Origin of the sequence: Pseudomonas nicosulfuronedens, from assembly GCF_005877905.1 — a bacterium.
GTDB lineage: Bacteria > Pseudomonadota > Gammaproteobacteria > Pseudomonadales > Pseudomonadaceae > Pseudomonas > Pseudomonas nicosulfuronedens.
The window spans coordinates 1-225,876 of the sequence record NZ_SWDV01000012.1 but is presented as its reverse complement, the minus strand read 5'-3'; the positions used below and the strand labels follow the sequence as shown (position 1 = coordinate 225,876).

Here is a 225,876-nt window from a genome sequence, read left to right as displayed (position 1 = left end):
CCTCAGCCTTGTCCTGGGAGATTTTCTGGGTTTCACATTCCTCCTGGATAGCCTGGCGCACCAGCGGCGCGCGCAGCAGGCCCTTGACCAGGGTGCGGCGGTGGGAGAGGTCCGGGCCGATCACCGCTGTCTTCTGGTTGCGGAAGTGCACCCGCAGGATGCGCTGGACCATGCGCAGGGTGCGCTCGTGGCCCTTGTTCTGCTCCACCAGCTCGCGCAGGTGGATGGGGGCGGAGAACTGCACGCGGGTCTTGCGGCCGAGGATGAGGATGCGCGCCAGCTTGCGCAGGCGGCCGGTGACGGCCCAGTTGTCGGCGAACAGCAGCTTCCAGGCGCTCTTTTCGCTGTCGGGGGATTGGCCCCAGAACACGCTGACTGGGACGATCTGCGCGTCGTCGATGCCGTTCTGGCCAATGGCGCCGAGCATGCGCACCAGTGCCGGCGGCGCGCCACGCTTGTCCTGGCGACCGAGCCAGTCGGGTTCCGGGGTCAGGTAGAAAAAGGCTGCCGGCTCGATGGATTCACCCACTGCCACTGGCATCACCGGACGTGGCAGGCCGGCCTTGCGGCACTCGGTATCCACCACGGCGAGGTCGGTCACCGAGGGCTGCTGCAGGACGTAGAGGACCGGTTTGCTGCGGTCGATCTTCAGGCTGAAGGCCGACTGGTTGATGGTTTCCGAGCGCACCCAGAGGTACAGCAGGCGGCGCAGGGCACCAAAACCGAAGCGGCGGAACGGGTAACGAGGCATACAGGCCCTATGGCTGGCGGAGGTAAAACGAGCGATTGCTCAGGCCGGCTATTTTGCCGGATTAGGCCCCCACCAGCAAAGTCACGAGCGCTTGGTCGGCGCGGGCGGACACCCCATGGACTGCGGCTATCCTGCCATTTAGGGGATGACATTCGATGGAGGTTCCGCGATGCGTACGTTCACTTGGGGATGCCTGCTCGCCTTGTCGGTTGCGCTGCCCGCCGCGGCCCAGACCGTCGTCCCGCTCAAGGGCCAGAGCAGCCAACAGATGCAGCAGGATATGAGCGAGTGCAACAGCGTTGCCGCCAGTGCGGCGAGCAGCGCTACTACCAATTCCGACCCGAATGTCGGCGGTCGGGTTCGTGGTGCGGCCAGGGGGGCGGCAGCCGGCGCCGTGGCGGCGGAGGTGCGTGGGCAGCGGCATGATGAGGTTTACGACCGCGTCAGTGACGATGCCAAGCAGCAGTATCGGCAAAACCGAGCGGGCGATGCCGCCTCCGCGGGGGCTGTGGTCGGAGCTTCGCGCCAGCGCCAGGACCGCCGGCAGGATCGTCGCACGCAGAACGAGGCACAAAGCACTGCCAGCGCCAGCGCGTACAGCGGTTGCCTGCAAGGTCGGGGCTATCAGGTTAGTCCCTGAGCGTCCGGGACCTTTGATGGTGCACGACTGGCTGCGCATCAGGTGCGGCCAGTCGGCGTTTTATGGCCGTTATTCATCGAGCCCAATGGATTGGCGGACGGCCAATTCAGCAGATAAATGATCAGGCATATTGCTGTAGCCGAAACTGCAGGACGCATTCTGGCTGCGTCTGATAGACATTTCCGGAGATCGGCGAAAACGGATGAACGGGAACGAAACTACCCGCTGTTAATGCGCGAAAGTGCGAAAGGGTCCACGTTCGAAACACTTTCGTTACGCTGGGTAACGAGCACCAAAATGGCTCTGCAGGCCCCGAAAAATGGCACTTTGGCCTGATTGGTCATAGGGTCGTGGAGTTGATGAAAAAGTGCTTTTCAGCTGTAACTTTTGATTTATATACTCGGGAGCGCTGTCGCCCTTGGGCGTTATTCGAATTACCTTCCTACGTGCCTTTCGGCGCGGGTTGGATGATAAGGAAAGCGTTCAGCCGGCGACTGCCGAAGTCCTCATTCCCGGGGGCCATCAAAAAATAATAGGCAAGTTGGAGAGTGTGGTAATGGCTGATCGTGAGGTCGGAACCGTCAAGTGGTTCAATGACGCCAAAGGTTATGGATTCATTCAACGCGATAGCGGTCCGGACGTTTTCGTTCACTACCGTGCCATTCGTGGCGATGGTCACCGCTCCCTGGTCGAAGGCCAGAAAGTGGAGTTCTCGGTGATCCAGGGTCAGAAAGGCCTCCAGGCAGAAGACGTCTCGAAGGTCTGAGCCCCCGAAATCAAAGGCCCGTCCAATGGACGGGCCTTTGATTTTCACACTCTGCCGGCGTCGGCTTCAGCCCGTGCGCCAGGTAATCTCTTCGACGCCCGCAGCAGTCACTTTCAGCCAGCGGTCCGCGTCTTCCTCGCCCTGATCCTCGCTCCAGCTGCCCGGTGCGCAGCGCACCTCCACTTCCAGAGCGGCGCAGGCGTCGCGGGCGCAGGCGACATCGTCGTCCCACGGGGTCTTGTCGCTGTCCAGGAATAGGCTGTTCCACTTGCCCACGGCCTTGGGCAGCCAAGTGGCGGGAATGCTGCCGGCCGTGCACTTGAAGGTCTCGCCCTGGGCGCGCCATTCGGAGCAGGGGCCAAGGGCCTTTTCCAGCCAGGCGCCGACGGCGGCCTGGTCGGCATCCTTGATGTAGATCTCGATATCCGGTTGGCGCATGGCGTCCTCGTCAGGGTTCTTGGCGTTGCAGCCAATCGTAGCGTACCGCGACCGTCACCTCGAAGGGCTCGGCGAGGATGCGCTCGCGCCGCTCAGGATTGACCCGCCAGCCGTGGGGTGTCATCGCCAGCAGGTGCTCGCGGGCTTCGCGGGTGTGCAGCGGCAGCTTGAAGCTCAGTTGTTCGGTATGCGCCAGTTTCAGTTCTTCGGGCAGGTCGGCGAGGTGCTTGTCCTCAACGTACTCGCGAACTTCGTCGTACAGGCGCTGGCGCAGCTCCAGCAGATGGTCGCGCGCCGGGCCCAGGCGCAGCACACCGCCGCCGGGAGTGAGCAGACGCGTCGCTTCCTTCCAGTCGATCGGGCTGAACACGCTGGCCAGCAACTGGCAGGACGTATCGGCCAGCGGTACGCGGGCCATGCTGGCGACCATCCAGGTCAGTTGCGGGGCGCGCTTGCAGGCGCGTTTGACGGCCTCGCGGGAGATATCCAGTGCATAGCCATCGGCCTGCGGCAGGGCTTCGCCCAGCTGCGCGGTGTAGTAACCCTCACCACAACCGATGTCCAGCCAGCGCCCCGGAGCGCGCTCTGCGGCCAGTTCAGCCAGGCGCCCGGCCAGTGGCGCGTAGTGGCCGGCGCCGAGGAAGAGCCGGCGCGCCTCGACCATGGCGGCGTTGTCGCCCGGATCGAGGCTCTTCTTGTGCTGCACCGGCAGCAGGTTCAGGTAACCCTGGCGGGCGCGGTCGAAGCGGTGGCCGGCAGAACAGGCGACACCGTTGTCGACCTCGGTCAGCGCCTCGCGGCACAGCGGGCAGATCAGCATCATTTCTTCCCTTGCGGCGGCACCAGCGGCTGCGGCAGGTCGTTGCGCAGTACAGTCGGCAGCGAGCGGCGGCGCTGGGCGATCTGATATACGCGCAGGGAGTAACGGCGCTCGGCGGCTGGCGCGGGCGGCGGAGTGTCGGGCTGTACGGCGCCCAGGCAGAAGCCCTTGTTCGGTCCACTCATGCCAGCAGTCGCACCAGGGTCTGGTAATAGATTTCGGTCAGCACATCGAGGTCGCTGGCCAGCACACGTTCGTCCACCTGGTGGATGGTGGCGTTCACCGGGCCGAGCTCGACCACCTGGGTGCCCATGGTGGCGATGAAGCGGCCATCGGAGGTACCGCCGGAGGTCGACGGGGTGGTCTCGCGACCAGTCACCGCGCGAATCGCCGCCGCTACGCCATCGAGCAGTTCACCCGGCTGGGTGAGGAAAGGCAGGCCGGACAGCGCCCAGTCGATGTGCCATTCCAGGCCGTGCTTGTCGAGGATCGCCGCGACACGCTGCTGCAGGCCTTCCACGGTGGATTCGGTGGAGAAGCGGAAGTTGAAGATCACCTTAAGCTCGCCAGGGATCACGTTGGTTGCGCCGGTGCCGCCATTGATGTTGGAAATCTGGAAGCTGGTCGGCGGGAAGTAGTCGTTGCCGTTGTCCCAGTGCTCGGCGGCCAGCTCGGCCAGGGCCGGGGCGGCAAGGTGGATCGGGTTCTTAGCCAGGTGCGGGTAGGCCACGTGGCCCTGCTTGCCGCGCACGCTGAGGGTGGCGCCGAGAGAGCCGCGCCGGCCGTTCTTGACGATGTCACCCACCAGGGTGGTGCTCGACGGCTCGCCGACGATGCACCAGTCCAGGCGCTCGTTGCGCGCCTTCAGGCGCTCGACGACGGCCTTGGTGCCGTGATGCGCGGGGCCTTCCTCGTCGCTGGTGATCAGGTAGGCGATGCTGCCGCGGTGTTCGGGGTGATCGGCGACGAAGCGCTCGGTGGCGATGATCATCGACGCCAGGCTGCCTTTCATGTCCGCCGCGCCACGGCCGCAGAGCATGCCATCGGCGTCGATCAGGGCGTCGAACGGCTGGTGCTGCCAGGCCTGCTCGGGGCCGGTGGGGACGACGTCGGTGTGGCCGGCGAAGCATAGTACCGGGCCGTTGGCGCCGTCGCGGCCCTGGCGCAGGGCCCAGAAGTTATCCACCTCTTCGATGCGCATGGGCTCCAGGGCGAAGCCGCAGGCGTCCAGGCGCTGCATCATCATCTGCTGGCAGTCGGCATCGACCGGTGTGACGGAGGGACGGCGAATCAGCTCGCAGGCGAGGGCCAGTGTCGGCGAGAGGGACATTGAGGGCATCCTGGGGATGGAACGGAAAAAGGCGCCCATCTTAAAGCAAAAACGCCGGCGAATGGCCGGCGTTCTTGGTGGCGGATGGATGGTCAGGCCGCCGGAGTCGCCGGGCTGGCTGCCAGCGCCTCCTGAGCCTTGGGCGCGGCAGACAGCAGCGCCATGACCAGGGCGGCGAGGTAGGGCAGCGACTGCACCAGCAGCATGGCCACCCAGAACATCATGTCGCGGCTTGGTACGCCCTGCACCAGCACGATGCCCAGCGCCGCGCCCCACAGCAGCAGCATGATGAATACCTCCTCACGCGCTTCGGCCAGCGCGACCAGCAGGCCGTGGTTGGAGGCCATCTTCGGTGTGCGGAAGAACGGGATGGTCTTGGTGAACGTCCCGTAGAGCACCGCCTTGGCAATCGTGTGCGACAGCGCAAGGCCAGCCACCGCTGCCTGGAACGAGCGCACGAGGTTCACGCCCACCGCGCGGCGGTAGAGGAACATGATCTTGCCGAACTTGAAGAAGAACAGTGCCAGCGGCGGGATGGCGAAGATCAGCAGCGGCGGGTCGACCCGCTTGGGCACGATGATCATCGCCGAGGACCACAGCAGCGCGCCGACGGTGAAGAAGATGTTCATGCCGTCGGCGATCCACGGCAGCCAGCCGGCGATGAAGTGGTAGCGCTGGCCGAGGGTGAGCTTGCTGTCCTTGCCCTGGAACAGGGCGCGGGCATGGCCCTTCATGATCTGGATGGCGCCATAGGCCCAGCGGAAGCGCTGCTTCTTGTAGTCGATGAAGGTGTCGGGCATCACGCCCTTGCCGAAGCTCTGGTGCGAGTAGGCGGCCGAATAGCCTTTCTCGAATACGCGCAGGCCCAGCTCGGCGTCCTCGCAAATGGTCCAGTCGGCCCACTTGAGCTCGTCCATCACGGTCCGGCGGATCATGGTCATGGTGCCGTGCTGGATGATCGCGTCGCGGTCGTTGCGGGTGACCATGCCGATGTGGAAGAAGCCCTTGTATTCGGCGTAGCAGAGCTTCTTGAAGAGGTTTTCCTCGCCGTCGTGGTAGTCCTGTGGGGACTGCACCACTGCGATCTGCGGGTCGGCGAAGTGCGGCACCATCTGCTTGAGCCAGTTCGGTTCGACGCAGTAGTCGGCATCGATCACCGCCACGACTTCGACGTCCGGCGCGGTGTGCGGCAGGATGTAGTTCAGCGCGCCGCCCTTGAAGCCGGCCAGCGGCGCGACGTGGAAGAAGCGGAAGCGCGGGCCGAGGACTTCGCAGTAATCGCGCACCGGTTCCCAGACCGCCGGGTCCTTGGTGTTGTTGTCGATGATCAGGACTTCGAAGTCCTGATAGTCGAGCCTGGACAGGGCATCCAAGGTCTTCTTCATCATTTCCGGCGGCTCGTTGTAGCAGGGCACGTGGACCGAGACCTTGGGGCGGTAGCCGGAATCGGTGAGTACCGGGTCGAATGGCCGACGGCGCTTGCGTACCCAGACGGTCTCGGCCAGCTCGTGGGCTTCGGTGAGCAGGACGATGAATACGCCCAGTGCGCCAATGCCCAGCAGGCCGCCGACGGTCATGCTGAACCAGGTGCTGTATTGCTGGCTGTAATCGTAGGCGATCCACACCAGCACCGAGCCGCCAGCGAAGGCGACCACGGTGAGGAAGGTCCGCCCGCGCTGGCGCAGGGCGCTGCCGTCGATCATCAGCAGGGTCAGGGCGAGCAGTGCCATCACCACCGAGGCGACCGCCAGGGCGCGCCATTGCGGGATGTTCACCACCGGCCCGTCGAAATTGAACTTCGGCTGACGCTGGGCGTTGTAGACGCCCCAGTAGGCGCCCACCGAGCCTTCGTCACCGACTTTCCACGGCTGGTCGAAGGCCTCGACGACGAAGTAGTTGTAGCCGCGCTTGTTCAGCGCGTTGGTCAGCGTACGCAGGTAAATCGCCTGATCCGCCTGGGTGGCGTCGGCGCCGCCGCGCATACGGCCATTGCTCGGCCAGCCGACCTCGGCCAACAGCAACGGCTTGCGCGGGAACTTGGCGCGCAGCTCCTTGGCGCGTTCCAGGACGAAGGGCACGGCGTCGTTCATCGCCGTGTATTCCCAGTAGGGCAGCACGTGGGCGGCGATCAGGTCGACGTGCTTGGCCATCTCCGGGTACTTCTCGTAGATGTGCCACTGCTCGGCGGTTGTCACCGGCACCTTCACCGCCTTGCGCACGCGGTCCAGGTAGGCCGTCAGTTGTTCGACGGTGACCTCGCGGCGGAACAGCGCTTCGTTGCCGACTATCACCCGCACCACGCTGCGCGAGTTGTTGGCGATCTCGATGCCGCGCTCGATCTCGGCTTCGTTCTCCGCCTCGTCCGGGCCGATCCAGATGCCGAGGCTGACGCGCATGCCCAGCTCTTCGGCCAGGCGCGGGATGTCGGCCAGCGAACCCTTCACCGAGTAGGTGCGGATGTTGTCGGTGTTCTTGGAGACCAGCTCCAGGTCCGAGCGGATCTCGTCGTCGCTGGGGAACTGGTTCTTCTGCGGATTCTGGTTCAGGCGGAAGGGCGAGAAGGAGAATCCGGAAATGCTCTCCGGCCAGTCGGGAACGCTGACGGGGCGGTTGTAGAGGGCCCAGAAGCCGGTGAAGAGTGCCGCGAGGGCAACGAATACCACCAGGTTGAGGCCGAACTTGCGTGCAGGCATGGTGCAATCGGGTTCCAAAGGGTGGAACGGGGAGGGGCCGGGACAATCTCTGTACGGGATAGCTCGGTCGGGGCGCATCCTACCCCGCACTCCGGGGGCTGTACAGGCTGCCGGCGCCGTCCGCCGTGAGGGCGTTCGTGGGCAATTTCCGACAGTTTAGAATGTGTGGCAGGCGCGTGACTGAGACTGCGGCAATCCGGCTTTGTTGCAGGCGTGCCGATGGCTGCCGGTATAGAATGCCGGCCGTTTCGATGCGAGGTGTGGGCGATGCAACTGGATGAGCAGCGTTTCGGCGGAATCGCGCGGCTTTATGGCCGTGAGGGCCTGGAGCGGCTGGCGGCCAGCCATGTGGCGGTGGTCGGGATCGGCGGCGTGGGCTCCTGGGCGGCCGAGGCCCTGGCACGCAGCGGGGTGGGTGAAATTTCGCTGTTCGACCTGGACGACGTCTGCGTTACCAACACCAACCGCCAGGTACACGCCATCCAGGGCGCCGTGGGCAAGCCCAAGGTCGAGGTCATGGCCGAGCGCCTGAAGGCTATCAACCCGGGCATCGTCGTACATGCCGTAGCCGATTTCGTCACCCGCGAAACCATGGCGGACTACATCACCCCCGAGCTGGACTGCGTGATTGACTGCATCGACAGCGTTGCCGCCAAGGCCGCGCTGATCGCCTGGTGCAAGCGTCGCAAACTGCAGATCATCACTACCGGGGGCGCGGGTGGGCAGGTGGACCCGACGCAGATCCAGGTCGCCGACCTGAACAAGACCTTCAACGATCCGCTGGCCGCCAAGGTCCGCTCCACGCTGCGCCGTGACTACAACTTCTCGCGCACGCCGGGGCGGCATTACAGCGTGCAGTGCGTGTTTTCCACCGAGCAGCTGCGTTATCCCAAGCCGGACGGCACGGTGTGCCAGTCCAAGAGCTTTGTGGGTGAAGGGGTGAAGCTGGACTGCGCCGGTGGTTTCGGCGCGGTGATGATGGTCACTGCGACCTTCGGTATGGTCGCGGCGGCGCGGGCTGTGGACAAGGTCGTTGCCGGGGCGCGGCGTCCGTCGGAGCGCGCAGCGGGCTGACCTCGTTGGTAGGAGCGGATTTATCCGCGATGGTCTCCGGCGCGAGGCGGACCTATCGCGGACGGAGCCCGCTCCTACGCACAGGCCAGCGCTTCATGCCGAGATCAAATCCTGCATCCGCTTCAGCACGGCGTTCAGGCCGTTGCTGCGCGACGGCGACAGTTGCCGGCCAAGCCCGAGCTGGTTGAACCAATCCGTCAGGTCGATGGCCGCCAGCTCCGCTTCCGGCATGCCTTCCACCCGCACCAGCAGCAACGCCAGCAGCCCGCGCAGCAGGCGTGCATCGCTGTAAGCGCGGAAGTGCCAGCGCTGATCACGCTGATCCGCCACCAGCCAGACGTTGCTTTCGCAGCCCTGCACGCGTTGTTCGTCGCCAAGCTCGACTTCGCTCAGCGGCTCCAGGCGCTCGCCCCATTGCATCAGCAGGCGGGCGCGTTGCTCCCAGCCCTGTAGGGCGGTGAAAGCTTCCAGCGCCTCGGTGGCAGCGACGGGAAGGCTCATCGCAGCAGTTCCAGGGCGCTGTCCAGTGCGCTGAAGAAGCGCTCGATATCCACGCCGTCGTTGTACAGGCCGAGGGAGACTCGCAGGGCGCCCGAGACATCCAGGGTCTTCATCAGCGGCATGGCGCAGTGATGCCCCGCACGCACGGCGATGCCCTGCTCGGTGAGCAGGTGACCCAGGTCGGAGACGTGCACACCTTCGACCACGAAACTGGCCAATGCCACGTCTGGCTCGCCTAGCACTCGAACGCCGTCGCGGGCGCGCAGGCCGGCCAGCAGGCGGGTGTGGAGGAAGTCTTCGTGAGCACTGATTTCGGCGTTGTCCTGGGTGGCCAGCCACTCCAGCGTGGCGCCCAGGGCGATCACCGGGCCGATGGGCGGGGTGCCGGCCTCGAAGCCCATGGGGGCGCTGTGGAACTGCGCGTCGAAGTAATCCGCCACGCGCACCATCTCGCCGCCGAACTGCCAGTGTGACAGGCGTTCCAGCGCTTCCGGGCGCCCCCAGAGCAGGCCGAGGCCTTCCGGGCCGTAGAGCTTGTGGCTGGAGCAGACGTAGAAGTCGCAGCCCAGCGCCGACAGGTTGTGCCGGCCGTGGACCACGCCCTGAGCTCCATCGACCACGCTCAGTGCACCGTGTTGCCGGGCCATCGCCAGCAGCTCCGGCAGCGGCTGCCAGGTGCCGAGCACGTTGGACAGCTGACTCACGGCGAGCAGGCGGGTGCGCGGGCCGATCAGGTCGACGGCACGGTTCAGGTCGATCCGACCGTCGGCGTCGAGCGGCAGCACCACCAGCTTCAGCCCACGGCGCTGCGCCAGTTGCTGCCAGGGCAACAGGTTGGCGTGGTGTTCCAGCGCGCTGATGACGATCTCATCGCCTGCCTGGAACTGCCCTTCCAGCCCGTAGGCCAGCAGGTTCAGCGCTTCAGTGGCACCGCGGGTGAAGATGATCTGCGCCGGGCTGCCGCCATTGAGCCAGTTGGCGGCCAGGGTGCGGGTCGCCTCGAAGGCACGGGTGGCGCGCTCGCCGGGCAGGTGCTGGGCGCGGTGCACGTTGGCGGCGCCGCTGGCGTAGTAGCCGGCGAGGGCGTCGATCATGGCGCGCGGTTTCTGCGCGGTGGCAGCGCTGTCGAGGTAGGTCTGGCCTTCGGCCTCGAAGGCGGCGAGGGCCGGGAAGTCGGAGCGCCAGGGCGAGGGAATGGACATGGGCGTACGGCCGGTTGCGGAAAAAGTAAAACGGGGGCCGCAGCCCCCGCTTCTCCAAGCTTAGTGCGTCCCGCGCGAGCGGGGCGCACAGCTTAGTTGTGCGCGTGCAGCGCCTCGTTCAGCTCGATGGCAGTCTTGTTGGTCTTGCACTCGACTGCGCCGGTCTGGGAATTGCGGCGGAACAGCAGGTCAGCCTGGCCGGCCAGGTCGCGACCCTTGACCACTTTCACCAGGTTGTTCTGGTCGTCCAGCACGGCGATCTTGGTGCCGGCGGTGACGTACAGGCCGGCCTCGACGATGTTGCGGTCGCCCAGCGGGATGCCGATGCCAGCGTTGGCGCCGATCAGGCAGCCTTCGCCAACGCTGATGACGATGTTGCCGCCGCCGGACAGGGTGCCCATGGTGGAGCAACCGCCGCCCAGGTCGGAACCCTTGCCGACGAATACGCCCGCGGAGACGCGGCCTTCGATCATGCCCGGACCTTCGGTGCCGCCGTTGAAGTTGACGAAGCCTTCGTGCATCACGGTGGTGCCTTCACCGATGTAGGCGCCCAGGCGCACGCGGGCGGTGTCGGCGATGCGCACGCCGGCCGGGACCACGTAGTCGGTCATCTTCGGGAATTTGTCGACGGAGAAAACTTCCAGCAGCTTGCCCTTCAGGCGCGCTTCCAGTTGCAGCTCGGCCAGCTCGGCCAGGTCGACGGCGCCCTGGTTGGTCCAGGCCACGTTCGGCAGCAGCGGGAAGATGCCGGTCAGGTTCAGGCCGTGCGGCTTGACCAGACGGTGGGACAGCAGGTGCAGCTTCAGGTACGCCTCCGGGGTGGAACTGGGGGCGGCGTCTTCGGCCAGCAGGGTGGCGACCAGCGGCTTCTGGCTTTCGGCCAGGCGGTTGAGCAGGGCGGCCTGGGCGGCGTCGACGGTCTCTACGGCGTCGGCCAGCTGGTAGGCCTGGTGGGCGGTGAAGGCGATCGCCTGGTTGCCGCCTTCGTAGGCCAGCAGCGGGGCGATGGCAGCGACCAGCTCGGCGCTGGGGTTGAGCAGCGGCTGCGCGTAGAAGACTTCCAGCCAGTTGCCCTGGCGGTTCTGGGTGCCGACACCGAAAGCGATGCTGAACAGGGATTTCGACATGTGGGGGATTCCTTGAAAGAGATTCTCGAATAACGATTTCGGTCAGGCCGGACGGCGGCTGAGCAGCAGGCCCAGCCCGGCGCTGCCCAGCAGCGCGGCACAACCACGGTTGAACAGGCGCCGGGCGCGTGCACCGGCGAGCAGCTTGCCGAGGCGGACCCCGGCGAGCCCGTAAAGGGCGATGGCCAGCCACTCCAGGAGCAGGAAGGCTGCGCCGAGTTGGGCGAACTGGGTGGCCACGGCCTGGCGCGGATCGACGAACTGCGGCAGGAACGCGGTGAAGATGAGGATGGCCTTGGGGTTGCCGGCAGCCACCCAGAACTCCTGGCGGGCGAGGCGCCACAGGCTGGTGGCGGCAATCGGGGAGCCATCCACCGACAGGTTCGCTGTCGGGGCGTGCCACAGTTGTACGGCCAGCCACAGCAGGTAGCCTGCGCCCACCAGCTTGATTGCCAGGAACAGCCAGGCCGAGGCCTGCAACACCAGCGCCAGGCCCGAAGCGGCCAGGGCCAGCATGCCGGCGAAAGCGAGCAGCCGTCCGCCACCGGCAAGGGTGGCGCGCAGCAGGCCGAAACGCGCGGCGTTGTTCAGCGACAGCAGGTTGTTCGGTCCCGGCGCCAGGTTCAAGGCGAAGCAGGCGGGGAGGAACAGGGCCCAGGCAATGCTCATCGTGGTGGAGCTCAGGCCAGAGCGGCGGCGTAGGCGTCGGGCTTGAAGCCGACCAGGGTGCGATCACCCAGGTCCAGCACCGGACGCTTGATCATCGACGGCTGGGCAACCATCAGTTCGATGGCCTTGGCCTGGTCGAGATCGGCCTTCTGCGCGTCGTCGAGCTTGCGGAAAGTGGTGCCGGCGCGGTTCAGGACAGTTTCCCAGCCATGCTCGTTGCACCACTGGCGCAGGTGTTCGCGGTCGATACCGCTACTCTTGTAGTCGTGGAAGGCGTAGTCGACACCGTGTTCGTCCAGCCAGACGCGGGCCTTCTTCATGGTGTCGCAAGCCTTGATGCCAAACAGCGTCCGCTGACTCACGGGGCGCTCTCCTTTTCGATACATTTTTCAGGCGCGGGATTATGCCACTTCCGCAGCACTTGCGGGACGCCGCCGGGAGGCCGGCGTATTGCAACAGTTTTTTGCCCGATGCGGGGCTGATCCGGACCGCGGTGGGTGCTTCAATGGAAGGCTGTGCTGGAGTTCGACGATGCAAACCGTTTACACCGTTCTGATCCTGCTGCTGGTCGTGGGGGGAACCCGGCTCGCCGCTCAGTTGATCCCGCTGCCGTTGCCCCTGATCCAGATCGCTGCCGGCGCCGCGCTGGCCTGGCCGAGCCTGGGGCTGCACGTGGGACTGGACCCCGAGCTGTTCATGTTCCTGTTCATCCCGCCGCTGCTGTTCGCCGACGGCTGGCGCATGCCTAAGGGCGAATTCTGGAAGATGCGCTGGCCGATCCTCACCCTGGCCTTCGCACTCGTGCTGTTCACCGTGCTCGGCGGCGGTGTCTTCATTCATCTGCTGATTCCCGAGATTCCCTGGGCGGCGGCCTTCGCCCTGGCGGCGGTGCTGTCGCCCACCGATGCGCTGGCGGTCTCGGCCATCGCCCAGGACCGCCTGCCCAGGCGACTGATGCACGTGCTGCAGGGCGAAGCCCTGATGAACGACGCTTCCGGCCTGGTGGCCTTCAAGTTCGCCATCGCGGCGGCCATGACCGGTACCTTCTCGCTGATGGATGCCAGCCTGAGTTTCCTGCTGGTGGCGGTCGGCGGTCTGGCCTGCGGGGTGTTCATCAGTTGGCTGTTGGGGCGGATTCGCGGCTGGATGATCCGTCGCGGCTGGGATGATCCGGCTACCCACGTAGTGCTGATGCTGCTGTTGCCCTTCGCCGGCTACATGATCGCCGAGGAGCTTGGCGTCTCCGGCATCCTTGCGGCGGTGGCAGCGGGCATGATGCAGAGTTGGGCCGACCTGCTGCCGCGTCAGACCAATACCCGCCTGCTCAACCGCAGCGTCTGGTCGATGCTGGAGTTTGCCTTCAACGGCGTGGTGTTCCTGCTGCTGGGGCTGCAACTGCCGGACATCCTCAAGTCCGTCGCGCATCACGCCGACGATGTAATGTGGCGCTCCTCGCTGCTGCTGTTCTACGTGCTGGCGGTGTTCGCCGTGCTGCTCCTGCTGCGCTTTGGCTGGGTCTGGTGTTACTGGAAGGTCTCCGTGCGCTTCGAACAGTGGTGGGGGATCGAGCTCGGTGGCCGATCGGGCGAGCCGGTATTGCGGCTGTCGGCGATCTCGGCGCTGGGTGGGGTGCGCGGGGCGGTGACGCTGGCGGGCGTACTCTCGGTGCCGTTGCTGCTGCTCGATGGTTCGGCCTTCCCGCAGCGCGATCTGATCATCTTCATCGCCACGGGGGTGATCCTGGTGTCGCTGATCGCCGCCACCATCGGATTACCCATTTTGCTTCGGGGGCTTCCGGCGGCCAGCAATGACCAGCGCGAGCGCGAGGTGCAGTCGGTCTGGCGCAAGACCGCGGCGGCGGCCATTCATATGCTCGAGGGCGAGGAAATGCCCGCCCGTGATGGTGCCGATGCCGACGAAGCGGCCCGGATGGCGGAGCTGAAGGCGCGGCTGATGGCCGAATATCGCCACGAGCTGGACCCGGCGCCGGATAGTCAGGAAGCCCGCGAACGCGCCCGTGGCCTGGAGTTGGCGGATCAGGCTCTACGCATCAAGGCGCTGCGGGCGCAGCGGCTGGAGCTGTATCGCATGCGCCGGGAGCACGAGATCGACGACGAGACCATGCGTGAGGTGCTGGGTGAGCTGGACAGCCAGGAAGCCTGGGTGACCAGCAAGGCGGGGCGCTGGGTGTAGGGCGCTTTGGGCTTTTTTGTAGGAGCTAGCTTGCTCGCGAACCGAACTATCCGGTAGCTCCGGCGTGAAGCGGGTTCGCGAGCAAGCTCGCTCCTACACAAGGCCTTTTATAGACTCAGCACGAACTTCTTGATCCGCTCGGCCGCTTCCACGCACTCGGCCAGCGGAGCCACCAGCGCCATGCGCACGCGGTTGGCGCCGGGGTTCTCGCCGTTCACTTCGCGGGACAGGTAGGAACCCGGCACCACGGTCACGTGCTGCTGGTCGAACAGGCCGTGGCAGAACTCGGTGTCAGCCACCGGGGTCTTTGCCCACAGGTAGAAGCTGCCGTCCGGTCGCTGCACGTCGAGTACGCCGCCGAGGATGTCCAGTACGGCGTCGAACTTCTCGCGGTACAGGTCGCGGTTGGCGCGGACGTGGTCCTCGTCCTTCCAGGCTGCGACACTGGCCAGCTGGGTCTGAACCGGCATGGCACAGCCGTGATAGGTGCGGTACAGGAGGAATTTCTTCAGTACTTCAGCGTCACCGGCGACGAAGCCCGAACGCAGGCCCGGCAGGTTGGAACGCTTGGACAGGCTGTGGAATACCACGCAGCGCTTGAAGTCCGAGCGGCCCAGTTCGGCGCAGGCGGTCAGCAGGCCGGCTGGCGGGTTCTGCTCGTCGAAGTACAGCTCGCTGTAGCACTCGTCGGCGGCGATCACGAAGTCGTGTTCATCGGCCAGGGCGATCAGCTTCTTCAATTCGGCGAGGGGAACGAGTGCGCCGGTGGGGTTGCCCGGCGAGCAGAGGAAGAGGACTTGGCAGCGCGCCCAGACGTCCGCCGGGACGGCGTCGAAATCCGGGTTGAAGCCGTTGTCCTCCAGGCAGGGCAGGTAGTGCGGCTCAGCGCCGGCCAGCAGGGCCGCGCCTTCGTAGATCTGGTAGAACGGGTTCGGACTGATCACCAGGCCCTTGGCGTTGCGGTCCACCACGGTCTGGGTGAAGGCGAACAGTGCTTCACGAGTGCCGTTCACCGGCAGCACGTGGCGTGCGGCATCCAGCCAGCCGGCCGGCACCTTGAAGCGGCGCTCGCACCAGGCGGCGATGGCTTCGCGCAGGGCGGGGATGCCCAGGGTGGTCGGGTAGACGGCCAGCTGCTCGAGGCTGTCGGCCAGGGCCTTGGCGACGAACTCCGGCGAGCGGTGCTTGGGTTCGCCGATGGACAGCGCGATGGGCTTGAGCTCAGCCGGCGGCTGGGCGCCGGCCAGCAGGGCGCGGAGCTTCTCGAAGGGGTAGGGCTGGAGCGAGTCGAGGGCAGGGTTCATGGCAAGGCTCTTTCTTTCTGACTTTTTACAAGATCGGGATTAGATACTGATGCGGACCGGCATCGTCTGCTGGCCGCCGTCGGAGAGGATGTCCACCAGGGCCGTCTGGATGCGCTTGCACAGCTCCGGGTCGGAGAGCGGCTGGTTGTGCGCATCGGTGACGAAGAACACGTCCTCCACGCGCTCGCCGAGGGTGGCGATCTTGGCGTTCTGCACCGACAGGTCGAAGTCCAGGAACAGCCCGCCGATGCGAGCCAGCAGGCCGGGTCGATCGGGGGCGATGACTTCCAGCACACTGACCTGGCGCGCCGCGTCGGTGGAAATGGTCACCTGTGGGTTGAAGGCGAAGTGCTTGAGCTGGCGCGGGACGCGGCGCTGGATGATGGTCGGGTACTCGTCCGGGTCCTTCAGGGCATTGACCAGGCCTTCGCGAATTTCCTCGACTCGGCTGGGATTGTTGCCGATCGAGCCGCCATCGGCGTCGAGCACTATGTAGGTGTCGAGGGTGAAAAGGCTGGTGGAGGTGATGATCCGCGCATCCTGAATGTTCAGGTTGAGCTGGTCCATCGCCGCCACGGTCACGGCGAAGAAGTCGTGCTGGTCGCCGGCATAGATGAAGATCTGCGTGCCGCCTTCGAACTCGCGCTGGGCGGTTTCCTTGATCAGCACCAGCGGGGTGCCGTCGTCCGGATGCTGGAGGATGGCCTCGGTGTGCCAGGCCACGTCAGCGGCGCTGTGGCGCAGGAAGTAGTCGTCGCCCAGTTGGCTCCAGAGCTGCTCGGCGTCGTCCTGGTCGATGCCGCCGCGCACCAGGATGTCGATGGCCGCGCTCTGTGTCTGGCGGATCTGCTCCTCGCGGTCCACCGGGTTCTCCAGGCCGCGGCGCAGCGCGCGCTTGGTCTCGGTGTAGAGCTGGCGCAGCAGGCTGGCGCGCCAGGAGTTCCATAGCGTCGGGTTGGTGGCGTTGATGTCGGCGACGGTCAGGACGTAGAGGTAGTCCAGGTAGGTCTGGTTACCCATCAGCTGGGCGAAATCGTAGATCACCTGCGGGTCGGACAGGTCCTTGCGCTGGGCTGTGGTCGACATGATCAGGTGGTTCTGCACCAGCCAGGAGACCAGGTTGGTGTCCCACGGCGGCAATTGGTGGCGCTGGCAGAAGTGCTCGGCGTCCACCGCGCCCAGTTCCGAGTGGTCGCCGCCGCGGCCCTTGGCAATGTCGTGGTAGAGGCCGGCGATGTAGATCAGCTCCGGCTTGGGCAGGCGCTCCATGATCTTGCTGGCCAGCGGGTACTTTTCCGCCATATCCGGGCGCCGAAGTTTGCGCAGGTGCTTGATCAGGTTGAGGGTATGCGCGTCGACCGTATAGATGTGGAACAGGTCGTGCTGCATCTGCCCGACGATCAGCCCGAACTCCGGCAGGTAGCGGCCGAGGATGCCGTAGCGGTTCATCCGTCGCAGGTTGCGGTGAATGCCTTCCTGGCACTTGAACAGCTCGATGAACAGGCTCGTGTTGCGGATGTCGTGGCGGAAGTCGTCGTCGATCAGGTGCCGGCTGTCGCGCAGCAGGCGGATGGTATCGGCGCGTACGCCCTTGATCTCCGGGTGCTGGGCCAGCAGCACGAAGATTTCCAGCAGGGCGAACGGGGTGCGCTTGAAGACGTTGGCGTGGGTGACTTCCAGGTAGCCATCGCGCAGCTGGAAACGGCTGTTGAGCGACTGTATCTGGCCGTTTTCGCCGGCCCGCAGGATCACTTCTTCGAAGTGCTGGGTGATCAGGTCGTTCAGCTCGGAAACGGCCATCACCACGCGGTAGTACTTCTGCATGAAGCGCTCGACCGCCAGCTTGGCGTCGTTGCCTTCATAGCCGAGCATCCCGGCGATACGCCGCTGGTGGTCGAACAGCAGGCGGTCTTCGGCGCGGCCGGCGAGCATGTGCAGGGCGTAGCGGACCTTCCAGAGGAACTCCTGGCTGGAGGCCAGCACCGCGCACTCGCTCTCCACCAGGAAGCCTTCGCGGACCAGGGCGTGCAGGTTGAGGCTGCCGAAGTGGCGGCGGGCGACCCAGAGCAACGTCTGGATGTCGCGCAGGCCGCCGGGCGAACCCTTGACGTTGGGTTCGAGGTTGTATTCGGTGTCGTTGTATTTGGTGTGGCGGTGGATCTGTTCCTTGCGCTTGGCCAGGTAGAACTGCCCGCTGGGCCACATCTGCTTCGCGCTGGTGGCTTCGAGCATGCGCTGGCGCAGGCTGTCGGGACCGGAGATGGTCCGGCATTCCATCAGGTTGGTAACCACGGTGAGGTCGGCGCGCGCTTCCTCGGCGCATTCCGCCACTGAGCGCACGCTCTGGCCGACCTCCAGGCCGATGTCCCAGAGCAGGGTGAGGAAGCCTTCGATGGGCTCGCGGAAGCTTTCCTGGTCCTCGCTGTCGAGCAGGATCAGCAGGTCAATATCCGAGTGCGGATGCAGCTCACCGCGCCCATAGCCGCCCACCGCAACCAGTGCGATGTCGGCGTCGTCGCCCCAGTCGAAGCGATTCCAGGCCTGCTGCAGGATCTGGTCGACGAACCAGGCGCGGTCCTCGATCAGCCGGCGGATGTCGCGGCCGCCATTGAAGCGGGCGTCGAGCACCTCGTTGGCCTGACGAATGGCCTTCTTGAAGGCGGCGATGGGGCTGGATTTGAGGGCTAGTTCCGCCTGGAACTGCCCACGGTCGAACAACTCGGGATCCACCTGCGGCATGGCGGCCTTCCTGATCAATGGCTTAGGGGAGGGCAGGGGCAAGAGGGCAACCGGGCCTGCGCACATGGCGCTAGGCCCGACGGCTGTGCCGGGCCGGGATTTCTATGTTCTACCCAGCCGTCGGCGAGATTGCAAACCGCTCCTCAGGCCGAGGTGCGCGGGAAGCTTTCGTCGTTGCGCAGGGTCAGGATCTCGTAGCCGCCGGCGGTGACCAGCACGGTGTGCTCCCACTGCGCGGACAGCTTGCGGTCCTTGGTGATGGCCGTCCAACCGTCGCCCAGCAGGCGGGTTTCCGGGCGGCCCTGGTTGATCATCGGCTCGATGGTGAAGATCATGCCTTCCTTGAGCTCCAGGCCGGTGCCGGCGCGGCCGTAGTGCAGCACCTGAGGCTCCTCGTGGAACACCTGGCCGATGCCGTGGCCGCAGTACTCGCGCACCACGGAGAAACCGTTCTTCTCGGCGTACTTCTGGATCACTTCGCCGATGTCGCCCAGGCGCGCGCCCGGCTTGACCACGTCGATGCCCTTGTACATGCATTCCTGGGTGATCTGGCACAGGCGGTCAGCCCATTCCGGGGTCTTGCCGACCGAGAACATCTTGCTGGTGTCGCCGTGGTAGCCGTCCTTGATGACGGTGACATCGATGTTGACGATGTCGCCTTCCTTGAGCGGCTTCTCGTTGGGGATGCCGTGGCACACCACGTGGTTGATCGAGGTGCAGATGGACTTGGGGAAACCCTTGTAGTTCAGCGGCGCGGGAATGGCCTTCTGCACGTTGACGATGTAGTCGTGGCAGATACGGTCCAGTTCGTCGGTGGTGACGCCGGGCTTGACGTGTTCGCCGATCATTTCCAGCACTTCGGCGGCCAGACGGCCGGCGACGCGCATTTTCTCGATGTCTTCGGGCGTCTTGATGGTGACGGTCATGCGACTTCTCTTCAGGCGCTGCGTGCGCGCGGGTAAATGAGAGGAATGCGCAAGTCTATCAGATTTGGCGCCCCTCTATTAAGGGTGGACGGCCGACGGGGCACTCGGACGAGGCGGCGAGGGTGGTGCCGGGCGTCCTTTCGGGTTTTGTTCTGGCCGAGGTTGTGGTATAAAGCGCCCCGCTCTGAAGGCTACGGCCATTTTGGAGCATTAACCCACACATGCATCGACACGATGGCCTGGGTGCCTTTCGACACAGTCGGAGGGTTGGCCGTTGGGATGCATGGAGGCCTAACCCGACTTATCGAGGAACTATCATGTCCCAAGTCAATATGCGCGATATGCTGAAGGCCGGTGTGCACTTCGGCCACCAGACCCGTTACTGGAACCCGAAAATGGGCAAGTTCATTTTCGGCGCGCGTAACAAGATCCACATCATCAACCTCGAAAAAACCCTGCCGATGTTCAACGAGGCCCTGACCTTCGTTGAGCGCCTGGCCCAGGGCAAGAACAAGATCCTGTTCGTCGGCACCAAGCGTTCCGCCGGCAAGATCGTTCGCGAAGAAGCTGCCCGTTGCGGCATGCCGTACGTCGACCACCGTTGGCTGGGCGGCATGCTCACCAACTACAAGACCATCCGTCAGTCGATCAAGCGCCTGCGCGAGCTGGAAGTTCAGTCTCAGGACGGCACCTTCGCCAAGCTGACCAAGAAAGAAGCTCTGATGCGCTCCCGCGATCTGGAAAAACTGGATCGCAGCCTGGGCGGCATCAAGGACATGGGCGGCCTGCCGGACGCTCTGTTCGTGATCGACGTTGACCACGAGCGCATTGCTATCACCGAAGCCAACAAGCTGGGTATCCCGGTTATCGGCATCGTCGATACCAACAGCAGCCCGGAAGGCGTTGACTATGTTATCCCGGGTAACGACGACGCCATCCGCGCCGTACAGCTGTACCTGGGTTCCATGGCTGAAGCCGTACTGCGTGGCAAGAGTGCCGGTGGCGTGACTGCTGACGAGTTCGTAGAAGAAGCGCCGGCCGAATCCGCCGAAGGCTGATTCCAGGACGTCCAGACGTCCTGCGGTGCGCGGAAAGGGGGCTAGGCCCCCTTTTTGCCACCCTGTAAATTCCGCCCGGGCAGCCGGGCGATCTGGTTTTGAGAGCAACTCAAGAGGATTTCGAAATGGCAGAAATTACTGCAGCACTGGTCAAGGAACTGCGTGAGCGTACCGGCCAGGGCATGATGGAGTGCAAAAAGGCACTGGTAGCCGCCGAAGGCGATATCGAGAAAGCCATCGACGACATGCGCGCTTCCGGCGCCATCAAGGCTGCCAAGAAGGCCGGCAACATCGCCGCCGAAGGCGCCATCGCCGCCAAGGTAGCTGACGACGGCAAATCCGCGACCATCATCGAAGTCAACTCGCAGACCGACTTCCTGGCCCTGCAGGACGACTTCAAGAACTTCGTCGCTGCCAGCCTGGACAAGGCTGTTGCCCAGAAGCTGACCGACGCCGCTCCGCTGATCGCGGAACAAGAGCCGGCCCGTGAAGCCCTGGTTGCCAAGTGTGGCGAGAACGTCAACATCCGTCGCCTGGCTCGCACCGAAGGTGATGTGGTTGGCGCCTACCTGCACGGCCACCGCATCGGCGTTCTGGTTACCCTGAAGGGTGGCAACGCTGAACTGGCTCGCGACATCGCCATGCACGTTGCTGCCAGCAACCCGCAGTTCCTCGATCCGTCGCAGGTTTCCGAAGAAGCCGTGGCCAAAGAGAAGGAAATCTTCCTCGCTCTGAACGCCGACAAGATCGCTGGCAAGCCGGAAAACATCGTCGAGAATATGGTCAAAGGCCGTATCTCGAAGTTCCTGGCCGAAGCCAGCCTGGTCGAGCAAGCGTTCGTCAAGGATCCGGAAGTCAAGGTCGGTGACCTGGCCAAGAAAGCCGGCGCTGAAATCGTTTCCTTCGTTCGTTTCGAAGTAGGCGAAGGCATCGAGAAAGTCGAAGCTGACTTTGCTGCCGAGGTTGCTGCTCAAGTAGCCGCTTCCAAGCAGTAATAGACAGTCTCACGACTGTCGCCCCGCAAGAGGCTGCCCGCTAACGCGCGCGGCCTCTTTGCCAAACTGGGGAAACCAAAAGGGGCGGTTTCCACGGCGCAGGCCCGCAAGGCGGGTTTAAAGGCACCGTAAGGCTGGCTGGTCCAAGCTTTCCACCAAGCACCCACAAGGTGCACAGCATTCAATCGCCGCAGGAGAAAAAGGTCATGGCTCAGCAGCTGAGCGCTCGTCAACCTCGCTATAAACGCATTCTTCTAAAACTGAGCGGCGAAGCCCTGATGGGCTCCGAGGAGTTCGGCATCGATCCCAAGGTGCTGGACCGCATGGCGCTGGAGATCGGCCAGCTCGTCGGTATCGGCGTGCAGGTCGGTCTGGTAATCGGTGGTGGCAACCTGTTCCGTGGCGCGGCGCTGTCCGCGGCCGGCATGGATCGCGTCACCGGTGACCACATGGGCATGCTCGCCACCGTGATGAACGGCCTGGCCATGCGTGACGCCCTGGAGCGCTCCAACATCACCGCCATCGTCATGTCCGCCATTTCCATGGTCGGCGTGACCGATCACTACGACCGCCGCAAGGCCATGCGTCACCTGAAGAGTGGCGAAGTGGTGATCTTCTCCGCCGGTACCGGCAACCCGTTCTTCACCACCGATTCCGCCGCCTGCCTGCGCGCCATCGAAATAGATGCTGACGTAGTACTCAAGGCGACCAAGGTGGACGGCGTGTACACTGCCGACCCGTTCAAGGACCCGAATGCCGAGAAGTTCGAACGTCTGACGTATGACGAAGTGCTCGATCGCAAGCTGGGCGTGATGGACCTTACCGCCATCTGCCTGTGCCGGGACCAGAAAATGCCGCTGCGCGTGTTCAACATGAACAAGCCCGGCGCGCTGCTGAATATTGTTGTAGGTGGTGCTGAAGGCACCCTGATCGAGGAGGATTGAGATGATCAACGAGATCAAGAAGGAAGCGCAGGATCGTATGGGCAAAACCCTGGAAGCCCTGGGCCATGCCTTCGCCAAGATTCGTACTGGCCGTGCGCACCCGAGCATCCTGGATAGCGTGATGGTGTCCTACTACGGTTCCGACACTCCGCTGCGCCAGGTGGCCAACGTCACCGTGGAAGACTCCCGTACCCTGGCTCTTAGCGTCTTCGACAAGACCATGATCCAGGCGGTTGAGAAGGCCATCATGACCTCCGACCTGGGCCTGAATCCCGCGACCGCCGGTACCACCATTCGTGTACCGATGCCGGCCCTGACTGAGGAAACCCGCAAGGGCTTCACCAAGCAGGCTCGCGCCGAGGCCGAGCAGGCCCGTGTTTCCGTGCGCAACATTCGCCGCGATGCTCTTGCTCAGCTGAAAGACCTGCAGAAAGAGAAGGAAATCAGCGAGGACGAAGAGCGCCGCGCCGGTGACGATGTGCAGAAGATCACCGACAAGTTCGTCGCCGAGATCGAAAAGGCCCTCGAGGCCAAGGAAGCGGACCTGATGGCCGTTTGACGGCCGGGCTCTTGTCATGGAAAAGACCAAGCAGGTGACGCCCGTGCCCCGGCACGTGGCGATCATCATGGATGGCAACAATCGCTGGGCGAAGAAGCGCTTCATGCCTGGCGTTGCCGGGCACAAGGCTGGCGTGGATGCCGTCCGTGCGGTGATCAAGACCTGCGCCGAGGCAGGCGTCGAAGTGCTGACGCTGTTCGCCTTCTCCAGTGAGAACTGGCAGCGCCCGGCCGAAGAGGTTGGCGCGCTGATGGAGCTGTTCCTCATGGCCCTGCGCCGCGAGGTGCGCAAGCTCAGTGCCAACGGCATTCGGCTGCGCATCATCGGTGACCGCAGTCGATTCGCTCCTGAGTTGCAGGCGGCGATGCGCGAGGCCGAGGCGCTGACGGCCAAGGGCAGCAGTATGCTGCTGCAGGTGGCGGCGAACTATGGTGGCCAGTGGGATATCACCCAGGCCGCCCAGCGTCTCGCCCGTGAAGTGCAGGCCGGCCATCTGGCGGCAGAGGAAATTACCCCGGAGCTGATCCAGGGTTGCCTCTCCACCGGAGACCAGCCGCTGCCCGACCTGTGCATTCGCACCGGTGGCGAGCACCGCATCAGCAATTTCCTTCTGTGGCAGCTGGCCTATGCCGAGCTGTATTTCTCCGATCTCTACTGGCCCGACTTCAAGCACGAAGCCATGCAGGCTGCGTTGCAGGACTATGCCTCTCGTCAGCGCCGCTTCGGCAAGACCAGCGAGCAGGTCGAGGCCGAGGCGCCCCCGTCATGTTGAAACAACGAATCATCACGGCGCTGGTCCTGTTGCCGATCGCGCTGGGTGGTTTCTTCCTGCTCGATGGAGCGGCGTTCTCGCTGTTCATTGGTCTGGTGGTGAGCCTGGGTGCCTGGGAATGGGCGCGACTGGCCGGTTACAACGAGCAGTCTGCCCGCGTCGGTTACGCCGCTGTCGTCGCCGTGCTGATGCTGGTCCTGGCCTGGCTGCCGCAACTGGCCGGTGCTGTGCTGGTGCTGGCACTGCTCTGGTGGGGGCTGGCGATCGTCATGGTGCTGACCTATCCGGACAGCGCGTCGAGCTGGGGCGGCCGTTGGCGTCGACTGCTGATCGGCCTGCTGATCCTGCTGCCGGCCTGGCAGGGGCTGGTGCTGCTCAAGCAATGGCCGCTGTCCAATTGGTTGATCGTTGCCGTGATGGTGCTGGTCTGGGCTGCCGACATCGGCGCCTATTTCTCCGGAAAGGCCTTTGGCAAGCGCAAGCTTGCCCCGCGCGTAAGTCCGGGCAAAAGCTGGGAAGGCTTCTTCGGCGGCCTGGCGCTTTGCCTGGCGATCACCGTCGCTGTCTCCATCTATCGCGACTGGACTGTGCGTGAACTGCTGCTGGCGCTCCCGTGCGCGGCCATCGTGGTGGCCTTGTCGGTCATCGGTGACCTGACCGAAAGCATGTTCAAGCGCCAGTCGGGCCTCAAGGACAGCAGTAATCTGCTGCCGGGTCATGGTGGCGTACTGGATCGCATCGACAGCCTGACCGCGGCCATCCCGGTATTCACCGCGTTGCTCTGGGCCGTGGGCTGGGGTACGCCGTGAGTCATCCGCAGTGGATCACTGTGCTGGGGGCAACCGGATCGATTGGCCTCAGCACTCTCGACGTCATCGGGCGTCATCCGGATCGTTATCGCGTCTTTGCGCTCAGTGGCTTTTCCCGTCTGGCTGAGCTTGAAGTGCTCTGCCTGCGCCATCAGCCGCGCTTCGTCGTCGTGCCTGAGGCTGAGCAGGCGCAAGCCCTGCGGGATCGCCTGAGCTCCGCAGGTCTCGAGGCTCGAGTGCTGGTCGGCGAGGCGGGTCTTTGCGAGATTTCTGCCCATCCCGAAGTGGATGCTGTGATGGCGGCCATCGTCGGCGCCGCTGGTCTGAAGCCTACTCTGGCGGCCGTCGAGGCTGGCAAGCGGGTCTTGCTGGCGAATAAAGAGGCGCTGGTGATGTCTGGCGCGCTGTTCATGAATGCCGTGCGCGCCAGTGGTGCCGTGCTTTTGCCCATCGACAGCGAGCACAATGCGATCTTCCAGTGCATGCCGACGGACTACGCTCGCGGCCTGGGCGAGGTGGGCGTTCGTCGAATCCTGCTGACTGCTTCGGGCGGCCCGTTCCGCGAAACGCCGATGGAGCAGTTGGCCCAGGTTTCGCCTGAGCAGGCCTGTGCGCATCCCAATTGGTCGATGGGGCGGAAGATTTCTGTCGACTCGGCCAGCATGATGAACAAGGGACTGGAATTGATCGAGGCTTGCTGGCTCTTCGACGCTGCGCCGTCGAAGGTCGAGGTGGTGATCCACCCGCAGAGCGTGATCCATTCCCTGGTGGACTACGTGGACGGGTCGGTGCTGGCTCAGTTGGGCAATCCGGACATGCGTACCCCTATCGCCCATGCCCTGGCCTGGCCGCAGCGGATTGATTCCGGCGTTTCTCCGTTGGATCTGTTCTCCGTCGCCCGTCTGGACTTCAGTGCGCCCGATGAGCAGCGTTTCCCCTGTCTGCGCCTGGCGCGCCAGGCCGCCGAGGCGGGTGGCAGCGTGCCGGCGATGCTTAATGCAGCAAATGAGGTGGCCGTCGCGGCGTTCCTTGAGCGGCGCATCCGCTTCACGGATATCCCGGTTATCATCGACGAAGTGCTGAACCGCGAAGCGCACGCGCCGGTCGAATCGCTCGATGCGGTGTTGGCGGCCGACCAGTGCGCACGCGGCGCCGCGCAGGCGTGGTTGCAGGAGCGCGGGCTTTGAGCCCGAGGAGGTAGCGATGAGCGCCCTTTATATGGTGGTGGGACTGATTGTCGCCCTCGGCGTACTGGTCACCTTCCACGAGTTCGGACACTTCTGGGTCGCCCGTCGCTGCGGGGTCAAGGTCCTGCGCTTCTCCGTGGGCTTCGGCACACCGCTGGTGCGCTGGCATGATCGCCACGGCACCGAGTTCGTCGTTGCCGCCATTCCGCTGGGTGGCTACGTGAAAATGCTGGATGAGCGGGAAGGCGATGTTCCTGCCGAGTTGCTCGATCGCGCCTTCAATCGCAAGACGGTATTCCAGCGCATTGCCATCGTTGCTGCGGGCCCGATTGCCAACTTCCTGTTGGCCATCCTGTTCTTCTGGGTTCTGGCCATGCTGGGCAGCCAGCAGATCAGGCCGATCATCGGCTCCGTGGTGGCGAACAGTCCCGCGGCCATTGCTGGCCTGGCGTCCGGTCAGGAAGTGGTTGCAGTGGATGGCGAGGCTGTCGATGGCTGGAGCGGCGTCAACCTGCAGCTGGTGCGCCGCCTCGGTGAAACCGGCGAACTGAGTGTTTCGGTGCTGGAGCAGGGCTCGAGCGTTCCCGCGGTACACCAGGTGCGCATCAGTTCCTGGCTGAAGAACGAAGATAATCCCGATCCCATCGGTGGCCTGGGAATCCAGCCCTGGCGACCTGCTGTCGCACCGGTAATCGCTGAGCTGGACGAAAAGGGGCCCGCCAAGGCTGCCGGTCTGCAGATTGGTGATCGACTCGTCAGTCTGGATGGTCAGTCGGTCACGGATTGGCAGGACGTGGTCTCGCGTGTCCGCGCCATGCCTGAAGGCAAGGTGATTCTGGGTGTTGAGCGCGCCGGCCAGCGCGAGGAGCTGGCCCTGACCCTGGCAGCCAAGGGGGAGGGCAAGGCCCGCACTGGCTACCTGGGTGCAGGTGTCGCCGGCGGTCAGTGGCCGGCGGAAATGCTCCGCGAAGTGAGCTATGGACCGGTGGCGGCGGTGGGGCAGGCGCTTTCCCGAACCTGGTCCATGAGCCTGCTAACTCTGGATTCTCTAAAGAAAATGGTGCTCGGGCAGCTCTCGGTAAAAAACTTGAGCGGGCCGATAACCATTGCTAAAGTGGCGGGCGCTTCAGCCCAGTCCGGCGTAGGGGATTTTCTGCATTTCCTCGCCTATCTGAGCATCAGCTTGGGGGTTCTCAACCTGTTGCCGATTCCTGTCCTCGATGGCGGGCATCTGCTGTTCTACATGGTCGAGTGGGTGCGAGGTCGCCCACTGTCGGAGCGGGTCCAGGCTTGGGGGATGCAGATTGGCATCAGCCTGGTAGTCGGGGTCATGTTGTTGGCCCTGGTCAACGATCTGAGTCGACTGTAACCGCCCGTTGGTTTTCGGATCTGCCGCCCTTTGCGGCAGATTCTCTATTTGTCAGTTGGAATAAAAGGACTCCATGAAACGCTTTCTGCTTCCCGCGGCCCTTTCCGCGCTGATGATCGCCCAGGTTCACGCCGAGTCCTTCACTGTTTCCGATATCCGGGTCAACGGCCTGCAGCGCGTGTCTGCCGGCAGCGTGTTCGCGGCCCTGCCGCTGAACGTCGGCGAGCAGATCGACGATCGCCGCCTGGTCGAGGCGACCCGCTCGCTGTTCAAGACCGGCTTCTTCCAGGACATCCAGCTCAGCCGTGATGGCAATGTGCTGATCGTCAACGTGGTCGAGCGCCCGTCCATCTCCAGCATCGAGATCGAGGGCAACAAGGCCATCACCACCGAAGACCTGATGAAGGGTCTGAAGCAGTCCGGCCTCTCCGAAGGCGAAATCTTCCAGCGTGCGACCCTCGAGGGCGTGCGCAACGAGCTGCAGCGCCAGTACGTGGCCCAGGGCCGCTATTCTGCCGAGATCGAGACCGAAGTGGTGCCGCAGCCGCGCAACCGTGTCGCGCTGAAAATCAACATCAACGAAGGCACCGTGGCGGCCATCGCCCATGTCAACGTGGTGGGCAACACCGTCTTCTCCGAAGAAGACCTGACCGACCTGTTCGAGCTGAAGACCACCAACTGGCTGTCCTTCTTCAAGAACGACGACAAGTATTCCCGCGAGAAGCTCTCCGGCGACCTGGAACGTCTGCGTTCCTACTACCTGGACCGTGGCTACATCCACATGGATATCGCCTCCACCCAGGTGTCCATCACCCCGGACAAGAAGCACGTTTACATCACCGTCAACGTCAACGAAGGCGAGAAGTACACCGTCAGCGACGTGAAGCTTTCCGGCGACCTGAAGGTGCCGGAAGACGAAGTGAAGAAGCTCCTGCTGGTGAAGAAGGGCCAGGTGTTCTCCCGCAAGGTGATGACCACTACCTCGGACCTCATCACCCGTCGCCTGGGTAACGAGGGCTACACCTTCGCCAACGTCAACGGCGTTCCCGAGCCGAACGACGAGAACAAGACCGTGTCGATCACCTACGTGGTCGATCCGGGCAAGCGCGCCTACGTCAACCGCATCAACTTCCGTGGCAATACCAAGACCGAGGACGAAGTACTCCGTCGCGAAATGCGCCAGATGGAAGGCGGCTGGGCCTCGACCTACCTGATCGACCAGTCCAAGCAGCGCCTCGAGCGCCTGGGCTACTTCAAGGAGGTCAACGTCGAGACGCCGGCGGTTCCGGGCACCGACGACCAGGTCGACGTCAATTACAGCGTGGAAGAGCAGCCGTCCGGTTCGATCACCGCGAGCGTGGGCTTCGCCCAGAGCGCCGGTCTGATCCTCGGCGGCTCGATCAGCCAGAACAACTTCCTGGGTACCGGTAACAAGGTCAGCATCGGCCTGACCAAGTCCGACTACCAGACCCGTTACAACTTCGGCTTCGTCGACCCCTACTGGACCGTTGACGGCGTGAGCCTGGGTTACAACGCCTTCTACCGCAAGACCGACTACGACGAGCTCGATGTCGACGTTTCCAGCTACTCGGTGAACAGCCTGGGTGCCGGCGTCAGCATCGGCTACCCGATCAGCGAGACCTCGCGTCTGACCTACGGCCTGACCGTGCAGCGCGACGACATCGACACCGGTGCCTATACCGTCGACGAGATCTTCGACTTCATCGAGAAGGAAGGTGACAGCTTCACCAACTTCAAGGCGTCCATCGGCTGGTCCGAGTCGACCCTGAACAAGGGCGTGCTGGCGAACCGCGGTCACTCGCAGAGCCTGGTGCTGGAAACCACCATTCCGGGTAGCGACCTGTCTTTCTACAAGCTCGACTACCGCGGCCAGATCTTTGCGCCGCTCACCGAAACCTACACCATGCGCTTCCACACCGAGCTCGGTTACGGCGGCGCCTACGGCGATACCGATCGTCTGCCGTTCTACGAGAACTACTACGCCGGTGGTTTCAACTCGGTGCGTGGCTTCAAGGACAGCTCCCTTGGTCCGCGTAGTACGCCGAGTAAAGCGCGTGTGTCTCCTGGCCAGCCAGGTTACCCAGATGGTCCGGACGCAGACGGCCGCTATACCGACCCGGATCAGGATCCGGAAGCCTTCGGTGGTAACATCCTGATCACCGGTGGCGCGGAGCTGCTGTTCCCACTGCCCTTCGTGAAGGATCAGCGTCAACTGCGTACCGTGCTGTTCTACGACATCGGTAACGTATTCGACACTGACTGCCCGATTTCTACTACTCAGGGCTGCGATGGCGTCAAGTTCCAGGACATGGCCATGTCCGCGGGTGTCGGTCTGACCTGGATCACCGCCCTGGGCCCGCTGAGCTTCAGCCTGGCGACGCCGATCAAGAAACCGGATAACGCCGAAACCCAGATCTTCCAGTTCTCCCTGGGACAGACCTTCTAATTGGCCGTACCGTTGTAATGACAACCATGCTTTGTGCAGGAGTGCATTGTGCGTAAGTTGACCCAGTTCGTCCTGATCACCGCCGCCCTGGCAGCGAGCCCCGCGTTCGCCGACATGAAGATCGCGGTGCTCAACTATCAGATGGCACTCCTCGAGTCGGATGCGGCCAAGCAATATGCCGTGGATGCCGAGAAGAAGTTCGGCCCCCAGCTGACCAAGCTCAAGGCCCTGGAAACCGACGCCAAGTCCCTGCAGGACAAGCTGGTCAACGGCGGCAGCAAGATGTCCAACGCCGAGCGTGAAAAGGCTGAAGGCGACTTCAAGCAGAAGGCCCGCGACTTCCAGTTCCAGTCCAAGGAGCTGAACGAAGCCAAGGCCGTTGCCGACCGTGACATGCTGAAGAAACTCAAGCCGAAGCTGGACCAGGCTGTCGAGGAGACCATCAAGAAAGGTGGTTATGACCTCGTGGTCGAGCGTGGTGCCGTGGTTGACGTCAAGCCGCAGTACGACATCACCCGCCAAGTCATCGAGCGCATGAACCAACTGCGCTGATGATGACCGAGCTGTCCTTTACTCTCGCCGAACTGGCCGCGCAACTCGATGCCGAGTTGCGCGGCGATCCCGCACAGGTGATCAGCGGGCTGGCTACCCTGCAGGACGCAGGTGCCGGTCAGTTGAGTTTCCTGGCCAATCCGCAGTACCGAAAGTTCCTCGAAGGCAGCCAGGCCGGCGCCATTCTGCTGACTGCTGCTGATGCCGAAGGCTTTACCGGCAATGCGCTGATCGTTCCCAATCCCTACCTGGCCTATGCCGGCCTGTCCCACCAGTTCGACCGCAAGCCCAAGGCGCCGGTCGGCATTCATCCGACCGCCGTGGTCGATGAAGGGGCGCAGGTCGATGCGACGGCCAGTATCGGTCCTTATGCCGTGATCGAGGCGGGCGCGCAGATTGGCGCCAACGTCACCATTGGTGCCCATTGCTTCGTCGGCGCGCGCAGCGTGGTTGGCGAGGGTGGCTGGCTTGCACCGCGCGTTACGCTCTACCACGACGTCCGCATCGGCAAACGTGTGGTGATCCAGTCCGGTGCCGTGCTGGGTGGTGAGGGCTTCGGCTTCGCCAACCACAAAGGGGTCTGGCAGAAGATCGCGCAAATTGGCGGCGTAACCCTGGGTGATGACGTCGAGATCGGCGCCAATACCACCATCGATCGTGGCGCGCTGTCCGACACCATCGTCGGTAACGGCGTGAAGCTGGACAACCAGATCATGATCGCCCACAACGTGCAGATCGGTGACCACACGGCCATGGCCGGCTGTTGCGGGATTTCCGGCAGCGCCAAGATCGGCAAGCACTGCATGCTCGCCGGCGGCGTCGGCCTAGTCGGCCACATCGAGATTTGTGACAACGTCTTCGTCACCGGGATGACCATGGTGACCCGTTCGATCACCGAACCGGGCTCCTACTCGTCCGGTACCGCCATGCAGCCCGCGGCTGAATGGAAGAAGAGTGCCGCGCGCATTCGTCAGCTGGATGACATGGCCCGTCGTCTGCAGCAGCTGGAAAAGCGCCTGGCCGCCGTGACCCCAAGCGGAGACGCTCCATCAGATGCGTGATCCACGCATTTTTTGGCGTTTCCCTTTTCTGAACAGGCTCCCCTGAACATGATGGACATCAACGAGATTCGCGAATACCTGCCTCATCGCTACCCCTTCCTGCTGGTGGATCGGGTGGTGGAGCTGGACATCGAAGGCAAGCGCATTCGCGCCTACAAGAATGTCAGCATCAACGAGCCGTTCTTCAATGGCCACTTCCCGCAGCACCCGATCATGCCGGGCGTGCTGATCATCGAAGCCATGGCCCAGGCGGCCGGAATCCTCGGCTTCAAGATGCTCGACGTGAAGCCGGCCGATGGCACTCTCTATTACTTCGTCGGCTCCGATAAGCTGCGCTTCCGCCAGCCGGTGCTGCCGGGTGACCAGCTGCAGCTCAACGCCCAGTTCATCAGTGTCAAGCGCGGCATCTGGAAGTTCGACTGCAATGCCACCGTGGACGGCAAGCCGGTATGCTCGGCTGAAATCATCTGTGCGGAACGCAAACTATGAGTTTGATCGATCCTCGCGCCATCATCGACCCGCGCGCAAAGCTGGCTGACGACGTAGAAGTGGGCCCCTGGTCCATGGTCGGGCCGGATGTGGAGATCGGCGAAGGTACGGTGATCGGTCCGCACGTGGTGGTCAAAGGCCCCACGAAGATCGGCAAGCACAATCGGATTTTCCAGTTCTCCAGCGTGGGGGAAGATACCCCTGACCTGAAGTACAAGGGCGAACCGACTCGCCTGGTGATTGGCGATCACAACGTGATCCGCGAGGGTGTGACCATTCATCGCGGCACCATCCAGGATCGCTCGGAAACCACCATCGGCGACCACAACCTGCTCATGGCCTACGTGCACATCGGCCACGACAGTGTGATCGGCAACCATTGCATCCTCGTGAACAATACTGCGCTGGCAGGTCATGTTCACGTGGATGACTGGGCGATCCTCTCCGGCTACACGCTGGTGCATCAGTTCTGCCGTATCGGCGCTCACGCCTTCTCCGGCATGGGCACCACCATCGGCAAGGACGTCCCGGCTTATGTGACGGTCTTCGGCAACCCCGCCGAGGCCCGCAGCATGAACTTCGAGGGCCTGCGCCGTCGTGGCTTCAGCGCCGAATCGATCCAGGCGCTGCGCCGGGCCTACAAGGTGGTCTACCGCCAGGGCCTGACGGTGGATGAGGCGCTGGCCGAACTGGCCGAAGTTTCCGCGCAGTTCCCGGAAGTCGCGGTGTTCCGCGACTCCATCCAGAGCTCCACCCGCGGCATCACCCGCTGACCATGCAATCGACCGCACGCAAGCTGCGCGTCGCCCTGGTCGCGGGCGAGGCGTCCGGCGATATCCTCGGCTCCGGACTCATGCAGGCGCTCAAGCAGCGCCACTCCGACATCGAGTTCATCGGTGTCGGCGGTCCGCGCATGGAAGCCGAAGGGCTGAAGTCGCATTTCCCCATGGAACGCTTGTCGGTCATGGGGTTGTTCGAGGTCCTGGGGCGTCTGCGCGAACTGCTTCGCCGGCGCAAGGATCTGGTGCAAATGCTGATCGCGGCCAAGCCGGATGTGTTCATCGGCATCGATGCGCCGGACTTCACCCTCAATATCGAATTGAAGCTGCGTCGCGCGGGCATCCGCACGGTGCACTACGTCAGCCCGTCGGTCTGGGCCTGGCGGCAGAAGCGTGTGCTGAAGATCAAGGAAGCCTGCGATCTGATGCTCGCGCTCTTCCCCTTCGAGGCGCGCTTCTACGAAGAGCATGCGGTGCCGGTGCGTTTCGTCGGCCATCCGCTGGCCAACACCATTGCGCTGGAGGCTGACCGCGCCGGCGCACGCGAACGTCTCGGTCTTCCGCAGGACGCCTGCGTTGTCGCGCTTCTGCCCGGTAGCCGGGGAGGCGAGGTTGGCAAGCTGGGTGCGTTGTTCCTCGATACCGCTCAGCGCCTGCTGCAGAGCCGTCCCGATTTGCGCTTCGTGCTGCCTTGCGCGAGCCCTGATCGTCGTTTGCAGATCGAAGAAATGCTCTCCGGTCGCGATCTGCCGGTGCAATTGCTCGATGGTGCCTCCCATGAGGCGCTGGCCGCGTGCGATGCCGTGCTGATCGCGTCGGGCACCGCCACGCTGGAAGCGCTGCTTTACAAACGGCCGATGGTCGTTGCCTACAAGGTCGCGCCCATGACCTATCGCATTCTCAAGCGCCTGGTAAAGAGTCCGTACATCTCGTTGCCAAACCTGCTGGCTGGCCGTCTACTGGTTCCGGAGCTGATCCAGGACGCGGCAACGCCAGAGACGCTGGCCACGACCTTGCTGCCCCTGCTCGACGACGGCAGCGTACAGACCGAACCCTTCGACGCCATCCATCGCGCCTTGCGCCAGGATGCGTCCGCGCAGGCCGCCGAAGCGGTGCTCGCCCTGGTGGAGAAACGTTGATGCAGATGGGCCTGGACTTCACCCTGGTGGAAGAGCTGGTAGCCGGTGTCGATGAAGTGGGTCGTGGTCCTCTGTGCGGTCCAGTGGTCACCGCCGCAGTGATCCTCGACCCGACGCGCCCGATCAAGGGTCTCAACGACTCGAAGAAGCTCAGCGAAGCGCGACGCGAGGCGCTGTTCGACGAGATCCGCGAGAAGGCCCTGGCCTGGTGCATAGCCCGTGCCGATGTGCATGAGATCGACCAGTTGAACATCCTCCACGCCACGATGCTCGCCATGCAGCGCGCGGTGGAGGGCCTGAGCGTCACGCCGAAGCTCGCGCTGATCGATGGCAATCGCTGCCCGAAACTGAAGGTGCCCTCCGCGCCGGTCGTCCAGGGTGACGCCAAGGTCCCGGCCATTGCTGCCGCGTCGATTCTGGCCAAGGTCAGCCGCGACCGCGAGATGCAGGAAATGGAAGCCCTTTACCCCGGCTACGGCATTGGCGGGCACAAGGGCTACCCGACCCCGGTGCACCTCGAAGCCCTGAGGCGCCTGGGTCCGACACCCATCCACCGCCGGTCCTTCGGGCCGGTGCGTGCGCTGCTGGAAAATCCCGCCGGCATCCTGTAACGCCCTGTTATTTCTCTGGAATTCCTCGCGGCCAGCGCTTCTGCGGTGACTTGAAACACCCGGCGCGACGGCTGGCCCATTGATCCCTGTAGCTTTGCGGACAGCCCCGGTACAATCCGGGGCTTGCCGTTTTTCGCGTTTGCCAAGGACCACCATGACCGCCACCTTCGTTCACCTGCGTCTGCACACCGAATTCTCCCTGGTCGACGGCCTGGTGCGGGTCAAGCCGCTGATCAAGGCGGTCGGCGGAGCGGGTATGCCAGCGGTGGCGGTGACCGACCTGAGCAACATGTGCTCGCTGGTGAAGTTCTACAAGACGGCCATGGGCGGCGGCATCAAGCCGATCTGCGGCGCCGACATCTGGCTGGCCAACCGCGACGAGGACGGCCCACTGACTCGCCTGACTCTGCTGGCGATGAATGCCAAGGGCTACCGCAACCTGACCGAGCTGATTTCCCGTGGTTGGCAGGAAGGCCAGCGCAATGGCGAGATCATCATCGAACGCCAATGGGTCAAGGAGGCCGCCGAAGGCCTGATCGCGCTGTCCGGCTCCAAGGAAGGCGAGATCGGCATGGCCCTGCTGGAAGGTGACGACGCCCTGGCAGACTCCCTGCTGGCCGAGTGGCTGGAGGTTTTCCCGGATCGCTTCTACCTGGATATCCAGCGCACCAGTCGCGTGAACGACGAAGAACACGTGCATGCTGCCGTGGCCCTGTCCGCGCGCAGTGGTGCACCGCTGGTGGCGACCAACGACGTGCGCTTCATCAAGGAGGCAGACTTCGAGGCCCACGAGACCCGTGTCTGCATCGGCGAAGGTCGCGCCCTGGATGACCCGCGTCGCTCGCGCAGCTATTCCGATCAGCAGTACCTGAAGAGCCCGGAAGAAATGGCCGAGCTGTTCAGTGATATTCCCGAGGCTCTGGAAAACTCCGTCGAGATCGCCAAGCGCTGCAACATCGACGTGCAGCTGGGCAAGTACTTCCTGCCCAACTTCCCGATCCCCTACGACGACATGGATATCAACGACTACCTGCGCCATGTCTCCTACGAAGGTCTGGAAGAGCGCCTGGCGGTGCTGTGGCCGAAAGAGACCACGCCCAACTACGAAGAGAAGCGGCAGATCTACGTCGATCGCCTGGAGTTCGAGCTGGGTACCATCATCCAGATGGGCTTCCCCGGCTACTTCCTGATCGTGATGGACTTCATCAAGTGGGCCAAGAACAACGGCGTGCCGGTGGGCCCCGGCCGGGGTTCGGGTGCCGGCTCGCTGGTCGCCTACGTGCTGAAGATCACCGACCTCGACCCGCTGGCCTATGACCTGCTGTTCGAACGTTTCCTTAACCCTGAACGTATTTCCATGCCCGACTTCGACGTCGACTTTTGCATGGAGGGCCGCGACCGGGTGATCGACTATGTGGCCGGCGCCTATGGCCGCAACGCGGTGAGCCAGATCATCACCTTCGGCTCCATGGCCGCGAAGGCGGTGGTGCGCGACGTGGCGCGGGTGCAAGGCAAGTCCTACGGCCTGGCCGACAAGCTGTCGAAGATGATTCCCTTCGAAGTGGGCATGACGCTGGAGAAAGCCTTCGAGCAGGAGGAAATGCTCCGCGACTTCCTCAAGACCGACGAGGAAGCCCAGGAAATCTGGGACATGGCGCTCAAGCTGGAAGGTGTCACCCGCGGTACCGGCAAGCATGCCGGTGGTGTGGTGATCGCGCCGACCAAACTGACCGACTTCGCCCCCATCGCCTGTGACGAAGAGGGCGCCGGCCTGGTGACCCAGTTCGACAAGGACGACGTGGAAGCCGCGGGTCTGGTGAAGTTCGACTTCCTCGGCCTGCGTACCCTGACCATCATCAAGTGGGCGATGGAGATCATCCATCGCATCCAGCAGAAGAACGGCGAGACCGAGCTGGTCGACATCGACCGCATTCCGCTGGACGACAAGAAGACCTACGACCTGCTGCAGAAGGCGGAAACCACCGCGGTCTTCCAGCTTGAATCGCGCGGCATGAAGGAGCTGATCAAGAAGCTCAAGCCGGACTGCCTGGAAGACCTCATCGCACTGGTGGCGCTGTTCCGTCCCGGTCCGCTGCAATCGGGCATGGTGGACGACTTCATCAACCGCAAGCACGGTCGCGAGGAAATCTCCTACCCGCACCCGGATTACCAGTACGCAGGCCTCGAACCCGTGCTCAAGCCCACCTACGGCATCATCCTGTACCAGGAGCAGGTGATGCAGATCGCCCAGGTGATGGCGGGCTACAGCCTCGGCGGCGCGGACATGCTGCGTCGTGCCATGGGCAAGAAGAAGCCCGAGGAAATGGCCAAGCAGCGCGGCGGCTTCATCGAAGGCTGCTCCAGCAACGGCATCGACGAAAACCTGTCGGGCAACATCTTCGACCTGGTGGAAAAGTTCGCCGGCTACGGCTTCAACAAGTCGCACTCGGCTGCCTATGGCCTGGTGTCATACCAGACCGCCTGGCTGAAGACCCACTGGAAGGCCCCGTTCATGGCCGCGGTACTCACCGCGGATATGCAGAACACCGACAAGGTGGTGACGCTCATCGAAGAGTGCCGCCACATGAAGCTGCGCATTCTGGCGCCGGACGTGAACAACTCCGAGTTCCGCTTCACCGTGGATGACGACGGTCAGATCGTCTATGGCCTGGGTGCGATCAAGGGCGTCGGCGAGGGCCCGGTGGAAGCCATCACCGAGTGCCGCAACGAAGGCGGGCCGTTCACGACTCTGTTCGACTTCTGCGACCGCATCGACCTCAAGCGCGTCAACAAGCGAACCCTGGAGGCGCTGATCCGCGCCGGCGCGCTGGACCGTCTCGGCCCGCACTTCTTTGAGGAGCAAAAGGCCTACCACGCCCACGTCGATATCAACCGCGCCGTGCTGCTGGCGTCCATGGAAGAAGCCGTGAAGGCCGCCGAGCAGACCTCGCGCAGCCACGACAGCGGTCACATGGACCTGTTCGGCGGCGTCTTCGCTGAGCCCGAGGCGGACGTCTACGCCAACCACCGCAAGGTCAAGGAGCTCAACCTCAAGGAGCGCCTGAAGGGCGAGAAAGATACCCTCGGTCTGTACCTGACCGGCCACCCCATCGACGAATACGAAGGCGAGGTGCGACGTTTTGCCCGCCAGCGCATCGTCGAGCTGAAACCTGCGCGTGATACCCAGACCGTCGCCGGCCTCATCGTCAACCTGCGGGTCATGAAGAACAAGCGCGGCGACAAGATGGGCTTCGTGACCCTGGACGATCGCTCGGGCCGGATCGAGGCCTCGCTGTTCGCCGAAGCCTTTGCCGCCAACCAGGCGTTGTTGCAGACCGACGCGCTGGTGGTGATCGAGGGCGAGGTCAGCCAGGACGATTTCTCCGGCGGCCTGCGCCTGCGCGCCAAGCGCGTGATGGGGCTGGAAGAGGCTCGCACCTCGCTGGCGGAAAGCCTGCGGGTGCGCGTCCATGCCGATGCGCTCAAGGGTGACCGCCTGCGCTGGCTGGCCGATCTGTGCACCCGCCACCGTGGGAGTTGCCCGGTCACCGTGGACTACAGTGGCGAGCAAGCGCGCGCCCTGTTGCAGTTCGGTGAGCAATGGCGAATCGACCCGGCAGACAACCTGATTCAAGCGTTGCGTGACCAGTTCGGCCGCGACAACGTCTTCCTGAACTACCGCTAGTGAAGCCGGTGGCCAAAGGCCGCCCGCCCGCCAGTCTCGACCCTTGGCGCCCGATACCGTAAGGTAGGGCGCCTACGGACCAGGCCCAGCCGCCAACAGAACGACGGATAGCCCATGAACCCGAATTTTCTCGATTTCGAACAGCCCATTGCCGACCTGCACGCCAAGATCGAAGAGCTGCGCCTGGTCGGTAACGACAACGCGCTGAACATCACCGACGAAATCTCCCGTCTGCAGGAGAAGAGCAAGGCGCTGACCGAGAACATCTTCGGCAACCTGTCCAGCTGGCAGATCGCTCAGCTCGCGCGCCATCCGCGTCGCCCCTATACCCTGGATTACATCGAGCACATCTTCACCGAGTTCGAAGAGCTGCACGGCGACCGCCACTTCTCCGATGACGCCGCGATTGTCGGTGGCGTTGCCCGTCTGGAAGACCAGCCGGTGATGATCATCGGCCACCAGAAGGGCCGTGAAGTCCGTGAGAAGGTACGCCGCAATTTCGGCATGCCGCGTCCGGAAGGCTACCGCAAGGCCTGCCGCCTGATGGAAATGGCCGAACGCTTCAAGATGCCGATCCTGACCTTCATCGACACCCCCGGCGCCTACCCGGGCATTGATGCCGAAGAGCGCGGCCAGAGTGAAGCGATCGCCTGGAACCTGCGCGTCATGGCGCGCCTGAAGACCCCGATCATCGCCACCGTCATCGGCGAAGGCGGCTCCGGCGGCGCACTGGCCATCGGCGTCTGCGACCAGCTGAATATGCTGCAGTACTCCACTTACGCGGTGATCTCGCCCGAAGGTTGCGCCTCGATCCTCTGGCGTACCGCCGAGAAGGCACCGGAAGCGGCCGAAGCCATGGGTATCACCGCCAACCGCCTGAAGGACCTGGGTATCGTCGACAACGTCATCCCCGAGCCGCTGGGCAGCGCCCACCGAGATCCGGCCGCCATGGCCGAGACCATTCGCAACTCCCTGCTCGGCCAGCTCGATACGCTGAACCAGTTGAGCACCGAAGAACTCCTCGCGCGCCGCTACGAGCGCCTGATGAGCTACGGCGTCGCCTGATCGACGCCTTCGGCGCAGCGCGGGTGACGAGGTATCCTTGCCTCGTCCCCGACCCTGCCGATCTGCGCCATGCCTGCTGATTTCGAATCCCGACTGCTGAATTTCCTCGCGCCCTGGCGCAACGCGCCAGCGTGGCGTATCGCGCTGTCCGGCGGGCTGGATTCCACCGTTCTCCTGCATCTCCTGGTGCAGATCGCCTCTCGCGAGGCCTTGCCACCCATTTCCGCCATTCATGTGCACCATGGCCTGCAGGCTGTTGGTGATGCCTGGCCGGAACACTGCCAGCACTTCTGCGATTCCCTTGGTGTGCCGATGCGGGTGGTCCGCGTGCAGGTCGATGACGGTGCGAGCCTGGAGCGCGCCGCGCGCGAGGCGCGGTATACGGCTTTCGCCGAGGCGCTGGGGGAGGGCGAATGCCTGCTGACCGGCCAGCACCGTGACGATCAGGCGGAGACCGTTCTGTTCCGGCTGTTCCGCGGTGCCGGGGTGCGGGGGCTGTCCGGGATGGCCGCCTGTCGTCCGCTGGGCTCTGGTGTGTTACTGCGCCCGCTTCTGGGGATTCATCGTGCGGAGCTGGAACGGTACGCCCGCCGCCACGGGCTGAGCTGGGTGGAGGACCCTTCCAATGCCTGCCACGATTTCGACCGCAACTACCTGCGCAACCGGGTGCTGCCGGGCGTCGTCCGGCGCTGGCCCTCGGCCGTCGAAACCATCACTCGCAGCGCCGAGCACCTGGCGGAAGCCGACAGGCTGCTCGGCGAGTTGGCACAGGGCGACTTGATTTCCGCCGGCGCCCGCAACGAATACATCGGAATGCAATTGCCTTCGCTGGCCATCGCCGCGTTGGCGGAGCTGAGCGAGCCTCGCCAGCGCAATGCGTTGCGCCACTGGCTCGCTCCGCTGGCACGTTTGCCCGACAGCGCCCACTGGGCCGGCTGGCGAGACCTGCGCGATGCCCGCGGAGACGCCGAGCCGATCTGGCGTCTCGCCGATGGCGAGTTGCGTCGTGCCCATGGCCGGCTCTGGTGGCTGGCCAACCCCTGGCTCGGCTTCGTGCCGAGGAGTCAGGCCTGGTCCGATCCGTCGCAGTCGCTATTGCTGCCCGACAATGGTGCGCTGCGTTTCGAGGGCGAACCGCCGGGCGGGCCGCTGGAAGTTCGCTACCGGCAGGGCGGGGAGGTCATGTTGCTGGCGGGGCGCGGCTCCCGCGACCTCAAGCGCCTGCTCAACGAAGCGGCCATTCCGGCTTTCATGCGAAGCCGTCTGCCGCTGCTCTGGCGAGCCGACGAACTGCTCGGCGTGGCCCTGCTGCCGGGCCTGCGGGTGGAGGCAGGGCAGGGCTGGACCCTGCGCTGGACACCTCCGACGAATGACTCGGGTTTGAGCTGATAGCGGCTTTCCGGTAGACTACGCTCCCGTCTTGTACCGCTCCTGTTGATTCGCCTGCGAATCAGTGGGAGTTCGCTATTTTCACGACGAAGTCGTGAGCCGGGTCTTGTACCCGACACCTTCGCTTCCCCGGCGGCCGAGCCGCCTAAACGCTGACATTCAGGGCTTTTCATGACGCGCTACATCTTCGTCACGGGTGGTGTTGTTTCTTCATTGGGGAAAGGCATCGCCTCGGCTTCCTTGGCTGCCATTCTGGAAGCGCGTGGCCTGAAGATCACGATGCTCAAGCTGGACCCCTACATCAACGTCGATCCGGGCACCATGAGCCCGTTCCAGCACGGTGAGGTGTTCGTCACCCACGACGGCGCTGAGACCGACCTCGATCTGGGCCACTACGAGCGTTTCGTTCGTACCACGATGACCCAGAACAACAACTTCACCACTGGCCGCGTCTACATGGACGTGCTCCGCAAGGAGCGCCGTGGTGATTATCTGGGCGCCACCGTGCAGGTGATCCCGCACATCACCGACGAGATCAAGCGTCGCATCATCAAGGGCGCCGGCGATGCCGACGTGGCCCTGGTTGAAGTCGGCGGTACCGTCGGTGATATCGAGTCGCAACCCTTCCTCGAGGCCATCCGCCAGCTGCGCGTGGAAATCGGCTCGCGCCGCGCCATGCTGATGCACCTGACGCTGGTTCCGTACATCGCCACCGCTGGCGAGACCAAGACCAAGCCGACCCAGCACTCGGTCAAGGAACTGCGCTCCATCGGCCTGCAGCCGGACATCCTGATCTGCCGCTCCGACCATCCGGTGGACGTGTCCTCCCGTCGCAAGATTGCCCTCTTCACCAACGTGGAAGAGCGCGCGGTCATTTCGCTGGAAGACGTCGACACCATCTACCGCATTCCGTCCGTACTGCACGCCCAGGGCGTCGACGACCTGGTCGTCGAGCGCTTCGGCCTGGAGTGCGGCCCGGCCGACCTGTCCGAATGGGACCGCGTGGTCGACGCCAAGCTCAACCCCGAGCGTGAAGTCACCATCGCCATGGTCGGCAAGTACATGGAACTGCTCGACGCCTACAAGTCGCTGATCGAAGCCATGACCCACGCCGGCATCCAGAGCCGCACCAAGGTCAACCTGCGCTACATCGACTCCGAGGACATCGAGCAGCAGGGCACCAGCCTGCTCGAAGGCGCCGATGCCATCCTGGTTCCGGGCGGCTTCGGCCTGCGCGGCGTGGAAGGCAAGATCACCGCCGTGCAGTACGCCCGTGAGAACAAGGTTCCGTACCTGGGCATCTGCCTGGGCATGCAGGTGGCTGTCATCGAATACGCCCGCAACGTGCTGGGCTGGACCGATGCCAACTCCACCGAGTTCGACAAGTCCAGCGGCCACCCGGTCGTCGGCCTGATCACCGAATGGCAGGACGCTACCGGCGCCACCGAAGTGCGCACCGAAGCCTCCGACCTGGGCGGCACCATGCGCCTGGGCGCCCAGGAATGCCTGCTGTCCGCCGGCACCCTGGTGCACGACTGCTACGGCAAGGAAGTGATCGTCGAGCGTCACCGTCACCGCTACGAAGTGAACAACAACCTGCGTCCGCAACTGGAAGCCGCTGGCCTGAAGATTTCCGGCCGCTCCGGCGACGGCGCGCTGGTGGAAGTCGTGGAAGCTCCGGACCATCCTTGGTTCGTCGCCTGCCAGTTCCACCCGGAGTTCACTTCCACCCCGCGTGATGGCCACCCGCTGTTCAGCGGCTTCGTCAACGCCGCCCTGAAGCAAGCCGGGAAAGCCTGAACATGACCCAGAAGATCATCCGCGTCGGTGATATCCAGATCGGCAACGACCTGCCGTTCGTGCTGTTCGGCGGCATGAACGTGCTGGAGTCGCGCGACCTGGCGATGCAGGTCTGCGAAGAGTATGTGAAGGTCACCGAAAAGCTCGGTATCCCTTACGTATTCAAGGCCAGCTTCGACAAGGCCAACCGTTCCTCGATCACCTCGTTCCGTGGTCCGGGCATGGAAGAGGGGCTGAAGATCTTCGAAGAGATCAAGAAGACCTTCAACGTGCCGGTCATCACCGACGTGCACGAGCCTTACCAGGCCGCTCCGGTGGCCGAGGTCTGCGACATCATCCAGCTGCCGGCCTTCCTCTCCCGGCAGACCGACCTGGTCGTGGCCATGGCCCGGACCAAGGCGGTGATCAACATCAAGAAGGCCCAGTTCCTCGCGCCGCAGGAGATGAAACACATCCTGCGCAAGTGCGAGGAGGCGGGTAACGATCAGCTGATTCTCTGCGAGCGTGGCTCCTCCTTCGGGTACAACAACCTGGTGGTGGACATGCTCGGCTTCGGCATCATGAAGCAGTTCGAGTACCCGGTGTTCTTCGACGTGACCCACGCCCTGCAGATGCCGGGTGGTCGCGCCGATTCCGCCGGCGGCCGTCGCGCCCAGGTCACCGACCTGGCCAAGGCCGGCATGAGCCAGGGCCTCGCTGGTCTGTTCCTGGAGGCCCATCCGGACCCCGAGAATGCCAAATGCGACGGTCCGTGTGCCTTGCGCCTGAACAAGCTCGAGCCTTTCCTGTCCCAGCTCAAGCAGCTGGACGACCTGGTCAAGAGTTTCCCCACTATCGAGACTGCCTGAGAATCCGCTCGATGTGCCCCGCAGCGCCAAGCGCTGCGGGGCATCGAGCAGGTTCTGATGTCTCACCAGCCGCCCCGTTTATCTCTATCTTCGGAGTGTTATCAAGAATGGCAAAGATCGTCGACATCAAGGGCCGTGAGGTCCTGGACTCCCGCGGCAACCCGACCGTTGAAGCGGACGTGATCCTGGACAACGGCATCGTCGGCAGCGCTTGCGCCCCGTCCGGTGCATCCACCGGTTCCCGCGAGGCTCTGGAACTGCGCGATGGCGACAAGAGCCGTTACCTGGGCAAGGGCGTGCTGAAAGCCGTGGCCAACATCAATGGCCCGATCCGCGACCTGCTGCTGGGCAAGGACGCGGCTGACCAGAAAGGTCTGGATCACGCGATGATCGACCTCGACGGCACCGAGAACAAAGGCAAGCTGGGCGCCAACGCGATCCTGGCCGTCTCCCTGGCTGCCGCCAAGGCTGCCGCCCAGGCCAAGGGCGTACCGCTGTACGCGCACATCGCCGACCTGAACGGCACCCCTGGCCAGTACTCCATGCCGGTTCCGATGATGAACATCATCAACGGCGGCGAGCACGCCGATAACAACGTCGACATCCAGGAGTTCATGGTTCAGCCGGTTGGCGCTAAGAACTTCGCCGACGCGCTGCGCATGGGCGCCGAGATCTTCCACCACCTCAAAGCCGTGCTGAAGGCCCGTGGCCTGAACACCGCCGTCGGTGACGAAGGTGGCTTTGCGCCGAACCTGGCTTCCAACGAAGACGCCCTGGCCGCCATCGCCGAAGCGGTTGCCAACGCCGGCTACAAGCTGGGCGACGACGTCACCCTGGCCCTGGACTGCGCTTCCTCCGAGTTCTTCAAGGACGGCCAGTACGACCTGGAAGGCGAAGGCAAGGTGTTCAGCGCCGAAGGTTTCGCCGACTACCTCGCCGGCCTGACCCAGCGCTACCCGATCATCTCCATCGAAGACGGCATGGACGAGTCCGATTGGGCTGGCTGGAAAGTCCTGACCGACAAGATCGGCGAGAAGGTCCAGTTGGTGGGTGACGACCTGTTCGTGACCAACACCAAGATCCTCAAGCGCGGCATCGACGAGAAGATCGGCAACTCGATCCTGATCAAGTTCAACCAGATCGGCTCGCTGACCGAGACCCTGGAAGCCATCCAGATGGCCAAGGCCGCCGGCTTCACCGCCGTGATCTCGCACCGTTCGGGCGAAACCGAGGACAGCACCATCGCTGACCTGGCCGTCGGCACTGCCGCTGGTCAGATCAAGACCGGCTCCCTCTGCCGCTCCGACCGCGTTTCCAAGTACAACCAGCTGCTGCGCATCGAAGAGCAGCTGGGCGCCAAGGCGCCGTACCGTGGTCGCGCGGAATTCCGCGGCTGATCCTAGTCTGGTACGGTGAAGGGGTGGCACGAGCCACCCCTTTGCGTATGGAGCTGAAGGTTTGAGGTTACGTAGCCCTTACTGGCTGTTCGTTGTGCTGATCCTGGCGCTGGCCGGCCTGCAGTATCGTCTGTGGGTCGGTGATGGCAGCCTGGCGCAGGTGCGCGACCTGCAGAAGCAGATCGCCGACCAGCAGGGCGAGAACGAGCGCCTGCTCGAGCGTAACCGCATCCTCGAGGCGGAAGTCGCCGAGCTCAAGAAAGGCACCGAGACCGTCGAGGAGCGTGCGCGCCACGAACTCGGCATGGTCAAGGACAAGGAAACCCTCTACCAGCTCGCGCAATGACCACTCCCGCCTTCTGGGCCGTGATCCCGGCCGCCGGCATCGGTTCGCGGATGCGCGCCGACCGCCCCAAGCAATACCTCGACCTTGCCGGTCGCAGCATTCTCGAACGCACCCTCGACTGCTTCCTCGGCCATCCCCGGCTGAAGGGCCTCGTGGTGTGTCTGGCCGCCGACGATCCCTGGTGGCCGACCCTGCCGAGTGCTTCCAACGAGCTGATCCAGCGTGCCGACGGTGGCCGCGAGCGCGCCGATTCCGTGCTCAATGGCCTGCTGCGCCTGACCGAACTGGGCGCTGGCAGCGACGACTGGGTGCTGGTGCACGACGCTGCCCGGCCGAATCTGGCTCGCGCGGACCTGGATCGTTTGTTGGGCGAGTTGGAGTTCGACGGCGTCGGTGGCCTGCTTGGTGTGCCCGCGCGGGACACCCTGAAGCGCGTTGGTACTGACGGCCGCGTAGTGGAAACCATCGACCGCAGCGTGGTCTGGCAAGCCTACACCCCGCAGATGTTCCGCCTAGGTGCGTTGCATCGCGCGCTCGCCGATGCGCTGGTGGCCGAGGCGGCCATTACCGACGAGGCTTCTGCCATGGAGTGGGCGGGCTACGCGCCGCGCATGGTGGAAGGGCGGATAGACAACATCAAGGTCACCACCCCGGAAGACCTGCAGCGCCTGCAGCGCAACTTCGCCAAGCACTGACTCGCTCCCGCAAATAACTGCCTCGGTACCGTAGGGCGAATAACCTGGAACAGGTTATCCGCCGGCTCTTCCAGACGCGGCGCATAACGCTGGCGCGTTGTGCGCCCAGCGAAGCCGCTTCAGCCTTGTAGCGGCACTTCGATCAGGAAACGGAACAGCGCCCCGTGCTGCTCCACCGCCAGGCAATGGTAGCCATGGCGCTGGGTGTCTTCCGGAATGCCATGCACCGACTGCGAACAGTCGGTGATCACCTCCAGCAGGTCGCCCGGCTTGAGCGTCTCCAGGGTTTCCAGGGTGGCGATGGCGTTGTACGGGCAGTGTTCGCCGCGCAGGTCAAGCGACAGCGTCGGCGTCTTGGTTTCGGACATCGTTGGCTTTCCGTTTACGAGTGAAGCGTTGAGCGTTGAGCTGCACCAGCAGCATGCACAGCGCGAGACCGGCGAAAGTGATCAGCAGGCCGCCGCCGGGGCCGAATTCCTGCAGCAGGTTGAGCTTGGGATAGGGCAGGGCGAGGCTGGTGCCGAGCTGGTCCCAGAACACGGCGACCAGGGTGCCACCGATCACGTTGCCGACACCTACTACCCAGAAGTGCACCTGGCCCTCCATCGAGCGGTACATCCAGCCCGTCTCGCAGCCGCCGGCCAGCACGATGCCGATGCCGAACAGTACGCCGCCGATCACGGCATTCGGGCCCATCCAGAAGATCTTTGGCGGCAGGCCGTTGTGGATCGCCGCGAAGGTGCCGACGCAGGCTGCTGCCATGCCCAGCAGGATACCCAGTGCGGCCTGGGTACGGCCGGTGGTCCAGAGGTCGCGGGCGGCACTGGTGAAGCAGATCTGTGCGCGTTCGATCAGGCCGCCGAACAGCAAGCCGAACAGGCAGGCCATGCCGAGCACCAGCGAGACCTCGAAGCGCCAGGCGGCGAACAGTGCAGCGATGGCCAGTACGCTCATGCCCAGGCGCCATTGCAGCCTGGCGCGGCGGGCCAGGGCCTCGGCGCTGGGCAGGGCGGCAGGCTTGCCGCCTACTTTTAACGGAATACGCAGGAAGGGCAGCAGGCTGATCTTCACGCCGAACCAGGCACCGATCACGGTGGAAAACATGAAGGCCCAGGCATGCACCGAGAACATCGGGATGCCGGTGAAGAAGGCGGCCAGGTTGCAGCCCATGGCCTGGCGCGCGCCGAAACCGGCGATGACCCCGCCGATCAGGCCTTGCAGCAGACGCCGTTTGCTGGTCGGCCAGCGCAGGCTCACGTTGCCGGCCCAGAGCGCGCAGACCAGCGCCCCGAGGAACATGCCGATGATCATCACACCATCGATACGGTCGAGCGGCGTGCCTTGCAGGCCGATGATCTTGAAGTAGCTCCACTCCTGCGGTTGCAGGCCGAACCAGGTCAGCACGTGGCCGCCCCAGCGGGTGAACTCGCCGGTGACGGCCCAGAAGGTGCCGGTCATGGCGAAGTAATAGGCGGAGATGACGCCGAGTGCGACCAGAGTCGGCAAGGGTGACCAGAAACGCAGCAGGTAGCGTTCGCGGAAGCTGGAAAGGGCAGACATGCTGTCGTCCTTGAAACTATTGGTGGGAAACCGCCCATTTTAGCCAATCGAAGCCGCCGCCACTTGCTGCAAGACAAGGGGGAATAGTCCTAGGCAGGCTGCAGGTGCTGTAAACCCTCCTTCAGATGATCCACCAATTGCCGCACCTTGGGCGACAGGTGCCGCTGCTGTGGATAAAGCGCCCAGACCCCCGTGTTAGGTGGTTGGTGGGCCTCAAGCAGGGAGATCAGGCGACCGCTGCGCAGGTGTTCCAGCACGTAGTAATCCGGTAACTGGCACAGGCCGAATCCGCGCAGCGCTGCGTCGAGAACCGCCTGGCCGCTATTGCAGCGCCAGTTTCCCTGCACTCGGTGTTGGGTTTCGCGGCCGTCCTCGAGGAAGCTCCACTGGTCGCTGCTGCCCACCAGGCAGTTGTGCTGTGTCAGTTCCGCCACGCTTTGCGGTGTGCCGTGACGAGTCAGGTAGTCCGGAGTAGCACAGAGGTACATCACACGTGGCGCCAGGCGCGTGGCCACCAGCCGCGAGTCGCTCAGGCGGCCGAGGCGGATCGCCAGGTCGAAGCCTTCGTGGAACAGATCGAGCTGTCGGTTCGACAGCTCGATCTCCACCCGCAGCTGGCGGAACTGCGCCATGAACTCGTTCACCAAAGGCACCACGAAACGCTCGCCATAGGCCACCGCGCAGGTCATGCGTAGCAGGCCCTTGGGCTCAGCGGATAGATCGCTGACCGCTCGCAATGCCTCTTCGCGCGCATCCTGGAGGCGTCGGCAATGCTGCAGGAAAGTCTGGCCGGCTTCGCTCAGCGTTACCTTGCGGGTATTGCGGTAAAGGAGGCGGGTCTGCAGCCGCTCCTCCAGTCTCGCGACCTGGCGGCTGACGTGGGACGACGAGACGCCCAGGCGCTCGGCGGCAGCGGTGAATTGGCCGGTTTCGGCGACGGCGACGAATTCGTCCAGTCCTTCCCAGCGGTGCATCTGGATTATCCCTGTATGGCAATAATGTTTTGATTATTGCCTGATTATTCCCTGAAACGAGGTTTTCTACACTTCCAAGGCTTTGGGGCGTGCTTTTGGCGCGTTACCCCGAACGTTCCCCGACGTGGCCCAGGCCCGTCCCGGTTTCTCGGCCGTCGCGCCGAACCCGTCCGCCCCTGGCGGACGTTGTCGTTTCCTTCGTTCAGGAGTTTCCCGATGATCAAGTCCCGTGCCGCCGTCGCCTTCGCCCCCAACAAGCCGTTGGAAATTGTCGAAGTGGATGTGGCGCCGCCTCAGAAGGGCGAAGTGCTGGTGCGCATCGTCGCTACCGGCGTCTGTCACACCGACGCCTACACCTTGTCCGGCCAGGATTCCGAGGGCGTGTTCCCGTGCATCCTGGGCCACGAAGGCGGCGGCATCGTCGAAGCGGTCGGTGAGGGCGTGACCTCGCTGAAAGTGGGCGACCACGTGATCCCGCTGTACACCGCCGAATGCCGCGAGTGCAAATTCTGCAAATCCGGCAAGACCAACCTCTGCCAGGCTGTACGCGCCACCCAGGGCAAGGGTCTGATGCCTGACGGCACCAGCCGTTTCTCCTACAAGGGCGAGCCGATCTTCCACTACATGGGCTGCTCGACCTTCTCCGAGTACACCGTGCTGCCGGAAATCTCCCTGGCCAAGATCCCCGAGGAAGCACCGCTGGAGAAGGTCTGCCTGCTCGGCTGCGGCGTTACTACCGGCATCGGCGCCGTGCTGAACACCGCGAAGGTGGAAGAGGGCGCTACCGTCGCCATTTTCGGCCTCGGCGGTATTGGCCTGGCGGCGATCATCGGCGCGAAGATGGCCAAGGCGTCGCGCATCATCGCGGTGGACATCAATCCGGCCAAATTCGACATCGCCAAGGAACTGGGCGCTACCGACTTCGTCAATCCGAAGGACCACCAGAAGCCGATCCAGGAAGTCATTGTCGAAATGACCGACGGTGGCGTCGACTATTCCTTCGAGTGTGTGGGCAACGTCCAGCTGATGCGTGCGGCGCTGGAGTGCTGCCACAAAGGCTGGGGTGAGTCGACCATCATCGGCGTCGCCGGCGCCGGCCAGGAAATCAGCACCCGTCCGTTCCAGCTGGTCACCGGCCGTGTCTGGCGCGGTTCCGCCTTCGGCGGTGTGAAAGGCCGCACCGAGCTGCCGAGCTACGTGGAAAAGGCGCAGAAGGGCGAAATCCCGCTGGATACCTTCATCACCCACACCATGGGCCTGGAGAAGATCAACGAGGCCTTCGACCTGATGCATGAAGGCAAGAGCATCCGCTCCGTCATCCATTACTGATAGGCATGCCGGGGCGTGCGTGCGCCCCGGCCTTGCAGGAAGGAGATTTCCATGACGGACTCCATCGAACTGATCAGCAGCCAGAAGAGTTTCGGCGGTTGGCACCAGCGCTATCGCCATCGCTCCGAAACCCTCGGCTGCGACATGGCCTTCGCGGTCTACCTGCCGCCCCAGGCCGAGCCCGAAGCGGGCCTGCCGGTACTGTACTGGCTGTCCGGCCTGACCTGCACCGACGAGAACTTCATGCAGAAGGCCGGCGCCCAGCGCATGGCTGCCGAGCTGGGGATTGTCATCGTCGCGCCGGACACCAGTCCACGTGGGCCGGAAGTGCCCGGCGATCCGGATGGCGCGTGGGACTTCGGCCTCGGCGCCGGTTTCTACGTCAACGCCACCCAGGAGCCCTGGGCGCGCCACTACCGCATGCACGATTACGTGGTGCAGGAACTACCGGCGCTGATCGAGGCAAACTTCCCGGTTTCCCAGAAACGCGGCATCAGCGGCCACTCCATGGGTGGCCATGGTGCGTTGATCTGCGCCCTGCGCAATCCGGGTCGTTACCTGTCGCTGTCGGCCTTCGCGCCGATCACCCATCCCAGCGATTGCCCGTGGGGACAGAAGGCGCTGGGACGCTTCCTGGGTGAGGATGTTGCCGCCTGGCGCGAGTGGGATGCCGCAGAGCTGTTGGCGAATGCCAGTGAACGACTGCCGATCCTGGTGGACCAGGGGGATCGCGACGACTTCCTCTCCGTGCAGCTCAAGCCCGAAGCCCTGCGCGAAGCCGCTGCTGTGGTCGGTCATCCGCTGGAACTGCGCCTGCAGCCCGGCTACGACCACAGCTATTACTTCATTGCGAGCTTCATCGAAGATCACCTTCGCCACCACGCTGCGGCGCTCTGCGGCTGACACCCTCTGCGCGGTGATCCGGTAGAATCGACGCCCTGACATCTACAGGGCGTTTTTTCATGCGTATCGGACATGGCTACGACGTACACCGCTTCGGCGAGGGCGACTTCATCACCCTCGGCGGCGTGCGTATTCCCCACAAGTTCGGGCTCGTTGCCCATTCCGACGGCGACGTGCTGCTGCACGCGCTCTCCGATGCTCTGCTGGGCGCCTGCGCGCTGGGCGATATCGGCAAGCACTTCCCCGACACCGACCCGCAGTTCAAGGGCGCCGACAGCCGCGCGCTGTTGCGCCACGTACTGAGTCTGGTGGAGGCCAAGGGCTGGAAGGTGGAGAACGTCGACACCACCATCATCGCTCAGGCGCCGAAGATGGCACCGCACATCCAGAGCATGCGCGAAACCATCGCCGCCGACCTGAAGGTCGAACTGGACCAGGTCAACGTCAAGGCCACCACCACCGAGAAGCTCGGCTTTACCGGCCGTGAAGAGGGCATTGCGGTCCACGCCGTTGCCCTGCTGGTTCGCGCATGACGGAGCTGGAACTGCTGGGCCCGCGCGCCCATGGCGACGCCTGCGGAAGTGCCGTGCTCAAGGCGGTGGCGGAAGACTTCCAGGTCGACGAAGTGCTGGACATCCCGCTCTCCGGTGACGGCGAACACCTCTGGCTGTGGGTCGAGAAGCGCGGCCTGAACACCGAGGAGGCCGCCCGTCGCCTGGCCCGTGCTGCCGGCGTGCCGGTGAAGATGATCAGCTACGCCGGCCTCAAGGATCGGCAGGCGCTGACCCGCCAGTGGTTCAGCCTGCACCTGCCTGGCAAGTCCGATCCGGACTTGGCCGCTGCCGAGGACGACAGCCTGCGCATCCTCGAGCGCAATCGCCATCGCCGCAAATTGCAGCGCGGCGCGCATTCGGCCAACGGCTTTACCTTGCGCCTGACCGAATTGCAGGCGGACCGAGAGCAGCTCGAAAGGCGTCTGAAAGCCATCGTCGCCCAGGGCGTGCCGAACTACTTCGGTACCCAGCGTTTCGGCCATGACGGCGGCAACATCTTTGACGCCCGTGGCTTCGCCGAGCGCGGCAAGCTGCCGGAGCATCGCAACATGCGCTCGCGGATGCTCTCGGCGGCCCGCAGCTATATCTTCAACCAGGTGCTGGCCCGCCGCGTGGCGGAGGGCACGTGGAACCAGGCGCTGGTCGGCGACCTGCTGGCGTTCACCGACAGCCGCAGCTTCTTCCCCGCCGGCGAAGCGGAGTGCTCCGACCCGCGCCTCGTAGCACTCGACCTGCACCCCACCGGCCCAATGTGGGGTGAGGGCGGTTCGCCGGCGACGAGCCGTCCCGGAGAGATTGAAAGCAGCGTGCAGCAGGCGGAGATGGCGCTTTGCCAGTGGCTCGCCAGTGCGGACATGGCGCACGAACGGCGTATTCTGCGGCTCCCCATCCCGGGGCTTACATGGCATTATCCCGCCCCTGACATTCTGCAACTGGAATTCGTCCTGCCGGCTGGCTGCTTCGCCACCGTGGTAGTGCGCGAGCTGATCGACCTCGTGCCGGCAGGGCAGACGGAAAGCCCATGCGCATATTGATTGCCAACGACGACGGGGTCACTGCACCCGGTATCGCCGCGCTTCACGACGCGCTGTCCGATTATGCGGACTGCATCGTGATCGCCCCGGAAGCCGATCGTAGCGGAGCGAGTAGTTCGCTGACGCTGGATCGGCCGCTGCATCCCCATCGCCTGGGCAATGGTTTCATCAGCCTCAACGGCACCCCGACCGACTGCGTGCACCTGGGTCTCAACGGCCTGCTCGAAGAGGTGCCGGAGATGGTCGTCTCAGGCATCAACCTCGGCGCCAACCTGGGCGACGACGTGCTCTATTCGGGCACCGTGGCGGCGGCCCTGGAAGGCCGCTTCCTGTCCCGCCCGGCCTTCGCCTTCTCGCTCTGCTCGCGCCTGACGGACAACCTGCCGGCCGCGATGCACTTCGCCCGTCTGCTGGTGGAGTCCCATGAGAAGCTCGATCTGCCGCCGCGTACCGTGCTCAACGTGAACATTCCCAACCTGCCGCTGGAGCGCATCAAGGGCATCCAGTTGACCCGCCTGGGCCATCGCGCCCGCGCGAAGCCACCGGTCAAGGTGGTCAACCCTCGCGGCAAGGAAGGCTACTGGATCGCCGCTGCCGGCGATGCCGAGGACGGCGGCGAGGGCACCGATTTCCACGCGGTCATGCAGGGTTACGTGTCGATCACGCCGTTGCAGATGGACCGGACCTTCCGGGAGGCGTTCAATGTCCTTGGCGACTGGCTCGGAGGGCTCGACCATGGCCAATGAATTGTCGCGCCGCGGCGGGATTGGCATGACCTCCCAGCGCACCCGCGAGCGCCTGATCCAGCGTCTGTACGAAGAAGGCCTGTCCAACGCCCACGTGCTGGAAGTGATCCGTCGTACGCCGCGCCACCTGTTCGTCGACGAGGCGCTGTCGCACCGCGCCTACGAAGACACCGCGCTGCCCATCGGGCACAACCAGACCATCTCGCAGCCTTTCATGGTGGCGCGGATGACCGAGTTGCTACTGGCCGCGGGCCCGCTGGACAAGGTACTGGAGATCGGCACTGGCTCCGGCTACCAGACTGCCGTGCTGTCGCAACTGGTGGAGCGGGTGTTCTCCGTCGAGCGCATCCAGGCCCTGCAGGATCGCGCCAAGGAGCGACTTGCGGAGCTAAACCTGAGAAATGTTGTCTTTCGTTGGGGTGATGGCTGGGAGGGCTGGCCCGCTCTGGCGCCTTACAACGGCATCATCGTCACCGCGGCAGCGGCCGAGGTCCCGCAGGCGTTGCTGGATCAACTGGCACCCGGGGGGCGGCTGGTGATTCCGGTCGGCGGTGGCGAGGTGCAGCAACTGATGCTGATCGTCCGCACCGAGGACGGCTTCCAGCGCCAGGTGCTGGATTCCGTACGCTTTGTCCCGCTGCTCAACGGTCCGCTAGGCTGAGAGCAAGCCGTTCAAGGCTGCGGTAACAGCCGGCCAGTGAGGCTGGACGTCAATTCATGGATAAGGGGGATGGGTGAGCTTGACAGCGACCCTGTGTCAACGGAACTGGATCAAGGGCCTGGGCCACGCTGTGGTGGCCATTGCCGTCTGCTCTCTGCTGGCGGCCTGTTCTTCGACTTCGCGCAGCACCACGACCGTGGTGGACCGCAACGCGCAGCAGAAGCCGACTGTCACCAGCGGCCAGTACGTGGTGCGTCCCGGTGACACGCTGTATTCCATCGCCTTCCGCTATGGCTGGGACTGGAAAGCCCTGGCCGCGCGCAACAACATCTCCGCGCCGTACACCATTCGCCCGGGGCAGGCCATCCGCTTCGATGGTGGCTCGTCGATAGCGCCGTCTGTCGCAAAAAACACAACGCCTGTCGCGCCGGTAGTTGTCAACAAACCGACATCAACCCCGGCAACCGCCAGCAAACCGACCACTCCTGCCGTCACCACTCCCGCGCAGACGCCCGCCAGCGGCGGAACTCCGGCGGTCGCAGGGAGCGCTCCGGGGGGGTGGATATGGCCGACCAATGGCACTCTTATTGGGCGTTTTGCATCAAACGGCAGTTTGAATAAAGGGATTGATATAGGCGGGCAATTGGGCCAGCCTGTCCTGGCTGCGTCTAATGGCACGGTGGTGTACGCCGGTAGTGGTTTGCGGGGCTACGGCGAACTCGTGATCATCAAGCACAGCGATACCTACGTAAGCGCCTACGGTCACAACCGCAGGTTGCTGGTGCGGGAAGGGCAACAGGTCAAAGTCGGGCAGAACATTGCCGAGATGGGCTCCACAGGGACCGACCGGGTGAAGCTGCACTTCGAGATTCGCCGCCAGGGTAAACCTGTAGATCCGCTGCAATACCTGCCAAGTCGTTGACGCTTGCTGTTCCCCTGCGTGGGTGAGCGGGCCTAGGTGTCCTAAGGATAAGGACGCACCTGGGCTTGTTGTCGAACTCAGCAAGGGATAACGACATGGCACTTAAAAAAGAAGGGCCGGAGTTTGACGTCGATGATGAAGTGCTCCTGCTGGAGCCTGGCATCATCCTCGAAGAGTCATTTGCCGAAGAGCAGGTATCGCTTCGAGTCACTCCTAAAGCCACCTCACTCTCCTCTCTCAAGCAACACAAGCACATCGACTACACGCGGGCGCTCGACGCGACCCAGTTGTATCTGAATGAAATCGGTTTCTCGCCGCTCCTGACGCCGGAAGAAGAAGTCCACTTTGCGCGCCTCGCGCAGAAGGGCGACCCGGCTGGTCGGCGGCGAATGATCGAAAGCAACCTGCGTCTGGTGGTGAAGATCGCGCGACGTTACGTCAATCGCGGTCTTTCCCTGCTCGACCTGATCGAAGAGGGCAACCTCGGGCTGATCCGCGCGGTGGAGAAATTCGACCCGGAGCGTGGCTTCCGCTTCTCCACCTATGCGACCTGGTGGATTCGTCAGACCATCGAACGGGCCATCATGAATCAGACCCGCACCATCCGTTTGCCAATCCACGTGGTGAAGGAGCTCAACGTCTACCTGCGGGCCGCTCGCGAGCTGACCCACAAGCTGGACCACGAACCGTCGCCCGAGGAGATCGCCAACCTGCTCGAGAAGCCGGTGGAAGAGGTCAAGCGGATGCTCGGTCTGAACGAGCGGGTCACTTCGGTGGATGTTTCCCTCGGCCCGGATTCGGACAAGACCCTGCTCGATACCCTGACTGACGACCGTCCCACCGATCCCTGCGAACTGCTGCAGGATGACGACCTCAGCGAGAGCATCGACCTCTGGCTGTCGGAGCTGACCGACAAGCAGCGTGAAGTGGTGATTCGCCGCTTCGGCCTGCGCGGTCATGAAAGCAGCACCCTGGAGGAAGTCGGCCAGGAAATCGGCCTGACCCGCGAGCGGGTTCGGCAGATCCAGGTCGAGGCCCTCAAGCGTCTGCGCGAGATCCTCGAGAAGAACGGCCTGTCGAGCGACGCACTGTTCCAATAGTGTTCAGGTCGACAACGAAGAAGCCCGGATGATTCCGGGCTTTTTTATGCGTCGCGATGTAAGCATTCGCTTACACAGTGTGTGAGCGTTCAGCTTGAAGTGTCGCCAGCTCTGACGTCGAATTTTTGTATCTTATTGTTTTGTAAGTATTTTATTTCAATGAGGGGCGACATAAGTGGTAGCTGCGCGGAAGTGTCCCAGTTGCCGCGTTCCGCCAGACGGGTACTATCACTCCTGCGTACACGGAAAGGCGCAGGCCGGTAAGGATGTCGGTCAGGAACCCCCGCAGGATGCGGTTCATCAGGATGATGAAGAAGGGAAGAAAGAGTGGGCGGGTTATCCCGCCCCTTTTTTTGCCCGCGAAAAAGTGAAGCCCCAGATGCAGAAAGGCCCGCACTAGGCGGGCCTTTTCTATTTCTGGAGGTGCTGAAGATCAGCGCTCCAGGTACTGCATCTTGTTCGGCTTGCCGTCCCACTCTTCGGCGTCCGGCAGGGAGTCCTTCTTCTCGGTGATGTTCGGCCATACATCGGCCAGATCCTTGTTCAGCTCGATGAACTCCTGCATGCCATCCGGGACCTCGTCCTCGGAGAAGATCGCCTGTGCCGGGCACTCCGGTTCGCACAGGGCGCAGTCGATGCACTCATCCGGGTGGATGACCAGGAAGTTCGGGCCTTCGTAGAAGCAGTCCACCGGGCATACTTCCACGCAGTCGGTGTATTTGCACTTGATGCAGTTGTCGGTGACGACGAAGGTCATTTCTAATTTTCTCCTCAGGCGGGCGGCTAAGCGCGCGCGATTCTAGCAGCTTGTCCAGCGGTCCGTCAGACCCGCATCTTCCATGCATATAACAATTCGAGAGCTTGACGCGGAGTCAGGTCGTCGGGGCTGACACGCATCAGCTCTTCGACGATCGGGTGCGGCAGGCTGGCGAACAGGTCGCTTTGCAGTGGCGCCGGGCTTTTCGGGTCGGTCGAGCGCGGTGCTTCGTGGGGCAGACTGGTGGTTTCCAGGCGCGACAGATGCTCGCGGGCGCGCTGAATGACCGCACCTGGTACCCCCGCCAATTGTGCGACCGCCAAGCCATAACTCTGGCTGGCCGGGCCGGGGAGTACGTGGTGCAGGAACACGATGCGCTCGTTGTGTTCGGTGGCGTTCAGGTGGACGTTGGATACCGCCGGCTCGCTTTCGGGCAGCACGGTCAGCTCGAAATAGTGAGTCGCGAACAGGGTAAAGGCACGCAGTTTGGCCAGGTGTTCGGCTGCGGACCAGGCCAGAGACAGACCGTCGAAGGTGCTGGTGCCGCGTCCCACTTCGTCCATCAGCACCAGGCTGCGGTCGCTGGCGTTGTGCAGGATATTCGCGGTTTCGCTCATCTCCACCATGAAGGTGGAGCGGCCGCCGGCGAGGTCGTCGGAGGAGCCGATCCGGGTGAAGATGCGATCCACCAGCGACAGTTCACAGCGCGCGGCCGGGACGAAACTGCCGATGTGCGCAAGTAGCACGATCAGTGCCGTTTGCCGCATATAGGTCGATTTACCGCCCATGTTAGGGCCGGTAATCACCAGCATGCGGGTGTCTTCGTCGAGGTTCAGGTCGTTGGCGACGAATGGCGTATCCAGTACCTGCTCGACTACCGGATGGCGGCCTTGCTCGATAAGAATGCCCGACTCTTCGACGAAGCGCGGGCGGTTCAGGTCGAGGTTCAGCGCGCGCTCAGCGAGGTTGGACAGCACGTCCAGCTCGGCCAGGGCGGCTGCGGTGTCCTGCAGCGGCGCCAATTGGCCGATCAGCAGCTCCAGCAGCTCTTCGTACAGCTGCTTCTCACGGGCCAGGGCCCGGCTCTGGGCCGACAACGCCTTGTCTTCGAAGGCCTTCAGTTCCGGCGTGATGAAGCGTTCGGCGCCCTTCAGGGTCTGGCGGCGAATGTAATCGGCTGGAGCCTGTTCAGCCTGCACGCGCGGCAACTCGATGTAGTAGCCATGGATGCGGTTGTAGCCGACCTTCAGGTTCGGCAGGCCGGTGCGGGCCTTTTCGCGAGTCTCCAGGTCCATCAGGTACTGGCCGGCGTTCTCGCTGAGCATCTGCAGTTCGTCCAGCTCGGCGTCGTAGCCACGGGCAATGACGCCGCCATCGCGGATCACTGCGGGCGGATTCTCGATCACGGCGCGTGCCAGCAGGTCAGCCAGTTCCGGGTAGGTGCGGATGCTGGTGGCCAGTTCGCCCAGGTGCGGGGCCTCCAGCTCGGTCATGCCATTCTGCAGTTCCGGCAGGGCGGCAAGAGCATCGCGCAGGCGGGCGAGGTCGCGCGGGCGGGCATTGCGCAGGCCGATTCGGGCAAGGATTCGTTCGACGTCACCAATTTCCTTCAGCTGCGGCTGAAGAGTTTCGAAGCGATAGCGCTCCAGCAGGCATGCGATGGAGTCCTGGCGGGCTTCGAGTACAGCGCGGTCACGTAGCGGGCGGTTCAGCCAGCGGGTCAGCAGGCGGCTGCCCATGGCGGTCTGGCAACGGTCGACTACCGACTGCAGCGTGTTGTCGCGGCCACCGGCGAGGTTGGTGTCCAGCTCCAGGTTGCGACGGCTGGCACCATCGAGGATCACGGTGTCGTCGATACGCTCGTGACGCAGGCTGCGCAGGTGCGGCAAGGCAGTGCGCTGGGTTTCCTTGGCATAGGTCAGCAGGCAGCCCGCGGCGCCAATGGCCAGGGTCAGTTCCTGGCAGCCGAAGCCCTTGAGATCCTGCACGCCGAACTGCTGGCACAGTCCCTTTTTTGCCGAGTCGCGATCGAAGTCCCAGGGCGCACGGCGGTGCGCGCCACGGCGTTTCTCCGCCGGCAGGCCCTGGGGCCAGTCGTCGGGGATCAGCAGCTCGGCGGGATTCAGGCGCTCCAGTTCGGCCAGCAGGGTTTCCCAGCCTTTTATTTCCTGGACGTTGAAGCGACCACTGGTGATATCCAGCACGGCCAGACCGAAAAGGCGTTCGTCGCCCAGTACGGCGGCGATCAGGTTGTCGCGACGCTCGTCGAGCAGCGCTTCGTCGCTGACGGTGCCGGGAGTAAGGATGCGCACGACCTGGCGTTCCACCGGGCCCTTGCTGGTAGCCGGGTCGCCGATCTGTTCGCAGATCACCACCGATTCGCCGAGCTTCACCAGCTTGGCCAGGTAGCCTTCGGCGGAGTGGAAGGGAATGCCGGCCATGGGGATGGAGTTGCCGGCGGACTGGCCCCGAGCGGTCAGTGTGATGTCCAGCAGCTTGGCGGCCTTCTTGGCGTCCTCGTAGAACAGCTCGTAGAAGTCGCCCATGCGGTAGAACATCAGCTGGTCCGGGTGCTGGTTCTTCAGTCGCCAGTATTGCTGCATCATCGGTGTGTGGGCGGAGAGATCGCTCTGACTCATGGCTTCTGGCTGTCCGGCTTCAACATGCAAAAGCGCCTAGTGTACGGTATCCGCCTGGCCTTCTTTAACCCCGGAGCGCACTGTGCCCGTCACCGATTCCTTTATTACCGAACTCTCGGCCCGAGTTGGCGCGCGTCTCGCCACCAACCAACTGCGCGTTACCACAGCTGAATCCTGCACCGGTGGTGGCATTGCTGAAGCGATCACGCGTATCCCCGGCAGCTCCGCCTGGTTCGAGGCGGGCTACGTCACTTATTCCAACAACCAGAAGACCCGTCAGCTGGATGTGCCAGCCGAGTTGTTCACGCAAGTCGGTGCGGTGAGCCGGGAAGTGGTCGAGGCCATGGTCGCCGGTGCCTTGCCGCGTAGTGGGTCGGATATTGCCGTGGCGGTGAGCGGAATCGCCGGGCCGGATGGCGGTTCTGCCGAGAAGCCAGTAGGCACTGTCTGGCTGGCCTGGAGGAAGGGCGATCAGGTGTTCAGCGAACGCCGTCTGTATGCCGGTGATCGGGAAGCTGTACGCCGGCAGACCGTGGCGACCGCTCTGGAAGGGCTGTTGCGACTGGCGGACGGGGAAAATCCGATTCAGGGGTAGGCGAGCGGCTTGCCCTGTGGAATAATACTGTCTACTTATACAGTTGTTCGTGGCCGCCCGGCCGCCTGACTTCGCGAGGACTTCAATGGACGACAACAAGAAGCGCGCCCTGGCCGCGGCCCTGGGACAGATCGAACGCCAATTCGGCAAAGGCGCGGTCATGCGCATGGGCGACCATGAGCGCCAGGCAATCCCCGCCATCTCCACCGGCTCGCTGGGTCTGGACATCGCACTGGGCATCGGCGGCCTGCCGCGTGGCCGTATTGTCGAGATCTATGGCCCTGAGTCCTCGGGCAAGACCACGCTGACCCTGTCGGTCATCGCCCAGGCGCAGAAAATCGGCGCCACCTGCGCCTTCGTCGACGCCGAACACGCCCTGGACCCGGATTATGCCGGCAAGCTGGGCGTCAACGTGGACGACCTGCTGGTTTCCCAGCCGGACACCGGCGAACAGGCCCTGGAAATCACCGACATGCTGGTGCGCTCCAATGCCGTTGACGTGATCATCGTCGACTCCGTGGCAGCCCTGGTGCCCAAGGCCGAAATCGAAGGCGAGATGGGCGATCAGCACGTCGGCCTGCAGGCCCGTCTGATGTCCCAGGCGCTGCGCAAGATCACCGGCAACATCAAGAACGCCAACTGCCTGGTCATCTTCATCAACCAGATCCGTATGAAGATCGGCGTGATGTTCGGCAACCCGGAAACCACCACCGGTGGTAACGCGCTGAAGTTCTATTCCTCTGTCCGTCTTGACATCCGCCGCACCGGCGCGGTGAAGGAAGGCGACGAGGTGGTCGGTAGCGAAACCCGCGTCAAGGTCGTGAAGAACAAGGTCGCTCCGCCGTTCCGCCAGGCCGAATTCCAGATCATGTACGGCCGCGGCATCTACCGCACTGGCGAGATCATCGACCTGGGCGTACAGCTGGGCCTGATCGAGAAGTCCGGCGCCTGGTACAGCTACCAGGGCAGCAAGATCGGCCAGGGCAAGGCGAACGCCGCCAAGTTCCTGGAAGACAACACCGAGATCTGCAACACCCTCGACAAGGCTATCCGCGAGCAACTGCTGACCAACCAGACGCCGCCGACCAAGGCCGAGCTCGCCGCGGCGGAAGCTGAAGCGGAAGCTGAAGCCGACTACTGATAGCGATGACCGCCGAGCTTGATAACCCCGTCGCGGTACGACGGGTCGCCATGGACCTGCTGGCAAGACGCGAGCATGGCCGGGCGGAGCTCTCGCGCAAGCTGCGGCAACGCGGCGCCACGCAGGACCTGATCGACCCCGCCCTCGACCGTCTGGCCGAGGAGGGGCTGCTCAACGAAAGCCGCTACCTGGAAAGCTACATCGCCAGCCGTGCGCGAGCTGGTTATGGTCCGGTACGGATTCGCGAGGAGCTGTCGCAGCGGGGGTTGCCCCGTGGCGAAATCGATGGTGCGCTGAGTGAGTCGGATGTCGACTGGAACGAAAACCTGCGTGAGGTCTGGCGCCGCAAGTTTGCCCGGCTGCCGCAGGACGCCCGCGAGCGAGCCCAGCAGGGCAGGTTTTTGAGCTATCGGGGCTACTCGATGGAAGCCATCAGCCGGCTACTGAGCGGTCGGCGCTCGGATGATTGAACAAAGAAGGCACCCAACCGGGTGCCTTCTTTGTTTCCTGGCTCTGGAAAAAAGCTCTGGAAATCAGCGCTCCCAGTTCTCCGGCTGGTTGATGAAATTCAGCAGTTCCCGCAGGCGCCCCTGATCACGGCCGTTGAAGGCAAAAGCCAGGCGGGTCAGGTGGGCGAATTCCGGTTCGTCGAGTTCCGATTCGCTGTAGGGCTGCTGGTGGAAACCGTCGGTGACGCACAGGCCGCCGAATTCGCGCTCCAGCAACTGCAGCGCGCGCACGCTCAGCGGGTGGTTCAGGCGAATCACGAAGCGATCCTTGAGCCAGCGGCTGGAGTGGAAGTTGCTGTAGAACTGGGCGATCTCCTCGGCGGCTTCCTCGGCGGTATGCACCAGCGTCATCAGGTTCATGTCGCTGGGCAGGATGTAGCCGTTGTCTTCCAGTTGTTCCTTGATGAATTCGAGGGCGTGATCCCAATAGTGCCCGCCCGGCTGGTCGAGCAGGACCACCGGGACCAGCGGGCTCTTGCCTGTCTGTATCAGGGTCAGCACTTCCAACGCTTCGTCCAGCGTGCCGAAGCCACCGGGGCAGAGCACCAGGGCATCGGCTTCCTTGACGAAGAACAGCTTGCGCAGGAAGAAGAAGTGGAAGGACAGCAGGTTGCTGGTGCCGTCCACGGTGCGGTTGGCGTGTTGCTCGAACGGCAGGGTGATATTGAAGCCGAGGCTGTTTTCCAGCCCTGCGCCTTCGTGGGCCGCGGCCATGATGCCGCCGCCGGCGCCGGTGATGACCATCAGGTCGTAGCGGGCCAGGGTTTCTCCCAGCTCGCGGGCCAGCGCGTAGACCGGGTGGTTGGCCGGCGTGCGGGCGGAGCCGAACACCGTGACTTTGCGGCGACGCTTGAACTGCTCCAGGGTGCTGAAGGCGTGCTCCATCTCGCGCAGGGTCTGCAGCATGATCTTGGCGTCCCAGCGATTGCGGTCGGCCTGGGCCATGCGGGCGACGGTGGTGAGCATCTCGCGGTACAGCGGGAGGTTCTGGCTGTTGCCGGGAGCAGCCAGTTCGGCCAGCTCCTCGATTTTCTGCGCAAGGTCGGTGCCGCTGGTCTGGAAGTGTCTGGAGAGGTAGTCGTCGGGCTCATAGGGCATGTTGATACTCCTTGTTCATCAACCCCTGATCGCCTGTCCATGGGCGGCGCCGGCCATGCACGGTGGCTCTGGCTGTGACGCAATGGTGCTTCGCCGCACGCACAGGGTTCAGCAGGAGGCCTGCCGAGTCTGGCACGCGGGGTGTGACAGTCGGTGAGGCCCCGATTTCAGATGGCGATCCGGTCTCCGGGCTCCGGAATGTTGGCCGTCCAGTTCAGGCGATCCTGGAGTGCACCCTTGAGTACATCCATCTTTTCCCGCTCGCCATGTATCAGGTATAGCTCGGGTTTGTTCTCGAAGTGGCCAACCCACTGAATTAATTGTGATTGTCCCGCGTGAGCGGAGAACCCGCCGAGGGTATGGATCTGCGCTTTCACGCTGATCCGCTGGCGCAGGATACGCACCGTCTCCGCACCGTCGACGATGGCGCGGCCCAACGTTCCCTTGGCCTGGAAGCCGGGGAATACGATGTGGCACTCCTCGCGCCAAAGGTTGTGCTTGAGGTGGTGGACGATCCGCCCGCCAGTGCACATGCCGCTGCCGGCGATGATGATGGCGCCGCTCTTGATGCGGTTCAGCGCCATCGATTCATCCGCGCTCTGGGTGGTGCGCAGGATCGGCAGCCACTCGCCGACCTTGGCCGTGCCGGTGCCACGCATGTACTCGCGGTCGACATCGGCGATCTCGCCGATATGCTGCAGGTAGATATTGTTGGCTCGCGCCGCCATCGGGCTGTCGAGGTAGACGACCTGCTGCGGCAGGCGACCCTCCTGGTAGAAGCGCCCGAGGTAGTAGATCAGGTCCTGGGTGCGGCCCACGGCGAACGACGGGATCAGGACATTGCCGCCCTCGTTCTGCGCGCGCTGCAGGATGCCGGCGAGCTCCAGCAGGGTTTCGTTGGCGTCGCGGTGGTCGCGGTCGCCGTAGGTGGACTCCAGCAACACCACGTCGGCGCGGCTCAGCGGCGTCGGCGTGCGCATCAGCGGTGAGCAGGTGCTGCCCAGGTCGCCGGAGAACACCAGGCGGCGGGTCGAGCCGAACTCATGGATTTCCAGTTCGACGATGGCCGAGCCGAGGATGTGCCCGGCGTTGTGGAAGGTCACGCGGATGCCGCGCGCCACGTCCACGGTGCTGCCATAGCTGACGCGGCGGCGCTGGTTCAGTGCCCGGGAAGCATCTTCGACGGTGTACAGCGGCTTCACCGGCGGCTTGCCCAGGCGCGAGCGCCATTTGTTCTCCCACTCGGCGTCCTTCTCCTGGAGGTGCGCCGAGTCCATCAGCATCAGCTCCAGCAGATCGCAGCAGGATTCGGTGGCGTAGATCGGTCCCTTGTAGCCTTCCTTCGCCAGGCGCGGCAACAACCCGCTGTGGTCGAGGTGGGCGTGGGAGAGGACGACGGCGTCGAGTTCCTTCGGGTCGAAGGGGAAGGGTGTGCGGTTGGTCGCCTCGTTGTCGCGGGTGCCCTTGTTGCCGCTGCGCCCCTGGCGCATCCCGCATTCGAGCAGTACGCGGACGCCGTCGCGGGTTTCCAGCAGGTAGCAGGAACCGGTGACTTCCTGAATCGCGCCGATGAAGGTGAGAAGCGCCATGTCGTCTCCTTGTCGGAATTCTCTTTCAGCCTTGCTCGATTGGTCGGGGCGCTCGTTGATACATGTCAGCGCCCGTCCGATCTGTGGCGACCTAGACTTTCCGTCATAGCCAAGGGAGAGCCGATATGTCACAGATCCTGCCAAGCCCCGAGGAGCTTGCCGCCCATGCGGCAGCCGAGCCGGAATATGCCCGCTGGCTGCGAGGCCGTGGTCCGCTTCAGCATAGCGTGCAGACCCAGGCGGCGGTCTTTCGTGTCGCTCATCAATTGGTCCAGTACGGCCTGCAGCCTGATCTGGCCAGTGTCTATCGGCTATTCAGCGCGTTGGACCGCCTGACCTGCGCCGGCCTCTGGCTGGTGGCGCACATGACCTACGCCAGGCGCGTCCGCCTCGACGGTGCCCCCTTGCAGGCCGAGGATTTCAAGGCGCAGCCCGAAGGTCATACCGGCGGTGCGCTGAACATGGTGCCGGCCTATGCCGGTTACCTCGCCCTGAATGCCCTGAGTGGCAAGACCCGCGGCTGGCTGATGGGGCAGGGGCACTGTGTGGCGGCGATCGACGCACTCAACGTGCTCACCGGTAACCTGCATCCGGAGCAGGCCGCGGCCTACGGGAACGGCGAGGCCGGGCTGGACCGACTGGTGCAGGATTTCTACAGCTACGCGCAGAAGCCGGACGGCAAGGTCGCCGCTCCGTTGGGCAGTCACGTCAATCCGCATACCGCCGGTGGCATTGCCGAAGGCGGCTATCTTGGTTTTGCCGAGCTGATGTATGCGCATATGCCGCTACCGGGCGAGACCCTGGTGGCCTTCCTCTCCGACGGTGCCGCCGAGGAGCAGCGCGGCAGCGACTGGATCCCCCGCTGGTGGCGTGCCGAGGACTGCGGCACGGCGCTGCCGGTGATGATCGCCAACGGCCGGCGCATCGAGCAGCGTACCGACCTGGGCACTCACGAAGGGCTGGAAGGTTTCAAGCTGCACTTGCAGCGTTGCGGTTTCGACCCCATCAGCTTCGATGGACGCGATCCGGCGGCTTTCGTCTGCGCCCTCTGGGAGATGGAAGAGCGCCTGCAACACCGCCTCGACGAGAAGGAGCGCGGCATCCTGCGTTATCCGCTGCCGATTCCCTATGGCATTGCCGAGACGACCAAGGGCTACGGCTTCTACGGTGCCGGCAGTAATGCCGCGCACAACCTGCCGTTGCCGGGCAACCCCAGTGTGGACGCCGAGGCGCTCGATCTTTTCAATCAGCATGCGGCGCCGTTGTGGGTGGAGCCGGAGGAGCTCGCCGAAGCCTGCGGCCTGTTCTTGGCGTCGCACAGCGGCCGGGTGCTGGAGCGGGACAATCCACTGGCTGTGCGTCGGCCTATCGAGCCTTCGATTCCGCCGCTGCATTACCGCAACGACGAATGCTCGCCCATGGCCGCGCTGGATCGTTTCTATGTCGATCTGTGCGCCGCCAACCCGGACCTGCGTGCTCGCGTCGGCAACCCGGACGAGCTGGCGAGCAATCGCCTGGGCGGCGTGCTCAAGGCGCTGCGGCACCGGGTGAGCGAGCCGGAAAGCGATCTGGAGGCCGTCGATGGTCGGATCATCACTGCGCTCAACGAGGAAGCGGTGGTTTCCGCCTGTCTGGCCAACCAGGGCGGATTGAACCTGGTGGCCAGCTACGAAGCTTTCTGCGTGAAAATGCTCGGCGCGGTGCGCCAGACACTGATATTCGCCCGCCAGCAGAAGGAGGCCGGGCGCCCGGCGGGCTGGCTCGGCTGGCCGCTGGTGGTGACTTCGCATACCTGGGAGAACGGCAAGAACCAGCAGTCGCACCAGGACACCACCTTCTGCGAAGCGCTGCTGGGCGAGATGAGCGACATGGTGCGGGTGGTCTTCCCGGCTGACCACAACAGCCACCTGGCTTTGCTGCCGGACATCTACCGCAGTCGCGGGCAATTGGCCTGCGTCGTGGCACCCAAGCGTGACCGTCCGGCAGTGTTCAACCAGGCCCAGGCGGAACAGCTGGCCCGCGATGGCGCGATCCTGATGGATGAACACCCCGGCAACGAACCGCTGCTGCTGATTGCCAATGGCAGCTACCAACTGGCCGAGATGCGTCGCGCCGCGTTGCGGCTGGAGGAGGCCGGATACCCCTATCGGCTGGTCTATCTGCAGGAACCGGGGCGCTTCCGCGCGCCGCGTGACAACTGGGAGTTGCAGGCGCTGACGGATGAATCCATCGCCATGCGGCTGTTCCCCGATCACTACGAGCGCCGTGTGCTGCTCACTCACATGCGCCCGGAAGTGGCGCGGGGGCACCTCTGGCCGATCCTGCCGGATGCCTTGAAAACGGCGGTGCTTGGCTATCGCAACCAGGGCGGTACGCTGGACGAGGCGGGCATGCTATTCGCCAACCGTTGCAGCTGGGCCCACGTGCTGGCGGCCTGTGCGCGTTTGCTGGATGTTCCGCGCAGCGCCTTGCTGGCGCCGGACGAAGCGGCGGCGGTGGCGGGCAGGGAAAACCCGTTCGTGCTGCGTTGACGAGCGCTCGCGCAACCGCCGCAGGGCGGTTGCGCGGCCTCAGTGCTTGAGCGCTTTGATCAGGTCGTCGAGACCATCGATCTTCAGTTCCAGGGTCAGTTGCATCAGCCGCCCCAGTTCGCCGGCCGGAAACTGCCCCTTCTTGTGGAACCACAGCAGGTACTCGTCAGGCAGGTCGACCAGCATGCGGCCCTGGTACTTGCCGAAGGGCATCGGCGTGCGCGCGATCTTCAGCAGCATTTCCTTGTCGAGCATGGACGCGGCTTACTTCTTCAGCTTGATCTTGCAGCTGCCAGCATCGAAGCGCTCGGTGGCGACCGGAGCGTTGGTCTTGTACTCGGTGAAGCTGTAGGTGAGGATCGCGCCCTCGGCCAGCAACTGGCGGTAGGCGGTGTTGCTGCAGACGCTGTCGCCCAGCTGGCTGCGCACGCTGTCGGGGTTCTCGCGCATGCGTTCGGCATGGCTGGCGCGCACACTCAGGTGGTTGATCAACTGGGGGCCGTCGACGGTGTAGCCCTGGTCGAGGATGTCCTCGTTGATGGCGCGCGGGGTGCCTTCGCTGCTTTCCTTGGCGACCTTTTCCAGGGTCTGGGTCAGTTCGAAGTCCTTCTTCGACGCGGCGTGCGCGACGGGAATGACGAGGCAGAGGGCGAGGGCGGTGAGGCGCAGCATGGGCATCTCCTGACAATGGTGCCGATTCGACCGTGGCGAGCCTTCCGGGTTCGCGGGTCATTACAGCCGCCTATTGTCCCTTAAAACGACCTGCCTGCCGAGATTCGATTGCCGCAGGCCGCTGTCCGGCCCGCTGGGTCGCCAAATGGGTCAAGGAAGAGGCGGGTTCGCCGAGCCTATCGACGGTCGGCTGTGCGAGGGGCGGACCATGGCTCTGGTACAATCGGCGGTCCGCAACCGTCGTCCCGTTCGAGCCTTCGATGTCCCGTCCGCTTTTCCTCATCCCGGTGGCTGCAGCATGAGCCACGCCGTCGCCCGCCTTCGCGATGAACGCCTGGCCCGCTGCATCAAACCGTTCTTCGCCCGTGGCTCGCGCTCGCCGCGCTGTCCCGGCTGCCGTTTGCGGCCGAACTACTGCATGTGCAGCCTGCGCCCGCAGGTCGAGTCCAATTCGGCGATGTGTCTGGTGATGTTCGACACCGAACCGCTCAAGCCCAGCAACACCGGCTGGCTGATCGCAGAAACCGTACCCGAGACTTGGGCCTTCGGCTGGTCGCGCATCGAGGTCGACCCGGCGCTGCTGGCGCTGCTCGATGACCCGCAGTGGCAGCCGTACGTGGTGTTCCCTGGTGAGTTCGTCCAGCCCGAGCGCGTGGTGACCACGGTGGAGCCGCAGGACGGCAAGCGCCCGCTGTTCATCCTGCTCGACGCCACCTGGAACGAAGCGCGCAAGATGTTCCGCAAGAGCCCTTACCTGGATCGCTTTCCAGTATTGAGCATCACCCCCGATGCGCTGTCGCGCTATCGCCTGCGTCGCTCCAAGTTCGATGAGCACCTGTGCACCGCCGAGGTTGCCGCGCTTTGCCTCGGGCTGGCCGGCGACCGTCGTGCGGGGGATGCGCTGGATGCTTACCTGGATGTGTTCAGCGAGCGCTACCTGGGCTCCAAGCGCCAGCAGCCGCTGGATGAGCAGAGCCCGGCGCATCAGGCGTTGAGGCCGTTTACCGAGCGCTAGATCGGCCCTTCATCGCATGCATGTTTCTGATTTTCAGAGCGGGCGCCGAGGTGTGCGGTTCGCGAGCGAGCTCGCTCCTACGAAGAGCGCTCGTGCCGCCGAATCCCCAGCCTGTAGGAGCGAGCTGGCTCGCGAACAGTCTCGCTCCGTTGTGCAGTAGAGATCAGACCGCCTTCACCTCGGCCTTCTTCGGCCAAAGCTGCGCCACCAGCATGCCGGCGAGCATCAGCGCGCAGCCGAAATAACCACGCACATGCAGGGTCTCGTTGAGGAACAGTGCGCCGGCGATGGCGGCGAACACGGCCTCCAGAGAGAGGATGATCGCCGCGTGGGAGGCAATGGCGTGTTTCTGCGCGATGACCTGCAGGGTGAAGCCGGTGGCAACGCCGAACAGGCCACCGTAGATCAGCGCGGGGCCGGCCTGGATGATGGCATCGAGGCGGATCTCTTCGAACACCAGCGCGAGAATCATGCTTACCACCGCACAGGTCGCGAACTGCAGGAAGGCCAGTCGGATCGGGTCGTAGCGGCTGGCAAAAAGCCCCACCAGCAGCACGTGGCCGCCCCAGACGAAGGCGCCGGTCAGCTGCAGCCAGTCGCCGGAAGCAACGTGGAAGCCCGGGCCGATGCTCAGCATCGCCATGCCGGTCACGGCCAGTGCGCATCCCAGCCAGGTGCCCATGCCGGCACGATGGCCGATGAGCAGGCCGAGCAGCGGCACGATGATCACGTACAGGCCGGTGATGAAGCCGGAGTTGGTCACGCTGGTGAACATCAGGCCGACCTGTTGCAGGTTGATCCCCACGGTCAGTGCGGTACCGATGGCCAGGCCTGCCAGCAGCAGGCCGCGGTTGAACGGCTGGGCGCCGCGCTTGCTCGACCAGGCCAGCAAGGGCAGCAGTGCCACGGCGCCGAGGGTGAAGCGCAGGCCGGTATAGAGGAAGGGACCGATGGCATCCATCCCGAGGCGTTGCGCGACGAAGGAGACCCCCCAGATCATCGCGGTGAACAGCATCAGGAAATCGGCGCGCAGCGCATGGCTTTTCATCTTGTTCTCGTAACGGGCAGGAAAAAAAGCGGAACTCTGCCGTAACGCCGGGCCTTTGGAAAGGGGAGGAGGTTCCCGGCGGGCACAGTGGCAGGGGCTTTCAGGCCACGGTGTAAGTACCGTCCGGCGATGTATTCGCGGCGGACAGCGGATGTGGTCTTTGCGTACAATGCGACAAGTAGTGCTCTATCCGTGCTCCGACCTTTCGTGCGCAAGTCTGGCTGTTATCCGCGGCAGGACTTCGGCGCGGCCTTCAAGGAAAATTCATGGCTTCCTACGAGATCCTGATCGCTGACGATCACCCGCTGTTCCGCAGTGCCCTGCACCAGGCCCTGACCATTGGTCTTGGCCCCGAGGCGCGACTGTCGGAGGCAGCGAGTATCGCGGAGTTGGAGACGCGCCTGAACGAGAAGGCCGACTGGGACCTAGTGCTGTTGGACCTGAACATGCCTGGCGCTTATGGCTTCTCCGGCCTGGTGCTGCTGCGCGGGCAGTACCCGCAGATTCCGGTGGTGATGGTCTCGGCCCAGGAAGATGCCGCCGTGGTGCAGCGCTCCCGTGAGTTCGGCGCCAGTGGTTTCATTCCCAAGTCCAGCGAACTGAGCGTGCTGCAGCAGGCCGTGCGCTCGGTGCTCGATGGCGATGTCTGGTGGCCGCCGCAGGTGGACGCCGTGACCGAGATGAGCGAGGACGTCCGCGCTGCCAGCGCCGGTCTGGCCAGCCTCACTCCGCAACAGTTCCGCGTGCTGACCATGGTCTGCGAAGGCCTGCTGAACAAGCAGATCGCCTTCGAGCTGAGCGTTTCCGAAGCCACGGTGAAGGCGCATGTCACCGCGATCTTCCGCAAGCTGAATGTGCGCACCCGCACCCAGGCGGCACTGCTGCTGGCGCAGATGGAGTCGGTACCGGGGAACTGAGGTCGTCACATTCCGGCTGGGGAACCGTCACATTCTGTAATGGCCTTGACTCCTTTTTGACGATCGCTGGTATAGAGTGCCGCGACCTTTGCCTGTGAGAACCCCACGTGTCCGCCTCCCCCTTCAAGGGCCAGACCGGCCTGAAACGCATCTTCAACGCCGCCGGCTACTCCCTGGCCGGCTTCGCCGCCGCCTTCAAGGGTGAAGCGGCCTTCCGCCAGCTGGTTCTGATCAACGTGGTCCTGGTCCCGCTGTCGTTCTTCTGTGACGTCACTCGTGGCGAGCGCGCGCTGATGATCGCCGTGTGCCTGCTGGCGCTGATCGTCGAGCTGCTCAACTCCGCCATCGAGGCGGTGGTCGACCGGGTTTCCCTGGAGCGCCACCCGCTGTCGAAGAACGCCAAGGACATGGGTAGCGCCGCCCAATTCGTGGCGCTGACCATCATCACCGTGACCTGGGCAGGCATTCTGCTGGGCTGACAGGGTCGCCCGCAGGAGCGGAGCTTCTCTGCGAAATCCCGGCGCAACCGGGACCATCTGAGCCGGCCTGCCGGCCTGATCGCGGATAAGATCCGCTCCTACAGGAAGCGCCGTTCAGGGAATCATCGGCAGGACGATGTCGTCGCTGCGCGTTACCCCGGCGGTTTCGCTGCGGCACAGCTCCAGGAACTCGCGCATGGTCGCGGTCTGGTACTTCTGCCGGTGCCAGATGAAGTAGAACTGCCGGCGCAGGTCCAGGTCCGGCGTTTCCACCGGCACCAGGCTGCCACGGCGGAAGGCGTCGCGCAGCGCCAGGCGCGAGATGCAGCCGATCCCCAGTCCCGATTCCACCGCGCGCTTGATCGCCTCGGTGTGTTCCAGTTCCAGCCGCACGTTCAGTGGTTCAACGTGGTGGCGCATGGCCTGGTCGAAGGTCAGCCGCGTACCTGAGCCCTGCTCCCGCAGGATCCACGCTTCCTCCGTCAGCCGCTCCAGGCTCGCGCGGCCTTCACGGGCGAGCGGGTGCTGTGGCGCGCAGAACACTACCAGTTCGTCTTCCATCCACGGCTGCACTTCGATGTCGGGGTGCTGGCAGTCGCCTTCGATCAGCCCCAGGTCCAGCTCGTAGTGCGCTACACGCTGTACAACGTGGGCGGTGTTGTGCACGTGCAGGCGCACCCGGCAGTCGGGCTGGCGCTGCATGAAGGTGCCGATCAGCAGAGTCGCCAGGTAGTTGCCGATGGTCAGGGTGGCGCCCAGGTCCAGCGAGCCGAAGGCGCTCTTGCCATTGAGCATGTTCTCGATCTCGCTGCCGCGGTCGAGCAGGGCCACTGCCTGGGGCAGCAATTGGCGGCCGAGGGCGTTGAGGGTCAGGCGCTTGCCGGAGCGATCGAACAGTTTGCAGTCGAACTGCCGCTCCAGCTCGCCCAGCGCGGTGCTGGTGGCCGACTGCGACATGGACAGCGCTTCCGCGGCGCGGGAGACGCTTTCCTGCTGGGCGACGGCGACGAAGACTTCGAGCTGGCGCAGGGTGAACTTCATTCAGAGGGGCTCCGGAGAGGGCTGCGCGACATTTCGTCACCCCGGCGTAGGAAGGGCCTGACGGTATCCTTTCGCGGCGACGTAGCGGCCTTATCTGCGTTTTGGATTAGCAATATCCAGATAATTTATTTTGCGGATATTGTCGCCGCCTATAAAATGTCGCGCAATTGCGCTACGTCCGGGATCTGCTGGGGTGCGCCACGTTTCTCCTAGGAGTCCTTGATGAGCAACCTGTACACCGAGCGCGTTCTCAGCGTGCACCACTGGAACGACACCCTCTTCAGCTTCAAGACCACCCGTAACCCGGGTCTGCGCTTCAAGACCGGTCAATTCGTGATGATCGGCCTGGAAGTCAACGGTCGTCCGCTGATGCGCGCGTACAGCATCGCCAGCCCGAACTACGAAGAGCACCTGGAGTTCTTCAGCATCAAGGTCCCGGACGGTCCGCTGACTTCGCGTCTGCAGCACCTGAAGGAAGGCGACGAGCTGATGGTCAGCCGCAAGCCGACCGGCACCCTGGTGCTGGACGACCTCAAGCCCGGCAAGCATCTGTACCTGCTGAGCACCGGCACCGGCATGGCGCCGTTCCTGTCGGTCATCCAGGACCCGGAAGTCTACGAGCGCTTCGAGAAGGTCATCCTGGTCCACGGCGTACGCTGGGTCAGCGAGCTGGCCTACGCGGACTTCATCACCAAGGTCCTGCCGGAGCATGAGTACTTCGGCGACATGGTGAAAGAGAAGCTGATCTATTGCCCGCTGGTGACTCGCGAAGAGTTCCATAGCATGGGCCGTCAGACCGACCTGATGCGCAGTGGCAAGCTGTTCGCCGACATCGGCCTGCCGCCGATGAACCCGCAGGACGACCGCGCGATGATCTGCGGCAGCCCGAGCATGCTCGACGAGACCAGCGAAGTGCTGAACAGCTTCGGCCTGCAGATCTCCCCGCGCATGGGCGAGCCGGGTGATTACCTGATCGAGCGTGCCTTCGTCGAGAAGTAAACCGCGCTGTCGGATCGAAGAAACGCCGCGATTCCATGGGATCGCGGCGTTTTTTATGGCCCACATTCCAGCGCTGACGGCAGGGCTTTTCGTAGGAGCGAGCTTGCTCGCGAACAACTCCGCTGTGAGGCCGGTTCGCGAGCAAGCTCGCTCCTACAAGACCAAGGGCCCCTAACCCTGGCTGCGCGCCCCGCTCAGCGGGAGAGGGGATCGTTCGGTGCAGGGGGAAGCCTTGGCGTCAGCCTGCACGGCCTGCTCAGCAACAAAGTGTTCCTTTAGGCCAACTTCTGCCCCGAAACCGCCGGGTGATACAGCGGCTGCACCTTGTTCCCCGCCGGGTCCAGCAGGTGGAAGCTGCGCGCGCCGTCACCATGGTCGAAGGGGCGGTCCAGCAGCGTCACGCCGCGCGCCTTGAAGTACTGGTACCAGGCATCAAGCTCCTCCACGCTGTCCACCACGAAGCCATAGTGATCCAGGGTCTGCAGGCCGTTGGCCGCGCCGAAGCCGCGCCCCAGCGAGAGGTTGTCGTTGCCGCAGGTGAGATACACCAGGTCTTCGTTGGCACGGTTGAGGACTTCCATGCCGAGCACGTCGACATAGAAGCGCTCGCACTCTTCGAGGTTCGGTACCAGCAGGGCGAGGTGGCGCAGGCCGTTGAGGCGGCCGGGGCGGGCAGGGAGATCGGACATGGACGCGGTTCCTTTTTTGTATACAATTTGATTTCAAATTTAAAACAAAAGGAGCGCCCTGTGTACAGTCTGTTCATCAAGACCCGCGTGAAACCCGGCAGCGCCGAAGACTTCCTCCATGCCATCAAGGCCAATGCCGCCGCTTCCGTGTCCAGCGAGCCCGGCTGTCTGGTCTTCGATGTGTCCCAGGATCGCCTTGATCCGGACGTGATCTACCTCTACGAGATCTACCGCGACGATGCGGCTTATGAGGCGCACACGCAAACCGCACACTTCCGCGACAGCCGCCCGTTGGTGGAGCCGCTGATCCTCGAGCAGGAGTGCTTCGAAAGCGACGTGATCGCCCTCAATCCGGTGGACTGACGCGGGTTTCAGTTGGCGGCCCGTTGCACATCCAGCACGCGGATTTCGCCATCGGCAGGGTAGTGCCAGTGCACGTCCAGGTCCCACAGGCGTACGCCGTAGCGGCGCTCGGGCGGCGGCTTCTGGTACGCCGGGCGCGGGTCCTGGGCGAGGCATTGCTCGATCAGCTCGCGCACCGGTTGGCGCAGGCGCAGGCCATGTTCATGGGCCTGGCGAAGGGCTTCGTCGCTCCAGTGCACAGCAATGGGGGCGGGCGGTGTGTCGGCGATGGCGTTGCGGGCATCCGCGACTATGTCGGCATAGGGTACGTAGGGTTTGATGTCGATGACCGGGGTGCCGTCCAGCAGGTCGATGCCGGACAGCCAGAGTCGGCCGGGCTCGACCTTCTCCAGCTTCACCACCGATTGGCCGAGGCCGTTGGGCCGGTGGGTGGCGCGAGTGGCGAATACACCCATCGACTGGTTGCCGCCCAGGCGCGGCGGGCGCACCTTCAGTCGTGGCTTGTCTTCCAGTGCCTGATGGAAGAGGAAGATCAGCCAGACGTGGCTGACCTGTTCCAGTCCTTCTACCGCGTCGCCAGTGTCGAATGGCGGCAGCAGTTCCAGCATGCCGGTCGCGGCCGGAGCCAGTTGCGGCTGGCGCGGGATGGCGAACTTCTCCTTGAAGCAGGAGCGGACGTGGCCGATGGGCGAGACGGTGTGGGACATGGCGGCACAAGCGGTTGCAGGGGCCGCCATGGTACCCGATTACGCGCTTCAGCCCAGGTGGAAGCCGCCGTCGATGGGGATGATGTTGCCCGTCATGTAGGCACCGGCGGCGCTCGCCAGGCTGATCGCCAGGGCGGACATCTCTTCCTCGCGGCCCCAGCGGCGCATGGGGATGACGGCGGTGTCCTCGGCCATGGCCTGCTCGTCGTTGGCGATGTGGCGGGTCATCTTGCTGGGGAAGCGGCCGGGGGCGATGACGTTGACGTTGATGTGGTCCTTCACCAGCTCTCGGGCGAGCATGCGCGACAGCTGGTGCAGCGCAGCCTTGCTCGGGCCGTAGGCGTAGGCGCTCTCTCCGTGGGAAGTGACCCCGGCTACCGAGCCGATGTTGATCACCCGCGCCGGGCTCTGCGCATTGCCGGCCTTCTTCAGCAGCGGCAGCAGTTGCTGGATGCAGCTGAACACGGCAGTGACGTTGAGCTGCATGACCTTCTCCCAGCCCGAGGCCGGGTAGCTTTCCAGTGGTGCGCCCCAGGTGGTGCCGGCGTTGTTCACCAGGATGTCGAGGTGGTCCAGGCGTTCGGCGAGATCGGCGGCCAGTACGCGGGCGCCTTCTTCGGTGGCGAGGTTGGCCGGCAGGCCGATGCATTCGCCGTACTGCGACAGTTCCGCAGCAGTGTCGGCGCAGGCAGCGCCATCGCGGGCACAGATGATGACTTTCGCGCCGGCTTCGAGCAGGCCCTGGGCGATCATCCGGCCAATGCCACGGGTGCCGCCGGTGACCAGTGCGGTCTTGCCTGCGAGGGAAAAGTACGGGTGCATGAGCCTCTCCTGGCTGGGTTTTCGCCTCACCCTAGCGGGATCGTCGGGGCGCTCCGAGCACTATCCAGTTGGCAAATGGATGCGCATTACGTGATGGCTGCATTTTCTTAACCTGCGCATAACCATCGCTGCCCTAGTGTCCGCGCACATTCGAGAGGCCGGGGGCCGGGTGATGCAGGGTTGGAGCAGAGATCGCAAGGCGCTGGTGCTGCTGATGGTTGGCACGCTGGTGCTGTTGATGACCGGGTTGTGGGCCCGCGAAGTCTGGGGGCCGGAGGTGCGCTGGGCGGATATCGCGCTGCAGATGCTGCAGTCTGGCGACTACTTCGACCCCTACCTGCGCGGCGCGCCGTATTACGACAAGCCGCTGCTGTCCTACTGGTTGATCACCGCGCCGGCCAGCTTGTTCGGTCTCAACCACTGGACGCTGCGCCTGAGCACCGTGCTGGCTGGATTGGGCAGCGTCTGGCTGACCTGGTGGCTGGGCGAGCGCCTGTTGCGCAAGGGCACCGGTCTGCTGGCCGGCTGGCTGCTGGCGACCACCTTCTATTTCCTGTTCTGGGCGCGGGTGGCGACGGCCGACATGCTCACGGTCTTCGGTGTGCTGGCGGCGCTGGCCTGGTACTGGCGTGATCCGGAAGACACGCGTTTGCGCAGCTACCTGGGGTTTTTCCTGATCTTGTCGCTGACCTCGCTGTGCAAGGGGCTGATCGGCTTTGTCCTGCCGGGGCTGGTGCTGTTGCCGCATCTGCTCGGTGAGGGGCGCTGGCGCCGGCACCTGAACCTGCGGCTGGTGGCTGCGCTGGTGGTGGCTAGCGCGGCCTACGCGATCCCCTTCGTGCTGTCGCACTTCTATGGCCAGCCCAGCTATGGCGAGAGCGGGCTGGCGCTGGTGTTCCGCGAGAACGTGGTGCGTTTCTTCCAGCCCTTCGACCATGAAGGGCCAATCTATACCTACCTGCTGTACCTGCCGGCCTACACGTTGCCCTGGGCACCGCTGTGGATATTCGGGCTGTGGTTTGCCACGCGCCGCTGGAAGCAATTGGAGCCCAATGCGCGCTGGCTGGTCTGGGCGCTGGTGCTGCTGTTCGCGTTCTTTACCGCCAGCGGTGGCCGGCGCAGCTATTACGTGTTGCCACTGGTGCCGTTTGCCCAGTTGCTGGCGGCCTGGTGGGTGGTCGAATCCCGACATGAGCGCGGGCTCGCAGGGCTGGGACGTGTCTGGCCAAGCGTGGTGGGAGCAGGGGCGGTGTTGATGCTGCTGGTGGTGGGCATCGCTTATCCGTGGAGCAATGGTGGCGGCGGGATTCCGGTCTTCGCCAAAGAGGTGCGCGCCGCAGCGGAGCAGACCGCGCCCTGGTCGCAATGGCGGGTATTGATCCTCGGGGATGATGATGCGCGCCTGCCGATGTACCTGGAGCAGCGCGGCGAACGGCAGGCGCATCCGTTCCTCTATGTCCACTCCGGTTATCCACAGGGCGACAGCGCCGCACTGTTTGCCTGGCTGCGCCAGAGTACCGGCGAGGAGTGGGACCCGGCGCGTACCCTGATCCTTTCCCAGGTCACGCACCAAGGAGAGCAGCCGCTGAACTGGCTGACGGCGGATCACCGGCTGATCGAGTCGAGGCTCAACAATGGCCAGCGCCTGGGGCACTCGAAGAATCAGGAGGCGAGCCTGGCCTACTTGCCCGTGGGCAAGCCGCTCAGCGCGAACGCAACGCCCGGTGCAGCAGAAGCAGGTACGGCGGCAGATTGACCGCTACCACCACGAGGCCGAGGACGACCTGGGTCGCCTCGGTCAGGCCGGCTGGGTAGATCAGCGGGATCAGGTAGTGCTCGATGAAGCCGCCGTCATAGCCGTGGTCGCCGGCCAGGGCGCGGAAGTGGTTTTCCAGCGGGGTGAGCGGGCAGTAGAGGTGGAGGAACTCCACCGCCATGCCCCAGGCCGCTGCTGGCACATGCAGCCAGGCCAGGCGCGGCCAGCGCAGCACCAGCAGGCCGCCGAGCATCACGAAGAGGATGAACCCCAGGTGCAGCAGGACGACGGCGTCGGCGGCGAGGCGGTAGAGCACGACGGCCTCAGCGCTGCTGGCGCTGGGTCAGGCCCTTGAGGAAGTTGCGCAGCAACTGGTCGCCGCAGGGCCGGTAGTTGTTGTGGCCGGGCTTGCGGAACAGGGCGCCCAGTTCCGTCTTGGTGACGATGAAGCCGACGCTGTCGAGGATCGCGAGGATGTCGTCGTCGCGCAGCTCGAAGGCGACGCGCAGCTTCTTCAAGGTGATGTTGTTGGTCAGCGGCAGTTCCACCGGCGGCAGCGGTCGCGACTCATCGCGGCCACGGCGGTGCACGATCAGGCCGTCGAGGAAATGCGCCAGCACGCGGTCGCTGCAGGGCTTGAAGTCCGGCTCGTCATCGCGGGCGAGGAAGGCGCCGATTTCCTCGGCGCTGACGTTGAAGCCGGCCAGCGCGGTGATCTCGGCCACCTGCGCGTCGCGGATGTCCAGCAGGTAGCGCAGGCTGCGCAGTACGTCGTTGTTGGTCATGTTCGTTCCATTGAAATGAAAAGCCCCGCTTCGGCGGGGCTTTTGCGGATCAGACCAGTTCGGCCCAGAGGTCGTACTCGTCGGCGTCGGTAATGCGCACGCGCACCTTGTCACCCGGCTTCACGTCGAAGCTGTCGACATACACCGCGCCGTCGATCTCCGGGGCGTCGGCGTAGGAGCGGCCCACGGCGCCTTCGTCGTCGACTTCGTCGATCAGGACTTCGATTTCCTTGCCGATCTTCAGTTGCAGGCGCGCGGCGGAAATCGCCTGCTGGTGCGCCATGAAGCGTTCCCAGCGGTCCTGCTTGACGTCATCGGGGACGATGTCCAGGCCCAGGTCGTTGGCCGGGGCGCCTTCCACCGGGGAGTACTGGAAGCAGCCGACGCGGTCGAGCTGGGCTTCGGTCAGCCAGTCGAGCAGGTACTGGAAGTCTTCCTCGGTTTCGCCGGGGAAGCCGACGATGAAGGTGGAGCGGATGGTCAGCTCGGGGCAGATCTCGCGCCACTTCTTGATGCGCGCCAGGGTCTTGTCCTCGAAGGCGGGGCGCTTCATGGACTTCAGCACTTTCGGGCTGGCGTGCTGGAAGGGGATGTCCAGGTAGGGCAGCAGCTTGCCCTCGGCCATCAGCGGGATCACGTCGTCGACGTTGGGGTACGGGTAGACGTAGTGCAGGCGCACCCACACGCCCATGGAGGAGAGCGCCTGGCACAGCTCCAGCATGCGGGTCTTCACCGGCTGGCCGTCCCAGAAGTCCATCTTGTACTTCAGGTCCACGCCGTAGGCGCTGGTGTCCTGGGAGATGACCAGCAGCTCCTTCACGCCGGCTTTCACCAGGCGCTGGGCTTCGCTGAGCACGTCACCCACCGGGCGGCTGACCAGCTTGCCGCGCATGGACGGGATGATGCAGAAGCTGCAGCTGTGGTTGCAGCCTTCGGAAATCTTCAGGTAGGCGTAGTGACGCGGGGTCAGCTTGATGCCCTGCGGCGGCACCAGGTCGATCAGCGGGTTGTGCTCGGCCTTGGGCGGGATCACCTCGTGGACGGCATTGACCACCTGCTCATACTGCTGCGGGCCGGTCACGGCCAGCACGCTGGGGTGCACGTCACGAATGCTGTCTTCGGCGACGCCCATGCAGCCGGTGACGATCACCTTGCCGTTCTCGGCGATGGCTTCGCCGATGGCGTCCAGGGACTCGGCCTTGGCGCTGTCGATGAAGCCGCAGGTGTTCACCACCACCACGTCTGCGTCCTGGTAGGTGGGGACGATTTCGTACCCTTCCATGCGCAGCTGGGTGAGGATGCGTTCGGAGTCGACGGTCGCTTTCGGGCATCCGAGCGAGACGAATCCGACTTTGGGTGTGGCGGTGGACATGTGCGGCTAACCTCGAAGGGCGCGCTGGCGGCGCCTCTGATCAAAAAGTGCGCAATTCTAGCGGCGTCCCGCGCACTTGACCAGCCTCTCTGGGACAAGCTGTCGCACGCCGCCGGACAGCCCCGTCCGCCCGGTAATTCCGGGCAACAGGCTCTATAGTCAATCAGAACCTTCGAACCCGGCTCTTGCATCGACGAAAGGGTCGGAGCAGGATGCGCCGAATTTTTTTGAGGAATTTTGTTACATGTCCGATGCAAGCGCCGGCACCGTTGAGCATGAGCAGCCCCATTCGAGCTCCGCGATCGGCCTGATGGTCGGCGCCGTGGGCGTCTGCTACGGCGATATCGGCACCAGCCCGCTGTACACCCTCAAGGAAGTCTTCATCGGCGGTTACGGCGTACAGGCCAACCACGACGGCGTCCTCGGCGTGCTCTCGCTGATCTTCTGGTCGCTGATCTGGGTGGTGTCGATCAAGTACGTGATCTTCGTACTGCGCGCCGACAACCAGGGCGAGGGTGGCGTAATGGCGTTGTCCGCCCTGGCTCGTCGTGCTGCCACCGGACGTCGCCGACTGCAGGCGATGGTGGTGATCGCCGGTCTGATCGGCGCGGCACTCTTCTATGGCGACAGCATGATTACCCCGGCGATCTCGGTCCTTTCGGCTATCGAGGGCCTGGAGATCGCCTTCGATGGGCTGGAGCACTGGGTGGTGCCACTCTCGCTGATCGTGCTGGTGGGTCTGTTCCTGATCCAGAAGCACGGCACCGCGCGTATCGGGATCCTGTTCGGCCCGGTCATGGTGGCCTGGTTCCTCGCCCTCGCTGCGCTAGGGGTCTACGGCGTATCCCGCGAGCCCGAGGTGCTCAAGGCGATGAACCCTGCCTGGGCCTTCAACTTCTTCGTTTCCCATCCGGGCATCGGCGTGGCCATCCTCGGCGCCACCGTGCTGGCGCTGACCGGTGCCGAGGCGTTGTATGCCGACATGGGCCACTTCGGCCGCAAACCCATCGCCCGCGCCTGGTTCGCCCTGGTGCTGCCGGCGCTGGTGCTGAACTACTTCGGCCAGGGCGCGACCATCCTGGTCAACCCGGAAGCCGCGCGTAACCCCTTCTACCTGACCGCGCCAGGCTGGGCGCTGCTACCGATGGTGGCGCTGTCCACCGCGGCCACGGTGATCGCGTCGCAGGCGGTGATTTCCGGGGCCTTCTCGTTGACCCGCCAGGCCATCCAACTCGGCTACGTGCCGCGTATGTCGATCCAGCACACCTCCAGTCATGAGCAGGGGCAGATCTACATCCCCATGGTGAACTGGGCGCTGATGGTCGGCGTAGTCCTGCTGGTGCTGGGCTTCGAGTCCTCTGCCGCGCTGGCCTCGGCCTATGGCGTGGCGGTGACCGGTACCATGCTGATGACCACCCTGCTGATGGGCGTGGTGGTCTGGCTGCTGTGGAAGTGGCCGCTGTGGCTGGCGATTCCGTTCTTCCTGACGATGCTGTTCGTCGACACCCTGTTCTTCGCCGCGAACCTGCCCAAGGTGGTACAGGGCGGCGCCTTCCCGGTGGTTGCCGGTATCGGCCTGTTCATCCTGATGACCACCTGGAAGCGTGGTCGCCAGCTGCTGGTGGACCGCCTCGACGAGGGTTCACTGCCGCTGCCGCTGTTTATTTCCAGCATCCGCTCGCAGCCGCCGCATCGCGTGCAGGGCACTGCCGTGTTCCTCACCGCTCGTACCGATGCCGTGCCGCACGCGCTGTTGCACAACCTGCTGCACAACCAGGTGCTGCATGAGCAGGTCGTGCTGCTCACCGTGGTCAACGAAGACAGCCCGCGGGTGACCCAGGACCGTCGCTTCGAGGTGGATGCCTACGGCGAGGGCTTCTTCCGCGTGGTACTGCACTTCGGCTTCATGGAAGACCCGGACATCCCGCAGGCGCTCAAACTGTGTCATCTCAACGAGCTGGACTTCAGCCCGATGCGCACGACCTACTTCCTCAGCCGCGAGACGGTGATCCCGTCCAAGCTGATCGGCATGGCGCGCTGGCGCGAGGCGCTGTTCGCCTTCCTGCTGAAGAACGCCAATGGCAACCTGCGCTACTTCAACTTGCCGCTGAACCGGGTGATCGAGCTGGGGACGCAGGTGGAAATCTGAGTTTCCGTTGCATGAAAAAGCGCGCCAATGGGCGCGCTTTTTCGTTGAGGTCGGTTCGCGAGCAAGCTCGCTCCTACAAAGAGCACAACAGCGGCGACCTGTAGGAGCGAGCTTGCTCGCGAACCACTTCAATCCAGCGCTTCGGCCAGGCTCGATTGGCGTACGTGTCCATTGCTCCAGGTTGAATCAGGATCGCCCCCCAACCGCCACCACTGGCTCGCGGGGTTGGCCAAGACGGCTGGAGGACGATGTGCTTCGCGGCTCAGCCCTGGCTGGTGCTGCCGCCCCATTCGAGGAAGCGGACCTTGTGGGTCTGGCCTTCGTGATCCTGGTAGACCATGTACGCCGGTACGACGCCGACCTTGCCGGAGTTGTCGGTGCGGTGCAGAACCTTGTCGACGTCCAGGGACATGCCGTAGTGGTATTCGGTGACCGGCAGCTCGGCGCCGGGGTTCTTGATTGCGTCCTGGGCAAAAGCCATCGGGGCGAGGCTGGAGATGACAGCCGACACGACAGAGGCAAGCTTCATTCTTTATTTCCTCGGTGAGGGCCCGTTGGGGCCCCTGAATGGGATTGAAAGCCCCACCGGGGAGCACTGGCATCGATGATGTCTGTCCTGGGGTCCAGACAGGACAGGGGACGATGCTTCAGGCGTCCATCCGGTGGCGGGGCACGGGAGTGATATTCCTCCTCGGGCTGCCCGCCGGGAAATTGATGTGCTTGCTAATGAAAATTGATGGAGGTGATGTGGCGCTCTGTCGCAGGCGTGTCCGCAAAGTGGCGCGCTAGGGCTGCCAGTCGCGCCAGTGCTCGCAGTCACCCCGACAGCGGCCGGGGCAGGCGCAGCCCGTTCGGCTGCGCCCGGTGGCCTTCTCCACGCGCCGGGCGACTTCCTCGTCATCGGCGAAGGGCAGCATGCTGGCTTCCTCGATGCCCCGTTCGCGATGCGCCCTCAGGCACCAACCGACGCCGAAATACAGCACCAGCAGGCCCGCGCCCCCCAGCCAGAGCGTCATCTCAGACCATCCGCTCGGCGACACGCATCGCCTCGGGGCGCGCCTGGCGCACCGTTACCCAGGTATTCCAGGCCATCAACAGCATGCCGCTGAGGAACATCAGCCCTCCCGTCATGCGCACCACGAAGCCGGGGTGGCTGGCCTGCAGTGCTTCGACGAAGGAGTAGGTGAGCGTGCCGTCGGCGTTCACCGCCCGCCACATCAGGCCCTGGGTGATGCCGTTGACCCACATCGAAGCGATGTAGAGGACCGTGCCGATGGTGGCCAGCCAGAAGTGTGCGTTGATCAGACCGATGCTGTGCATCTGTTCGCGACCGAAGACCTTGGGGATCAGGTGATAGAGCGAGCCGATGGAAATCATCGCCACCCAGCCCAGTGCGCCGGCATGGACGTGGCCGATGGTCCAGTCAGTGTAGTGAGACAGGGCGTTGACGGTCTTGATCGCCATCATCGGACCTTCGAACGTCGACATGCCGTAGAACGCCAGGGAGACGACGAGGAAGCGCAGGATCGGGTCGGTGCGCAACTTATGCCAGGCGCCGGAGAGCGTCATCATGCCGTTGATCATGCCGCCCCAGCTGGGTGCCAGGAGGATCAGCGACATCACCATGCCCAGCGACTGCGCCCAGTCGGGCAGGGCGGTGTAATGCAGGTGGTGTGGGCCGGCCCAGATGTACAGGGTGATCAGCGCCCAGAAGTGGACGATGGACAGCCGGTAGGAATACACCGGGCGCCCGGCCTGCTTGGGCACGAAGTAGTACATCATCCCGAGGAAGCCGGTGGTGAGGAAGAATCCCACCGCGTTGTGCCCGTACCACCATTGCACCATGGCGTCGGTGGCGCCCGAGTACACCGGGTAGGACTTGAACCAGTCCACCGGAATGGCCAGGTGGTTGACGATGTGCAGCATCGCCGTGACCAGGATGAAGGCGGCGAAGAACCAGTTGCCCACATAGATGTGCGGGGTCTTGCGCTTCATCAGCGTGCCGAAGAACACCACTGCGTAGGCGACCCAGACGATGGCCATCCACACTGCGCCGGTGAACTCGATCTCGGCGTACTCCTTGGTGGTGGTGTAGCCCAGTGGCAGTGTGATCATCATGGTCACGATCAGCGCCTGCCAGCCCCAGAAAGTGAACGCGGCGAGGCTGTCGGAAAACAGGCGTGTCTGGCAGGTGCGCTGCACCGTGTAGTAACTGGTGGCGAACAGCGCACAACCGCCGAAGGCGAAGATCACCAGGCTGGTGTGCAACGGGCGCAGGCGCCCGAAACTGGTCCACGGCAGGTCCAGGTTCAGTTGTGGCCAGACCAACTGGGAGGCGATCAGTACCCCCATGGCCATGCCGACGACACCCCAGACCACCGTCATGATGGCGAACTGGCGGACCACCTTGTAGTTGTACGCCTGCTCCGTGCTTCTCGTGCTCATGCTGGATTCCCGCTTGTGACAGAACGTCCGGACAGGCAGCGGATTGCAAATCCGGTGCATGTCGGTGAGCGGGCAATCTAGGTAAACGGCGAAAGAGGAAACAGATTCAGATAGGCCGCACAAATACGGATCAGCGGCTGGCGTCGCGGAATCAGGCGATGTCCAGCCGCCCTGCGAGGAAATGCCGCAGGCGTTCCTGCAGGTAATCCACTGCCTGTTCGTGGGCGAGGTATTCGCTGACCTGCATCAGGCGCCAGTACTGGCCTTCATCGCCGAAACAGATGGCTTCGAACTCGGCCTGCTCCAACCGGGCCACCAGGAACCACGCCCAGGGTGCCGGGCCGTGGGTGGCAGGATAGCGGCGCTGCCATTCGATGCGCTGTTCGTCCAGGCGCAGGGAGAATTCTTCCTCCAGCTCGCGCAGCGCGCATTGCACCGGGGTTTCGCCACGCTCGCGGCCGCCACCAGGGAAATCCCAGCAGCCGGGGTAGGGAATTCCCGGCTTGTCGTCGCGCTTGTAGACCACCAGTTGGCCGGCATGGAACAGCGCGAGCTTGGCGCCGGTGAAGTCGTCTTCGTGGTGCATGGCTTCATTCCTCCTGTAAGTCGACTAGTCTTTCCCGACTGCGGACGGTGCTTTGCTGCCTGCAAGCGCGTATGATGCGCGACCTTTTTTATTCGCTGCATGCCACACCGGGAGGTGCCCAGATGACCGACACGCACGAAAACCTCGAAGAACTTACCCCAGCCCCAGCCGGCGAGAAACTGCAGAAAGTCCTCGCACGTATGGGCGTCGGCTCGCGCCGTGACGTCGAAGCCTGGATCGACGAAGGTCGCGTCAAGGTCAATGGCGCCGTAGCGACCCTTGGCCAGCGCGTGGGCGACCGCGATGCCATCGCCGTCGACGACCGCCTGCTCAAGCGCGAGAAGATCGAAGAGCACGTCCGTCGCGTGCTGATCTACAACAAGCCCGAAGGCGAAGTCTGCACCCGCGACGATCCGGAAGGCCGTCCGACCGTGTTCGACCGCCTGCCGCGTCTGCGCAGCGGCCGCTGGATCAACGTCGGTCGCCTGGACATCAACACCACCGGCCTGCTGATGTTCACCACCGACGGTGAGCTGGCCAACCGCCTGATGCACCCGTCCTACGAGATGGATCGCGAGTACGCCGTACGCGTGCGTGGCGAAGTCGACGAAGAGATGATCGAGCGCCTGAAAGCCGGCGTGATGCTCGAAGACGGCCCGGCCAAATTCAGCGACATCCAGGAAGCGCCGGGTGGCGAAGGCTTCAACCACTGGTACCACGTGGTGGTGATGGAAGGCCGTAACCGTGAAGTCCGCCGCCTGTGGGAATCCCAGGGCGTGGTGGTCAGCCGCCTGAAACGCGTGCGTTTCGGACCGGTGTTCCTGACCTCCGAGCTGACCATGGGCCGCTACCGCGAGATGGGCCAGCGCGAGCTGGATATCCTCAGTGAGGAAGTCGGCCTGACGCCGGTCGCCCTGCCCGCGGTCTCCACCAAGACCAAGGAAAAGGTCGAGCGCCAGGAGCGCAAACTCGGCAAGAAGCTGGCGCCCAGCGAGCGTCCGGGCCGTGGCTCGCGTACCCGTACCGAGCGCGCCGAAGGCGAGCGTCCGCAGCGTGCTCCGCGTCCGGCGTCCGGCGAACGCCCGGCTCGTGCTCCGCGTCCGGCGTCCGGCGAACGCCCGGCTCGTGGTCCGCGTGATTCCGACGAGCGCCCGGCTCGCGCTCCGCGTGATGCCGGTGATCGTCCTGCCCGTGGCCCGCGCAGCGATTCCGCTGACAGCCGTGCTCCGCGCAAGCCGCGCGACGCTGGTGGTGATCGTCCGGCTCGCGCCCCGCGTGATGCGGGTGACCGCCCGGCCCGTGGCCCGCGTAGCGATTCGGCCGACAGCCGCGCCCCGCGCAAGCCGCGTGACGCCGGTGGTGATCGTCCGGCTCGCGCTCCGCGTGACGGTGCCGATCGTCCGGCCCGTGGCCCGCGTAGCGATGCCGGTGAAGGCCGTGCTCCGCGCAAGGCGCCGAGCGACCGTCCAGCGCGTGAGAAAGGCGCCCCGCTGGCCGAGCGTCCCGGCAAGCCGGTCGCCCGCAAGCCGATCGCCAAGCGCCGCCCGCAGGCTGCCGGTGACGGCATGCGTCCGGGCTTCAAGCGCTAAGCGACAGCGGTAAATGAAAAAGGGCTCCTCGGAGCCCTTTTTTATTGCCTGTGATCTGACGGTTTTTGTAGGAGCGGTAGGTGTCGGTGTCTGGCACGCAGGATGGTGTGGAGCGAAGCGATACCCATCGAAACTGGCATTTGCAGCATGGGTATCGCCTAGGCTCCACCCATCCTGCGGATCAGCTCTCCCGCAGGGGCTCAGCTGGCGCAGGCCAGCCGGTTGCGGCCGTCGCGCTTGGCTTCGTACAGGGCGCTGTCGGCGCGGCGCAGCAGGTCGTCCACCGACTCGCCGCCATTGAGCGTCGCGCAGCCCAGGCTGATGGACAGCGGCAACCGCTTGCCGTCGGCGGCCAGGTTCAGCTCTTCCACGGCAGCGCGCAGCCGTTCGCCGACCTGGACGGCGGCAACGCCGGGGGTGTTGGAGAGCAGTACGAGGAATTCTTCGCCGCCGAAGCGGAAAACCATGTCGACGTTGCGCAGGCTGTTCTTCAGTGCCGTGGCGACGGCGCGCAGTGCATCGTCGCCGACGCTGTGGCCGTGTTCGTCGTTGATCTGCTTGAAGTGGTCCAGGTCGAGCATGAGGATCGACAGCGGCAGCAGGTGGCGCCGCGCGACCTCGACCTCGCGGCCCAGGGTCTGATCCATGGCGATGCGGTTACCGGTGCCGGTCAGCGCATCGCGCAGCGCCGATTGCACGGCGGCGCGATAGAGCAGGGCGTTACGCAGCGGGTAGAGCAGGCAGGCCATCAACGACTCCAGCTGCGCCAGCTCGGCCTCGGAGAAGCGCCGGGTGCGGCGGAAGCTGATTTCGCCAAGGTATTCGCTGGCGTGGGTCAGGCGGTAGTCGGCACTGTGCCTGGCCACTTCGCCGAACTCCAGGCGCAGGTCGGCACCGGCATGGAAGTAGGCCATGTACTCCACCGGCAGCATCTGCTGGATCTCGCGGAAGAACACCGCCAGGATGCGCTCGGCCTCCAGGCTCACCTGCAGTTGCAGGTTCAACTGCTGGCGCAATTCCAGCAGGTCCAGCGGACGTCGCGAGAGGGTGCGGGTGTCCTGGCTGGCGGCGCGCTGGAGCTTGGCAGCATCGAAATCGATGGTGTTGGACTGCTTGGGAGGAACCATGGCGGTGACCATTTTTACGGCGTTTGCAGGGACAGAGCGATTTCCGTGCCAGGGCGCGGAAAGGCCTGAAAAGACGCCGTATTGACCGACCGATGGTGGCCGGGGTTCCCCAATGGGGATAGGTTTCGCCAGAAGTCTGGCGAAATAGTGGCACTTTGCCGGGATGCGAAGCGAAGCGAAGCCGGAAAATTGGCGGGAGGCGGCGTCGTTGCTGGGCTGCAGGTTGACGCCGCTGGTACGCCAGTACCGATTCTGCGAGGCGGAAATCAGTCCTGGGCGTTGAAGGCCTGGCCGTTCACGCCCTTGCTGTCCGGGCCCATGAGGTACAGGTAGACCGGCATGATCTCTTCGGGCGCCGGGTTGTTGTAAGCGTTCTCGCCCGGATAGGCATGGGCGCGCATGGCGGTGCGGGTGGCGCCGGGGTTGACGCTGTTGGCGCGCACGCTGCTGATGTCCTCGCACTCGTCCGCCAGTACCTGCATCAGGCCTTCGGTGGCGAACTTCGACACCGCATAGGCGCCCCAGTAAGCGCGGCCCTTGCGGCCGACGCTGCTGGAGGTGAAGACCACCGAGGCATCCTCGGAGAGCTTGAGCAGCGGCAGCAGGGTATGGGTAAGGCTGAACATGGCGTTGACGTTCACCTGCATGACGCGGGTGAAGTTGTCGGTGGAAATCTGCTCGATGGGCGAACGCAGGCCGAGGATCGAAGCGTTGTGCAGCAGGCCGTCGAGCTTGCCGAACTCTTTCTCGATCATGGCCGCCAGTTCGTCGTATTGGTGCGGCAGGGTGGTTTCCAGATTCAGCGGGATCACCACCGGTTCCGGATGGCCGGCGGCGACGATCAGGTCATAGACCTCGTTGAGGAAGTCTTCGGTCTTGCCCAGCAGCAGCACAGTGGCGCCGTGTGCGGCGAAGGCGAGCGAGGCGGCGCGGCCGATACCGCGGCCGGCGCCGGTCACCAGGATCACGCGGCCCTTGAGCAGGTCGGGGCGGGCGGAATAGTCGAACATGGTTTCTCCTTGGCGAAGCCCGTCAGCGCGAAGGGCTCCGAGGGATTCGGCTCAGCAGGAGCAGAGGGCGCGGTCGAGGACGGCGAGCAGGTCGAGAGGCGCATCGACAATGACGTCGGCGCCCCAGTGAGTGGGGTTGTCGTCCGGATGGATATAGCCGTAGCGCACCGCTGCGGTCTTGGTCCCTGCGGCACGGCCCGACTCGATGTCGCGCAGGTCGTCACCGATGAAGAGCACTTCGGACGGATCGACCTTCAGCTGGCTGCAGGCCAGCAGGAGCATTTCCGGGTCCGGCTTGCTGTTCTTCACGTGATCCGGGCAGACCAGTACCTTCGAGCGCTCGGCCAGGCCCAGCTGTTCCATGATCGGCGCGGCGAAGCGCACCGGCTTGTTGGTCACCACGCCCCAGATCAGGCGCGAGCGTTCGATGCTTTCCAGCAGCTCCGGCATGCCGTCGTAGGGACGGGTCAGAACGGCGCAATGCTCCTGGTAGCGGTCGAGGAACTCCTGGCGCAGGGCCTCGAAGCCGGGGGCCTCCGGGTCCATGCCGAAGGTCGCGGCGACCATGGCGCGGGCGCCACCGGAGACGACGTCCTGGATGCGCTGGTCATCGATCGGTGCGCGGCCGTGGGCGGCGAGCATCGCCTGGCAGACGGCGATGAAGTCCGGCGCGGTATCCAGCAGCGTGCCGTCCATGTCGAAGAGAACCGCTCTGAGCATGCGACTCACTCCTCGCGCAGGGTCTGGATCATATAGTTGACGTCGACATCGTTGGCCAGCTTGTAGTGCTTGGTCAGCGGGTTGTAGGTCAGGCCGATGATGTCCTTGACCGCCAGGCCCGCGTCACGCGACCAGGCGCCCAGCTCGGAGGGGCGGATGAACTTCTTGAAATCGTGGGTGCCACGCGGCAGCAGGCGCATCACGTATTCCGCACCGACGATGGCGAACAGGTAGGCCTTCGGGTTGCGGTTGATGGTGGAGAAGAACACCTGGCCGCCGGGCTTGACCATCCTGTAGCAGGCGCGGATGACCGAGGCCGGGTCCGGTACGTGCTCGAGCATCTCCAGGCAGGTCACCACGTCGAACTGCTCGGGCATCTCTTCGGCCAGTTCTTCGGCGGTGATGCGGCGGTATTCCACCGGCACGCCGGATTCCAGCTGGTGCAGCTGGGCGACCGCCAGGGGGGCTTCGCCCATGTCGATCCCGGTCACGGTGGCGCCGCGCTGGGCCATGGCTTCGCTGAGGATGCCGCCGCCGCAGCCGACGTCGAGTACCTTCTTGCCGGCGAGGCTGACACGCTCGTCGATCCAGTTGACCCGCAGCGGGTTGATGTCGTGCAGGGGCTTGAACTCGCTTTCGCGGTCCCACCAGCGGTGGGCGAGGGCCTCGAATTTGGCGATCTCGGCGTGGTCGACGTTGCTCATGGTGTCCCTATTGATCAAAAAGCTGGAAACGAAGGCTGACTATGATGCCAGCTTCGTGGAATGGATGGGGCGCGGCATGACAGATTGTCGCAGCGGCGGCCTGTGTCGCCGCTGCGACAGGAAGGTCAGGGCTCAGGCGCCAGCGATCTTGCGGCCCCACTCGCCGGCGACGGCGATCAGGCGCGCTTCGTCCAGGCGGGTGAGCTTGCCGTTGTCCAGCAGCTGCTTGCCACCGACCCAGACGTGGCGCACGCAGTCGCGGCCGCTGGCATAGATGACCTGCGAAACCGGCTCGTATACCGGCTGCTGGGCCAGTCCGGAGAGGTCGAAGGCGGTGATGTCGGCGGACTTGCCCAGCTCCAGGCTGCCGGTTTCCTGTTCCATGCCCAGCGCGCGGGCGCCGTTCAGGGTGGCCATGCGCAGGGCGCGGTGAGCGTCCAGCGCGGTGGCCTGGCCGGCAACGGCCTTGGCCAACAGGGCGGCGGTACGGGTTTCACCGAGCAGGTCGAGGTCGTTGTTGCTGGCTGCGCCGTCGGTGCCGATGGCGACATTGACGCCGGCCTGCCACAACCGTTCCACCGGACAGAAACCGCTGGCCAGCTTGAGGTTGGATTCCGGGCAGTGCACCACCGAGCTGTTGGTTTCCACCAGCATGGCCAGGTCCTCGTCGTTCACCTGGGTCATGTGTACGGCCTGGAAGCGCGGGCCGAGCAGGCCGAGCCGGTGCAGGCGGGCCAGCGGGCGCTCGCCATTCTTCTCCAGCGCCTGCTGGACCTCGAAGGCGGTCTCGTGGACGTGCATGTGGATGCCGACGTCCAGTTCCTCGGCGAGCATCAGAATGTTTTCCAGCTTGTCGTCGCTGACCGTGTAGGGCGCATGCGGGCCGAAGGCGACCTTGATGCGCGGGTGGTGCTTGAGGTCGTCGCGCAGCGCCAGACCCTGGCGGATCGCTTCGTCGGCGTCGCGGGCGCCGGGGATCGGGAAGTCCAGCACCGGCACGCTGATCTGCGCCCGCACGCCGGCCTTGTGCACCACCTCGCAGGCGACCTGCGGAAAGAAGTACATGTCTGAGAAGCAGGTGATGCCGCCCTTGAGCTGCTCGGCGATGGCCAGTTCGGTGCCATCACGGACGAAGTCCTCGCTGACCCACTTGGCTTCCGCCGGCCAGATGTGTTCCTGCAGCCAGGTCATCAGCGCCAGGTCGTCCGCCAGGCCGCGGAACAGGCTCATTGCCGCGTGGCCGTGGGCGTTGATCAGGCCGGGGGACAGCAGCATGCCCGGCAGCTCGCGGGTTTCCGTGGCCGGATGGCGCAGCGCCTCGGCACGGGGGGCGAGCAGGGCGATGCGGCCATCGCGGATGCCCAGGCCGTGATCGCGCAGGACCACGCCGGCGGGCTCGACGGGGACGATCCAGGTGGGGAAGAGCAGCAGGTCGAGCGGGGCTTTTTCGGTCGGCATGAAGCGCATCCTGGGCGCGTGGATAAAGGCGCCGAGTATAGCCGAGCGCCAGGGCGTCAGGCTCGGTATACTCCGCCGTTTCCCGGTGTTTCCGGGGTGATTTCCGTGGCGCCGGAGCGGCCCGCGATTCCATTCGAATGAAGAGGTGTTCCATGCGTGAGCGACTGTTGGCGGCCGAACGGGTTACGGCCATTGATTGGCGCAAGGGCACACTCCGACTGCTGGACCAGCGCCTGTTGCCGCTGGAGGAAACCTGGCTGTCCTACGAGACCGCCGAAGGCGTGGCCGACGCCATTCGCCAGATGGTCGTACGCGGTGCGCCGGCCATCGGCATCGCTGCCGCCTACGGCCTGGTGCTGGGCCTGCGCGCTCGCGTAGCTGCCGGCGGTGATTGGCGTGCGGCGCTGGAAGACGACTTCACCGTGCTGGCGGAGTCGCGTCCGACCGCAGTCAACCTGTTCTGGGCGCTGAACCGCATGCGTGATCGCCTGGAGCGCCTGAAACCGGGCGAAGACCCGCTGCCGCTGCTGGAAGCCGAGGCCGTGGCGATCCACGAGAGCGACCGCGAGGCGAACCTGACCATGGCCCAACTGGGCGTGGACCTGATCCGCAAGCACCATGGCGGTCCGCAGAAGATCCTCACTCACTGCAACACCGGCGCCCTGGCCACCGGCGGCTTCGGTACCGCGCTGGGCGTGCTGCGCGCGGCACACCTGGAAGGGTTGATCGAGCGTGTCTACGCCGATGAGACCCGTCCCTGGCTGCAGGGCGCTCGCCTGACCGCGTGGGAACTGGCCAATGAAGGTGTGCCGGTCACCCTGAACGTGGATGCCGCCGCCGCGCACCTGATGAAGACCGAAAGCATCACCTGGGTCATTGTCGGCGCCGACCGGATCACCGCCAATGGCGACGTCGCCAACAAGATCGGCACCTACCAGTTGGCGGTCACCGCCATGCACCACGGCGTGCGCTTCATGGTGGTGGCCCCCAGTTCGACCATCGACATGGGTCTGGAAAGCGGCGAGGACATCCCGATCGAGGAGCGCGACGGTCGCGAACTCCTGGAAATCGGCGGCAAACGTGTTGCCGCTGAGGTCGAAGCCTTCAATCCGGTGTTCGATGTGACTCCGGCCGATCTGATCGATGCCATTGTGACCGAACGCGGCGTCGTCGAGCGTCCGGACACCGAGCGGATGGCCCAGTTGATGAGCCGCAAGCGCCTGCACTGACGGGGGCTGCGGCAATTCATCGAGGGGCTTGGGCGAGGGTAGGGTTTGACCCTGGCTTGTGGTAAGCTCCGACGGTTCTTGATGGGGCATTTTTTCGGCCCCCACAGCATCGCGGATCAACGGCCAAGTCGTTGATTTGTAGAGAGTCGGTGGCGCTTTGATGGCGCACCGCGCTCCGCCGGGCTCAGGACGGGCTTGGCGGAGTCCCATTTGAAAAAGGAACCAGGCTTCTCATGGGCGAACTGGCCAAAGAAATCCTCCCGGTCAACATCGAAGACGAACTCCGACAGTCCTACCTCGATTACGCCATGAGCGTGATCGTCGGTCGTGCCCTGCCCGATGCACGCGACGGCTTGAAGCCCGTGCATCGCCGCGTCCTGTACGCCATGAGCGAACTGGGCAACGACTGGAACAAGCCCTACAAGAAGTCCGCCCGTGTGGTCGGTGACGTGATCGGTAAGTACCACCCGCACGGCGACACCGCGGTATACGACACCATCGTCCGCATGGCCCAGCCGTTCTCGCTGCGCTACATGCTGGTCGACGGCCAGGGCAACTTCGGTTCGGTGGACGGCGACAACGCCGCGGCCATGCGATACACCGAAGTGCGCATGTCCAAGCTCGCCCATGAGCTGCTGGCGGACCTGGACAAGGAAACCGTCGACTGGGTGCCCAACTACGACGGCACCGAGCAGATCCCGGCAGTCATGCCGACCAAGATCCCGAACCTGCTGGTCAACGGTTCCAGCGGTATTGCCGTGGGCATGGCGACCAACATTCCGCCGCACAACCTCACCGAGGTGATCGACGGCTGCCTGGCGCTGATGGATAACCCCGAGCTGTCCATCGACGACCTGATGCAGTACATCCCCGGCCCGGACTTCCCGACCGCGGGCATCATCAACGGCCGTGCGGGCATCATCGAGGCCTATCGCACCGGTCGTGGCCGCGTCTATATCCGTGCCCGCGCCACCATCGAGGACATGGAAAAGGGCGGCAACCGCCAGCAGATCATCATCACTGAGCTGCCCTACCAGCTAAACAAGGCTCGCCTGATCGAGAAGATCGCCGAGCTGGTGAAAGAGAAAAAGATCGAAGGCATCACCGAGCTGCGCGACGAGTCCGACAAGGACGGCATGCGTGTGGTCATCGAGCTGCGCCGCGGCGAAGTAGGCGAGGTCGTGCTGAACAACCTCTACGCCCAGACCCAGCTGCAGAGCGTCTTCGGTATCAACGTGGTAGCCCTGGTCGACGGCCAGCCGCGCACGATGAACCTCAAGGACATGCTCGAGGTCTTCATCCGTCACCGCCGTGAAGTGGTGACCCGCCGGACCGTCTACGAACTGCGCAAGGCCCGCGAGCGTGGCCACATCCTCGAAGGCCAGGCCGTCGCCCTGTCGAACATCGATCCGGTGATCGAGCTGATCAAGACCTCGCCGACCCCGGCCGAGGCCAAGGAGCGCCTGATTTCCACCGGCTGGGAATCCAGCGCCGTGGAAGCCATGGTCGAACGTGCCGGTGCCGATGCCTGCCGTCCGGAAGACCTGGACCCGCAGTACGGCCTGCGTGACGGCAAGTACTTCCTGTCGCCGGAACAGGCCCAGGCCATCCTCGAGCTGCGCCTGCACCGCCTGACCGGCCTGGAGCACGAGAAGCTCCTGTCCGAGTACCAGGAAATCCTCACTCTGATCGGCGAGCTGATCCGCATCCTGACCAACCCCGAGCGCCTGATGGAAGTCATCCGCGAGGAGCTGGAGAAGGTCAAGGCCGAGTTCGGCGACGCCCGCCGCACCGAGATCGTCGCGTCGCAGATGGACCTGACCATCGCCGACCTGATCACCGAAGAAGAGCGCGTGGTGACCATCTCCCACGGCGGCTACGCCAAGTCCCAGCCGCTGGCTGCCTATGAGGCCCAGCGTCGCGGTGGCAAGGGCAAGTCCGCCAGTGGCGTGAAGGACGAGGACTACATCGAACACCTGCTGGTCGCCAACAGCCATGCCACGCTGCTGCTGTTCTCCAGCAAGGGCAAGGTCTACTGGCTGCGCACCTTCGAGATCCCGGAAGCCTCGCGTACCGCCCGTGGCCGTCCGCTGGTGAACCTTCTGCCGCTGGACGAAGGCGAGCGCATCACCGCGATGCTGCAGATCGACCTGGAAGCCGTGCGCGCCCAGTTTGCCGGTGATGACAACGATGACGACGACGTGGTCGCCGAGCAGGTCGCCGAAGTGGTGGAAGCCGAAGAGGTCGAGGAGGGCGACGACGCCGACTTCAGCCAGGACGAGCCGACCGGCGCGTACATCTTCATGGCCACCATGAAAGGCACCGTGAAGAAGACCCCGCTGATCCAGTTCACCAAGCCGCGTTCCAACGGCCTGATCGCCCTGAAGCTGGAAGAGGGCGACTCGCTGATCGCCGCCGCCATCACCGACGGTTCGAAGGACGTGATGATGTTCTCCGACGCTGGCAAGGTAATCCGCTTCAAGGAAAGCAAGGTGCGCATCATGGGCCGTAACGCCCGTGGCGTGCGCGGCATGCGCCTGGCCGAAGGCCAGCGCATCATTTCCATGCTGATCCCCGAGTGCCGCGAAGCGCAGATCCTCAGCGCCTCCGAGCGTGGCTACGGCAAGCGCACCCCGCTGGCCGACTACCCGCGTCGCGGTCGTGGCGGCCAGGGCGTGATCGCCATGGTGATCAACGAGCGTAACGGCAACCTGGTAGGTGCCGTGCAGGTGCTGGATGGCGAGGAGATCATGCTGATTTCCGACCAGGGCACCCTGGTGCGTACCCGTGTCGACGAAGTCCGCGGCGCTGGTCGTAACACCCAGGGCGTGATCCTCATCAAGCTGGCCTCCGATGAGACCGTCGTGGGCCTGGAACGGGTGCAGGAGCCGACCGTGGTGGACGACGAAGACGACGTGATCGACGGCGAGATCGTCGAGGGCGAAGTGTCGCAAGAGAACCCAGAAGCAGGCGAAGCTGCGGCTGAAGAAGCCCCGCAGGCCAGCGAAGACTGATAGCGAGAGTGGATGTGAGCAAGCGAGCCTTTAACTTCTGCGCCGGTCCCGCGGCGCTTCCCACCGAGGTGCTGGAGCGCGCCCGCGCCGAGCTGTTGGATTGGCAGGGCAAGGGCCTGTCGGTCATGGAGATGAGCCACCGTAGCGACGACTACGTGGCCATCGCCGAGAAGGCCGAGCAGGACCTGCGCGACCTGATGGGCGTGCCGTCGAACTACAAGGTGCTGTTCCTGCAGGGCGGCGCCAGCCAGCAGTTCGCCGAGATCCCGCTGAACCTGCTGCCCGAAGACGGCGTGGCGGACTACGTGGAAACCGGCATCTGGTCGAAGAAGGCCATCGAAGAGGCTCGTCGCTACGGCAACGTCAACGTGGTTGCCAGCGCATCCAAGTACGACTACTTCGCCATCCCTGGCCAGAACGAGTGGAACCTGTCCAAGGACGCCGCCTACCTGCATTACGCGTCCAACGAGACCATCGGCGGCCTGGAGTTCGACTGGATTCCGGAAGTCGGCGACGTCCCGCTGGTGGTGGACATGTCCTCGGACATCCTCTCCCGCCCGATCGACGTGTCGAAGTTCGGCCTGATCTACGCCGGTGCGCAGAAGAACATCGGCCCATCCGGCCTGGTGGTGGTCATCGTCCGCGAAGACCTGCTGGGCCGCGCCCGCAGCATCTGCCCGACCATGCTCAACTACAAGGTCGCCGCCGATAACGGCTCCATGTACAACACCCCGGCTACCTACTCCTGGTACCTCTCCGGCCTGGTCTTCCAGTGGCTGAAGGAGCAGGGCGGCGTCGACGCCATGGAGCAGCGCAACCGCGCCAAGAAGGACATGCTGTACGGCTTCATCGACAACAGCGACTTCTACACCAATCCGATCCAGCCCAGCGCCCGCTCCTGGATGAACGTGCCGTTCCGCCTGGCCGACGAGAAGCTCGACAAGGCCTTCCTCGAAGGCGCCGATGCGCGCGGCCTGCTCAACCTGAAGGGCCACCGTTCGGTGGGTGGCATGCGTGCCTCCATCTATAACGCCCTGGGCCTGGATGCCATCGAAGCCCTGGTCGGCTACATGGCCGAGTTCGAGAAGGAGCACGGCTGATGAGCGACGCTGACCAGCTCAAGGCTTTGCGCGTACGCATCGACAGCCTCGACGAGAAGATCCTCGAGCTGATCAGCGAACGCGCCCGCTGCGCCACCGATGTGGCGCGGGTGAAGATGGCGGCCCTGCCCGAAGGCGAGAAGCCGGTGTTCTACCGGCCCGAGCGCGAGGCGTGGGTGCTCAAGCACATCATGGAGCTGAACAAGGGCCCGCTGGACAACGAGGAAGTCGCTCGTCTGTTCCGCGAGATCATGTCCTCCTGCCTGGCCCTGGAACAGCCGCTGAAAGTGGCCTACCTCGGCCCGGAAGGCACCTTCACCCAGGCCGCGGCGCTCAAGCACTTCGGCCACGCGGTCATCAGCACACCGATGGCGGCCATCGACGAAGTGTTCCGCGAAGTCGCCGCCGGTGCGGTGAACTTCGGCGTGGTGCCGGTGGAAAACTCCACCGAGGGCGCGGTCAACCACACCCTCGACAGTTTCCTCGAGCACGACATGGTGATTTGTGGCGAAGTCGAGCTGCGCATCCACCACCACCTGCTGGTGGGCGAGAACACCAAGACCAGCAATATCACCCGCATCTATTCCCACGCCCAGTCCCTGGCCCAGTGCCGCAAGTGGCTGGACGCGCACTACCCGAATGTCGAGCGTGTGGCGGTCTCCAGCAACGCCGACGCCGCCAAGCGAGTGAAAAGCGAGTGGAACAGCGCGGCGATTGCCGGCGACATGGCGGCCAGCCTGTACGGCCTCGACAAGTTGCACGAGAAGATCGAGGACCGCCCGGACAACTCCACGCGCTTCCTCATGATCGGCAACCAGGAAGTGCCGCCCACCGGCGACGACAAGACCTCCATCATCGTCTCCATGCGCAACAAACCGGGTGCTCTGCACGAGCTGCTGGTGCCGTTCCACAACAACGGCATCGACCTGACCCGTATCGAGACCCGCCCGTCGCGCAGCGGCAAGTGGACCTACGTGTTCTTCATCGACTTCATCGGCCACCACAAGGACCCGCTGATCAAGGACGTGCTGGAGAAGATCAACAGCGAAGCCGTTGCCCTGAAGGTGCTGGGCTCGTACCCCAAAGCGGTTCTCTGAAACCGCGAGCCGCAAGCCAGGGCCGCAAGCTGCCGACACGTCGGTGGATGGTTGATGGCTTGCGGCCCATAGCTTGAGGCTTTTAGCGATGTCGTGTGATTTCCTTGCCCTGGCCCAGCCGGGCGTGCAGAAGCTTTCCCCCTACGTGCCCGGCAAGCCGGTCGATGAGCTGGCCCGCGAGCTGAAGCTCGACCCCGCCGGCATCGTCAAGCTGGCCAGTAACGAGAACCCGCTGGGTCCGAGCCCGAAGGTCCTTGAGGCTATTCGTGCCGAGCTGGCCGAACTGACCCGCTATCCCGATGGCAACGGTTTTGAACTGAAAAGTCGCCTGGCTGCCCGCTGCAGCGTCGATACCGCGCAGGTCACCCTGGGCAACGGCTCCAACGACATTCTCGACCTGGTTGCCCGTGCCTATCTGGCTCCTGGCCTGAATGCCGTGTTCAGCCAGTACGCCTTTGCCGTCTATCCAATCTCCACCCAGGCTGTCGGCGCCCAGGGCAAGGTCGTGCCGGCCAAGGACTGGGGACATGACCTGAAAGCCATGCTGGCGGCCATCGACGCCAACACCCGGGTGATCTTCATCGCCAACCCGAACAACCCCACTGGCACCTGGTTCGGCCCGGACGCGCTGGAGCGCTTCCTCTCGCAAGTCCCGGAAAGCGTCCTGGTGGTGCTCGACGAGGCCTACATCGAGTACGCCGAAGGCGAAGAGTTGCCGGACGGCCTGAAGTACCTGGCCCGCTACCCGAACCTGCTGGTCTCGCGCACCTTCTCCAAGGCTTACGGCCTGGCGTCGCTGCGGGTCGGCTACGCGATCTCCTCGGCGCAGGTCGCCGACGTGCTCAACCGCGTACGCCAGCCATTCAACGTCAACAGCCTGGCTCTGGCTGCCGCCTGCGCCGCGCTGGACGACGCGCAGTACCTGGCCGAAGGCAAGCGCATCAACGACGAAGGCATGGCCCAGCTGGAAAGCGGCCTGCGCGCGCTGGACCTGCAGTGGATTCCGTCCAAGGGCAATTTCATTGCCGTGGACCTCAAGCGTGATGCCGGCCCGATCTACCAGGCCCTGCTTGCCGAGGGCGTGATCGTCCGTCCGGTGGGCGGCTACGGCATGCCGCAGCACCTGCGTATCTCCATCGGCCTGCCGGCCGAGAACGCACGCTTCCTCGACGCCCTGGCCAAGGTGCTTGCCCGTGCCTGATGTCCAGCCACGCAAGCTGCATCGTCTGGTGGTGGTGGGGCTCGGCCTGATAGGCGGCTCCTTCGCCAAGGGCATCCGCGAGAAGGGGCTGTTCGACGAAGTGGTCGGCGTCGACCGTGACCCGGAAACCCGCCGTCTGGCGGTGGAACTGGGCGTGGTCGATCGCTGCGAGGAAAGCCTCGCCGTCGGTTGCCGTGACGCCGACGTGATCCAGCTCGCCGTGCCGATCCTGGCCATGGAGAAGGTCCTCGGCGAGCTCGCCACCTTCGACATCGGCAACGCGATTCTCACCGACGTAGGCAGCGCCAAGGGCAACGTGGTGCGCGCCGCGAAAGCGGTATTCGGCGGCATGCCGGCGCGCTTCGTCCCTGGCCATCCCATCGCCGGTTCCGAGCAGAGCGGGGTGGAGGCGGCCAACGCAAAACTGTTCCGCCGTCATAAAGTTATCCTCACTCCGCTGGATAATGCCGACGCAGACGCCATCCAGTGCGTCGAGGGCCTCTGGCGCGAGCTGGGCGCGGATGTCGAGCAGATGGCCGTCGAACACCACGACGAAGTCCTCGCCGCCACCAGCCACCTGCCGCACCTGCTGGCCTTCACGCTGGTCGACTCGCTGGCCAAACGCAGCGAGAATCTGGAAATCTTCCGCTATGCCGCTGGTGGCTTCCGCGACTTCACGCGGATCGCCGGCAGCGACCCGGTGATGTGGCACGACATCTTCCTCGCCAACCGCGAGGCGGTGCTGCGCATCCTCGACGTATTCCGTGACGACCTCGACGACCTGCGCGAGGCCGTCGATCAAGGGGACGGGCAACAACTGATGGGCGTCTTCACGCGCGCCCGGGTTGCCCGCGAGCATTTCAGCAAAATCCTGGCCCGCCGGGCCTATGTGGACGCCATGCACAACAATGACCTGATTTTCCTGGCCCAGCCGGGTGGCCGCCTCTCCGGGCGCGTACGCGTACCGGGCGACAAGTCCATTTCCCACCGCTCGATCATGCTCGGCTCGCTGGCCGAGGGCACGACCGAGGTGCAAGGCTTCCTCGAGGGTGAAGACGCGCTCGCCACCATCCAGGCGTTCCGCGACATGGGTGTGGTCATCGAAGGCCCTCACCACGGTCGCGTGACCGTTCACGGCGTCGGCCTGCACGGCCTGAAGACCCCGCCCGGCCCGATCTACCTGGGTAACTCCGGCACCTCCATGCGCCTGCTCAGCGGCCTGCTCGCCGCCCAGCCGTTCGACACCACCCTGACCGGCGACGCCTCGCTGTCCAAGCGCCCGATGAACCGCGTCGCCAAGCCGCTGCGCGAGATGGGTGCGGTGATCGAGACCGGTCCCGAAGGTCGTCCGCCGCTGACCATCCGTGGTGGCCAGAAACTGACCGGCATGCACTACGACATGCCGATGGCCAGTGCCCAGGTGAAATCCTGCCTGCTGCTCGCCGGCCTCTACGCTGCCGGAGAAACCTCCACCACCGAGCCGGCCCCGACTCGCGACCACACCGAACGCATGCTGCGCGGCTTCGGCTACCCGGTCGACGTCGAAGGCGCCACCGCCCGCGTCGAGTCCGGCCACAAGCTCACCGCCACGTCCATCGAAGTCCCGGCCGACATTTCCTCGGCGGCCTTCTTCCTGGTCGCCGCGAGCATCGCCGAAGGTTCCGACCTGACCCTGGAGCACGTCGGCATCAACCCGACCCGTACCGGCGTCATCGACATCCTCAAGCTCATGGGCGCCGACATCACCCTGGAAAACCAGCGTGAAGTGGGCGGCGAGCCGGTTGCCGACATTCGCGTGCGTTCGGCGCAGCTGAAAGGCATCGACATCCCCGAAGACCTGGTGCCGCTGGCCATCGACGAATTCCCGGTGCTCTTCGTCGCTGCCGCCAACGCCGAAGGCCGCACTGTGCTGCGTGGTGCGGAAGAGCTGCGCGTGAAGGAGTCCGACCGTATCCAGGTCATGGCCGATGGTCTACTGGCCCTGGGCGTGAAGTGCGAGCCGACCCCGGACGGCATCATCATTGATGGTGGCAGCTATGGCGGCGGCGAAGTCTGGAGCCACGGCGACCATCGTATCGCCATGTCCTTCAGCGTGGCTTCCCTGCGTGCGGGCGCGCCGATCCGTATCCACGACTGCGCCAACGTTGCGACGTCCTTCCCGAACTTCCTCGGGCTCGCGTCCGGCGCTGGCATTCGCGTCGCCGAGGAGAAGAACTGATGAACGGCGAATGGCCGGTCCTCGCCATCGATGGCCCCAGTGGCTCAGGCAAAGGCACCGTTGCCGGTCTGCTGGCCAAGCGCCTGGGCTGGAACCTGCTGGACTCCGGTGCGCTGTATCGCCTGCTGGCGTTCGCTGCCGGTAACCACGGCATCGACCTGACCAACGAGGAAGCCCTCAAGGTCCTGGCGGCGCACCTGGACGTACAGTTCACCCACGCCAAGGGCGGGCAGGGCCAGCACATCATCCTTGAAGGCGAAGACGTCACTGACGTCATCCGCACCGAACAGGTGGGTGCCGGCGCCTCGCAAGTCGCCGCGCTGCCGGCGGTCCGCGATGCGCTGCTGCAGCGCCAGCGCGCCTTCCTCGAAGCGCCGGGCCTGGTGGCCGACGGTCGTGACATGGGTACAGTGGTCTTCCCCAGTGCTCCGCTGAAGATATTCCTCACCGCTTCCGCCGAGGAGCGCGCCCGTCGGCGCTACCTGCAGCTCAAGGGCAAGGGTATCGACAGCGACCAGGCGCAACTGGCCGAAGAAATCAGCGCCCGCGACGAGCGCGACAGCCAGCGTGCGGTCGCCCCGCTCAAACCCGCCGAAGGTGCCATCCTGGTGGACTCTACCTCGATGAGCATCGACGAAGTGGTGGACAGCATTCTCGCCGAGGTTTCGCGCCTGGGTCTGGCCGACTAGTCGATCGGGAATCGAAAAGCCCCGGCATGGCCGGGGCTTTTTCTTTTCGGGTAAGAATGTCCGCAGGAGGGAACTGACGGGCGGCTCTCCCAATTTCCGAGGCTGGGCGAAAATAAAGGAACGAGGCTGGCGTCGCGAAGGGCATTGGAAAGCAGGGGCGCCGATTGACGCAATCGGTATCCATTGCTACCATTCCAGACCTTGTATCGGGAGGGTTTCGCCCATATTGAGCGAAACGTTCCCTTAAAATCTGAATGTGGAGCATCCGCTTTCGCGGGTGCAACAGGGGGCCGGCAGGATACCAGTCTTGATCCTGCTGGCTTCTTTTTCATCACTTGACCGTGTTCGCTGGTGGCGCGGAATCGGGCTTACAAGCCTTTGACTACAGGTATAGACATGAGCGAAAGCTTCGCAGAACTCTTTGAAGAAAGTCTGAAATCCCTCGACATGCAGCCGGGTGCGATCATCACCGGCATCGTGGTCGACATCGATGGTGACTGGGTCACCGTCCATGCCGGTCTGAAATCCGAGGGCGTCATCCCGGTCGAGCAGTTCTACAACGAACAGGGCGAGCTGACCATCAATGTGGGTGACGAAGTCCACGTTGCGCTGGACGCGGTAGAAGACGGCTTTGGTGAAACCAAGCTGTCCCGCGAAAAAGCCAAGCGTGCCGAGAGCTGGATCGTTCTGGAAGCTGCTTTCTCTGCCGACGAAGTGGTCAAAGGCGTCATCAACGGCAAGGTCAAGGGTGGCTTCACCGTCGACGTCAACGGCATCCGCGCGTTCCTGCCGGGTTCGCTGGTCGACGTGCGTCCGGTGCGTGACACCACTCACTTGGAAGGCAAAGAGCTCGAGTTCAAGGTCATCAAGCTGGACCAGAAGCGCAACAACGTTGTCGTTTCCCGCCGCAGCGTGCTGGAAGCAGAGAACAGCGCCGAGCGCGAAGCTCTGCTGGAATCCCTGCAGGAAGGCCAGCAGGTCAAAGGTATCGTCAAGAACCTCACCGACTACGGTGCGTTCGTTGACCTGGGCGGCGTCGATGGTCTGCTGCACATCACCGACATGGCCTGGAAGCGTATCAAGCATCCGTCGGAAATCGTCAACGTTGGCGACGAGATCGATGTCAAGGTTCTGAAGTTCGACCGCGAGCGCAACCGCGTATCCCTGGGCCTGAAGCAACTGGGCGAAGACCCATGGGTTGCCATCAAAGCCCGTTACCCGGAAGGCACCCGCGTGACCGCGCGCGTCACCAACCTCACCGACTACGGCTGCTTCGCCGAGCTGGAAGAGGGCGTGGAAGGCCTGGTACACGTCTCCGAAATGGACTGGACCAACAAGAACATCCACCCGTCGAAAGTCGTTCAGGTTGGCGACGAAGTGGAAGTTCAGGTTCTGGACATCGACGAAGAGCGTCGTCGTATCTCCCTGGGCATCAAGCAGTGCAAGTCCAACCCGTGGGAAGACTTCTCTGGCCGCTTCAACAAGGGCGACAAGATCTCCGGCACCATCAAGTCGATCACCGATTTCGGTATCTTCATCGGCCTGGAAGGCGGCATCGACGGTCTGGTTCACCTGTCCGACATCTCCTGGAACGAAGTTGGCGAAGAAGCCGTTCGCCGCTTCAAGAAGGGCGACGAGCTGGAAACCGTCATCCTCTCCGTTGATCCGGAGCGTGAGCGCATCTCCCTGGGTATCAAGCAGCTGGAAGACGATCCGTTCTCCAACTACGCCTCGCTCAACGAGAAAGGCACCATCGTTCGCGGTACCGTGAAGGAAGTTGACGCCAAAGGCGCTGTCATCAGCCTGGGTGGCGAAATCGAAGGCGTTCTGAAAGCCTCCGAAATCAGCCGTGACCGCGTTGAAGACGCTCGCAACGTTCTGAAAGAAGGCGAAGAAGTCGAAGCCAAGATCATCAGCATCGACCGTAAGAGCCGCGTCATCTCCCTCTCCATCAAGTCGAAAGACGTTGATGACGAGAAAGATGCGATGAAAGAACTGCGTCACAAGCAAGACGTAGAAGCGACTGGTCCGACCACCATCGGTGATCTGATCCGTGCTCAGATGGAGAACCAGGGCTAATCCCTGATTTACCATCCAAGGAAAAGGGCGACTTCGGTCGCCCTTTTTCGTTTCTGCCTTTCGCAGGGCGCGGGCGCGCAGCGCTTTTCCTACGCTGAGACTGACGCTATGTTGCCTGCCCCGTTCCGGTCGCCTTTTCCATGCCTTACCTGCTTTTCGTCACCGTCCTCTGGGCGTTCTCCTTCAGCCTGATCGGCGAGTACCTCGCCGGGCAGGTCGACAGCTATTTCGCCGTGCTGACCCGCGTGGTGCTGGCCGGCCTGGTGTTCCTGCCGCTGACCCGCTGGCGCGGCGTCGAGCCGCGCTTCATCGCCGGCGTGATGCTGGCCGGCGCGCTGCAATTCGGCATTACCTACGTCTGTCTCTACCAGAGCTTCCGCGTGCTGACGGTGCCGGAAGTGCTGCTGTTCACCGTGCTGACGCCGCTGCACGTGGCGCTCATCGATGATGCGCTGAACCGCCGCTTCAACGCCTGGGCGCTGCTGGCTGCCGCCGTTGCGGTGCTGGGCGCAGGGATCATTCGTTATGACGGCGTCAGCGGCGACTACATCCAGGGCTTCCTGCTGCTGCAACTGGCCAACGCGACCTTCGCGGCGGGGCAGGTGTTCTACAAGCACCTGGTGCAGCGCTATCCCTCGGATATCCCGCAATACCGCCGCTTCGGCTACTTCTTCGTTGGCGCACTGCTGATCGCGCTGCCGGGCTGGCTGCTGTTCGGCAATCCGCAGAAGCTGCCAACCACCGACCTGCAGTGGGGCGTGCTGGTGTGGATGGGCCTGCTGGCCACCGCACTGGGGCAGTTCTGGTGGAACAAGGGCGGCACGATGGTGGATGCCGGCACCCTGGCGGTAATGAACAACCTGCACGTGCCGGTGGGCCTGCTGATCAACCTGCTGATCTGGAACGAGGCTGCCGACTTGCCGCGGTTGGCGCTGGGTGGTGCGGTGATCGTGGCGTCGCTGGGCGTCAATCGTTTCGGCCTGCGTCGTCAGCGGGAGCGCTTCGCATGAACATCTCCGGACGTGGTGTAGCGCTGTCCCTGGCGTCTTCCGTGCTGTTCGTGACCTTGCCGGGTTACATCCACTCGCTGGAGCCGCTGACCAGCATCCAGGTGATCGCACACCGGGTAGTCTGGTCGATTCCCATGGTCCTGCTGCTGGTGCTGTTCACCCGTCAGGGTGGCGTGCTGCGCGATGCGGGGCGGCGGCTGCTGCGCGAGCCATGGCTGCTGGCGTGCTTCCCGCTGACGGCGGCGATGATGCTGATCCAGTGGGGGGTATTCATCTGGGCGCCCATGGTTGGGCGCACGCTGGAGTTGTCGCTGGGCTACTTCCTGCTGCCCCTGACCATGGTGCTCTGCGGCCGAGTGTTCTATGGCGAGCGCTTGACTACGTTGCAGGGCATCGCCGTTGCTTTCGCGCTGGCCGGCGTACTGCACGAGCTGTGGCTTACGCGCGCGTTCTCCTGGTTCACCCTGATCACTGCGCTGGGTTATCCGCCGTACTTCATGTTGCGCCGCAAGATGGCGGTGGATTCGCTGTCGGGCTTTGTCTTCGAGATGATCGTGCTGCTGCCGTTCGCTCTCGCGACCCTGTGGATAACCGATAGCGGCAAGGTGCTGGAGGAGGTGCCGCGCCTGTGGGCATTGCTGCCGCTGCTGGGGCTGATCAGCGCGTTGGCGTTCGGCGCGATGATGGCGGCCAGCCGGCTGCTGCCGATGGGGCTGTTCGGGATTCTGAGCTATGTCGAGCCGGTGCTGCTTTTCGCCATCGCCGTGCTGTTCCTGGGCGAGGCGTTCAATCCGGCGCAGATCTGGACCTACGGGCCGATCTGGATTGCCGTGCTGCTGACCGGTTGGGATAGTGCGCGACTGCTGCGCCGACAGGCGCGTCGCGGTCTGTAAGCGAAGGGAAGAAGGACAAGGGACAGGCGCTCTCCCGAGAGGGGAGAGCGCTCAGCGTCAGTCGAAGCGACCGCCAACGTCAGCTTTGGCCAGGGTTTCCGGCAGGATGCGACGGGCAGCGGTGTAATGCTTTTTCCAGTAGTCGCCACCAAGGTCGGAGACTCGTACCTTCTGGCCGCGGCGCGGCGCGTGGACGAACTGGTTATCGCCGACGTAGATGCCCACGTGGTCGACATTGCGGCGGTTGTGGATGCGGAAGAACACCAGGTCGCCGGGCTGCAGGTCACCGCGCGCCACTTTCGAGTTGCCGCGCATGCTGTACATCTGCTGCGCGGTACGCGGCAGGTCGACTTCATCGACGTTCTGGAACACGTAGTTCACCAGGCCGCTGCAATCGAAGCCACGCTTGGGCGAAGTGCCACCCCAGCGGTAAGGCGTACCGATCATGCTGTAGGCACGCTGGGTCACCTGGTGCGCCTCGCTCTTGGTCGGCTTGACCGGCTTGGCGTTGAAGGTCAGCAGGGCACTACCCTGGACCGGGACACGGAGATCAACCGGTGCGGGTTGATAGGAACGCGTGATCTTGGAGGAGGCGGTTGCCTCAGTGGCGGCTAAAAAAGTCGCCAAGCCTATGGAAAGGCATGTCAAAAGGGTACTTCGCATTCGGCATGTCTTCTTGCTGGTTGATATCGCCCAGACTCCGCTGGATCGCCCTTGTTGTCGGCGTGGTTTCCTTTGGTCCGCTCAAAAATTCCACGCATTCTGAACGACTTTTCATGACAGTTCGTACCGTCTGTCGATTCTGACAACTCCCCTGTGACTTGCAGGACGCAGCGTGACATGTGTTCAGACGCATCAGTCACGGCCTGACCTTATAGCCGGAAGCCCTATAAACCGGGGGTTTCGGCGCAGGCGAAAGCCACGCGCAAATTGCTGGCGAAAAGCCAGGGCGAAAGGAGTTCTTAAGGAAAAACCCGACGAAATGCAGGTATTTGAACTGAACGAATCAGTCCAGATGGGCAAGCAGAGCGGGAAGAACCTGCTCGCGCAGCAGCGGGGCGAGGTTGTGCGGGTAGTCACCGGCGGGGTCCAGCCAGGCGAGCTCTTCCAGCTCGGCGGCGGGCTGGACGGCGTGGGGCAGGGTGGCGACGTAGACGTGGGCATCCACACGCATGTCCGGTTCGTTGGCGGCGTCGGCCTGGAAGTGGCCGAGCGGCGTCAGCGCGGAGGTCGCCAGGTGCAGGTCGAGTTCTTCGCCCAATTCGCGCAGCAGGGCCTGGATGGACGTCTCGCCGGACTCGTGCTTGCCACCGGGCAGCATGAAAGCCAGGGTGCCACGCTTTCGCACCAGCAGCAGCCGTCCGGCTTCATCCAGCAGGCAGGCGGCGGCGATACGAATGGTGGTGGTCATGGCGAGGGCGTTTCCTTCAGAACCTGGTAGCGCATCTGCACGATGCCGCTGGGGAAGCTGCGCTGCTCCAGCAGCTGCAGGCGTTGCTCGAGTCCGATGCTGAACAGGGGGATGCCAGCGCCGAGCAGGTGCGGAATGATGCTGACGATCACTTCGTCGAGCAAGCCTGCGGCGAGGAAATTACCCGCCAGGCTGCCGCCGCCTACCAGCCAGATGCGCTGGCAGCCACGTGCCTCCAGCGAGGCGAGCGCGTCCACCGGCGTGTAGTGCTCCAGTTCGACCTGCGGTGCGGCGTGGGGCAGGTGGTTGGAACGGGTCATGACTAGCGCGGGCTTGTCCGGGTAGGGCCAGTCGTCCTGATTCAGGCAGAACAGGTAAGTGGCGCGACCCATGAGCAGGCCGTCGATGCTGGCGTAAAAGGCGGCGTAGCCATGGTCGTCGTGTTCGTTGCCGTAGCCTTCGAGCCAGTCGACGCTGCCGTCCGGGCGGGCGATGTAGCCGTCGAGGCTGGCTGCGACGTAGTAAATGAGAGTCGATGGCACCTGTATTCTCCTTTTTCCCAGGCATATCAGAGCATGGCATTGCCTTTCGCCGGGCGCCGCAACGTTTGTCGGGTTATTGACGCGGCAAGTCGCCTGCAAGGCTCGCCGGCAATATTTCCAGCGCGCCGGCTCGGCAAACATTAAGCTATGCAGCTATTTGGTCTTTACGTGATATCGAGGTCTGCCTTGTTCTCCCAATTCGCCCTGCACGAACGCCTGCTCAAGGCGCTCGATTCGTTGTCCTTCACCGAGCCGACCCCGGTCCAGGCCGCGGCCATTCCGAAGGCCCTGGAGGGACGCGACCTGCGGGTGACGGCGCAGACCGGCAGCGGCAAGACCGCGGCCTTCGTGCTGCCGCTGCTGCATCGCCTGCTCACCGAGGAGAAGCCCAAGAGCGGCGCCCGCGCGCTGATCCTGCTGCCGACCCGCGAGCTGGCCCAGCAGACCCTCAAGGAAGTGGAGCGCTTCGCCCAGTTCACTTTCATCAAGGCCTGCCTGATCACCGGTGGCGAGGACTTCAAGGTGCAGGGCGCGCGCCTGCGCAAGAATCCGGAAATCATCATTGGCACGCCCGGCCGCCTGAACGAGCAGTTCAACGCCGGCAACCTGCCGCTGGGTGACGTCGAAGTACTGATCCTCGACGAAGCCGACCGCATGCTCGACATGGGCTTCTCCGAGGACGTGCTCAAGCTCGCCGCACAGTGCCCGGCCGAGCGCCAGACCCTGCTGTTTTCCGCCACCAGCGGCAGCGGCCTGCACGAGATGGTCGAGAAGGTCCTGCGCGAGCCGGAGAACCTGCAACTCAACCGCGTCAGCGAGCTGAACGAAGATGTCAGTCAGCAGGTGATCCTGACCGACCACGTCGGCCATAAGGAACAGCTGCTGCAGTGGCTGCTGACCAACGAGACCTATGAAAAGGCCATCGTCTTCACCAATACCCGCGTAGCCGCGGACCGCCTGACCGGTCGCCTGATCGCCGCCGGCCACAAGGTCTTCGTGCTGCATGGCGAGAAGGACCAGAAGGACCGCAAGCTGGCCATCGAGCGGCTGAAGCAGGGCGCGGTGAAGATCCTCGTCGCTACCGACGTGGCTGCCCGCGGCCTGGATGTCGACGGCCTGGATCTGGTGATCAACTTCGACATTCCCCGTCGTGGTGACGAGTACGTACACCGGATCGGCCGCACCGGCCGCGCGGGCGCCGCCGGCACCGCGATTTCGCTGGTGGGCCATGGCGACTGGAACCTGATGTCGAGCATCGAGCGCTACCTCAAGCTGCGCTTCGAGCTGCGTACCATCAAGGAGCTGAAGGGCTCGTACAAGGGGCCGAAGAAGGTCAAGGCGTCGGGCAAGGCCGCCGGTACCAAGAAGAAAAAGGACGATGCGAAGAAGTCCGGCGGCAAGGCGCCGGCGAAGAAGAAACCCGCTGCGAAGCCGAAGTCCGGCCCGTCGAAGGTCGTGAGCCAGGATGGCCTGGCGCCGCTCAAGCGCAAGAAGCCGGCAGCGGAGTAACGCTCTCGCGTCTCCTGAAACGCCTCCCCTGACCGGGAGGCGTTTTTGTTTCTGCTTCGCTAGCCCAGCGTCTCCGGCGGTGCCTCGTAACTGCCAGACTCGTAACTCACCCCGTGCCGGATCACCGGCGGCGCGTCACCGTCGTGCAGGCTGGTGACGTTGTCGATGATGGTCTTGTCCTCGAGGGTAAGGCGATCGAGCATGCGCAGGTGGCCGATCCAGTTGTCCACCAGGAACAGCTCCTGCCAGATTTCCGGGTTGCTCACGTCGCGATACAGCGCCCAGCGTTCCGCGCCGTTGCGCAGGCGCAGGCGGCGCAACGGCTTGGCGGCGCGGACGAAATCGCGCGTGCGCTCGGCGGGAATCCGGTACTCGATGGAGACCAGTACCGAGCCGCGCTCGGGATTGAACACGAAGGTCGGTTGCCCCGGCATACCGCCCGGTGCGCGGGCGATGCTGGCGGAGTTCAGCTCCGGCAGGCGCGAGTTGTAGAGCAGGGCCACGGAGATCAGCAGCAGACAGCCAGCGGCGATCAATGCGCCTTGCACGCCCATGGTTTCGGCGAAATGGCCCCAGAGGAAAGAGCCCGCCGCCAGACCGCCGTAGATGGCTGTCTGGTACAGCGCCAGGGCGCGCGCCTTGACCCAGTCGGGTACCAGAATCTGCACCGCCGAGTTGTAGGTAGCCACCGCTGCGATCCAGCAGGCACCGCCCAGTACCAGGGCGGGGAAGATCACCCAGAGATTGTCGACCCAGCCCAGGATGAGCATGACCACGGCGAGCGTGGCGGCGGCGAAGCTGATCAGCCGGCTGCTGCCCAGCCACTGCCGCGCCTTGCTCACCACGGTACTGGCGACGATGGCGCCCAGGCCCAGGGCGCCGAGCATGTAGCCGTACACCGAGGCGCTGCCGTCCGGGTTGCGGTGTGCCAGCAGCGGCAGCAGGGCCCAGATGGCGCTTGCCGACAGGCCGAAGACTGCCGAACGCAGCATCACCAGGCGGGTGACGCTGGAGTACTGGGTGAAGCGCAGCGCGGCGATCACGCCCTCGAAGATGTGCTCCGGCGGCAGGGTGCGCTTGGGCACGTCGCGGCGCCATTGCCAGATCGCCCAGATCAGCGAGGCGTAGCAGATGCAGTTGAACAGGAATACCCAGGAGGCGCCGGTGGCCGAGAGCAGCAGACCGCCGATGGCCGGGCCGACGGCGCGGGCGACGTTGTAGTTGACGCTGTTGAGCAGCACCGCATCGCCGAGCATGCGTGGCGGTACCTGCTCGTTCACCGCCGCCTGCCAGGCGGGGATGGTGATCGAGCTGCCCAGCGACAGCCAGAGGATCGACACGATCAGCATCAGCGGGTCGAGGTAGCCCATGAACGCCAGCACCGTCACCAACGCCGCGCCGGAAAGCTCCACGGTCAGGCCCACCAGCATGATCTTGCGTCGGTCGTGGTTGTCGGCCAGCACGCCAGACATGATCGACAGCAGCACCAGCGGCAGCGCCGAGGCGACCTGGATCATCGCCACCATCAGCGGGCTGGCATGGGCTTCGGTGACCACCCAGGCGGCGGCAACCGATTGCGCCCAGGTGCCCAGATTGGCGAACAGGTTGCAGATCCAGATGATGCGGAACGCGGCGATGCTGAAGGGGGCGAGGACGCCGCTGCGGGATTCGGCAGGATCGGGCTTGAGGGGGAGGTCTTGCTTGGGTGAAACGGACTGCAGCATGGGGACGCCCTTATTTCGAGTGACCGGCAGGTACGCGCCGCCGGGGCCTTTCCATGCCGGGCAAGTGTAGTGGCTGAGGCCGTTCGCGCCATTGATGATGGTCAGCCGTGGCGTTATCGGTGACTCGCGCTGGCAAGCTTCGACAGTGCCCGCAGAGCTTTGTGTTGTTAGGCTGCGTCGGAATTTTCCGCATTGCACTGGCAAATAACTGCACTGGCAAATAAGAGCGAAGAGCCGATGAAGCGACTTTCCACCTGCCTGCTGGCGGGCCTGCTGGTCCTGCCGCAAAGCCTCTGGGCCTGGTCCAATCACACCCTGGGCAGCTACATCGCCCTGCAGCAATTGCCCGCCGTCGCCCAGGCGCCGGAAGTCGAGGTGGAGCCGCTGGAAAGCTTCATCACCCAGCAGCGCGCCGGCCTGGTGAAGCTGCTGGACGAGCAGGAAGCCTATGCCCGCGAACACTTCCGCCAGTACCCGCCGCGCCCGGATGACCTGCGCCTGAGCGAGGATGGCCGCGAAGATCCGCGCAAGGCCTTCCTCATGGCACTGCGCCTGAACCCCGAGATCAAGCTGGCCACCGCCGTGCAGCCGCCGCCCGGCGGTGAACTGCCGAATCATGCCGCACTGCAGCCAGCGGACGTGCTGGTGTTCCGCAACCTCTCCGGTTGGAACCAATGGCGTTTCGTGCAGCTTCAGGCCGGGGAGAAGATTCCCGCGCTGGACGTGCTGGCCAGCGCAGCCGATGAGCCGGACTTCGGCCACGACATCAACCTGTTCAGCGACAATCCCGGCGAAGCCGGCCAGCGCTATGGCTTCGGCACCCAGCCGTTCGGCGACCCGCGCTACGAGTTCAGCTCCCAGGCGCCGTTCCACATGGGCTTCTACCACGAGGATGCGATCATCTTCACCGGCGCGCCGTACCTGGAGCGCAACTGGCCGGAGTGGCGCGCCTATCAGTTCTACGGCCTGGCACGCTTCGCCTTCGAGAAAGGCCATCCGTACTGGGGTTACCGTTTTCTCGGCTGGGCCATGCACTACATCCAGGACATGACCCAGCCGTACCACTCGACACCGCTGCCGGGTGAGACCACCGCCAGCATGCTGTGGACGGCGGGCAAGTCCATGGCCGGCTTCGATGCCGACAAGCAGGCGGCGATCCAGCGCGTGGCGGACCGTCATACCGGTGTGGAGCGATATCAGGTGGACTGGCTGCGCGAGACGCTGCGCCTGGGCGGGCAGTCGCCGTTGCTGGCGGCCTATGCGGATGTCAGCACGGATGGCACTTATCCACCGTACTCGACCGAGTATCTGCGCGAGGTGGTGGCGAGCGAATCCCATGCCCATGCAGCGGCATTCGAAGCGGCGATTGGCCATTGGCTGGAGAACGAGAAGGCGCCGGCGGGGGATTTCAGTGCGGGGAATTCACCGGAGCCGTTCCGCCACGATGAGGCGTTGGATGAGCAGATTCTGCAATTGATCCGGCATTTCGGCGCGCACAGTCGCAATATCGCGAAGGCGGCGCTGCAGCCGTAGGAAGAGGGTTGGCATTGCCGCCGGGGCTGCGTGGGCCGCGGCGGCACTGCGCAAGTTGCTTAGCCGCCGGAGCAGCCGTTGCCCCACACCTGGTATTCGACGGTGTGGCGCTGACCCTGAGAGTCTTCGTAGGTCATGCGTGCCGGCACGATGCCGCACTCGTTGGATACGTCGGTGGTCGAGATGACGTGGGCGACGTCCATTTTCATGTCGTAGGTGTACTGCTCCACGGCCGCGCTTGGCGCCTGGTCGGCGGCGTTCACCTGCTCGGCGAGGGCGAGCGAAGAGAAGCCCAGCATGGCCAGGATGACTACAGCTTTCATGAATTTACCTGCCTTGTTCCCGGAGTCCGGACGTGACGGGTCCGTGACGTTCAGCGCATGGCTGCATCGGGAAGCGTTGGGGAATGATTACGGGTCTTGGGTGGTGTTGCGGCGCGCGCTGTAACAGCACGGAAATAATAGAATTTGCCTGACCTGAGTCATATATCCAGGCGCCAACAAGACTTCGTACTCAGAGGCAACAATCCAGATGTGACGCGGGTTTCAGGGCTGGTCTTGCGGCGGACTGTCACAGGACTCACCGGTAGGATGGTGTGGAGCGAAGCGATACCCATCGATCACCCGGTGCTCTTCGCAATGGGGCTGCGAATCGAGCTGGGACAGCGGACGGTTTGTCGGGATTGATGCGAGTGGCGTTGATGGGTATCGCTTCGCTCCACCCATCCTACGCAGAGCCGGCCCGTCTTCAGTCGCGCAGCGGCGACTGCGGATCGAGCAGCGAAGTGCGGATGAAATGCAGGTAGCTGCACACCCGGCGCAGGGGCGAGGAATCGAAGTGCGGCGGGCGCCGGTCGTCCGTGGTACGCGTGGCGTGGATGGCGTGTTCCACCGCCGCCAGGGCGCGCTGGCGGTTGCTCTCGCTGGGCTGGATGAACAGCCGGATCAGCGCCCGGCCCAGCGCGCGAATGGCCCGGCGCCAGGGCATGCGCTCGGCGTACCAGGGCTCCTTCGGCAGGGCTTCCTGTTCGCGGCGCAACTCGATGATCGACAGGCCGATCTCCTGTACCTGGAAGGTCCAGCGCAGCAGCCGGCGCTGCACGTCCGGACGGCCTGTGGATAACCCGTAGGCCTGGTTCAGCAGGTCGCGCGTGCCGCTTTCGAAGTTCGATGACAGACCCTTCAGCGGATCGCTGATCACCCGCACCACGCGCAGGCGCAATTCGGCCTCCAGGCGTTCCCACAACCAGGGCCGGTTCGGCGGCAGTATGACGATCGCCGCGACCACCGCCATGCCCATGGACAGCAGCATCGCCAGGTATTCGTTGATGAAGGTGTAGGCATCGTAGCGCGCGAGGTTGGCCGGTAGCGAGGCAATACAGAACCACACCAGCAGGCCGACGCCATAACCGCTCCATTTGGGCCGGGTAATCAGGAAGGCGCCGAGAGCGAACACCGGCGCGAGCACGAAGCACAGCAGCGGGAAGCCATCGATGTGCGGGAGCACGCGGAAGGTCAGGATGAAGCCCAGCGTCGCGCCGAGCAGCGTGCCGAGCGTCAGTTGCAGCGACAGGCGCTTGGGATTGGGCGAAGCGGAGGAGAGCGCGGCGATCAGCACCGAGGTCAGCGCGAAGGTCGCGCCGCTGAGCCAAGAGGTCTCGATCCAGAACACCCCGCCGACGATCACCAGCAGCGCACAACGGAAGCCCGCGACTGCGGCGGCGAGCGCATTTGCCTTGGGCGTGAAGCGCTCCTTCCACTGCTCGCGTTCGTGCTTGTGCGCAGCCAGCGAGGCGTGGGTCTGGGCGTAGTTGTGCATGTCATCGACGAAGCGGAACAACAGCTCGGCGGCGGTCTCGAAATCCAGTTGATCTGCCTCGCGCGGGCAAGTGTGGCCGAGACTGGCGCGAGCTTCGCGGATACGCGGCATCAGGTGGTGTTTGCAAAGTTCCAGTTGCACGCTCAGGCGCTCCGCGTCCGCCTCGCTCAGAGGGCGGCCATGCCAGCTGGCGAGCAATTCGCTGACGTCGATCAGGCATGGCATCAGCACTTCGAGTACGTTGCTGGCCTGACGCTCGCGCAGCCGGTCGAGCAGGCGTTGCAGGGCATGGAAGCGCGTGGTCAGTTGCATGAACTCGCTGTTCAGGCGTGCCAGGCGGCCGCTGCGCAGGCGCATGTGCGGGTCTTCGAAGGCGGTGACGTTGCGCAGGCTTTCCAGCCCCACCACTTCGGCGGCGATGCGCGCGCTGGCCTGTTCGAAGCGCTCACGGTCCAAGGTGCCGTCGAGACCGGCGCTGGCCAGGCCGGCGAAGTCGCCGAAGCGGGTGTTCAGCGCGTTGCGCAGGGCGGCGGTGCTGGTTTGCGGCAGGACGATGGCGCTGACCACGCCGGTGCAGAGAATCCCCAGGGTGATCTCGATCACCCGCCACAGCGCCTGCATGAAGGCGCCTTCGGGGTGCAGGGTGGCGGGGATGCCGATCATCACCGCGGTGTAGCCGGCGAGCAGGCAGGCGTATGCACGGAAGTCCCGGTAGCGCGCCGCGCCGGCTGTGCACAGCCCGACCCAGATCGCCACGCAGAGCAGGAACAGCACCCGCTCCTGGGCGAACAGGGCGATGAAGGTGACCATCACCGTGAGCCCGGCGAGGGTACCGAGGATGCGGTAGAAACTCTTTGCCAATACCTGGCCGCTCTGCGGCTGTAGCACGATGAAGGCGCTCACCAGCACGGTGTTGGGCTGCGGCAGTTCCAGGCGGTAGGCCAGCCACAGGGCGGTGAAGGCGGTGATCAGCGTCTTGAGGATGAACATCCAGGTGACGCCGTCGGTGTGCGCCCAGTCGGACAGGGCGAAGCGCACCGCGGCGGCCTTGGGCAGGCGCACGGACAGACTGCTCATCGGGCTTATCTCGGCAGGCGGTGATCGGGCTGGGGCGGGTTTTGATGACCCTGTAGTTCTAAGGCGGAGCGAAGGGGTGGCAGCACGTTGCACGAAAGGCGGAGCACGGGTGCGAATCCTGGGGTGTCGCGGCGGGCCGCGTTGGGGAGGGCGATTCTAGAAGTGCGCCGGGGGGCAGGATAAGCTGACGGTTGGATGAATTATTGTTGCCTGAAAGGACAATAATCCCGTCGCGACAGGTATGCGACAATTCGCCGCCTGTCATGAATCTGTAACAAGGCGTTGCTCGTTCGAGCGCCGTTGCAGAGGCCGCCCGCCGTGGCGTGGACAGGCTCTCAGGAGAAATGATGGACCTGCTGCACAACATGCGTGCTTTCGTCTGTGTCGCCGAGACCGGCAGCTTCACCGCCGCCGCCCAGCGCATGGACCTCACCACCGCCTACGTCTCGCGGACGGTGGCCAAGCTCGAAGCGCACCTGCGCACCCGCCTGCTACATCGCACCACCCGCCGCATCGCCCTCACCGAAGCCGGCCAGCGCTACTTGCTGCGCTGCCAGCAGATCCTCGGCTACATCGAGGAAGCCGAGGCCGAGGCGGGCGACGCCCACGCCCGGCCCCACGGCAAGGTGAAGGTGCATGCCATGACCGGTATCGGTCAGCATTACCTGATCCGCGCGATTTCGCAGTACTGCGAAATCTACCCGGAGGTCACCTTCGACCTGACCCTGGCCAACCGCATCACCGACATCCTCGACGAGGGCTACGACATCTCCGTGGTCATCGCCCAGGAGCTGCCGGATTCGGGCTTCGTTTCCAAGCGCATCGGCAAGACCTACAGCGTGCTTTGCGCATCGCCCGACTACGTGGCGCGGCATGGCATGCCGAAGAAGCTGGGCGAGTTGACCGAGCACCGTTGCCTGCGCTTGGTGAACTCGGTGATGTCGCTGGACAAGTGGCTGTTCGACGGCCCTGATGGCCAGGAAATGGTCGGCATCAACCACACCCATTTCCAGGTCAATACCGCCGACGCCATGACCGAGGCCGTGCGCGCCGGCATGGGTATCGGTGCGCTGCCGGTGTACTCCGCCGTGCAGGGTCTGAAGGATGGCAGCCTGGTGCGCGTGCTGCCGGACTACAGCCTGTTCCACCTCAATGTCTATGCGCTGTATCCGTCGCGCCAGTACCTCGACGCGAAAATCCGCACCTGGGTGGAGTTTCTCCGCGACTGCGTGCCCGGCATGCTCGAAGAGCACGAGCGGATGATGCTCGAGCACCGCACGCGGGTGCCGGCCTGAGTCGCCGCTACGTAGCAGTGATCCGCTGAAATCCCGAGCGCCCGGCCTTCGCCGGGCGCGTCTTTTGGCACCTTGCGTTCCGCTGTGTCGAACGCCGCTTTGGGAAAAGACGAATTCTCCGAACGCCAACATTTGCGTCAGTCTCCTCGCGAGCCTGCCATCAGGCTCACCTCGCAAGCACAAGAACAAATTGAGGGTGACGCGATGTTTGGAACCATGGGGCGGGCGTTGCTCGCCGTCCTGGCGTTGGCCTGCGCTTCTGTCATACAGGCTGCCGATGAACCGCAGACTGCCAATCAACCGACTATCCATGAACCGGCTATTCATGAACCGATAGTGATCAAGTTCGCCCACGTGGTCGCGGAGAACACGCCCAAGGGGCAGGGCGCGCTGATGTTCAAGCGCCTGGCCGAAGAGCGCCTGCCCGGTCGCGTGCGCGTGGAGGTCTACCCGAACTCCTCGCTGTTCGGCGACGGTAAGGAAATGGAGGCGCTGTTGCTGGGCGACGTGCAGATGCTCGCGCCGTCCCTGGCCAAGTTCGAGCAGTACACCAGGAAGGTGCAGATATTCGACCTGCCGTTCCTGTTCGACGACATCGATGCCGTCGACAACTTCCAGCGCAGCCCGCAGGGCCAGAGCCTGCTGACCAGCATGCAAGGCAAGGGCATCCTCGGCCTGGCCTACTGGCACAACGGGATGAAGCAGCTGTCGGCCAACCGCCTGCTGCTCGAGCCGGGCGATGCGCGCGGGCTGAAGTTCCGCGTGCAGGCCTCCGACGTGCTCAATGAGCAGTTCCGCGAGCTGCGCGCGATCTCCCGCAAGATGTCCTTCGCCGAGGTCTACCAGGGCCTGCAGACCGGCGTGGTGAATGGCACCGAGAACACCTGGTCGAACTACGAGAGCCAGAAGGTCAACGAGGTGCAGAAGTATTTCACCGAGTCCAACCATGGCCTGGTGGACTACATGGTGATCACTAATGCGAAGTTCTGGAACGGCCTGCCGCCGGATCTGCGCGCCGAGCTGGAAAAGATCATGGCCGAGGTCACCGTGAAGGTGAACCAGGAAGCCGAGCGGCTGAACCGCGACGCCCGCCAGCGCATCCTCGCCAGCGGTACCAGCGAGATCCATCCGCTCACCGCGCAGCAGCGCGCCGACTGGCGCGAGGCGATGCAGCCGGTCTGGCAGAAATTCCGCGACAACGTCGGCGCCGATTTCCTTCAGGCCGCCGAAGCCTCCAACCGTCCCCAATGATCCGTCCGGCCCCGCCGGATGGCGGGGCTTTCTGGAGCCTTTTCCATGAACCGACTCGTGCGCGCCTGGAACCACTTCGAGGAGGGCGCCATCGCCTTCCTGCTGGCGGCGATGACGCTGGTGACTTTCGTCTACGTGGTGATGACCAACGTCTTCACCCTGTTCTATGACCTGGGCGACCGCCTGCCGTCGCAGCAGGGGCCGTTCTACGCCATCGGCGACGCAATCCTCGGCATCGCCCAGGACATGTCCTGGAGCAATGCGCTGACCAAGGCGCTGTTCGGCTGGCTGATCTTCTTCGGCATCGCCTATGGCGTGCGTACCGCCGGCCACCTGGGGGTGGACGCGCTGGTGAAGCTGGCGCCGCGCCCGGTCCAGCGATTCATTGGCGTGCTCGCCTGCCTCTGCTGCCTGGGCTACGCCGGGCTGTTCATGGTCGCCAGTTTCGACTGGGTGAAGACCCTGTTCATTGCCGGCATCGGCGCCGAGGACCTCGACCACTTCTGCATCCTCCAGGCCTACATCGCGGTGATCGTGCCCATCGGTTTCGGCCTGGTGCTCCTGCGTTACCTGGAAATCCTCGTCAACCTGTTGCGCGGCCGCCAGCTCGGCCTGGGCCTTGCCGACGAGGCCGCGGAAGCCTCGAAGCTGGCCGGCGAAGAAGCCGCGGAGAATCGTCCATGACCGTGATGATCCTGTTCCTCCTGCTGTTCGTCTTCATGTTCATCGGCGTGCCCATCGCGATTTCCCTGGGCCTGTCCGGCGCGCTGACGATCCTGCTGTTCAGCCCGGACTCGGTGCGCTCGCTGGCGATCAAGCTGTTCGAGACGTCCGAGGCCTACACGCTGTTGGCGATCCCGTTCTTCCTGCTATCCGGCGCGTTCATGACCACCGGCGGCGTGGCCCGACGGCTGATCGACTTCGCCAACGCCTGCGTCGGCCACATCCGTGGCGGCCTGGCGATCGCGGCGGTGCTGGCGTGCATGCTGTTCGCCGCGCTGTCCGGTTCCTCGCCGGCGACCGTGGCAGCCGTGGGTTCCATTGCCGTGGCCGGCATGGTGCGCTCGGGCTACCCGCGTGAGTTCGGCGCCGGGATCATCTGCAACGCCGGGACCCTGGGCATCCTCATCCCGCCGTCGATCGTCATGGTCGTGTACTCCGCCGCCACCGAGACCTCGGTGGGCAAGCTGTTCGTCGCCGGCGTGGTGCCGGGCCTGCTGCTGGGCGTGATCCTGATGGTGGTGATCTACATCGTCGCCCGGGTGAAGAAGCTGCCGGCGCAACCGCGCGCCAGCCTGCGCGAATGGCTGTCCGCTGCACGTCGCGCGGGTTGGGGGCTGTTGCTGCTGGTGATCATCCTTGGCGGCATCTACTCCGGCCTGTTCACCCCCACCGAGGCGGCAGCGGTGGCGGCGGTCTACTCGGCCTTCGTCGCGCTGTTCGTCTACAAGGACATGCGCCTGCGCGACTGTCCCAAGGTGCTGGTGGAGTCCGGGCGACTGAGCATCATGCTGATGTTCATCATCGCCAACGCCATGCTCTTCGCCCACGTGCTGACCACCGAGCAGATTCCCCAACAGATCACCGAGTGGGTGATGCAGGAGGGGCTGACGCCGATCGGCTTCCTGCTGATGGTCAACATCGTGCTGCTGGTGGCAGGCAGCTTCATGGAGCCGTCGGCCATCGTGCTGATCCTCGCGCCGATCTTCTTCCCCATCGCCATGCGCCTGGGGATCGATCCGATTCACCTGGGGATCGTCATGGTGGTGAACATGGAGATCGGCCTGGTACACCCACCGGTGGGGCTCAACCTGTTCGTCACCTCGGCGGTCACCGGCCTGCCGCTGGGGGCGACCATCCGCGCGGCGCTACCGTGGCTGATGATCCTGCTGCTGTTCCTGATCCTGGTGACCTACGTGCCCTACATCTCGCTGGCGCTGCCCCACGCCATTGGCATGTGACAGGTTGTCGCGGCCCCATGAGCCTGTTGCCAAAACAACGGCTTATGGGGCTCATCACTACGACTAAGGATTGGTAAGACCATGGTCGTATGGTTCGGGGAAGGGTGTCGCCGTTACAACTGATGGCAACAAAAACAACACTCTTCACCGAGGTAAAACGCCATGACAGCGGCATCCGTGTACCCCGTGCGTCCCGAAGTGGCCGCGACCACTCTGACCGACGAGGCCACCTACAAGAAGCTGTACCAGCAGTCGGTGGTCAATCCCGACGGCTTCTGGCGCGAACAGGCCCAGCGCATCGACTGGATCAAGCCGTTCACCAAGGTCAAGCAGACCTCCTTCGATGACCACCACGTGGACATCAAGTGGTTCGCAGACGGCACCCTGAACCTCTCCTACAACTGCCTCGACCGCCACCTGGCCGAGCGCGGCGACCAGCTCGCCATCATCTGGGAAGGTGACGATCCTTCCGAGCACAAGGAAATCACCTACCGCGAGCTGCACGAGCAGGTCTGCAAGTTCGCCAACGCCCTGCGTGGCCAGGACGTGCACCGTGGCGACGTGGTGACCATCTACATGCCGATGATCCCGGAAGCCGTGGTCGCCATGCTGGCCTGCGCCCGCATCGGTGCGATCCATTCCGTGGTGTTCGGTGGCTTCTCACCCGAAGCCCTGGCCGGCCGCATCATCGACTGCCGCTCCAAGGTGGTGATCACCGCTGACGAAGGTCTGCGTGGCGGCAAGAAGACGCCGCTCAAGGCCAACGTCGACGACGCGCTGACCAACCCGGAAACCAACAGCGTGCAGAAGATCATCGTCTGCAAGCGCACTGGTTCGCCCATCAAGTGGAACCAGCACCGCGACGTGTGGTTCGAGGACCTGATGAAGGTCGCCGGTTCCACCTGCGCACCGAAGGAAATGGGCGCCGAGGACCCGCTGTTCATCCTCTACACCTCCGGCTCCACCGGCAAACCCAAGGGCGTGCTGCACACCACCGGCGGCTACCTGGTCTACGCCTCGCTGACCCATGAGCGCGTATTCGACTACCGTCCGGGCGAAGTCTTCTGGTGCACCGCCGACATCGGCTGGGTCACCGGTCACACCTATGTGGTCTACGGCCCGCTGGCCAATGGCGCGACCACGGTGCTGTTCGAGGGCGTGCCGAACTATCCGGACATCTCCCGCGTCGCCAAGATCGTCGACAAGCACAAGGTCAACATTCTCTACACCGCCCCGACCGCCATCCGCGCCATGATGGCCGAGGGCAAGGCGGCGGTCGAAGGCGCCGACGGCTCCAGCCTGCGCCTGCTGGGCTCGGTCGGCGAGCCGATCAACCCGGAAGCCTGGCAGTGGTACTACGAGACCGTCGGCCAGTCGCGCTGCCCGATCGTCGACACCTGGTGGCAGACCGAAACCGGCGCCTGCCTGATGACCCCGCTGCCGGGCGCCCACGGTCTGAAGCCGGGCTCCGCCGCCAAGCCGTTCTTCGGCGTGGTGCCGGCGCTGGTGGACAACCTGGGCAACATCCTGGAAGGGGCCACCGAGGGCAACCTGGTGATCCTCGATTCCTGGCCGGGCCAGGCGCGCACCCTGTACGGCGACCACGACCGTTACGTGGACACCTACTTCAAGACCTTCAAGGGCATGTACTTCACTGGCGACGGTGCCCGTCGCGATGAGGACGGCTACTACTGGATCACCGGCCGCGTCGATGACGTGCTCAACGTCTCCGGTCACCGCATGGGCACCGCCGAGATCGAGAGCGCCCTGGTCGCCCACCCGAAAGTGGCCGAGGCCGCAGTGGTTGGCGTGCCGCACGACATCAAGGGGCAGGGCATCTATGTCTACGTCACCCTGAATGCCGGTGAGGAAACCAACGAGCAACTGCGCCAGGAGCTGCGAGCCTGGGTGCGCAAGGAAATTGGCCCGATCGCCACCCCGGATGTGATCCAGTGGGCACCCGGCCTGCCGAAGACCCGTTCGGGCAAGATCATGCGCCGCATCCTGCGCAAGATCGCCACGGCCGAGTACGACACCCTGGGGGATATCTCCACCCTGGCCGATCCGGGCGTCGTGCAGCACCTGATCGACACGCACCAGGCCATGCGCGCGGCCTGATCCGTCGTCCCACAAAAAACGCCCCGCTTGCCGGGGCGTTTTTCATTCCTGCGCTTTTATGCCGGGCGCCTGCCTGCGCTGAAGCTCTCGTGGAGCACGAATGTAGGATGGCGTGGAGCGCAGCGATACCCATCAATTCCGTACGCATCGACAGCATGGGTATCGCAAGCTCCACCCATCCTACGAGTTCGCTTTCCGCGGAGGGCGATAGCTCACAGGGCGCATAACGCGCCTTATCCGTCGGCGGGGTATCGGCGGATAACCCGTTCCGGGTTATCCGCCCTACAGTGTCCTTCCTGCCCACTGGTAACATTTTCCTGCGACAAAATGAGGCGTCAGGAAACATTTCGCACGTCATTGGTGCGTCTTTTCTGTCGGTGTGGAATAAGGCAATATCGCGCACCCCGCGCCAAGCCTGGGGCTTGATAGTTTTGGCTCGATTACTGCTAGTAATTAGGGTTTTACTACCCGCTTTCGAATCACGTAAAATCCGCGCCGTCAAGCCGCCGGGGCCCTGTCTCCGGCGCTTCTATAATTACTTGTCGCATTGAAGAAATATCCGCTCCGGGGCTGTCGCTAGAATGCCGCTCACCCCGGTAGGCGCGCTTTTCACAAGAATCGCGCCGGCAATGCGCAGACGAACAATAACCTTCACTTCTGCACGGGCAGCCTGGGCCAACCCCTTTCTCCTGCCAATCGAAGACCTACCCTCGAAGGAGTTACTGATGAAGAAGTTTGCACTTCTCGGTGCGCTGGCCCTGTCCGCGCTTTCCCTGGTTGCCCACGCTGACGACAAGCCGGTCCGCATCGGTATCGAAGCCGGTTACCCGCCTTTCTCCTTCAAGACTCCCGACGGCAAGCTCGCCGGTTTCGACGTGGATATCGGCAACGCCCTGTGCGAAGAAATGAAGGTCAAATGTACCTGGGTCGAGCAGGAGTTCGACGGCCTGATCCCGGCACTGAAGGTGCGCAAGATCGACGCCATCCTCTCGTCCATGACCATCACCGATGAGCGCAAGAAGTCCGTCGACTTCACCAACAAGTACTACCACACCCCCGCGCGCTTCGTGATGAAGGAAGGCGTGACCCTGAACGATCCGCTGGCCGACCTGAAGGGCAAGAAGGTCGGTGTGCTGCGCGCTTCCACCCATGATCGCTACGCCACCGACGTCCTGGCCCCGGCCGGCATCGAAGTGGTGCGCTACAACTCCCAGAACGAAGCCAACATGGACCTGGTCTCCGGCCGCATCGATGCGACCATGGCCGACTCGGTCAACCTCGACGACGGTTTCCTGAAAACCGACGCCGGCAAGGGCTACGCCTTCGTAGGCCCGGAATACAACGATCCGAAGTACTTCGGTGGTGGCGCCGGTATCGCCGTGCGCAAGGGTGATACCGCCCTGGTCGAGAAATTCAACACGGCCATCGCCGGCATCCGTGCCAACGGCAAGTACAAGGCAGTGCAGGACAAGTACTTCAAGTTCGACGTCTACGGCGAGAACTGATCCACGTCCAGAAGTGGCACAGACCCAGGCCTGATCCTGAAGTTTGTGCCACTTTTTTATTGGGGGTGAGCCTGCAGTCGCGCTCGCCCTGAGCGTCCGTGTCGTTGCGGGCGACGTCCGGCTTCACGAGGTACGAAATTATGCTCAATGGCTATGGAGCCACCATCGTCGATGGTGCCTGGCTGACGCTTCAGCTGTCCCTGCTATCGATGGCCCTGGCGATCGTGCTGGGCCTGCTCGGCGCGGCCATCCGCCTGTCGCCGGTGAAATGGCTGGCCTGGTGCGGCGACCTCTATGCCACCGTGATCCGTGGCGTACCGGACCTGGTGCTGATCCTGCTGATCTTCTACGGCGGCCAGGCCGCGGTGAACTGGATCGCACCCATGGTTGGCTATGACGACTACATCGACCTCAACCCCTTCGCTTCCGGCGTCGGAACCCTGGGCTTCATCTTTGGCGCCTACCTGTCCGAGACCTTCCGTGGCGCCTTCATGGCCATCCCGAAAGGGCAGGGCGAGGCCGGCTTCGCCTATGGCATGAGCCCGCTTCAGGTGTTCTTCCGCATCCAGGTGCCGCAGATGATCCGCCTGGCCATTCCTGGCTTCACCAACAACTGGCTGGTGCTGGTCAAGGCCACTGCGCTGATTTCCGTGGTCGGCCTGCAGGACATGATGTTCAAGGCCAAGCAGGCCTCGGACGCCACCCGCGAACCCTTCACCTATTTCCTTGCCGTGGCGGCGCTGTACCTGGTAGTTACCAGCGTCTCCCTGGTGCTGCTGCGCCTGCTCGAACGCCGCTATTCGGTCGGCGTGAAAGTCGCCGAGCTTTGAGACCGGGAGCCTGATCATGATTTTTGACTTCTCCGTCATCTGGGACAGCCTGCCGCTCTACTTCAGCGGCCTGCTGGTGACCCTCAAGCTGCTGGCGATCTCGCTGTTCTTCGGCTTGCTGGCGGCCGTGCCGCTGGCGCTGATGCGCTGCTCCAAGAACCCTGCGGTGAACCTGCCGGCCTGGCTCTACACCTATGTCATCCGCGGCACCCCGATGCTGGTGCAGCTGTTTCTCATCTACTACGGCCTGGCCCAGTTTGAAGTGGTACGTGAAAGCGTCTTCTGGCCGTGGCTGTCCAACGCCACCTTCTGTGCCTGCGCCGCGTTTGCCATCAACACCAGCGCCTACACCGCCGAAATTCTCGCCGGCAGCATCCGCGCCACTCCGCATGGCGAGATCGAAGCGGCCAAGGCCATGGGCATGTCGCGCCTGAAGATGTACCGCCGCATCCTGCTGCCCTCGGCCCTGCGCCGCGCGCTGCCGCAATACAGCAACGAAGTGATCATGATGCTGCAGACCACCAGCCTGGCGTCCATCGTGACCCTGGTGGACATCACCGGCGCCGCGCGCACCGTGTACTCGCAGTACTACCTGCCGTTCGAGGCTTTCATCACTGCCGGCATCTTCTACCTGATCATGACCTTCACCCTGGTGCGCCTGTTCAAGCTGGCCGAACGCCGCTGGCTGGCCTATCTCGCGCCGCGCAAGCACTGAGGAATACACCGTGGAACGTATCGATCATCTGCTGCCGTGGAGCAGCCTGGGTAGCGAGCGCCGCCTGAGCGTATTCCGCTACGGCAAGGGTCCGCGCAAGGTCTACATCCAGTCCAGCCTGCACGCTGACGAGCTGCCGGGCATGCGCACCGCCTGGGAGCTCAAGCAGCGGCTGGCTGACCTTGAGTCGCGCGGGCAACTGAACTGCGTCGTCGAACTGGTGCCAGTGGCCAATCCCATCGGCCTGGGCCAGACCCTGCAGGCCAGCCATCTGGGTCGTTTCGAGTTCGGCAGCGGAAAAAACTTCAACCGCGATTTCGTTGAGCTGAGCGCGCTGGTTGCCGAGCGTGTCGGCGACAGGCTGGGCGCCGATGAAACCGCCAACGTAGAGCTGATCCGCCAGGCCATGCGTGATGGCCTCGATGCGCTGCCGCCGGCTTCGTCCGAGCTGCAGGGCATGCAGCGCATCCTGTTGCGTCACGCCTGCGACGCCGAGGTGGTGCTCGACCTGCATTGCGACTTCGATGCCGCCATCCATGTCTACGCGATCCCGCAGCACTGGCCGCGCTGGAAGTCCCTGGCTGCACGCCTGAAGGCGGGTGTCGCGCTGCTTGCCGAAGACTCCGGCGGTAGCTCCTTCGACGAATCCTGCTCGTTGCCCTGGCTGCGCCTGGCGCAGGCCTTCCCGCAGGCGGCGATTCCGCTGGCGTGCCTGGCGACTACCGTCGAGCTGGGTGGCGTGGGTGATACCCGCGTCGACCAGGGGCAGGCCAATGCCGAAGCCATCCTCGGCTTCCTCGCCGAGCAGGGCCTGATCGCTGGCGAGTGGCCGGCAGCCCCGGCTGAATGCTGCGAAGGCATGCCTTTCGAAGGCACCGAATACCTCTACGCACCCCACGTGGGCGTGGTGAGTTTCCTGCGCAAGGCGGGGGAGTGGGTGGAGAAGGGCGACGCACTGTTCGAAGTGGTCGATCCGCTGAACGACCAGGTCAGCACCGTTCGCGCCGGCACTTCCGGCGTGCTGTTCGCCATCGAGCGTGGGCGCTACGCCCAGCCGGGGCTTTGGCTGGCCAAGGTGGCCGGGCGTGAGCCGTTCCGCAAGGGCCGGCTGATCAACGACTGAATTCGAGAACCGACACCATGTACAAACTGGAAATCCAGGACCTGCACAAGCGCTACGGCAACCACGAGGTGCTCAAGGGCGTCTCCCTGGCGGCGAAGGCAGGCGACGTGATCAGCATCATCGGCTCCTCCGGCTCGGGCAAGAGTACCTTCCTGCGCTGCATCAACCTGCTGGAGCAACCCCACGCCGGCAAGATCCTGCTCAACGGCGAAGAGCTCAAGCTTGTGCCGAACAAGGAGGGTGCGCTCAAGGCTGCCGACGCCAAGCAGTTGCAGCGCATGCGCTCGCGCCTGTCGATGGTGTTCCAGCACTTCAACCTGTGGTCGCACATGAGCGCCCTGGAGAACGTCATCGAGGCGCCGGTCCACGTGCTGGGCGTGTCGAAGAAAGAGGCGCTGGAAAAGGCCGAGCACTACCTGGCGAAAGTCGGCGTGGCGCACCGCAAGGATGCCTACCCGGCCCACATGTCCGGCGGCGAACAGCAGCGCGTGGCCATCGCCCGCGCCCTGGCGGTCGAGCCGGAGGTCATGCTGTTCGACGAACCGACCTCGGCGCTCGACCCGGAGCTGGTCGGCGAAGTGCTCAAGGTCATGCAGGACCTGGCCCAGGAAGGCCGCACCATGGTGGTGGTGACCCACGAGATGGGCTTCGCTCGCGAGGTCTCCAACCAGCTGGTGTTCCTGCACAAGGGGCTGGTGGAAGAGGCGGGCTGCCCGAAGGAAGTCCTGGCCAATCCGCAATCGGACCGCCTCAAGCAGTTCCTTTCCGGCAGCTTGAAGTAAGCTGTCCGTTACAGTCGCCTGGTGACCTAGCCGCATGACCGCACAACGCATCGGATTTCTCCTCTGGCCGCACACGCGGGCGCTGACCCTCGGTCTGGCCGAGGAGGCCCTGCGGGTCGCCCGCCGGCTGCACCCCGAAGCGCTCTACGAACCGGTGTTCATGAGCGCCGAAACGGTAGCCGAAGCCGATGGCTGGCGCCTGCCGGGGCAAGCCTGGAACGGCGTGCTGGAGCAATGCCAGCGCATCTTCCTGGTCGCCGACGAGATTCCGCAGACGGTCTCCGCGCCACTGGCCGCCATACTCAAGCAGCTGTCGCGCAGCGGTGTGAGCATCGGTGCGCTATCCGCCGGTATCTATCCGCTGGCGCAACTGGGCCTGCTCGACGGCTACCGCGCCGCCGTGCACTGGCGCTGGCACGATGACTTCACCGAGCGTTACCCCAAGGTCATCGCCACCAACCACCTGTTCGAGTGGGACCGTGACCGCCTCAGCGCCTGCGGAGGCATGGCGGTGCTCGACCTGCTGCTGGCCGTGCTGTCCCGCGACCATGGGGCGGAACTGGCGGGCGCGGTTTCCGAAGAGCTGGTGGTGGAGCGCATCCGTGAAGGCTCGGAACGCCAGCGCATTCCGCTGAAGAACCGCCTCGGCTCCAGTCATCCGAAGCTCACCCAGGCGGTGCTGCTGATGGAGGCGAACATCGAGGAGCCTCTGACCACCGACGAGATCGCCCAGCACGTGTGCGTCTCGCGCCGCCAGCTGGAGCGCATCTTCAAGCAATACCTGACCCGCGTGCCCAGCCAGTACTACCTGGAACTGCGCCTGAACCGCGCGCGGCAGATGCTCATGCAGACCAGCAAGTCGATCATCCAGATCGGCCTGTCCTGCGGCTTCTCCAGCGGCCCGCACTTCTCCAGCGCCTACCGCAACTTCTTCGGCGTGACCCCGCGCGAAGATCGCAACCAGCGCCGCGGCCAGAGTGCCGCCGAAGCAGCCCCGGTGGTTACCGAGCGCGGCTGAGCCCGCGCTTTTGTAGGATGGCGTGGAGCGAAGCGATACCCATCGATAGACTGGCTTCAGACGCCATCCTCTTTACGAGCTTGAAGCTCAACGCGTAACCGTTCGTCCGGGCCCTATTGCCCCGGTGCGCTGGCAGCATGGGTATCGCTGCGCTCCACGCCATCCTACGATCCGGATGAAAAGCCTCTCTCGTCTTATACCCATTTCGATCATTCGCTGAGCGAACAAATTCCACGGTCGCTTGTACCCGCAGCAAGCCACAGGCCTTACACTGCGCCTTCCCGACGCTTTCTGTCGCATTTCCGTAAGCCTCGGCAATTCGCGGGTTGGCGCTATAACAAGTTGTCGCATGGCGACAATGACGGCCCGCTGTTCGTCCCTACAATCCATTCATCGATAGCCGCCTCAACCAGGCAGGAGAACACCGATGTCCGCTCCGCAAGCTCAGGTCCAACGCTCCGATTTCGACCAGGTCATGGTTCCCAACTATTCGCCGGCGGCCTTCATTCCGGTGCGTGGCGAGGGTTCCCGAGTCTGGGATCAGAGCGGCCGAGAGCTGGTGGACTTCGCCGGTGGCATCGCGGTCAGCTCCCTGGGCCACACCCATCCGGCACTGATGCAGGCGCTGACCGAGCAGGCCGGCAAGATCTGGCACGTCTCCAACGTCTTCACCAACGAGCCGGCCCTGCGCCTGGCCAAGAAGCTGATCGACGCCACCTTCGCCGAGCGCGTGTTCTTCGCCAACTCCGGCGCCGAGGCCAACGAGGCTGCGCTGAAGCTGGCGCGCCGCTACGCCCATGACGTCTACGGCCCCGAGAAGTACGAGATCATCTCGATGGTCAACAGCTTCCACGGCCGTACCCTGTTCACCGTCAACGTCGGTGGCCAGGCCAAGTACTCCGATGGTTTCGGCCCGAAGGTCGAAGGCATCACCCACATCCCGTTCAACGACCTGGAAGCCCTGAAGGCGGCCATCTCCGACAAGACCTGCGCGGTGATCATCGAACCGGTGCAGGGCGAGAGCGGCGTGCTGCCGGCCGACCAGGCGTACCTGGAAGGCGTGCGCAAGCTGTGTGACGAGAACAACGCTCTGTTGATCTTCGATGAAGTGCAGAGCGGCTTCGGTCGTATCGGCTACCTCTACGCCCACCAGTACTACGGCGTGAACCCGGACATCCTCTCCAGCGCCAAGGGCCTGGGCGGCGGTTTCCCGATCGGCGCCATGCTGACCACCGCGAAGATCGCCGAGCACCTGGTCGTCGGCACCCACGGCACCACCTACGGCGGCAACCCGCTGGCGTGCGCCGTTGCCGGTGCGGCCTTCGACGTGATCAACACCCCGGAAGTGCTCGAAGGCGTGAAAGCCAAGCACGAGCGCTTCAAGGTCCGCCTGGAGAAGATCGCCGCCGAGTACGGCATCTTCACCCAGGTACGTGGCATGGGCATGCTGATCGGCGCCGTGCTCAACGACGCCTTCAAGGGCAAGGCCAAGGATGTGCTCAACGCCGCCGAGAAGGAAGGTGTGATGGTCCTGCAGGCCGGCCCGGACGTGGTGCGCTTCGCGCCCAGCCTGGTGATCCCGGACGCCGACATCGACGAAGGTCTGGATCGTCTCGAGCGTGCCATCGCCAAGCTGACCCGCGGCTGATCACCCGGCTACGCTGAACCGGCGGGGCCCGCGCCTCGCCGCTCAACCGGCCGGATCGTTCCGGCTGGTGCTTTCGAATGCCCTGATGAGCGCGGCACGGGCCGTGTCGCGCCCATGATTCATCAACCAAGAATCACAATTTTGTCTGGTTAGAGGAGTGACGCCATGCTGGTGATGCGCCCCGCCCAAGTGGCCGACCTGCAGCAAGTGCAGCGTCTCGCCGCGGACAGCCCGGTCGGCGTCACGTCGCTGCCGGACGACGCGGAACGTCTGCGCGAGAAAATCCTGGCCTCGGAAGCCTCGTTCACCGCCGAAGTGAGCTTCAACGGTGAGGAGAGCTACTTCTTCGTGCTCGAAGACAGCGAGACCGGTCGCCTGGTCGGCTGCTCGGCCATCGTTGCCTCGGCCGGCTTCTCCGAGCCGTTCTACAGCTTCCGCAACGAGACCTTCGTGCACGCCTCCCGCGAGCTGAAGATCCACAACAAGATTCACGTTCTCTCGCTGTGCCATGACCTCACCGGCAACAGCCTGCTGACCAGCTTCTACGTCGAGCGCGATCTGGTGAATACGCCGATCGCCGAGCTCAACTCCCGTGGCCGCCTGCTGTTCATGGCCAGCCATCCGGAGCGCTTCGCCGACGCGGTGGTCGTGGAGATCGTCGGCTACAGCGACGATCAGGGCCAGTCGCCGTTCTGGAACGCCATCGGGCGCAACTTCTTCGACCTGGACTACACCGAGGCCGAGAAGCTGTCCGGGCTGAAGAGCCGTACCTTCCTCGCCGAACTGATGCCGCACTACCCGATCTACGTGCCGCTGCTGCCGGACGACGCCCAGGAAGCCATGGGCCAGGTTCACCCGCGTGCGCAGATCACCTTCGACATCCTGATGCGCGACGGCTTCGAGTCCGACAACTACGTCGATATTTTCGACGGCGGCCCCGCGCTGCATGCGCGCACCAGCAGCATCCGCTCCATCGCACAAAGTCGGCAGGTGCCGGTGCGCATTGGTGAGGGTGGCAAGGGCAATCGTGGCTATCTGGTCACCAATGGCCAACTGCAGGATTTCCGCGCCGTCGTCGCCGAACTCGATTGGGTACCGGGCAAGCCCGTCACCCTGAACCAGGAAACCGCCGAAGCCCTGGGCATCGGCGAGGGCGCCAGCGTGCGCCTGGTTGCGATCTGAGGGGAGAGAGCATGATCGTCCGTCCCGTAACCAGCGCCGACCTGCCGGCTCTCTTTGACCTGGCGCGCAGCACCGGCACCGGTCTCACCACGCTGCCAGCCAACGAGCAGCGCTTGCAGCACCGCGTGAACTGGGCCGAGAAGGCCTTCCGTGGTGAGGCCGAGCGTGCCGACGCCGACTATCTGTTCGTGCTGGAAAACGACGAAGGCAAGGTTGTCGGCATCTCCGCCGTCGCCGGCGCCGTCGGCCTGCGCGAGCCCTGGTACAACTACCGCGTCGGCCTGACCGTCAGCGCCTCCCAAGAACTGGGCATCCATCGCGAGATTCCCACGCTGTTCCTGGCCAACGACCTCACTGGGCAGTCCGAGCTGTGCTCGCTGTTCCTGCATGCCGACCACCGTGCCGGCCTCAACGGTCGCCTGCTGTCCAAGGCGCGCTTCCTGTTCATCGCCGAATTCCGCGAGCTGTTCGGTGACAAGGTGATCGCCGAGATGCGCGGCATGTCCGATACCGCCGGGCGCTCGCCGTTCTGGGAAAGCCTGGGCCGGCACTTCTTCAAGATGGAGTTCAGCCAGGCCGACTACCTGACCGGTGTGGGCAACAAGGCCTTCATTGCCGAGCTGATGCCCAAGTTCCCGCTCTACACCTGCTTCCTCTCCGAGGATGCGCGCGACGTGATCGGCCGCGTACATACCGATACCGAGCCGGCGCTGGCCATGCTCAAGGCCGAGGGCTTCAGCTACCAGGGCTATGTCGACATCTTCGATGCCGGCCCCGCCATCGAGGCGCCGACCGAGAAGATCCGTGCCATCGCCGACAGCCAGAACCTGGTGCTGGCCATCGGCACGCCGGGCGACGACGCCGAGCCCTACCTGATCCACAACCGCAAGCGCGAGGAGTGCCGCATCACCGCAGCCCGGGCGCGCGTGGCCGCCGGTTCGCTGGTGGTCGATGCGCAGACCGCCAAGCGCCTGCGCCTGTCCGCCGGGGCTTCGGTCCGCGCGGTGCCTCTCTCCGGAAAACGCAACTGACGCCGCCCGGCGTCAGGGGAGCCTGATAATGAATACCCACTACATTGCCGGCCAGTGGCTGGCGGGCGAAGGCGAGCCTCTGGAATCGCTCTGCCCGGTCAGCCAGGCCGTGGTCTGGTCCGGCCGTGCCGCTTCGCAGCAGCAGGTCGCCTCCGCCGTTGCCGCCGCTCGCAGTGCCTTCCCGGCCTGGGCCCGTCGCCCGGTGGATGAGCGCATCGCCGTACTGGAACGCTTCGCCGCCGCCCTCAAGGGCCGTTCCGAGGAACTGGCCCGCGCCATAGGCGAGGAGACCGGCAAGCCGCTGTGGGAAGCTGCCACCGAAGTGACCAGCATGGTCAACAAGGTCGCCATCTCGATCCAGGCATTCCGTGAGCGCACCGGCGAGAAGAGTGGTCCGCTGGCCGACGCCACTGCCGTGCTGCGCCACAAGCCCCATGGCGTGGTCGCCGTGTTCGGCCCGTACAACTTCCCCGGCCACCTGCCCAACGGCCACATCGTGCCGGCCCTGCTGGCCGGCAACGCCGTGGTGTTCAAGCCCAGCGAGCTGACCCCGAAGGTCGCGGAGCTGACCCTGCAGGCCTGGATCGAGTCGGGCATTCCCGCCGGCGTGATCAACCTGGTACAGGGCGCCCGTGATACCGGCGTGGCACTGGCTGGCCATGACGACATCGATGGCCTGTTCTTCACCGGCTCCAGCCGCACCGGCAACCTGCTGCACAGCCAGTTCGGCGGTCGCCCGCAGAAGATCCTGGCGCTGGAGATGGGCGGCAACAACCCGCTGATCGTCGATGAAGTGAAAGACGTCGACGCCGCCGTCTACACCATCATCCAGTCCGCCTTCATTTCCGCCGGCCAGCGCTGCACCTGCGCCCGCCGCCTGCTGGTGCCGCAGGGCGCCTGGGGCGATGCGCTGATCGAGCGCCTGGTGACCGTGGCCTCGACCATCAAGGTCGGCCGTTTCGACGAACAACCGGCGCCCTTCATGGGCTCGGTGATCTCGCTTGCCGCCGCCGAACACCTGGTCAAGGCCCAGGAACAACTGCTGGCCAAAGGTGCCAAGCCGTTGCTGGCGATGACCCAGCCGCTGGCCACCGCCGCGCTGCTGACGCCGGGCATCCTCGATGTGACTGCCGTGGCCGAGCGCCCGGACGAGGAATTCTTCGGCCCGCTGCTGCAAGTGATCCGCTACGCCGACTTCGACGCCGCCGTGCGCGAAGCCAACGCCACCCAGTACGGCCTCGCCGCCGGCCTGCTGTCGGATTCCCGCGAGCGCTATGAGGACTTCCTCATCGAGAGCCGCGCCGGCATCGTCAACTGGAACAAGCAGCTGACCGGCGCCGCCAGCAGTGCGCCGTTCGGTGGCATCGGCGCCTCCGGCAATCATCGCCCGAGTGCGTACTACGCAGCCGACTACTGCGCGTACCCGGTCGCTTCGCTGGAAAGCGACAGCCTGAGCCTGCCTGCAACCCTGACTCCGGGAGTGAGCCTGTGATGACCGCCTATGAAATGAACTTTGACGGCCTGGTCGGACCGACGCACAACTACGGCGGCCTGTCCTACGGCAACGTGGCCTCGCAGAGCAACAGCCAGGCGGCGTCCAACCCGCGCGAAGCGGCGAAGCAGGGCCTGTCGAAGATGAAGGCACTGATGGAGATGGGCTTCAAGCAGGGCGTATTCGCCCCGCAGGAGCGTCCGGCGGTGGCCTCGTTGCGTGCCCTGGGCTTCTCCGGCAGCGATGCCGAGGTGATCGCCAAGGCGGCGAAAGAGGCCATGCCGCTGCTCGCTGCCGTCAGCTCGGCGTCCTGCATGTGGACGGCCAACGCCGCGACCGTCAGCCCCGGTGCCGACACCGCCGATGGCCGTGTGCACTTCACCGCCGCCAACCTGAACTGCAAGTTCCACCGCTCCATCGAACATCCGCAGACCAGTCGTATCCTCGCGGCGATGTTCAACGACGAGAAACACTTCGCCCACCACGCCGCTCTGCCGGCGGTCGCCCAGTTCGGCGACGAGGGTGCGGCCAACCATACGCGCTTCTGCAAGTCCTACGGCGAAACCGGCGTCGAGTTCTTCGTGTTCGGTCGCAGCGCCTTCGACAGTCGCTTCCCCGCACCGCAGCGCTACCCGGCGCGGCAGACCCTGGAAGCCTGCCAGGCGGTCGCCCGCCTGCACGGCCTGAGCGATGACGGCGTGGTCTACGCCCAGCAGAACCCGGCGGTGATCGACCAGGGCGTGTTCCACAACGACGTCATCGCGGTCGGCAACGGCGAAGTGCTGTTCCACCACGAAGACGCCTTCCTCGACACCGAGCGGGTGCTCGCCGAGCTGCACGACAAGCTGGGCCGTCGTGGCGGCCGCTTCCGCGCCGTGTGCGTGCCGCGTGACCAGGTCACCGTCGAGGACGCGGTGAAGTCCTACCTGTTCAACAGCCAGCTGCTCACCCGTGCCGACGGCAACATGCTGCTGATCGTTCCGGAGGAGTGCCGCAAGAACGAGCGCGTATGGAACTATCTGTCGCGACTGACTGCCGAGGACGGCCCGATCCGCGAGGTGAAGGTGTTCGACCTCAAGCAGAGCATGCAGAACGGCGGCGGTCCCGCCTGCCTGCGCCTGCGCGTGGCACTGAACGATGCCGAGCAGGCGGCGGTCAACCCGGGCGTGATCATGACCCCGACCCTGCACGACACCCTGGTCACCTGGGTCGACAAGCACTACCGCGATCGCCTGGCCGAGTCCGACCTGGCTGACCCGCAACTGCTGGTCGAGTGCCGGACGGCGTTGGATGAATTGAGCCAGATCCTTAAACTGGGCTCGGTTTACCCCTTCCAGCAGATTTGAGTAACTGACATGACCGAAAGCCTCCCGCTGATTCTCGAAGACAACAAGGGCGAGCGCCGCGAGACCCACACCGCACGCCTGGCCATCCGCCTGGAAGGGCGGGAACTTTGGCTGGAAGCCGACGGCAAGGGCGGCCTGGTGATCTACGCCGACTCCCATGAGGACGATGCCGAGATCCCGCTGCTGGTGGTGCGCCCGCAGGCAGTGAACCAGTTGGGCCTGAGCCTTGAGCTGGAAGCCGCCGAAGTCCACGAACATGGTCCAGACTGTGGATGTGACCATCACCACTGATCGCGGAGTCCGCGGCCGCTCCGGCCACGGGGAATGATGGAGGCGTCCGCATGCTAGCTCTGGGCAAACTGCTCGAACTGACCCTCGCCGGCCGTGAGCCGACGGAAAAGATTCAGCTCACCGCGGACGGCACCCGTCTGCACTGGCTGGCTGAAGGCGCCCTCGAAGTCACCCCGCCGGTGGCGCGCGACAATGGCCGTGACCTGCTGCTCTCGGCAGGTATCCACGGCAACGAGACGGCCCCCATCGAACTGCTCGACCGGCTGGTACACGGCATCGCCCGTGGTGAGCTGAAGCCGGCGTCGCGGGTGCTGTTCCTGCTCGGCAACCCCGAGGCCATGCGCCGTGGCGAGCGTTACCTGGAACAGGACATCAACCGCCTGTTCTGTGGTCGCCACGAGGAGGGCAGCGGCAACGAGGCCCTGCGGGCGTCGGAACTGGAGCGCCTGGCCGCTGCATTCTTTGCCCGTGAGGGCCGCCCACGTCTGCACTACGACCTGCACACTGCCATCCGTGGCTCGAAGATCGAGCAGTTCGCGCTGTACCCCTGGGCCAGCGGACGCGAGCATTCCCGCGAGGAACTGGCGCGCCTGCGCAGCGCCGGCATCGATGCGGTGCTGCTGCAAAGCAAGCCGGGTATCACTTTCAGCGCTTACACCTACAGCCAGCTCGGCGCCGAGGCGTTCACCCTGGAGTTGGGCAAGGCCCGGCCGTTCGGGCAGAACCAGGCGGTGAACCTGGATCGTCTGGAGGCCATGCTGCAGGGCGTGATCAGTGGTCAGGAGGCGGATGGCGCGCAGATTGACGGGCTGCAGCTGTTTGCGGTCTCCCGCGAAGTGATCAAGCACAGCGACCACTTCCGCCTGCACCTGGACGACGCGGTGGACAACTTCACCGAACTGGACCACGGCTTCCTGCTCGCTGAGGACATCGGCGGTACCCGCTGGATCGTGGAAGAGCGGGGCGCGCGGATCATCTTCCCCAATCCGCGGGTGAAGAACGGCTTGCGCGCCGGCATCCTCGTGGTGCCCACCGAACTCTGACCGCACTCTGCTTCTCGCAGGACCGAGGGGCGCCTAGCCCTTGCTCGCGAACCCCCGAGACTGAAGTCGCCGGAAAAATGTGTTCGCGAGCAAGCTCGCTCCTACAGCCACTCCACCCTTGTTCCGCCTCCGGCGAGCGCTTAGCATCGGGCCCTTTCCACCTGATGCCCGAGGAGCCTTGCCATGTCCATCATCGACCTTCGCAGCGACACCGTGACCCTGCCCACCGCCGGCATGCGTGAGGCGATGGCGCGGGCTGAGCTGGGTGATGACGTCTACGGCGAAGACCCGACGGTGAACCGCCTGGAAGCGACCCTGGCCGAGCGCCTGGGCTTTGCCGCCGCTCTGTTCGTGCCCACCGGCACCATGAGCAACCTGCTTGGCCTGATGGCCCATTGTGGCCGGGGCGACGAGTACATCGTCGGCCAGCAGGCGCACACCTATAAATATGAGGGCGGCGGCGCCGCTGTGCTGGGCTCGATCCAGCCGCAGCCCATCGATGGCGAAGCCGATGGCTCGCTGGACCTTGCCAGGGTCGAGGCGGCGATCAAGCAGGATGACTTCCACTTCGCCCGTACCCGCCTGCTGGCGCTGGAAAACACCATGCAGGGCAAGGTCCTGCCGCAGGCCTATCTCGCTGCTGCCCGCGAGATGACCCGCCGTCGTGGGCTGGCGCTGCACCTGGACGGCGCGCGGCTGTACAACGCAGCGGTGAAGCTGGGCGTGGATGCTCGCGAGATCACGCGCCACTTCGATTCCGTCTCGGTGTGCCTGTCCAAGGGTCTCGGCGCGCCGGTGGGTTCGGTGCTCTGCGGCGATGCCGAGCTGATCGGTCGTGCGCGCCGTCTGCGCAAGATGGTCGGCGGCGGCATGCGCCAGGCCGGCGGCCTCGCGGCAGCGGCGCTGTATGCGCTGGATCACCAGGTCGAGCGCCTGGCCGAAGACCACGCCAATGCCGAAGCGCTGGGCCGTGGCCTAGCTGAACTGGGCTTCGCCATCGAGCCGGTGCAGACCAACATGGTCTACGTCGGCATCGGCGAGCAGGCCGGTGCGCTGGGTGCGCACCTGGCCGAGTGGGGCATTCGTGTCAGCCCGGCGGCGCGCCTGCGCCTGGTCACCCACCTTGATGTAAAAAGCGCCGATATCCTGCGTATCGTCGAAGCTTTTGCCGCCTTTCGTCGTTCCTGACAGAAATTATTGCGCGATAGGGGTTAACTATCGCGCAAAGACACTACAACCTTGATGCGGGGCCGATATAATGCGGCCCTTTGCCGGCGATTCGTGGCCGCATTTTTCCGTGGAAGAACCTATGAAAAGCGCTGAAATCCGTGAAGCCTTCCTCCGCTTCTTCGAAGAGAAGGGGCACACCCGTGTAGCGTCCAGTTCGCTGATCCCCGCGAACGACCCGACCCTGCTGTTCACCAACGCAGGTATGAACCAGTTCAAGGACTGCTTCCTGGGTCTGGAAAAGCGCGCCTATACCCGCGCTACCACCAGCCAGAAGTGCGTGCGTGCCGGCGGCAAGCACAACGACCTGGAAAACGTCGGTTACACCGCGCGCCACCACACCTTCTTCGAAATGCTGGGCAACTTCAGCTTTGGCGACTATTTCAAGCGCGACGCCATTACCTACGCCTGGGAATTCCTCACCTCGGACAAATGGCTGAACCTGCCCAAGGACAAGCTCTGGGTCACCGTCTACGCCACCGATGACGAGGCCTACGACATTTGGACCAAAGAGGTCGGCATTCCGGCCGAGCGCATGGTCCGCATCGGCGACAACAAGGGCGCTCCCTACGCTTCGGACAACTTCTGGGCGATGGGCGACACCGGTCCGTGCGGCCCGTGCACCGAGATCTTCTTCGACCACGGCGCCGACATCTGGGGCGGCCCGCCCGGTTCGCCGGAAGAAGACGGCGATCGCTACATCGAGATCTGGAACAACGTCTTCATGCAGTTCAACCGCACCGCTGACGGCGTCATGCACGCGCTGCCGGCGCCGAGCGTGGACACCGGCATGGGCCTTGAGCGCATCAGCGCCGTGCTGCAGCACGTCCACTCGAACTACGAGATCGACCTGTTCCAGAGCCTGCTGAAGGCTTCGGCCGACGCCATCGGCTGCGCCAATGACGACGCGCCGTCGCTGAAAGTGGTCGCCGACCACATCCGTTCCTGCGGCTTCCTCATTGCCGACGGCGTGCTGCCGTCCAACGAAGGCCGTGGCTACGTGCTGCGCCGCATCATCCGTCGCGCTTGCCGCCACGGTAACAAGCTGGGCGCCAAGGGTACCTTCTTCCACAAGATCGTGGCCGCGCTGGTTGGCGAGATGGGCGAAGCCTTCCCCGAGCTCAAGCAACAGCAGGCGCACATCGAACGCGTGCTGAAGACCGAGGAAGAGCAGTTCGCCAAGACCCTGGAGCAGGGCCTGAAGATCCTCGAGCAGGACCTGTCCGAGCTCAAGGGCAGCGTCATCCCCGGCAACGTGGTGTTCAAGCTGTACGACACCTACGGCTTCCCGGTCGACCTGACCAACGACATCGCCCGCGAGCGCAGCCTGACCCTTGATGAGGAAGGCTTCGAGCGCGAGATGGAAGCCCAGCGCGAGCGCGCCCGCTCCGCCAGCGCCTTCGGCATGGACTACAACAGCCTGGTGAAAGTCGACGGCGATACCCGCTTCCTCGGCTATCAGGGTGTTTCCGGTGCTGGCCAGATCATCGCACTGTTCAAGGACGGCAAGGCCGTCGAGCAACTGGGCGAAGGCGAGGAGGGCGTGGTCGTCCTCGACCAGACTCCGTTCTACGCCGAGTCGGGTGGCCAGGTCGGCGACAGTGGTTACCTGCAGGGTGCCGGCGTGCGCTTCGACGTTCGCGATACCACCAAGGCTGGCGGCGCGCACCTGCATCACGGTGTGGTTGCCCAGGGCAGCCTGAGTGTCGGTGCGGCTGTCAAAGCCGAAGTCGATGCCTCCGTGCGCCAGGCCACCGCGCTGAACCACTCCGCGACCCACCTGCTGCACGCCGCGCTGCGCCAGGTACTGGGCGAGCACGTCCAGCAGAAGGGCTCGCTGGTCGATAGCCAACGCCTGCGCTTCGACTTCAGCCACTTCGAGGCGATCAAGCCCGAGCAGCTGAAGCAGCTGGAAGACATCGTCAACAGCGAAATCCGCAAGAACTCTGAGGTCGAGACCGAAGAGACCGACATCGAGTCCGCCAAGAACAAGGGCGCCATGGCGCTGTTCGGCGAGAAGTACGGTGACCAGGTGCGTGTGCTGAGCATGGGTGGCAGCTTCTCCGTCGAACTGTGCGGCGGTACCCACGTGTCCCGCACCGGCGACATCGGCCTGTTCAAGATCACCAGCGAAGGTGGTGTGGCTTCCGGCGTGCGCCGTATCGAAGCGGTCACCGGCGGCGCTGCGCTGGCCTATCTCAATGGTGCCGAAGAGCAGCTCAAGGAAGCGGCCGGCCTGGTCAAGGGCAGTCGTGACAACTTGCTGGACAAGCTCTCCGGCCTGATCGAGCGCAACCGTCAGCTGGAAAAAGAGCTGGAACAGCTCAAGGCCAAGGCTGCCAGCGCGGCCGGCGACGATCTGGCGGGTTCTGCTGTCGACGTTGGCGGCGTGAAGGTGCTGTCCTCGCGTCTTGACGGTCTGGACGGCAAGGCGCTGCTGGCGCTGGTCGACCAGCTGAAGAACAAGCTGGGCAGCGGCGTGATCCTGCTGGGCGGTGTGTTCGAAGAGAAGGTCGTGCTGGTGGCCGGCGTGACCCAGGACCTGACCGCCAAGCTGAAAGCTGGCGATCTGATGAAGCAGGCCGCTGCGGCCGTGGGCGGGAAGGGCGGTGGTCGTCCGGACATGGCCCAGGGTGGTGGCGTCGATGCCGGCAAGCTGGACGAAGCTCTGGCGCTGGCAGTCAAGTTTGTCGAACAGGGCCTCTAAAGGCCCTGAAATACGGGGCCCGCAGCGCGTCCGGCGGGCCTTGGCAGCATGCGGTGATGCATGTTTAATGGGCGCCCTTCAGGAATCAGGCGGCTTTTGAAATGGCTTTGATCGTACAGAAGTTTGGAGGGACCTCCGTCGGCACCGTCGAGAGAATCGAGCAGGTAGCCGAGAAGGTGAAGAAATTCCGTGAGGCGGGCGACGACATCGTCGTGGTGGTATCCGCCATGAGCGGCGAGACCAACCGCCTGATTGGTCTGGCGAAACAGATCATGGACCAGCCGATTCCGCGCGAGCTGGACGTGATGGTCTCCACTGGCGAGCAGGTAACCATCGCCCTGCTGAGCATGGCGCTGATGAAACGTGGCGTGCCGGCGGTTTCCTACACCGGTAACCAGGTCCGCATCCTGACCGACAGTTCCCACACCAAGGCGCGTATCCTGAGCATCGACGATGCGAACATTCGCGCAGATCTGAAAGCCGGCCGCGTAGTCGTGGTCGCTGGCTTCCAGGGTGTGGACGAGCAGGGCAACATCACCACCCTCGGTCGTGGCGGTTCCGATACCACCGGCGTAGCCCTGGCGGCGGCACTGAAGGCCGATGAGTGCCAGATCTACACCGATGTCGATGGCGTCTACACCACCGACCCCCGCGTCGTGCCGCAGGCTCGTCGCCTGGACAAGATCACCTTCGAAGAGATGCTGGAAATGGCCAGCCTCGGCTCCAAGGTGCTGCAGATCCGTTCGGTGGAATTCGCCGGCAAGTACAACGTCCCGCTGCGCGTGCTGCACAGCTTCCAGGAGGGTCCGGGCACCCTCATTACCCTTGATGAAGAGGAATCCATGGAACAGCCGATCATCTCCGGCATCGCCTTCAACCGCGACGAAGCCAAGCTGACCATCCGTGGCGTACCGGATACCCCCGGCGTTGCTTTCAAGATTCTCGGCCCGATCAGTGCCGCCAATGTAGAAGTCGACATGATCGTGCAGAACGTCGCGCACGATAACACCACCGACTTCACCTTCACCGTGCACCGCAACGACTACCAGGCCGCCCTGGAAATCCTCAAGCAGACTGCCACCACCATCGGTGCGCGCGAAGCGACAGGCGACACCAACATCGCCAAGGTTTCCATCGTCGGCGTCGGCATGCGCTCCCACGCCGGTGTTGCCAGCCGCATGTTCGAAGCCCTGGCCAAGGAGACCATCAACATCCAGATGATCTCCACCTCGGAAATCAAGGTGTCCGTGGTTATCGAAGAGAAGTACCTCGAGCTGGCGGTCCGTGCCCTGCACACCGCTTTTGAACTCGACGCCCCGGCCCGACAGGGCGAGTAAGGGGAGCAATAATCGAAAGGCGCGGCTAACCCGCGCCTTTTGTCGTTTTTGACCGGCTGTCAGGAACTTTCTTTCCGGCAGGACTGGTCAATACTTGGGTGAAGGATTCGTGCACTTGATCTATACGAATCTGCCACCATTTCTTTTTTTGCAGACTGCTTATCCCGTAACACGTAAGGAGAAAGGAATGCTGATTCTGACTCGCCGGGTCGGAGAGACCCTGATGGTCGGTGATGACGTCACCGTGACTGTGCTGGGCGTCAAAGGAAATCAGGTGCGCATCGGTGTGAATGCTCCGAAGGAAGTCGCCGTGCACCGTGAGGAAATCTACCAGCGCATCCAGAAAGAGAAAGACCAAGAACCAAACCATTAATTTTTCTAAAATTTTTCTAAAATTTCCTTTGCAAACGGGGAAAACATGGATATCATGCGCCCCGTGTTGCGGAGAGGTGGCCGAGTGGCCGAAGGCGCTCCCCTGCTAAGGGAGTACACCTCAAAAGGGTGTCGGGGGTTCGAATCCCCCCCTCTCCGCCATTGCATCTCCTGGTGCGATGAGTTGTCCGGTTACGTAAGTGACTGAAAAGATTGAAAAATCTTGTTGACAGGTCAGAAGAATCGCTCTAGAATTTGCGCCCTCATCAGCGCACTCATAGCTCAGCTGGATAGAGTACTCGGCTACGAACCGAGCGGTCGGAGGTTCGAATCCTCCTGAGTGCGCCATATACGAAAGGGCCTGCAGAAATGCAGGCCCTTTTTCTTTGCCTTCGAAAACGTGGTCTGTGCGCTCAGCGTTTCGCCTTACCCATCACGCAACCGTCTTCGTCGAAGGTTACGGTGCGTGCGCCCTGTTTCTTGCCCGCTTCGTAGTGATAGCGCAACGTCTCGTTGTGCTGGCTGACCCTGTCTGGCCTCCCCAGGGCGCTTTCCACGTCGCGACGCGTCATTCCCGTCCTCACGCGCCCCTCGATGATCGCCTTGCGCCGTGTGTTGCCCGTAACGCGGTTGCCGCAGCCATTCTGCTGTTCGCCGACAACCACAACTGACTCGTGCTCGGTCTCCTTGCTCTGGCCCCTGCTGCGCGCTACAGGCTTCTGAAGGGCAGGCTCTTGCGGGTTTGCCATTGGCACCGGCTCGCCGCTGCCGGGTGTGGGGTTGTTCGCCTCCTGGATTTCCTGCTGCCGCTCCACCGGGCAGCCATACTGACTGAACAGCACGCTGCCGTCGGCCGCAGTGCAGCGAAACACCGAGGCCGCCTCGCTGGTCGGTACGAGTGGAATCAGGAGTGAGCAGAGCAGGGCAGGCAGGCGCATGGTTTCCTCCGTGATGGCGGGCCTGCCTGCAGCCTAGGAGTGGAAATTGTCAGTCGGGGCCGGGTGTCCTGTGGGAGCTTTCGGGCGTCGAACCGGGCAGTGATTCGCCAGTGAACTTTCGCCCGCAAGCGATTGTTCTGGCCGCCATTTTGTAACGCCTATTACACCCCGGAGTGTTATCATTTCCCGCATCTGCCCTCGATGGGCGCATGGGACACCACCATGGACTTACCCAGTAGTTACTCAGAACCCCGATTGCGTACACACGACCTGATGTATTGATCCCCTCTGGCCCGTTCTGCCACTGGGGGTGGAGCGTGCTATGACCGAAGTAGAAGCCAAGAAGCCGCAGGAAAGCCTGCAGGACCGCCTGAACCAGGTGGTCGACCTGCTGCACAAGCACAAGCTGATGGAAGACCTGACGCACCGTCAGGAAGGCCAGCATCAAGACCTCGTCGAAAACCTCGTGCACCGCCAGAACCTGGCGGAACTCCAGCGCAAACTGGAAGAGCTGCACCCGGCCGACATCGCCCACATCCTCGAGTCCCTTCCACTGGACGACCGCCTGACGGTCTGGCAGTTGGTCAAGGCCGAGCGCGACGGCGACATCCTCCTCGAAGTGTCCGACTCCGTGCGGGAGACCCTGATCGCCGACATGGACGATCACGAGATCCTCGCCGCGGCCAGGGACATGGACGCCGACGAACTCGCGGACCTCGCGCCGGAACTGCCGCGCGATGTGGTCCACGAGTTGATGGAAAGCCTCGATCAGCAGCAGCGCGAGCGTGTGCGCTCGGCGCTCTCCTACGAGGAAGACCAGGTCGGTGCGCTGATGGACTTCGAGATGGTCACCATCCGCGATGACGTCAGCCTGGAAGTGGTGCTGCGCTACCTGCGTCGCCTGAAGGAACTGCCGGGCCACACCGACAAGCTCTTCGTCGTCGACTACGACGGCGTGCTCAAGGGTGTGCTGCCGATCAAGCGGCTGCTGGTGAACGACCCGGACAAGGACGTGGCCGAGGTCATGGCCACCGACCCGGTGACTTTCACGCCTGACGAGGATGGCTACGACGCCGCTCAGGCGTTCGAGCGTTACGACCTGATTTCTGCCCCTGTAGTGGACAAGAACGGCAAGCTCATTGGCCGTCTGACCATCGACGAGATGGTCGACCTGATCCGTGAGGAAAGCGAAAGCGAAGTCCTGAACATGGCCGGTCTGCGCGAAGAGGAAGACATCTTCGCCTCGGTCTGGAAGTCGGTCGGCAACCGCTGGGCCTGGCTGGCCACCAACCTGGTCACCGCCTTCATCGCCTCACGGGTGATCGGCCTGTTCGAAGGTTCCATCGAGAAGCTGGTGGCGCTGGCTGCACTGATGCCCATCGTCGCCGGTATTGGCGGCAACTCCGGCAACCAGACCATCACCATGATTGTCCGCGCCATGGCCCTGGACCAGATCCAGACCAGCAGTGCCAACCGCCTGCTGCGCAAGGAGCTGGGCGTGGCGTTGGTGAACGGCCTGGTATGGGGCGGGGTGATCGGCCTGGTCGCCTTCTACCTGTACGGCAACTGGGAGCTGGGCGCGGTCATGACTGGCGCCATGACGCTGAACCTGCTGCTCGCTGCGCTGATGGGCGTGCTGATCCCGATGACACTGTTGCGCCTGGGGCGCGACCCGGCCATGGGCTCCAGCGTGATGATTACCGCCATGACCGACAGTGGCGGATTCTTCATCTTCCTCGGACTGGCTACGCTGTTCCTGATGTAGCGCCAGCTCCGCCGAAAAGGCCGCCCGCGAGGCGGCTTTTTTGTGTCTGCCATTGCATGGCGCCGGTAAATCGCGGGCATGAAAAAGCCGGCTCGAGGCCGGCTGTTTCGGGTGTCGCGAACGAATCAGGCGTCGTTCTGTGCCATCTCGGCATCGTGCGCGATCAGGGCGATCAGCGCATTCTGCTGACGATGGGTCAGCTGGCGGAAGCGCTGCAGCAGTTCGCGCTCGTGCAGGCTGAGTTCCGGGCTGTCCAGGCGGATGCCCAGGTTGTCCTGCAGGGCACCTTCCTGCAGCAGGCTCTGTTCGAGACGCGCAATGATCTCGGAGTTCATGCTGCGGTGGTGGCTGCGAGCGACGTCGGCGATACGCTCACGCATGCCTTCGGGCAGACGTACGACGAACTTGTCAGCGGTACGGCTGGAGTAGGTGGGGGTTGCCTGTTTCAATGGGCGCATACTTTAAACCTGTAAGTCAGGGAGGCCGATGCCATGGGTCAGCGTTCGTTCAGGCCCTTTGACAGCGATTTCCAGTGGCCGTTCAGCGCGTCGTCAAAGCTTTTGAAAAATATCCAATAACTTGACGTCAAACCTTCGGCATATTGTGTCTCGGGTGAAGGCTAAATGCCAGCACCAATCGTCCGAAATGAGACCGCCTAGGCAGACCCTTCTTTGGATGGGAGTTAAAGGGAAAGCTGGCGATTTGCCCATATCCGTCAGCGTAGTCGATATGTGCCGTGAGCCTGTCTGCCGTTGGGCAGTCTGATGAGAGCACTTCGTCGCGGATAGCCATGATGGCACAGCGCCCGATGGTGAGTCAGGGAAAGCCGGGTCGGCGGCCGTTGATATTGTGTTTTCACTGATATCGCACAAGGCTCGGAGTATTATCCGCCCCGCGGATCAGAATTGAAGTAGCGCCGAGCCGCCGGCGCACCGAGAGTCTCATGACCCCAGGCAGACTGATTTTCCTGATGGGCCCTTCGGGCTCTGGCAAGGACAGCGTGTTGCAGGCCGCCAGCGTTCCGCTGGCCGCGATGGATTGCCGGATCGTCCGGCGCGTCATCACCCGTTCCGCCGAGGCGCATGGTGAAGAAGCTCACTCGGTGAGCGTCGACGAGTTCACCGAACTGGAGCGCTCCGGTGCGTTCGCCATGAGTTGGCGCGCCAATGGCCTGCACTATGGCATTCCCCGCGAAATCGATGACTGGCTGGCCGCCGGCCATGACGTACTGGTCAATGGTTCGCGCAAGTACCTGCCCGAGGCTCGTCGCCGTTATCCGCAGTTGATCGCCGTGCTGCTGAAGGTCGACTCCGAGGTGTTGCGTCAACGCCTGCTCAAGCGCGGACGGGAGACGCTGGCGGAAATCGAGGAGCGCCTGGCGCGCAATGCGCACTTCGCCGATGGCCTGCCGGGGCCGTTGGTGGAGCTGGATAACTCGGTGTCCCTGGAGGTAACGGTCGGTCATCTGCTGGACCTGCTCGCTCCCCCGGATGCCCAGGCGCCAGCTGAGGTCAGTCCAGGTTCAGTGAGAGGCTGACACCGTGGGGCGCGAAGCCCATCGCCGCATAGAAGCGGTGCGCCATTTCCCGGTCCTGGTGGCTGGAGAGGGCCAGCTTGTAGCACTTCCAATCCCGCGCCCATTCCACGGCCCGGCCGATCAGCGCCTGGCCGATGCCTTGGCCTCGTGCGCGGCTGTCCACCACCATGTCCTCGAGGATCGCCGAGCGGGCGAAACCGTGGGCGATGTGTTCGATCAGGTGCAACGTGCAGGTGCCAAGCAAGGCTCCATCGCGCTCGGCGATCAGCGTCACCCGCGAAGGTTGCTGATCGCTCAGGGCGAGGGCGAGCAACGCCGTGTCGGGCAGCGGGTCACGCGTGCCCAGTTGCTGCAGCAGCGGAGCCAGGGCCGCCGCATCGTCTGCCGTGGCGACGCGCACATCGAAGGTGGCGAAAGGGGAATCGGGCAGGGCACCGTCGTCTGTGATCATGGCGTTTCTCCGGCTGACGGCGAAATTATGGACCGCGTCGGTGGCGGCGGCATGACAAATCGCTTGTCGGTGGTTAACATGCCGACCCGATTGTCCCGGTAGCTCAATTGGATAGAGCGTCCCCCTCCTAAGGGGAAGGTTGGAGGTTCGACCCCTCTCCGGGACACCAGTATGAAAAGGCCCGCCTATGCGGGCCTTTTTCGTTCTACTCAGGGCGAATAGGTCGTTCGATTGCGGCCATTGTGCTTGGAGCTGTAGAGCGCCTTGTCAGCCTTGATCAACGCTTCGCTGAGACTGCCCTCCAGGCTCAGGTGGGCGAGGCCCAGGCTGATGGTGACGTTGGGGTGGCCGGGCAAGTCTGCGGTGGCCTGGCGCAATTGCTCGAGCCGCGCCTGCGCCTGGTCGGCATTCAGGCCCCAGAGGTACAGGCCGAACTCCTCGCCGCCCAGCCGGGCGAATTCGAAGTCACCCATTTGATGCTTGATCGCCAGCGCGACACGGGTCAGTACTTCGTCGCCGATGTCGTGGCCGTAGGTGTCGTTGACCCGTTTGAAATGGTCGATGTCGATCATCGCCAGGTAGCGTTGCTCGCCGTCTTCTTCCAGGCGCTTGCCCACCCGGGCCATGAATGAGCGGCGGTTGGGAATACCGGTGAGGGTATCGATGTAGGCCTGGTCCAGCAGCAGACGGGCCATGGCGTAGTTGTGCAGCTTGGCCTGGCTGAGGTGGTGGAAGATGTACACCGTGAGCGCGCTGATGAAGACCGGATAGCAGATCAGCATGCTGTGCCGCACATTGAACTCGGGCACGTTGCCCAGGAACGGGTTGAGCAGCACCCAGGTGACGAGCAATACCGCGAAGAAGGCCGGGCGGTTCAGCGGCAATACCGTCGCGCTGTAAAGCACGGTGGAGGCGCAGATCACCAGCCAGGCCTGGCGGACGTCGCTGGGTATGCCCTCGATCAGCAGGCGGGCTCCCCAGGCAAAAGTCACGACAAAGGCAAAGTTGATCAGGTAGAAGTGCAGGGCGCGGCGGGCGGCGGCAGTGAGGGCGAAGAGGACGAGGAAGGCGGCGAGGAACAGTAGCGAGATGTAGCTGAAACCCTGGCCGGTCTGGAAGCTGACGATCAGGTCGAAGAGAAGCCAGATACCGATGCTGATGCCGAATACCAGCAGGCTGAAGCCTTTTAGCCGCTCGAAATCATGTTGCAGGAACTCGGCGCGCAGTTCAGGTGAAACGTGCTGTTTCACGACTTCCGATTCGATGGTCTTGAACATGAACGGTCCTGTACGAGTGCGGGATCGCTCGCGCGAGCATAGACGAACTCACTTGCCCCCGCGCGGCGCCGGACAGGTTGCGCGCGGGGGCCGGTCTCAAGGGTGCAGGGCGCTGCCGGCGTGCGACTGCTGGTTATCCAGCAGGAGTTTGCCCCAGGGGCGATAACGGACCTCGAAGACGGCGCTGGTGTGACAGCCCGTGGAGACGCTCGAAGGTGCGGCAGGTTCGGCCCTGAAGGGCTGACCGGCAGCGCTGGTCTGACGGAAGGCTTCGCGAACGATACCGACCGGACAGGGCAGGGCGGCGGCGTAGGCCTGGCGCACGCGCTCGGGTAGTGCGCCGGTACCGGCGCCATCCTGCCACCAGACCTGCACACCCAGCCCGGCGATCTGTCCCAGCCAGTTGCCGTACACCTGCGGCGCCAGTTTACCGCCGGAGAAGGCGCTCAATTGCAGCGGTGCCTTCAGCTGGCCGGCGAAGTCCTTGAGCTGGTGCTGCAGCGCCTGGCGGCGTTCGACGGCCTGGAAGTGCCAGTCGTCCAGTTCCATCGGCAGGTACCAGGCGGCGACCGGCAGCTTCCACTGCTCGCTCACTTGCCGCTGCTGTGCCAGCGAGCGGCCGAGCTGATGTTGCCAGTAGGCTTCCAGGCCGGGGGTGTCCAGCTCGCCCTGGCGCTGGTAGTAGGCCGGGTCCATGTACAGGCCGAGGACCAATTGCAGGCCGTTGTCGTGGGCGCTTTTCAGGGAGCGCGCGAGCCAGCCGTTGGCTCCGCCGAAGTCGGAGTCGCCGTAGGCGGTCCACTGCACGATCAGGGTCTTGGCGCCCTGGGCCGCGCTGGCTCGCCAGATCTGCTGCCACTGCGCGTCGCTCAGCGAGGAGTCGACATTGAGCGGCTGATAGAACAGGCGATCATCGGCGTGCGCGGTAGCGGCAGAGAAGAGCAGGGCGAGGGTGAAAATCAGGCGGCGCATCAGAAGTTCACCTCGAGTCCCACCAGCCAGCCGTTGGCCTTCTCATAGAGATTGCCTGCCATGCCCAACTGGTATTCGGTGCGCACGGTGACGTGGGCGCGGTAGGCGTTGTAGCGATCCTCACCGTACCAGTACTGCCAGCGCAGGCCGACGCCGCTGCGCAGGTCCTGGCGCCAGTCGTTGCTCGGGTCCTGTGCGGAGAATTCAGCGAAGCCGTAGGGCATGATCGTCTGCGGCGAGTCCACCGGCAGCTTCCAGGCGTGACCCTGCTGGTAGCGCGAGACCCACTGATGGTCGCCAGCGTGGGTCCACCAGGCGAAGTCGGTGTAGAGGAAGCGCTCGTCCCAGTCGCTCTCGTCCACGCGCCAGTCGTTGCGGTACTCGCCCTGATCGAGGAAGGAGGCGGTGGCGCGCAGCAGGAAGTCGGTGGAGGTCTGGCCGTACTTGTCGCGTTTGCGGATGTAGCGCTCGAACTTCTCCGGCGTACCGATCTCGTGCCAGCGCAGACCTTCGAAGGCGTCGTCAGGATCGACGTCGTCGTTCACGGTGTTCTGCTTGTACAGCTCGCTGTAGAGGTTGAGGTTGTAGTCGCCGAAGGGCTTGTAGCGCAGGCCGAAGCCGGCAGCGAGGGTCTGGGTGTAGTTCTTGCGCCCTTCGTTGCCGGCGATCGCGCGGCCATACACCGAGAGGGTGCTGCCGTTGCGGGTCGGTTCCTCGCCCAGCGCGTGGTCCCAGATGAATGTCTGCAGGTTCTGCGATTGCGCGCGGCGGCGGTTGCCGGTCTGGTTGTCGCCATTGAGGATCGGCACCGTGGTGACACCGGCGGGCGACCAGGTGCTGGCGATGGTCAGGTTGTCGCGCTGGGACAGCGTCTGGTGCGCGCGGCGCTGGCGGTAGCGGCGGGCTTCGAGGCTGCCGTACTCGTCATCGGCTGCCACCGGCTCCTGTTCCAGGTCGATCACTCGACGCAGCTCGCGGCGGGCGGCGAAGCTGTCCTCGGCCTCGTCATAACGCCAGGCGAGGGTTTCACCCAGGCGGAAGTCCTCGGGGTAGTCACGGGTGGCGCGTTCCAGGTACGGAATCGCGGTGCGCCGTTCTTCCGGCGTGTCGGTGCCGGCCAGGCGCATGCCGTAGTCGGCGCGGAACCGCGGGTTGCTGGGCTCGCGGCGTACCGCTTCGGCCAGCCAGAGCTTGCTCTGCTGCTGGTCGCCGGCTTTCTGGGCGCTACCGGCGGCGTTGTAGAAGTGCTGGCCGTTGGGCTCGTGTTGCAGGGCCTCGCGGTGCCGGGTAAGGGCCAGTGAATAGTCGCCACGGGCATCGGCAATGTTGGCGCCCAGTGCCCAGTCGTCCGCGCTGCCCTTCTTCGCCTGCTGCCAGTAGCGTTCGGCGGTGGCGTTGTCGCCCGTCAGCAGGGCGGCACGGCTGGCAGTGAGGCGAGCGTTGTCGTTGAGTTCGCTGGCGGGCAGGGCGTTGAAGATGCGCAGCGCGCCGGCTGGGTCACCGGCGGCTTCCAGCGCATAGGCCAGCGGCAGTTGGCTGTCATGGTCGCCGTGGGCAATGGCGGCCTGGTAGTAGACCACCGCTTCGCCAGGCCGCGCGGGCATGGCGCAGCGACCAAGGGCACGCAGCTCACCGGGGGTGTTGGAGTTCGGGCTCAGGTAGCGCTGCAGGGCATCGCAGCGCCCGGCCTCGGCCAGGCGGCCGAGCAGGTAGCCGCGCGAGACCGGGTCAGCCTTGGGCAGTAGCGATTCGATGCGGGCGACATCCAGCGGGGTGTCACTGCGTGCGTGAATACTGGCGAGACGCTGCAGCAGGGCAGGGGGCAGGTTGCCGCCGCGGCGGTCGTAGGCGCTTTCGAGCAATTGCTTGGCGCGTTCGGTGCGCCCGGCGTTGAGGGCGAGGTAGCTGGCCTGGTCCAACGCCTTGAGGTCGCCGGTCTGGCGGTAGCGTTGCTCCCACAGTGCCGCGGCTTCGCCGGTACGGCCGCGGGCCTGCAGCAGTTCGGCGCGCTGGCGCACGGTATCGGGTGTCTGTGGTTGGCGCGATAGCCAGGCCAGTGCCAGATCGGTGCGTCCCTGGCGTCGCCAGGCGTCCACCAGTTGGTCGCGCCGAGCGGTGTCCCAGGGTTCGGGCAGCCGGGTGTTTTCCAGCAGGTCGGTGGCGTCCAGGCGCTGGGCCAGCACCAGCCAGGTCTTCGGATCTTCAGCGGGCTTGCACTGTTGCAGCTTCACCAGCGCCGCCGCCTGGTCATGGCGCGACAGCCACTCGGTAGTTTCCAGGCAGGGGCGGTCCTGAGCGTCGCTGAGTCTTTCCACCAGCGCCGTGTCACTGCTGTCACGGGCGACCTCCAGCAGCTGCGCCTGGCGTTTCGGGTCGTTGCGATCCTGCTCGGGCAGGGTGAGCAGCCAGCGCTTGGCGACGTCGGTCTGCTCGACGGCAATGGCGCGGTCGATGATCGCCAGCCGTGCCTGGCGCGCCGAGTCGGCATTCGGCGCTTGCTGGATCAGTTGCTCCAGCGGTTTTTCTTCCAGGCGCTGGGCGTAGGCATTGGCCAGCCGCCGCCAGTCGTCGGCAGAGAGTTGGTGGGAAGCGGCCAGCGGGGCGAGTTGGGTGATGGTGGTGTCCCAGTCGCGCAGTTGTTCGGCCCAGTTTGCCCGGGCCTCGCGTAGCACGCGGCCGTCGCTACCGGGTGGTAGGGTACCGAGCCACTCCAGCGCCTTGGCCGCGCCCTGGGTCTGGCCGAGCTTGAGGCTATAGGCTTGCCACAGACGTACACGCTCGTTGGCATCGGCGTGGGCCAGCCACTGGTTGACCTGGGCTTCGGGCGGTGGGCCGTTCTCGATCAGGTCCAGGCGCAGATTGGTCAATGCCTCGGCGCCGGCCTCGGTGCCAGCCAGTGCCTGGGCTTCCTTCTCCGCATCGGCGAAGCGCTGCTGCTTGGCCAGGGACTGGATCAGCAGCGAGCGCGCCTCGGTGTTGTTCGGTACACGGTCGAGCAGATGGCGCATCAGGCGTTCGACTTCCGCCCAGTTGTTCTTCTTCGCTTCCTTGTAGCCCTTGTCGAGGTAGGGGAAGCTGCGGAAGCGCTGGAACTCCGTGAGCTGGTCATCGGCGGCCTGCGCGAGCGGGGCGGCGATGCTCGCCAGGATGAGGCCGTAAAGCAGGGGTTGTTGCGGTTTCACACGGCCTCCCGGGCGATGCGATAGGCCTCGTGCTGTTCATTGGCCTGTTCCTTGAGCGCTTCCTCAAGTACCTGTTGGGTAATGATGCCGCGCTTGATCAGGTGCTCGCCGAGCGAATCCTGCTCCGGATCGAAATCGATCAGCGCCTGGTTGAACAGGCTGGGAGGCACCATCCCGCGTACCTGCAACAGGGTGCCGAACATCACCAGGTGGCCGCAGATGCGCTCGATGAGCGCCTCATCGCCCTGCCGGCTTTGCAGCGTGTCGAGGATGAAGCGGGTTTCTTCACTCTGGTGGCGGCCGCCATACCAGTGGCGCAGGCCGAGGGTGACGCGGCCCTGTGGGGCGAGCTGGCTGCGTACGGGGCGTTTGAGGTGGCGGCTGATAGCGCCGAGGGATACCTGGCTGAACTGCTGCTCGCCGGCGAGCACCAGGGTGTCGCCTTCGATAGCCACCGGCAGCACGGCGTAGCGCAGCGCGAGCTTGCGCGGCAGCGCCGCGATCAGCTTCGGATCGAGGGTGAAGGGATTGAGCGGCGCCCATTCCTCGCCCAGTTCCTCGGCCAGGGTTTCCACCAGTTGCGTGCTGTTGATCTGCTCGCGCAGCAGTAACTCGCGGCCCAGCCGGCGGCGAACCGGGCTGGTCAGTGCCGATTGCAGCTGTTCTTCACTGATCAGGCCCTTTTCCTTCAGGCGCTGGCCCAGCGGCGTGCGCTGCGGGCCGGCGAGGGCGGGGAATTCGTGGGTGGTCTTGTCCCAGGCCACGCGGCGCGAGTCGCCCATCTCCATTACCTGCTTGAGCGCGCGCAGGTTGGCGAAGAAGTTGACGAAGTTGCTCCACATCATCCGCGGCGCCGACAGCAGCCCCTCGAAGATGCCGTAGAAGCGGGTGACGAACCAGAAGCGCTGGAACAGCCGGTTGAGCAGCATCAGGCCGTTGAGGAACAGCAGCACCACCAGCAACTGGCTGCCTTCCAGGATCGACGGGAACCGCCAGGCGTTGGGCGACAGGCTGGTGATCAGCCACATGGTGATCAGCACCAGGAACAGCAGGTTGACCAGGAAGCTCAGCAGGTAGGCGATCAGCCCCCGGCGGTCGCGCCAGAGAAAGTAGTTGAGCATGCCCTTGCGGCTCCAGCCCAGGTTGCGCGTGCCCTGGAAGACGATCCCGGTGATCCACCGCGACTTCTGCCGGATGGCGTGCTGCCAGGTGCGCGGGAAGTGTTCGCGCACACAGATGACCTGCGAGAAGCGCCGGTCCATGCCCGGCACCCAGGTGCTCTTGAGCGCCAGTTGCGGGTCGGTGATGGAGTAGCGGGCGAAGATGCACTTCATGCCCTTCTGCTTGAGGCGGAAGCCGATGTCGTAGTCCTCGGTAAGACTCTGCACATCGAAGGCGATGCCGTCGCCGTCTTCCAGCAGCGCGGCGATGGCGCGGCGGCTGAAGCAGGTGCCGACACCGGCACTGGGCACCTGGCCGGTCAGCGCCTCGCGCACCGGGACGTCCTTGCCGTGGTTCTCGGCGAACTCGTCGACGTAGTGGCCGGCGGTGAAGCCGGTCCATTCCGGAGCGTAGGGGTAGACCGGGATCTGGATCAGGTCCTTGGCCGGTAGCAGGTAGTTGAACAGGCGCAGTTCCAGCGGCGAGATGACGTCTTCGGCGTCATGCAGGATGAAGCCTGCGAACTCTATCTTGGCGTCGGCCTCGAAACGCAGGATGGCATCGATGATGTTGTTCAGGCAGTCGGCCTTGCTGGTGGGGCCGGGGCGCGCGCAGACCACCTTGTGCACGTTGGGGTAGTGCAGGCAGACCGCGTCGACGTCCGCCTGGGTCTGCGGGTCGTTGGGGTAGGTGCCGACGAATATCTGGTAGTTCTCGTAGTCCAGCGTCGAAGCCGCCAGGCGAGCCATCTCGCCCACCACGCCGACCTCGTTCCAGGCCGGCACCATGATTGCCAGCGGCTTTTCCGGGGCAGCGAAGAGGCGCTCTTCGTCGGCGCGGTCGAAGCGGTTGTAGATGCGGAAGCGGCGCACCAGCACCCGGCCCCAGTACACCAGGTCGATGAACAGGTCATCCAGGCCGAGCAGGAACATCAGCGCGGCCAGGATGATCGCCAGGTACTTCAGGGCATAGAGAACGTAAGTGAGGATATCGACCAGTTCGAGGCTCATTCGAACTCGCTTGGCGTGCGTGATTCACCGAACCAGGACAGCAGCCGGGCGACGATCTTCTCGCTGGCGTGGCCGTCGCCATAAGGGCTGAAGACCCGGCTCATCTGTTCGTAGACTTCCTCGTCGCGCAGCAGGTGGCTGGCTTCGCTGACGATGCGGCCGGTGTTGGTGCCCACCAGCACCACGGTGCCGCCTTCCAGCACGGCGGGGCGCTCGGTGACGCGGCGCAGCACCAGCAGCGGTTTGCCCAGCGCCGGGGCTTCTTCCTGGATGCCGCCCGAGTCGGTGAGGATGATGTACGCGCGGTCCATCAGCCAGACGAAGTGCTGGTAGTCCTGCGGGGCGATCAGGTGGATGTTGGGCTTGTCCGAGAGCAGGCCGTAGACGGCGTTCTGCACCTGCGGGTTGAGGTGCACCGGGTAGACGAAGTCCACGTCGGGGAAGCGCTGGCCGAGCTCGGCCAGGGCCAGGCAGATGCGCTCGAAACCCTTGCCGAAGTTTTCCCGGCGGTGGCCGGTTATCAGCACGACGCGGCGGTCCCCGGTGAACTTGGCCAGGGGGGAATCGGCAGCGGGTGTCCAGTTGGTTTCGTGCAGGTGCTCGCGCATCCACAGCAGGGCATCGATCACCGTGTTGCCGGTGACTTCGATCTGGTCGATGTTCACCCCTTCGCGCAGCAGGTTGTCACGCGAGGCCTTGGTCGGTGGGAAGTGGAGGTCGGCGATCACCGCGGTGAGGCGGCGGTTGGCTTCTTCCGGCCAGGGCTGGTGGATGTTGCCGGTGCGCAGGCCTGCTTCGACGTGCCCCACCGGGATCTGCCGGTGGAAGGCGGTGAGAGCGGCAATGAAGCTGGTGGTGGTGTCCCCGTGGACCAGCACGATATCCGGGCGATGGCGGTCGTAGCTGTCGTCCAGCTTGCCCATCATCTGCAGGGCCAGGCTGTTGAGCGTCTGGCCCTGGGTCATGACGTCGAGGTCTTCGTCCACCTCGAGTTCGAAGGAGTTCAGCACTTGCTGTAGCATCTCGCGATGCTGGCCGGTGGAGCAGATGCGCAGCTCGATTTCCGGGGTACGGCGCAGAACGCGGGCGAGCGGGGCCATCTTGATGGCTTCCGGACGGGTGCCGAAAACCATGGTGACTTTGTACTTCATCAATTGCTCCTTGGGCGTGCCCTTGTGAGGCCGCCTTCGGTTTCCATGTGGGATTTTTCCAAGGGCAATGAAAGTCGCTCAAGTCCGGGCTGTCCAGCGACAACTGGTGTTGCCAGTGATACAGGTCAGGTACATTGACCTTTTAGAGTGTTTTGTCGCCTGGCTGCAGGCCGCGTCGCCAGTGGGCTGGCGCCGGTTTGCCGACAGCGCCGAGAAAAAATGTTGATGAATTTTTCGAAAAGGCGGATCGGTCGATGCTGAGCGCGGAATTGAAGGCGTTCTACCGGGTAGCGAAGCTGGGCAGCATCACCCAGGCGGCGAAGAAGCTCGGTCTCAGCCAACCCACTGTGACCACGCAGATCCGCAACCTGGAAAGCCAGTACGCGGTGGAGCTGTTCTATCGAGGCGGCCGTCGCCTGACCCTGAGCGATGAGGGCGCGCGCCTGTTGCCGATGGTCGAGGCGCTGTTGCAGCAGGAAGCCGACATCGAGTTCTACCTGCGCAACTGTGGGCAGATGCAGGGCGCCCTGCGCATCGGCGCCACCTCTCCTTATTATGTGCTCGGGCTGATCAAGAATTTCCGCGAGCGCTTCCCGCAGATCGAAGTGTCGGTGGAGATCGGCAACTCCCAGCAAGTGCTTGAATCGCTGATCGAGTGCCGGGTCGACCTGGCTGCCTCCTCGCAGCAGGTGGATGATGCGCGCCTGACCCGTGTGGTGCTGGGGAGCGATCCGCTGGTGCTGGCGGTGCACCGCAGTCACCCGCTGGCGGCACTGCAGTCGGTGAGCCTGGGCGACTTGCGCAACCATTGCCTGCTGATGCGCGAGGCGGGCTCGACCACCCGCCAGCTGACCGAGGCGATGTTGCAGCAGGCGGGGGTGACGCCGGCCTCGATGCTGGAAATCGGCAGCCGCGAATCGATCCGCGAGGCAGTGATCCGCAACCTCGGCGTGAGCATCATCGCTCGCCAGGAAGTGCCGGATAACCCGCAGTTGTGCGTACTGGAGATCAAGGGTGCGAGCCTGATCGACGAGTACCTGTATTGCCTGAAGGATCGGCGGCAGGCGCGGTTGCCGAGTGCGTTTCTGGCGTTGGCGCAGGCGTAGAGGCTGGCTCCTGGGGGGAGGCCATACCCGCGATTCGTTGGCAGAGCTGGTGCATGCCCAGGCTTTCCTGCTTTGGCTTTTGTATTTCAGCGTCGCTTCGGCGTGCGCGGTGAGATCTTGTTTCGCCCCCTCGGGCGACCGCCTTTGGAAAGACCCAAAGGAGGCAAAGGTCTTGCCCCTGTCATCCGGTTTTTCGCCTAGGCGAAAAATACCCTCGCTGAAGCGAAGTTTCAGGGGCACGCCACGACGGGCCATCCCTGGCCCATCGCGGCTCTCGCGGCATCCATGCCGCTCAACCCCTGAAACTCCGCTTCAACGAGGCCTCCTGAACGGGGCGGTCCGGAGTGTGCGGCTGTTTCTCTGGAAGTCTTCTATAAGCCGGAGCCTGTCTTTCCTGTAGGAGCGAGCTTGCTCGCGAACCTGCACGGCACGGTGCCCGGCGGTTCGCGAGCAAGCTCGCTCCTACAAGTCGGCTCAAGTATGGGGCCATCTACGCAAATTTTTTCGCCCCCATACCCAAATCTGCCTATGGATCTATCGGCGCACTTGGCCCTTTAGCAATAGTGCCGTCGCAATCCGTCCCTAGCATGGACCTCGTTCCTTCACGCCATGGCTCACGCGGCGTGGACCACAAGAAGACGAGGTACCGCCATGCATCCCACCCTCACCGGCACACCGCTCAGCGTGCGCCATATCCGCAAGCGCTTCGGCCAGTTCGTCGCCCTCGACGGCGTGTCGCTGGACGTCAAGGCCGGTGAGCTGGTTTGCCTGCTCGGCCCGTCGGGTTGCGGCAAGACCACTCTGCTGCGCTGCATTGCCGGTCTCGAGCAACAGGACGACGGTACCCTGCACCTGGGCCAGCGCGATGTCTCGAACCTGCCGCCGCAGGCGCGGGACTACGGCATCCTGTTCCAGTCCTACGCGCTGTTCCCCAACCTCACGGTCGAGCAGAACATCACCTACGGCCTCACGAACGCGAGCAAGGATGAAGCCCGCCGCCGCGTCGCCGAGATGCTCGAGCTGGTCGGCCTGACCGGCAGCGAGAAGAAGTACCCCGGCCAGCTCTCCGGCGGCCAGCAGCAGCGCGTCGCCATGGCTCGCGCACTGGCGCCAAGCCCGTCGCTGCTGCTGCTCGACGAGCCGATGTCGGCGCTGGATGCGCGCGTCCGCGAGCACCTGTGTGGCGAGTTGCGTCAATTGCAGAAGAACCTGGGCATCACCACCGTGATGGTCACCCACAACCAGGACGAGGCCATGCTGATGGCCGACCGCATCGCGGTGATGAACCACGGGCGCATCGAGCAGTACGGCACCGCCCAGGAGATCTACAGCACCCCGAGCACGCCCTTCGTTGCCGAGTTCGTCGGCCAGGGCAACTGGTTGCCCTTCGAGCGCGGCAACGATGGCCACGCCCGCGTCGGCAGCCTCAGCCTGCGCTTGCCGAGCCAGGCGTCCAGTGCCTCGGGTCGCCTGTTCTGCCGCCCGGAAGCGATCAGCGTGAACCCCGCCGTACACCAGGAAAACCTGTTCCGTGCGCAGATCCGCGAGATCACCTTCCTGGGCAACCGCTGCCGCATGAGCTTCGAGCTGGAGCAACTGCCGGGCCACGCGCTGTTGGCGGAGCTGGCGCCGGAGGACATGCCGCGCCTGGGTACGCCGGACATCTGGGTGTCGCTGCCCCCGCGCAGCCTGCAGGTGTTCGCCTGAGATGGAAGCCGTGGTGAAGCACAGCTCGGCGCTGTCCGCCGGCAAGGTACGTGGCGATCTGGGTGATCGTCTGTTCGTCCGTGGCGGCAAATACCTGCTGCTGCTCCTGCTGACCCTCGCGGTGCTGATGCCGCTGCTGGCCATCTTCTGGCGCGGCTTCAGCGGCGAGGCAGGGCAGGGCGGCGGCCTGGCGGCCATGGGCGAGTTGCTGCGCAGCGATAACTTCCACTGGCTGCTGGGCAACAGCCTGAAGGTTTCCGTGAGCGTCGCGTGCATCGTCGTGCCGGCAGCCTATCTGTTCGCCTACGCGCTGCAACGCACGCTGATCCCGGCCAAGGGCCTGTGGCGCGGGATTTCCCTGCTGCCGCTGCTGGCGCCGTCGATGCTGCCGGGCATCGCGCTGATCTACCTGTTCGGCAACCAGGGCCTGCTGCGTCACCTGCTGTCCGACAACATCTACGGTTTCTGGGGCATCGTCCTCGGCGAGGCGATCTACACCTTTCCCCATGCGCTGATGATCCTGCTCTCGGCGCTGTCGCTGGCTGATGCGCGCCTGTTCGATGCTGCCTCCAGCATGGGCGCCGGTCCGTGGAAAGCCTTCCGCAGCATCACCTGGCCGGCTTCGCGCCAGGGTGTGTTCGCCGCCTTCTGCCTGGTGTTCACCCTGACCATCACCGACTTCGGCGTGCCAGTCGTGGTGGGCGGCGACTATCAGGTGCTGGCACTGGAAGCCTACAAGGCGGTGGTTGGCCAGCAACAGTTCGGCCGTGGCGCGCAGATCGGCATGATCCTGCTGCTGCCGGCGCTGCTCAGCTTCGCCGTCGACACCTGGCTGCGCCGCCGCCAGGGCGACGCCATGAGCGGCCGAGCACAGGTCTACCATCCCAAGCCTTCGCGCCGTCGCGATGCCGCCTTCCTCGCCATCGTTGTACTGATCAGCGCGGTGCTGTTGGGCGTGCTGGGCATGGCCGTGTACTCCTCGCTGGTGAAGTTCTGGCCCTATAACCTTTCGCTGTCGCTGAACCACTACGACTTCAACACCACTGCCGGTGGCGGTTGGCTGGCCTACCGCAACAGCCTGACCATGGCCGCCTGTACTGCGATCATCGGCAGCGCGCTGATCTTCACCGGCGCCTACCTGATCGAGAAGACCCGCGAGCAGCGCTGGCTGAGCCAACTGCTGCGCATGCTCTGCTTTGTGCCGATGGCCGTGCCGGGTCTCGTGCTGGGCCTGGGCTACGTGTTCTTCTTCAACCTGCCGGGCAACCCGCTGCATGTGTTCTACGGCAGCATGGCGCTGCTGGTGGTGTGCACCATCGCCCACTACCTGACCACCGCGCAGATGACCGCCACCGCCGCGCTGCGCCAGCTCGACGGCGAATTCGAGGCCGCCGCGCTGTCGCTGAAGATGCCGCTATGGCGCCATTACCTGCGCGTCACGGTGCCGATCTGCCTGCCGGCGCTGCTGGACATCACCCGCTACCTGTTCGTCTCGGCGATGACCACGGTCTCGGCGGCGATCTTCCTCTACAACCCGGACACCATCCTCGCCGCCGTCGCCGTGCTGAACATGGACGACTCCGGCAACGTCGGCGGCGCCGCCGCCATGTCGACCCTGATCCTGCTCACCTCCGCGGCTGTGTCGTTGCTGCTGGCCGGCGCATCGCGCGGCCTGCTGCGCCGTTCCCAGGCCTGGAGGACGGGCGCGAACCCGTAACACCGCTGGACGCTGTCGCCCGGCGTCTACCTGCCGGGCTCAACCCCTGACAAACCCGCCCCGAGCGGGAGACCAACACTGCCAAGGAGCTCCACATGTTCAAACGTCTTGCCCTCGCCGCCGCCGTGGTGGCCGGCTTCGCCGCCCAGGTCCACGCCGCCGACACCGAACTGACCGTCTATACCGCCCTGGAACCGGAACAGCTGACCGCCTACAAGCAGGCCTTCGAAGCCGAGAACCCGGACATCAAGATCAAGTGGGTGCGTGATTCCACCGGCATCGTCACCGCCAAGCTGCTGGCCGAGAAGGATCGTCCGCAGGCCGACGCCGTCTGGGGCCTGGCTGCTTCCAGCCTGGCCATCCTCGACCAGCAGGGCATGCTGGAGAAATACGCGCCCAAGCACCTGGACGCCATCGGCAAGAACTACCGCGACCCGGCTAACCCGCCGGCGTGGGTCGGCATGGACGTCTGGGCCGCGACCATCTGCTTCAACACCGTCGAGGCCGAGAAGCTGGGCCTGGAGAAGCCAGTGAGCTGGCAGGACCTGACCAAGCCGGAATACAAGGGCAAGATCGTCATGCCGAATCCGGCGTCCTCGGGCACCGGCTTCCTCGACGTCTCCGCCTGGCTGCAGACCTTCGGCGAGAAGCAGGGTTGGGCCTACATGGACGCCCTGCACGAGAACATCGGCCAGTACGTCCACTCTGGCTCCAAGCCGTGCAAGCTGGCCGCCGCCGGCGAGTTCCCGATCGGCATCTCCTTTGAGTACCCGGCCGTGCAGCTCAAGCGCCAGGGCGCACCGCTGGACATCGTCCTGCCGAAGGAAGGCCTGGGCTGGGAAATCGAAGCCACCGGTATCGTGAAAGGCACCCAGCATGAAGCCGCCGCGAAGAAGCTCGCCGACTTCTCTGCCAGCCCGAAAGCCATGGAGCTGTACAAGGAAAACTTCGCCGTGCTGGCCCAGCCGGGCATCGCCAAGCCGCAGACCGAACTGCCGGCCGACTACGAGCAGCGCCTGATCAAGAACGACTTCGCCTGGGCCTCGAAGAACCGCGACGAGATCCTCGCCGAGTGGCGCAAGCGCTATGACGGCAAGTCGGAAAAAGTCGCTCAGAAGTAATTGCCTGAGTGGGGGCTCCCTCTCCCTAGCCCTCTCCCTGAAGGGAGAGGGAACCCTCAGCAGCAGAGCGTGATCCCGCGTTCATCCTGCTGCACTCCTGATATCGTTGCCGTTGTTCGCCTGGGCGCACATGGCAGAACCCGCACACCGAACAGCCCCCTCTCCCTTCAGGGAGAGGGTTGGGGAGAGGGGCTCTTCACCGCGCAGGACTTACCCTGATGACCCAGATTCACTGCGACGTCGCCATCGTCGGCGCCGGCATCCTCGGCCTTTCCCACGCCTACGCCGCTGCCCGTCGCGGCCTCTCCGTGCGCGTCTTCGAGCGCACCGCCACACCCCTGGGAGCTTCGGTACGCAACTTCGGCCAGGCGCTGGTCACCGGCCAGCCGCCGGGCGTGATGTCGGACCTGGCCCGCGCCAGCCGGCCGATCTGGGCGCAGTGGGCGGAAGGCGCGGGGTTCTCCCTGCGGCGCAACGGCTCGCTGCTGTTCGCCCGCACCGAAGCCGAGGAGCATCTGCTGGAAGCCTTCTGCGCCGGGCGCGCCAGGGAGCTGGACTACCGTGTAGGCCTGCTGCGCGGCAGCGAACTGAACGACCTCTACCAGGGCCATTTCCGCCACCACCGCGCGGCGTTGCTCGGCTTCGATGACCAGCAACTGTATTCCCGCGAGGCGCTGCCGAGCCTGATCGACTACCTGCGCCGCGAGTACGGCGTGGCGTTCCACTTCTCCACCCTGGTGCGTGACGTCGACACCGGCGTGCTGCGCACGACGGCAGGCACCTTCACCGCCGGGCAGGTGCTCGTCTGCTCCGGGCATGACTACCAGACCCTGCTGGCCGAGGTCATTGCGCCGCTGGAGCCGCAGGTGTGCCGCCTGCAGATGCTGCGCGCCCGCCCACAGGTCGACTTCGGTCTCGCCCATTCGATCCTCACCGGCCTGAGCTGCGTACATTACGGCGCCTTCTCCGACCTGCCTGAGTCCGAGGCGGTGCGCGAGCAGATCCGCCGCGAGACGCCGGAGCTGGAAGAGCAGGGCATCCACCTGCTGATCAGCCCGACGCCCCATGGCGAGCTGATCATCGGCGACTCCCACCACTACGGCAGCGACGCGGCGCCGTTCAATGCCGAGCTCGTCGACCGCTTGATGCTGGCGCTGGCCGAGGACACCCTGGGCATGCGTGTCGACGTGGTCGAGCGCTGGCAGGGTGTCTACGGCTCGCGCGGACCGGGGCCGTTCTCGGTACTGCAGGCCGCCGACGGCATCACCGCCGTGCTGATGCATACCGGCGTGGGCATGAGCATCGGTCCGGCGCTGGGCGAGCGCACTGTCGCGGCGCTGTTTGGCTGAGGCCTGTCACATGGCTGTCATTCGTCGTTCATGGGCCTCTGATAACACCAGAGGGCGGGCGTGATCTGCTCTTCGTAGGAGCGAGCTTGCTCGCGAACAGTCCGTGCCGTGCGGGTTCGCGAGCAAGCTCGCTCCTACAGGGCCGGTTTCAAGCCCGCATTACGGCCTCAAGAACCGCAGCCCCATGAACCACAGCATCGTCCAGAGCCATCAGGATTCCGACCTGTTCGGCCTGCTTTATGGCTTCAGCTTCCGCCCCGACCAGCCGGGGCTCGAGATCGATTCGCCCACTGCCCTGCAGCGCCTGCAGGAGCCACGCGCGGCGGATGAATTCCTCTGGCTGCATTTGAACCTCGCGCACGCGGCTTGCGAGCGCTGGATGAAGTCGCACCTCGAACTGCCCGACTACTTCTTCGAGACCCTGCGCGAAGGCTCGCGCTCCACCCGCATCGAGCATGTGGATGGCGCGCTGCTGGCGGTGGTCAACGACGTGGTATTCGACTTCAGTAGCCGCATGTCCTCGGACATCGCCACCCTCTGGGTCTGCGCCCGTGGTCGCCTGCTGGTCACCGCCCGCGCGCAGCCGCTGCGCTCGGTGGACACGCTGCGCTCCTCGGTGAAGCATGGCGAGCGCTTCAACTCGCCACTGGAGCTGCTGATCCACCTGCTGCGCGATCAGGGCGAAATCCTCACCCGCATCGTCCGCGAGACCAGCATCAGCGTGGATCGCATCGAGGACCAGCTGCTGTCCTCGCGCCTCTCCGCCAGCCGCGCCGACCTGGGCGCCATGCGCCGTGTGCTGGTGCGCCTGCAACGCCTGCTGGCGCTGGAGCCGGGCTCGCTGATGCGCCTGCTCAACCGCCCGCCGGTGTGGCTGACCGAGGACGATGTGCGCGTGCTGCGCGAGGCCACCGAGGAGTTTTCCCTGGTGATCAACGACCTCACCGCGCTGGGCGAACGCATCAAGCTGCTGCAGGAAGAGATCGCCGCGAAGATCAACGAGCAGAGCAACCGCACGTTGTTCACCCTCACCGTGGTCACGGTGTTGGCGTTGCCGATCAACATCATCGCCGGCTTCTTCGGCATGAACGTCGGCGGCATTCCCTTCTCCAGCGACCCCGAAGGCTTCTGGATTCTGGTGGTACTGGTGGCCAGCTTCACCGGCCTGGCCGGGCGCTGGGCGTTCCGCAAGCGCGACGATTACTGACCAACGTCGCATGGGTGCTTTGTAGGAGCGAGCTTGCTCGCGAACCGCGCAACTCCGAGTGGCCGGAAACACTGTTCGCGAGCAAGCTCGCTCCTACAGGTAAGGCAAGGCCCCCGATTTTCGGGCAAAAAAAGACCGGCACGCTGGCCGGTCGAATGGGAAGAAATCGTCGTCAGCGGCAGACGCGGGCGATGGCCGCCGCCAGGTGGTCCAGGCGCTCGCCGTCGAGCCCGGCAATGTTGGCGCGGCCGCTGCTCACCAGGTAGATGCTGTGCTCCTCGCGCAGGATTCGCACCTGCTCGGCCTGCAGGCCGGTGTAGGAGAACATGCCGCGCTGGATGGCGATATGCGCGAAACGCTCCGCCAGCCCATGGGGACGCAGGGCCTCGACCAGGCCGATGCGCAGGTCGGCGATACGCCCGCGCATGCCGTCCAGTTCGTCCAGCCAGAGATTCTTCAGCTCCGGATCGCCGAGGATGGTGGCGACCACTTCCGCGCCGTGGGCCGGCGGGGTGGACCACAGGTTGCGGGCAAACAGCGCCAGTTGGCTGCGGATGTCGGTGAGCTTGTCGGCGTTCTCGGCGCAGACGATCAGCGCGCCGACGCGGTCGCGGTAGAGGCCGAAGTTCTTCGAGCAGGAGCTGGTGATCAGCACCTCCGGCAGGCGTTCGGCGAGCAGGCGCACAGAGTAGGCGTCCTCTTCAAGCCCGTCGCCCAGGCCCTGGTAGGCGAAGTCCAGCAGCGGCAGCAGTTCGCGGCGGCGGACGATTTCCAGCACGCGCTGCCACTGGTCATGATCCAGGTCGAAGCCGGTGGGGTTGTGGCAGCAGGCGTGCAGCAGCACCACGTCGCCCTGGGGAATCTTCCCCAGCATGGCGAACATGGCGTCCGCGTCGAGGCGGTTGTCCGCGCCGACGTAGGGGTAGTGCTTGATCGGCACGCCGGCGGCGGCGAACAGCGTTTCGTGGATCGGCCAGGTCGGGTCGCTCAGCCAGATGCTTTTGCCCGGCAGGCAGTGGGCGATGAACTCCGCCGCCAGGCGCAGCGCTCCAGTGCCGCCGGGTGTCTGGGTGGCATCGGCGCGGGAGTCGGCCAACAGGGGCGAGGTGACGCCCAGCACCAGCTCGCACAGGCGCGCGGCAAACAGCGCGTCACCGTGGCTGCCGACGTAGCTCTTGGTGGTCTCGGTATCGACCAGGCGCTGTTCGGCGAGCTTCACCGCGCGGGGGATCGGCGTGAGGCCCTGGACGTCCTTGTAGACGCCCACGCCAAGGTCGAGCCGCGCGGGGTTGGGGTCCGCCCGGTAGGCTTCGAGCAGGCCCAGGATCGGGTCGCCCGGTACGCGGGTGACCTTGGCGAAATGGCTCATTTGCGTCCCTCTGCTGTCGCGGCCAGCTCGTCGGTGCGCGCGGCCATGATGAAGTCGTTGCGGTGCAGGCCCTTCAGTTCGTGGCTCCACCAGGTGACGGTGACCTTGCCCCACTGGGTCAGCAGGTCGGGGTGGTGGCCTTCTTCCTCGGCAATGGCGCCCACCGCATTGGTGAAGGCCAGGGCGTGCCTGAAGTTCTTGAACAGGAAGACCCGCTCCAGTTCCATGTGATTGTCACGGACCTCGATGTTCCAGTCCGGAATCTGCTTGATGAGCACTGCCAGTTCTTCATCGGACACCTTCGGGGCGTCGGCGCGGCAGGCTTCGCAATGGGCTTGGGTGAGTGCGGTCATGAAAGGTTCTCCTTGTCGTGGGGTGGCATAGGAGTGCGCTCGCGAACCATCTTAGGCTCGCGAGCACGTCTCATCCTAGGCACAGATGGGATCGATTGCAGCGGATCAGGCGGCCTGTTTCGGCGGAAACTTCGGTGCATGCAGGCCCAGGCGCATGGCTTCGCGTACCAGCGCCATGATGTCCTCATGGGCCAGCTCGAAGAGCCGCTTGAGCTCGGGAAGCACGAAATACAGGGGCTGCAGGATGTCGATGCGGTACGGCGTGCGCATGCATTCCAGCGGGTTGAACGGCTGGTGCTCGGGCGTACTGGAGAGGCTGTAGACCGTCTCCTTGGGCGACGAGAGGATGCCGCCGCCATAGATTCGCAAGCCCTGCGGGGTGTCCAGCAGGCCGAATTCGATGGTCATCCAGTAGAGGCGGGCGAGGAACACGCGTTCTTCCTTGCTGGCGGCCAGGCCGAGTTTGCCGTAGGTGTGGGTGAACTCGGCGAACCAGGGGTTGGTGAGCAGCGGGCAGTGGCCGAAGATCTCGTGGAAGATGTCCGGCTCCTGCAGGTAGTCCAGCTCTTCCGGGGTGCGGATGAAGGTGGCGACGGGGAACTGCTGGCTGGCCAGCAGCTCGAAGAAGGTCTGGAACGGAATCAGTGCCGGCACCCGCGCCACGCGCCAGCCGGTGGTGGCCTGGAGCACCTGGTTGACTTCGCCCAGTTGCGGGATGCGCTCATGGGGCAGGCCGAGCTGCTCGATGCCGTCCAGGTATTCCTGACACGCGCGGCCCTCGATCACTTTCAACTGGCGGGTGATCAGCGTATTCCAGACCTGATGTTCGGCTTCGGGGTAGTGGATAAAGCCATCTTCATCAGGTTGGCGGGCCACGTACTGCGTTGTCTTCATGGAGTCTCCGGCGTCGAGCTGCCTGTTCTTGTGATGACTCACAAATAGCGCGATGCGTCCCGGTGATCAGCCCCCTGGCGCTGCGCTGGAACGCGCCAAACGCAGATATCCGTAAAGAAATGATTACGCTTGGCGGCGCAGGTATCCGGCCATGGCTTGAAGGTGGGGTGATCTGTCACATATTCTTGACGGTAATTTCCGGCCGCCTTGCGAAAATCCGTGCCGGAGCGCCCCCCACAACGACAACCACGGGCCCGCCATGCGCATCAAAGTGCACTGCCAGAACCGCGTCGGTATCCTGCGCGACATCCTTAACCTGCTGGTCGACTACGGCATCAACGTCAACCGCGGCGAGGTCGGCGGCGAGCAGGGCAACGCCATCTACCTGCTCTGCCCGAACCTCATCAACCTTCAGTTCCAGTCGCTCAAGCCCAAGCTCGAAGCGGTGCCCGGTGTATTCGGCGTCAAGCGTGTCGGCCTGATGCCCAGCGAGCGCCGCCACCTGGAGCTGAATGCGCTGCTGGCGGCGCTGGAGTTCCCGGTGCTGTCCATCGACATGGCCGGGCAGATAGTCGCCGGTAACCGTGCCGCTGCGCAGTTGCTGGGTGTGCGCGTGGATGAGGTTCCGGGCATCCCGCTGTCACGCTACGTCGAAGACCTCGACCTGCCGGAGCTGGTGCGGGCCAACAAGGCGCGCATCAATGGCCTGCGGGTGAAGGTGAAGGGCGATGTGTTCCTCGCCGACATCGCGCCGCTACAGACCGAACATGACGAAAGCGAAGCGCTGGCCGGTGCCGTGCTTACGTTGCACCGTGCCGACCGCGTCGGCGAGCGCATCTACAACGTACGGCGCCTGGAGCTGCGCGGCTTCGACAGCATCTTCCAGAGTTCGCGGGTGATGGCTGCCGTGGTCCGCGAAGCGCGGCGCATGGCGCCGCTGGACGCGCCGCTGCTGATCGAAGGCGAGACGGGCACCGGCAAGGAGCTGCTGGCCCGCGCCTGCCACCTCGCCAGCCCGCGCGGGCAGTCGCCATTCATGGCGCTGAACTGCGCCGGCCTGCCCGAATCCATGGCCGAGACCGAACTGTTCGGCTACGGCCCCGGCGCCTTCGAAGGCGCCCGTCCGGAAGGCAAGCTCGGCCTGCTGGAGCTGACCGCTGGCGGCACGCTGTTTCTCGACGGTGTCGGCGAGATGAGCCCGCGCCTGCAGGCCAAGCTGCTGCGCTTCCTGCAGGACGGCTGCTTCCGCCGCGTGGGCAGCGACGAAGAGGTTTACCTGGACGTGCGGGTGATCTGTGCGACCCAGGTGGACCTGTCCGAGCTCTGCACCAAGGGCGAATTCCGCCAGGACCTCTACCACCGCCTCAACGTGCTGTCGCTGCACATCCCGCCGCTGCGCGAATGCCTGGATGGCCTGGAACCGCTGGTGGAACACTTCCTCGACCAGGCCAGTCGGCAGATCGGCTGTTCGCTGCCCAAGCTCTCGCCACAGGCGCTGGACCGCCTCGGCCGCTATCACTGGCCGGGCAATGTACGGCAGCTGGAGAACGCGCTGTTCCAGGCGGTTTCACTGTGCGAAGGCGGCACCATCCGCCCCGAACACATTCGCCTGCCGGACTATGGCGCGCCGCATCCGCTGGGGGACTTCTCCCTGGACGGCGGACTGGATGCCATTGTCGGGCGGTTCGAGAGGGCAGTGCTGGAGCGTCTCTACCGCGAGCACCCGAGCAGCCGGCAGCTGGGCAAGCGGCTGGGGGTGTCGCACACCACCATTGCCAACAAGCTGCGGATGCATGGGTTGGGGCACAACGAGGAGTCCTGACCGCGCCCTGCCCGTGACTCATCGGCAGAGCCGACGGCTCTCCGTCACCAGGTCTTCGGCCGATACCCCTTCACGCAGGCCCGCACCTCATCGTCGATCACATTCCCCGGCTTGATGCAGTCGGACAGCTTGCGTGGGCTGTCGCTATAGGGTGAGGCCGCGGGCGCCGCCTCGACTCCGGTCGGAGACAGGCCCAGCCGGCTTTGCAGCACCACCCAGCGCTCCGCCAGCCAGGCATGGCTGGCTGGATCGCGCCACAGGGCGGTGCCGGCGGCGAGGATCAGCAACGGAACGAGAAACCACAGCAACGGCTTCACCAGCATCCGCCAGTTGCGTTTTGGGTCTTCGGGCGGCTTCTGCCGGTTCTGTTGCCGGACCTGCTCCCAGTAATAGTCGCGATCACGGTCGCTCATCGAATGTCATTCCGCCGGGTGGATGAGTGAAGAGTAATGGCTGGCGCGGCCTGCGGCGAGGCGCGATCAGTGGTCCTTGTGACGGGCTTCGCGCACCACCATATTGGTCGGCATGACCGCTCCCCGAACCTCCTCTCGCGCCCAGCGAGCCGATGTGCTGTCCGCTTTCCATCCGGCGGTGGCCGGCTGGTTTCGCGCGCACTTCAAGGCTCCCACCGAGGCGCAGGTGCAGGCGTGGCCGGCGATCCAGGCCGGCGAGTCGACCCTGGTGGCGGCGCCCACCGGCTCGGGCAAGACACTCACTGCCTTCCTCTCGGCCATCGATGCCCTGGTTCGCGAGGGGCTGGCAAACGGTGGCGCGCTGCCGGACCGCACCACGGTGGTGTATGTCTCGCCGCTCAAGGCGCTGTCCAACGATATCCGCATCAACCTCGACGAGCCCCTGGCCGGCATCCGCGCGGCGCTGGTGGACTTGGGCCTGCCGGAGGTGGCTATCCGCACAGCAGTGCGCACCGGCGACACCACCTCCAGCGAGCGCGAAGCCATGCGCCGGCAGGTGCCACACATCCTCGTTACCACGCCCGAATCGCTCTACGTCCTCCTGGGGTCGGATTCCGGCCGCACCATGCTCGCCGGCGCGCGCAGCGTCATCATCGATGAAATCCATGCGCTGGCCGCCAGCAAGCGTGGCAGCCACCTGGCGCTGTCGCTGGAGCGCCTGCAGGCCTTGTGCGAAGCACCGCTGGTGCGCATTGGCCTGTCTGCCACGCAGAAACCCATCGAGGCAGTGGCGGGCTTTCTGGTAGGGCGCCACCAGGCCTGCCGTATCGTCGACATCGGCTACAGCCGCGAGCGTGACCTGAACCTGGAAGTGCCGGCGGCGCCGCTGGAGGCGGTGATGTCCCACGAGGTCTGGGACAAGGTCTACGACCGCCTCGCCGAACTGGCCGGCGAGCACCGCACCACGCTGGTGTTCGTCAACACCCGCCGGCTGTCCGAGCGGGTCACCCGGCATCTGGCCGAGCGCATCGGCGCCGGCTGGGTGGCGGCGCACCACGGCAGCCTGTCCAAGGAACTGCGCCTGGGCGCCGAGCGGCGGCTCAAGGCCGGGCAATTGAAAGTGCTGGTGGCTACCGCTTCGCTGGAGCTGGGCATCGATATCGGCGACGTCGATCTGGTCTGCCAGATCGGCTCGCCGCGCTCCATCGCTGCCTTTCTGCAGCGCGTCGGGCGCTCCGGCCACAGCGTCGGCGGCACGCCCAAGGGACGGCTGTTCCCGACTTCGCGGGACGACCTGATCGAATGCGTGGCGCTGCTCGACAGCGTGCGGCACAACGAGTTGGACGCGCTGAGCATTCCCCACGCGCCGCTGGACGTGCTGGCCCAGCAGATCGTCGCCGAAGTGGCCTGCCAGGAATGGCGCGAAGATGCGCTGTTCGAGCTGTTCACCGCCGCGCAACCCTACGTCGACCTCAGCCGCGAGCAGTTCGACGCGCTGCTGCGCACCCTTGCCGAGGGCTACACCAGCCGCAACGGCCAGCGCGGCGCCTACCTGCACCGCGACGCCGTGCACCAGCGTCTGCGCGGCCGGCGCGGGGCCAAACTCACCGCCGTGACCTCCGGCGGCACCATCCCCGATACCGGCGACTACGCCGTGCTGCTGGAGCCGCAGGGCCTCACGGTGGGCACGGTGAACGAGGACTTCGCGGTGGAGAGCCTGGCCGGCGATGTGTTCCAGTTGGGCAATATCTCCTACCGCATCCTGCGCGTGGAGCCGGGCCGCGTGCGCGTCGAGGACGCCCAGGGCCAGCCGCCGAACATTCCCTTCTGGCTCGGCGAAGCGCCGGGCCGCACCGACGAACTGTCCGCCAGCGTTGCGCGCCTGCGCGGGCAGTTGGATGAATTGCTGGCCCAGGGCGAGCACGACGACGCTCCCTTGCAGCGGGCCATCACCTGGTTGCAGGACGAGCTGGGCCTGAGCGACGCGGCAGCGCGTCAGCTGGTGGAGTACCTGGCCCGCGCGCGCCACGCCCTCGGTGCGCTGCCCACGCAGGAGACGCTGATCCTCGAGCGCTTCTTCGATGAGTCTGGCGGCATGCAGCTGGTCATCCATTCGCCCTACGGCAGCCGACTCAATCGCGCCTGGGGCCTGGCGTTGCGCAAACGTTTCTGCCGCACCTTCAACTTCGAACTGCAGGCCGCCGCCACCGAGGACGCGATCATCCTCTCTCTGTCGACCAGCCACAGCTTCCCGCTGGACGAGGTGTGGCGCTACCTGCACTCCAACAGCGCCGAGCACGTGCTGATCCAGGCGTTGCTCGACGCGCCGCTGTTCGGCGTGCGCTGGCGCTGGAACGCCACCACCGCGCTGGCGTTGCCGCGTTACAGCGGCGGGCGCAAGGTCGCACCGCAACTGCAGCGCATGCGTAGCGAAGACCTGCTGGCCTCGGTGTTCCCCGACCAGGTCGCGTGCCTGGAGAACATCGTCGGCGAACGCGAGATTCCCGATCACCCACTGGTAGCGCAAACCCTCGACGACTGCCTGCACGAGGCGATGGACAGCGAAGGCTGGCTCGATCTGCTGCGTCGCATGGAGCGCGGCGAGATCACCCTGTTGGCGCGCGACCTGCCGGCGCCGTCGCCGCTGGCGGCGGAGGTGCTGTCCGCCAGCCCGTACGCCTTCCTCGACGATGCGCCGCTGGAAGAGCGCCGCACTCAGGCCGTGCAAAGCCGCCGCTGGACCGATCCGGAAAGCGCCGACGACCTCGGCGCGCTGGATGCCGAAGCCATCGACGCGGTGCGCGCCGAGGCCTGGCCCGAAGCCCGCGACGCCGACGAAATGCATGAGGCGCTGACCGGCCTGGGCGGCATCCGCGAGAGCGAGGCTCGATCCAACGAGGGCTGGCCTTTATTGCTCAAGTCATTGGCCAAGGCAGGGCGGGCGACACGCCTGGAGCTGCTGGCGGGTGATGTGTGGGTGGCAGCGGAACGGCTCAGCCAATGGCTTGCCCTGCATCCTCAGGTCGCGATGAAGCCCCGGCTCGATCTGCCTGCGGCACTGCGTGAACCCTGCTCGGCGGACGAGGCGCAGGTCGAACTGGTGCGGGCGCGGCTGACCGGCTTCGGCCCGCGACTGTTGCGTGAGCTGGCGGAAGACCTGGGCATTTCCAGTGGCGATACCGGCTTCGCCCTGGCCAGCCTGGAGCGCGAGGGTTACGTGCTACGCGGTCGGTTCACGCCGGGCACGAGCGAGGAGGAGTGGTGCGAGCGCCACCTGCTGGCGCGCATCCATCGCTATACGGTCAAGCGCCTGCGCCGAGAGATCGAACCGGTGGCGCGGTCGGATTTCATGCGTTTCCTGTTCGACTGGCAGCGGGTATCCGCTGGGTCGCGAGTGCGCGGTGCGGAGTCCCTGGCCGGCGTGCTCAGCCAACTGGAAGGCTTCCAGGCCGCCGCCAGTGCCTGGGAAAGCGACATCCTGCCCAGTCGTGTAGCCGACTACGGAATCAACTGGCTGGACGATCTGTGCCGTGCCGGTCGTATCGTCTGGGCGCGCCTGCCGGGCCGAACCACCTCGAAGGGGCGTGGCGGCCCGCTGAAAAGCACGCCCATCGTGCTGCTGCCGCGTGCGCAGATGGCGCAGTGGAGCGCGTTGAGCGCGGGGCAGGCGGATGCCGAGCTGTCCGCCAAGGCCAGCAAGGTGCTGGAGGTGCTCAAGGAGCACGGCGCGTCCTTCTTCGAAGAGTTGGCCAGTGACAGCCACCTGCTGCGCACCGAACTGGAAACCGTGCTGGGCGAGTTGGTAGCGGCGGGGCGGGTGAATGCCGACAGCTTCGCGGGGCTGCGCGCTCTGCTGATGCCGGCCGCGCGGCGCCATCCGCAGCGTCGCTCGCGTACGCCGCTGTTCGGCATGGCCGATGCCGGGCGCTGGGCACTGCTGCGCCGTTCCACGCTGGAGCCGGGCGCGCGATTGCCAGCGGAAGTGCTCGAACATGTCGCCATGACCCTGCTGCGCCGCTACGGCGTGGTCTGCTGGCGTTTGCTGGACCGCGAGGCCGATTGGTTGCCGCCGTGGCGCGATCTGCTGCGGGTCTACCATCGCCTGGAAGCGCGCGGGGAAATCCGCGGCGGGCGATTCGTCGCCGGGCTGACCGGCGAGCAGTTCGCCCTGCCCGAAGCCGTTGGCCTGCTGCGCGAAGTGCGCCGCCGTGAAACGAGCGGCGATTGGGTGGTGGTCTCGGCGGTCGACCCGCTGAACCTGGCCGGCACCCTGCTGCCGGGACGCAAGGTGCCAGCCGTGAGCGGCAACCGCGTGCTCTATCGCGACGGCGTGCCGGTGGGGGCATTGATTGCCGGGGAGGTGGAGCTGCTCGCGGAGCTGGCGCCGGAAGACCAGGCCCGCGCGCGGGAACTGCTGATCCGCCGGTAAGCCGGGCGCGGCTGACGTACACTCAGCGGCACGGACGTTTCTCCCTGCGAGGCTGTGATGTCTTCCCGCGAGCTCCTGAGTCTGCCGGCCCTGTTGCGCCAGTGGTGGTTCCTGCCGCTGCTGGCCCTCGCGCTGGGCCTGCGGCTGTACGGGCTGACGGGCTCGGCCATCTGGGGAGACGAAAGCTCCAGCCTGTTCCTCGCCCGCTATTCGCCAGTGCAACTCTGGCAGCACGCTGCCCATGACGTGCATCCGCCGCTGTACTTCTACCTGCTGCACCTGTGGACCGCGTTGTTCGGCGAGAGCGCGCTGTCGCTGCGCCTGCTCAGCGCCGTGTTCGGCACGCTGGCGGTCTTCCTCGGTGGCTGGCTGACCTGGAGGATCGCCAGTCGCCGCGCAGCCTTGCTCGCTGTCCTGCTGCTGGCGCTGTTGCCCACGGCGGTGCGCTACAGCCAGGAAGTGCGCATGTATTCCTTGCTCGGCTGCTGGCTGCTGGCGGCAACCCTGGCCTTGCTCTACTGGCGGGAGGAGGGGCGACGGCGCTGCCTGCTGGCCTACGTGCTGCTGATGACGGCGGCGTTCTATACCCACTACTTCAGCCTGTTCGGACTGCTGGTGCACTGGGTCTGGCTGGCGACGCTGCCGAACAGTCCGCTGCGCCGCCGTGACTGGTGGCTGGCCAACCTGGCCATCGCCGTGCTGTTCCTGCCCTGGCTGCCGGGCCTGCTGGACCTGGTTCGCCACATGGAGGTGCTGGTCGCCGGTGGCGACGTGGGCTGGGAGCCGCCGGTGGATGCCCGCTCCGTCCCCTCGATGCTCTGGCAATGGCTGGCACAGTCGGATGGCAATGAGCTGCCCTGGCCACTGTTGGTGGGCGTTCCGTTGCTGGTGGTGGGGGCGATGCTGCTGGTGCTGCGTCGGGATCACAGACGCCAGCGCGCCGGCCTGTTGCTGTCGCTCTACGTCGGCCTGCCGCTGCTGTTGCTGTACGCCGCGTCCTTCATTTCGCCGGTGTTCGTCGAACGCTACCTGACGGCCTTCGCGCTGGGCCTGCCGCTGCTGTTCGCGCTGGCGCTGGACCGCTTGCTGGAGTTGCGGCGGGCGCTGGGAGTCGTGACGCTGGCGACATTGCTGAGCCTGCAAGGCCTGGGACTGGCGCGCGCCTACCAGACAGCCCCGGATGAGCAGTTCGACGGCATGGTCGCCTACGTCAACGCCCATTACCGAGCCGGTGACCGGGTGGTGGTGGACGATATCCTCTGGTACCTGGCGTTCCGTTACTACAACCGCACCGGCAGCGAGCCGCTGCTGTACACCGCGCCGGCGCCGGATGGTTCGTCCGGACGGCCGGGCCGTTACGGTTTCGGCTCGCTGATCGATGATCGCCAGCACAGCTTCGTCGACCGCCTGGCCGACCTGCCCCACGACGAGGGGCGCGTGTGGCTGGTGATGAGCCGCTACAACGACGAGGAGATTCCCGATGTGCCCGCCAACTGGCGACGCATCGCCCAGCATGCCGGCGGGGAAGTGCAGGCGCTGCTGTTCGAGCGCGCGTCGCTGCGTAACGCCGCGCGCTGACCGCTCAATGGCTTAGAAGCGGATGCGCCCGGTGAAGGCATCCTTGAGCATCACCCAGTCGCCCATCAGCGACCACAACGGGTATTTGAAGGTGGCCGGGCGGTTCTTCTCGAACACGAAGTGGCCGACCCAGGCGAAGCCGTAGCCGGCCAGCGGCATGGCCAGCAGCCACAGCCAGTGTCCGCTGACGAGGGCGTAGGCGAGGATCGACAGCACCAGCAGGCTGCCCACGTAGTGCAGGCGTCGGCACACGGCATTGCTGTGTTCCTGCAGGTAGTAGGGGTAGAACTCGGCAAAGCTCTGGAATCGATCGGCGGTCTGGGTGCTCATGGCGCACCTCCTGTTGTTGTGGCGGCCCAGTGTAGGCCGGAGCCGTCGGACTTGCGGATGGCATAGGGGACCAGTTTAGTATCCCCCTGCGCCGCTGGCTGTTCTGCGGTGGCGCCGTTGACCACCATAACCAGAAGAAAACGCATGCCTGAGCGTACGACCCTGTCCAGTTGGGTGCGGGGAATTGTCCAGTCCCTGGAACTGGAAGGCCTCGACAGCCGAGCGCTGTTCGCTGAACTGGGGCTGGATTTTGCTGCCCTCGACGATCCCGATGCGCGCTTTCCGCAGGACGCCATGAGCCGCCTGTGGAACCGGGCCGTGGAGCTGTCCGGCAACCCGGCCATCGCCCTGAACATCGCCCGCGTGCACACGCCGGCGTTCCCGGTGGTGGGCTATGCGCTGATGTCCAGCCGCAACCTGGGCGAGGGGTTCGAGCGCCTGGAGCGCTACCAGCGGATCATCGCCGAGGGCGCCGACCTGACCTTCCGCCGTCTTCCCGAAGGCTGCCTGTACCGCATCGTGGTCCACGGCGACCGTTTGCCAGTGCCACGACAGAGCGCCGAGTGTTCGCTGGCCAGCCTGATCGCCATGCTGCGCTGGATCACCGGGCGGGCCATCAAACCGCTGGAGGTGCGTCTGGCCGGAGACGCGCCGCAGAACGTCGAGCCTTACCGGGAGCTGTTCCAGGCGCCGTTGAGCTTTGGCCATGCCGACTGCGCCATGCTGTTTTCCCACGAAGACATGGCCGCGCCGCTGCCTACCGCCAACGAGGAGCTGGCGCGCCTGCACGATCGTTTCGCCGGGGAATACCTGGCGCGCTTCGTCAGCAGCCGCTTCAGCCACCAGACGCGTCAGGTACTGTGCCGCCTGCTGCCCCAGGGCGAGCCCAAGCGCGAGAGCGTGGCCCAGGCGCTGCACCTGTCCGAACGCACCCTGCAGCGTCGCCTGCAGGAAGAGGGCACCAGCTACCAGCAGTTGCTAGACGACACCCGCCGCGAGCTGGCCCAGCAGTACCTCGCCACGCCGCGCATGACGCTGCTGGAAATCGCCTACCTGCTGGGGTTCTCTGAGCCGAGCAACTTCTTCCGCGCCTTCCGCCGCTGGTTCGGCAAGACGCCAGGGGAGTATCGCGAGGAGTTGTGATTCCTCTGGCGTCAATCGGCTGGTTGTAGGAGCGAGCTTGCTCGCGAACCGCTTGACGCCAGATCAGTAGGATGGGTGGAGCGCAGCGATACCCATGCTGCCCGTGCCAGGGTTGATGGGTATCGCTGCGCTCCACGCCGTGCTACGAGGTGCTCAACCTGCAACCTGGGTTGCAGGGGCGATCAGTGCCGCCAGAACGCCGGAGTGAACAGCACCAGCACGGTGATGATCTCCAGGCGGCCCGCCAGCATGCCGGCGCAGAGCAGCCATTTGGCGGCATCCGGCAGCGAGGCGAAGTTGCCCGAGGGGCCGATGATCGGGCCCATGCCCGGACCGACGCCGGCCACGGTGCTGGCCGCGCCGGTCAGCGAGGTCATCCAGTCCAGGCCGAGGAACGACAGGCCCAGCGCCAGGGCACCGACGGTGGCGCCGAAGAAGAACGAGAAGGTCAGGATCGAACGCACGATCTCTTCGTCCAGGCGATGGCCGTTGTAGCTCTGCTTGATCACCGCGCGCGGATGGATCAGCTGGTAGAGGCTGGCGCGCAGCAGGGTGAAGGCCACCTGGAAGCGGAAGATCTTGATGCCGCCGGCGGTGGAGCCGGAGCAGCCGCCGATGAAGCCCAGGTAGAAGAACAGCATGATCGAGAAGTGACCCCACAGGCTGTAGTCGCCCAGGGCGAAGCCGGTGGTGGTCATCACCGAGGTGACGTTCACTGCAACGATGCGGAAAGCGTCCAGCCAGGGCAGGTCGGAGTTCACCGAGTACCAGGTGCCCATCACCAGCCAGGTGAAGACCAGCAGGCCGATGAAGCCGTGCACCTGGTGGTCGCGGATCAGCGCCTTGCGGTTGCCGCGCAGGGTGGATACGTAGAGCACGAAGGGGATGCTGCCCAGGATCATCACCACCACCGCCACCCAGTGCACCGCGGGCTGGTGCCACTTGGCCAGGGATTGGTCGGAGGTGGAGAAACCGCCGGTGGAGATCGCCGACATGGCGTGGTTGAGCGAGTCGAACAGGCCCATGCCGGCCCACCAGAACGCCAGGGTACCGGCGATGGTGATGGCCACGTAAACCCCGACTATGTACTTGGCCACCATGTGCGAGCGCGGCATGACCTTGTCGGAGCGGTCGGAGGATTCGGTCTGGAACAGGCGCATGCCGCCGATGCGCAGCATCGGCAGGATCGCCACCGCCATGGCGATGAAGCCGATACCGCCCAGCCAGTGCAGCAGCGAGCGCCAGATGAGGATGCCGGGGGACATCCTGTCCAGCCCGGACAGCACGGTCGAGCCGGTGGCGGTGATGCCCGACATGCTCTCGAAGATCGCGTCGGTGAAGCTGATGTGCCGGGCGAACATGAAGGGCAGGGAGGAGAAGAAACAGACGATCACCCAGCTCGATACGGTGAGCATGTACATGTCCCGCGGGCGCAGGTGCACATGTTCCGGGCGACCCGGGATGACCATGCCCAGCCCGCAGGTGAAGGTGATGATCGCCGACCAGATGAACGGGTGCAGCTCGTTGGCGCGGCCGTAATACAGCAGCGTGGCCATGGGGACCAGCATGGCGACCGCCAGGGTGATCACGAAGATGCCGATGATGAATCCGAGAGTACGTAGTGTCGGCAGGGCCATGCGCTGGAGTTCTGGAATGACGGGAACCGGCCATTCTACCTGCCGTCTGGCGAGAGTAAACCGCGTGACTCCGTTCCGCTTTACAAGTTGAGCGGGAAAGGCTGGCGCTGTCTTTGCTGGGAAAATGCGAACCTTTTGCGTCTACAATGGCGGCTTTCGAGATTGACTGGAGGCAGCCCATGGAGGCTCTCGACGCGTTGCTCAACCGTGTGTCCCATGCTCGCCTGAGCGAGCCGGCACCGTCTGCCGAGCAGCTGGACCGCCTGTTCCGCAGCGCCTTGCGCGCCCCGGACCACGGGCAACTGCGCCCCTGGCGCTTCCTCACCGTGGAAGGCGAGGCGCGCAAGGCGCTGGGAGAGCTGTTCGCCCGCGCCGTGGCGGCGAATGAGCCGGACGGCAAGCCCGAGGCGCTGGACAAGGCTCGCGCCATGCCGCTGCGCGCGCCGTTGCTGGTGGTGGCCGTAGCGCGTCTGCAGGATCACCCCAAGGTGCCGGAAATCGAGCAGTGGCTGGCGGCGGGTTGCGCCGCCCACGGCATCATCCAGGCGGCCTACGTCGAAGGATTGGGAGCGATGTGGCGGACCGGCGCCATGGCGTTCGATCCGCTGGTGCGCGAAGGCCTGGGCCTGGCCGAGAACGAGCGCATCGTCGGTTTCATCTACCTCGGGACGCCGATTGGCGAACTGCGCCGCCCGGCGCCGTTGGACCCGGCCGAATTCGTCAGCGCCTGGCGGGGCTGAGCGGCAGTTCCAGGCGAACCTTCCAGCCGCCATGCTTGCCAGGACGTGGGGCGCGCCAGAGCAGGTGCCCGCCCTGCCAGGCGGCCAGGCGTCGCGCTGCAGGCAGGGCTTCCGGCAGCCAGGCCCGCGCCTGTGGGTCGTAGCCTTGCAGATCCAGACGCAGCTCACCGCGTGCTGAACTGAGCGACAGCTCCAACGCAGCATGCGGATGGCGCGCCAGCGCCCCTTCCAGCACGGCGTCCAACGCTTCGCCCAGCGCATCCGGCCAGCTTTCCAGTGGCCAGGTGCCGCTTTGCGGCAGGCTCAGGCGCAGGCCCGGCCAGCGTGCGCGCCATTGCGTGGCGAGGCGCGCCAGTTCCACCGCCAGCACCAGGTACTGCGGATCGTCGTAGGGTTCGCTGCGCAGCAGGGCAGCCGGCGGCAGCGGCCGTTGCAGGGCGGGAATCGGGGTAGCGAAGGCGGGTAGGCTCATGGTGGCTCTCCGAAAATGCGCTCGGTTCAGGCGCCCTGGCGGCGCAGCGGCAGGTCGATGCTGGCGACGAATCCACCCTCGGGATGGTTGCTCAGGCGCAGCCGTCCGTGGTGGCGCTCGATGGCGCGTCGGGCAATCGCCAGGCCCAGGCCATGGCCGGGGCTGCTCTGGTTGGGAGCGCGGAAGAAGGGTTCGCCCAGTTGCGCCAGGTGTTCCTCGCTGGCGCCGGGGCCGTGGTCGCGCACGCTGATGTGCAGGCGTTCGCCGTCGATCCGCGCCTGTACTTCCAGCGGCTGCTCCGCCGGGTTGAAACGCAGGCCGTTGCGCAGCAGGTTGTCGAGGGCGCGTTCGAGCATGTCCGGCCAGCCGTCGAGGGCCAGTTGCGGGGCGATGTCGAGCTGGATGTCCTGTTCCGGGTAAAGCAGTTGCGCGTCGTTGCGCAGGCGCTCGAACAGCGGCAGCAGGTCGATGCGGCTGGTCGGGCCGGGCTCGGCGTCGAGGCGGGCGAGGGCGAGGATTTCGCCGATCAGCGCTTCCAGACGGTCGCACTCCTGCTCCAGGCGCGGCCACATGGCGGCGCGCTGCTCGGGACCGGCACGCTCGGCCAGCGCCAGGGCGATGCGCAGGCGTGCCAGCGGTGAGCGCAGTTCATGGGACACATCGCGCAGCAGCTGGCGCTGGCTGCCAATCAACCCTTGCAGACGGGCGCCCATGCGGTTGAAGTCGCGGGCCAGCACGCCCAGTTCGTCGCCTCGGCGGGCGAGGCGGGCGAGGCTGTCCTGTTGATAACTGGTCTGGCCGAGGTCATGTACGGCGCGGCGCAGGCGGTTCAGCGGGCGGGTGATGGACAGCGTCAGCAGCAGGCTGAACACGGTCAGTACCACCAGCGCGATACCCAGGGCGCTCAGCGGCCACAGCAGGCTGCTGCGGTGCCAGGCCTGCAGCGTCGGATGGGGGATTCGGTAGATGAACAGGTAGGTCTGGTCAGTGCGGCTGCTGGTGTACTCCTGGCTCAGCTGACGCCAGGGGAAACGCGGCATGTTCTCGCGGTCGAAGTTGTTGTCGCGTGGACGCGGTGGGCGCGGCAGGTAGGTGCCGTTGACCAGGCGCTGGCCGGTTTCGTCGAGCACCTGCACCGATAGCTCGTACTGCTGTCGACGACTTTCCAGCAGCTGTTGTGCTGCATCCGGACCCTTGGTTTCGTAGAGCAGGGTCCATTGCTTGGCAATGTCGTGCAGCCCTGGATAACGGGCGATGACCCAGGTGTCCTGGTTCAGGGCGCGGCCCAGCAGGATCGACAGTCCGGCCACCAGCAACAGCGCGAGCCAGAAGGCGGCGAGGATCCGCCAGAAGAGTGAACGCATGGTCTTCCTGTTCAGCCGCATGGTCTATCCGTTGTCAGGCGCTCCACGGCAAGGCGCCGGGTAAGAACCCGGCGCCTGCACTGCCTGGAGCGATCAGTTGGTCTTGGCGCCGTCCTTCTGGGCCTTCCAGGTCTGGAACTCGGCCCATTCGGCCTTGCGTTGTTCACGCTGCTTCTTCAGCTCGTCGAACTTCTTCTGCTGCTCGGGAGTGAGGAGGCCGCGGACGCTGGCGTCGGTCTTGTCGTGGTTGGCCTTGAGCTCTTCCTGCATGGCCTTGCGGTCGGCCTCGGGCAGCTTGTTCCAGTATTTCTCGGTGATGGCGCGGCGATCTTTCATCGAGTCGCCCATCAGCTTGCCGATCTGCTGGCGCTGGTCCTGGGTCAGGTTCAGTTCGCGGAACGGGCCGCCGTGGTCGCCACGCTGGCCGTGCATGCCCGGGCCATGGTCTTTCATGAACGGGGCCGGCGGCGGAGCGTCGGTCGGCGCGGGAGTGGCCGCCAGCGCGACAGTCGGCAGGGCGGCGGCGATCAGCAGGGCGGTCAGGGTCTTGCGCATGGTGTTTCTCCTTTCAGGGGCCGGTCGTTACCGGATGAGCCCAGTCTAGGGTCGGCAAGGTCAAGGGCGGTCAGTCCCACGTAAAGCTTCGGTAAAGATTACGTGAAGCCCTGCTGGAATCTTTACGAAGCCCGGACCAGAGCGGTCCGGGCGTTCTTGATGGTGAAGGTTCAGGCGGCGTAGAAGTAGCCGCGCCCGCGCAGGGCGAGGATGCGCGGGCGGCCGTCGGGGTGGCTGCCGAGCTTCTTGCGCAGGTTGCTGACGTGCATGTCCAGGCTGCGGTCGTACAGGGTCAGCTTGCGGCCCAGTGCGAGCTGCGCCAGCGCCTGTTTGTCCAGCGGCTCTCCCGGCTGGCGCAGCAGGGCCTCGAGGATGCGGCTTTCGGAAAGGGTCAGGCTGATTTCTTCAGCACCGATGGTGGCCACGCCGCGCGACAGGTTCAGCGCCAGGTCGCCCAGTTCCAGTTGCGCGGCGGGTTGAGCCGGGTGGATGCGGCGTAGCACGGCGCGCAGGCGAGCGGTCAGCTCGCGGGGGTCGCAGGGCTTGGCCAGGTAGTCGTCGGCGCCCAGTTCCAGGCCGAGGATGCGGTCCAGCGGCTCGCCACGGGCGGAGAGCATCAGCACCGGCAGGTCCGGGTGGTCGCTGCGCAGCGACTTGAGCAGTTCCAGGCCGCTGCCGTCGGGCAGCATGACGTCGAGCACGACCGCGTCCGGCGCGCGGCTGCCCAGCGCGGCGCGGGCCTGCGCACCATCGTGGGCGGCGCGGATGCTGAAGCCTTCCTGGGTCAGCCAGGTGGTCAGCAGTTCGCAGAGTTCGACGTCGTCGTCGATCAGCAGCAGTTCACTCATGAAGAGGCTTCTTTCAGTTGATCCATTCGCGGCGCGAGCGGCGGCGGCCACGGCTCAGCATACCCAGGACGAACGCCAGCAGGGCGGTGCCGGCACCGGTCACGTACCAGGTCTGCTGCTCGCTGAGCAGGCGCGGCGGCTGGTTGGCCTGGGCCTCGCGCAGTTGCAGCTTCAAGCGCTGGTTTTCCTGGGTGAGGCGGGCGATGCGGGCTTCGTCCTGGCTGTTATCCGGGTTGGCCAGTTGGGCGGCCAGTTCGGCACGCTGCCGTTCGCTTTCGGCCAGGCGCTGCTCCAGGTCAGGATTGGCGGCCGGCGGTTGCGCTGAAGGTTGGACAGCGCTTTGCGCCGGTTGCTCCGTGACGGGCTCTTCGGCGAGGGCAGGCAGTGGCAGGGCGAGGCAGGCGAGCAGGGGCAAACGGCGCATCGGGACTCCTTGTTCGATGATGTGCCGCCGTCCATGGCCATCCCGGCGCTGTCCGGCTGCGATGCCCCGTGGCGCTCCGTGCCTCGGGGTGCAACGCTCGCGCGCTGTTAGGGCAGGACTTTCTTGAACGGCTTGACCACGACTTCGGCATAGACGCCGGCGGCGCGGTACGGGTCGGCGTCGGCCCAGGCTTGTGCGGCAGCCAGGGAGTCGAACTCAGCGACGATCAGGCTGCCGGTGAAGCCGGCGGCGCCCGGGTCGTTGCTGTCGATGGCCGGGTGCGGGCCGGCCAGTACCAGGCGGCCTTCTTCCTTCAGCTGCTCCAGGCGTGCGATGTGCGCGGGACGGGCGGCCAGGCGGCGTTCTTGGGAAGCGGTGATATCACGGGCAATGATCGCGTAGAGCATGTCAGTCCTTGGGTTTTTCGCCGGTAGGTTCATCGTGCATGTGGCGGGCCAGGAACACGCCCTGGCCGATCAGGAACAGCAGGGTCATGCCCAGGCTGCCAAATAATTTGAAGTCCACCCAGATGCTAGGGAAGGTGAAAGCGACGTACAGCTGGGCAAACCCGCAAATCAGGAAGAACACTACCCAGGCGATATTCAGCTTCGCCCAGAGGGAATCGGTCAGGTGCACCGCGTGGCCCATGATGCGCTGGATCAACGGGCGGTCACCGACGAAGTGGCTGCCGGCAAAGGCCAGGGCGAACAGCCAGTTCACCACCGGCGCCTTCCACTTGAGAATGGCGTCCTGGTGGAGGGCGAGAGTTAGGCCACCGAACACGAGGCAGGCGCCAAAGGTCAGCCATTGTGCCTTATCAAGCCTGCGTTGGATGACCAGCAGCGCGCCGTAGACCACGATTGAGGAGGCGATCAGCATGGCGGTTGCGGTGTAGATCGGCTCGAAGGTATGGCCAGCGAACTGCACCTCCGCCGGAGCCATCTTGTAGACGATGAAGAAGAGAATCAGGGGAATGAAATCGATGAATTGCTTCATTACGGCAGCCAGAGCCCAGTAGAGCCGGCATAATACCAACCTGCGGATGAACTGAAAGAGCCATCCGCCCAACGCTGCGTCAGATCATGGTTTCAATCCATTGCCGCGGGAGCGTTGGCACAGAAGCGTCTATACAGAAAGCTATCCCGACAGAAATCCATTCCGACACCAAGCCACCCCCTGTATTCCCTGGAAGCCCCATGCGAGTCGATCTGCACTGCCACAGCACCGCGTCCGACGGACAGCTCAGCCCGACGGCCCTGGTCGAGCGTGCCCATGGGCGCGGCGTGCGCGTGCTGGCGCTGACCGACCACGACACCCTTGACGGCCTGCCCGAGGCGCGTCGCGCCGCGCAGGCGCTGGGCATGGAGCTGGTAGACGGCGTCGAGGTGTCCTGCACCTGGGGCGGGGCGACCATTCATGTGCTGGGCTACGGTTTCGACGTGACGGCCGAGCCGCTGGTGAAGGCGCTGGACGACCTGCACCGTGCCCGCTGGACCCGCGCCGAGGAAATCGGCAGGCGCCTGGAGGCCAAGGGGATGCCCGGCGCCTTCGAGGGCGCGCGGGCGATCCAGGCCGAACTGGGCGACAGCGAGAACGCCCCGGCACGCCCGCACTTCGCCGAGTTCCTTTTGCGCCAGGGCTACGTCAAGGACCGCGCCGAGGCCTTCCGCAAGTGGCTGGGCGCCGGCAAGCTGGGCGACGTCAAGCAGCACTGGCCAAGCCTCTCCGACGCCGTCGGCACGCTGCGCGCGGCGGGCGCCTGGATCAGCCTGGCGCATCCCTACCAGTACGACTTCACCCGTACCAAACGGCGCAAGCTGGTGGCCGACTTCATCGCCGCAGGCGGCCATGCGCTGGAGGTCTGCAACGGCCCGCAGCCGGCCGAGCAGGTCGGCGTGCTGAGCATCCTCGTCCGCGAATTCGGCCTGATGGTCACTGCCGGCAGCGACTTCCACGGCCCTAGCGACTGGTCGGAGCTGGGCCTTTACCGGAGCGTGCCGGAAGACCTGCCGCCGCTCTGGCCGCGCTTCGCCAGCGCCGAGAACGCCATCGGGATCAAGGAGACTCCATGAGCCAGTTCTTTCAGATCCACCCGGAAAATCCCCAGGCGCGCCTGATCAAGCAGGCCGTGGAGATCGTCCGCCAGGGTGGGGTGATCGTCTATCCCACCGACTCGTCCTACGCGCTGGGTTGCCGCATCGGCGAGAAGTCTGCCGTGGAACGCATCCGCCACATCCGCCGGCTGGACGACAAGCACAATTTCACCCTGGTCTGCCGCGATCTGTCCGAGCTCGGCCTCTACGCCAAGGTCGACACCGGCCTGTTCCGCCTGCTCAAGGCGCACACGCCCGGCCCCTACACCTTCATCCTCAATGCCACCCGTGAAGTGCCGCGCATGCTGCTGCACCCCAAGCGCCGCACCATCGGCCTGCGCGTGCCGGCCTGCCCGATCGCCCTGGCGCTGCTGGAGGAACTGGGTGAGCCGCTGATGAGCGTCAGCCTGATCCTGCCCGGCCAGAGCGAGCCGCTGAACGATCCGTACGAAATGCGCGATTCGCTGGAACACCTGGTCGACCTGATCATCGACGGCGGTTTTGGCGGCGGCGAGGCCTCCACCGTGATCGCCCTGACCGACGAAGACCCGGTGGTCGTGCGCGTCGGCTGCGGCGACCCGGAACCCTTCATGGTCAACGCCTGAACACGCCCGGAGTGCTGGCTATACTCCCTCGTCCCATCGCCGAACCCGCGAGGTTGACCGCTTGACCAGCGTCGAATCCCTGCGCCGTGTGCTGTCCGGCATGCGCCCCACCGGGCGCCTGCACCTGGGGCATTACCATGGCGTGCTGCAGAGCTGGGTGAAATTGCAGCACGAGTACGAATGCTACTTCTCCATCGTCGACTGGCACGCCCTGACCACCGAGTACGACGAGACCGCGAGCATTCGCCAGCACGTGCGCGACATGGCCATCGACTGGTTGGCGGTGGGTGTCAGTCCCAGCGCCGCGACGATGTTCATCCAGTCCCAGGTGCCCGAGCATGCCGAGCTGCACTTGTTGCTGTCGATGATCTGCCCGCTGTCCTGGCTGGAGCGCGTGCCGACGTACAAGGAGCTGCAGGAGAAGCTCAGCCACAAGGACCTCTCGACCTTCGGCTTCCTCGGTTACCCGCTGCTGCAGGCTGCTGACATCCTGATCTACCGTGCCGGCCTGGTGCCGGTGGGCTCGGATCAGTTCGCCCACGTCGAATTCACCCGCGAGATCGCCCGCCGCTTCAATCACCTGTACGGCGGCGAGGTGGACTTCGAGGACCGTGCCCAGACCGCCATCGCCCGCCTGGGCAAGAAGACCGGCAAGCTCTACAGCAGCCTGCGCCGCGCCTGGCAGGAGCAGGGCGACGCTGAGGCGCTGGAAACCGCACGTGCGCTGCTCATGGAGCAGCAGAGCCTGACCCTGGGCGACCGCGACCGGCTGTTCGGTTACCTCGAAGGCAGCAGCCGGGTGCTGCTGCCCGAGCCGCAGACCCTCACCAGCCACGCGCCGAGGATGCCGGGGCTGGACGGGCAGAAGATGTCCAAGTCGCACCACAACACCATTGCCCTGCGCGACAGCCCCGCGGTAATCGAGGAGAAGATTGCGCGCATGCCCACTGACCCGGCGCGCGTGCACCGCCGCGATCCGGGCGATCCGGAGCGTTGCCCGGTGTGGCAGTGGCACCTGATCTACTCCGACGACGGCTGCCGCCAATGGGTGCAGGAAGGCTGCCGCAGCGCCGGGATCGGCTGCCTCGACTGCAAGCGACCGCTGATCGAATCGATCCTCCACGAACTGGTGCCGATTCAGGAGCGCGCGCTGGATTATGAGGACAACCCCGAACTGGTGCGCAGCATCCTCGCCGAAGGCGCCGAGCGAGCCCGCGAGGCCGCGCGGGAGACGCTGGTGGAGGTACGCCATGCCATGGGGCTTTCCTACCGTTGAGCGCTGAGTTTTGTAGGAGCGAGCTTGCTCGCGAACCCGGCTCCGCTGCCGGGGCCTGTTCGCGAGCAAGCTCGCTCCTACAGAAGAACCTTTCGTGCAGCGGGATGCGACCCCGTCCATCCCTTGCGCCAAAAGCCTCTCCCGCTGCCGGCAAAAGCAGGGATAATGCCGCCTTCGAACCCCAGCGCCTGACGAGTGGCCGATGAGTGACCTGACCGAGCCGGAAGCCCCCTCCGCCGCCCCTGAATACCAGGTGCCGGTACAGCTGGCGCTCGTCTACGGCGAGGCCCTGACGGAGATGCCGCAGGACCTGTACATCCCGCCGGACGCCCTGGAGGTCTTCCTCGAAGCCTTCGAAGGCCCGCTCGACCTGCTGCTCTACCTGATCCGCAAGCAGAACATCAACATCCTCGACATCCCCGTGGCGGAGATCACCCGCCAGTACATGGGCTATGTCGAGCTGATGAAGTCGGTGCGCCTGGAGCTGGCCGCCGAGTACCTGGTAATGGCTGCCATGCTCGCCGAGATCAAGTCGCGCATGCTGCTGCCTCGCTCGGCCGAGTCCGAGGAAGAAGAGGAAGACCCGCGTGCCGAGCTGATCCGTCGCCTGCAGGAGTACGAGCGTTTCAAGAAGGCTGCCGAAGACCTCGACGAATTGCCGCGCCTGGGCCGCGACTATGTAGTGCCCACCGTCGCTGCACCGGATGCGCGGGCACGCAGGCTGCTGCCGGAAGTGGACATGCAGGAGCTGATGCTGTGCATGGCCGAGGTGCTGCGCCGCGCCGACCTGTTCGAAAGCCATCAGGTCACCCGCGAGATGCTGTCCACCCGCGAGCGCATGACCGAGATTCTCGAACGCTTGAAGGGCGAGGGCTTCGTGCCTTTCATCACGCTGTTCCGCGTCGAGGAAGGCAAGCTGGGCGTGGTGGTGACCTTCATGGCGGTGCTGGAGCTGGTCAAGGAACAGCTGGTAGAGCTGGTGCAGAACGAAGCCTTTGCGCCCATCCACGTCCGCGCCCGCACGGAAGTGCAGGAAGGCGCCGCCCGTTTCGGGGAAACATCGGAAGACGTGCTGGAGGAGGGCGACGAAGATGTCTTCGAGCCGCGCGAGGAGCCGCCGGCCGAACTGACCTTCGAGGATGGGCACTTCGACGGCCCGGAGGGCGAGGCTGCCCTGGATGAACAACTCGACGGCGAGCCGGAAGACCAGCCACTCTGATCCGCCAGCGTTGCCCTGGCGCCTCGCTTTGAGTAGCTTTCCCGCCTGAACGGCCAATCCTTCCCCTTGACCCGAGCTTCCCGATGAATCTCTCCGACCCGCAAGAACTGGCGACCCTGCTCGAAGGCATCCTCCTGGCTGCCGGCAAGCCCATGTCGCTGGAGCGTCTCGGCGAGCTGTTCGAGGAGGCCGAGCGCCCTGAGCCGCAGCAGTTCCGCGATGCGCTGGCGGTGCTGAGCCTGTCCTGCTCCGGGCGTGCCTTCGAGCTGAAGGAAGTCGCCACCGGCTACCGCCTGCAGGTGCGCGAGAAGTTCGCCTCCTGGGTTGGCCGGCTCTGGGAAGAGCGCCCGCAACGCTATTCCCGTGCGCTGCTGGAGACCCTGGCGCTGATCGCCTACCGCCAACCCATCACCCGTGGCGAGATCGAGGAAATCCGCGGCGTTGCGGTGAACACCCAGATCGTCAAGACGCTGATGGAGCGCGAGTGGATCCGCATCGTCGGTTACCGTGAAGTCCCCGGCCGCCCCGCCATGCTCGCCACCACCCGCACCTTCCTCGACTACTTCAACCTCAAGAGCCTGGAAGACCTGCCGCCGCTGGCCGAGCTGAAACTGATGGAACCCGAGCCGCAGCCGATCCTCGAGGACATGGCACCGGTGGCCAGCCTGCCGAGCCCCGAGGAGTACGACGAGGATTACGTTCCGCCGTCCCTGCAGGCCCTGGCCGACCAGGCCGTGCGCGATGCCGGCGAGGAGCCGGAGCCCGCGCCGCCGGAGGAGCCGAAGGAGGAAACCAGTTTCCGCAGCCTGCTCGCCGAGCTGGACGAGATGGAGCAGGGCCTGAAGACCGATTTCGACGACCTGATCGACCGCCCGCCGAGCGACGACGAAGACACCGGGGTGGACGCCGATTTCAGCGGCGTTCATGCGCTGCCGGAGGTTGAGCCGCAGGGCGAAACCGAAGCACCTGCCCAGCCCGAAACGGAATCCGAGCCTGAAGCGGCCGCGGCACCGCCGGCCACCGCGCCGGTGGAAGACGAATGGGATGAAGAGCGCGCCCTGCGCGAAGCCATGCTCGAGGAAATGGAGTTCAATGCGCGCAATCGCGACCATTGAACCCAGGTTTTGGCGCATTTGACCGAGGCTTTCCAGCCGTTCGGTGATTGACTTCCGCCCTCGGCGCGACGACCTTATGTGCCGCGTTCGCAAGGCGCTGGCGGCAACACCCGGGGATGCCGCCCGATCAACCGCCCTGACGACGTCTCTCGACAACATTCCACAGTGGCCTGGCGCCTCGCGCAGGCTGCTGAGTACCCATATGAAAAGAACTCCAATCAGCCGTATCTGCTGGCTCGGCCTCCTGCTGGGCCTGAGCAGCGCTTCGCTTTCCGCCGCCCAGGCGCCTGCCGCCGCACCCGCCGTGCCGCTGGCCGGCCAGTCGAAGGAGGCCTTCCTCGACAGCCTGATGCAGCGCATGACGCTGGAAGAAAAGATCGGCCAGCTGCGCCTGGTCAGCGTCGGGCCGGACCATCCCAAGCCGGTACTGCTGAAGGAAATCGCCGAAGGCACCACCGGCGCGGTGTTCAATACCGTGGTTCGCCCGGGCATCCGCGACCTGCAGGACGCGGCCATGAAGAGCCGCCTGAAGATCCCGCTGTTCTTCGCCTATGACGTGGTCCACGGCCACCGCACCGTGTTCCCCATCGGCCTGGGCCTGGCGGCGAGCTGGGACCTGGCCGCCATCGAGCGCAGCGCCCGCGTCTCGGCCATCGAGGCCAGCGCCGACGGCCTCAACCTGACCTATTCGCCCACCGTCGACATCGCCCGCGATCCGCGCTGGGGCCGTGTCTCCGAAGGCTTCGGCGAAGACGCCTGGCTGACCAGCAAGGTCGCCGCCGCGGTGGTCAAGGGCTACCAGGGCAAGGGCCTGAACCAGCCGGAAACCATCATGGCCGGGGTCAAGCACTTCGCCCTGTACGGTGCTGGTGAAGGCGGCCGCGACTACAACACCGTGGACATGAGCCCGCAGCGCATGTTCCAGGACTACCTGCCGCCGTACCGTGCGGCCATCGACGCCGGTGCCGGCGCGGTGATGGTCTCGCTGAACAGCATCAACGGTGTGCCGGCCACCGCCAACAAGTGGCTGCTGCAGGATCTGCTGCGCAAGCAGTGGGGCTACAAGGGCCTGACCCTGAGCGACCACGGCGCGGTGCTGGAGCTGATCAAGCACGGTGTGGCGGCCACCGAGCGCGACGCCACCCAGGCAGCGATCAACGCCGGCGTCGAAATGAACATGAACGACGACCTCTACGGCAAGCACATGCCCGAGCTGCTCAAGGCCGGGCTGATCAGCCAGGACGAGATCGACCGTGCCTGCCGCGACGTGCTCGCCGCCAAGTGGGACATGGGCCTGTTCCAGGACCCGTACCGCTACCTGCAGGGCAAGGACCCGGTGGACACCGACGCCGAGGAGCGCCTGCACCGCGCCGACGCCCGCGAGATCGCGCGCAAGGGCATGGTCCTGCTGAAGAACGAAGGCGGCGTGCTGCCGCTCAAGCGTGACGGCGTGATCGCCCTGATCGGCCCGCTGGCCGACAGCAAACGTGACGTGATGGGCAGCTGGTCCGCCGCCGGCAAGGCCTTCCAGGCCGTGACCGTGCTCGAAGGCATGGGCGCCGCCACCCGTGGCCATGCCGCGCTGCTCTACGCCAAGGGCGCCAACGTCACCGACGACCCGGAGATCGTCAAATACCTCAACGAGTACAGCGAAGACGTGAAGGTCGACTCGCGCAGCCCGAAAGCCATGATCGACGAGGCCGTCGAGAAGGCGAAGCAGGCTGACGTGGTGGTGGCCGTGGTCGGCGAATCCCAGGGCATGGCCCACGAGGCGTCGAGCAAGACCAACCTGCATATCGCGCAGAGCCAGATCGAGCTGCTCAAGGCCCTCAAGGCCACCGGCAAGCCGCTGGTACTGGTGCTGATGAACGGCCGGCCGATGGACCTGCGCTGGGAAAGCGCCAACGCCGACGCCGTGCTGGAGACCTGGTTCAGCGGCACCGAGGGCGGCAACGCCATCGCCGACGTGCTGTTCGGCGACTACAACCCGTCGGGCAAGCTGACCATGACCTTCCCGCGCTCGGTGGGCCAGGTGCCGATCTACTACAACCACCTGAACACCGGCCGCCCGTTCGACCACGAGCACCCGAACAAGTACACCTCGCGCTACTTCGATTCGGAGAACGGCCCGCTGTACCCCTTCGGCTACGGCCTGAGCTACACCGACTTCAGCGTCTCGGACGTGAAGCTGTCGGGCAGCAAGCTGAAGAAGGGCGACCAACTGACTGCCAGTGTGACCGTGAAGAACACCGGCAAGGTCGCCGGCGAAACCACCGTGCAGCTCTACCTGCGCGACGTCGCCGCGTCCATCAGCCGTCCGGTCAAGGAGCTCAAGGGCTTCAGCAAGATCCTGCTGCAGCCGGGCGAATCGAAGGTGGTGCAGTTCCCGATCCGCGAAGAAGACCTGCGCTTCTACGACAGCCAGCTGCGCTATGCCTCGGAGCCGGGCGAGTTCAAGGTCTACGTCGGCCTGGATTCGGACAACGTGAAGGAGCAGAGCTTCACGCTGCTCTAAACGCTACTCGCTGCTGTAATCGAAAACGCCACGGCTGGCCCAGCCGTGGCGTTTTACTGTCAGGCGGCTTTTACCGACCTGCGGGTGTGCAAGCCGATCAACCAGCGCATCGCGCCCTGAACCAGCAACGCCAGCAACGCCAGCAACGCCGCCTCGGCAAAGCTGGGCAGGCTGGCGTTGTCCGGCAGGCGCAATGCCAGCCACAGGCAGAAGGCTGCGAAGGCCGGGCGCCCGGTGACCATGCCGCGCAGCAGGGTGATGACAAAGCCCGCGCCGTGCAGGCGCTGCGACGACACGCAGAGCACGATGGAGAGCAGCGGGAACACCGCCAATAGACCGCTCCAGCTTGGCCCGGCCCGGCCGGCGAGGGCGGTGACGGCTACTGTCAGCAGCGCACCGGCCAGCATGCGCAGGCTCAGTTCGAAGCGGCCCAGCGCAGCGACCGTGGCGGGAAGCTCAGCACGAGGCATGAACAGCTGACTGGTCAGTGCGCCCAGCGCCGCAGCCATCAGCGCCCAGAAGGGCAGGGCGGGCATCTGCGTCAGTCCCCAGGCGGCTATCAGCCAGGCGAGCATGGAACCGGTCAGTGCCAGAGGCCAACGATAGCGTCGGCACAACCAGGCATAGGCGAAGTTGAAGGCCTCCGAGGCGAAGATTGCCGCCAGCGCCAGCAACGCAGTCCGGGCGCCAAACTCGCGGCCGTGCTCCACGGTGATCAGGTAGAGGATGGGCCCGGCAATAGCCGGGAGGGCGGCCAGGCAGCCGGCGATGGTCGGCCCCCACCAGCGCCCGGCAAGGGACACCAATAGCAGGAACAGCGGAACCAGGGTGAGCTTGAGGGCGAGCATCAGCGAAGCCGGAAAGCGTGGAGGGCGGATTCTAGCAAGGCGCGCGCCCTTCGATTGCCCGCTTCGATAACCCGCGTCGATGGCGCCGATGGGAAAATCGAGTTGGACCTTGGCCGTTAGCGGGTGTCCATTGTGCAGGCCCACTGACGTTCACCCATCGAGGCGAGAGGAAGTCCGTGAAGAGTCCGTGCATCAAGGTCTGCGAGTTCGAACAGGGCATTTGCCTGGGTTGCGGTCGCAGTCGCGAGGAAATCAAGGCGTGGAAGCGCGTCGATCACCTGGGCCAGGAAGCGATCCTGGCCGAGGCGGACATGCGCCTGCTGGTGCTGGAGGCGCAGGGGAAGCGGCTTTATCGCTGATTGAAAGGCCGTTCGCGAGCAAGCTCGCTCCTACGAAGAGCCCGGACTGCAGACCTGTAGGAGCGAGCTTGCTCGCGAACCTCGCTTCACCCCCGCGCCGCAGCCATCGCCCGCGCCGTATCCAGCATGCGGTTGGAGAACCCCCACTCGTTGTCGTACCAGGCCATCACCTTCACCAGCCGGCCGCTCACCCGTGTGTGGTTGGCGTCGAAGATGGCGGAGCGCGGGTCGTGGTTGAAGTCCACCGACACCAGCGGCTGGCGGTTGAAACCGAGGATCGCCGAGGTCTCGCCGGCTCGCTCCATCAGTTCGTTGATCTCCTGCGCGCTGGTGTCGCGGGCGACCTGCAGCGTGAGGTCCACCAGTGACACGTTGATCACCGGCACCCGCACCGCCAGGCCGGTCAGCTTGCCCGCCAGTTCCGGCAATACCAGGCCCACCGCTTCGGCGGCGCCGGTCCGGGTCGGGATCATCGACTGGGTCGCCGAACGCGCGCGGTACGGGTCGCTGTGGTAGACGTCGGAGAGATTCTGGTCGTTGGTGTAGGCATGAATGGTGGTCATCAGTCCGTGCTCGATGCCCAGCTCGCGGTGCAGCACCTGGGCCACCGGCGCCAGGCAGTTGGTGGTGCAGGAGGCATTGGAGACGACCTGATGTTCCGTGCGCAGGATGTTGTCGTTGACGCCGAACACCACCGTGGCGTCCACGCCTTGGCCGGGAGCGGAGATCAGCACCTGCCGCGCGCCGGCGGCCAGGTGCGCAGCGGCCTTGTCGCGAGAGGTGAACAGGCCGGTGCACTCCAGCACGATATCCACCCCCAGCGTCTTCCACGGCAGGTCGGCTGGATTGCGGATGGCCGTGACGGCGATGCGGTCGCCCTCTACCCTGAGGCTTTCGGCGTCATGCTCGACGTGGCCGGTGAACTGCCCGTGCACGCTGTCGTACTGGAACAGGTGGGCGTTGATCGCGGCGTCGCCGAGGTCATTGATCGCCACCACTTGCAGGTGCTGGCGGTAGGCGCCCGAGTAGAGCGCGCGGAGCACGTTTCGACCGATGCGGCCAAATCCGTTGATAGCCAGGCGTATAGTCATGAAGGTCGTCTCTTTTCTTTTGTTGTGGTAAAAACCATTAAATTTCCACGTCGTTGAAAAGTAAACGCCTTGGAATAAACAATTATGTTGTAAAAACAACAACCGATAGTCTGTAGGAGAATGCTGCCATGCACCCCCGTGTGCTTGAAGTCACCCAGCGCATCCAGGCCCGCAGCGCGTCCACGCGACAGCGCTACCTCGATCTGGTCAAGGCAGCCGCCACCAAGGGCCCGCACCGCGGCACGCTGCCCTGCGGCAACCTCGCCCACGGCGTCGCGGCCTGTGGTGATTCCGACAAACAGGCGCTGCGGCTGATGAACCAGGCCAACGTCGCCATCGTCTCCGCCTACAACGACATGCTCTCCGCGCACCAGCCGCTGGAGCGCTTCCCGGAGCTGATCAAGGACGCCCTGCGGCAGATCGGCTCGGTCGGCCAGTTCGCCGGCGGCGTGCCGGCCATGTGCGATGGCGTGACCCAGGGCGAGCCGGGCATGGAACTGTCCCTGGCCAGCCGCGACGTGATCGCCATGGGCACTGCCATCGCGCTGTCGCACAACATGTTCGATGCCGCCCTGTGCCTGGGCGTGTGCGACAAGATCGTCCCCGGCCTGCTGATCGGCTCGTTGCGCTTCGGTCACCTGCCGGTGGTGTTCGTGCCAGCCGGCCCCATGCCCACTGGCATCTCCAACAAGGAGAAGGCCGCGGTGCGCCAGCTGTTCGCCGAAGGCAAGGCCACCCGCGAGGAGCTGCTGGCCTCGGAAATGGCCTCCTACCACGCGCCGGGCACCTGCACCTTCTACGGCACCGCCAACACCAACCAGTTGCTGGTGGAAGTCATGGGCCTGCACCTGCCGGGCGCCTCCTTCGTCAACCCGAACACCCCGCTGCGTGACGAGCTGACCCGCGAAGCCGCCCGCCAGGCCGCGCGCCTGACCCCGGAGAACGGCCAGTTCGTGCCCATGGCGGAGATCGTCGACGAGAAGGCCATGGTCAACTCGGTCGTGGCGCTGCTGGCCACTGGCGGTTCGACCAACCACACCCTGCACCTGCTGGCCATCGCCCAGGCCGCCGGCATCCAGCTGACCTGGCAGGACATGGCCGACCTCTCCGAGATCGTGCCGACCCTGGCGCGCATCTATCCCAACGGCCAGGCCGACATCAACCACTTCCAGGCGGCGGGCGGCATGTCCTTCCTGATCCGTCAGCTGCTCGATGGCGGCCTGTTGCATGAAGACGTGCAGACCGTGATGGGCAAGGGGCTGCGCCGCTACCAGCAGGAGCCTTTCCTCGACGGCGGCAAGCTGGTCTGGCGCGAAGGCCCGGCGGCGAGCCTGGACGAGAACATCCTGCGCCCCATCGACAAGCCGTTCTCGCCCGAGGGCGGCCTGCGCCTGATGGAAGGCAACCTCGGTCGTGGCGTAATGAAGGTCTCCGCTGTCGCGCTGGAGCACCAGATCGTCGAAGCCCCGGTGCGCATCTTCCACGACCAGTCGAGCCTGGCCGCGGCCTTCAAGGCCGGCGAGCTGGAGAGTGACCTGGTGGCCGTGGTGCGCTTCCAGGGCCCGCGCGCCAATGGCATGCCGGAGCTGCACAAGCTCACGCCGTTCCTGGGCGTGCTGCAGGACCGCGGCTTCAAGGTGGCGCTGGTCACCGATGGGCGCATGTCCGGCGCTTCCGGCAAGGTGCCAGCGGCCATCCATGTCTCCCCGGAAGCCCTCAACGGCGGCCCGCTGGCCAAACTGCGCGACGGTGACGTGGTGCGCGTCGACGGCACCACCGGCGAACTGCGCGTGCTGGTGGACGCGGCGGAATGGGAAGCCCGTCCGCTCGTGGAAACGCCGGTCATTGATAACCTCGGCATGGGTCGCGAGCTGTTCGCCTTCATGCGCAATGCCTTCAGCCCGGCGGAGCAGGGCGCCTGCAGCTTCACGGCCGAACTGAACGGTCCGAGCTGACCCGTCCAACGTCCTGTGTGACGGACTGCCTGTCCGTCGCACAGGACGTTTCCGCCGCTGTCCTATGCTGGCATGATCCCGCGCCGCACCTTTCACCCAACTTCCAGGCCCGAGCCCGCGATGAACTCCAATAACGCTCAGTCCTTTTCCAACGGTTTCGCCCTGGTCGGCGACATCGGTGGCACCAATGCCCGCTTCGCCTTGTGGCGCGGTGAAGTCCTCGAATCCATCCAGGTCCTGGCCTGCGCCGACTATCCACGCCCGGAAGACGCCGTGCGCGACTATCTGCAGCGCGTGGGCCAACCGTTGTCGGCTGTCGAAAATGTCTGCCTGGCTTGCGCCGGCCCTGTCGGTGCGGGTGACTTCAAGTTCACCAACAACCACTGGGTGATCCGGCGCGAGTCATTTCGCGCCGAGCTGGGCCTGAGCCACCTGCTGCTGGTGAACGACTTCAGCACCATGGCCTGGGCGGCCTCGCGGCTGTCGGAAGAGCACCTGGTACAGGTGCGTCCCGGCAAGGCGCTGGAAGGCCGCGCCAAACTGATCATCGGCCCGGGCACCGGACTGGGCGTCGGCAGCCTGATGCCGTTGCCGAGTGGCGGCTGGGAAGTGCTGCCCTGCGAAGGCGGTCACGTCGACCTGCCGGTGACCTCCGAGCGCGACTTCGCCCTCTGGCAACTGCTGCGCGAGAAGTACGGCCACGTCTCGGCCGAACGCGTGCTCTCCGGCAGTGGCCTGGAAAACCTCTACCGCATGAGCTGCCAACTCGATGGTGTGGAGCCTGCATGCGCCACCGCCGCCGAGATCGGCGAGCGCGCCATGGCCGGCGATGCCTACGCCGACGCGGTGCTGGAGCACTTCTTCCTCTGGCTGGCACGGGTCGCCGGCAACGCCGTGCTGACGGTCGGCGGGCTGGGTGGCGTGTACATCACCGGCGGCATCGTCCCGCGCTTCCTCGAGCGCTTCCAGCGCAGTGGCTTCGCCGAGGCCTTCCGCAGCCGTGGCAAGACCAGCGGGCCCTACCTCGATCCGGTTCCGGTGTGGGTCATGACGGCGGACCATCCGGGCCTGTTCGGTGCCGGTGTTGCCCTGGAGCAGGCGCTGCGCAACGAAGGTTGATTCCACGCTCCATCCCTGAAGAACAACAAGAACGAAGGACGCCCGAAGTGAACCAGCCTGCCCGATCCATCCTGCTGGTGGACGACGACCAGGAAATCCGCGAGCTGCTGGAAACCTACCTCAGCCGCGCCGGTTTCCAGGTGCGCGCCGTCGCCAATGGCGCGGACTTCCGCCGTGCGCTGTGCGACGAGGAATCCGCCCTGGCGATCCTCGACGTGATGCTGCCCGACGAAGACGGTTTCAGCCTGTGCCGCTGGATCCGCTCGCACCAGCGCCACGCCTGCATGCCGGTGATCATGCTCACCGCCAGCTCCGACGAGGCCGACCGTGTGGTGGGCCTGGAGCTGGGCGCCGACGACTACCTCGGCAAGCCCTTCAGCCCCCGCGAGCTGCTGGCGCGGATCAAGGCGCTGCTGCGCCGCGCGCAGTTCACCCAGGTGCGCGGCGGCGAAGTCATCGCCTTCGACGACTGGCGGCTGGATACCATCAGCCACCGGCTGTTCCACGAGGACGGCGAGGAGCACTTCCTCAGTGGTGCCGACTTCGCCCTGCTCAAGCTGTTCCTCGACAACCCCCGGCAGATACTCGACCGCGACACCATCGCCAGCGCCACCCGTGGTCGCGAGGTGATGCCGCTGGAGCGCATCGTCGACATGGCCGTGTCGCGCCTGCGCCAGCGCCTGCGTGACACTGGCAAGCCCGCTCGACTGATCCAGACCGTGCGCGGCAGTGGCTACCTGCTGGCCGCCCAGGTTCGCCCACACCTCGCCGGCCATGAGTGAACGCCGTCGCTGGGCCCTGGTGCCGCGCTCGCTGCTCGGTCGCATGCTGTTGCTCACCCTGCTGGCGGTGTTGATTGCCCAGGGTCTGTCGAGCCTGTTCTGGATTTCCCACCTGCGCACCAGCCAGCGCGACGGCCTGCTCACCAGCTCTCGCAGCCTGGCCTACTCCATGGCCGCCAGCGTCAGCTACTTCCGCTCGTTGCCCATCGGCTACCGTCCCTTGGTGCTCGACCAGTTGCGCAGCATGGGCGGCACGCGCTTCTTCGTCTCGCTCAACGAGCGCCCGCTGAACCTGCGCGCGTTGCCCGACACGACGAACAAACAGGCGGTGATCGACATCGTGCAGGACGTCCTGCACCAGAAGCTGGGCAAGGACGTCGAGCTGCAGGTGGAATTCGTCAGCCCCGATGACCTGCGGCTGTTCAACGGCGAGCTGAAGCTTGAGGAACTGCCGCGTTCCTGGGCGCACTATGCGCTGACCCTGGAGCCGGTGAACCCGCCGGTACTGGTCACGCAGATTCGTATCGGTGAAAGCGAGTGGCTGTACATCGCCAGCCTGATGCCGGCGCCGTACGTCACCCTGGAGCCGGAAGGCCTGCCGCCGCAGCAGGTGATTTCCATCGCTTTTACCAGCCTGCTGTTGCTGCTGTTCACCGGCCTGCTGGTGCACTGGCAGAGCCGCCCGCTCAAGCGCCTGGCCCGCGCGGCCCGTGACATCGCGGTCGGCAGCCCGGACCAACCGCTGGAGGAGAGCGGGGCGAGCGAGCTGGTGGAAGTTTCCCGAGCCTTCAATACCATGCGCGAGCGCATCGACCGTTATGTCAACGAGCGTGGCCAGTTGTTCAGCGGCATCTCCCACGACCTGCGTACACCCATCACCCGCCTGCGCCTGCGGGTCGAGCTGTTGGAGGATGAGCAGGCGCAGGAGAAATTCAGCCACGACCTCGACGAGCTGGAGCTGCTGGTGAAGGGCGCGCTGCAATGCGTGAAGGATACCGACATCCACGAGAACATCGAGCCGGTGGACCTCAACCAGTTGCTGCAATACGTCGCCGGCCCCTACATCGCCGATGGCCGCGTCGAGGTGCTTGGCGCCGCGCTGGAGGCCTATCCGGGCAAGCCGCTGGCGCTCAAGCGCTGCATCGGTAACCTGCTGGACAATGCGCTGAAGTACGGCGAGCGCGCGCAACTGAGCATCGAGGACGATGCCGATGCCGTGGTCCTGCACGTCGACGACCAGGGCCCCGGCGTGCCGGAACAGCGTCTGGAGAAAGTCTTCGAGCCGCGCTTCCGCCTCTCCGAGCGCGGCCAGGGGTACGGGCTTGGCCTGGGCATCGCGCGGAACATCGCGCACACGCACGGTGGCGAAGTCACCCTGCAGAACCGACGCGAGGGCGGGCTGCGGGTCACGTTGCGCTTGCCGCGCCTGGAGGTGGAGTAGGGCGCTCTGTTTCCGGCGGACACTTCGGAGTGCATGGATACCATTGCCCTCTCCCTAACCCTCTCCCTGAAGGGAGAGGGGACCGTTCGGAGCGGGCGCGGACAATGGGGTTCTCCCGAAGCAATTGCCTGTATGAGTGCAGCACCTACAGACCGCTCGGAAAGCTCCCTCTCCCTGAAGGAAGGGAGCTCTTCGGTATGATCCCGGACAATGGAGTTCGCCCGAAGCAATTGTATGTATGAGCGCAAACGCCCACAGCCTGTTCGGAAAGCTCCCTCTCCCTTCAGGGAGAGGGCTGGGGAGAGGGCGGTGGGTGGTGGCACTAGCCTCCAGCAGTACTCCCGCTGGAGCTCCGCCAATGTCATCCCACCTCACCCAATATTCAAAACAACTCCGCACAGACCAGACCGAAGCCGAACGCGCCCTCTGGCACCATATACGGGGCCACCGCTTCCTCGGCCTGAAATTCCGCAGGCAGAAAATCATCGGCCCCTACATCGTCGATTTCATTTGTCACGAACGCATGTTGATCATCGAACTGGATGGTGGGCAGCATCTGGATTCTTCCACCGACCGTGAGCGTGATGCTTGGCTCAAGAGCAGGGGTTTCACGGTGCTGCGTTTCTGGAATCATGATGTGCTGTTGAAGATGGATTCGGTGCTGGAGGCGATACGACTGATGCTCGAATCGGACTCCGTGCCCTCGCCCCAACCCTCTCCCTGAAGGGAGAGGGGGCCGCTCGGAGCGAGAGGCGAGGCCTCGGCGTCAGCCGGCTCCCCATAGATAGTTGGAAGCTGCGACGGCATCAGGCGAGCTGCATACCTGGCACGGCTGAGGACAGCTCCCTCTCCCTTCAGGGAGAGGGCGGGGGAGAGGGTGGTGGGGCGGAGTTCAGTACCCCAGGACACATTCGAAAACGCTCACCCAATACAGCGCTTCACAGCAAGCCCAAATGTCACCGAGCGGTGACAATCAAAGATCGCTTCGTTACCCGGAGACCGGAATGCCTTGGATAGACTCGGACCATCGCAAGCGCAGACTTGCCTCCAATAACAAGAACAAGGTGCTCCCCATGAATGCGATCCGTCGCCTGTCGGCCGCCATCTGTCTGTCCTCTTTCTGTCTCTCCCCCCTGCTGGCCCACGCCGGTGAAGTCGAAGTGCTGCACTGGTGGACGTCGCCCGGTGAAAAGCGCGCCGCCGAAACCCTGAAGAAACTCGTCGAAGCCAAGGGCCACACCTGGAAGGACTTCGCCGTTGCCGGTGGAGGTGGCGAGGCGGCCATGACCGTGCTGAAGACCCGCGCCGTGTCCGGTAATCCGCCGGCCGCCGCGCAGATCAAGGGGCCGGACATCCAGGAGTGGGGCGAGCTGGGCCTGCTCGCCGACCTCAACGACGTCGCTGCCGAGGGCAAGTGGGACCAACTGCTGCCGCCGCAGGTGGCGCAGATCATGAAGTACAAGGGCGACTATGTGGCCGTGCCGGTCAACGTGCACCGTGTCAACTGGCTGTACATCAACCCGGAAGTCTTCAAGAAGGCCGGCGCCACGCCGCCGACCACCCTGGATGAATTCTTCGCCGCCGCCGACAAGCTCAAGGCTGCCGGCTTCACGCCGCTGGCCCATGGCAGCCAGCCGTGGCAGGACGGCACCCTGTTCGAGAACCTGGTGCTCAGCAAGATGGGCCCTGAAGGCTACCGCAAGGCCTTCGTCGAGCTGGACAAGGAAACTCTCACCGGCGCGCCGATGGCCGATGTCTTCGCCGCGCTGAAGAAGCTGCACAGCTATGTCGACGCGGACGCTGCCGGTCGCGAGTGGAACGTCGCCACCGGCATGGTCATCAATGGCAAGGCCGGCATGCAGATCATGGGCGACTGGGCCAAGAGCGAGTTCACCGCTGCCGGCAAGGTGGCGGGCAAGGACTACCAGTGCCTGCCTTTCCCTGGCACGCAGAAGGCCTTCGACTACAACATCGACTCCCTGGTGATGTTCAAGCTGAGCAACGCGGAGAATCGCAAGGCACAGGAAGACCTGGCCCGCGCGGTACTCGACCCAGCCTTCCAGAAGGACTTCAGCCTGAACAAGGGTTCGATCCCGGTGCGACTGGACGTCGACATGACGCCCTTCGACAGCTGCGCCCAGCAGTCGATGAAGGACTTCAAGGCCGCCTCCGCCGACGGCAACCTGGTGCCGAGCATGGCCCACAGCATGGCTGCCTCCAGCTACGTGCAGGGCGCGATCTTCGACGTGGTCACCAACTTCTTCAACGACCCCGCCGCCGACCCGCTGAAGGCCGCGCAGCAACTGGGCGCCGCCATCCAGGCCGCCGCGCAGTAAGGCGCTCGCCGGCTCCGTGATGGAGCCGGCTTCCTGATTCCCCAGAGCGATTCCGGGCCGCCACGGCAGTCCGGGCGGGCTCACTCATCCTCGAGAAAGCAGATGGCGACCCAATCTCCGACTTTTCCACCCGCCGCCAGTCCGCGCGCTTCGCTGCTCGATGGCCTGCAGGCCTGGCTGCCGAAGCTGGTGCTGGCCCCGAGCATGCTCGTGGTGCTGGTCTGCGTGTACGGCTACATCGGCTGGACGCTGCTGCTGTCCTTCACCAATTCGCGCTTCATGCCGGCCTACACCTGGGCCGGCCTGAGCCAGTACCTGCGCCTGTGGGACAACGACCGCTGGTGGGTGGCGAGCAAGAACCTCCTGCTGTTCGGCGGCCTGTTCATCGGCGTCTGCCTGGTGCTGGGCGTGTTCCTCGCGGTCCTGCTGGACCAGCGCATTCGTCGCGAAGGCTTCATCCGCACCGTGTACCTGTACCCCATGGCGTTGTCGATGATCGTCACCGGCACCGCCTGGAAGTGGCTGCTCAACCCCGGCCTGGGCCTGGACAAGCTGCTGCGCGACTGGGGCTGGACGGGCTTTCGCTTCGACTGGCTGGTGGACCCGGAGCGGGTCGTCTATTGCCTGGTGATCGCCGCCGTTTGGCAGGCCTCGGGTTTCGTCATGGCGTTGTTCCTCGCCGGCCTGCGCGGGGTCGACCCGGCCATCGTACGTGCCGCCCAGGTCGACGGCGCGAGCCTGCCGACCATCTACCTGCGCATCGTCCTGCCGAGCCTGCGCCCGGTGTTCTTCAGCGCGCTGATGATCCTCGCGCACATCGCCATCAAGAGCTTCGACCTGGTGGCCGCGATGACCGCCGGCGGGCCCGGCTATTCCTCCGACCTGCCGGCGATGTTCATGTACGCCCACACCTTCACCCGCGGCCAGATGGGCCTGGGCGCGGCCAGCGCGATGCTGATGCTGGGCGCCGTGCTGGCCATCGTCGTGCCGTACCTGTACTCCGAACTGCGAGGCAAGCGCCATGACTGATGCGACCCTCAAACCCGCCTTCAGCTTCAGTCGCCTGGCGGTGTACGCGACCCTCTGGGGCGCCGTGGCGCTGTACGTGATCCCGCTGCTGGTGATGCTGCTGACCAGCTTCAAATCACCCGAGGACATCCGTAACAGCAATCTGCTGGCACTGCCGGAGGTGTTCACCGCGGTCGGTTGGTTGAAAGCTTGGGGCGCAGTGGGCGACTACTTCTGGAACTCGGTGAAGATCACCGTGCCGGGTGTACTGATCTCCACTTTCATTGGCGCCATGAACGGCTACGTGCTGTCGATGTGGCGCTTCCGCGGCTCGCAGCTGTTCTTCGGCGCGCTGCTGTTCGGCTGCTTCCTGCCGTTCCAGGTGATCCTCCTGCCGATGTCCTTCACCCTCGGCAAGCTGGGCCTGGCCAACACCACCACCGGCCTGGTGATGGTCCATTGCATCTATGGCCTGGCCTTCACCACGCTGTTCTTCCGCAACTACTTCGTGGCGATTCCCGATGCCCTGGTGAAGGCCGCGCGGCTGGACGGCGCCGGCTTCTTCACCATCTTCCTGCGCATCCTGATGCCCATGTCCACGCCCATCGTGATGGTCTGCCTGATCTGGCAGTTCACCCAGATCTGGAACGACTTCCTCTTCGGCGTGGTGTTCGCCAGCGGCGATGCCCAGCCGATCACCGTGGCGCTGAACAACCTGGTGAACATCAGCACCGGGGTGAAGGAATACAACGTCGACATGGCCGCCGCGATGATCGCTGCGCTGCCCACGCTGGTGGTCTATGTACTGGCCGGCAAGTACTTCGTGCGCGGGCTCACTGCCGGCGCCGTCAAAGGTTGAGGTAAGCACCGATGTCCACCCTTGAACTGCACAACCTGCACAAGTCCTACGGCGCCGGCCTGGCGGACACCCTGAAGTCGATCAACCTGTCGATCGATTCGGGTGAGTTCCTGATCCTGGTCGGCCCCTCCGGCTGCGGCAAATCCACCCTGATGAACTGCATCGCCGGGCTGGAGAACGTCACCGGCGGCGCGATCCTGGTGGATGGCCAGGACATCAGCGGCATGAGCCCGAAGGATCGCGACATCGCCATGGTGTTCCAGTCCTATGCGCTGTACCCGACCATGAGCGTGCGCGAGAACATCGCCTTCGGCCTGAAGATCCGCAAGCTGCCCAGGGCCGAGATCGATGCCGAAGTGGCGCGGGTCTCCAAGCTGCTGCAGATCGAGCACCTGCTCGAGCGCAAGCCTTCGCAGCTCTCCGGCGGCCAGCAGCAGCGCGTGGCCATGGGCCGGGCGCTGGCGCGGCGGCCGAAGATCTACCTGTTCGACGAACCGCTGTCGAACCTCGACGCCAAGCTGCGCGTGGAAATGCGCACCGAAATCAAGCTGATGCACCAGCGCCTGAAGACCACCACGGTGTACGTGACCCACGACCAGATCGAGGCCATGACCCTGGGTGACAAGGTGGCGGTGATGAAGGACGGCATCGTCCAGCAGTTCGGCACGCCGCAGCAGATCTACAACGCCCCGGCGAACCTGTTCGTCGCCAGCTTCATCGGCTCGCCGCCGATGAATTTCATTCCGCTCAAGGTGCAGCAGCAGGGCGGCCGGCTGGTCGGTCTGCTGGACAGCGGCCAGGACCGTTGCGAACTGCCGCTGCAACTGGATGCCGGGCTGATCGAGGGCCGCGAGCTGATCCTCGGCGTGCGCCCGGAACAGGTGCAGTTGGCCATCGATGGCGCCAACGGCCCGAGCGACCTGCGCGCCGAAGTCGAGGTGGTCGAGCCTACCGGCCCGGACACCCTGGCCTTCGTCACGCTCAACGGTGCCAAGGTCTGCTGCCGCCTCGCCCCGGACCAGGCGCCGCAGCCGGGCTCTTCGCTGCAACTGCGTTTCGATCCTTCCCGCGCTTTGCTGTTCGACGCGCAAAGCGGCGAGCGCCTGCGTGCCGAGCCCCGCGGCGACGGTGCGAACAAGGTGACGCCGTTGGCCCGACAGAAGCACTCCTGATCTGCATGACTACTGCTTGAAATTCACTGCCTGAAACTACGCTTCAAACCAAGACAACGAGGACGCTGGAGATGCACAAGAACAACAAGAACCGGCCCGCCGCACGAACCCTGGGCTGCCTGCTTGCACTGGGTTGTGTGGGCAACGTCGCCCATGCCGCCGATGCCTTCTCATCCGAGTCCAAGTGGGGCCTGGGTGACTGGGGCGGCAAGCGCACCGAACTGCTGGAGAAGGGCTACGACTTCAAGCTCGACTACGTCGGCGAGGTCGCCAGCAACCTGGGCGGCGGCTACGACCAGCACACCACCGCGCGCTACTCCGACCAGTTCGCCCTCGGCACCCACCTGGACCTGCAGAAGATCCTCGGCTGGGACGCCACCGAGTTTCAGCTGACGGTGACCGAGCGCAGCGGTCGCAACCTCTCCAACGACCGCATCAGCGACCCGCGCGCCGGGCAGTTCAGCTCCGTGCAGGAAGTCTGGGGCCGTGGCCAGACCTGGCGCCTGACGCAGATGTGGATCAAGCAGCAGTACTTCGACGGCGCGCTGGACGTGAAGGTCGGCCGCTTCGGCGAGGGCGAGGACTTCAACAGCTTCCCCTGCGACTTCCAGAACCTGGCCTTCTGCGGCTCGCAGGTGGGCAACTGGGTCGGCGGCATCTGGTACAACTGGCCGGTCAGCCAGTGGGCAGCGCGGGTGAAGTGGAACTTCAACGATGAGTGGTACGCGCAGGTCGGCGCCTACAACCAGAACCCGTCGAACCTGGAAACCGGCAACGGCTTCAAGCTCAACGGCAGCGGCACCAAGGGCACCATCCTGCCAGTGGAGCTGGTGTGGATGCCCAAGGTCGGCGCCCAGCAGCTGCCCGGCGAATACCGCCTGGGCTACTACTACAGTACCGCCGAGGCCGACGACGTGTACGACGACGTCAACGGCAATCCCCTGGCGCTCACCGGCGAGCCGGCCAAGACCCACAGCGGCAAGCACGGCTGGTGGGTGGTGGCACAGCAGCAGGTCACTGCGCACAACGGCGATGCTTCGCGCGGCCTGAGCCTGTTCGCCAACTTCACCGTGCACGACAAGGCCACCAACACCGTCGACAACTACCAGCAGCTCGGCGTCGTCTACAAAGGCCCGTTCGATGCGCGGCCCAAGGACGACATCGGCTTCGGCGTGGCGCGCATCCACGTCAACGACGATGTGCAGGACCGCCAGCGTCTGGTGAACCAGGTCAATGGCATCGACGACTACGACAACCCGCTGTACCAGCCCATCCAGGACACCGAGTACAACGCCGAGCTGTACTACGGAGTGCATGTGACCAATTGGCTCACCGTGCGGCCGAACCTGCAGTACATCCGTCATCCGGGCGGCGTGGACGAGGTCAACAACGCCGTGGTGGCCGGGCTGAAGATCCAGTCCAGCTTCTGATTGCTCCCTGGTGCGAACCTGGCCCGTCCTTGCGACGGGCTTTTTTTGCGCGTTCCCCGGTGCTTGAACGGGGCGGCTTTTCGTAGGAGCGAGCTTGCTCGCGAATGACCTGGCACCGATGTTCGTGTGGTTCGCGAGCAAGCTCGCTCCTGCAGAAGCCAGAGGCGGGCGTACCCGGAGCGGGCGAGGAACCCTTTTTCATTGGCGCGGGCGCTGCGCGTGACTAGGCTTTGCGGTTAGAATCGCCGCCTTTTCTGTAAGATGTAGTGAAACTACAGAGATCTTCACGCCCCGGAATGTCCGGGCAGGGATTGGATCAGGACATTCGGACCATGCTCGAGCATCCGCTTCAGCGCTTTTTTCATTCCATGCGGGGCAAGCGCCCCTTCGACTGGGTGCGCTTCCAGCGTCGCGACCTGCTGCTCATCGACCACCCTCAATGCCAGGCGGTCTTCAGCCGCCAGGGCGCGCAGCTGCTGCACTTCCAGCCGCGCGGCGCGCGCCCGCTGCTGTGGTGTTCCAGCCAGTGGCCGAGCCTGAGCACGGCGCCGATCCGTGGCGGCATCCCGGTCTGCTGGCCCTGGTTCGGCAGCCATCCCACCGAGGCCGACTGGCCCCAGCATGGCTGGGCGCGCCAGCGCGAATGGCGCATGCTCGATGCCTGGGCCGACGATCAGAAAGCAGTGGTCAGCTGGCAGCTGGATATCGAGGACTGGCATGTGCGTCTGGAAGCGCGCCTGGGTCAGGATCTGGATATCGAACTCTCCAGCTACCACGAGGATGATAGCGACTGCCTGTTCAGCTTCGCCCTGCAACCCTACTGGCGCGTGGGATCGCTGCGTCGCTCGGTGGTCCATGGCATGGAACTGGACGGCAAGGCCAGCGGCCTGCCCAATACCTGGGCGCCCCGTGGCGCGGTCAAGCAGGTGCTCTACAACACCGGTTCCCTGGTCCTGGAAGATGCCGGTTGGCAGCGCCGCCTGCGCATCGACAAGAACACCAGCGCCGGCAGCGTCATCTGGCACCCGGGCAGCCGCGCGGTCGAGCAGGTGGAGCCGGGTGAGGCGGAGCGCTTCCTGTGCATCGGCGCTGCCGGTTATCGCGCGGGTGGGCTGATCCTCGCCCAGGGCGAACGCATGCTGCTGAACCTGCGCGCCGGTCTGGTCTGACCGGCTGATTTCAACGGGTTGGCCAAGCTGTAGGAGCGAGCTTGCTCGCGAACCGCTTGGTGCTGTCGTGCCCCGGCGAGCTTGTTCGCGAGCAAGCTCGCTCCTACGAAAAGCAGGGAGGCGGACAGCCCCTCGGCGAGGCCATCCGCGATACGAGGGGTGAACCCTCAGGACGGTTGCTGCGGGGTACCCAGCAGCGACTTGCCGGTTTTCTTCTGCCGCTTGGCCATGCGCTTTTCATGCGCGGTTTTCAGCGGCTTCTTCTTCGCTTGTTTCTTCGCGTCGAGACCTTTCACGAGCCTGTCCTCCAGGGGACGCCCTCGGGCCGAGAGCTGACAGCTTCAGCATAGTCCCGTGGCAGGCGGCCGCTCAGCCGGCGGTCAGGCGTTCCAGTTCGCGCCGCACCATGTTGGCGTAGTGCGGCGGGCTCAGCCGGTAAAGCTCGCCGGCCACCCAGGGCAGCCAGCGGGCGCCGAGCGGGTCGCGTTCGGCCAGCAGGCGCCGGGCTTCGGCCTCGGCGCGCTGGGCGTTTTCCTGGTGGTAGTCGGCGCGGCTCATCGGTGGGGGATCAGGTCTTGGCGCAGCTCAGGGTCTGCGGGTCGATGGTGATGCTGGCCAGCGGCTTGGCGTCGCTGCCGGCGTACTCGTGGGTGACGCTCAGGTGGTGCTCGCGGAAGCGCTGCAGCAGGTCGGGCTGCTGGCAGGTGGTCTCCGAGAGCTGCTTCTTCAGGCCGTTCTCGAACTTGGCGCGGGCGCCCAGGTCCATGGCGTCCAGGCGCAGGTTGGAGATGGCGTAGCGGTAATACAGCATCTTCTTCGCCGGGTCGAGCTGCACGCTGTTGAGGGTGGTCACCTTGTCCACCTGGCGCGGCAGGTTGGACTTGGTCACCTGGTCGAAATAGTCCGCCGACTCCTTGAGGAATTTCGCTTCTTCAGGGGTGTCTTCGGCGTGGACGGCAAGGCTGGTGAGCAACAGGAAGGGCAGGGCGAGACGGGCAAACGGCATGGGAGATTCCTGTACGGCTGATGGGAGTGGAGCGAAGGTGCAGGCTCAACAGGTGCGACAGCCCGGGCATGGCCAGGTTCGCTGGAGTGTGCCGTGACGGCGCGCTCATGGACTGTGAGTGTAGAGCACCGCCAGCCGCTGGCCGCTCGCGGGGCGATTCTTTTGCGGGTAGGCTTGCCACCGGCCTTTCTCCCAGCGTTCCCCCCACCTTTTTCCGCAGGTCCGCAGCCCCGCCATGATCGAACTGACCCAACTCGACCTCCGCTCCGATCTTGCCGCGCAACGCGTGGTGAAGGACGAAACCGTCGCTGTCGAATTCGCCACTACGACAGGCGAATTGATGAGCCTCGAAGGCCCGAACCGTTACGCCGTCGGCGATGCGATCATCAGCGGCGCGACGGGCGAGCGCTGGGTGGTTTCCCGCCAGCGTTTCGATCCGAAATACCGGCCCGCCGACACCGCGCTCGCCCATGGCGAGCCCGGCGCCTACCGCAATATCCCCAGTCCGGTGCTCGCCCGGCGCATGGACGAACCCTTCACCTTATTGCGCTCCGCCGGTGGCGACCGCCTCAGCGGTTCCGCGGGGGACTGGGTCATGCAGTACGCCCCCGGCGACTATGGCGTGGTCAAGGCCGAGCGCTTTGCCAAGGTCTATCGCCTGGCCGACTGAAACCGCCCCCGCTCTGGCCTCCAGGCCTCGCCAGCGGCTATGGTCTGTACTGGCGGGCGCTCTGCGTCGCGCTTTTGTTGCAACTTTGCCGGCGTTGCGCGGGTCCACCCTGCAGCCGCCGGCAGGCGGGACGTTCATCGGGAGGATGGTGCGGGATGCGATTCATGGACATGCGTGGGCTCAGCCTGGGGCCCTGGAAACTGATCAGCCTGACGGTGAAGGAATTCCTCGACGACGAGATGCCTACTTACGCCGCCGCGCTGGCCTACCAGGGGTTGTTCTCGCTGTTTCCCTTCCTGCTGTTCCTCATCGCGCTACTGGGCTTCCTGCACCTGCCGGAGTTCTTCGACTTCCTCCGTCAGCAAGCCGACTACGTGCTGCCGACCCAGGCGCTGGACCAGGTCAATCCGGTGATCGACCAATTGCAGCAGCGCCAGGGCGGCCTGCTGTCCATCGGTATCGTGATCGCCCTGTGGTCGTCCTCGGCGGCGGTGCGCTCATTGATGACAGCGCTCAATGCAGCGTATGACGTGCGCGAGGCGCGCCCGGCGTGGAAGCGCATTCCGCTGTCGCTGTTCTACACCTTCGGCCTGGTGGCCATGTTGATGCTGATTGCCGCGCTGATGATCCTCGGGCCGCAGGTGATGGGCTGGATTGCCGCGAAGGTGGGCCTGGAGGATTTCGTGGTGATTCTCTGGAGCATCCTGCGCTGGCCGCTGATCGTGCTGCTGATGATGATGGCGGTGGCGATCATCTATTACGTCACGCCCAACGTGCAGCAGAAATTCCGCTTCATCACTCCCGGCTCGGTACTCGCCGTGGTGCTGTGGATTTCCGCGTCGCTGGGGTTCGGCTACTACGTGAAGAACTTTGCTGACTACAACGCCATGTACGGCAGTGTCGGCGCGATCATCGTGCTGCTGTTGTACTTCTACATCTCGTCGGCGGTGCTGTTGCTGGGGGCGGAGCTCAACGCGGTGATCGAGCACCATCTGCCTCACGGCAAGGACGAGGGCCAGCGCACCTTCGCCCAGGCCGAACCGACGCCGGACGAGAGTTAGGGCTGCATTGGCCGGTCAGCGACGGCGGGCGGTTCGCTGAGCAGGGAATTGACCAGCGCGGTGGCCTTCTCGAAGGAGGGGTAGCCGCTCTTGGCGACGTCCAGGTTGGCGTAGTCCTCCAGGTACTGTTTCGCCTTCTGCGGATCGGCCTGGTCCACCAGGAAGGGCTCGGACCAGATCTTGTAGAGCAGCGCCACGGCGTAGGGCTGGCCGGCATCGGCGGCCTTCTCCAGTAGCGGCAGCACTTCGTCTACCTGCGGGCCTTCCTTGATCTTCAGCAGCGCCATGTAGAAGCTCGCTTCGCCGCGTACGTCCTTCTCCAGGGAACGGGCGAGCAGGGCCTCGGCCAGCTCGTAGTTGGCCAGGTCACCGCTGGCGATCAGCAGCTTCGCCTGCAGCATGTCGTTCTGGTAGAGCAGGCGCTCCTGGCGGCAGGCCTCGCCGCTCAGCGGTTGGTCGCAGGGATTGCTGGCGGAGGTGGAACAGCCGGCCAGCAGCAGCGGCAGGGCCAGGGCGGCCAGCCGGTAAGGTACGTGTTGCTTGCCCATGCAAGTCCCTCGGGGGCGAATGTCAGGGTTCGACCGGTCGGTGGGCGCGCCGGTTCTGCTCATTGGCGAAAAGCATAGCCGCTGCGCTACACAAGGGTCGCGCGAGGGCTCACAGAGCCTCGAAACCGGGCAGACGCGGCAGGCGCTCGATGAGGAAGTCGATCAGCGCGCGGGTCCGGGCCGGCAGAAAACGGCGCGAAGGATACAGCAGACTGGCCTCCTGGGTAGGCCCGTGCCAATCCGGGAGGAGACGTTGCAGGGTGCCGTCGGCCAGCAGGTCGGCCACCAGCCAGGCCGGCGTCAGGCCGAAGCCGGCGCCCAGGCAGTAGCTCTCGCGGATCGCCAGGGAGCTGTTCACCGTGTAGCGGCTGCGGGTGGCGAGGTTCAGCTCGCGCCCGTCGGCGTGGCTCAGCAGCAGCTTCTGCCCGGCGTCGAGCCAGGCGAAACGCAGATAGTCGCAGAGCGGCAGGTCGGCGGGGCTGCCCAGCGTCGCCTGGCGCGAAATCCACGTCGGTGACGCGACCAGATAACGTGGCGAGCGGGCCAGGGGGCGGGCAATCAGTTGGTCCGGCAATTCGCCGCCCAGGCGCAGGGCGAGGTCGATACCTTCCTCGGCGAGGTCGACGAAGCGGTCGTTGAGCAGCAACTCGACCTCGACATCCGGGTGCCGTTGCATGAACTCCAGCAGCAGCGCATTCAGACGCAACACACCCAGGCTCACCGGTGCGCTGATACGCAGGCGGCCGCGCACCTGTTCGGTCTCGCCGCGGGCTTCGCTGACGCCCTCGGCATAGCTTTCCAGTGTCTGCCTGGCGTGCTCGTAGAAGCGTCGACCCTGTTCGGTGGGCTGCACGCGAGTGGTGCTGCGAATCAGCAATTGCGCGCCGACCTGTCTCTCCAGTGCCGCCATGGTCTTGCTCACCGTTGGCTGGCTGGTGCCGGACTCGCGAGCCACGGCGGAAAGACTGCCCAGCTCCACGGCGCGGACGAAACTGTGCAACGCCTTGAGAGTATCCATGTCCTATTCGTTTATCGAATGACGGATCTGCAAATATGCCGTCTACCGCCGTGAATGGGAATGGCTGAGTCTGTGGCCATCCCATCGCCGATATCGAGGAACGCCATGAAAAGATTGCTGCTCTCCGCCCTGATCAGCCTGACCCTGCCGCTGGCGCAGGCCGAGGAAGGACACTGGCAGGCGACCTGGAGCGCCAGCCCGCAGCGCACCTGGGGCAGGGAAGTACCGTTGCCGCTGGGCGTGCCGCCGGTGATCGGCAACCACACGCTACGGCAGAGCGTGAAGGTCAGCCTGGGTGGCCAGCGCGTGCGCATCGCGCTGTCCAACGCCTATGGCAGCCAGCCGGTGGCTATCGGTGGTGTCACCGTGGCACTCGCCGCGTCGGCCGGGCGGCTCGATGGGCCGAGCCGCCGCCTGAGCTTCGCCGGCCAGCCCACGGCGTATATCGCGCCGGGCGCCGAACTGCTCAGCGACCCGCTGGATCTTGCTGTCCCACCGCTGGGCGAATTGGCCGTGTCGATCTACCTGCCGCAGCCCACCGCCATCGAAAGCTTCCATTGGGACGGCAAGCAGCGCGTCTACGGCGGGCCGGGTGAGCAACTCGACGCTGCGCACCTGCCGGCGGACGGCAAGGTGGAAGCGCGGCTGTTCCTTGCCGACGTGCTGGTGGAGAACGCCGAAGCGCGCCCGGTGGTGGCGGTGCTCGGCGACTCGATCACCGACGGCCGCGGCGCCAGCCTGGACGGCAACCAGCGCTGGCCGGACGTGCTGGCGCAGCGGCTGGCGGCGCATGACGTGGGCGTGATCAATGCCGGCATCTCCGGCGCGCGCCTGCTCTCCGACGGCATGGGGCAGAGCGCCCTGGTGCGTTTCCAGCGCGATGTACTGGGCAAGCCGGGCGTGAAGGCGGCCATCGTCCTGCTGGGGATCAATGACATTTCCTGGCCCGGCAGCACTTTTGCGCCGAACAACCCGCTGGTGCAGTACGAGGATCTGGTCGCCGGCTACCGCCAGCTGATCGCCCAGGCCCATGTCCGCGGCGTGCGCCTCATGGGTGCGACCATCCTGCCGTTCGAGCACGCGCTCAGCGGGTCGCCCATCGAGAACTACCACGCGGCCAACAAGGAAGCGCTTCGCCAACGGCTGAACCAGTGGATTCGCGAGAGCGGCGAGTTCGATGCCGTGGTGGACCTGGATGCGCGACTGCGCGATCCCAGCCACCCGCTGCGCCTGCTGCCGGCCTACGACAGCGGCGACCACCTGCACCCCAGCGATGCGGGGAACCGGGTGATGGCGGAGAGCGTGGATATCGAACCATTGCTGTAGGAGCGAGCTTGCTCGCGAACCGCTTCAGGCCGTGCCCGCCGGCGAGCTGTGTTCGCGAGCAAGCTCGCTCCTACGGAAAGCAGCTCGGATAACCTCAACTGCCGAACGCAGGTCCGATGCTGTCGTCGTCCATGCCGCGCTCCAGCTTGATCTTCAGCGCGAGATCGGTGCGCGAGTCGGCGAACTTCAGCGCATCGCTCACGCTCACCCGGCCTTCCTCCAGGAGTTTATAGAGGCTCTGGTCGAAGCTCTGCATGCCGCTTTCCAGCGCGCGTTCCACCGCGCCCTTGAGCTCGGGCAGCTCGTCACGCTGGATGATGCCGCGGATGTGCGGCGTGCCCAGCACCAGCTCCACCGCCACGGCGCGGCGCTGATGGGTGCCGGGCACCAGGCGCTGGCCGACCAGCGCGAGGATGTTCTGTGACAGGTCGGCCAGTACCTGCGGGCGCGCCTCGTCAGGGAAGAAACGGGTGACGCGCTCGATGGCGTGGCGGCAGCTGGTGCCGTGCAGGGTGGCGACGCACAGGTGGCCGGTCTCGGCATAGTGCAGTGCGTGCTGCATGGTGGCGGCGTCACGGATCTCGCCGAGCATGATCACGTCCGGCGCTTCGCGCAGGACGTTGCGCAGGGCGTCCTCGTAGCTGTGGGTATCCAGGCCGACCTCGCGCTGGTCGATGATCGATTTCTTGTGCGTGTGGAGGAACTCGATGGGGTCCTCGATGCAGACGATGTGCCCGGAGCGGTGGCGATTGCGGAAGTCCAGCATGCTCGCCAGGGTGGTGGATTTGCCTGCGCCGGCCGCGCCGATCACCAGGATCAGCCCGCGGTCCTGCATGGCCAGCTTGTCGAGGATCGACGGCAGGCCGAGGGAGGTGACGTCGGGGATCACCTGCTTGATCAGGCGTACCACCATGGCCACTTCGCCACGCTGGAAGTAGATGTTCGCGCGGAAGCGCCCGACGTCCGGCACGCTCAGCGCCAGGTTCATTTCCAGATCGCGCTCGAAGTCCTGCGCCTGGGCCGGCGACATCAGTTGCCAGGCCAGGGTCTTCACTTCACCGTTCTGCAGCACGCGATCGTCTGCCGGCTGGCTGTGGCCTTCGGCTTTCAGGTGCGGCGGTGCGCCGACGCTGAAGAACATGTCCGAGCCGCCGCGCTCGGGTAGCAGGCGCAGGTACTGGATGACGTCGGGGAGGGGAGTGTTGCTCATGGGATCGTCCTTGGATGGCGAGAGTGCGCATCTGCATTGAGCCTAGCCGCAATGCCGGACGGGAGCCTAGGGGAGGCTGCGGCACGCCGTGTTGACGTGCCGCAGGGAAGCACCTCAGGTCGACAACTGGTTGGCGAACTGGCCCACGGCGTTGACCACGCGCTGGGCGCTGTCCTGGATCTCGATGATCACCGTACCAGCCTGCCCGGACAGCTCCAGGCCCAGCTCGGCCTGCTGCTTGCCGCGGTCGATCATGGCCACGGCCTGGCCGGCCAGGTGCTGGTTCTGTTCCACCACGCGAGTGATTTCCTCGGTGGCGGCGCTGGTACGCGAGGCGAGTTGGCGCACCTCGTCGGCGACCACAGCAAAGCCGCGTCCCTGGTCGCCCGCGCGGGCGGCTTCGATGGCGGCGTTGAGCGCCAGCAGGTTGGTCTGGTCGGCGATGCTGCGGATGCTTTGCACCAGCGCGCCGATGGCCTGGGACTGGCGGTCCAGGGCCTCGATGCCCTGGGCGGCCTCCTGCATGCGGTCGGCCAGTTCACGCATCACCTCGACCGTCTGCTGCACCACGGCGGCGCCCTTGGTGGCGCTGTCGTCGGTAGTCTGCGAGGTATCGAAGGCGATGGTCGCGGCCTGGGCGACGGCGTTCTCGCGGTGCACCTGCTCGGTGATCACGGTGGCGAACTTCACCACTTTGTAGAGGCGGTCGTGGGCGTCGATGATCGGGTTGTAGGAGGCCTCCAGCCAGACTTCATGGCCACGGCTGTCGATGCGCTTGAAGCGACCGGTGACGAACTCGCCGCGACGCAGCTTGGCCCAGAAGGCTTCGTACTGCGACGAGTTGTACTCGCTGGGCTCGCAGAACATCCGGTGATGCTTGCCCTGGATCTGCGACAGGCCATAGCCCATGGCGTTGAGGAAGCGGTCGTTGGCGGCGAGCACTTCGCCCTGCAGGTTGAATTCGATCACTGCGGTGGAGCGTTGCAGCGCCTCGATCAGGTTCTCGTGCTCGCGGGAGTTCTCGATGGTGCGGGTCAGGTCGCTGGCGTAGATCGAGAAACGCTGGATCGCACCGGTGCCGTCGTGCACCGGCTGCAGGATCGAGCGCAGCCAGGCTTCTTCGCCGTCACCACGAAGCAGTCGGATCACCCCGGCCAGGTGTTCGCCGCGCTCAATGGCGTGCTTTACCTTCAGATGGAAGTCCAGCCCGCGGACATGGTCGGGAATCAGGTCCAGCAGCGGACGGCCCTTGAGCTGTTCGCCGCGGTGGAGCATTTCCTTCTCGAAGTTGCTGTTCACCGACTCGATGCGGCCCCGAGGGTCGAGGAACAGCACGAGCATTTCCTCGTCGAGGCTGGCGCGGATCTCTTCGACGGAGGCGAGTTCTTCACGCAGGGCGGCCAGTTCCTGCTTCAGACGCGAGTTGAACATTCGTGGGCTTTCTCTAGTGGTGAGGCACGAAGGCTATTGCCGATTCGTTTCACCCATTGCATCGGCCGAACCAGCCGCGACTTTAGCCCCGGATGAGTCGGCGTAGCCCGCATGGTACAAGGCCTGGCGCCAGTTTTCAGGCGGAACTGGTCAGTTCCTGACTGCTGGCGATGGCGGCGCGCAGCTGATCGGTGTCCAGCGGCTTGTGCAACAGCTGGCTGCCGCTGGCGGCGGCTTCACGCAGGCGCTCGGGGGAGGTGTCCCCGGTGATGATCAGCGCGGGCACCTTGCGCGAGAGATAGCTGCGGATACGCCGGACGGCGTCTGCGCCGGTCTGGCCCTCACCCAGGCGGTAGTCGCTGAGGATCAGGTCGACGGGGGCGCGGCCGCAGCGGCTGGCTTCGATATGGCGCTGGCAGGCGAGGAGGGCGCTGGTGCCGGGGTATACGCGATGACCCCAGACCTCGAGCAGCTTGCACAGCCCCTGCAGCACGTCAAACTCATCCTCCACCACCATGATGCCCAGCTCGGGGCCGCGACAGGTTTCGGCCAGCGGCATCGAGGGGGCCTGTAGCGGAGCCTCGGTCAGCGGTACGCGCAGGCTGAAACAGGTTCCCCGGCCGGGTTGCGAGGTCAGCGCCAGGGGATGGCCGAGCAGGCGTGCGGTGTGGCGCACGATGGCCAGGCCCAGGCCGAGCCCCTGCTTGCGGTCGCGTTCGGCGTTATGCAGCTGGACGAACTCGTCGAAGATCACTTCCTGCTGACTGGAATGGATGCCGATGCCGGTGTCGAGCACCTGGATTTCCAGTTCCGCGCCACGTCGCCGACACCCCAGCAGTACGCCTCCGTCCTGGGTATAGCGGAAGGCATTGCTCAGCAGGTTGTCGAGTACGCGCTTGAGCAGCAGCGGGTCGCTGTCCACCCACTGCCGGCTGTCCTGCACGCGCCAGCGCAGTTCGCGTTCGCGGGCGGTGCCGGCGAACTCCTCCTGCAGGTCGGCGAACAGCTTGTGCAGCGAGATCGGCTCGCGCGCCACAGGCACTACGCCGGCGTCCAGACGCGAGATGTCCAGCAGGCCGTTGAGCAGGTCGCCCAGGTTGCCGAGCATGGCGCGCAGGCGCGTGGCGATATCGCGTGCCTGGCGAGAGTCCACCGGACCGCGCTCGGCGAGGGCGGAGAGCGCGCCAACGAATAGCCCGAGGGCATGAATGGGCTGGCGCAGGTCGTGGCTGGCGGCGGCAAGGAAGCGGGATTTTGCCTGGTCGGCAGAGCGCGCCCGATCGCGCTGTTCGCGCAGGCTCTGCACCAGCTCGGAGTTCTCCTGGCGCAGGCGGATGGTCTCGCACAGGCTGCGGTAGGTTACCCGGCTGTAGTAGAGGTTGACCCCGGCGAGGCAGACGATGAAGAAGCTGTAGGTGGTGTGCTGCTCGTCGGCGACGCTCAGGCACAGCACCAGCAGGGGCAGCAGCATGGCCGTGAGTGAGCCGATGTAGGCCGGGGGATAGGCCGACAGGGACGGCACCGCACCGCACACCAGGCCCGTGAGCACGATGCAGGTGAAGGCGAACAGCTGCGGGTCGCCATGGGCGAACCCGGCCCAGCCCAGCCAGCCCCATAGCAGGCTGCTGGACCAGGACAGCAGCGTGTTGCCCCACAGCCAGTTTTTACCCAGCGTGTGCGCAGGGGCTTGCCGGAAGTACGCGCGTGCCAGGACAATCCGGCCCAGCGTGAGCGCGTAGAGCGCGGCCAACCAGCAGACCATCGCCGTCGGCGACAGGGCGTTGCGGAAGATGTACAGCACCGGCAGGGGAATCACCAGGTTGGCGAAGAGCACAGCGTACGATTGGCGGAACAAGAGATCGACCAGATCGCGCTGCTGCAGGTTGTTGTGCATGTCCGGAATGCCTCAGGGAGACGAAAGATGGAAGGGAAGCACGAACTGCGGGTGCTCATCGCCGATGACCACGGCATAGTCAGGGATGGACTGCGTCTGTTGCTGTCGACCCTGGTTGGGGTCGAGGTGGTCGGTGAGGCCGCTGACGGTCAGCGTCTGCAGGCGCTGCTGGAAGAACAACGGGCGGATCTTCTCCTGCTTGACCTGAACATGCCTGGTCTCAACCGGCTGCAGTTCATCCATGAGCTGCGCCAGCGTCACCCTCGGCTGAGAATACTGGTGCTCACCGCGAACACTGAACTGGCTACCGTACGTTCGGTGCTCGATGCCGGGGTGCACGGCTACCTGAGCAAGGGCGAGGACACCGGCGAACTGCTCGAGGCGATTGCCGCCCTGCGCAGCGGTCAGCACTACCTGGCGCGCAGCCTGCGCTTCCAGCTGGAAAGGCCTTCCAGGCGCCCGCAGGGCGAGGCCGACCTGCTCTGTGCGGTTGAGCTCACCAAGCGCGAACGGCAGATCCTTTCCCTGGCCGCCCAGGGCCGCAGCTCGCGGGAAATCGCCGAGCACTTCAGCATCAGCCCGCTGACCGTGCGCAAGCACCGCGAGAACCTCATGCGCAAGCTCGACCTGCACAGCACCGCGGAACTCGCGGCCTATGCCGTCCGCCTGGGCGTTCCCAGTGCCTGAGTCGAACCTGTGGTCTGCCTGCGTGCGCATGCCGCGCGTCCTGTCGGTGAGTCGTTCCGATAGAGACTAGCGCTGCGCACTACCGGAAAAAATACGGCAACTGTCGTATGTGCCCGACCTGCTGCACTCCCTAACCTTCCCGACACGGACCAGATGTTGCCTTGATGCGCATCGGCCGATACCCGATCAAGGGAAGGATCACACCATGACACTGCCTGCCTATTGGGCCTCGTTCGCCGTGGCGACGCTGGCCTTCGCCTGCATGCCCGGCCCGGCCATCCTCTACATGACCTCGCAGACTCTCGCCCACGGCCGCCGCGCCGGCCTGCACGCCGCACTGGGCATCCACCTGGGTTGCTACGCACACATCCTCGCCGCCAGCGCCGGCCTCGCCGCGCTGCTGCACCACGCCCCCCATCTGTACCTCACGCTGAAGCTGGCCGGGGCCGCCTACCTGATCTGGCTCGGCGGCACGATGATCTTCGGCCGGCACCGCCTGGGTGCCAGTGGTGAGGAAGTGGGCGAAGCACGACCGAAGGTGCTGCGCGACAGCATCATAGTGGAGGTGCTCAACCCCAAGACGGCGCTGTTCTTCCTGACCTTCCTGCCGCAGTTCGTCGACCCGTCCGCAAGCCTGCCGGTGAGCCTGCAGTTCTTCATCCTCGGGATGATCGTCAACCTGGTGTTCTCCACCGCTGACGTGCTGGCCGTGCTGTTCGCTGCGCTACTGCTCGGGGCGTTGGGCAAGGGGCGGGGGCAACGCCTGATGCCGCGGGTATGCGGCTCGATCCTGGTGGGGCTTGGCGTGATGCTGGTGGCCCGGGGCGGGCCGGTGTAACGCGGGGAGGGAGGGGATGCGCCGCCCCCCAAAATGGGCGCGGCGCGGGCGAAGCGGATCAGTCCTCGCGGCTGGTCACTTCCACCAGGTGGTAGCCGAACTGGGTCTTCACCGGACCCTGGACGACGTTCAGCGGGGCACTGAACACGACCTGGTCGAACTCGCGGACCATCTGGCCCGGGCGGAAGGTGCCCAGGTCGCCGCCGCTGCGGCCGGACGGGCAGGTGGAGTTGTCGCGTGCCACCTGGGCGAAGTCGGCGCCGCCTTCGATGGATGCTTTGAGTTCATTGCACTTGGCTTCGCTGGAAACCAGGATGTGACGGGCGGATGCACGGGCCATGGGATAACTCCTGAACAGGCAGTAGGAAAGGGCGAAGCCTAGCCGATTCCAGGCCTGAACCCAATGCCAGGCGCTGGGTGGCTTGCCCGATTTTGTAGGATGGCGTGGAGTGCAGCGATACCCATCGATTTCCGTGGAGGGATTGCTGATGGGTATCGCAAGCTCCACCCATCCTACGTTCTGCGATACGACCGGCATCTACGCTGCGAAACGTCACGCAGGACGAATGACGCACCGGGATGGGGGCGATCAGGCCTTGGTGCCGAACACTTCGCTCAGGTGCTGCTGGTAGCGCTGCACATCACCCTCGATGTTCGGGCGCTTCATCACGTCCACGCAGAGGAAGGTCGGCAACGGGCTCATGCCCAGGAACTGGTTGGCCTTGTGGAAGGGGAAGTACACCGCGTCCACGCCCTTGCCCTCGAAGAAATCGGTCGGGTCGTCGAAGGCCTGCTGCGGGGCGTTCCAGGTGGCCGAGATCATGTACTGCTTGCCATGCAGCAGGCCGCCGCTGCCGTACTTCTGCGAGGCGTCGGAGCGGGTGCGGCCGTCGTTGGCGTAGAGGCTGCCGTGGCCGGCGGTGAACACCTCGTCGAGGTACTGCTTGACGGTCCAGGGCGCGCCCATCCACCAGCCGGGCATCTGGTAGACGATGACGTCGGCCCAGAGCATTTTCTGCACTTCTTCCTGGATGTCGTAGCCGCCGTCGATGAAGGTCTCCTTCACGTCGAAACCGGCGTGGTCCAGGTGCGCGATGGCAGCTTCATGCAGGGTGGCGTTGTAGCGGCCGTCGGAGTGGGCGAACTGTTTGCCGCCATTGATCAGCAGGATCTTTTTCATGGGGTGGGCTCCCGAAATCTGAAGGGTGAGAAAATCGATGGACGCAGAATATCGGGCGACCAGGGATGGAAAAACCCGCTTCCGGACAAATGATCCGTGCGTGAGAATCAAAAATGGAGAAGATTGATTTGCGTCAGGATAAGGCAATCTTTCCTTAACGCAGGACTACCACCGATGTACGCCTTCATCCTTCAGGCCCACACCCTTCCGGAAAAATCCCAGGCCTTCGAGGACCTGTTCCGTACCTACCTGACGCCCAGTCGTGCCGAGGATGGCTGCATCCAGTACCACATGCTGCGCGACGTGAACGACCCGACGCTGTTCACCTTCTTCGAGGTCTGGCAGAGCCGCGAGCACCTGGCCATTCACACCGCGCTGCCGCACATGCGCGAGTTCCACGAGCGGCGCATGGAGTACCTGCGCCGCGATTTCGCCATCCAGGAAGTCGAGGTGATGGAGCCGCGTTGACCGGCGTTCAGGCCACCACCTTGTTGCGCCCGGCTTCCTTGGCCTTGTAGAGGTTGGCATCGGCCGCGGCGATCAGTGCCTCGACGCTGTCCGCCTCGGTATCCGAGGTGCTGGCCACGCCAACGCTGATGGTCACGATGCCGCGTGTGCTCTTCTCGTGGGGGAGTGCGGTTTCCTCCACAGAACGGCGGATGGATTCGGCCACCCGAGCGGCGGCAGCGGTGTCGCAGCCGGGCAGGATCGCCACGAATTCCTCGCCGCCGTAGCGTGCGGCGCCGTCGTCCTCGCGTTGGCAGCCCTGGCCGACCAGGTGCGCCACGTTGATCAGCGCCAGGTCGCCACGCGGATGGCCGTAGTGGTCGTTGTAGGCCTTGAACTGGTCGATATCCATCATCAGCACTGCCAGGGGTCCATCACCGCCGCGGCGGCGCTGCCACTCGCCCTTGGCCTTTTCGTCGAACCAGCGACGGTTGTGCAGACCGGTCAACGGGTCGGTGCCGGCTTCGGTACGCAGGCGATTCTCCTGGGCGTCGCGGCGGCGCAGGTGCCGGGTCAGGCGATAGGCGAAGAACAACGTTGCAGCGTTGATCGCCAGCAACAGGCCGCTGGTGACCCAGGTCCGCGCGGTCCAGGTCTGGAAGATCACCTCGCGGCACAACTCTACCGAGACCACCGCCGGGTAGTCGCCGATGCGTCGGTAGCCGCGCCAGTAAGCATCCGAGGTGGTGCCCTGCTGGCGGAAGTAGTCGTTGTGGCCGCTGGCGATGAACTCGCGGAAGGTGTCGATCTCTTCCTCGCTGGCGCGCGGCAGCTCCGGCGGCCATTGGGCGAGCACGGTGCCATCGAGTAGGCGGATGGAGACCACCCCGTGCTTGCCCAGGTCCAGCCCGCGCACGAACGACTCCAGGTGCTGCAGTTCCTTGATTGCGGCGACCACGCCGACGAACTGGCCGTCCTTGTTCGTCACCGCGCGGCTGAGTGCGGTGCTGGTCGAAGAGCCGGGATAGGACGGCATGAAGGGATGGCTGAGGAACAGGCGGCCGGGATTGTCGCGGGCGATCTTGAAATAGTCGCGCATGGACAGGTCCTGGCTGGACTCGCCGGCGTGGTTCAGGTCGGCCAGCAATTGGCCTTGGGCGTCGGTCACCACCAGGGTGCCCGCGTGCATCGAGCCGGCGGCGTGGCCTTCGACGAGCTCCTGCAGAACCTGTTGCGAGAGGTCCGGCGTCGCCGGGCCGGTGATGACATTGGAGAGTGTCAGCAGAGTCTGTGCGTGCACGTCGAGGTCACGGTGGAACTCGCGCTCCACCAGCAGCAGGGTGTTCTTGCCGCTGGCGTGGGCATAGGCCAGCGCATCCTGCTTCATCTGCAGCATGTGCCAGCCGGCCAGCAGCGAGGCAAGCACCGCCAGCAGGAAGGTAAAGCAGAACACGCGAATCGGTTTGAGCACTGCGCACCTCCCGCTGTGGCTCGGACTTTGTTCAGGTTCCTGAATTGTCCGATATGTCGGGTGGCATACAACGGTAGTTGGCAGGGCCCTTGCCTTATGTCAGGTGGCTGGGAAATTCTCCGAGGCGTGCAGCCGACAACCTTTACCGCAGGTTTCAGCAGAGCGCCCCAGCGAGGGAACCCATTCACGCCGGCCGCAGCCAAACGCCAAGAAATCCCGCATCATTGAGCTCTTTTCGACCATCGGAGCCGTCCATGCCCAGCCAGTCGTTCCTTCCGCGTAGCCTGCTGTTGTCGCTCGGCCTGCTGGCCGCTGCCTCTGCCAGCGCGGCCGACCAGGACCAACTGCTCGAAGCCATCAACGCCTACCGGGGCGATGTGCAGTCCTGCGGCGGCCAGGCTTCGCAGGTGCTGCCGCCGTTGTCACCGGACTCGCGCCTGGCGCTGCCGGCTTCGGCGGGGGAGTGGAAGGCCGCACTGAACCAGGCCGGCTACCCGATGAGCAGCGTGCGCATGCTCAGCCTGACCGGCCCGCGCGATGTCACGGCCGCCATGAAGGCGCTGCAGGAAAGCTTCTGCCAGGTGCTGCTGGACCCGCAGTTCGTCGATGTCGGCATCGTTCGTGAAGGCGATGACTGGCGCGTGCTGCTCGGTCGCCCTCTGCTGCAAGGCAAGCTGGGCACCTGGGAAGCCGAAGGCCAGCAAGTGCTGCAGGCGATCAACGCCGCGCGTGGCAAGGGTCGCCAGTGCGGCGGGCAGGCCTTCGGCCCGGCCGGCGCGTTGAGCTGGAACGCGACCCTGGGCGGCACCGCCGAGGCGCACAGCCGTGACATGGCCAATAACAACTACTTCGACCACAAGGGCCGTGACGGCAGTACCCCGGGTGACCGCGCGGAGTTGAACGGCTATGCCGGCCAGCGCATCGGCGAGAACATCGCTGCCGGACAGGGCAACGCGCAGAAGGTGGTGGACAGCTGGCTGGCCAGCCCTGGCCATTGCGCCAACCTGATGAACCCGCAGTACAGCGAACTGGGCGCGGCCTACGCGGCGGACCCGAAGAGCGACGCGGGCATCTACTGGACGGCGATGTTCGGCTCGCCCTGAGTCGTCATCGACCGCCGCTGACAGCGCCCGGCACGCCGGCCTGGCGCTTCAGCTTCGCTGCGAGAATGGCCGATTCGACCGCCGCCAGGGTGCCCGAGGCGGCCGGCCGCTCGAAGACACGACTTTCGGCGAGGGTGGAGACGCGCTCGCCGCTGTCCAGCGTGAACTCCACGAACGCCAGGTGCTCCGACCAGCTGCGGTAGCGCCGCACCATGAACAGGCTGTGGCGGCTGCGCACCGAGCTGATTTTCTCCAGCGCGATCTGCCGGTGGCTGTCCTGGCCGCAGAGCACCAACTCGCCCTTCTCGATGAAAGCCGGTTCGGCGCGCGCGACTCGCAGCCATTCCACGGCAAAGCGTACATCGAGCATCAGCAGGAACAGGGGCAGGAGCGAGAGCGGGGGGACGATGCCGCCGAACATCTTGATCAGCGTGAAGGCCGTCATCGCCAGCAGGATCAGCAAGGTGGCGGCGCGGTAGAAGAGGACGTTGTCGAACTCGGTTTGCGGCAAGAACCGGACTTCCATGTACCTGTTTCCTCGGCAACTGCGAAACGTTTTCCAGCCAGACGTTTTAGCAGACTGGGGCACGCTTGCCACGCGAGGTCGGTCACGGCACGGGCGACGCGGCAAAAGAAAAACCGGCGCCTGGGTGCCGGTTTTCAGGTGTCGCTGCGGGAGCCGGAGTCAGTTCCCGGCTGAACCGGCCACTCAGTGCGGCTGGTTCAGGGTCAGGCGCATATGGCGGTTCACATCCTTGTACAGCAGGTAGCGGAAGCGACCGGGGCCACCGGAGTAGCAGGCCTGCGGGCAGAAGGCGCGCAGCCACATGAAGTCGCCGGCTTCCACCTCGACCCAGTCCTGGTTCAGGCGGTACACCGCCTTGCCTTCCAGCACGTACAGGCCGTGCTCCATCACGTGGGTCTCGGCGAACGGAATCACGCCGCCCGGCTCGAAGTTCACGATGTTCACGTGCATGTCATGGCGCATGTCGGCCATGTCGACGAAGCGGGTGGTGCTCCAGCGGCCTTCGGTGTCCGGCATCACGCGCGGCTCGATGTCCTGCTCGTTGGTGACGAAGGCTTCGGGCAGCGGTACGCCGTCGACTTTCTGGTAGTGCTTGCGGATCCAGTGGAAGCGGGTGTGCTGACCGCTGGTGTTGCGCACCTTGTAGTCGGCGCCCGGCGGAATGAACGCGTAGCCGCCCGGCTTCATGGTGTGCACTTCGCCCTGCAGGGTCAGGCTCAGCTCGCCCTCGACGATGAACAGCACCGCCTCGGCGTTGACGTCCTGCTCGGGCTTGTCGCTGCCGCCCTGGGGCGCCAGTTCGACGATGTACTGCGAGAAGGTCTCGGCGAAGCCCGACAGCGGGCGGGCGATGACCCACATGCGCATGTTGTCCCAGAAGGGCAGGTGGCTGGTGACGATGTCACGCATCACGCCCTTGGGGATCACGGCATAGGCTTCGGTGAACATGGCGCGGTCGGTGAGCAGCTCGGTCTGTGCCGGGTGCCCGCCGTGCGGCGCGTAATAAGTGGATTTGGCCATGGGGTAATTCCTCATTGTTGTCTTGCTGCCCGGCGCGTAAGGCGCCGTGGTGAGCAATGCGTGCAGAGCGGCGCGCTTGTCGGTGCGCTGGCCGTCGCTGGAAACCACGATATCCAGCGGCGTGTTCATGCACAAATTAAATGTTGGAATCCGCTGTATTCGATTTACAAATGCGTGTCAGCCCTTCGTATCCTGCGCCAGGACCCGTGACAGTACGCGCGCCAGCTCCTTCACCATCGGGTCGACCGCCGGGCGGTGCAGCATGGCCACCTCGAAGACGTCCACCGAGGGTAGCCCGATATTCTTCGGTAGCACGGCGTGTTCCGCCGTCACCGCGCGCTGTGGCAGCAGACCGATGCCCATGCCGTCGGCGATGGCCGACTGGATGCCGGAGAGGCTCGAACTGGTGAAGCTGATATGCCAGCGCCGGCCGATGGACTCCAGCGCTGCGATCATCTCGTCGCGATACACCCCGCGCGGCGGAAAGGTGACGATGGGCAGCGGGTCCAGCTCGATGCAGGCGTTCTTTGCGCTATCCACCCAGCGCGTCTTTTCCGGCCAGCAGGCCACCGCTTCGCGGGCGTTCTGCCGCTGCTTGAGCAGCACCAGGTCCAGTTCGCCGCGGTCGTAGCTGGCGGACAGGTCACGGCTCAGCCCGCTGGTGACCTCCAGCTTCACCTGTGGGTAACGGCGGTTGAACGCGGCCAGTTGCTCGGTAGTGCGCCCGGTGGCGAAGTCATCCGGCACGCCGATGCGCACCGTCAGCGCCACGGTGGCGCCGGATAGCGCCTCGACCATTTCGTCATTCAGCGCCAGCAACCGCCGCGCATAGCCCAGCAGCGTATCGCCGGCATCGGTGGGCAGCACATCGCGATTACCGCGCTCGAGCAGGCGATGTCCGGCCATCTCCTCCAGCCGGCGGATCTTCTGGCTGACGGTGGACTGGGTCGAATGCAGGCGCGCGGCGGCCGTGGTGAAGCTGCCGCAATCGGCCACCGTGACGATGGCGCGCAGCAGGTCGAGGTCGAAGAGGCGGGTATTGGGTTTTTCACTGTCGCTCATGGCGGTATCGGAAATCTGAATGCGATACCGCTTTCTAGCAGCTCAGCCCGAGCCCCGGCAAATCACCCGGCGGTGTCGATGCTCAGAAGTCGACGGTCTTCGCCCAGGGATCGCCGACGCCGCTACCGCGCCGGTCGCCCTTGCGGCGGTCGTCTTCGAAGCGGATGGATTGACGTCGGTCGGCGCTGCAACGGCGCTCGGTGTGGCGGGTATCGATCTGGAACTTGGCCTTTGTCCTGGCCGGCGTCACCGCATCGGGCGTGGCGGCGGACTCCATGGGAACCAGGCTGAGTTCATCGATGGTCAGGTCATCGAAGTTGAAATCGCTGAGGTCGAAATCGTCGTCGAGATTCATCGCGCGTCGCTCCACTGCAATACCCTCAGTGGTGAGCCTAGAGGGATAGTGGCGTTGCGCCTTCGCAACCGACGAACTGCACGCCGGACGTTTCCTTCGGCGCGATCTAGACTCCAGAAGCTGACCATATCCGGGGGAACCACACGGAGAACGTCATCATGAAGCGTCTACCGATATCCCTGCCGGTGCTGGCTGCTGTCGCCGTGTTGTCCGGTTGCATGAGCAATGAAGAGTTCCTTGCCTCCAACCAGCAGGCGGCGATCAAGGCCACCGAGTCGCGGGCGAAGTTCGAGATGAACTGCGAGGCGGTGACCAGTAGCGTGCTGTCGAGCAAGGTCACCAGCGTGCGCCGGGCGATGGAGCGCACGGAGTACACCATCGGCGTGCGTGGCTGTAACAAGCAGGTGACCTACATCACCTACTGCCTGAATCCGGAAACCTGCAACGCCATCGCCGATACGGCGCGGATGGGGGCTCCGTAAGCCTCGCCGGGATGGGGTGTTTGTGGTCTGTCCTGGGTTTCTTCCCTACGCGACGGCATTTGCGAATCTATGTACGGGAGCCTTATTGGTTTCCCGACAGTTTCCGCAGAAACGGGCGAGGATCCATAGGCATCTGGCAGCCATGGTTTGCCGAGTCATCCAGCCAGGCTACTAGTCGCTTTGCTGTTTCGGTGTCTTCGGGCTGCTGGGCGCTACCCAGAATGTATTCGGCCTCGGCTCTGAATTGCGCCTGAGATAGTGCAACGGTCTCGGTAGAGCCTGCCCCGAAGCACTGGCTGGCATCTTGCGGAAAGGGGTAGTAAGCCTGCGCGGGATCGCCTCCGGCGAGGGATGATGACAGTGCTCCCAACGCCGCCTGATGTTCGGGACTGGCATCGTCAAACCGAAGATAGGAGCGGTCGCATTTTCTGAAGTTCATGACCGCGGCAGCCACAAAACCTTTCTCGGCCCAGGTCTCCAGCAGCGAGCACGCCTGGCTGCGTTTCTCGGTATCACTGCTTCGCATATTCAGAATGAGCTGCGCTTGGTAGAACGCGGCGGCCGGGTGCCCGAGTTCGGTAGCTTTCTGCAGTTCGGCGTTGGCGCTGTCTATCACCACCTCCAGCTTTCCCGCAGAGAAACCTTTGCTATCGGCGAGCATCTGCCGGGCTTGTTCCAGGCTTGAACGGGCCTGCTCATAGTGCTGCTCTGCAGCAGGAGAAGGACTACTGGCGAACACAGGGGAACAGTGGAATGCCAGGCCGAAGATGAAAGAAGAGACGTTCAGGGTACGCATGCTGTCCTTGTCATGGGCGGAGTTTTCTGGCGCTAGCTTGCCAGCTCTCGCCTCAATCCAGCCAGCTGTGCCAGGCCAGTCGGATGGCGCCGTCCTGCAGGGGCAGCAGCGTCAGGTTCGGCGCCTGGCGCAAGTCGGTGACCAGTTGGCTCCACGCGGCGGAATCATCGCTGGGCTCGCGGCGCAGGGTGATGCCCAGGCTCTTGAGCGTGGTCGGGTCAGCCAGCAGGGCGTTCACGCGGGCGGACAGTTGGTCGTAGGTTGCAGCATGCATGGGAGGCCTCCGGGGTTCGGTCGCGGGCTGGATGGAAAATACTGTATGTAAATACAGTATTTCTTGTAAAGACCTGTGTGACCATCGGTAGGTGGGTTTCTATAGGACCTGAAGTTGGGAGGCTCTGGGACGGGGCTCTGAGTGGTGGCAGTGCTCGCCTGGGAGCTCGGCCCTTGTGAGCCGCGGATCTGAGGGATGGTCTGCTGTAATCGTTCTGAAAATGGAACGCTAGAAGTGAATTTTGCCGTCTGGTGGAGCAAGGGTGTCGAATTTAATCTCTCTTCCCATGCAGTGACGCACTGCAGACGAGTCCAAAACCTTCCGGCCCAGCCGGCCCCACTGAAAGCAAATCGAG

General features: G+C 64.8%; 204 protein-coding genes, 3 tRNA genes and 3 pseudogenes (1 of these 210 only partly in view). 123 read left to right on the top strand and 87 right to left on the bottom strand.

Translation table 11 applies throughout. The features are described 5' to 3' along the window. Positions 1–751 carry the 5' end (the start) of a glycerol-3-phosphate 1-O-acyltransferase PlsB gene (gene plsB / locus FAS41_RS12860; RefSeq protein WP_138522743.1) on the bottom strand. 1,760 nt of this gene lie to the left of the window's left edge, so only the first 751 of its 2,511 coding nucleotides appear in the window; its start codon is at positions 749–751; the stop codon falls past the left edge of the window. 169 nt (positions 752–920) lie between these two features. Between plsB and FAS41_RS12855 the strand changes: the two genes are divergently transcribed. Together FAS41_RS12855 and FAS41_RS12850 are read left to right on the top strand one after the other, a co-directional pair. Next, positions 921–1,391: a YMGG-like glycine zipper-containing protein gene (locus FAS41_RS12855; protein WP_138522741.1), complete on the top strand. Its 471-nt coding sequence runs from the start codon at positions 921–923 to the stop codon at positions 1,389–1,391. Between the two features lie 556 nt (positions 1,392–1,947). Then, a complete protein-coding gene (locus tag FAS41_RS12850; RefSeq protein WP_045209986.1) occupies positions 1,948–2,157 on the top strand; it encodes a cold-shock protein in 210 nt (69 codons plus the stop codon). Between the two features lie 66 nt (positions 2,158–2,223). Here the strand turns inward: FAS41_RS12850 and FAS41_RS12845 are convergent, their stop codons facing one another. The 5 genes from FAS41_RS12845 to FAS41_RS12825 all read right to left on the bottom strand — a co-directional run bounded on the left by FAS41_RS12845 (position 2,224) and on the right by FAS41_RS12825 (position 7,438). Further along, complete coding sequence (locus tag FAS41_RS12845; protein WP_081517872.1) at positions 2,224–2,595, bottom strand: hypothetical protein; 372 nt, start codon at positions 2,593–2,595, stop codon at positions 2,224–2,226. A 10-nt stretch (positions 2,596–2,605) separates the two neighbouring features. After that, positions 2,606–3,415 carry a putative RNA methyltransferase gene (locus tag FAS41_RS12840; protein ID WP_138522762.1) on the bottom strand — a complete coding sequence of 270 codons (810 nt, stop codon included), beginning with the start codon at positions 3,413–3,415 and terminating at the stop codon, positions 2,606–2,608. Beyond that, positions 3,415–3,600, bottom strand: coding sequence for a hypothetical protein (locus FAS41_RS12835; protein WP_138522739.1), 186 nt, complete (start codon positions 3,598–3,600; stop codon positions 3,415–3,417). Before FAS41_RS12835 ends, FAS41_RS12840 begins: the two co-directional genes overlap by 1 nt. Continuing rightward, a complete protein-coding gene (gene dapE / locus FAS41_RS12830) occupies positions 3,597–4,754 on the bottom strand; it encodes a succinyl-diaminopimelate desuccinylase (RefSeq protein ID WP_171049479.1) in 1,158 nt (385 codons plus the stop codon). Before dapE ends, FAS41_RS12835 begins: the two co-directional genes overlap by 4 nt. Before the next feature lie 83 nt (positions 4,755–4,837). Further along, complete coding sequence (locus tag FAS41_RS12825; protein ID WP_138522735.1) at positions 4,838–7,438, bottom strand: glycosyltransferase; 2,601 nt, start codon at positions 7,436–7,438, stop codon at positions 4,838–4,840. Positions 7,439–7,705: 267 nt separating this feature from the next. On the opposite strand from FAS41_RS12825, the gene tcdA reads away from it, so the two are divergent. Beyond that, the gene (gene tcdA, locus FAS41_RS12820; RefSeq protein WP_138522733.1) at positions 7,706–8,512 is read left to right on the top strand and encodes a tRNA cyclic N6-threonylcarbamoyladenosine(37) synthase TcdA; all 807 of its coding nucleotides are present in this window, start codon (positions 7,706–7,708) and stop codon (positions 8,510–8,512) included. A gap of 93 nt (positions 8,513–8,605) precedes the next feature. On the opposite strand, the gene FAS41_RS12815 is transcribed toward tcdA, so the two are convergent. The 5 genes from FAS41_RS12815 to FAS41_RS12795 form a co-directional block, all read right to left on the bottom strand. After that, on the bottom strand, positions 8,606–9,013 hold the full coding sequence (locus tag FAS41_RS12815; RefSeq protein ID WP_138522731.1) for a SufE family protein: 408 nt from the start codon (positions 9,011–9,013) through the stop codon (positions 8,606–8,608). Next, positions 9,010–10,215: an aminotransferase class V-fold PLP-dependent enzyme gene (locus FAS41_RS12810; protein WP_138522729.1), complete on the bottom strand. Its 1,206-nt coding sequence runs from the start codon at positions 10,213–10,215 to the stop codon at positions 9,010–9,012. Before FAS41_RS12810 ends, FAS41_RS12815 begins: the two co-directional genes overlap by 4 nt. 92 nt (positions 10,216–10,307) lie before the next feature. Next, positions 10,308–11,342, bottom strand: a complete 1,035-nt coding sequence (gene dapD, locus FAS41_RS12805) for a 2,3,4,5-tetrahydropyridine-2,6-dicarboxylate N-succinyltransferase (RefSeq protein ID WP_138522727.1) — start codon at positions 11,340–11,342, stop codon at positions 10,308–10,310. A 42-nt stretch (positions 11,343–11,384) separates the two neighbouring features. After that, positions 11,385–12,011 (bottom strand): LysE family translocator, encoded by a 627-nt coding sequence (locus FAS41_RS12800; RefSeq protein WP_138522725.1) that lies wholly within the window; start codon positions 12,009–12,011, stop codon positions 11,385–11,387. Between the two features lie 11 nt (positions 12,012–12,022). After that, on the bottom strand, positions 12,023–12,397 hold the full coding sequence (locus FAS41_RS12795; protein ID WP_138522723.1) for an ArsC family reductase: 375 nt from the start codon (positions 12,395–12,397) through the stop codon (positions 12,023–12,025). 145 nt (positions 12,398–12,542) lie between these two features. Between FAS41_RS12795 and FAS41_RS12790 the strand changes: the two genes are divergently transcribed. Further along, a complete protein-coding gene (locus tag FAS41_RS12790) occupies positions 12,543–14,204 on the top strand; it encodes a Na+/H+ antiporter (RefSeq protein WP_138522721.1) in 1,662 nt (553 codons plus the stop codon). Positions 14,205–14,311: 107 nt separating this feature from the next. Here FAS41_RS12790 and dapC read toward each other — a convergent pair whose 3' ends face one another. From dapC to map, 3 genes are all read right to left on the bottom strand, one after another. Further along, entirely contained in the window at positions 14,312–15,508 is a 1,197-nt protein-coding gene (gene dapC / locus FAS41_RS12785) for a succinyldiaminopimelate transaminase (protein ID WP_138522719.1), read from the bottom strand. Between the two features lie 39 nt (positions 15,509–15,547). Beyond that, positions 15,548–18,247 (bottom strand): [protein-PII] uridylyltransferase, encoded by a 2,700-nt coding sequence (locus FAS41_RS12780; RefSeq protein WP_138522717.1) that lies wholly within the window; start codon positions 18,245–18,247, stop codon positions 15,548–15,550. A 143-nt stretch (positions 18,248–18,390) separates the two neighbouring features. Next, a complete protein-coding gene (map, locus tag FAS41_RS12775) occupies positions 18,391–19,188 on the bottom strand; it encodes a type I methionyl aminopeptidase (RefSeq protein WP_280054894.1) in 798 nt (265 codons plus the stop codon). A 302-nt stretch (positions 19,189–19,490) separates the two neighbouring features. Between map and rpsB the strand changes: the two genes are divergently transcribed. The 23 genes from rpsB (at position 19,491) to ispD (ending at position 45,189) form a co-directional block, all read left to right on the top strand. Further along, complete coding sequence (gene rpsB / locus FAS41_RS12770) at positions 19,491–20,231, top strand: 30S ribosomal protein S2 (RefSeq protein ID WP_017521179.1); 741 nt, start codon at positions 19,491–19,493, stop codon at positions 20,229–20,231. Between the two features lie 125 nt (positions 20,232–20,356). Next, positions 20,357–21,226, top strand: coding sequence for a translation elongation factor Ts (gene tsf, locus FAS41_RS12765; protein ID WP_138522713.1), 870 nt, complete (start codon positions 20,357–20,359; stop codon positions 21,224–21,226). A 206-nt stretch (positions 21,227–21,432) separates the two neighbouring features. After that, positions 21,433–22,170 carry a UMP kinase gene (gene pyrH, locus FAS41_RS12760; RefSeq protein WP_017521181.1) on the top strand — a complete coding sequence of 246 codons (738 nt, stop codon included), beginning with the start codon at positions 21,433–21,435 and terminating at the stop codon, positions 22,168–22,170. A gap of 1 nt (position 22,171) precedes the next feature. Further along, positions 22,172–22,729, top strand: a complete 558-nt coding sequence (gene frr / locus FAS41_RS12755; protein ID WP_024766083.1) for a ribosome recycling factor — start codon at positions 22,172–22,174, stop codon at positions 22,727–22,729. 16 nt (positions 22,730–22,745) lie between these two features. Next, positions 22,746–23,501, top strand: a complete 756-nt coding sequence (gene uppS / locus FAS41_RS12750) for a polyprenyl diphosphate synthase (protein ID WP_138522711.1) — start codon at positions 22,746–22,748, stop codon at positions 23,499–23,501. Further along, on the top strand, positions 23,495–24,310 hold the full coding sequence (locus FAS41_RS12745) for a phosphatidate cytidylyltransferase (RefSeq protein WP_138522709.1): 816 nt from the start codon (positions 23,495–23,497) through the stop codon (positions 24,308–24,310). Before uppS ends, FAS41_RS12745 begins: the two co-directional genes overlap by 7 nt. After that, the gene (gene ispC, locus FAS41_RS12740; RefSeq protein WP_138522707.1) at positions 24,307–25,497 is read left to right on the top strand and encodes a 1-deoxy-D-xylulose-5-phosphate reductoisomerase; all 1,191 of its coding nucleotides are present in this window, start codon (positions 24,307–24,309) and stop codon (positions 25,495–25,497) included. Before FAS41_RS12745 ends, ispC begins: the two co-directional genes overlap by 4 nt. Before the next feature lie 16 nt (positions 25,498–25,513). Then, positions 25,514–26,866, top strand: coding sequence for a sigma E protease regulator RseP (gene rseP, locus FAS41_RS12735; RefSeq protein ID WP_138522705.1), 1,353 nt, complete (start codon positions 25,514–25,516; stop codon positions 26,864–26,866). Between the two features lie 73 nt (positions 26,867–26,939). Further along, the gene (gene bamA, locus FAS41_RS12730; RefSeq protein WP_138522703.1) at positions 26,940–29,333 is read left to right on the top strand and encodes an outer membrane protein assembly factor BamA; all 2,394 of its coding nucleotides are present in this window, start codon (positions 26,940–26,942) and stop codon (positions 29,331–29,333) included. Between the two features lie 48 nt (positions 29,334–29,381). Continuing rightward, positions 29,382–29,885, top strand: coding sequence for an OmpH family outer membrane protein (locus FAS41_RS12725; protein WP_138522701.1), 504 nt, complete (start codon positions 29,382–29,384; stop codon positions 29,883–29,885). Then, positions 29,885–30,946, top strand: coding sequence for a UDP-3-O-(3-hydroxymyristoyl)glucosamine N-acyltransferase (lpxD, locus tag FAS41_RS12720; protein WP_138522699.1), 1,062 nt, complete (start codon positions 29,885–29,887; stop codon positions 30,944–30,946). The genes FAS41_RS12725 and lpxD overlap by 1 nt, the downstream gene beginning before the upstream one ends. A 48-nt stretch (positions 30,947–30,994) precedes the next feature. Continuing rightward, on the top strand, positions 30,995–31,435 hold the full coding sequence (fabZ, locus tag FAS41_RS12715) for a 3-hydroxyacyl-ACP dehydratase FabZ (RefSeq protein WP_138522697.1): 441 nt from the start codon (positions 30,995–30,997) through the stop codon (positions 31,433–31,435). Then, positions 31,432–32,208, top strand: coding sequence for an acyl-ACP--UDP-N-acetylglucosamine O-acyltransferase (lpxA, locus tag FAS41_RS12710; RefSeq protein ID WP_138522695.1), 777 nt, complete (start codon positions 31,432–31,434; stop codon positions 32,206–32,208). The genes fabZ and lpxA overlap by 4 nt, the downstream gene beginning before the upstream one ends. 2 nt (positions 32,209–32,210) lie before the next feature. Further along, positions 32,211–33,353 carry a lipid-A-disaccharide synthase gene (lpxB, locus tag FAS41_RS12705; protein WP_138522693.1) on the top strand — a complete coding sequence of 381 codons (1,143 nt, stop codon included), beginning with the start codon at positions 32,211–32,213 and terminating at the stop codon, positions 33,351–33,353. Further along, positions 33,353–33,964, top strand: a complete 612-nt coding sequence (gene rnhB, locus FAS41_RS12700) for a ribonuclease HII (protein ID WP_138522691.1) — start codon at positions 33,353–33,355, stop codon at positions 33,962–33,964. The genes lpxB and rnhB overlap by 1 nt, the downstream gene beginning before the upstream one ends. Positions 33,965–34,118: 154 nt before the next feature. After that, a complete protein-coding gene (gene dnaE / locus FAS41_RS12695) occupies positions 34,119–37,649 on the top strand; it encodes a DNA polymerase III subunit alpha (protein ID WP_138522689.1) in 3,531 nt (1,176 codons plus the stop codon). Between the two features lie 114 nt (positions 37,650–37,763). Next, the gene (gene accA / locus FAS41_RS12690; protein WP_138522687.1) at positions 37,764–38,714 is read left to right on the top strand and encodes an acetyl-CoA carboxylase carboxyl transferase subunit alpha; all 951 of its coding nucleotides are present in this window, start codon (positions 37,764–37,766) and stop codon (positions 38,712–38,714) included. A 69-nt stretch (positions 38,715–38,783) separates the two neighbouring features. Further along, on the top strand, positions 38,784–40,103 hold the full coding sequence (gene tilS, locus FAS41_RS12685; protein ID WP_138522684.1) for a tRNA lysidine(34) synthetase TilS: 1,320 nt from the start codon (positions 38,784–38,786) through the stop codon (positions 40,101–40,103). 171 nt (positions 40,104–40,274) lie between these two features. Further along, positions 40,275–41,903, top strand: a complete 1,629-nt coding sequence (locus FAS41_RS12680; protein ID WP_024766069.1) for a CTP synthase — start codon at positions 40,275–40,277, stop codon at positions 41,901–41,903. Between the two features lie 2 nt (positions 41,904–41,905). Continuing rightward, positions 41,906–42,751 (top strand): 3-deoxy-8-phosphooctulonate synthase, encoded by an 846-nt coding sequence (kdsA, locus tag FAS41_RS12675; protein WP_138522682.1) that lies wholly within the window; start codon positions 41,906–41,908, stop codon positions 42,749–42,751. A 107-nt stretch (positions 42,752–42,858) separates the two neighbouring features. Next, entirely contained in the window at positions 42,859–44,148 is a 1,290-nt protein-coding gene (gene eno / locus FAS41_RS12670) for a phosphopyruvate hydratase (protein WP_015476278.1), read from the top strand. A gap of 61 nt (positions 44,149–44,209) precedes the next feature. Further along, complete coding sequence (gene ftsB / locus FAS41_RS12665; RefSeq protein WP_017521200.1) at positions 44,210–44,494, top strand: cell division protein FtsB; 285 nt, start codon at positions 44,210–44,212, stop codon at positions 44,492–44,494. Beyond that, entirely contained in the window at positions 44,491–45,189 is a 699-nt protein-coding gene (gene ispD, locus FAS41_RS12660) for a 2-C-methyl-D-erythritol 4-phosphate cytidylyltransferase (protein WP_138522680.1), read from the top strand. The genes ftsB and ispD overlap by 4 nt, the downstream gene beginning before the upstream one ends. Before the next feature lie 119 nt (positions 45,190–45,308). Here ispD and yedF read toward each other — a convergent pair whose 3' ends face one another. The 3 genes from yedF to FAS41_RS12645 all read right to left on the bottom strand — a co-directional run bounded on the left by yedF (position 45,309) and on the right by FAS41_RS12645 (position 47,723). Then, entirely contained in the window at positions 45,309–45,557 is a 249-nt protein-coding gene (gene yedF, locus FAS41_RS12655; protein WP_138522678.1) for a sulfurtransferase-like selenium metabolism protein YedF, read from the bottom strand. Then, complete coding sequence (gene yedE / locus FAS41_RS12650) at positions 45,523–46,749, bottom strand: selenium metabolism membrane protein YedE/FdhT (protein ID WP_138522676.1); 1,227 nt, start codon at positions 46,747–46,749, stop codon at positions 45,523–45,525. Before yedE ends, yedF begins: the two co-directional genes overlap by 35 nt. Positions 46,750–46,838: 89 nt before the next feature. Beyond that, positions 46,839–47,723 (bottom strand): LysR substrate-binding domain-containing protein, encoded by an 885-nt coding sequence (locus tag FAS41_RS12645; protein WP_138522674.1) that lies wholly within the window; start codon positions 47,721–47,723, stop codon positions 46,839–46,841. 216 nt (positions 47,724–47,939) lie between these two features. Between FAS41_RS12645 and FAS41_RS12640 the strand changes: the two genes are divergently transcribed. From FAS41_RS12640 to rpoS, 8 genes are all read left to right on the top strand, one after another. Continuing rightward, complete coding sequence (locus tag FAS41_RS12640) at positions 47,940–49,052, top strand: S-(hydroxymethyl)glutathione dehydrogenase/class III alcohol dehydrogenase (protein ID WP_138522672.1); 1,113 nt, start codon at positions 47,940–47,942, stop codon at positions 49,050–49,052. Positions 49,053–49,103: 51 nt separating this feature from the next. Continuing rightward, complete coding sequence (gene fghA, locus FAS41_RS12635) at positions 49,104–49,955, top strand: S-formylglutathione hydrolase (RefSeq protein WP_138522670.1); 852 nt, start codon at positions 49,104–49,106, stop codon at positions 49,953–49,955. 59 nt (positions 49,956–50,014) lie between these two features. Continuing rightward, positions 50,015–50,488 carry a 2-C-methyl-D-erythritol 2,4-cyclodiphosphate synthase gene (gene ispF / locus FAS41_RS12630; protein ID WP_138212686.1) on the top strand — a complete coding sequence of 158 codons (474 nt, stop codon included), beginning with the start codon at positions 50,015–50,017 and terminating at the stop codon, positions 50,486–50,488. After that, a complete protein-coding gene (gene truD, locus FAS41_RS12625; RefSeq protein WP_138522668.1) occupies positions 50,485–51,543 on the top strand; it encodes a tRNA pseudouridine(13) synthase TruD in 1,059 nt (352 codons plus the stop codon). Before ispF ends, truD begins: the two co-directional genes overlap by 4 nt. Further along, positions 51,531–52,289, top strand: coding sequence for a 5'/3'-nucleotidase SurE (gene surE / locus FAS41_RS12620; protein WP_024766059.1), 759 nt, complete (start codon positions 51,531–51,533; stop codon positions 52,287–52,289). Before truD ends, surE begins: the two co-directional genes overlap by 13 nt. 25 nt (positions 52,290–52,314) lie before the next feature. Further along, positions 52,315–52,950 (top strand): protein-L-isoaspartate(D-aspartate) O-methyltransferase, encoded by a 636-nt coding sequence (locus tag FAS41_RS12615; RefSeq protein WP_088418250.1) that lies wholly within the window; start codon positions 52,315–52,317, stop codon positions 52,948–52,950. Between the two features lie 73 nt (positions 52,951–53,023). Then, the gene (locus tag FAS41_RS12610) at positions 53,024–53,872 is read left to right on the top strand and encodes a peptidoglycan DD-metalloendopeptidase family protein (RefSeq protein WP_425048980.1); all 849 of its coding nucleotides are present in this window, start codon (positions 53,024–53,026) and stop codon (positions 53,870–53,872) included. Positions 53,873–53,967: 95 nt separating this feature from the next. Further along, complete coding sequence (gene rpoS / locus FAS41_RS12605) at positions 53,968–54,972, top strand: RNA polymerase sigma factor RpoS (protein WP_138522664.1); 1,005 nt, start codon at positions 53,968–53,970, stop codon at positions 54,970–54,972. A 433-nt stretch (positions 54,973–55,405) separates the two neighbouring features. Here the strand turns inward: rpoS and fdxA are convergent, their stop codons facing one another. Together fdxA and mutS are read right to left on the bottom strand one after the other, a co-directional pair. After that, positions 55,406–55,729 (bottom strand): ferredoxin FdxA, encoded by a 324-nt coding sequence (gene fdxA / locus FAS41_RS12600; protein ID WP_015476292.1) that lies wholly within the window; start codon positions 55,727–55,729, stop codon positions 55,406–55,408. 65 nt (positions 55,730–55,794) lie between these two features. Then, the gene (gene mutS / locus FAS41_RS12595; protein WP_171049478.1) at positions 55,795–58,368 is read right to left on the bottom strand and encodes a DNA mismatch repair protein MutS; all 2,574 of its coding nucleotides are present in this window, start codon (positions 58,366–58,368) and stop codon (positions 55,795–55,797) included. 82 nt (positions 58,369–58,450) lie between these two features. On the opposite strand from mutS, the gene FAS41_RS12590 reads away from it, so the two are divergent. The 3 genes from FAS41_RS12590 (at position 58,451) to recX (ending at position 60,574) form a co-directional block, all read left to right on the top strand. After that, on the top strand, positions 58,451–58,963 hold the full coding sequence (locus tag FAS41_RS12590) for a CinA family protein (protein ID WP_138522662.1): 513 nt from the start codon (positions 58,451–58,453) through the stop codon (positions 58,961–58,963). Positions 58,964–59,048: 85 nt separating this feature from the next. Next, positions 59,049–60,104, top strand: coding sequence for a recombinase RecA (gene recA / locus FAS41_RS12585; protein ID WP_138522660.1), 1,056 nt, complete (start codon positions 59,049–59,051; stop codon positions 60,102–60,104). A 5-nt stretch (positions 60,105–60,109) separates the two neighbouring features. Then, the gene (gene recX / locus FAS41_RS12580; protein WP_138522658.1) at positions 60,110–60,574 is read left to right on the top strand and encodes a recombination regulator RecX; all 465 of its coding nucleotides are present in this window, start codon (positions 60,110–60,112) and stop codon (positions 60,572–60,574) included. 63 nt (positions 60,575–60,637) lie between these two features. On the opposite strand, the gene FAS41_RS12575 is transcribed toward recX, so the two are convergent. After that, on the bottom strand, positions 60,638–61,711 hold the full coding sequence (locus FAS41_RS12575; RefSeq protein ID WP_138522656.1) for an LOG family protein: 1,074 nt from the start codon (positions 61,709–61,711) through the stop codon (positions 60,638–60,640). A 167-nt stretch (positions 61,712–61,878) separates the two neighbouring features. After that, a complete protein-coding gene (locus tag FAS41_RS12570) occupies positions 61,879–63,300 on the bottom strand; it encodes an MBL fold metallo-hydrolase RNA specificity domain-containing protein (protein ID WP_138522654.1) in 1,422 nt (473 codons plus the stop codon). 125 nt (positions 63,301–63,425) lie between these two features. Here FAS41_RS12570 and FAS41_RS12565 point away from each other — a divergent pair, with 125 nt between their 5' ends. Then, positions 63,426–65,831 (top strand): phosphoketolase family protein, encoded by a 2,406-nt coding sequence (locus FAS41_RS12565; RefSeq protein ID WP_138522652.1) that lies wholly within the window; start codon positions 63,426–63,428, stop codon positions 65,829–65,831. A 39-nt stretch (positions 65,832–65,870) separates the two neighbouring features. On the opposite strand, the gene FAS41_RS12560 is transcribed toward FAS41_RS12565, so the two are convergent. Together FAS41_RS12560 and FAS41_RS12555 are read right to left on the bottom strand one after the other, a co-directional pair. After that, entirely contained in the window at positions 65,871–66,086 is a 216-nt protein-coding gene (locus FAS41_RS12560; protein WP_138522650.1) for a DUF3820 family protein, read from the bottom strand. Between the two features lie 9 nt (positions 66,087–66,095). Beyond that, entirely contained in the window at positions 66,096–66,503 is a 408-nt protein-coding gene (locus tag FAS41_RS12555) for a quorum-sensing-regulated virulence factor family protein (protein ID WP_017518004.1), read from the bottom strand. A 298-nt stretch (positions 66,504–66,801) separates the two neighbouring features. On the opposite strand from FAS41_RS12555, the gene FAS41_RS12550 reads away from it, so the two are divergent. After that, positions 66,802–67,518, top strand: a complete 717-nt coding sequence (locus FAS41_RS12550; RefSeq protein WP_045210040.1) for a tRNA-uridine aminocarboxypropyltransferase — start codon at positions 66,802–66,804, stop codon at positions 67,516–67,518. Positions 67,519–67,681: 163 nt separating this feature from the next. Here the strand turns inward: FAS41_RS12550 and FAS41_RS12545 are convergent, their stop codons facing one another. After that, complete coding sequence (locus FAS41_RS12545) at positions 67,682–68,566, bottom strand: DMT family transporter (protein WP_138522648.1); 885 nt, start codon at positions 68,564–68,566, stop codon at positions 67,682–67,684. 266 nt (positions 68,567–68,832) lie between these two features. Here FAS41_RS12545 and erdR point away from each other — a divergent pair, with 266 nt between their 5' ends. Then, the gene (gene erdR / locus FAS41_RS12540; RefSeq protein WP_138522646.1) at positions 68,833–69,483 is read left to right on the top strand and encodes a response regulator transcription factor ErdR; all 651 of its coding nucleotides are present in this window, start codon (positions 68,833–68,835) and stop codon (positions 69,481–69,483) included. Between the two features lie 107 nt (positions 69,484–69,590). Continuing rightward, positions 69,591–69,962, top strand: a complete 372-nt coding sequence (locus tag FAS41_RS12535) for a diacylglycerol kinase (RefSeq protein ID WP_138522644.1) — start codon at positions 69,591–69,593, stop codon at positions 69,960–69,962. Positions 69,963–70,076: 114 nt separating this feature from the next. Here FAS41_RS12535 and FAS41_RS12530 read toward each other — a convergent pair whose 3' ends face one another. Then, positions 70,077–71,003 (bottom strand): LysR family transcriptional regulator, encoded by a 927-nt coding sequence (locus FAS41_RS12530; protein WP_017517999.1) that lies wholly within the window; start codon positions 71,001–71,003, stop codon positions 70,077–70,079. Positions 71,004–71,225: 222 nt separating this feature from the next. Between FAS41_RS12530 and fpr the strand changes: the two genes are divergently transcribed. Next, the gene (fpr, locus tag FAS41_RS12525) at positions 71,226–72,002 is read left to right on the top strand and encodes a ferredoxin-NADP reductase (RefSeq protein ID WP_017517998.1); all 777 of its coding nucleotides are present in this window, start codon (positions 71,226–71,228) and stop codon (positions 72,000–72,002) included. A gap of 275 nt (positions 72,003–72,277) precedes the next feature. On the opposite strand, the gene FAS41_RS12520 is transcribed toward fpr, so the two are convergent. Beyond that, positions 72,278–72,691 carry a VOC family protein gene (locus tag FAS41_RS12520; RefSeq protein ID WP_138522642.1) on the bottom strand — a complete coding sequence of 138 codons (414 nt, stop codon included), beginning with the start codon at positions 72,689–72,691 and terminating at the stop codon, positions 72,278–72,280. Between the two features lie 60 nt (positions 72,692–72,751). Here FAS41_RS12520 and FAS41_RS12515 point away from each other — a divergent pair, with 60 nt between their 5' ends. Then, positions 72,752–73,054 carry a heme-binding protein gene (locus FAS41_RS12515; protein ID WP_081517928.1) on the top strand — a complete coding sequence of 101 codons (303 nt, stop codon included), beginning with the start codon at positions 72,752–72,754 and terminating at the stop codon, positions 73,052–73,054. An 8-nt stretch (positions 73,055–73,062) separates the two neighbouring features. Here the strand turns inward: FAS41_RS12515 and tsaA are convergent, their stop codons facing one another. Together tsaA and FAS41_RS12505 are read right to left on the bottom strand one after the other, a co-directional pair. Continuing rightward, positions 73,063–73,761: a tRNA (N6-threonylcarbamoyladenosine(37)-N6)-methyltransferase TrmO gene (gene tsaA / locus FAS41_RS12510; protein WP_138522640.1), complete on the bottom strand. Its 699-nt coding sequence runs from the start codon at positions 73,759–73,761 to the stop codon at positions 73,063–73,065. Between the two features lie 48 nt (positions 73,762–73,809). Then, positions 73,810–74,583 carry an SDR family oxidoreductase gene (locus FAS41_RS12505; protein WP_138522638.1) on the bottom strand — a complete coding sequence of 258 codons (774 nt, stop codon included), beginning with the start codon at positions 74,581–74,583 and terminating at the stop codon, positions 73,810–73,812. A 172-nt stretch (positions 74,584–74,755) separates the two neighbouring features. Here FAS41_RS12505 and FAS41_RS12500 point away from each other — a divergent pair, with 172 nt between their 5' ends. Continuing rightward, on the top strand, positions 74,756–76,339 hold the full coding sequence (locus tag FAS41_RS12500) for an ArnT family glycosyltransferase (RefSeq protein WP_138522636.1): 1,584 nt from the start codon (positions 74,756–74,758) through the stop codon (positions 76,337–76,339). Here the strand turns inward: FAS41_RS12500 and FAS41_RS12495 are convergent. From FAS41_RS12495 to rimO, 3 genes are read right to left on the bottom strand one after another with little or no spacing between them, the layout of a single operon-like run. Further along, entirely contained in the window at positions 76,287–76,655 is a 369-nt protein-coding gene (locus FAS41_RS12495) for a DUF2784 domain-containing protein (RefSeq protein ID WP_138522634.1), read from the bottom strand. The two genes, FAS41_RS12500 and FAS41_RS12495, sit on opposite strands and share 53 nt — an antisense overlap. Before the next feature lie 7 nt (positions 76,656–76,662). Next, entirely contained in the window at positions 76,663–77,124 is a 462-nt protein-coding gene (locus FAS41_RS12490) for a YehS family protein (protein WP_138522632.1), read from the bottom strand. 49 nt (positions 77,125–77,173) lie between these two features. After that, positions 77,174–78,496 carry a 30S ribosomal protein S12 methylthiotransferase RimO gene (rimO, locus tag FAS41_RS12485; protein ID WP_138522630.1) on the bottom strand — a complete coding sequence of 441 codons (1,323 nt, stop codon included), beginning with the start codon at positions 78,494–78,496 and terminating at the stop codon, positions 77,174–77,176. A gap of 244 nt (positions 78,497–78,740) precedes the next feature. Between rimO and FAS41_RS12480 the strand changes: the two genes are divergently transcribed. Next, the gene (locus FAS41_RS12480; RefSeq protein WP_138522628.1) at positions 78,741–80,645 is read left to right on the top strand and encodes a potassium transporter Kup; all 1,905 of its coding nucleotides are present in this window, start codon (positions 78,741–78,743) and stop codon (positions 80,643–80,645) included. A gap of 262 nt (positions 80,646–80,907) precedes the next feature. Here the strand turns inward: FAS41_RS12480 and FAS41_RS12475 are convergent, their stop codons facing one another. The 4 genes from FAS41_RS12475 to FAS41_RS12460 all read right to left on the bottom strand — a co-directional run bounded on the left by FAS41_RS12475 (position 80,908) and on the right by FAS41_RS12460 (position 83,676). Beyond that, a complete protein-coding gene (locus tag FAS41_RS12475) occupies positions 80,908–81,174 on the bottom strand; it encodes a DUF2790 domain-containing protein (protein WP_138522626.1) in 267 nt (88 codons plus the stop codon). A gap of 256 nt (positions 81,175–81,430) precedes the next feature. After that, positions 81,431–81,661 (bottom strand): cbb3-type cytochrome c oxidase subunit 3, encoded by a 231-nt coding sequence (locus FAS41_RS12470; RefSeq protein ID WP_138522624.1) that lies wholly within the window; start codon positions 81,659–81,661, stop codon positions 81,431–81,433. 1 nt (position 81,662) lies between these two features. Next, positions 81,663–83,090, bottom strand: coding sequence for a cytochrome-c oxidase, cbb3-type subunit I (gene ccoN / locus FAS41_RS12465; protein WP_138522622.1), 1,428 nt, complete (start codon positions 83,088–83,090; stop codon positions 81,663–81,665). Between the two features lie 151 nt (positions 83,091–83,241). Then, positions 83,242–83,676 carry an NUDIX hydrolase gene (locus FAS41_RS12460; RefSeq protein ID WP_138522620.1) on the bottom strand — a complete coding sequence of 145 codons (435 nt, stop codon included), beginning with the start codon at positions 83,674–83,676 and terminating at the stop codon, positions 83,242–83,244. Positions 83,677–83,798: 122 nt separating this feature from the next. On the opposite strand from FAS41_RS12460, the gene rluB reads away from it, so the two are divergent. After that, positions 83,799–85,265 (top strand): 23S rRNA pseudouridine(2605) synthase RluB, encoded by a 1,467-nt coding sequence (rluB, locus tag FAS41_RS12455; RefSeq protein ID WP_138522618.1) that lies wholly within the window; start codon positions 83,799–83,801, stop codon positions 85,263–85,265. A 200-nt stretch (positions 85,266–85,465) separates the two neighbouring features. On the opposite strand, the gene FAS41_RS12450 is transcribed toward rluB, so the two are convergent. The 5 genes from FAS41_RS12450 to FAS41_RS12430 all read right to left on the bottom strand — a co-directional run bounded on the left by FAS41_RS12450 (position 85,466) and on the right by FAS41_RS12430 (position 90,284). Continuing rightward, positions 85,466–86,392, bottom strand: coding sequence for a GGDEF domain-containing protein (locus FAS41_RS12450; protein WP_138522616.1), 927 nt, complete (start codon positions 86,390–86,392; stop codon positions 85,466–85,468). 266 nt (positions 86,393–86,658) lie between these two features. Beyond that, a complete protein-coding gene (locus tag FAS41_RS12445) occupies positions 86,659–87,402 on the bottom strand; it encodes a YciK family oxidoreductase (protein ID WP_138522614.1) in 744 nt (247 codons plus the stop codon). 51 nt (positions 87,403–87,453) lie between these two features. Continuing rightward, positions 87,454–88,131, bottom strand: coding sequence for an N-acetylmuramic acid 6-phosphate phosphatase MupP (mupP, locus tag FAS41_RS12440; protein WP_171049477.1), 678 nt, complete (start codon positions 88,129–88,131; stop codon positions 87,454–87,456). Beyond that, on the bottom strand, positions 88,128–88,826 hold the full coding sequence (gene ubiG, locus FAS41_RS12435) for a bifunctional 2-polyprenyl-6-hydroxyphenol methylase/3-demethylubiquinol 3-O-methyltransferase UbiG (RefSeq protein ID WP_017517979.1): 699 nt from the start codon (positions 88,824–88,826) through the stop codon (positions 88,128–88,130). Before ubiG ends, mupP begins: the two co-directional genes overlap by 4 nt. A gap of 132 nt (positions 88,827–88,958) precedes the next feature. Then, on the bottom strand, positions 88,959–90,284 hold the full coding sequence (locus tag FAS41_RS12430) for a TRZ/ATZ family hydrolase (RefSeq protein ID WP_138522610.1): 1,326 nt from the start codon (positions 90,282–90,284) through the stop codon (positions 88,959–88,961). Positions 90,285–90,436: 152 nt separating this feature from the next. Here FAS41_RS12430 and mtnA point away from each other — a divergent pair, with 152 nt between their 5' ends. The 10 genes from mtnA to rarD all read left to right on the top strand — a co-directional run bounded on the left by mtnA (position 90,437) and on the right by rarD (position 104,814). Beyond that, positions 90,437–91,513 carry an S-methyl-5-thioribose-1-phosphate isomerase gene (mtnA, locus tag FAS41_RS12425; protein ID WP_138522608.1) on the top strand — a complete coding sequence of 359 codons (1,077 nt, stop codon included), beginning with the start codon at positions 90,437–90,439 and terminating at the stop codon, positions 91,511–91,513. Positions 91,514–91,746: 233 nt separating this feature from the next. Beyond that, complete coding sequence (gyrA, locus tag FAS41_RS12420; protein WP_138522606.1) at positions 91,747–94,527, top strand: DNA gyrase subunit A; 2,781 nt, start codon at positions 91,747–91,749, stop codon at positions 94,525–94,527. Between the two features lie 14 nt (positions 94,528–94,541). Continuing rightward, positions 94,542–95,627, top strand: coding sequence for a 3-phosphoserine/phosphohydroxythreonine transaminase (gene serC, locus FAS41_RS12415; protein ID WP_138522604.1), 1,086 nt, complete (start codon positions 94,542–94,544; stop codon positions 95,625–95,627). Further along, on the top strand, positions 95,627–96,724 hold the full coding sequence (gene pheA, locus FAS41_RS12410) for a prephenate dehydratase (protein ID WP_138522602.1): 1,098 nt from the start codon (positions 95,627–95,629) through the stop codon (positions 96,722–96,724). Before serC ends, pheA begins: the two co-directional genes overlap by 1 nt. 88 nt (positions 96,725–96,812) lie before the next feature. Continuing rightward, positions 96,813–97,925 (top strand): histidinol-phosphate transaminase, encoded by a 1,113-nt coding sequence (gene hisC, locus FAS41_RS12405; protein ID WP_138522600.1) that lies wholly within the window; start codon positions 96,813–96,815, stop codon positions 97,923–97,925. After that, on the top strand, positions 97,918–100,143 hold the full coding sequence (locus tag FAS41_RS12400; protein WP_138522598.1) for a bifunctional prephenate dehydrogenase/3-phosphoshikimate 1-carboxyvinyltransferase: 2,226 nt from the start codon (positions 97,918–97,920) through the stop codon (positions 100,141–100,143). Before hisC ends, FAS41_RS12400 begins: the two co-directional genes overlap by 8 nt. Further along, on the top strand, positions 100,143–100,832 hold the full coding sequence (gene cmk / locus FAS41_RS12395; RefSeq protein WP_138522596.1) for a (d)CMP kinase: 690 nt from the start codon (positions 100,143–100,145) through the stop codon (positions 100,830–100,832). Before FAS41_RS12400 ends, cmk begins: the two co-directional genes overlap by 1 nt. Positions 100,833–101,228: 396 nt before the next feature. Further along, positions 101,229–102,911, top strand: a complete 1,683-nt coding sequence (gene rpsA / locus FAS41_RS12390; protein WP_045210085.1) for a 30S ribosomal protein S1 — start codon at positions 101,229–101,231, stop codon at positions 102,909–102,911. A gap of 140 nt (positions 102,912–103,051) precedes the next feature. Next, positions 103,052–103,921, top strand: a complete 870-nt coding sequence (locus FAS41_RS12385; RefSeq protein WP_138522594.1) for a carboxylate/amino acid/amine transporter — start codon at positions 103,052–103,054, stop codon at positions 103,919–103,921. Continuing rightward, entirely contained in the window at positions 103,918–104,814 is an 897-nt protein-coding gene (gene rarD / locus FAS41_RS12380; RefSeq protein WP_138522592.1) for an EamA family transporter RarD, read from the top strand. Before FAS41_RS12385 ends, rarD begins: the two co-directional genes overlap by 4 nt. 57 nt (positions 104,815–104,871) lie before the next feature. Here the strand turns inward: rarD and FAS41_RS12375 are convergent, their stop codons facing one another. From FAS41_RS12375 to FAS41_RS12365, 3 genes are all read right to left on the bottom strand, one after another. Continuing rightward, positions 104,872–105,477: a C40 family peptidase gene (locus FAS41_RS12375; RefSeq protein WP_138522589.1), complete on the bottom strand. Its 606-nt coding sequence runs from the start codon at positions 105,475–105,477 to the stop codon at positions 104,872–104,874. A 343-nt stretch (positions 105,478–105,820) separates the two neighbouring features. Then, positions 105,821–106,225 carry an NUDIX hydrolase gene (locus tag FAS41_RS12370; RefSeq protein WP_138522587.1) on the bottom strand — a complete coding sequence of 135 codons (405 nt, stop codon included), beginning with the start codon at positions 106,223–106,225 and terminating at the stop codon, positions 105,821–105,823. Continuing rightward, the gene (locus FAS41_RS12365) at positions 106,222–106,767 is read right to left on the bottom strand and encodes a dihydrofolate reductase family protein (protein ID WP_138522585.1); all 546 of its coding nucleotides are present in this window, start codon (positions 106,765–106,767) and stop codon (positions 106,222–106,224) included. The genes FAS41_RS12370 and FAS41_RS12365 overlap by 4 nt, the downstream gene beginning before the upstream one ends. 171 nt (positions 106,768–106,938) lie before the next feature. On the opposite strand from FAS41_RS12365, the gene FAS41_RS12360 reads away from it, so the two are divergent. Beyond that, a complete protein-coding gene (locus FAS41_RS12360; RefSeq protein ID WP_138522758.1) occupies positions 106,939–108,276 on the top strand; it encodes a DEAD/DEAH box helicase in 1,338 nt (445 codons plus the stop codon). A gap of 59 nt (positions 108,277–108,335) precedes the next feature. On the opposite strand, the gene FAS41_RS12355 is transcribed toward FAS41_RS12360, so the two are convergent. Continuing rightward, the gene (locus tag FAS41_RS12355) at positions 108,336–110,000 is read right to left on the bottom strand and encodes an MFS transporter (protein WP_138522583.1); all 1,665 of its coding nucleotides are present in this window, start codon (positions 109,998–110,000) and stop codon (positions 108,336–108,338) included. Positions 110,001–110,237: 237 nt separating this feature from the next. Between FAS41_RS12355 and FAS41_RS12350 the strand changes: the two genes are divergently transcribed. Further along, the gene (locus FAS41_RS12350) at positions 110,238–111,533 is read left to right on the top strand and encodes a phospholipase C/P1 nuclease family protein (protein WP_138522581.1); all 1,296 of its coding nucleotides are present in this window, start codon (positions 110,238–110,240) and stop codon (positions 111,531–111,533) included. Between the two features lie 59 nt (positions 111,534–111,592). On the opposite strand, the gene FAS41_RS12345 is transcribed toward FAS41_RS12350, so the two are convergent. After that, the gene (locus FAS41_RS12345; RefSeq protein ID WP_138522579.1) at positions 111,593–111,856 is read right to left on the bottom strand and encodes a DUF2790 domain-containing protein; all 264 of its coding nucleotides are present in this window, start codon (positions 111,854–111,856) and stop codon (positions 111,593–111,595) included. A gap of 424 nt (positions 111,857–112,280) precedes the next feature. After that, positions 112,281–114,428, bottom strand: a complete 2,148-nt coding sequence (locus FAS41_RS12340; protein WP_138522577.1) for an FUSC family protein — start codon at positions 114,426–114,428, stop codon at positions 112,281–112,283. A gap of 347 nt (positions 114,429–114,775) precedes the next feature. On the opposite strand from FAS41_RS12340, the gene FAS41_RS12335 reads away from it, so the two are divergent. The 24 genes from FAS41_RS12335 (at position 114,776) to FAS41_RS12220 (ending at position 141,050) form a co-directional block, all read left to right on the top strand. Next, entirely contained in the window at positions 114,776–115,723 is a 948-nt protein-coding gene (locus FAS41_RS12335) for a LysR family transcriptional regulator (protein ID WP_138522575.1), read from the top strand. Between the two features lie 204 nt (positions 115,724–115,927). After that, a complete protein-coding gene (locus FAS41_RS12330; RefSeq protein ID WP_138522573.1) occupies positions 115,928–116,974 on the top strand; it encodes a TRAP transporter substrate-binding protein in 1,047 nt (348 codons plus the stop codon). 45 nt (positions 116,975–117,019) lie between these two features. Then, positions 117,020–117,658, top strand: coding sequence for a TRAP transporter small permease (locus tag FAS41_RS12325; protein ID WP_138522571.1), 639 nt, complete (start codon positions 117,020–117,022; stop codon positions 117,656–117,658). Beyond that, positions 117,655–118,935 (top strand): C4-dicarboxylate TRAP transporter large permease protein DctM, encoded by a 1,281-nt coding sequence (gene dctM / locus FAS41_RS12320; RefSeq protein ID WP_138522569.1) that lies wholly within the window; start codon positions 117,655–117,657, stop codon positions 118,933–118,935. The genes FAS41_RS12325 and dctM overlap by 4 nt, the downstream gene beginning before the upstream one ends. Before the next feature lie 162 nt (positions 118,936–119,097). Then, a complete protein-coding gene (gene acs, locus FAS41_RS12315) occupies positions 119,098–121,053 on the top strand; it encodes an acetate--CoA ligase (RefSeq protein WP_138522567.1) in 1,956 nt (651 codons plus the stop codon). Between the two features lie 725 nt (positions 121,054–121,778). Beyond that, positions 121,779–122,558: an ABC transporter substrate-binding protein gene (locus FAS41_RS12310; protein WP_138522565.1), complete on the top strand. Its 780-nt coding sequence runs from the start codon at positions 121,779–121,781 to the stop codon at positions 122,556–122,558. A 140-nt stretch (positions 122,559–122,698) separates the two neighbouring features. Continuing rightward, complete coding sequence (locus FAS41_RS12305) at positions 122,699–123,388, top strand: ABC transporter permease (RefSeq protein WP_138522563.1); 690 nt, start codon at positions 122,699–122,701, stop codon at positions 123,386–123,388. Positions 123,389–123,404: 16 nt separating this feature from the next. Next, positions 123,405–124,103, top strand: coding sequence for an ABC transporter permease (locus tag FAS41_RS12300; protein ID WP_138522561.1), 699 nt, complete (start codon positions 123,405–123,407; stop codon positions 124,101–124,103). A 10-nt stretch (positions 124,104–124,113) separates the two neighbouring features. Next, on the top strand, positions 124,114–125,226 hold the full coding sequence (locus FAS41_RS12295) for a succinylglutamate desuccinylase/aspartoacylase family protein (RefSeq protein WP_138522559.1): 1,113 nt from the start codon (positions 124,114–124,116) through the stop codon (positions 125,224–125,226). A gap of 17 nt (positions 125,227–125,243) precedes the next feature. Next, complete coding sequence (aotP, locus tag FAS41_RS12290) at positions 125,244–126,008, top strand: arginine/ornithine transport ATP-binding protein AotP (protein ID WP_138522557.1); 765 nt, start codon at positions 125,244–125,246, stop codon at positions 126,006–126,008. 34 nt (positions 126,009–126,042) lie between these two features. After that, positions 126,043–127,026: a transcriptional regulator ArgR gene (gene argR / locus FAS41_RS12285; protein WP_138522555.1), complete on the top strand. Its 984-nt coding sequence runs from the start codon at positions 126,043–126,045 to the stop codon at positions 127,024–127,026. 427 nt (positions 127,027–127,453) lie between these two features. Beyond that, positions 127,454–128,674, top strand: coding sequence for an aspartate aminotransferase family protein (locus FAS41_RS12280; RefSeq protein WP_081517971.1), 1,221 nt, complete (start codon positions 127,454–127,456; stop codon positions 128,672–128,674). A 165-nt stretch (positions 128,675–128,839) separates the two neighbouring features. Beyond that, positions 128,840–129,856 (top strand): arginine/ornithine succinyltransferase subunit alpha, encoded by a 1,017-nt coding sequence (gene aruF / locus FAS41_RS12275; protein ID WP_138522553.1) that lies wholly within the window; start codon positions 128,840–128,842, stop codon positions 129,854–129,856. Positions 129,857–129,867: 11 nt separating this feature from the next. Next, complete coding sequence (astA, locus tag FAS41_RS12270) at positions 129,868–130,887, top strand: arginine N-succinyltransferase (protein ID WP_138522551.1); 1,020 nt, start codon at positions 129,868–129,870, stop codon at positions 130,885–130,887. A gap of 25 nt (positions 130,888–130,912) precedes the next feature. Continuing rightward, positions 130,913–132,379 (top strand): succinylglutamate-semialdehyde dehydrogenase, encoded by a 1,467-nt coding sequence (gene astD, locus FAS41_RS12265; RefSeq protein ID WP_171049480.1) that lies wholly within the window; start codon positions 130,913–130,915, stop codon positions 132,377–132,379. Beyond that, the gene (gene astB / locus FAS41_RS12260) at positions 132,379–133,725 is read left to right on the top strand and encodes an N-succinylarginine dihydrolase (protein WP_138522547.1); all 1,347 of its coding nucleotides are present in this window, start codon (positions 132,379–132,381) and stop codon (positions 133,723–133,725) included. The genes astD and astB overlap by 1 nt, the downstream gene beginning before the upstream one ends. Before the next feature lie 9 nt (positions 133,726–133,734). Then, complete coding sequence (locus FAS41_RS12255) at positions 133,735–134,016, top strand: hypothetical protein (RefSeq protein ID WP_054907334.1); 282 nt, start codon at positions 133,735–133,737, stop codon at positions 134,014–134,016. 50 nt (positions 134,017–134,066) lie between these two features. Then, a complete protein-coding gene (astE, locus tag FAS41_RS12250; RefSeq protein ID WP_138522545.1) occupies positions 134,067–135,059 on the top strand; it encodes a succinylglutamate desuccinylase in 993 nt (330 codons plus the stop codon). Positions 135,060–135,242: 183 nt separating this feature from the next. After that, positions 135,243–136,247, top strand: a complete 1,005-nt coding sequence (gene ltaE, locus FAS41_RS12245) for a low-specificity L-threonine aldolase (RefSeq protein ID WP_138522543.1) — start codon at positions 135,243–135,245, stop codon at positions 136,245–136,247. A gap of 121 nt (positions 136,248–136,368) precedes the next feature. Continuing rightward, the gene (alaS, locus tag FAS41_RS12240; RefSeq protein ID WP_138522540.1) at positions 136,369–138,993 is read left to right on the top strand and encodes an alanine--tRNA ligase; all 2,625 of its coding nucleotides are present in this window, start codon (positions 136,369–136,371) and stop codon (positions 138,991–138,993) included. A 101-nt stretch (positions 138,994–139,094) separates the two neighbouring features. Next, positions 139,095–140,330, top strand: a complete 1,236-nt coding sequence (locus tag FAS41_RS12235) for an aspartate kinase (RefSeq protein WP_081517979.1) — start codon at positions 139,095–139,097, stop codon at positions 140,328–140,330. Between the two features lie 187 nt (positions 140,331–140,517). After that, positions 140,518–140,703 carry a carbon storage regulator CsrA gene (csrA, locus tag FAS41_RS12230; protein ID WP_003085981.1) on the top strand — a complete coding sequence of 62 codons (186 nt, stop codon included), beginning with the start codon at positions 140,518–140,520 and terminating at the stop codon, positions 140,701–140,703. A gap of 70 nt (positions 140,704–140,773) precedes the next feature. Beyond that, positions 140,774–140,864 (top strand) — tRNA-Ser (locus tag FAS41_RS12225). A 109-nt stretch (positions 140,865–140,973) separates the two neighbouring features. Continuing rightward, positions 140,974–141,050 (top strand) — tRNA-Arg (locus tag FAS41_RS12220). Positions 141,051–141,115: 65 nt separating this feature from the next. Here the strand turns inward: FAS41_RS12220 and bamE are convergent. Next, positions 141,116–141,640, bottom strand: a complete 525-nt coding sequence (gene bamE / locus FAS41_RS12215) for an outer membrane protein assembly factor BamE domain-containing protein (RefSeq protein WP_138522538.1) — start codon at positions 141,638–141,640, stop codon at positions 141,116–141,118. 322 nt (positions 141,641–141,962) lie between these two features. Between bamE and mgtE the strand changes: the two genes are divergently transcribed. Further along, positions 141,963–143,405, top strand: coding sequence for a magnesium transporter (gene mgtE, locus FAS41_RS12210; protein WP_138522536.1), 1,443 nt, complete (start codon positions 141,963–141,965; stop codon positions 143,403–143,405). Positions 143,406–143,530: 125 nt separating this feature from the next. Here the strand turns inward: mgtE and amrZ are convergent, their stop codons facing one another. Further along, positions 143,531–143,863, bottom strand: coding sequence for a transcriptional regulator AmrZ (amrZ, locus tag FAS41_RS12205; RefSeq protein ID WP_017517196.1), 333 nt, complete (start codon positions 143,861–143,863; stop codon positions 143,531–143,533). A 485-nt stretch (positions 143,864–144,348) separates the two neighbouring features. On the opposite strand from amrZ, the gene phnN reads away from it, so the two are divergent. Then, positions 144,349–144,942, top strand: a complete 594-nt coding sequence (gene phnN / locus FAS41_RS12200) for a phosphonate metabolism protein/1,5-bisphosphokinase (PRPP-forming) PhnN (RefSeq protein WP_138522534.1) — start codon at positions 144,349–144,351, stop codon at positions 144,940–144,942. On the opposite strand, the gene FAS41_RS12195 is transcribed toward phnN, so the two are convergent. Then, positions 144,917–145,393 (bottom strand): GNAT family N-acetyltransferase, encoded by a 477-nt coding sequence (locus tag FAS41_RS12195; protein WP_138522532.1) that lies wholly within the window; start codon positions 145,391–145,393, stop codon positions 144,917–144,919. The two genes, phnN and FAS41_RS12195, sit on opposite strands and share 26 nt — an antisense overlap. A 92-nt stretch (positions 145,394–145,485) precedes the next feature. On the opposite strand from FAS41_RS12195, the gene FAS41_RS12190 reads away from it, so the two are divergent. Then, positions 145,486–145,562: transfer RNA gene (locus FAS41_RS12190), tRNA-Arg, on the top strand. 40 nt (positions 145,563–145,602) lie between these two features. Here FAS41_RS12190 and FAS41_RS12185 read toward each other — a convergent pair. From FAS41_RS12185 to wecB, 5 genes are all read right to left on the bottom strand, one after another. Then, positions 145,603–146,670: a GGDEF domain-containing protein gene (locus FAS41_RS12185; protein ID WP_138522530.1), complete on the bottom strand. Its 1,068-nt coding sequence runs from the start codon at positions 146,668–146,670 to the stop codon at positions 145,603–145,605. Positions 146,671–146,766: 96 nt separating this feature from the next. Continuing rightward, the gene (locus tag FAS41_RS12180; RefSeq protein ID WP_138522528.1) at positions 146,767–147,642 is read right to left on the bottom strand and encodes a DUF4434 family protein; all 876 of its coding nucleotides are present in this window, start codon (positions 147,640–147,642) and stop codon (positions 146,767–146,769) included. After that, positions 147,642–150,824 (bottom strand): NfrA family protein, encoded by a 3,183-nt coding sequence (locus FAS41_RS12175; protein WP_138522526.1) that lies wholly within the window; start codon positions 150,822–150,824, stop codon positions 147,642–147,644. The genes FAS41_RS12180 and FAS41_RS12175 overlap by 1 nt, the downstream gene beginning before the upstream one ends. Further along, a complete protein-coding gene (nfrB, locus tag FAS41_RS12170; RefSeq protein WP_138522524.1) occupies positions 150,821–152,995 on the bottom strand; it encodes a cyclic di-3',5'-guanylate-activated glycosyltransferase NfrB in 2,175 nt (724 codons plus the stop codon). The genes FAS41_RS12175 and nfrB overlap by 4 nt, the downstream gene beginning before the upstream one ends. Further along, positions 152,992–154,146 (bottom strand): non-hydrolyzing UDP-N-acetylglucosamine 2-epimerase, encoded by a 1,155-nt coding sequence (gene wecB / locus FAS41_RS12165; protein WP_138522522.1) that lies wholly within the window; start codon positions 154,144–154,146, stop codon positions 152,992–152,994. Before wecB ends, nfrB begins: the two co-directional genes overlap by 4 nt. 254 nt (positions 154,147–154,400) lie before the next feature. On the opposite strand from wecB, the gene FAS41_RS12160 reads away from it, so the two are divergent. From FAS41_RS12160 to FAS41_RS12135, 6 genes are all read left to right on the top strand, one after another. Then, entirely contained in the window at positions 154,401–155,252 is an 852-nt protein-coding gene (locus FAS41_RS12160; protein ID WP_138522520.1) for a LysR family transcriptional regulator, read from the top strand. Between the two features lie 651 nt (positions 155,253–155,903). Then, a complete protein-coding gene (locus tag FAS41_RS12155; protein WP_138522518.1) occupies positions 155,904–156,959 on the top strand; it encodes a putative 2-aminoethylphosphonate ABC transporter ATP-binding protein in 1,056 nt (351 codons plus the stop codon). Between the two features lies 1 nt (position 156,960). After that, entirely contained in the window at positions 156,961–158,676 is a 1,716-nt protein-coding gene (locus tag FAS41_RS12150) for a putative 2-aminoethylphosphonate ABC transporter permease subunit (protein ID WP_138522516.1), read from the top strand. A gap of 95 nt (positions 158,677–158,771) precedes the next feature. Beyond that, positions 158,772–159,797, top strand: a complete 1,026-nt coding sequence (locus FAS41_RS12145) for a putative 2-aminoethylphosphonate ABC transporter substrate-binding protein (protein WP_037012373.1) — start codon at positions 158,772–158,774, stop codon at positions 159,795–159,797. A gap of 218 nt (positions 159,798–160,015) precedes the next feature. Next, the gene (locus tag FAS41_RS12140) at positions 160,016–161,146 is read left to right on the top strand and encodes a TIGR03364 family FAD-dependent oxidoreductase (protein WP_138522514.1); all 1,131 of its coding nucleotides are present in this window, start codon (positions 160,016–160,018) and stop codon (positions 161,144–161,146) included. Between the two features lie 184 nt (positions 161,147–161,330). Then, complete coding sequence (locus FAS41_RS12135) at positions 161,331–162,353, top strand: transporter (protein ID WP_138522512.1); 1,023 nt, start codon at positions 161,331–161,333, stop codon at positions 162,351–162,353. 172 nt (positions 162,354–162,525) lie between these two features. Here FAS41_RS12135 and FAS41_RS12130 read toward each other — a convergent pair whose 3' ends face one another. From FAS41_RS12130 to phhA, 3 genes are all read right to left on the bottom strand, one after another. Further along, positions 162,526–163,722 (bottom strand): amino acid aminotransferase, encoded by a 1,197-nt coding sequence (locus FAS41_RS12130; protein WP_138522510.1) that lies wholly within the window; start codon positions 163,720–163,722, stop codon positions 162,526–162,528. Further along, positions 163,719–164,075, bottom strand: a complete 357-nt coding sequence (locus FAS41_RS12125; protein WP_138522508.1) for a 4a-hydroxytetrahydrobiopterin dehydratase — start codon at positions 164,073–164,075, stop codon at positions 163,719–163,721. The genes FAS41_RS12130 and FAS41_RS12125 overlap by 4 nt, the downstream gene beginning before the upstream one ends. 105 nt (positions 164,076–164,180) lie before the next feature. Beyond that, positions 164,181–164,969 carry a phenylalanine 4-monooxygenase gene (gene phhA, locus FAS41_RS12120; protein WP_138522506.1) on the bottom strand — a complete coding sequence of 263 codons (789 nt, stop codon included), beginning with the start codon at positions 164,967–164,969 and terminating at the stop codon, positions 164,181–164,183. A gap of 259 nt (positions 164,970–165,228) precedes the next feature. Here phhA and FAS41_RS12115 point away from each other — a divergent pair, with 259 nt between their 5' ends. Beyond that, positions 165,229–166,791 carry a sigma-54-dependent transcriptional regulator gene (locus FAS41_RS12115; RefSeq protein ID WP_138522504.1) on the top strand — a complete coding sequence of 521 codons (1,563 nt, stop codon included), beginning with the start codon at positions 165,229–165,231 and terminating at the stop codon, positions 166,789–166,791. 44 nt (positions 166,792–166,835) lie between these two features. Here FAS41_RS12115 and FAS41_RS12110 read toward each other — a convergent pair whose 3' ends face one another. Then, positions 166,836–167,204, bottom strand: coding sequence for a hypothetical protein (locus FAS41_RS12110; protein WP_138522502.1), 369 nt, complete (start codon positions 167,202–167,204; stop codon positions 166,836–166,838). Positions 167,205–167,316: 112 nt separating this feature from the next. On the opposite strand from FAS41_RS12110, the gene FAS41_RS12105 reads away from it, so the two are divergent. Next, positions 167,317–171,633 carry a DEAD/DEAH box helicase gene (locus FAS41_RS12105; protein ID WP_138522500.1) on the top strand — a complete coding sequence of 1,439 codons (4,317 nt, stop codon included), beginning with the start codon at positions 167,317–167,319 and terminating at the stop codon, positions 171,631–171,633. A 57-nt stretch (positions 171,634–171,690) separates the two neighbouring features. Further along, positions 171,691–173,211 carry a glycosyltransferase family 39 protein gene (locus tag FAS41_RS12100; RefSeq protein WP_138522498.1) on the top strand — a complete coding sequence of 507 codons (1,521 nt, stop codon included), beginning with the start codon at positions 171,691–171,693 and terminating at the stop codon, positions 173,209–173,211. A gap of 12 nt (positions 173,212–173,223) precedes the next feature. Here FAS41_RS12100 and FAS41_RS12095 read toward each other — a convergent pair whose 3' ends face one another. After that, entirely contained in the window at positions 173,224–173,541 is a 318-nt protein-coding gene (locus FAS41_RS12095; RefSeq protein ID WP_081518014.1) for an Mpo1-like protein, read from the bottom strand. A gap of 144 nt (positions 173,542–173,685) precedes the next feature. Between FAS41_RS12095 and FAS41_RS12090 the strand changes: the two genes are divergently transcribed. Further along, positions 173,686–174,684: an AraC family transcriptional regulator gene (locus tag FAS41_RS12090; RefSeq protein WP_138522496.1), complete on the top strand. Its 999-nt coding sequence runs from the start codon at positions 173,686–173,688 to the stop codon at positions 174,682–174,684. Positions 174,685–174,866: 182 nt separating this feature from the next. Here the strand turns inward: FAS41_RS12090 and FAS41_RS12085 are convergent, their stop codons facing one another. Beyond that, positions 174,867–176,321 (bottom strand): TrkH family potassium uptake protein, encoded by a 1,455-nt coding sequence (locus FAS41_RS12085; protein WP_138522494.1) that lies wholly within the window; start codon positions 176,319–176,321, stop codon positions 174,867–174,869. A 179-nt stretch (positions 176,322–176,500) separates the two neighbouring features. Between FAS41_RS12085 and FAS41_RS12080 the strand changes: the two genes are divergently transcribed. Continuing rightward, positions 176,501–177,061: a nitroreductase family protein gene (locus FAS41_RS12080; protein WP_138522492.1), complete on the top strand. Its 561-nt coding sequence runs from the start codon at positions 176,501–176,503 to the stop codon at positions 177,059–177,061. On the opposite strand, the gene FAS41_RS12075 is transcribed toward FAS41_RS12080, so the two are convergent. The 7 genes from FAS41_RS12075 to FAS41_RS12045 form a co-directional block, all read right to left on the bottom strand. Beyond that, positions 177,042–177,533: a hypothetical protein gene (locus FAS41_RS12075; RefSeq protein WP_138522491.1), complete on the bottom strand. Its 492-nt coding sequence runs from the start codon at positions 177,531–177,533 to the stop codon at positions 177,042–177,044. The two genes, FAS41_RS12080 and FAS41_RS12075, sit on opposite strands and share 20 nt — an antisense overlap. A gap of 26 nt (positions 177,534–177,559) precedes the next feature. After that, complete coding sequence (locus FAS41_RS12070) at positions 177,560–178,897, bottom strand: sensor histidine kinase (RefSeq protein ID WP_138522489.1); 1,338 nt, start codon at positions 178,895–178,897, stop codon at positions 177,560–177,562. Between the two features lie 93 nt (positions 178,898–178,990). After that, positions 178,991–179,452 carry a Spy/CpxP family protein refolding chaperone gene (locus FAS41_RS12065; protein WP_138522487.1) on the bottom strand — a complete coding sequence of 154 codons (462 nt, stop codon included), beginning with the start codon at positions 179,450–179,452 and terminating at the stop codon, positions 178,991–178,993. A 170-nt stretch (positions 179,453–179,622) separates the two neighbouring features. Continuing rightward, entirely contained in the window at positions 179,623–180,300 is a 678-nt protein-coding gene (locus FAS41_RS12060) for a response regulator transcription factor (RefSeq protein ID WP_138522485.1), read from the bottom strand. A 13-nt stretch (positions 180,301–180,313) separates the two neighbouring features. Further along, complete coding sequence (locus FAS41_RS12055; RefSeq protein WP_138522483.1) at positions 180,314–180,724, bottom strand: SH3 domain-containing protein; 411 nt, start codon at positions 180,722–180,724, stop codon at positions 180,314–180,316. Between the two features lie 107 nt (positions 180,725–180,831). Beyond that, positions 180,832–181,131 (bottom strand): YciI family protein, encoded by a 300-nt coding sequence (locus tag FAS41_RS12050; RefSeq protein ID WP_037011035.1) that lies wholly within the window; start codon positions 181,129–181,131, stop codon positions 180,832–180,834. 1 nt (position 181,132) lies between these two features. Continuing rightward, positions 181,133–181,720, bottom strand: a complete 588-nt coding sequence (locus FAS41_RS12045; protein ID WP_138522481.1) for a septation protein A — start codon at positions 181,718–181,720, stop codon at positions 181,133–181,135. A 200-nt stretch (positions 181,721–181,920) separates the two neighbouring features. Between FAS41_RS12045 and FAS41_RS12040 the strand changes: the two genes are divergently transcribed. The 6 genes and pseudogenes from FAS41_RS12040 to bglX all read left to right on the top strand — a co-directional run bounded on the left by FAS41_RS12040 (position 181,921) and on the right by bglX (position 189,547). Continuing rightward, positions 181,921–182,796 (top strand): PHP domain-containing protein, encoded by an 876-nt coding sequence (locus tag FAS41_RS12040; protein WP_138522479.1) that lies wholly within the window; start codon positions 181,921–181,923, stop codon positions 182,794–182,796. Next, entirely contained in the window at positions 182,793–183,422 is a 630-nt protein-coding gene (locus tag FAS41_RS12035) for an L-threonylcarbamoyladenylate synthase (protein ID WP_138522477.1), read from the top strand. Before FAS41_RS12040 ends, FAS41_RS12035 begins: the two co-directional genes overlap by 4 nt. Before the next feature lie 61 nt (positions 183,423–183,483). Continuing rightward, the gene (locus FAS41_RS12030; protein WP_138522475.1) at positions 183,484–184,698 is read left to right on the top strand and encodes a tryptophan--tRNA ligase; all 1,215 of its coding nucleotides are present in this window, start codon (positions 183,484–183,486) and stop codon (positions 184,696–184,698) included. A 331-nt stretch (positions 184,699–185,029) separates the two neighbouring features. After that, a pseudogene (locus tag FAS41_RS12025) lies at positions 185,030–185,788 on the top strand (segregation and condensation protein A); the annotation flags it as partial. A 212-nt stretch (positions 185,789–186,000) separates the two neighbouring features. Continuing rightward, complete coding sequence (gene scpB / locus FAS41_RS12020) at positions 186,001–187,032, top strand: SMC-Scp complex subunit ScpB (protein ID WP_138522471.1); 1,032 nt, start codon at positions 186,001–186,003, stop codon at positions 187,030–187,032. A gap of 217 nt (positions 187,033–187,249) precedes the next feature. Continuing rightward, positions 187,250–189,547 carry a beta-glucosidase BglX gene (gene bglX / locus FAS41_RS12015; RefSeq protein WP_246084867.1) on the top strand — a complete coding sequence of 766 codons (2,298 nt, stop codon included), beginning with the start codon at positions 187,250–187,252 and terminating at the stop codon, positions 189,545–189,547. A 59-nt stretch (positions 189,548–189,606) separates the two neighbouring features. Here the strand turns inward: bglX and FAS41_RS12010 are convergent, their stop codons facing one another. Then, entirely contained in the window at positions 189,607–190,395 is a 789-nt protein-coding gene (locus FAS41_RS12010) for a hypothetical protein (RefSeq protein WP_138522467.1), read from the bottom strand. A 176-nt stretch (positions 190,396–190,571) separates the two neighbouring features. Between FAS41_RS12010 and FAS41_RS12005 the strand changes: the two genes are divergently transcribed. Next, entirely contained in the window at positions 190,572–190,754 is a 183-nt protein-coding gene (locus tag FAS41_RS12005) for a DUF1289 domain-containing protein (protein ID WP_138522465.1), read from the top strand. An 86-nt stretch (positions 190,755–190,840) separates the two neighbouring features. Here the strand turns inward: FAS41_RS12005 and gap are convergent, their stop codons facing one another. Continuing rightward, positions 190,841–191,845, bottom strand: coding sequence for a type I glyceraldehyde-3-phosphate dehydrogenase (gene gap / locus FAS41_RS12000; RefSeq protein ID WP_138522463.1), 1,005 nt, complete (start codon positions 191,843–191,845; stop codon positions 190,841–190,843). Between the two features lie 128 nt (positions 191,846–191,973). On the opposite strand from gap, the gene edd reads away from it, so the two are divergent. The 11 genes from edd (at position 191,974) to FAS41_RS11945 (ending at position 205,116) form a co-directional block, all read left to right on the top strand. Then, positions 191,974–193,800, top strand: coding sequence for a phosphogluconate dehydratase (gene edd / locus FAS41_RS11995; RefSeq protein ID WP_138522461.1), 1,827 nt, complete (start codon positions 191,974–191,976; stop codon positions 193,798–193,800). A gap of 120 nt (positions 193,801–193,920) precedes the next feature. Then, positions 193,921–194,919: a glucokinase gene (locus tag FAS41_RS11990; protein ID WP_138522459.1), complete on the top strand. Its 999-nt coding sequence runs from the start codon at positions 193,921–193,923 to the stop codon at positions 194,917–194,919. 47 nt (positions 194,920–194,966) lie between these two features. Continuing rightward, positions 194,967–195,701 (top strand): response regulator, encoded by a 735-nt coding sequence (locus tag FAS41_RS11985; RefSeq protein ID WP_138522457.1) that lies wholly within the window; start codon positions 194,967–194,969, stop codon positions 195,699–195,701. 19 nt (positions 195,702–195,720) lie between these two features. Continuing rightward, positions 195,721–197,142, top strand: coding sequence for an ATP-binding protein (locus FAS41_RS11980; RefSeq protein ID WP_138522756.1), 1,422 nt, complete (start codon positions 195,721–195,723; stop codon positions 197,140–197,142). 358 nt (positions 197,143–197,500) lie between these two features. Beyond that, positions 197,501–197,866 carry an endonuclease domain-containing protein gene (locus FAS41_RS11975; RefSeq protein WP_138522455.1) on the top strand — a complete coding sequence of 122 codons (366 nt, stop codon included), beginning with the start codon at positions 197,501–197,503 and terminating at the stop codon, positions 197,864–197,866. Positions 197,867–198,215: 349 nt separating this feature from the next. Then, entirely contained in the window at positions 198,216–199,478 is a 1,263-nt protein-coding gene (locus tag FAS41_RS11970; RefSeq protein WP_138522453.1) for an ABC transporter substrate-binding protein, read from the top strand. Between the two features lie 102 nt (positions 199,479–199,580). Beyond that, entirely contained in the window at positions 199,581–200,507 is a 927-nt protein-coding gene (locus tag FAS41_RS11965; RefSeq protein WP_138522451.1) for a carbohydrate ABC transporter permease, read from the top strand. Further along, a complete protein-coding gene (locus tag FAS41_RS11960) occupies positions 200,500–201,345 on the top strand; it encodes a carbohydrate ABC transporter permease (protein WP_138522449.1) in 846 nt (281 codons plus the stop codon). Before FAS41_RS11965 ends, FAS41_RS11960 begins: the two co-directional genes overlap by 8 nt. A gap of 11 nt (positions 201,346–201,356) precedes the next feature. After that, positions 201,357–202,517 carry an ABC transporter ATP-binding protein gene (locus FAS41_RS11955; RefSeq protein WP_138522447.1) on the top strand — a complete coding sequence of 387 codons (1,161 nt, stop codon included), beginning with the start codon at positions 201,357–201,359 and terminating at the stop codon, positions 202,515–202,517. Between the two features lie 71 nt (positions 202,518–202,588). Next, complete coding sequence (locus FAS41_RS11950; protein ID WP_138522445.1) at positions 202,589–203,947, top strand: carbohydrate porin; 1,359 nt, start codon at positions 202,589–202,591, stop codon at positions 203,945–203,947. A gap of 332 nt (positions 203,948–204,279) precedes the next feature. Further along, complete coding sequence (locus FAS41_RS11945) at positions 204,280–205,116, top strand: D-hexose-6-phosphate mutarotase (protein WP_017516670.1); 837 nt, start codon at positions 204,280–204,282, stop codon at positions 205,114–205,116. Between the two features lie 167 nt (positions 205,117–205,283). On the opposite strand, the gene FAS41_RS31325 is transcribed toward FAS41_RS11945, so the two are convergent. From FAS41_RS31325 to FAS41_RS11935, 3 genes are all read right to left on the bottom strand, one after another. Continuing rightward, complete coding sequence (locus FAS41_RS31325) at positions 205,284–205,412, bottom strand: hypothetical protein (RefSeq protein ID WP_017516671.1); 129 nt, start codon at positions 205,410–205,412, stop codon at positions 205,284–205,286. Positions 205,413–205,485: 73 nt separating this feature from the next. Beyond that, the gene (locus FAS41_RS11940; RefSeq protein WP_138522443.1) at positions 205,486–205,674 is read right to left on the bottom strand and encodes a hypothetical protein; all 189 of its coding nucleotides are present in this window, start codon (positions 205,672–205,674) and stop codon (positions 205,486–205,488) included. A gap of 10 nt (positions 205,675–205,684) precedes the next feature. Further along, on the bottom strand, positions 205,685–206,122 hold the full coding sequence (locus tag FAS41_RS11935; RefSeq protein ID WP_138212820.1) for a hypothetical protein: 438 nt from the start codon (positions 206,120–206,122) through the stop codon (positions 205,685–205,687). A 235-nt stretch (positions 206,123–206,357) separates the two neighbouring features. Between FAS41_RS11935 and FAS41_RS11930 the strand changes: the two genes are divergently transcribed. Both FAS41_RS11930 and FAS41_RS11925 read left to right on the top strand, forming a co-directional pair. After that, on the top strand, positions 206,358–206,792 hold the full coding sequence (locus FAS41_RS11930) for a PGDYG domain-containing protein (RefSeq protein WP_138522441.1): 435 nt from the start codon (positions 206,358–206,360) through the stop codon (positions 206,790–206,792). Positions 206,793–206,947: 155 nt separating this feature from the next. Next, positions 206,948–207,853, top strand: coding sequence for a YihY/virulence factor BrkB family protein (locus tag FAS41_RS11925; RefSeq protein WP_138522439.1), 906 nt, complete (start codon positions 206,948–206,950; stop codon positions 207,851–207,853). Here the strand turns inward: FAS41_RS11925 and FAS41_RS11920 are convergent. Both FAS41_RS11920 and FAS41_RS11915 read right to left on the bottom strand, forming a co-directional pair. Next, positions 207,850–208,401, bottom strand: coding sequence for a hypothetical protein (locus FAS41_RS11920; RefSeq protein WP_138522437.1), 552 nt, complete (start codon positions 208,399–208,401; stop codon positions 207,850–207,852). The genes FAS41_RS11925 and FAS41_RS11920 overlap by 4 nt on opposite strands. Before the next feature lie 109 nt (positions 208,402–208,510). Further along, a complete protein-coding gene (locus FAS41_RS11915) occupies positions 208,511–209,419 on the bottom strand; it encodes a LysR family transcriptional regulator (RefSeq protein ID WP_138522435.1) in 909 nt (302 codons plus the stop codon). 105 nt (positions 209,420–209,524) lie between these two features. Here FAS41_RS11915 and FAS41_RS11910 point away from each other — a divergent pair, with 105 nt between their 5' ends. Next, on the top strand, positions 209,525–210,745 hold the full coding sequence (locus tag FAS41_RS11910) for an SGNH/GDSL hydrolase family protein (protein ID WP_138522433.1): 1,221 nt from the start codon (positions 209,525–209,527) through the stop codon (positions 210,743–210,745). Between the two features lie 94 nt (positions 210,746–210,839). On the opposite strand, the gene FAS41_RS11905 is transcribed toward FAS41_RS11910, so the two are convergent. From FAS41_RS11905 to FAS41_RS11895, 4 genes and pseudogenes are all read right to left on the bottom strand, one after another. Continuing rightward, on the bottom strand, positions 210,840–211,955 hold the full coding sequence (locus FAS41_RS11905; protein WP_138522431.1) for a PilT/PilU family type 4a pilus ATPase: 1,116 nt from the start codon (positions 211,953–211,955) through the stop codon (positions 210,840–210,842). A gap of 114 nt (positions 211,956–212,069) precedes the next feature. Then, positions 212,070–212,510, bottom strand: a pseudogene (locus FAS41_RS31440) (methyl-accepting chemotaxis protein); the annotation flags it as partial. Between the two features lie 99 nt (positions 212,511–212,609). Next, positions 212,610–213,296, bottom strand: a pseudogene (locus tag FAS41_RS31435) (PAS domain-containing protein); the annotation flags it as partial. A 226-nt stretch (positions 213,297–213,522) separates the two neighbouring features. Further along, on the bottom strand, positions 213,523–215,280 hold the full coding sequence (locus FAS41_RS11895) for an ATP-binding response regulator (protein ID WP_138522427.1): 1,758 nt from the start codon (positions 215,278–215,280) through the stop codon (positions 213,523–213,525). 27 nt (positions 215,281–215,307) lie between these two features. Between FAS41_RS11895 and FAS41_RS11890 the strand changes: the two genes are divergently transcribed. Next, positions 215,308–215,967: a response regulator gene (locus FAS41_RS11890; protein ID WP_138522425.1), complete on the top strand. Its 660-nt coding sequence runs from the start codon at positions 215,308–215,310 to the stop codon at positions 215,965–215,967. A gap of 205 nt (positions 215,968–216,172) precedes the next feature. Then, positions 216,173–216,805, top strand: coding sequence for a LysE family translocator (locus FAS41_RS11885; RefSeq protein WP_138522423.1), 633 nt, complete (start codon positions 216,173–216,175; stop codon positions 216,803–216,805). A gap of 58 nt (positions 216,806–216,863) precedes the next feature. Here the strand turns inward: FAS41_RS11885 and FAS41_RS11880 are convergent, their stop codons facing one another. Further along, complete coding sequence (locus tag FAS41_RS11880; RefSeq protein WP_138522421.1) at positions 216,864–217,145, bottom strand: peptidylprolyl isomerase; 282 nt, start codon at positions 217,143–217,145, stop codon at positions 216,864–216,866. A gap of 249 nt (positions 217,146–217,394) precedes the next feature. Beyond that, on the bottom strand, positions 217,395–217,985 hold the full coding sequence (gene mdaB, locus FAS41_RS11875; RefSeq protein WP_138522419.1) for an NADPH:quinone oxidoreductase MdaB: 591 nt from the start codon (positions 217,983–217,985) through the stop codon (positions 217,395–217,397). A gap of 174 nt (positions 217,986–218,159) precedes the next feature. Here mdaB and FAS41_RS11870 point away from each other — a divergent pair, with 174 nt between their 5' ends. Then, positions 218,160–218,453, top strand: a complete 294-nt coding sequence (locus FAS41_RS11870) for a putative quinol monooxygenase (RefSeq protein WP_138522418.1) — start codon at positions 218,160–218,162, stop codon at positions 218,451–218,453. 7 nt (positions 218,454–218,460) lie between these two features. Here the strand turns inward: FAS41_RS11870 and FAS41_RS11865 are convergent, their stop codons facing one another. Beyond that, positions 218,461–219,903: a sensor domain-containing diguanylate cyclase gene (locus tag FAS41_RS11865; RefSeq protein WP_138522416.1), complete on the bottom strand. Its 1,443-nt coding sequence runs from the start codon at positions 219,901–219,903 to the stop codon at positions 218,461–218,463. Between the two features lie 254 nt (positions 219,904–220,157). Here FAS41_RS11865 and FAS41_RS11860 point away from each other — a divergent pair, with 254 nt between their 5' ends. Beyond that, positions 220,158–221,006: a CAP domain-containing protein gene (locus tag FAS41_RS11860; RefSeq protein WP_138522414.1), complete on the top strand. Its 849-nt coding sequence runs from the start codon at positions 220,158–220,160 to the stop codon at positions 221,004–221,006. Positions 221,007–221,010: 4 nt separating this feature from the next. Here the strand turns inward: FAS41_RS11860 and FAS41_RS11855 are convergent, their stop codons facing one another. The 4 genes from FAS41_RS11855 to FAS41_RS11840 form a co-directional block, all read right to left on the bottom strand. Next, positions 221,011–221,532, bottom strand: coding sequence for a hypothetical protein (locus FAS41_RS11855; RefSeq protein ID WP_138522412.1), 522 nt, complete (start codon positions 221,530–221,532; stop codon positions 221,011–221,013). A 183-nt stretch (positions 221,533–221,715) separates the two neighbouring features. Beyond that, complete coding sequence (locus tag FAS41_RS11850) at positions 221,716–222,552, bottom strand: bifunctional allantoicase/(S)-ureidoglycine aminohydrolase (RefSeq protein WP_138522754.1); 837 nt, start codon at positions 222,550–222,552, stop codon at positions 221,716–221,718. 177 nt (positions 222,553–222,729) lie between these two features. Further along, entirely contained in the window at positions 222,730–223,614 is an 885-nt protein-coding gene (locus FAS41_RS11845; RefSeq protein WP_138522410.1) for a LysR family transcriptional regulator, read from the bottom strand. Positions 223,615–223,696: 82 nt separating this feature from the next. Next, positions 223,697–223,969 (bottom strand): hypothetical protein, encoded by a 273-nt coding sequence (locus FAS41_RS11840; protein WP_138522408.1) that lies wholly within the window; start codon positions 223,967–223,969, stop codon positions 223,697–223,699. A 158-nt stretch (positions 223,970–224,127) separates the two neighbouring features. Between FAS41_RS11840 and FAS41_RS11835 the strand changes: the two genes are divergently transcribed. Further along, positions 224,128–224,451 (top strand): hypothetical protein, encoded by a 324-nt coding sequence (locus tag FAS41_RS11835; protein ID WP_138522406.1) that lies wholly within the window; start codon positions 224,128–224,130, stop codon positions 224,449–224,451. 82 nt (positions 224,452–224,533) lie between these two features. Here FAS41_RS11835 and FAS41_RS11830 read toward each other — a convergent pair whose 3' ends face one another. Both FAS41_RS11830 and FAS41_RS11825 read right to left on the bottom strand, forming a co-directional pair. Continuing rightward, on the bottom strand, positions 224,534–225,247 hold the full coding sequence (locus FAS41_RS11830) for a hypothetical protein (protein ID WP_138522404.1): 714 nt from the start codon (positions 225,245–225,247) through the stop codon (positions 224,534–224,536). Positions 225,248–225,299: 52 nt separating this feature from the next. Next, on the bottom strand, positions 225,300–225,521 hold the full coding sequence (locus FAS41_RS11825) for a DUF1654 domain-containing protein (protein ID WP_138522402.1): 222 nt from the start codon (positions 225,519–225,521) through the stop codon (positions 225,300–225,302). Between the last annotated feature and the right edge of the window lie 355 nt (positions 225,522–225,876).

Bases quoted from the DNA above. Each gene is read 5' to 3' on its own strand.
- FAS41_RS12520 (WP_138522642.1), bottom strand. From the start codon at position 72,691: ATGTCCGATCTCCCTGCCCGCCCCGGCCGCCTCAACGGCCTGCGCCAC.
- FAS41_RS11975 (WP_138522455.1), top strand. From the start codon at position 197,501: ATGTCATCCCACCTCACCCAATATTCAAAACAACTCCGCACAGACCAG.
- edd (WP_138522461.1), top strand. From the start codon at position 191,974: ATGCACCCCCGTGTGCTTGAAGTCACCCAGCGCATCCAGGCCCGCAGC.
- FAS41_RS11920 (WP_138522437.1), bottom strand. From the start codon at position 208,401: ATGGGCAAGCAACACGTACCTTACCGGCTGGCCGCCCTGGCCCTGCCG.
- astB (WP_138522547.1), top strand. From the start codon at position 132,379: ATGACCGCCTATGAAATGAACTTTGACGGCCTGGTCGGACCGACGCAC.
- FAS41_RS12550 (WP_045210040.1), top strand. From the start codon at position 66,802: ATGAGCCACGCCGTCGCCCGCCTTCGCGATGAACGCCTGGCCCGCTGC.
- FAS41_RS11890 (WP_138522425.1), top strand. From the start codon at position 215,308: ATGGAAGGGAAGCACGAACTGCGGGTGCTCATCGCCGATGACCACGGC.
- FAS41_RS12640 (WP_138522672.1), top strand. From the start codon at position 47,940: ATGATCAAGTCCCGTGCCGCCGTCGCCTTCGCCCCCAACAAGCCGTTG.
- mgtE (WP_138522536.1), top strand. From the start codon at position 141,963: ATGACCGAAGTAGAAGCCAAGAAGCCGCAGGAAAGCCTGCAGGACCGC.
- FAS41_RS12745 (WP_138522709.1), top strand. From the start codon at position 23,495: ATGTTGAAACAACGAATCATCACGGCGCTGGTCCTGTTGCCGATCGCG.
- FAS41_RS11905 (WP_138522431.1), bottom strand. From the start codon at position 211,955: ATGAGCAACACTCCCCTCCCCGACGTCATCCAGTACCTGCGCCTGCTA.
- FAS41_RS12385 (WP_138522594.1), top strand. From the start codon at position 103,052: ATGCCTTACCTGCTTTTCGTCACCGTCCTCTGGGCGTTCTCCTTCAGC.
- rpoS (WP_138522664.1), top strand. From the start codon at position 53,968: ATGGCACTTAAAAAAGAAGGGCCGGAGTTTGACGTCGATGATGAAGTG.
- FAS41_RS12255 (WP_054907334.1), top strand. From the start codon at position 133,735: ATGACCGAAAGCCTCCCGCTGATTCTCGAAGACAACAAGGGCGAGCGC.
- FAS41_RS11850 (WP_138522754.1), bottom strand. From the start codon at position 222,552: ATGGCCAAATCCACTTATTACGCGCCGCACGGCGGGCACCCGGCACAG.
- FAS41_RS11910 (WP_138522433.1), top strand. From the start codon at position 209,525: ATGAAAAGATTGCTGCTCTCCGCCCTGATCAGCCTGACCCTGCCGCTG.
- ltaE (WP_138522543.1), top strand. From the start codon at position 135,243: ATGTCCATCATCGACCTTCGCAGCGACACCGTGACCCTGCCCACCGCC.
- FAS41_RS12560 (WP_138522650.1), bottom strand. From the start codon at position 66,086: ATGCTCGACAAGGAAATGCTGCTGAAGATCGCGCGCACGCCGATGCCC.
- FAS41_RS12055 (WP_138522483.1), bottom strand. From the start codon at position 180,724: ATGCGCCGTTTGCCCCTGCTCGCCTGCCTCGCCCTGCCACTGCCTGCC.
- FAS41_RS12570 (WP_138522654.1), bottom strand. From the start codon at position 63,300: ATGGCGCTTCTCACCTTCATCGGCGCGATTCAGGAAGTCACCGGTTCC.
- FAS41_RS12430 (WP_138522610.1), bottom strand. From the start codon at position 90,284: ATGCCGACCGAAAAAGCCCCGCTCGACCTGCTGCTCTTCCCCACCTGG.
- ispF (WP_138212686.1), top strand. From the start codon at position 50,015: ATGCGTATCGGACATGGCTACGACGTACACCGCTTCGGCGAGGGCGAC.
- mtnA (WP_138522608.1), top strand. From the start codon at position 90,437: ATGCGTGAGCGACTGTTGGCGGCCGAACGGGTTACGGCCATTGATTGG.
- FAS41_RS12555 (WP_017518004.1), bottom strand. From the start codon at position 66,503: ATGCTGCGCCTCACCGCCCTCGCCCTCTGCCTCGTCATTCCCGTCGCG.
- FAS41_RS12450 (WP_138522616.1), bottom strand. From the start codon at position 86,392: ATGGTTCCTCCCAAGCAGTCCAACACCATCGATTTCGATGCTGCCAAG.
- ccoN (WP_138522622.1), bottom strand. From the start codon at position 83,090: ATGAGCACGAGAAGCACGGAGCAGGCGTACAACTACAAGGTGGTCCGC.
- FAS41_RS12040 (WP_138522479.1), top strand. From the start codon at position 181,921: ATGCGAGTCGATCTGCACTGCCACAGCACCGCGTCCGACGGACAGCTC.
- FAS41_RS12050 (WP_037011035.1), bottom strand. From the start codon at position 181,131: ATGCTCTACGCGATCATTGCCCGTGATATCACCGCTTCCCAAGAACGC.
- FAS41_RS12330 (WP_138522573.1), top strand. From the start codon at position 115,928: ATGTTTGGAACCATGGGGCGGGCGTTGCTCGCCGTCCTGGCGTTGGCC.
- tcdA (WP_138522733.1), top strand. From the start codon at position 7,706: ATGCAACTGGATGAGCAGCGTTTCGGCGGAATCGCGCGGCTTTATGGC.
- FAS41_RS12335 (WP_138522575.1), top strand. From the start codon at position 114,776: ATGGACCTGCTGCACAACATGCGTGCTTTCGTCTGTGTCGCCGAGACC.
- FAS41_RS12850 (WP_045209986.1), top strand. From the start codon at position 1,948: ATGGCTGATCGTGAGGTCGGAACCGTCAAGTGGTTCAATGACGCCAAA.
- FAS41_RS11870 (WP_138522418.1), top strand. From the start codon at position 218,160: ATGTACGCCTTCATCCTTCAGGCCCACACCCTTCCGGAAAAATCCCAG.
- FAS41_RS12010 (WP_138522467.1), bottom strand. From the start codon at position 190,395: ATGCTCGCCCTCAAGCTCACCCTGGTTCCGCTGTTCCTGCTATTGGTG.
- rimO (WP_138522630.1), bottom strand. From the start codon at position 78,496: ATGTCCACCGCCACACCCAAAGTCGGATTCGTCTCGCTCGGATGCCCG.
- FAS41_RS12155 (WP_138522518.1), top strand. From the start codon at position 155,904: ATGCATCCCACCCTCACCGGCACACCGCTCAGCGTGCGCCATATCCGC.
- FAS41_RS12185 (WP_138522530.1), bottom strand. From the start codon at position 146,670: ATGTTCAAGACCATCGAATCGGAAGTCGTGAAACAGCACGTTTCACCT.
- pyrH (WP_017521181.1), top strand. From the start codon at position 21,433: ATGGCTCAGCAGCTGAGCGCTCGTCAACCTCGCTATAAACGCATTCTT.
- rnhB (WP_138522691.1), top strand. From the start codon at position 33,353: ATGCAGATGGGCCTGGACTTCACCCTGGTGGAAGAGCTGGTAGCCGGT.
- FAS41_RS11930 (WP_138522441.1), top strand. From the start codon at position 206,358: ATGATCGAACTGACCCAACTCGACCTCCGCTCCGATCTTGCCGCGCAA.
- FAS41_RS11840 (WP_138522408.1), bottom strand. From the start codon at position 223,969: ATGAATCTCGACGACGATTTCGACCTCAGCGATTTCAACTTCGATGAC.
- ubiG (WP_017517979.1), bottom strand. From the start codon at position 88,826: ATGAGCAACGTCGACCACGCCGAGATCGCCAAATTCGAGGCCCTCGCC.
- tilS (WP_138522684.1), top strand. From the start codon at position 38,784: ATGCCTGCTGATTTCGAATCCCGACTGCTGAATTTCCTCGCGCCCTGG.
- FAS41_RS11925 (WP_138522439.1), top strand. From the start codon at position 206,948: ATGCGATTCATGGACATGCGTGGGCTCAGCCTGGGGCCCTGGAAACTG.
- FAS41_RS12565 (WP_138522652.1), top strand. From the start codon at position 63,426: ATGTCACAGATCCTGCCAAGCCCCGAGGAGCTTGCCGCCCATGCGGCA.
- FAS41_RS12480 (WP_138522628.1), top strand. From the start codon at position 78,741: ATGTCCGATGCAAGCGCCGGCACCGTTGAGCATGAGCAGCCCCATTCG.
- FAS41_RS12070 (WP_138522489.1), bottom strand. From the start codon at position 178,897: ATGCGTTCACTCTTCTGGCGGATCCTCGCCGCCTTCTGGCTCGCGCTG.
- gap (WP_138522463.1), bottom strand. From the start codon at position 191,845: ATGACTATACGCCTGGCTATCAACGGATTTGGCCGCATCGGTCGAAAC.
- FAS41_RS12085 (WP_138522494.1), bottom strand. From the start codon at position 176,321: ATGGCCCTGCCGACACTACGTACTCTCGGATTCATCATCGGCATCTTC.
- fghA (WP_138522670.1), top strand. From the start codon at position 49,104: ATGACGGACTCCATCGAACTGATCAGCAGCCAGAAGAGTTTCGGCGGT.
- FAS41_RS12100 (WP_138522498.1), top strand. From the start codon at position 171,691: ATGTCTTCCCGCGAGCTCCTGAGTCTGCCGGCCCTGTTGCGCCAGTGG.
- FAS41_RS12300 (WP_138522561.1), top strand. From the start codon at position 123,405: ATGATTTTTGACTTCTCCGTCATCTGGGACAGCCTGCCGCTCTACTTC.
- FAS41_RS11915 (WP_138522435.1), bottom strand. From the start codon at position 209,419: ATGGATACTCTCAAGGCGTTGCACAGTTTCGTCCGCGCCGTGGAGCTG.
- FAS41_RS12130 (WP_138522510.1), bottom strand. From the start codon at position 163,722: ATGAGCCATTTCGCCAAGGTCACCCGCGTACCGGGCGACCCGATCCTG.
- kdsA (WP_138522682.1), top strand. From the start codon at position 41,906: ATGACCCAGAAGATCATCCGCGTCGGTGATATCCAGATCGGCAACGAC.
- surE (WP_024766059.1), top strand. From the start codon at position 51,531: ATGCGCATATTGATTGCCAACGACGACGGGGTCACTGCACCCGGTATC.
- scpB (WP_138522471.1), top strand. From the start codon at position 186,001: ATGAATCTCTCCGACCCGCAAGAACTGGCGACCCTGCTCGAAGGCATC.
- FAS41_RS12195 (WP_138522532.1), bottom strand. From the start codon at position 145,393: ATGATCACAGACGACGGTGCCCTGCCCGATTCCCCTTTCGCCACCTTC.
- FAS41_RS12075 (WP_138522491.1), bottom strand. From the start codon at position 177,533: ATGAGCCTACCCGCCTTCGCTACCCCGATTCCCGCCCTGCAACGGCCG.
- frr (WP_024766083.1), top strand. From the start codon at position 22,172: ATGATCAACGAGATCAAGAAGGAAGCGCAGGATCGTATGGGCAAAACC.
- truD (WP_138522668.1), top strand. From the start codon at position 50,485: ATGACGGAGCTGGAACTGCTGGGCCCGCGCGCCCATGGCGACGCCTGC.
- FAS41_RS12815 (WP_138522731.1), bottom strand. From the start codon at position 9,013: ATGAGCCTTCCCGTCGCTGCCACCGAGGCGCTGGAAGCTTTCACCGCC.
- FAS41_RS12090 (WP_138522496.1), top strand. From the start codon at position 173,686: ATGCCTGAGCGTACGACCCTGTCCAGTTGGGTGCGGGGAATTGTCCAG.
- FAS41_RS12445 (WP_138522614.1), bottom strand. From the start codon at position 87,402: ATGTTCGACTATTCCGCCCGCCCCGACCTGCTCAAGGGCCGCGTGATC.
- FAS41_RS12095 (WP_081518014.1), bottom strand. From the start codon at position 173,541: ATGAGCACCCAGACCGCCGATCGATTCCAGAGCTTTGCCGAGTTCTAC.
- FAS41_RS11855 (WP_138522412.1), bottom strand. From the start codon at position 221,532: ATGGAAGTCCGGTTCTTGCCGCAAACCGAGTTCGACAACGTCCTCTTC.
- cmk (WP_138522596.1), top strand. From the start codon at position 100,143: ATGAACGGCGAATGGCCGGTCCTCGCCATCGATGGCCCCAGTGGCTCA.
- wecB (WP_138522522.1), bottom strand. From the start codon at position 154,146: ATGAAGTACAAAGTCACCATGGTTTTCGGCACCCGTCCGGAAGCCATC.
- fdxA (WP_015476292.1), bottom strand. From the start codon at position 55,729: ATGACCTTCGTCGTCACCGACAACTGCATCAAGTGCAAATACACCGAC.
- accA (WP_138522687.1), top strand. From the start codon at position 37,764: ATGAACCCGAATTTTCTCGATTTCGAACAGCCCATTGCCGACCTGCAC.
- lpxD (WP_138522699.1), top strand. From the start codon at position 29,885: ATGATGACCGAGCTGTCCTTTACTCTCGCCGAACTGGCCGCGCAACTC.
- FAS41_RS12325 (WP_138522571.1), top strand. From the start codon at position 117,020: ATGAACCGACTCGTGCGCGCCTGGAACCACTTCGAGGAGGGCGCCATC.
- FAS41_RS12475 (WP_138522626.1), bottom strand. From the start codon at position 81,174: ATGAAGCTTGCCTCTGTCGTGTCGGCTGTCATCTCCAGCCTCGCCCCG.
- astE (WP_138522545.1), top strand. From the start codon at position 134,067: ATGCTAGCTCTGGGCAAACTGCTCGAACTGACCCTCGCCGGCCGTGAG.
- rarD (WP_138522592.1), top strand. From the start codon at position 103,918: ATGAACATCTCCGGACGTGGTGTAGCGCTGTCCCTGGCGTCTTCCGTG.
- astA (WP_138522551.1), top strand. From the start codon at position 129,868: ATGATCGTCCGTCCCGTAACCAGCGCCGACCTGCCGGCTCTCTTTGAC.
- FAS41_RS12370 (WP_138522587.1), bottom strand. From the start codon at position 106,225: ATGACCACCACCATTCGTATCGCCGCCGCCTGCCTGCTGGATGAAGCC.
- FAS41_RS12855 (WP_138522741.1), top strand. From the start codon at position 921: ATGCGTACGTTCACTTGGGGATGCCTGCTCGCCTTGTCGGTTGCGCTG.
- FAS41_RS11965 (WP_138522451.1), top strand. From the start codon at position 199,581: ATGGCGACCCAATCTCCGACTTTTCCACCCGCCGCCAGTCCGCGCGCT.
- recA (WP_138522660.1), top strand. From the start codon at position 59,049: ATGGACGACAACAAGAAGCGCGCCCTGGCCGCGGCCCTGGGACAGATC.
- FAS41_RS12780 (WP_138522717.1), bottom strand. From the start codon at position 18,247: ATGCCGCAGGTGGATCCCGAGTTGTTCGACCGTGGGCAGTTCCAGGCG.
- yedF (WP_138522678.1), bottom strand. From the start codon at position 45,557: ATGTCCGAAACCAAGACGCCGACGCTGTCGCTTGACCTGCGCGGCGAA.
- FAS41_RS12160 (WP_138522520.1), top strand. From the start codon at position 154,401: ATGCTGAGCGCGGAATTGAAGGCGTTCTACCGGGTAGCGAAGCTGGGC.
- FAS41_RS12310 (WP_138522565.1), top strand. From the start codon at position 121,779: ATGAAGAAGTTTGCACTTCTCGGTGCGCTGGCCCTGTCCGCGCTTTCC.
- tsaA (WP_138522640.1), bottom strand. From the start codon at position 73,761: ATGTCCCACACCGTCTCGCCCATCGGCCACGTCCGCTCCTGCTTCAAG.
- FAS41_RS11950 (WP_138522445.1), top strand. From the start codon at position 202,589: ATGCACAAGAACAACAAGAACCGGCCCGCCGCACGAACCCTGGGCTGC.
- argR (WP_138522555.1), top strand. From the start codon at position 126,043: ATGACCGCACAACGCATCGGATTTCTCCTCTGGCCGCACACGCGGGCG.
- FAS41_RS12145 (WP_037012373.1), top strand. From the start codon at position 158,772: ATGTTCAAACGTCTTGCCCTCGCCGCCGCCGTGGTGGCCGGCTTCGCC.
- FAS41_RS12140 (WP_138522514.1), top strand. From the start codon at position 160,016: ATGACCCAGATTCACTGCGACGTCGCCATCGTCGGCGCCGGCATCCTC.
- dctM (WP_138522569.1), top strand. From the start codon at position 117,655: ATGACCGTGATGATCCTGTTCCTCCTGCTGTTCGTCTTCATGTTCATC.
- FAS41_RS12835 (WP_138522739.1), bottom strand. From the start codon at position 3,600: ATGAGTGGACCGAACAAGGGCTTCTGCCTGGGCGCCGTACAGCCCGAC.
- FAS41_RS12825 (WP_138522735.1), bottom strand. From the start codon at position 7,438: ATGCCTGCACGCAAGTTCGGCCTCAACCTGGTGGTATTCGTTGCCCTC.
- FAS41_RS12180 (WP_138522528.1), bottom strand. From the start codon at position 147,642: ATGCGCCGCCTGATTTTCACCCTCGCCCTGCTCTTCTCTGCCGCTACC.
- FAS41_RS11990 (WP_138522459.1), top strand. From the start codon at position 193,921: ATGAACTCCAATAACGCTCAGTCCTTTTCCAACGGTTTCGCCCTGGTC.
- FAS41_RS12575 (WP_138522656.1), bottom strand. From the start codon at position 61,711: ATGCCCTATGAGCCCGACGACTACCTCTCCAGACACTTCCAGACCAGC.
- dapD (WP_138522727.1), bottom strand. From the start codon at position 11,342: ATGTCGAAATCCCTGTTCAGCATCGCTTTCGGTGTCGGCACCCAGAAC.
- FAS41_RS12530 (WP_017517999.1), bottom strand. From the start codon at position 71,003: ATGAAGTTCACCCTGCGCCAGCTCGAAGTCTTCGTCGCCGTCGCCCAG.
- eno (WP_015476278.1), top strand. From the start codon at position 42,859: ATGGCAAAGATCGTCGACATCAAGGGCCGTGAGGTCCTGGACTCCCGC.
- FAS41_RS12350 (WP_138522581.1), top strand. From the start codon at position 110,238: ATGAAGCGACTTTCCACCTGCCTGCTGGCGGGCCTGCTGGTCCTGCCG.
- dnaE (WP_138522689.1), top strand. From the start codon at position 34,119: ATGACCGCCACCTTCGTTCACCTGCGTCTGCACACCGAATTCTCCCTG.
- FAS41_RS11845 (WP_138522410.1), bottom strand. From the start codon at position 223,614: ATGAGCGACAGTGAAAAACCCAATACCCGCCTCTTCGACCTCGACCTG.
- rluB (WP_138522618.1), top strand. From the start codon at position 83,799: ATGACCGACACGCACGAAAACCTCGAAGAACTTACCCCAGCCCCAGCC.
- phnN (WP_138522534.1), top strand. From the start codon at position 144,349: ATGACCCCAGGCAGACTGATTTTCCTGATGGGCCCTTCGGGCTCTGGC.
- nfrB (WP_138522524.1), bottom strand. From the start codon at position 152,995: ATGAGCCTCGAACTGGTCGATATCCTCACTTACGTTCTCTATGCCCTG.
- aruF (WP_138522553.1), top strand. From the start codon at position 128,840: ATGCTGGTGATGCGCCCCGCCCAAGTGGCCGACCTGCAGCAAGTGCAG.
- dapC (WP_138522719.1), bottom strand. From the start codon at position 15,508: ATGAACCCTGCCCTCGACTCGCTCCAGCCCTACCCCTTCGAGAAGCTC.
- FAS41_RS12500 (WP_138522636.1), top strand. From the start codon at position 74,756: ATGCAGGGTTGGAGCAGAGATCGCAAGGCGCTGGTGCTGCTGATGGTT.
- acs (WP_138522567.1), top strand. From the start codon at position 119,098: ATGACAGCGGCATCCGTGTACCCCGTGCGTCCCGAAGTGGCCGCGACC.
- FAS41_RS12490 (WP_138522632.1), bottom strand. From the start codon at position 77,124: ATGACCAACAACGACGTACTGCGCAGCCTGCGCTACCTGCTGGACATC.
- FAS41_RS11945 (WP_017516670.1), top strand. From the start codon at position 204,280: ATGCTCGAGCATCCGCTTCAGCGCTTTTTTCATTCCATGCGGGGCAAG.
- FAS41_RS12105 (WP_138522500.1), top strand. From the start codon at position 167,317: ATGACCGCTCCCCGAACCTCCTCTCGCGCCCAGCGAGCCGATGTGCTG.
- FAS41_RS11895 (WP_138522427.1), bottom strand. From the start codon at position 215,280: ATGCACAACAACCTGCAGCAGCGCGATCTGGTCGATCTCTTGTTCCGC.
- FAS41_RS11880 (WP_138522421.1), bottom strand. From the start codon at position 217,145: ATGGCCCGTGCATCCGCCCGTCACATCCTGGTTTCCAGCGAAGCCAAG.
- FAS41_RS12280 (WP_081517971.1), top strand. From the start codon at position 127,454: ATGTCCGCTCCGCAAGCTCAGGTCCAACGCTCCGATTTCGACCAGGTC.
- uppS (WP_138522711.1), top strand. From the start codon at position 22,746: ATGGAAAAGACCAAGCAGGTGACGCCCGTGCCCCGGCACGTGGCGATC.
- FAS41_RS11830 (WP_138522404.1), bottom strand. From the start codon at position 225,247: ATGCGTACCCTGAACGTCTCTTCTTTCATCTTCGGCCTGGCATTCCAC.
- FAS41_RS12505 (WP_138522638.1), bottom strand. From the start codon at position 74,583: ATGCACCCGTACTTTTCCCTCGCAGGCAAGACCGCACTGGTCACCGGC.
- erdR (WP_138522646.1), top strand. From the start codon at position 68,833: ATGGCTTCCTACGAGATCCTGATCGCTGACGATCACCCGCTGTTCCGC.
- FAS41_RS11955 (WP_138522447.1), top strand. From the start codon at position 201,357: ATGTCCACCCTTGAACTGCACAACCTGCACAAGTCCTACGGCGCCGGC.
- FAS41_RS11835 (WP_138522406.1), top strand. From the start codon at position 224,128: ATGAAGCGTCTACCGATATCCCTGCCGGTGCTGGCTGCTGTCGCCGTG.
- csrA (WP_003085981.1), top strand. From the start codon at position 140,518: ATGCTGATTCTGACTCGCCGGGTCGGAGAGACCCTGATGGTCGGTGAT.
- FAS41_RS12545 (WP_138522648.1), bottom strand. From the start codon at position 68,566: ATGAAAAGCCATGCGCTGCGCGCCGATTTCCTGATGCTGTTCACCGCG.
- bamE (WP_138522538.1), bottom strand. From the start codon at position 141,640: ATGCGCCTGCCTGCCCTGCTCTGCTCACTCCTGATTCCACTCGTACCG.
- lpxA (WP_138522695.1), top strand. From the start codon at position 31,432: ATGAGTTTGATCGATCCTCGCGCCATCATCGACCCGCGCGCAAAGCTG.
- FAS41_RS12375 (WP_138522589.1), bottom strand. From the start codon at position 105,477: ATGCGAAGTACCCTTTTGACATGCCTTTCCATAGGCTTGGCGACTTTT.
- FAS41_RS12645 (WP_138522674.1), bottom strand. From the start codon at position 47,723: ATGCACCGCTGGGAAGGACTGGACGAATTCGTCGCCGTCGCCGAAACC.
- FAS41_RS12135 (WP_138522512.1), top strand. From the start codon at position 161,331: ATGAACCACAGCATCGTCCAGAGCCATCAGGATTCCGACCTGTTCGGC.
- pheA (WP_138522602.1), top strand. From the start codon at position 95,627: ATGAGCGACGCTGACCAGCTCAAGGCTTTGCGCGTACGCATCGACAGC.
- FAS41_RS11860 (WP_138522414.1), top strand. From the start codon at position 220,158: ATGCCCAGCCAGTCGTTCCTTCCGCGTAGCCTGCTGTTGTCGCTCGGC.
- fabZ (WP_138522697.1), top strand. From the start codon at position 30,995: ATGATGGACATCAACGAGATTCGCGAATACCTGCCTCATCGCTACCCC.
- FAS41_RS12150 (WP_138522516.1), top strand. From the start codon at position 156,961: ATGGAAGCCGTGGTGAAGCACAGCTCGGCGCTGTCCGCCGGCAAGGTA.
- FAS41_RS12305 (WP_138522563.1), top strand. From the start codon at position 122,699: ATGCTCAATGGCTATGGAGCCACCATCGTCGATGGTGCCTGGCTGACG.
- FAS41_RS12235 (WP_081517979.1), top strand. From the start codon at position 139,095: ATGGCTTTGATCGTACAGAAGTTTGGAGGGACCTCCGTCGGCACCGTC.
- FAS41_RS12800 (WP_138522725.1), bottom strand. From the start codon at position 12,011: ATGAGCATTGCCTGGGCCCTGTTCCTCCCCGCCTGCTTCGCCTTGAAC.
- amrZ (WP_017517196.1), bottom strand. From the start codon at position 143,863: ATGCGCCCATTGAAACAGGCAACCCCCACCTACTCCAGCCGTACCGCT.
- FAS41_RS12125 (WP_138522508.1), bottom strand. From the start codon at position 164,075: ATGACCGCACTCACCCAAGCCCATTGCGAAGCCTGCCGCGCCGACGCC.
- FAS41_RS11935 (WP_138212820.1), bottom strand. From the start codon at position 206,122: ATGCCGTTTGCCCGTCTCGCCCTGCCCTTCCTGTTGCTCACCAGCCTT.
- FAS41_RS11970 (WP_138522453.1), top strand. From the start codon at position 198,216: ATGAATGCGATCCGTCGCCTGTCGGCCGCCATCTGTCTGTCCTCTTTC.
- FAS41_RS12065 (WP_138522487.1), bottom strand. From the start codon at position 179,452: ATGCGCAAGACCCTGACCGCCCTGCTGATCGCCGCCGCCCTGCCGACT.
- gyrA (WP_138522606.1), top strand. From the start codon at position 91,747: ATGGGCGAACTGGCCAAAGAAATCCTCCCGGTCAACATCGAAGACGAA.
- FAS41_RS12840 (WP_138522762.1), bottom strand. From the start codon at position 3,415: ATGCTGATCTGCCCGCTGTGCCGCGAGGCGCTGACCGAGGTCGACAAC.
- FAS41_RS12845 (WP_081517872.1), bottom strand. From the start codon at position 2,595: ATGCGCCAACCGGATATCGAGATCTACATCAAGGATGCCGACCAGGCC.
- tsf (WP_138522713.1), top strand. From the start codon at position 20,357: ATGGCAGAAATTACTGCAGCACTGGTCAAGGAACTGCGTGAGCGTACC.
- bamA (WP_138522703.1), top strand. From the start codon at position 26,940: ATGAAACGCTTTCTGCTTCCCGCGGCCCTTTCCGCGCTGATGATCGCC.
- rpsB (WP_017521179.1), top strand. From the start codon at position 19,491: ATGTCCCAAGTCAATATGCGCGATATGCTGAAGGCCGGTGTGCACTTC.
- FAS41_RS12470 (WP_138522624.1), bottom strand. From the start codon at position 81,661: ATGACGCTCTGGCTGGGGGGCGCGGGCCTGCTGGTGCTGTATTTCGGC.
- FAS41_RS12615 (WP_088418250.1), top strand. From the start codon at position 52,315: ATGACCTCCCAGCGCACCCGCGAGCGCCTGATCCAGCGTCTGTACGAA.
- FAS41_RS12080 (WP_138522492.1), top strand. From the start codon at position 176,501: ATGGAGGCTCTCGACGCGTTGCTCAACCGTGTGTCCCATGCTCGCCTG.
- hisC (WP_138522600.1), top strand. From the start codon at position 96,813: ATGTCGTGTGATTTCCTTGCCCTGGCCCAGCCGGGCGTGCAGAAGCTT.
- FAS41_RS12110 (WP_138522502.1), bottom strand. From the start codon at position 167,204: ATGAGCGACCGTGATCGCGACTATTACTGGGAGCAGGTCCGGCAACAG.
- FAS41_RS12035 (WP_138522477.1), top strand. From the start codon at position 182,793: ATGAGCCAGTTCTTTCAGATCCACCCGGAAAATCCCCAGGCGCGCCTG.
- recX (WP_138522658.1), top strand. From the start codon at position 60,110: ATGACCGCCGAGCTTGATAACCCCGTCGCGGTACGACGGGTCGCCATG.
- FAS41_RS12795 (WP_138522723.1), bottom strand. From the start codon at position 12,397: ATGTATCGAAAAGGAGAGCGCCCCGTGAGTCAGCGGACGCTGTTTGGC.
- aotP (WP_138522557.1), top strand. From the start codon at position 125,244: ATGTACAAACTGGAAATCCAGGACCTGCACAAGCGCTACGGCAACCAC.
- rpsA (WP_045210085.1), top strand. From the start codon at position 101,229: ATGAGCGAAAGCTTCGCAGAACTCTTTGAAGAAAGTCTGAAATCCCTC.
- FAS41_RS12680 (WP_024766069.1), top strand. From the start codon at position 40,275: ATGACGCGCTACATCTTCGTCACGGGTGGTGTTGTTTCTTCATTGGGG.
- FAS41_RS12790 (WP_138522721.1), top strand. From the start codon at position 12,543: ATGCAAACCGTTTACACCGTTCTGATCCTGCTGCTGGTCGTGGGGGGA.
- FAS41_RS12060 (WP_138522485.1), bottom strand. From the start codon at position 180,300: ATGAGTGAACTGCTGCTGATCGACGACGACGTCGAACTCTGCGAACTG.
- mutS (WP_171049478.1), bottom strand. From the start codon at position 58,368: ATGAGTCAGAGCGATCTCTCCGCCCACACACCGATGATGCAGCAATAC.
- phhA (WP_138522506.1), bottom strand. From the start codon at position 164,969: ATGAAGACAACGCAGTACGTGGCCCGCCAACCTGATGAAGATGGCTTT.
- FAS41_RS11825 (WP_138522402.1), bottom strand. From the start codon at position 225,521: ATGCATGCTGCAACCTACGACCAACTGTCCGCCCGCGTGAACGCCCTG.
- ispD (WP_138522680.1), top strand. From the start codon at position 44,491: ATGACCACTCCCGCCTTCTGGGCCGTGATCCCGGCCGCCGGCATCGGT.
- FAS41_RS12355 (WP_138522583.1), bottom strand. From the start codon at position 110,000: ATGCTGCAGTCCGTTTCACCCAAGCAAGACCTCCCCCTCAAGCCCGAT.
- FAS41_RS12460 (WP_138522620.1), bottom strand. From the start codon at position 83,676: ATGCACCACGAAGACGACTTCACCGGCGCCAAGCTCGCGCTGTTCCAT.
- FAS41_RS12115 (WP_138522504.1), top strand. From the start codon at position 165,229: ATGCGCATCAAAGTGCACTGCCAGAACCGCGTCGGTATCCTGCGCGAC.
- mdaB (WP_138522419.1), bottom strand. From the start codon at position 217,985: ATGAAAAAGATCCTGCTGATCAATGGCGGCAAACAGTTCGCCCACTCC.
- yedE (WP_138522676.1), bottom strand. From the start codon at position 46,749: ATGTCTGCCCTTTCCAGCTTCCGCGAACGCTACCTGCTGCGTTTCTGG.
- FAS41_RS11885 (WP_138522423.1), top strand. From the start codon at position 216,173: ATGACACTGCCTGCCTATTGGGCCTCGTTCGCCGTGGCGACGCTGGCC.
- dapE (WP_171049479.1), bottom strand. From the start codon at position 4,754: ATGCCCTCAATGTCCCTCTCGCCGACACTGGCCCTCGCCTGCGAGCTG.
- rseP (WP_138522705.1), top strand. From the start codon at position 25,514: ATGAGCGCCCTTTATATGGTGGTGGGACTGATTGTCGCCCTCGGCGTA.
- lpxB (WP_138522693.1), top strand. From the start codon at position 32,211: ATGCAATCGACCGCACGCAAGCTGCGCGTCGCCCTGGTCGCGGGCGAG.
- FAS41_RS12340 (WP_138522577.1), bottom strand. From the start codon at position 114,428: ATGAGCAGTCTGTCCGTGCGCCTGCCCAAGGCCGCCGCGGTGCGCTTC.
- FAS41_RS12345 (WP_138522579.1), bottom strand. From the start codon at position 111,856: ATGAAAGCTGTAGTCATCCTGGCCATGCTGGGCTTCTCTTCGCTCGCC.
- FAS41_RS11960 (WP_138522449.1), top strand. From the start codon at position 200,500: ATGACTGATGCGACCCTCAAACCCGCCTTCAGCTTCAGTCGCCTGGCG.
- FAS41_RS12045 (WP_138522481.1), bottom strand. From the start codon at position 181,720: ATGAAGCAATTCATCGATTTCATTCCCCTGATTCTCTTCTTCATCGTC.
- fpr (WP_017517998.1), top strand. From the start codon at position 71,226: ATGAGCAACCTGTACACCGAGCGCGTTCTCAGCGTGCACCACTGGAAC.
- FAS41_RS12810 (WP_138522729.1), bottom strand. From the start codon at position 10,215: ATGTCCATTCCCTCGCCCTGGCGCTCCGACTTCCCGGCCCTCGCCGCC.
- alaS (WP_138522540.1), top strand. From the start codon at position 136,369: ATGAAAAGCGCTGAAATCCGTGAAGCCTTCCTCCGCTTCTTCGAAGAG.
- FAS41_RS11940 (WP_138522443.1), bottom strand. From the start codon at position 205,674: ATGAGCCGCGCCGACTACCACCAGGAAAACGCCCAGCGCGCCGAGGCC.